Source organism: Mycolicibacter terrae (assembly GCF_010727125.1).
Classification (GTDB): Bacteria; Actinomycetota; Actinomycetes; order Mycobacteriales; family Mycobacteriaceae; genus Mycobacterium; species Mycobacterium terrae.
This window is the reverse complement of the sequence record NZ_AP022564.1, coordinates 4,401,649-4,566,186: the sequence shown is the minus strand read 5'-3', so window position 1 is coordinate 4,566,186 and position 164,538 is coordinate 4,401,649. Positions and strand designations below refer to the sequence as shown.

111 protein-coding genes, 1 tRNA gene and 4 pseudogenes (1 of these 116 only partly in view) are annotated in these 164,538 nt (G+C 69.6%); 54 read left to right on the top strand and 62 right to left on the bottom strand.

What is annotated here, in order from left to right; all coding sequences use genetic code 11:
• Positions 1-58 precede the first annotated feature (58 nt).
• From G6N23_RS21400 to G6N23_RS21390, 3 genes and pseudogenes are all read left to right on the top strand, one after another.
• Positions 59-888: pseudogene (locus G6N23_RS21400) on the top strand (serine hydrolase).
• 159 nt (positions 889-1,047) lie between these two features.
• Positions 1,048-1,979: pseudogene (gene cynR, locus G6N23_RS21395) on the top strand (transcriptional regulator CynR).
• A 209-nt stretch (positions 1,980-2,188) separates the two neighbouring features.
• Entirely contained in the window at positions 2,189-2,614 is a 426-nt protein-coding gene (locus G6N23_RS21390) for a hypothetical protein (RefSeq protein WP_163769707.1), read from the top strand.
• 19 nt (positions 2,615-2,633) lie between these two features.
• Here the strand turns inward: G6N23_RS21390 and G6N23_RS21385 are convergent.
• Positions 2,634-2,721, bottom strand: a tRNA-Ser gene (locus G6N23_RS21385).
• A gap of 22 nt (positions 2,722-2,743) precedes the next feature.
• Between G6N23_RS21385 and G6N23_RS21380 the strand changes: the two are divergent.
• Both G6N23_RS21380 and G6N23_RS21375 read left to right on the top strand, forming a co-directional pair.
• Positions 2,744-3,703: pseudogene (locus tag G6N23_RS21380) on the top strand (NAD(P)H-quinone oxidoreductase).
• Between the two features lie 191 nt (positions 3,704-3,894).
• A complete protein-coding gene (locus G6N23_RS21375; RefSeq protein WP_234808525.1) occupies positions 3,895-4,497 on the top strand; it encodes a GNAT family N-acetyltransferase in 603 nt (200 codons plus the stop codon).
• A gap of 132 nt (positions 4,498-4,629) precedes the next feature.
• Here the strand turns inward: G6N23_RS21375 and G6N23_RS21585 are convergent, their stop codons facing one another.
• From G6N23_RS21585 to G6N23_RS22280, 5 genes are all read right to left on the bottom strand, one after another.
• Complete coding sequence (locus G6N23_RS21585) at positions 4,630-5,409, bottom strand: hypothetical protein (RefSeq protein WP_163769674.1); 780 nt, start codon at positions 5,407-5,409, stop codon at positions 4,630-4,632.
• Positions 5,310-6,014: a hypothetical protein gene (locus G6N23_RS21580; RefSeq protein ID WP_163769706.1), complete on the bottom strand. Its 705-nt coding sequence runs from the start codon at positions 6,012-6,014 to the stop codon at positions 5,310-5,312. The genes G6N23_RS21585 and G6N23_RS21580 overlap by 100 nt, the downstream gene beginning before the upstream one ends.
• Positions 6,015-6,180: 166 nt before the next feature.
• A complete protein-coding gene (locus G6N23_RS22510) occupies positions 6,181-7,866 on the bottom strand; it encodes a hypothetical protein (protein WP_179961144.1) in 1,686 nt (561 codons plus the stop codon).
• A 23-nt stretch (positions 7,867-7,889) separates the two neighbouring features.
• Positions 7,890-13,550, bottom strand: coding sequence for a PGRS repeat-containing protein (locus G6N23_RS22655; protein WP_163769705.1), 5,661 nt, complete (start codon positions 13,548-13,550; stop codon positions 7,890-7,892).
• Positions 13,551-13,783: 233 nt separating this feature from the next.
• Positions 13,784-15,151, bottom strand: coding sequence for a hypothetical protein (locus G6N23_RS22280; protein ID WP_235687128.1), 1,368 nt, complete (start codon positions 15,149-15,151; stop codon positions 13,784-13,786).
• 283 nt (positions 15,152-15,434) lie between these two features.
• Here G6N23_RS22280 and G6N23_RS22275 point away from each other — a divergent pair, with 283 nt between their 5' ends.
• Positions 15,435-16,211, top strand: coding sequence for a hypothetical protein (locus G6N23_RS22275; protein ID WP_235687127.1), 777 nt, complete (start codon positions 15,435-15,437; stop codon positions 16,209-16,211).
• Between the two features lie 31 nt (positions 16,212-16,242).
• Here G6N23_RS22275 and G6N23_RS21345 read toward each other — a convergent pair whose 3' ends face one another.
• The 3 genes from G6N23_RS21345 to G6N23_RS21335 all read right to left on the bottom strand — a co-directional run bounded on the left by G6N23_RS21345 (position 16,243) and on the right by G6N23_RS21335 (position 22,512).
• Complete coding sequence (locus G6N23_RS21345) at positions 16,243-18,561, bottom strand: autotransporter outer membrane beta-barrel domain-containing protein (protein ID WP_085259998.1); 2,319 nt, start codon at positions 18,559-18,561, stop codon at positions 16,243-16,245.
• A 919-nt stretch (positions 18,562-19,480) separates the two neighbouring features.
• Positions 19,481-21,190, bottom strand: a complete 1,710-nt coding sequence (locus G6N23_RS21340; protein WP_235687126.1) for a fatty acyl-AMP ligase — start codon at positions 21,188-21,190, stop codon at positions 19,481-19,483.
• 125 nt (positions 21,191-21,315) lie between these two features.
• Complete coding sequence (locus G6N23_RS21335; protein ID WP_085260000.1) at positions 21,316-22,512, bottom strand: cysteine desulfurase-like protein; 1,197 nt, start codon at positions 22,510-22,512, stop codon at positions 21,316-21,318.
• 128 nt (positions 22,513-22,640) lie between these two features.
• Between G6N23_RS21335 and G6N23_RS21330 the strand changes: the two genes are divergently transcribed.
• Genes G6N23_RS21330 through wzm form a run of 5 tightly spaced genes read left to right on the top strand, consistent with a single transcriptional unit; the run spans position 22,641 to position 27,657 of the window.
• Positions 22,641-24,578, top strand: coding sequence for a DUF6541 family protein (locus G6N23_RS21330; protein WP_095174065.1), 1,938 nt, complete (start codon positions 22,641-22,643; stop codon positions 24,576-24,578).
• Complete coding sequence (locus G6N23_RS21325) at positions 24,520-25,110, top strand: bacterial proteasome activator family protein (protein WP_085260174.1); 591 nt, start codon at positions 24,520-24,522, stop codon at positions 25,108-25,110. The genes G6N23_RS21330 and G6N23_RS21325 overlap by 59 nt, the downstream gene beginning before the upstream one ends.
• Before the next feature lie 5 nt (positions 25,111-25,115).
• Complete coding sequence (gene wzt / locus G6N23_RS21320) at positions 25,116-25,925, top strand: galactan export ABC transporter ATP-binding subunit Wzt/RfbE (RefSeq protein ID WP_085260002.1); 810 nt, start codon at positions 25,116-25,118, stop codon at positions 25,923-25,925.
• Entirely contained in the window at positions 25,922-26,830 is a 909-nt protein-coding gene (gene glfT1, locus G6N23_RS21315; protein ID WP_085260003.1) for a galactofuranosyltransferase GlfT1, read from the top strand. Before wzt ends, glfT1 begins: the two co-directional genes overlap by 4 nt.
• Positions 26,827-27,657 (top strand): galactan export ABC transporter permease subunit Wzm/RfbD, encoded by an 831-nt coding sequence (gene wzm / locus G6N23_RS21310; protein WP_085260004.1) that lies wholly within the window; start codon positions 26,827-26,829, stop codon positions 27,655-27,657. The genes glfT1 and wzm overlap by 4 nt, the downstream gene beginning before the upstream one ends.
• A 106-nt stretch (positions 27,658-27,763) precedes the next feature.
• On the opposite strand, the gene G6N23_RS21305 is transcribed toward wzm, so the two are convergent.
• Positions 27,764-28,861, bottom strand: a complete 1,098-nt coding sequence (locus G6N23_RS21305) for a mandelate racemase/muconate lactonizing enzyme family protein (RefSeq protein ID WP_085260005.1) — start codon at positions 28,859-28,861, stop codon at positions 27,764-27,766.
• Between the two features lie 105 nt (positions 28,862-28,966).
• On the opposite strand from G6N23_RS21305, the gene G6N23_RS21300 reads away from it, so the two are divergent.
• Positions 28,967-29,308: a GtrA family protein gene (locus tag G6N23_RS21300; RefSeq protein WP_234808378.1), complete on the top strand. Its 342-nt coding sequence runs from the start codon at positions 28,967-28,969 to the stop codon at positions 29,306-29,308.
• A 1-nt stretch (position 29,309) separates the two neighbouring features.
• On the opposite strand, the gene G6N23_RS21295 is transcribed toward G6N23_RS21300, so the two are convergent.
• The 7 genes from G6N23_RS21295 to G6N23_RS21265 all read right to left on the bottom strand — a co-directional run bounded on the left by G6N23_RS21295 (position 29,310) and on the right by G6N23_RS21265 (position 62,434).
• Positions 29,310-30,248 carry a fatty acid desaturase gene (locus tag G6N23_RS21295; RefSeq protein ID WP_085260006.1) on the bottom strand — a complete coding sequence of 313 codons (939 nt, stop codon included), beginning with the start codon at positions 30,246-30,248 and terminating at the stop codon, positions 29,310-29,312.
• A gap of 138 nt (positions 30,249-30,386) precedes the next feature.
• Positions 30,387-35,195: a hypothetical protein gene (locus tag G6N23_RS22495; RefSeq protein ID WP_085260007.1), complete on the bottom strand. Its 4,809-nt coding sequence runs from the start codon at positions 35,193-35,195 to the stop codon at positions 30,387-30,389.
• 737 nt (positions 35,196-35,932) lie between these two features.
• Positions 35,933-48,016, bottom strand: a complete 12,084-nt coding sequence (locus G6N23_RS22490; protein WP_157997554.1) for a beta strand repeat-containing protein — start codon at positions 48,014-48,016, stop codon at positions 35,933-35,935.
• Positions 48,017-48,389: 373 nt separating this feature from the next.
• On the bottom strand, positions 48,390-52,700 hold the full coding sequence (locus G6N23_RS22485) for a PE family protein (RefSeq protein WP_162291758.1): 4,311 nt from the start codon (positions 52,698-52,700) through the stop codon (positions 48,390-48,392).
• A 503-nt stretch (positions 52,701-53,203) separates the two neighbouring features.
• The gene (locus G6N23_RS22480; protein ID WP_085260008.1) at positions 53,204-53,827 is read right to left on the bottom strand and encodes a hypothetical protein; all 624 of its coding nucleotides are present in this window, start codon (positions 53,825-53,827) and stop codon (positions 53,204-53,206) included.
• Positions 53,828-54,106: 279 nt separating this feature from the next.
• Positions 54,107-60,658, bottom strand: coding sequence for a beta strand repeat-containing protein (locus G6N23_RS21270; protein WP_133055459.1), 6,552 nt, complete (start codon positions 60,656-60,658; stop codon positions 54,107-54,109).
• Between the two features lie 1,215 nt (positions 60,659-61,873).
• The gene (locus G6N23_RS21265) at positions 61,874-62,434 is read right to left on the bottom strand and encodes a hypothetical protein (protein ID WP_234808529.1); all 561 of its coding nucleotides are present in this window, start codon (positions 62,432-62,434) and stop codon (positions 61,874-61,876) included.
• Positions 62,435-62,511: 77 nt separating this feature from the next.
• Between G6N23_RS21265 and G6N23_RS21260 the strand changes: the two genes are divergently transcribed.
• Genes G6N23_RS21260 through G6N23_RS21250 form a run of 3 tightly spaced genes read left to right on the top strand, consistent with a single transcriptional unit; the run spans position 62,512 to position 66,619 of the window.
• Complete coding sequence (locus G6N23_RS21260; RefSeq protein WP_085260009.1) at positions 62,512-63,894, top strand: decaprenylphosphoryl-beta-D-ribose oxidase; 1,383 nt, start codon at positions 62,512-62,514, stop codon at positions 63,892-63,894.
• Positions 63,895-64,659 (top strand): decaprenylphospho-beta-D-erythro-pentofuranosid-2-ulose 2-reductase, encoded by a 765-nt coding sequence (locus G6N23_RS21255; RefSeq protein WP_085260010.1) that lies wholly within the window; start codon positions 63,895-63,897, stop codon positions 64,657-64,659.
• A 4-nt stretch (positions 64,660-64,663) separates the two neighbouring features.
• Positions 64,664-66,619, top strand: coding sequence for a galactan 5-O-arabinofuranosyltransferase (locus G6N23_RS21250; RefSeq protein WP_162291759.1), 1,956 nt, complete (start codon positions 64,664-64,666; stop codon positions 66,617-66,619).
• Here the strand turns inward: G6N23_RS21250 and G6N23_RS21245 are convergent.
• Positions 66,573-67,268, bottom strand: coding sequence for an alpha/beta hydrolase (locus tag G6N23_RS21245; protein WP_085260177.1), 696 nt, complete (start codon positions 67,266-67,268; stop codon positions 66,573-66,575). The two genes, G6N23_RS21250 and G6N23_RS21245, sit on opposite strands and share 47 nt — an antisense overlap.
• Before the next feature lie 50 nt (positions 67,269-67,318).
• On the opposite strand from G6N23_RS21245, the gene G6N23_RS21240 reads away from it, so the two are divergent.
• Positions 67,319-70,531, top strand: coding sequence for an arabinosyltransferase domain-containing protein (locus G6N23_RS21240; RefSeq protein ID WP_095174278.1), 3,213 nt, complete (start codon positions 67,319-67,321; stop codon positions 70,529-70,531).
• Positions 70,532-70,638: 107 nt separating this feature from the next.
• Here G6N23_RS21240 and G6N23_RS21235 read toward each other — a convergent pair whose 3' ends face one another.
• Positions 70,639-70,947 carry a hypothetical protein gene (locus G6N23_RS21235; RefSeq protein WP_085260013.1) on the bottom strand — a complete coding sequence of 103 codons (309 nt, stop codon included), beginning with the start codon at positions 70,945-70,947 and terminating at the stop codon, positions 70,639-70,641.
• Positions 70,948-71,294: 347 nt separating this feature from the next.
• Here G6N23_RS21235 and G6N23_RS21230 point away from each other — a divergent pair, with 347 nt between their 5' ends.
• Together G6N23_RS21230 and G6N23_RS21225 are read left to right on the top strand one after the other, a co-directional pair.
• Positions 71,295-74,570 (top strand): arabinosyltransferase domain-containing protein, encoded by a 3,276-nt coding sequence (locus G6N23_RS21230; protein WP_085260014.1) that lies wholly within the window; start codon positions 71,295-71,297, stop codon positions 74,568-74,570.
• Positions 74,567-77,725 (top strand): arabinosyltransferase domain-containing protein, encoded by a 3,159-nt coding sequence (locus tag G6N23_RS21225; protein WP_085260015.1) that lies wholly within the window; start codon positions 74,567-74,569, stop codon positions 77,723-77,725. The genes G6N23_RS21230 and G6N23_RS21225 overlap by 4 nt, the downstream gene beginning before the upstream one ends.
• A gap of 90 nt (positions 77,726-77,815) precedes the next feature.
• On the opposite strand, the gene G6N23_RS21220 is transcribed toward G6N23_RS21225, so the two are convergent.
• The 4 genes from G6N23_RS21220 to G6N23_RS21205 are packed head-to-tail and all read right to left on the bottom strand — an operon-like array spanning position 77,816 to position 80,216.
• Entirely contained in the window at positions 77,816-78,115 is a 300-nt protein-coding gene (locus tag G6N23_RS21220; protein ID WP_085260016.1) for a cytochrome C oxidase subunit IV family protein, read from the bottom strand.
• A gap of 2 nt (positions 78,116-78,117) precedes the next feature.
• Positions 78,118-78,693, bottom strand: a complete 576-nt coding sequence (locus tag G6N23_RS21215; protein ID WP_085260017.1) for a cytochrome c oxidase subunit 3 family protein — start codon at positions 78,691-78,693, stop codon at positions 78,118-78,120.
• A gap of 18 nt (positions 78,694-78,711) precedes the next feature.
• Complete coding sequence (locus tag G6N23_RS21210) at positions 78,712-79,461, bottom strand: hypothetical protein (protein ID WP_085260018.1); 750 nt, start codon at positions 79,459-79,461, stop codon at positions 78,712-78,714.
• Entirely contained in the window at positions 79,458-80,216 is a 759-nt protein-coding gene (locus tag G6N23_RS21205) for a hypothetical protein (protein WP_085260019.1), read from the bottom strand. The genes G6N23_RS21210 and G6N23_RS21205 overlap by 4 nt, the downstream gene beginning before the upstream one ends.
• Positions 80,217-80,434: 218 nt before the next feature.
• Between G6N23_RS21205 and G6N23_RS21200 the strand changes: the two genes are divergently transcribed.
• Complete coding sequence (locus tag G6N23_RS21200) at positions 80,435-81,043, top strand: TetR family transcriptional regulator (RefSeq protein WP_085260020.1); 609 nt, start codon at positions 80,435-80,437, stop codon at positions 81,041-81,043.
• A 22-nt stretch (positions 81,044-81,065) separates the two neighbouring features.
• On the opposite strand, the pseudogene arsB reads toward G6N23_RS21200, so the two are convergent.
• Positions 81,066-82,578: pseudogene (gene arsB, locus G6N23_RS21190) on the bottom strand (ACR3 family arsenite efflux transporter).
• A gap of 31 nt (positions 82,579-82,609) precedes the next feature.
• Positions 82,610-83,092: an ArsI/CadI family heavy metal resistance metalloenzyme gene (locus tag G6N23_RS21185; protein ID WP_085260178.1), complete on the bottom strand. Its 483-nt coding sequence runs from the start codon at positions 83,090-83,092 to the stop codon at positions 82,610-82,612.
• A 102-nt stretch (positions 83,093-83,194) separates the two neighbouring features.
• Here G6N23_RS21185 and G6N23_RS21180 point away from each other — a divergent pair, with 102 nt between their 5' ends.
• Positions 83,195-83,554 (top strand): Rv2640c family ArsR-like transcriptional regulator, encoded by a 360-nt coding sequence (locus G6N23_RS21180; protein WP_085260023.1) that lies wholly within the window; start codon positions 83,195-83,197, stop codon positions 83,552-83,554.
• 39 nt (positions 83,555-83,593) lie between these two features.
• Here G6N23_RS21180 and G6N23_RS21175 read toward each other — a convergent pair whose 3' ends face one another.
• The 6 genes from G6N23_RS21175 to culp6 form a co-directional block, all read right to left on the bottom strand.
• On the bottom strand, positions 83,594-85,132 hold the full coding sequence (locus G6N23_RS21175; protein WP_085260024.1) for an MFS transporter: 1,539 nt from the start codon (positions 85,130-85,132) through the stop codon (positions 83,594-83,596).
• A gap of 245 nt (positions 85,133-85,377) precedes the next feature.
• Complete coding sequence (locus G6N23_RS21170; RefSeq protein WP_085260025.1) at positions 85,378-86,631, bottom strand: PE-PPE domain-containing protein; 1,254 nt, start codon at positions 86,629-86,631, stop codon at positions 85,378-85,380.
• A gap of 270 nt (positions 86,632-86,901) precedes the next feature.
• The gene (locus G6N23_RS21165) at positions 86,902-88,476 is read right to left on the bottom strand and encodes an acyl-CoA carboxylase subunit beta (protein WP_085260026.1); all 1,575 of its coding nucleotides are present in this window, start codon (positions 88,474-88,476) and stop codon (positions 86,902-86,904) included.
• Positions 88,473-93,833, bottom strand: coding sequence for a polyketide synthase Pks13 (pks13, locus tag G6N23_RS21160; RefSeq protein ID WP_372509063.1), 5,361 nt, complete (start codon positions 93,831-93,833; stop codon positions 88,473-88,475). The genes G6N23_RS21165 and pks13 overlap by 4 nt, the downstream gene beginning before the upstream one ends.
• 5 nt (positions 93,834-93,838) lie before the next feature.
• A complete protein-coding gene (gene fadD32 / locus G6N23_RS21155) occupies positions 93,839-95,752 on the bottom strand; it encodes a long-chain-fatty-acid--AMP ligase FadD32 (RefSeq protein ID WP_085260027.1) in 1,914 nt (637 codons plus the stop codon).
• A gap of 275 nt (positions 95,753-96,027) precedes the next feature.
• Positions 96,028-97,104: a carboxylesterase Culp6 gene (gene culp6 / locus G6N23_RS21150; protein WP_095174070.1), complete on the bottom strand. Its 1,077-nt coding sequence runs from the start codon at positions 97,102-97,104 to the stop codon at positions 96,028-96,030.
• Between the two features lie 138 nt (positions 97,105-97,242).
• Here culp6 and G6N23_RS21145 point away from each other — a divergent pair, with 138 nt between their 5' ends.
• Positions 97,243-98,097, top strand: coding sequence for a DUF559 domain-containing protein (locus G6N23_RS21145; RefSeq protein WP_085260029.1), 855 nt, complete (start codon positions 97,243-97,245; stop codon positions 98,095-98,097).
• 61 nt (positions 98,098-98,158) lie between these two features.
• Here the strand turns inward: G6N23_RS21145 and G6N23_RS21140 are convergent, their stop codons facing one another.
• The 7 genes from G6N23_RS21140 to glf form a co-directional block, all read right to left on the bottom strand.
• The gene (locus G6N23_RS21140) at positions 98,159-99,052 is read right to left on the bottom strand and encodes an esterase family protein (RefSeq protein ID WP_085260180.1); all 894 of its coding nucleotides are present in this window, start codon (positions 99,050-99,052) and stop codon (positions 98,159-98,161) included.
• Between the two features lie 171 nt (positions 99,053-99,223).
• A complete protein-coding gene (locus G6N23_RS21135) occupies positions 99,224-100,201 on the bottom strand; it encodes an esterase family protein (protein WP_085260030.1) in 978 nt (325 codons plus the stop codon).
• Between the two features lie 289 nt (positions 100,202-100,490).
• Positions 100,491-102,506 carry a terminal beta-(1->2)-arabinofuranosyltransferase gene (gene zomB / locus G6N23_RS21130; protein WP_085260031.1) on the bottom strand — a complete coding sequence of 672 codons (2,016 nt, stop codon included), beginning with the start codon at positions 102,504-102,506 and terminating at the stop codon, positions 100,491-100,493.
• Positions 102,484-103,407 carry a decaprenyl-phosphate phosphoribosyltransferase gene (locus tag G6N23_RS21125; protein ID WP_085260032.1) on the bottom strand — a complete coding sequence of 308 codons (924 nt, stop codon included), beginning with the start codon at positions 103,405-103,407 and terminating at the stop codon, positions 102,484-102,486. The genes zomB and G6N23_RS21125 overlap by 23 nt, the downstream gene beginning before the upstream one ends.
• Complete coding sequence (locus tag G6N23_RS21120; protein WP_085260181.1) at positions 103,404-103,970, bottom strand: phosphatase PAP2 family protein; 567 nt, start codon at positions 103,968-103,970, stop codon at positions 103,404-103,406. Before G6N23_RS21120 ends, G6N23_RS21125 begins: the two co-directional genes overlap by 4 nt.
• Positions 103,967-105,859, bottom strand: coding sequence for a glycosyltransferase (locus tag G6N23_RS21115; protein WP_085260033.1), 1,893 nt, complete (start codon positions 105,857-105,859; stop codon positions 103,967-103,969). The genes G6N23_RS21120 and G6N23_RS21115 overlap by 4 nt, the downstream gene beginning before the upstream one ends.
• Positions 105,856-107,067 (bottom strand): UDP-galactopyranose mutase, encoded by a 1,212-nt coding sequence (glf, locus tag G6N23_RS21110; RefSeq protein ID WP_179961165.1) that lies wholly within the window; start codon positions 107,065-107,067, stop codon positions 105,856-105,858. The genes G6N23_RS21115 and glf overlap by 4 nt, the downstream gene beginning before the upstream one ends.
• 336 nt (positions 107,068-107,403) lie before the next feature.
• Here glf and G6N23_RS21105 point away from each other — a divergent pair, with 336 nt between their 5' ends.
• Positions 107,404-108,273 carry a hypothetical protein gene (locus G6N23_RS21105; protein WP_085260035.1) on the top strand — a complete coding sequence of 290 codons (870 nt, stop codon included), beginning with the start codon at positions 107,404-107,406 and terminating at the stop codon, positions 108,271-108,273.
• A 146-nt stretch (positions 108,274-108,419) separates the two neighbouring features.
• Positions 108,420-110,156: an N-acetylmuramoyl-L-alanine amidase gene (locus G6N23_RS21100; RefSeq protein WP_085260036.1), complete on the top strand. Its 1,737-nt coding sequence runs from the start codon at positions 108,420-108,422 to the stop codon at positions 110,154-110,156.
• Between the two features lie 116 nt (positions 110,157-110,272).
• On the opposite strand, the gene G6N23_RS21095 is transcribed toward G6N23_RS21100, so the two are convergent.
• The 7 genes from G6N23_RS21095 to G6N23_RS21065 form a co-directional block, all read right to left on the bottom strand.
• Positions 110,273-111,115, bottom strand: a complete 843-nt coding sequence (locus G6N23_RS21095; RefSeq protein WP_085260037.1) for a Cof-type HAD-IIB family hydrolase — start codon at positions 111,113-111,115, stop codon at positions 110,273-110,275.
• Positions 111,115-111,909 (bottom strand): lysophospholipid acyltransferase family protein, encoded by a 795-nt coding sequence (locus G6N23_RS21090; RefSeq protein ID WP_085260038.1) that lies wholly within the window; start codon positions 111,907-111,909, stop codon positions 111,115-111,117. Before G6N23_RS21090 ends, G6N23_RS21095 begins: the two co-directional genes overlap by 1 nt.
• Positions 111,910-111,911: 2 nt before the next feature.
• Positions 111,912-112,697, bottom strand: coding sequence for a lysophospholipid acyltransferase family protein (locus G6N23_RS21085; RefSeq protein WP_085260039.1), 786 nt, complete (start codon positions 112,695-112,697; stop codon positions 111,912-111,914).
• A 7-nt stretch (positions 112,698-112,704) separates the two neighbouring features.
• Positions 112,705-113,493, bottom strand: coding sequence for a lysophospholipid acyltransferase family protein (locus G6N23_RS21080; RefSeq protein ID WP_085260040.1), 789 nt, complete (start codon positions 113,491-113,493; stop codon positions 112,705-112,707).
• A 69-nt stretch (positions 113,494-113,562) separates the two neighbouring features.
• Positions 113,563-113,835: a YegP family protein gene (locus G6N23_RS21075; RefSeq protein ID WP_133055460.1), complete on the bottom strand. Its 273-nt coding sequence runs from the start codon at positions 113,833-113,835 to the stop codon at positions 113,563-113,565.
• 39 nt (positions 113,836-113,874) lie between these two features.
• Entirely contained in the window at positions 113,875-114,558 is a 684-nt protein-coding gene (locus tag G6N23_RS21070; RefSeq protein ID WP_085260042.1) for a hypothetical protein, read from the bottom strand.
• Positions 114,555-115,376: a hypothetical protein gene (locus G6N23_RS21065; protein WP_085260043.1), complete on the bottom strand. Its 822-nt coding sequence runs from the start codon at positions 115,374-115,376 to the stop codon at positions 114,555-114,557. Before G6N23_RS21065 ends, G6N23_RS21070 begins: the two co-directional genes overlap by 4 nt.
• Before the next feature lie 210 nt (positions 115,377-115,586).
• Between G6N23_RS21065 and G6N23_RS21060 the strand changes: the two genes are divergently transcribed.
• The 4 genes from G6N23_RS21060 to G6N23_RS21045 all read left to right on the top strand — a co-directional run bounded on the left by G6N23_RS21060 (position 115,587) and on the right by G6N23_RS21045 (position 120,051).
• On the top strand, positions 115,587-117,158 hold the full coding sequence (locus G6N23_RS21060; RefSeq protein WP_085260044.1) for an MBL fold metallo-hydrolase: 1,572 nt from the start codon (positions 115,587-115,589) through the stop codon (positions 117,156-117,158).
• Positions 117,155-117,481: a hypothetical protein gene (locus tag G6N23_RS21055; protein ID WP_085260045.1), complete on the top strand. Its 327-nt coding sequence runs from the start codon at positions 117,155-117,157 to the stop codon at positions 117,479-117,481. The genes G6N23_RS21060 and G6N23_RS21055 overlap by 4 nt, the downstream gene beginning before the upstream one ends.
• Positions 117,482-117,545: 64 nt before the next feature.
• A complete protein-coding gene (locus tag G6N23_RS21050; RefSeq protein WP_085260046.1) occupies positions 117,546-119,525 on the top strand; it encodes a putative alpha/beta hydrolase in 1,980 nt (659 codons plus the stop codon).
• 61 nt (positions 119,526-119,586) lie between these two features.
• Positions 119,587-120,051 carry a lipoprotein LppJ family protein gene (locus tag G6N23_RS21045; protein WP_085260047.1) on the top strand — a complete coding sequence of 155 codons (465 nt, stop codon included), beginning with the start codon at positions 119,587-119,589 and terminating at the stop codon, positions 120,049-120,051.
• A gap of 12 nt (positions 120,052-120,063) precedes the next feature.
• Here G6N23_RS21045 and G6N23_RS21040 read toward each other — a convergent pair whose 3' ends face one another.
• On the bottom strand, positions 120,064-121,638 hold the full coding sequence (locus tag G6N23_RS21040; protein WP_085260048.1) for a phytoene desaturase family protein: 1,575 nt from the start codon (positions 121,636-121,638) through the stop codon (positions 120,064-120,066).
• A gap of 67 nt (positions 121,639-121,705) precedes the next feature.
• Complete coding sequence (locus G6N23_RS21035) at positions 121,706-122,293, bottom strand: TetR/AcrR family transcriptional regulator (RefSeq protein WP_085260049.1); 588 nt, start codon at positions 122,291-122,293, stop codon at positions 121,706-121,708.
• 81 nt (positions 122,294-122,374) lie between these two features.
• On the opposite strand from G6N23_RS21035, the gene G6N23_RS21030 reads away from it, so the two are divergent.
• Complete coding sequence (locus G6N23_RS21030; protein ID WP_085260050.1) at positions 122,375-122,848, top strand: DUF2834 domain-containing protein; 474 nt, start codon at positions 122,375-122,377, stop codon at positions 122,846-122,848.
• 16 nt (positions 122,849-122,864) lie between these two features.
• Here the strand turns inward: G6N23_RS21030 and serS are convergent, their stop codons facing one another.
• Positions 122,865-124,118: a serine--tRNA ligase gene (serS, locus tag G6N23_RS21025; protein WP_085260051.1), complete on the bottom strand. Its 1,254-nt coding sequence runs from the start codon at positions 124,116-124,118 to the stop codon at positions 122,865-122,867.
• Between the two features lie 92 nt (positions 124,119-124,210).
• Here serS and G6N23_RS21020 point away from each other — a divergent pair, with 92 nt between their 5' ends.
• The 3 genes from G6N23_RS21020 to G6N23_RS21010 are packed head-to-tail and all read left to right on the top strand — an operon-like array spanning position 124,211 to position 125,905.
• Positions 124,211-125,320 (top strand): septum formation family protein, encoded by a 1,110-nt coding sequence (locus G6N23_RS21020; RefSeq protein ID WP_234808530.1) that lies wholly within the window; start codon positions 124,211-124,213, stop codon positions 125,318-125,320.
• Positions 125,317-125,667 carry a metallopeptidase family protein gene (locus tag G6N23_RS21015; protein WP_085260053.1) on the top strand — a complete coding sequence of 117 codons (351 nt, stop codon included), beginning with the start codon at positions 125,317-125,319 and terminating at the stop codon, positions 125,665-125,667. Before G6N23_RS21020 ends, G6N23_RS21015 begins: the two co-directional genes overlap by 4 nt.
• 49 nt (positions 125,668-125,716) lie before the next feature.
• Positions 125,717-125,905, top strand: a complete 189-nt coding sequence (locus G6N23_RS21010) for a hypothetical protein (protein WP_085260054.1) — start codon at positions 125,717-125,719, stop codon at positions 125,903-125,905.
• 4 nt (positions 125,906-125,909) lie between these two features.
• On the opposite strand, the gene G6N23_RS21005 is transcribed toward G6N23_RS21010, so the two are convergent.
• Together G6N23_RS21005 and pheA are read right to left on the bottom strand one after the other, a co-directional pair.
• Positions 125,910-126,599 carry a histidine phosphatase family protein gene (locus G6N23_RS21005; RefSeq protein ID WP_085260055.1) on the bottom strand — a complete coding sequence of 230 codons (690 nt, stop codon included), beginning with the start codon at positions 126,597-126,599 and terminating at the stop codon, positions 125,910-125,912.
• Positions 126,596-127,462, bottom strand: a complete 867-nt coding sequence (gene pheA / locus G6N23_RS21000; RefSeq protein WP_085260056.1) for a prephenate dehydratase — start codon at positions 127,460-127,462, stop codon at positions 126,596-126,598. Before pheA ends, G6N23_RS21005 begins: the two co-directional genes overlap by 4 nt.
• A gap of 109 nt (positions 127,463-127,571) precedes the next feature.
• Here pheA and G6N23_RS20995 point away from each other — a divergent pair, with 109 nt between their 5' ends.
• Both G6N23_RS20995 and G6N23_RS20990 read left to right on the top strand, forming a co-directional pair.
• Positions 127,572-128,396 (top strand): DUF2470 domain-containing protein, encoded by an 825-nt coding sequence (locus tag G6N23_RS20995; RefSeq protein WP_085260057.1) that lies wholly within the window; start codon positions 127,572-127,574, stop codon positions 128,394-128,396.
• Between the two features lie 22 nt (positions 128,397-128,418).
• Complete coding sequence (locus G6N23_RS20990; RefSeq protein ID WP_085260058.1) at positions 128,419-129,177, top strand: CPBP family intramembrane glutamic endopeptidase; 759 nt, start codon at positions 128,419-128,421, stop codon at positions 129,175-129,177.
• 10 nt (positions 129,178-129,187) lie between these two features.
• On the opposite strand, the gene G6N23_RS22475 is transcribed toward G6N23_RS20990, so the two are convergent.
• Together G6N23_RS22475 and G6N23_RS20980 are read right to left on the bottom strand one after the other, a co-directional pair.
• On the bottom strand, positions 129,188-131,512 hold the full coding sequence (locus G6N23_RS22475; RefSeq protein ID WP_133055461.1) for a cellulase family glycosylhydrolase: 2,325 nt from the start codon (positions 131,510-131,512) through the stop codon (positions 129,188-129,190).
• 89 nt (positions 131,513-131,601) lie between these two features.
• Positions 131,602-132,309: a DUF1275 family protein gene (locus G6N23_RS20980; protein WP_085260182.1), complete on the bottom strand. Its 708-nt coding sequence runs from the start codon at positions 132,307-132,309 to the stop codon at positions 131,602-131,604.
• Positions 132,310-132,731: 422 nt separating this feature from the next.
• Between G6N23_RS20980 and G6N23_RS20975 the strand changes: the two genes are divergently transcribed.
• Together G6N23_RS20975 and G6N23_RS20970 are read left to right on the top strand one after the other, a co-directional pair.
• On the top strand, positions 132,732-133,901 hold the full coding sequence (locus G6N23_RS20975) for an LCP family protein (protein WP_085260060.1): 1,170 nt from the start codon (positions 132,732-132,734) through the stop codon (positions 133,899-133,901).
• Between the two features lie 137 nt (positions 133,902-134,038).
• On the top strand, positions 134,039-134,578 hold the full coding sequence (locus tag G6N23_RS20970; protein WP_085260061.1) for a ferritin: 540 nt from the start codon (positions 134,039-134,041) through the stop codon (positions 134,576-134,578).
• Between the two features lie 19 nt (positions 134,579-134,597).
• Here the strand turns inward: G6N23_RS20970 and G6N23_RS20965 are convergent, their stop codons facing one another.
• Together G6N23_RS20965 and G6N23_RS20960 are read right to left on the bottom strand one after the other, a co-directional pair.
• Complete coding sequence (locus G6N23_RS20965; RefSeq protein WP_085260062.1) at positions 134,598-135,413, bottom strand: glycerophosphodiester phosphodiesterase; 816 nt, start codon at positions 135,411-135,413, stop codon at positions 134,598-134,600.
• Positions 135,414-135,417: 4 nt separating this feature from the next.
• Entirely contained in the window at positions 135,418-136,518 is a 1,101-nt protein-coding gene (locus G6N23_RS20960; protein WP_085260063.1) for a DUF4328 domain-containing protein, read from the bottom strand.
• 413 nt (positions 136,519-136,931) lie between these two features.
• On the opposite strand from G6N23_RS20960, the gene G6N23_RS21500 reads away from it, so the two are divergent.
• The 11 genes from G6N23_RS21500 (at position 136,932) to G6N23_RS20910 (ending at position 143,950) form a co-directional block, all read left to right on the top strand.
• A complete protein-coding gene (locus G6N23_RS21500; RefSeq protein WP_165758680.1) occupies positions 136,932-137,084 on the top strand; it encodes a hypothetical protein in 153 nt (50 codons plus the stop codon).
• Between the two features lie 190 nt (positions 137,085-137,274).
• Entirely contained in the window at positions 137,275-137,895 is a 621-nt protein-coding gene (locus tag G6N23_RS20955; RefSeq protein WP_085260064.1) for a superoxide dismutase, read from the top strand.
• Between the two features lie 184 nt (positions 137,896-138,079).
• Positions 138,080-138,616 carry a peptidase gene (locus G6N23_RS20950; RefSeq protein WP_085260065.1) on the top strand — a complete coding sequence of 179 codons (537 nt, stop codon included), beginning with the start codon at positions 138,080-138,082 and terminating at the stop codon, positions 138,614-138,616.
• A 122-nt stretch (positions 138,617-138,738) separates the two neighbouring features.
• On the top strand, positions 138,739-139,428 hold the full coding sequence (locus G6N23_RS20945) for a TMEM165/GDT1 family protein (protein ID WP_085260066.1): 690 nt from the start codon (positions 138,739-138,741) through the stop codon (positions 139,426-139,428).
• Positions 139,429-139,766: 338 nt separating this feature from the next.
• Entirely contained in the window at positions 139,767-140,165 is a 399-nt protein-coding gene (locus tag G6N23_RS20940) for a helix-turn-helix transcriptional regulator (protein WP_085260067.1), read from the top strand.
• Positions 140,166-140,230: 65 nt separating this feature from the next.
• Entirely contained in the window at positions 140,231-140,899 is a 669-nt protein-coding gene (locus G6N23_RS20935; protein ID WP_085260068.1) for a DUF6474 family protein, read from the top strand.
• A complete protein-coding gene (locus G6N23_RS20930) occupies positions 140,896-141,573 on the top strand; it encodes a YcnI family copper-binding membrane protein (protein ID WP_085260069.1) in 678 nt (225 codons plus the stop codon). Before G6N23_RS20935 ends, G6N23_RS20930 begins: the two co-directional genes overlap by 4 nt.
• The gene (locus tag G6N23_RS20925) at positions 141,570-142,112 is read left to right on the top strand and encodes a copper resistance CopC family protein (protein ID WP_085260070.1); all 543 of its coding nucleotides are present in this window, start codon (positions 141,570-141,572) and stop codon (positions 142,110-142,112) included. Before G6N23_RS20930 ends, G6N23_RS20925 begins: the two co-directional genes overlap by 4 nt.
• A gap of 101 nt (positions 142,113-142,213) precedes the next feature.
• Complete coding sequence (locus G6N23_RS20920; RefSeq protein ID WP_085260071.1) at positions 142,214-142,699, top strand: hypothetical protein; 486 nt, start codon at positions 142,214-142,216, stop codon at positions 142,697-142,699.
• 8 nt (positions 142,700-142,707) lie between these two features.
• Positions 142,708-143,181: a ribonuclease E activity regulator RraA gene (gene rraA, locus G6N23_RS20915; protein WP_085260072.1), complete on the top strand. Its 474-nt coding sequence runs from the start codon at positions 142,708-142,710 to the stop codon at positions 143,179-143,181.
• A gap of 13 nt (positions 143,182-143,194) precedes the next feature.
• Positions 143,195-143,950 carry a YggS family pyridoxal phosphate-dependent enzyme gene (locus G6N23_RS20910; RefSeq protein WP_085260073.1) on the top strand — a complete coding sequence of 252 codons (756 nt, stop codon included), beginning with the start codon at positions 143,195-143,197 and terminating at the stop codon, positions 143,948-143,950.
• Here G6N23_RS20910 and G6N23_RS20905 read toward each other — a convergent pair whose 3' ends face one another.
• Positions 143,951-145,429: a flavin-containing monooxygenase gene (locus tag G6N23_RS20905; protein WP_085260074.1), complete on the bottom strand. Its 1,479-nt coding sequence runs from the start codon at positions 145,427-145,429 to the stop codon at positions 143,951-143,953. It lies immediately after the preceding gene.
• Positions 145,430-145,505: 76 nt separating this feature from the next.
• Here G6N23_RS20905 and G6N23_RS20900 point away from each other — a divergent pair, with 76 nt between their 5' ends.
• Positions 145,506-146,141, top strand: coding sequence for a TetR/AcrR family transcriptional regulator (locus G6N23_RS20900; RefSeq protein ID WP_085260183.1), 636 nt, complete (start codon positions 145,506-145,508; stop codon positions 146,139-146,141).
• 7 nt (positions 146,142-146,148) lie between these two features.
• On the opposite strand, the gene G6N23_RS20895 is transcribed toward G6N23_RS20900, so the two are convergent.
• The gene (locus tag G6N23_RS20895) at positions 146,149-146,574 is read right to left on the bottom strand and encodes a hypothetical protein (RefSeq protein ID WP_085260184.1); all 426 of its coding nucleotides are present in this window, start codon (positions 146,572-146,574) and stop codon (positions 146,149-146,151) included.
• A 76-nt stretch (positions 146,575-146,650) separates the two neighbouring features.
• Here G6N23_RS20895 and G6N23_RS20890 point away from each other — a divergent pair, with 76 nt between their 5' ends.
• Positions 146,651-147,511 (top strand): LLM class F420-dependent oxidoreductase, encoded by an 861-nt coding sequence (locus G6N23_RS20890; RefSeq protein ID WP_085260075.1) that lies wholly within the window; start codon positions 146,651-146,653, stop codon positions 147,509-147,511.
• Positions 147,512-147,968: 457 nt separating this feature from the next.
• Here G6N23_RS20890 and G6N23_RS20885 read toward each other — a convergent pair whose 3' ends face one another.
• On the bottom strand, positions 147,969-149,420 hold the full coding sequence (locus G6N23_RS20885) for a glutamate synthase subunit beta (protein ID WP_085260077.1): 1,452 nt from the start codon (positions 149,418-149,420) through the stop codon (positions 147,969-147,971).
• Positions 149,413-154,026 (bottom strand): glutamate synthase large subunit, encoded by a 4,614-nt coding sequence (gene gltB, locus G6N23_RS20880; protein ID WP_085260185.1) that lies wholly within the window; start codon positions 154,024-154,026, stop codon positions 149,413-149,415. The genes G6N23_RS20885 and gltB overlap by 8 nt, the downstream gene beginning before the upstream one ends.
• A 263-nt stretch (positions 154,027-154,289) precedes the next feature.
• On the opposite strand from gltB, the gene glnA reads away from it, so the two are divergent.
• A complete protein-coding gene (gene glnA, locus G6N23_RS20875) occupies positions 154,290-155,714 on the top strand; it encodes a type I glutamate--ammonia ligase (protein ID WP_085260078.1) in 1,425 nt (474 codons plus the stop codon).
• A 92-nt stretch (positions 155,715-155,806) separates the two neighbouring features.
• Positions 155,807-156,898: a MinD/ParA family ATP-binding protein gene (locus G6N23_RS20870; RefSeq protein ID WP_173675052.1), complete on the top strand. Its 1,092-nt coding sequence runs from the start codon at positions 155,807-155,809 to the stop codon at positions 156,896-156,898.
• Here G6N23_RS20870 and G6N23_RS20865 read toward each other — a convergent pair.
• Both G6N23_RS20865 and G6N23_RS20860 read right to left on the bottom strand, forming a co-directional pair.
• The gene (locus tag G6N23_RS20865) at positions 156,886-157,341 is read right to left on the bottom strand and encodes a MaoC family dehydratase (protein ID WP_085260079.1); all 456 of its coding nucleotides are present in this window, start codon (positions 157,339-157,341) and stop codon (positions 156,886-156,888) included. The genes G6N23_RS20870 and G6N23_RS20865 overlap by 13 nt on opposite strands.
• A gap of 17 nt (positions 157,342-157,358) precedes the next feature.
• A complete protein-coding gene (locus G6N23_RS20860) occupies positions 157,359-158,564 on the bottom strand; it encodes a CoA transferase (protein ID WP_085260080.1) in 1,206 nt (401 codons plus the stop codon).
• Between the two features lie 224 nt (positions 158,565-158,788).
• On the opposite strand from G6N23_RS20860, the gene ag85C reads away from it, so the two are divergent.
• Positions 158,789-159,781, top strand: coding sequence for a diacylglycerol acyltransferase/mycolyltransferase Ag85C (gene ag85C, locus G6N23_RS20855; protein ID WP_085260081.1), 993 nt, complete (start codon positions 158,789-158,791; stop codon positions 159,779-159,781).
• 99 nt (positions 159,782-159,880) lie between these two features.
• On the opposite strand, the gene G6N23_RS20850 is transcribed toward ag85C, so the two are convergent.
• Positions 159,881-160,561 carry a YoaK family protein gene (locus G6N23_RS20850; protein WP_095174080.1) on the bottom strand — a complete coding sequence of 227 codons (681 nt, stop codon included), beginning with the start codon at positions 160,559-160,561 and terminating at the stop codon, positions 159,881-159,883.
• Positions 160,562-160,588: 27 nt separating this feature from the next.
• Entirely contained in the window at positions 160,589-161,641 is a 1,053-nt protein-coding gene (locus tag G6N23_RS20845) for a S1C family serine protease (protein ID WP_085260082.1), read from the bottom strand.
• Positions 161,642-161,852: 211 nt separating this feature from the next.
• Between G6N23_RS20845 and G6N23_RS20840 the strand changes: the two genes are divergently transcribed.
• The 3 genes in view from G6N23_RS20840 to G6N23_RS20830 are tightly spaced (at most 39 nt apart) and all read left to right on the top strand, a layout consistent with a single transcriptional unit that may run on beyond the window.
• Entirely contained in the window at positions 161,853-163,973 is a 2,121-nt protein-coding gene (locus tag G6N23_RS20840; RefSeq protein WP_085260083.1) for an elongation factor G-like protein EF-G2, read from the top strand.
• A gap of 27 nt (positions 163,974-164,000) precedes the next feature.
• Positions 164,001-164,483, top strand: coding sequence for a hypothetical protein (locus G6N23_RS20835; protein WP_085260084.1), 483 nt, complete (start codon positions 164,001-164,003; stop codon positions 164,481-164,483).
• Positions 164,484-164,522: 39 nt separating this feature from the next.
• A protein-coding gene (locus G6N23_RS20830) for a L,D-transpeptidase (protein WP_162291761.1) crosses the window boundary here: on the top strand, positions 164,523-164,538 show its 5' end (the start). It continues 752 nt past the right edge of the window; 16 of the gene's 768 nt are visible here — the first part of the coding sequence; the start codon lies at positions 164,523-164,525; its stop codon lies off the right edge, out of view.

The window sequence follows — 164,538 nt, the reverse complement described above, 5'->3', positions numbered from 1 at the left end:
TCACCTCGACCGTGGTGCACATGCTCGTCGAGCGGGCTGCTTCTCGCTCGACGACCGGGTGGCCGACTATCTGCCCGGGTACGGTCGACACGGCAAGGGCCGCACCACGATCCGTCAGGTTCTGACGCACAAGTGCCGTTCGCCACCGGACCGCGGCCCGATGTGCATCGCGTCGATGACAGCGAGTACACCCGGCAGCAGCTGGCGAACCTGCGGGCGATCTACCCCCCGGGTTGGGCGCACATGTACCACGCTCTGACCTGGGGCCCGCTGGTGCGTGAGATCGTCTCGGCGGCCACCGGGCGCCATATCCGCGACATCCTGGCCGAGGAGATCCTCGACCCGCTGGGTTTCCGATGGACGAATTTCGGTGTGTCCCAGGACGACGTCCCGCTGGTGGCGCCCAGTCACGCGACCGGCCGCCCGCTTCCCGGTCCGGTGGCCGCGGTGTTCCGCCGGGCGATCGGCGGGACCATGCACGAGATCATCCCGTTCACCAACACCCCGCTGTATCTGACCAGCGTCATCCCCTCGTCGAACACCATCTCGACGGCGTTCGAGCTATCGAGATTCGCCGAGATCTGGCGCCGCGGAGGCGAGCTCGACGGCGTGCGGGTGGTGTCGCCGGAGACCATGGCCGCGGCGACGGCCCAGTGCCGGCGGCTGCGACCGGATGTGGCGACGGGCTTGGTGCCGCTGCGCTGGGGCACCGGCTACATGCTCGGCTCGGAGCGGTTCGGCCCGTTCGGTCGCGGCGCGCCCTCGGCTTTCGGGCATCTGGGCCTGGTCAACGTCGCCATCTGGGCCGACCCGGCGCGTGGCCCTGCCGGGCTGATCTCCAGCGGCAAGCCCGGCCGCGATCCGAGGCCAAGCGCTACGCCGCGCTGATGGCGCCGCCGAGATCCCGCGCCTCCGGTGACGCCGTGACCTGCGTTCGCCCTGGGCGATCCGAGCAATGCTGCGGGTCTCCCGGCTCTGCGCGGTCGAAGACGGCGAGTCGCACCCGGTATTGCAACACCGGCGACCCGAGATTCCTATAGTCGATCGATGGAGCTGCGGCACATCAAGTACCTGTTGGCGGTCGCCGACCATCAGAATTTCACTCGGGCCGCCGAAGCGCTGCACATCTCCCAGCCGACGCTGTCCCAACAGATCAAGCAACTCGAGCACGCGGTCGGGGTGAAGCTGTTCGACCGGTCCGGCCGCACCGTTCGGCTCACCGACGCCGGCTCCGCCTACGTCCACCATGCCCGGCTGGCGGTGCGGGATCTGGAGGCCGCCGAACGGGCCGTGCACGATGTGCGTGACCTTTCGCGCGGCAACCTGCGGATCGCGGTGACACCCACCTTCACCGCGTATCTGATCGGCCAGCTGATCTACAGCTACCGGGAGGCCTATCCCGGCATCAGGGTGACGGTTCTGGAGACCAACCAGGACAAGATGGAGGCCGACCTCCTGGCAGATCGACTCGACCTCGGGATCGGCTTCGCCGGCCCGCACGCGGCCGGCATCGAGGCCCGGACACTGTTCGCCGAGACATTGGTTCTGGTGGTGGGCTCGGGCCATCCGCTCGAGACGGGTGCCGTCCGGGTGCCGGTTGCGGAATTGGCCGGCGAACCACTCGGGCTGCTCAGTTCGGACTTCACCCGACTGCACGTCGACGCCTACTTCGCCGAATGCCAAGTGCCACAGAATATCGCGATCGAAGCAAACTCGGTCAGCGCATTGTTGGAGCTGGTGGGACGCGCGTCGTCGCCACCGTGTTGCCGGATGCGATCACCAGTGAACGCCCCGACCTGCACCCGGTCCCGCTGGATCCACCGCTGCCGACCCGCACCGTGCAGGTGCTGCAGCGTGCCGGCGTCTACCAGTCCGCAGCGGCGCGCGTTCGCCGCAATGCTCGACGCCATGGTGGCCGAGCGACGCAGCTAGCAGGGAGCTATTGGTCCCGCCAATGGCTCCGCGGATCTAAGTATTGACACTGCATGTGCCATCTTCCATGCTGAATGTCGTCTGGGTGAACGCTTTTCAAACAGATGGAAGGCGCGATGCGGCATTCGCGGGATATAGCCGACTCCGGTATGGCAACCGAAACCGTTGATAAGCACCATGTCTCACATCAGACGGACGAGTTCTCCGCATTGATGCGGCGGGCCGCCGAGCGCGGGGAAGGCTGGGTCAGCAACCTATGACGACTGCCCTATATGACGACACCACCAGTGGACCCGGCCTGGCGCAGCTTGAGCAGATGCTGCAGATCGGGCGGGGCCGCAGCGTGGCGGTGATCAACGCGCCGGCCGAATCGGAGCTGCGACTGCTCGCCAGTCGAACCAACCCGAACCACGCCGACGTGGTGATCGCCTTTGCGCTGCGGCGGGTGGATCTGGCCTGGCTGCGGGCGGCTTACAACGCGGCCGGGGCCGGCCGAACGGCGTGGGTCGTCTACCCCGAGCCGGGCCAGCCCGGGACCGACCTGCGCTGGGAGTGGTTCCTCGCAGCGCTACGCCAGTACGGCGTTCAGGCGGCGCACCACGTCGTGATCGACCGGGGCTGGTCTGCGGTGCTTCTGCAGCGGATCCGCAACGGCGAGCCGGAGCCGGGTCTGTTCGGCTGAGCGGCGCCGCGGGCCGATCGGCGGTGGCGGAGGATTTGAACCCCGGACGGTTTTAGCCGTCTCTCGCTTTCAAGGCGAGTGCATTAGCCGCTCTGCCACGCCACCGCGGGAAATCGTACCCTGGCGACCATGCATGCCGTTGTCGCTGAGTCCCCCGAGGTGTTGTCCTGGCAACAGGTCGACGATGTCCGTCCAGCCGCCGGCGAGGTGCTGATCCGGGTCGCCGCGGCCGGGTGAACCGAGCCGACCTGCTCCAGGCCGCCGGCAGTACGCCGCCGCCGGGCGCCAGCGAGACCATCGGGCTGGAGGTCTCCGGCGAGGTCGCCGCGGTGGGTGACGGGGTTTCCGATTGGACTGTCGGACAACAGGTTTGCGCCTTGCTGGCCGGCGGCGGCTACGCCGAGTACGTCGCGGTGCCGGCCCCGCAGGTGCTGCCGATTCCCGACGGCGTGGACCTGGTGGACGCCGCCGGCCTGCCGGAGGTGGCCTGCACGGTGTGGTCGAACCTGGTGCAGACGGCGGGACTGGGCGAGGGCCAGCAGTTACTGGTGCACGGCGGCGCGAGCGGAGTGGGCAGCCACGCCATCCAGGTCGCCCGCCAACTCGGGGCGTGGGTGGCCGTCACCGCCGGGTCGGAGGCCAAGCTGGCGTTCTGCCGCGAGTTGGGCGCCGAGGTCACCATCAACTATCACGAAGAGGACTTCGTCGCACGGATCCTCGAGGCCGGTGGCGCCGACGTGATCCTGGACATCATGGGGGGGTACCTCGACCGCAATATCGACGCGCTGGCCAACGACGGCCGCCTGATCGTCATCGGGATGCAGGGCGGGGTCAAAGGCGAACTGAACCTGGGCAAGCTGATCGGCAAACGCGCCGCGGTGATCGGCACCGCGTTGCGCGGCCGGCCGGTCGACGGGCCGCGCGGGAAGGGCGTTGTCGTCACGGCGGTGACCGAGAAGGTGTGGCCGATGCTCGGTGACGGCCGAATCAAGCCGGTGATCGGCGCGGGTGCCGATCCAGCAGGCGGGCGAGGCGCACCGGCTGCTGGCTTCGGGTGAGGTGACCGGGAAAGTGGTGTTGACGCTCTAAGCGGCGAGCGTGCGCGGAATGCCAGTTACTGCGGCGTGTCGGCGTACAGACCCGCACGCTCGCCGGTGGACGTAGCATTATCGGCGAGCCCATCGGCGACGGCTGCCAGTAACGGATTCCCAGGAGGCACTTGTCATGTCCACCGAAACCATCTCGGCTACAACGGCTTCGGGTTCACCATGAGTTCGCGCATGCCACGGCAACGGCTTGACGTAAGCGACGAGGTCCGCGCCGTTCCGCCACCGCCGCTGCCGGTGTTCCCCGAGCCGTACACCGTTCGTTTCGCGGACCCGGCCGGCGACGCCGAGATGATCTCCGAGTGGATGAACCGGCCGCACCTGGCCCAGACCTGGAGCTACGACTATCCACCCGACCAATGGCGCCGCCACATGGAGGTCCAATTCGAGGGCAGCTACTCACGCCCCTACGTCTTCAGCATCGACGGGCGGCCGATGGGCTACATGGAGCTGTTCCGTGCCGCCCAGGACGATCTCGCCGCCGTTTACGACGCGCATCCCTACGACGTGGGACTGCATGCGGCCATCGCCGAACTCGACATGGTCGAGCACGGACACGGCGCGATCATGTTCCGCGGGTTTGTCCAGAGCGTGTTCGAGATCGAACCGCAGTGCCAACGGATCATCGGTGATGCCAATGCCGGCGACGGTTCCTACGGGCGCCGGTTCTGGGAGCGACGAGGCGGGGTGTTCCTCGGCGAGCACTACATGGCCAAGTGGGATCAGCGCATCGCCCTGTTCGCCTGGCCGAGGACCCGTGAGGAAGCCCCGCACTAGCGGTCGTCCTGCTGCGCCATAGCGCGGCACCGACAAGGGCGGTGACGGATCATCCGTCACCGCCCTTGTCGTTATCCGGTGCGCATCGCCGCCGGGGCCGCTGGCGCCGGGGCTAGCGGTGCCGGTGGATCATCACGGTGCGCCCGCACCGCCGATGCCACCGGCGCCGCCGACACCCACGGTGCTGCTGCCGCTGACGGCCTTACCGCCGGCGACACCGTCGGTGCCCGACGAACCGGTGACGCCGTCACCGTTCGTACCGCCGGAACCACCGTCGCCACCGTTTCCGCCGCTGCCCGCCCAGTTGGACTTGCTGGGCTTGGAGGCACCGTTGGAGCCCTTGCCGCCGTTGCCGCCCTGACCACCGGAGCCACCCTGGGCGTGGGTGCCGTCGGTGTTGGCACCGCCCTGACCGCCGGTTCCACCGGTTCCACCGTTGCCACCGGTGCCACCGGTGCCGCCGCCGCCGGTGCCCTGACCGACCAGGCCGTTGTAGCCGGCGCCACCGGCGCCACCGTTACCACCGTTGCCGGCGAGACCTCCGGCACCGCCCTTACCGCCGACGCCGGCGTCGCCGTGCGCACCCGACTGGCCGTCACCCAGGGCCACGCCGCCCGCGCCGCCCAGACCGGCCGCGCCGCCGACACCGCCGTCGCCGCCCTGGCCGCCCTCGCCGCCGGTACCGCCTTGGCGCCCGGGCATACCGAGGCTGCCGGCACCGCCGGTACCGCCGACACCGCCGTTACCGCCCTTGCCGCCACCGCCACCGACGCCACCGGAGCCACCGAGGCCACCCTTGCCGCCGTCACCGGTCACGGTGCCACCGGCGCCACCGGTACCGCCGAGACCGCCTGCGCCGCCGGCGTACCCGGTCGCGCCGTCGGCGCCATTGCCGCCGGCTCCACCGGCCATGGGCTGGCCCTGCGGGTCCTTGGGCGCATTCTGGCCGGCTCCACCGTTGGCGCCGACCGAGGTGTTGTTCCCGGCCGTGCCGCCGTTACCGGCGTTGCCGCCGGTGCCGCCGGTGCCGTGCTGACCGGCCGAACGCCGTTGCCGCCGTTGCCGCCGGTTGCACCGGCGCCGTTGGCGGCGTTGGTGCCCGAGGTGCCGTTGGCGCCGGTACCGCCGTTACCGCCGGTTCCGCCGTTACCGAACTCCCCGGTGGCGTTACCGCCGACACCGCCGTGGCCGCCGGCCTGCGCCAGGCCGCTGCCCAGCGTCACACCGTTGCCGCCGTTACCGCCGGTGCCACCCGCGGCGATCGCGCCGTCGGCACCGGCGAGGCCGCTGTCGGCCTGGGTGACACCGTCGCCGGCCAAACCACCGGCCCCGGCCTCACCACCCGTGCCCGCGATGCTGTTGCTGTTGCCGCCCTTGCCGCCGCTTCCCGCAACGGCATTGGTGCCGCCACCCGCGCCGTCGCCGCCGCGGCCGCCGACCCCGGCGTTGCCGCCCGCGCCACCGTCGCCACCGAGACCGCCCTCGCCGTCGGCACCGTTGTTGCCGACATTGGCCACACCGCCGACACCACCGGTGCCGCCGGCACCGCCGGCGCCACCGTTACCGGCCGTGCCGCTGGCGTCACCGCCGACGCCACCGTTGCCGCCGCTGCCGGCGGTCGCATTGTTCCTGCGGTGCCATTGGCGGCGTTATGCCGCCGACGCCGGCACCACCGGCGCCACTTTACCGCCGGCACCGGCGTTCCGGCGTCGGCGCCACCGGCACCGCCCGCACTGCCGTTGCCGGCCGCGCCGGCCGTACCGTCGGTGCCATCTCGGATCCATCGGTCGCTCCGGCCAAGCCGGCAGCCTGGCCCGCCGTCACCACCGGTGCCACCCTGGCCGACCGTGCCTGCTGCGCCGCCGGAACCGCCGTTGCCGCCGGGCTCACGCCGCCCACAATCTGACTGGCCACCGGCGCCACCGTTGCCACCGGCACCGCCGAGCACCGCGCCGTCCAGACCGTTGTCGGCTGCCGTGCCGTCACCACCGGTACCACCGGCGCCACCGGCGCCCGCCGTACCGGCGACGCCGCCCTGGCCACCATTACCGCCGTGGCCGGCGATCTCGTTGGCACCGCCGCCCGCGCCGGCACCACCGTGGCCACCGTTGGCGCTGTCGCCGGTGTTGCCGCCGGCACCTGGCCACCGGCCCCAGCCGCACCGGTGTTGCCGTTGGTGGCCGCACCACCCGCGCCACCGTTGCCACCGCTACCGCCGGCCCCACCATCACCGTTGGTGCTGGTGGCGTCGCCGCCGTCGCCGCCATTGCCGCCACTGTTGGCCGCCGCATCAGAGCCGTCGGCCGCGTTGACACCGGCACCGCCGTTGCCGCCCGCGCCACCGGCGCCGCCGAGGCCGCCCACGCCGCCGTCGCCGGCCGTGGTACCACCGGCGCCGCCCTGACCGCCGCTGCCGCCGTTGCCGCCCGCGGTGCCGCTGGTGCCGTCGCCGTCACCGTTGGTGATGCCGTCGGTGCCGGCGGTACCCGCACCACCGTTGCCGCCCGCGCCACCGGTACCGATCGCGCCGGCCGCGCCGCCATCACCGCCGACGCCACCGTCCTGCGCGGAGCCGTCTCCGAGGAGCTGTCCGTCGCCGCCGTTACCGCCGGCGCCACCGTCGCCGCCCGCGCCGTTGGTGCCATCCTGGCCGCCGCTGGACTGGACGCCACCCTGGCCGGTGCCGCCCGCACCACCGGCGCCACCGACGCTGCGGTCACCACCGGTGCCGCCGGTACCACCGTTACCGGCGGCGGCACCGATGCCACCGGCACCGCCGTCGCCGCCGGCGCCACCGTTACCGGCGTTGCCGGCGTTGCCGCCCGCGCCACCGACACCACCGGCGCCGTGGGTGGCATCGCCGCCCACACCGCCGGCGCCACCGGCTGCGGCGTGCCCGCCGAGGCCACCGTTTCCACCGGTGCTGCCGTCAACACCCAGGACGCCATCGCCGCCGTTGCCGCCGCTGCCGCCGGTGCCGCCCGCACCGCCGAGGCCACCGGCGCCCGAGGTGGTGCCGCCCTGGCCGCCGTTACCGCCGTAGCCACCGACGCCGCCGTTGCCGCCGGTGGTTCCGTTGCCGTCACCGTCGGTCACACCGACCACGCCGCTGCCGCCGTTACCACCGGCGCCGCCCTGGCCGCCGGTGCCGATCGCGCCGGCCGCGCCGCCGTTACCGCCGTAGCCACCGGCCTGGCCGGTCGACCCGTCGGCGAGCAGTGCGCCGTGGCCACCGGCACCACCGTTGCCGCCGTTGCCGCCGCCGCCGTCCGCCCCGACCGCGCCGGCAGCGCGATAGGTGAGGCCGTCACCGTTCGCTGCCCTTGCCAGCGGCACCGCCGACACCGCGGTCACCGCCGGTGCCGCCATTGCCGCCGTGCCCGGCGGTGTCGTTATGCCACCGCCGGCGCCGGCGCCGCCGTGGCCGCCGTTACCCGCGGCACCTGAGGCCCCGCCGTTACCACCGATTCCGCCGCTGCCGTTGGAGCCGGCGGTGCCGTTGGTGGCAGAACCGCCCTGACCACCGTTGCCGCCGGCGCCGCCGACGCCGCCGTTACCGCCGTTACCGCCGTCGGTGTGCCGTCGGTGCCGTTGCCACCACTGCCCGCAACAGCATCGTTGCCCGCGATGCCCTGGATGCCGGCGCCACCCGCACCGCCGTTGCCACCGGCTCCACCGACGCCGCCCAGACCGCCGTTGCCGGAGATCGAGCCGCCCTTGCCGCCGCTGCCGGCGTTACCACCGGCCGCGCTGTTGCCGCCGGTTCCGCTGTTGGCGGTCGCCACCGAGCCGACCGCACCGGCCGCTGGCGCCACCGTTGCCACCCGCACCACCGTTGCCGATCGTTCCGGCGTCACCGCCGTTACCGCCGCCGCCGCCGAGTTGCGCGGTGCCGTCGCCCAGAAGCAGACCCGTGCCGCCCTTGCCGCCCGCGCCGCCGTTGCCGCCGACGGCTGCCGTACCGGCGGTTCCGCCGGCCGCCTGGGTGGTGGGGCTGGAATCCCAGCCGCCTGCGCCGGCCGTACCCGCTGCGCCGCGATCGCCGCCGGCGCCGCCATTGCCGCCGGAGCCTGCGACAGCACCGTTGCCGCCGCCGGTACCGTCGGCGCCGCGGCCGCCATTACCGGCGTTTCCGGCGTTTCCGGCGTTGCCGCCGACGCCGCCGGCGCCGTTCGCGCCCTGGTCGCCGTTGCTGGCGGTGCCACCGGCCCCGCCGTCACCGCCGATGCCGCCGTTACCGCCGATGCCGCCGTTGCCGCCGTCGGTGCCGTCGGCACCGGACATTCCGCTCCCGGCAGTGACCGGGCGCCGCTGATGCCCTCAGCGCCGTGACCGGCGTTACCGCCGGCGCCGCCCGCGCCTCCGGCACCGCCCGCGCCACCGTTGCCGACAGCGGTACCACCCGCGCCACCGACACCGCCGATGCCGCCGGCGCCACCGTGAATCCCGTTGGTGCCGTTGCCGTCACCATCGGTGATGCCGGCAGCGCCTTCCGCGCCGGCCCCGCCGGTTCCTCCGGCGCCGCCGTTGCCGGCCAATGCGGCGTTACCGCCGTGGCCGCCGGTGCCGCCGCCCTGGCCGATGTCGGTGGCTCCGATCACGCCTTGACCGACGCCACCGTTTCCGCCGGCGCCGCCGTCACTGCCGAGTCCGGCCGCGCCGTCGTTGCCGACCGCGCCGTCGCCTGCCGTACCGGTGCCGCCGATGCCCGCGGTACCGGCCGCAGCGCCATCGGCGCCGTTGCCGCCCGAGCCGCCCGCGCCGGCGTTGGCGCCGCCGCCGCCGCCGAGACCGGTGCCACCGACGCCGGCCGCACCACCGGCACCACCGTCGCCGGCGTCGCCGCCGACACCACCGGTGCCGGCGCTGGCCTCGCCACCCTGGCCGCCGTTACCGCCCACGCCGCCGGCCGCCGCGTTGCCGCCGTTGCCGCCCGCGGTGTCCGCGACAGTCGCGTCCGCGCCCGCGCCGCCGGCACCGTTCTCGCCGGACCCGCCGGCGCCACCGGCGCCACCGTTACCGGAGGTGCTGCCACCGAGGCCACCGGTACCACCGTTACCCCCGGCTCCACCGATCGCGCCCGCGGTGCCGTTGCCGTTGATGTCGGTGATGCCGTCCACGGTCGCGCCGACGCCACCCGCACCGCCGGCGCCACCGTTGCCGATCGCTGCCGCGTTGCCACCCACACCACCGTTACCGCCGCCCTGGCCGGTGTTGGTTGCGCTGATCAGGCCCGCGCCGTCACCGCCCTGGCCGCCGACGCCGCCGTCGCTGGCGATGCCGTCCAGGCCGGCGGTACCGCTGGCACCGTTAGTGGTGCCGGTTCCACCGGCACCCACCTGACCGGTCGAGGCCCCGAGCGCGCCGTCGCCGTGACCACCATTACCGGCGGTCACACCGCCGCCGCCACCGAGACCCTTGCCCCCGGCGCCGGCGATGCCGCCGTTTCCGCCGTAGCCGGAGTTGCCGCCGGCGCCACCGGTGCCGTTGGTCGCCGTGCCGCCCTGGCCGCCGTTGCCGCCCATGCCGCCGGCCCCGGCGTTGCCGCCGTTTCCGCCGTCGGTGTCGGCCACCGTGGCATCCGCGCCCGCGCCACCGGCGCCACCCTGTCCGCCGATACCGCCGACACCGCCCGCGCCACCGTTACCGGAGGTGGTGCCACCGGCACCACCCTGGCCACCGTCGCCGCCGACACCGCCGACGTACCCGTCGGTGCCGTTGCCGTCGACGTCGGTGATGCCGTCGACGGTCGCACCGGTGCCACCGGTGCCACCGGCGCCGCCGTTGCCGACCGCGCCGGCGTTACCGCCCTGGCCGCCCGCACCGCCGCCTTGTCCGATGTCGGTCCCGGTGATCAGACCCCAGCCGTCACCGCCGCGACCGCCGTCGGCGCCGTCGGTGTTGCTGCCGTCGGTGCCCTCGGCACCAGCGGCGCCCCCGGTGACGCCCAGGCCGCCGACCCCGGCGGTACCTGCCGCACCACCGACGGCACCGTCGCCGCCGTTACCGCCGCTACCGGCGTTGGCTGCGCCGCCGGCACCACCGCCCTGGCCGCCCTGCTGGGCAGTTCCGGCATTGCCGCCGCTACCCGCCGCACCACCGGCGCCACCGGTCCCGGCCGCCGCCACACCGCCGGCGCCACCGTTGCCGCCCGCGCCACCGGCACCTGCGCCACCGCCGTTACCGCCGGCGCCGTCGTAGGTGTCGGCTTGGGGCTCACCACCGTTACCACCGGCGCCACCCTGACCCCCGGCGCCACCGTCGCCGCCGTTGCCGGAGTTCGCTCCACCGGCACCACCTTGGCCACCGGTACCGCCCGCCGAACCGGCCCCACCGGTCGTTCCGTCGAGGCCCACGGTGGTGCTGTCGACTCCCGCGACGCCGTTACCGTCGCCGCCGACACCACCATCGCCGTCGTTACCGGCCGCGCCGCCGTTACCACCGGTGCCACCGGCCTGGGTGACGTCGCCGGCAAGCAGCTCGCCGTCGCCACCGCGGCCACCCGCGCCGCCGTGGCCGCCGATGGCCTCCGCACCGGTCGCTCCCTGCTCGGCCTGAGTGGTGTGGTCGGCGTTCCAACCGCCGGCGCCACCGGAGCCGGCCGTACCGCGGTTACCGCCCTGGCCGCCCTGCCCGCCGGATCCGGCCGTGGCGTTGTTGCCGCCACCCGCGCCGTCGCCACCGTTACCACCGTTACCGGCGTTACCGGCCGCACCGCCGACACCGCCCGCGCCACCGTCGCCCTGGACGCCTGCGATGCCCGCGGTCGCGACGCCACCGGCGCCGCCCTGTCCACCGACACCACCGGCCCCGCCGTCACCGCCGCTGCCGGCGTCGACGCCGGCGCCACCGTTATCGCCGCTGCCCGCCTCGGCGTCGAGTCCCTCGTCGCCGTCGTAGCCGTGGCCCCCGCCTCCGCCGGTGCCGCCTACGCCGCCAGCGCCACCGGCGCCGCCGTTGCCCGAGTTGGTGCCACCGGCGCCACCGGTGCCACCCTCGCCACCGGCGCCGCCGGTCGAACCCGAGGTGCCGTTGCCGCTGACATTGGTGGTGCCACTCTGGCCGGTTGCGCCCTGGCCGCCGGCGCCACCGTTACCGCCGTCACCGTCCGTGCCGGCGTCACCGCCGTCGCCGCCGCGGCCGCCGGCCTGCACGGTGCCGTCGCCGAGCAGCTGACCGTCGCCGCCGACACCACCATTGCCGCCGTTTCCTGCCGCGCCGTCAGCACCTGCGCTACCCGAAGCCGCCTGGCCCGAGCCGCTGGCGCCCCCGGCGCCACCGGCACCACCCGTGCCGGCGACGGCGTCCGCCGCGCTGCCGCCCTTGCCTCCGGCGCCGGCCGCCGCGCCGGTACCACCACCGGCACCCGCACCACCGGTACCACCATTGCCCGCCGCACCACCAGCACCACCATCACCACCAACACCACCAACACCATGAACACCGGCATTGCCGTGCACCGAAGCACCACCGACACCACCAGCGCCACCAGCACCACCATCGCCACCATTGCCGGCGGTACTGGTCGCATCACCACCATCACCACCGTCATCGCCGGAACCGACCACCGCATCGGCACCCGCCAACCCATCAGCACCAGCACCACCGACACCACCAGTGCCACCACGACCACCAGCACCACCATCGCCACCATCACCGGCCAACGCGCCACCAGCACCACCGGCACCACCGGCACCGCCGTTACCACCGATCGCGCCCTGCGTGCCATCACCGCCGGCCTCGGTCGTGCCGGCCAACCCGACCGCACCATCACCACCAGCACCACCGGCACCACCATTGCCCATGTTGCCGCCGTCGCCACCAGCACCACCAGCACCACCGGAGTCCCCAGCCACCGTCGCCGAGAACCCGTCACCACCGGCACCACCGTTACCACCACCGGTCGCCGCCACACCCGCACCACCGGCAACCCCACCACCAGAACCACCAGCACCACCGGCACCGGCAACACCGGCGTCACCACCACGCCCACCGTCACCACCATCGACAGTGAGCGCATCACCGTCGGCACCAGCACCACCATTGCCACCGACACCGGCAGCACCACCATTGCCGCCATTGCCGCCGACACCCGTCAGCCCCGCCGAACCGATCAGACCACCGGCACCACCAGCACCCGCAGCGCCACCGGCACCACCGATACCACCATCGCCACCATCACCGGCAGCACCGCCATCAGCACCGGCCTCATCGGCATCGACCCCGACACCGCCGGCACCACCGGCACCACCGTTGGCGCCCTGACCACCGGCACCACCGTTACCACCGGAACCGATCAGCCACGAACCCTTACCCCCGGCACCACCATTACCACCGGCGCCACCAGCCTGACCCAACCCACCATCAAGCCCGGCCAAACCCACCGCACCGGCCGCCCCCACCGCACCATCGCCACCCAGGCCACCATTGCCGCCCACGCCATACATAAAGCCGATACCCGCACCGCCGGCACCACCATTGCCACCAGCACCACCATCGATGCCGGCACCACCAGCACCACCATCACCGCCGACACCCATCCACCAGCCACCGGCACCACCAGCACCGCCGTCGCCACCATCAAGACCCGCACCACCGGCGCCACCATCGCCGAACATCCCCGCCGAGCCACCCACACCACCAAAGCCCTCAGCAGAGGTACCACCAGCACCACCATCGCCGAACCACAAACCACCAGCCCCACCAGCAGCATCAGCCAGCGTCCCGCCATCCACACCGTCAACACCGTTACCGATCAACACCTGACCGAAACCGAACATGTTGACAAACGAACTGACCTCAGCGCCAAAGGGACTCAAAATAAACTGCTGCCCCAAGTCATGCAACGGCGTGTAGAACAACGAACCAAACCAGTCATCAGCAGCCGCCGAACCCGGCAACTCCGCCACCGAGGCATCAAAACTCAACCCCACATTGGCCAACAACGGCTCCCACGAACCCGCATCAAACAACGTCTCCCACGACGACGCCTGACCCAAATCCCCCAGCGCCCCAGCCAAATCCGAACCGAGCAGATCAACAACCCAATCCAACTCATCAGCATGCGCAGCAGGCGCCGCCGACAACGGCCCCAACCCAAACGCCAAAAACGCCCCAACCGCACTGCCGGCTCCCAGCAGTCGTCGGCCACGCCGACCCTGCTGACCGTTGCCTGAAGTGTTACGCCCTACTGCCATTTGGGTTTTCCTATCTGTGTGGCCCACAGTTGTGCTAGCTCTGTCTGTCAATTCAGTTCTGGTTACGGCGGCTCACCTGCTGCGCAGGGTCAGCCTGGGAAGCCCAGCGCCGCGGCGATCTGGTTCGGAATGTCGTTGAGCCACTCGGCAGCCATCCCGAAGAAGTCGCCGTTGATGCTCAGCAGGCCCAGGTCGGAAAGACCCAGACCATCGACCAGGCCGTTGATGTCGAGGCTGCCGATGCCGAGATCGGTGAGCAGCGAATTGAGCGTCACGCCATCGAGTCCGAGGTTGCCGACGATGGTGTCCAGGTCGTAGTTGTCCAGGCCCAGCCAGCCCAGCAACGTGCCCAGGGTCGGGTCGCCCAACACACTGGTCATCACGTCGGTGATGAAGGAGTCGAGATGCACCTCATCGAGGCCCAGCCCATCCAGCATGCTGCCGATCGAAACGCCGCCCAACAGACTGTTGATGAAGTCGTCGAGGTGCGTGTTGTCCAGGCCCAGGCCGCTGAGCAAACCGGCAATCGAGATGCCGCTCAACCCGAGTCGGTCGATGAACATGTCCAGGTCGATGTTGTTCAGGCCGAGGTCGTTGAGCATGTCCTGGATGCCGAGGTTCTGCAGGCCCAGGGCGTCGATCAGGTTCTGCAGACCGATGCTGCCCAGCCCCCAGTCCTCGAGGAGCGTGAGCACGGAGGTGTCGCCCAAGCCCATTCCCTGGAAGAGGCCTTCCACGATCTGCGCCAGGGTCGGGTTGAACCCCAGGTCGGTGAAGAACTCTTCCAGCGTGACGTTGCCGCTCAGGTTGCCCAGACCCTGGAACAGCACCGCCAGCTCGTAGTCGCTGAGGCCCACAGACTGAACGAGCTGGGTCATGGTGGCGTCGTAGAGGCCCAGGTTCTGCAGGGTTTCGCCGACGGTGTTGGTGCCCAGCAGCGCGTTGAGGGTGGGGTTGCCGGCCTTCTCGACCAGGCTCGCCATGTCCGGGGGGAAACCGGGGATCTGGGACAACGGCGTGTCGCCCAGCGGAATGGTCTGGCCGGGGAGATAGACGGTCGACAGCAGCTCGGTCAGCCGGATGTCGACGATCATGGTGTCCGGGGGGAAGCCCTCCCCGGCCGGCATTTCCTCCATCAGCTGGCCGAGCGTCATGGTCCCGAAGTCCGCCATCAGCTCTTCCAGGGTGGCGCCGGGGAACATCGAAGCGAGCAGGTCGAGCAGCCCGGTGTCGCCGGTGATGTCCGGCCCGAGGAAGCCGCTGTTGAGCAGGCTGAGCAGCGACTCTTCGCCCATCGGGCCGAGGACGCTGACCAATCCGGTGCCGATGTTGACGTCGCCGAGTCCCAACTGCGCGAACAGATCGGTCAGCGGGGTTGCCCAGCGCGTCGGTGATGAGGCCGCCGACGGTCCATGTCGGATCGACCAGGCTGGCCAGTGATTCGCCGCCGCTGGCACCGAGCAGGTCCTTGATCAGGCCGCCCACGGACTGGTCGTCGCCGCCGACGAGGCTCAGGATCAACTCGGAGATGGTGGGGTTGCCGATCCCGACTTCCGGGGCGTTGAGCAGGGCGATCAGCAGGCTCGCGATCGAGTCATCCGGGCTGATGCCGCCGAGGTCGGTCAGCAGCTGGGCGATCGTGGGGTTACCGATGCCGGCCTCGTTGAACACACCGATCAGCAGTTCGGACAGCGGCTCGGTGCCGATCCCGAAGTCGTTCAGCAGATCCACCGGCGTCATGTGGCCGAAGCCGGCCTGGTCGAGCAGGTCGGTGATCAGGGTGTCCAGCGGGATGTCGCCGATGCCTGCCTGAGTGAGCAGCTCGGTGATGCTCGTGTCGCCGAAGCCGGACATCTCGACGAGGCTGCCGATGTCGAAGTTGGCATCGATCGGCTGTCCGGGAGTCAGCAGGCCGTTGAACAGCGGAATGCTGAGATCGCCGTAGTTGAGGCCGGTGCTGCCGTTGAGGAAGGCGTCCAGCAGGGTCGCCGGCGCACCGAACAGCGCGGAGAGCGCCCCCATCGGGTCACTGAAGTCGAAGACGTCACGCAGAACGTCCTGCATGGCGTTGAAAAGCGTTACCCACGGGCCGATTCCGGCGAGCAGCGAGTTTATCCACAGCGGCAGCTGGATGCTGATGTCGGCCGGGAACGGCAGCAGCTGCGCGTCGATGGTGGGCATCGCGTTGGTGAAGATGTTGATGACATCAGGGATGCCGGCCAGCGCCTGCTGCGGGTTGGTGAAGATGTGCTCCAGCAGGCCGAACATGTCGACCGAGTTCTGGTTCAACGCCTGCAGGTTGGCGATGGTGTGGTTGAACAGGTCGGTGTACGGCGAGAAGAAGTCACCGTCCGCCGTCAGTGCGACGGGCCGTTGCTCGACGGTCGCGAGCTGATGCTGCAGCTGCGGCAGGTTCGAGGTCACGGGCGGAACCGCGATGAGACCCACGCCGACGACAGCCAGGCCTGTCGTGACGTACGGACGGAGTGTTTGCTGCATGAGGCCCTCCCGGACTGACGTTCCGAAGTTGCTTTGCCGATCAGGTCGCTTAACCACCGAGCACCGCCGCGATCTGGTTCCCCAGGCCGTCGAACCAGTAGGAGAGCGAGCCGTAGAATTCTTCGATCTGGGCGTTGATCACCGTGAGATCACCGAGCCCCATCGACGCCAGCAGCTCGTCGACGGTCTGGGTGCCGAAGTCACCGAGCAGTGAACTCACCGTCGAGGTCCCGAACAGCGAGTCGATCAGCTCGTTGAGGGTCTGCGTGCCCAGACCCAGATCGATGAGACCGTCGCTGAGGGTCGTGGTGCCGAAGAACTGGTCGAACAGGTCACTGAGCGACTGGCCGCCGATACCGAACTCGTTGAGCATGTCGTTGACGCTCTGCGGACCCAGCGCCTGCCTGATGATGTCGTCGAGTTGCATGCTGCCCAGGCCGCCGTCGTCCAGGGCGTTGGCCACGGTCTGGTCGCCGAAGGCCTGGTTGAGCAGGTCACTCAGATGCATGTCGCCGATGCCCGACTCGTTGAGCATGTCGACGATGGTCTGGTCGGCGGGGACCAGCTGGTTGATCAGGTCGGACAGGGTGGTGTTGCCCATGACGCCGAACAGTTCCGACAGGGGCTGGTCGGGCATGTTCGCCAGCACCAGCTCGGTGAGGGTCATGTCGGCGTAGCCGGCCTGGCTGAGCATGTCGCCCAACGTCTGACTGAAGTTGGCCTGAATGACTTCGGCCAGCGTCTGGGTGCCCATGTCGCCGAGCAGCGAGCTCAGCGGCGCGTCGGCACTGTCGCCCAACATTCCGCCGATGGTCATGCTGGCGAGCGAATCGGCCAGGGAGGCGTCACCGCCCTTGTCCAGCGGTGAGGCACCGGACGCGACCAGGATGTCGTTGATGGTCAGGTTCCCGGTGATCCCGAGGTTCGCCATGTTGTTGAGCACGGTGCCGAGCGACAGGTCGTAGATGCCCATCAGCTGGACGACCTGCGCAAGCGTGACGCTGCCGAGGCCGGTGAAGTCGAGGACGTCGGTCATGTTGGTGTTGCCGGCATCCCCGAGGATGCTGATGATGATCTGGCTCATGTCGGCGTTGGCGACACCGGCCTGGCTCAGCAGGTCCATCATGGTCTGGTCGCCCAGGCCCAGGCCGCCCAGCAGCGTCGTGATGAACTCGTGGGTGGTCAGGTCGCCACCCCCGAGTGCGTCGATCAGCGACGCCGGGGTCTGCCCGCCGAGGCCCAGCGCGTCCACCGCAGTCTGCAGCAGTCCGTTCAGCGTCAGGTTCTCGGCGCCGATGTCGCCGAGCAGCTCGTTGACGGTCGGGTCTCCGATGCCCAGCGCGTTGAACACGTCGATGCCGAGGTCGGCCAGCTTCAGGTCGGCCACACCGATGTCGCCGGCGAGGTCGACGATCGTCGGGTTGTCGAAGCCCAGCGCGTGGGTCAAGTCGATCGCGAGGTCGGCGACCTGGACGTCGCCGATGCCCAACTGGTCCATGATGTCGGCGATGGTGGGGTTGCCGATCCCCACCGCGTCGAAAAGGGTTGTCAGCACGCTGGCGATCTCCAGATCGCCGAGGCCGAGGGTGTCGAGAACGTCGACCGGGGTCTGATCACCCAGGCCCAGGCTGTCCAACAGGCCGGTGAACATGTTCGCCACCGACAGCGTGCCGATCCCGGTCTGGTCGAGCAGGCTGGCGACGGTCTGGTCGCCGATGTTGAGCCCGTCGACCGCCTCGCTGGCGGTCAGGTCGATGACCAGGTTCTGGCCCGGGACCAGGATGCCGTTGAACGCGGGGATGCTGATGCCGGCCACATCGATGGTGCTGGTGCCGTTCAGCCACGCGTCGAGCAGTCGCGGGAACGACGTGAAGATCGCCGCGAACGGGTCGAGCGGATCGGTCGGATTGAAGATCTGATTGAGGATGTCCTGCATCGCGTCGTTGACCGTGACCAGCGGGCCGATCAGCCCCATCCCGATGGTCAGGAACGGCGAGAGCAGAACCATGATCGGGTCGGAGCCACTGATCGAGGGCATCAGCTCAGTCAGGAAGTCGAACACCTCCGGGAGCCGCGACAGCGAGCTCGGGTCGGTGAAGATCTGCTCGAGCAGATTGCCCCAGCCGTTGTCGGATCCCATCGCCGCCAGGTTCGTGGCGGTGTTGTTGAAAAGGTCGACCCACGGGCCCAGGAGGTCCGGTCCGGCGGTGAGCGCGACGGGATGGTGCTCGACGGCAGGAAGTGCCAGGCGGACCTCAGCGGGTGGGCGTACGAACCCGGTGGGGACCGCCGCATTTACCGCGACGAGGGCGGCGCCCGCGATGACGACGCCGGGTGTGACGTACGGGCGAAGCGCCAGCTGCATCATGCTCTCCTAGGAAACTGATCATGGACGTTGCTGAACTTTACATGAGTTTTAGGTTTTGTCGAAGCGGAAATTTTCTAATGAAACTGCTCCACAAAAAGCCCAAAAATCGCTCGTAAAGCGATATGAGTCCGGTAGTACGGAAGTCTGTGTCCCTGGTACGCCGTGACTTCCGTTCGGGCGAAAATCGTTTCCTTAGATTTTGTTAATCGTTATTCAGAGAGGTCACGGTCCTTGGTGCAGGCAGCAACCCTGAGCGCGGCCAACCAGATGAAACGGCCGCAACAGCGGGCCGGGACGGCCCGGCGACGCAGTCGTGCTGCCTCAGCCCGGACGGTGGGGGTTACCGGCCGGCGGGACGGCAGCTGGACGGCGCCGTGGCGTGCTTCTGGCGGCGGTGCGCCCTCGACAAGCTGCTCGGCGCACGGGGCGGGACCCCGCCCACTCGACCGTGCCGGGACCGGCTACCGGCCGGGCCGCGCGATCATCCTGGGAGAACGCTGCCGAGGCGTCGGCACCGCCGGGATCCGGCCGGGAGAGTTCCCCCGCAGTCCGAAGGCCCTTTTTCACCCACCGGTGATTCGCGAATCACTTTCCGCCGCGGGTTGTTCGCAACGGTACGGCGCAACGACCTTCTCACCGGTCCGCGCCGTCAAGCACCGCCCCTACTCACGCTGATGCGTTGTGACGCTGCGTATTTCGGACAGAACCGACGCCTTCCGAGCAGGGCTCGGCCAGCGGCGATTTCAGCGCGACCCGATCAGCCGCTCAGTCCTCGCCCCGCCGGTCACCCTGCGACCCCGGCCGCCGCTGCGCCAGCCCTGCCACGGCGAGCCGTGCCAGGCCGGACAGCAGTGCGTTCCCCACGCCCGGTCCCTCTTTTTGTGGCCGCGGCTCCTCCCACTGCGCCAGCACGGCCAGTTCACCGGCGACGTACTGGTCGCGGCAGGCACTGCGCTGAATCTTGCCGCTGGTGGTGGTCGGTATCCGCATCGGCGAGCAACACCACGGCCTGCGCTTCGATCCCGTGGTGGGTGGGGATCGCCGCCCGGATCGCATCGATCAGGTCGTTCGGATCGATGCCGGCGGCGTCGTGGTGGTGCACCTCCTGGACCACCACCACGTATTCCCGGGCGTAGCGCTCGGTCGGCAACTGGAACACCGCACCTCGGCCGGGAAGCAGGGCCGGGTGACAGTTCTGCACGGTCAACTCGATGTCGTTGGGGTAGTGGCTGTAGCCGTCGATCGTCATCAGGTCCTTGCACCGGCCGGTGATGTACAGCTCGCCGCCGCGGAAGAACCCCAGGTCGCCGCTGCGCAGGTAGGGGCCCGCCCCGGTGTCGGCCAGGTGCGCTGAGAAGGCGTGTTCGGTCTCCTCCGGCCGCCCCCAGTAGCCCACTCCGACGCTCGGCCCCGCCACCCAGATCTCGCCGACCTCCTCCGGCCCGCGCTGCACCCGGGTCTCCGGGTCCACGATCAGCACGTCCTGGTCGCCTTGGCGTTTTCCGCAGCCCACCAGCGAAAGTGTCCGCTCCGCGTCGCCGGCGGCGTCCGGGTCCACCTCGACCACCCGATCCTCGCCGAGGGCGGTCCGGTCGAGGTGCCGGATCACCGGCACCGCCGAATTCGACACTCCGGACACCCCCAGCGTCGCTTCGGCCAGCCCGTAGGCGGGCCGGAAGGCTTCGGGGCGGAAACCAGCCGGCTCGAACGCCTCGCTGAAGGCCCGCAGGGTTTCCGCGCTGATCGGACCCCCGCCGACCACCGCGATCGACCAGTTCGACAGGTCCAGCGCGGCACGCTGCTGCGGGGTGCTGCGTTTGACGCAGGCGTCGTAGGCGAAGTTGGGCGCGGCACTGATCACCGCCCGGTAGCGCGACATCGCCTGCAGCCAGCGCAGCGGGCGCATAAGAAAGGAACTGGGCGCCATCAGCACGGTGGTGCGGCCGCCGTAGATGGTGCCGAGGATGCCGCCGACGAAGCCCATGTCGTGGTACTGCGGCAGCCACGACACCCCGCTGACCGGGCTGGCGAACACCGGATCGTCGTCCCGGGGGTCCAACGCCTGACGGATGATCTCCAGGTTGTTCACGTAGTTCCGGTGGGTGAGCACGCAGCCCTTCGGCACCCCGGTCGAACCCGACGTGTACTGGATCATGGCGACGGTGTCTTCATCGACGTCCAGGCGCTCCCAGGCCGCCCCGTCGTCGGAGTCCTCGTCCATCGCCAGCCAGCGCAAGTCGGTTCCGGCGTCCAGGCCGGCCACGGCGGCCTTCATCTTGGACTGTGTCTTGGCCGTCGCCAGGGCGAAACGGGCGCGCGCTTCGGGGACGACGGTCTCGATCCGTCGGATCGGCCAGTGCTCGTCAACCGGAACCGCGACGGCACCGGCATAGAAACAGCCGAACAGTCCCGCAACGCTGTCCACACCGGGACGGCAGAGCACCAGCACGCGTTCCCCGGCTGCGCCTTGGCGCTGCAGATTCACCGCGATCGACCGGGCGCGACGGTCCAGTTCGCGGTAGGTGATCCGGTCCTGTTCCACATCCCCGTCGGGGCAGAAGATGAACGCCGGGGTGTCCTGATGCCGGGCGGCCTGCTGCCGCATCAGGTCCACCAGGGTGTCCGGCACGGTGGGGTAGCGGAGGTCGTCGGTTCTGCCATCTTCTGATCTGCCTTACGCGGTGCTTCGTTGACGGCCCACAGCGTAGCCTGCGTGACACCGGCCGGCGATGGATCGGAAACGGCCGGGAACCGTCATCCCAGCGAGGCCAGCGCGCGCACCAGCTGGTCGATCTCCGCGGCCGTCGAGTAGTGGCTCAGCCCGACCGTGACCGCGCCGCCGATGTCGTTGACGCCGATGACGTCCAGCACCCGCGACCCGGCGTTGGCGATCGCCAGCACGCCGTTGTCGGCCAACCGCTGCACCACCCGTTCGGCGGGTACCTTCTGCACCGCGAAACTGACCACCGGAATGCGGACCTCCGGCTGACCGATCATCATAACCAGCGGCAGCGACTGCAGTGAACCGACCAGATAGTCGAACAGCCGGTTCAGATACTGCCCGGCCGACTGCATGGAGATCGCCAGCCGCTCGGGCCGGCTGCCCCGGGCGGACTCGTCGAGCGAGGCCAGGTATTCGACGCTGGCCACCACCCCGGCCAGCAGGCCGAACTGGTGCAGGCCGACCTCCAGCCGCGCCGGGCCCACGGCGTGCGGGTTCAGCGACACCGACCCGAACGTGTCGATCAGCGCCGGGTCGCGGAACACCAGCGCACCCACCGGCGGGCCGCCCCAGGCGGCCGCGTTGAGGGCCACCACGTCACCCTCGACGTCGTTGATGTCGATCAGCTGATACGGCGCCGCCGCGCAGTGGTCGATCACGGTCACCCCGCCCACGTCGTGGACCAGCTTGGTGACCGGCCGCAGGTCGGTGACCGTGCCCAGCACGCCCGACGCCGAGGTGACGGCCACCAGCCGGGTCGACGGAGTGATCAGGTTCTCCCACTGCCAGCTCGGCAGCTCCCCGGTCTCGATGTCCACCTCGGCCCATTTGAGCTTGGCGCCGTAGCGGTTGGCGGCGCGCACCCAGGGCGCGATGTTGGCCTCGTCGTCGAGTCGGCTGACCACCGTCTCGTAGCCCAGGCTCACCCGCGACGACGCGGCATCGGCCAGCGCGTTCAGCAGCACCGCCCGGTCGGGGCCCAGCACCACCCCGGCGGGATCGCCGCCGACCAGATCGGCCACCGCCTGGCGTGCCGCGACCAGCACGGCGGCACTGCGCCGGGCCGCCGGGTGCGGTCCCGACGCCGTCGCCAACGAGCCGCGGAACGCGGTCGACACCGTGGTCGCCACCGAGTCCGGGATCAACATGCCCGTAGGAGCGTCGAAGTGCACCCACCCGTCACCGAGGGTCGGGTGCAGTCCGCGCACCCTGGCGACATCGAAGGCCATGTCAGCCACCTTAGAACTACTCAAGATCGGGTGATCGGTGAAAGTATCGGATAACCGGATAGCTCCCCCGCCGCGCTGAGCCGTGTCACCTTGGCAGACATACTAGTGCAGTGCTTCTCGGGTTCGGAATGGCTGCCGCGCTGCTGCTGCTGGTCCTGCCGGGGACACTCGTCGCCGCCGCAGCGCGGCTGAGCTGGCCAGTGGCGATCACGGTCGGTCCCGCGCTGACTTACGGGCTGGTCGGCCTGGCCATCGTGCCGTTCGGCGCGTGGGGAATCCCCTGGAACGCGGGCACCGCACTGGTCACGCTGGTGCTGGTCGGCGCGCTGGTCGGCGGACTGGCCAGAGGTATTCGGGGGTGGCTGGACCGCCGTCCCGGCATCCACGTGGCCGCACCGACGGCCGCGGCCGGGCCGACGCCGGCGGTGGCGGCCGGGGTATTGCTGGGCATGCTGCTGATCGGCTGGGCGGCGGTGCGGGGCCTTCCGGATTGGCAGAGCATTCCCAGCACCTGGGACGCGGTCTGGCACGCCAACACCGTCCGCTTCATCCTCGACACCGGCCAGGCCTCGCCGACCCACATGGGTGAACTGCGCAACGTCGAGACCCACGCTCCGCTCTACTACCCGTCGGCGTTTCACGCGCTGACCGCGGTGCTGTGCCAGCTGACCGGCGCGGCACCCACCACCGGTTTCACCCTGGCCGGCCTGGCCGCCTCGGTGTGGCTGTTCCCGATCAGCGCCGCACTGCTCACCTGGAATCTGCTGAAGCGAGTCACCACCACCCGGCGCACCGCGGTCTCGGCGGCGACCGCCGCGGCGCTGTCGGCGTCGTTCACCGCGCTGCCCTACGTCGAGTTCGGTACCGCGGCCATGCCCAACCTGGTGGCCTACGGGCTGGTGGTGCCGACGTTCACGCTGATCACCTCGGTGCGCACCCTGCGGGACCGTATTCCGGTGGCGGTGCTGGCGCTGGTCGGGGTCTTCTCGGTGCATCTGACCGGGGGCGTGGTGACGGTGTTGCTGGTGGCGGCGTGGTGGCTGTGTCCGCGGGACGGGGCTCTGTGGAACCCGTTGCGCAGCAAGCGCCGCGACACCCTGGCGCTGGCCGCCGTCTTGGTGCCGACCGCTCTGCTGCTGTTGCCGCAGTTGCTGAGCGTGCGCAAGCAGGCCGAGATCATCGCCGGGCACTCGTTTCTGACCCATGAGGGCCGCAAATCCGGGCTGCGCGACGCGCTGCTGCTGCACACCCGCCACCTCAACGACTTCCCGATCCAGTACACCCTGGTCGGCCTGACCGCCGTCGGCCTGGCGCTGCTGGCCGTCCGCAAGGTGTGGTGGCCGCTGGCGCTGTGGGCGGTGCTGGTGGTGGGGGTGGTGCACTCCTCGGCACCGTTCGGCGGCCCGGCCGGCGCCGTCGTCGGCCGGTTCACCGACCTGTTCTACAGCGACCCCCGCCGGATCATGGCGGCGATGACGCTGCTGCTGATCCCGATGGCCGGCATCGGGCTGGCAGCGCTGGTCTCACTCGTCGCGCGGGGCCGCCTTCAGGGCGTGCTGACCGGGGCGCTGCTGGTCGGGGCGACGGTGGGGCTGGCCTGGCACTACCTGCCGCGGCACGCCTTTCTGTTCGGCGACAAGTACGACTCGGTGATGGTCGATGCCCGCGACCTGGAGGCCTTCGCTTATCTGGCCGCGCTGCCCGGGGCCCGCGACACCGTGATCGGCAACGCCAATGTCGACGGCAGCGCCTGGATGTACGCCGTCGCCGACCTGCACCCGCTGTGGACGCACTACGACTACCCCCAGCAGCAGGGGCCCGGACCGCAGCGGTTCATTTTCTGGGCCTACGCCGACGACGCCGACACCGATCCGCGGGTGGCGCAGGCCATCCACGCCCTCAACATCCGTTACGTGCTGATCAGCAGCCCCACGGTGCGCGGGTTCAGTCTGCCCGACGGGTTAGTGTCACTGGAGAAATCGCGGTCCTGGGCCAAGATCTACGACAATGGCGGGGCCAGCATCTACGAATGGCAGGGAGGCGGGGACGTTGAGCACGGGCAGTAGCAGCGCGGACGGCTCAGACGACATCGAGATCATCAGCGGCGGGGACCCGCGGCTGCTGTCGGCCGGGGCGTCGAGAGAGCCCGACGCCGACGCCGACGAGCAGTCGCTGACCGACCTGATCGAGCAGCCCGCCAAGGTGATGCGGATCGGCACCATGATCAAGCAGCTGCTCGAGGAGGTGCGCTCGGCCCCGCTGGACGACGCCAGCCGGGTGCGGTTGCGTGAGGTGCACGCCGCCAGCATCCGCGAGCTCGAGGACGGCCTGGCCCCGGAGCTGCGCGAGGAGCTGGACCGGCTGACGCTGCCGCTGCGCGAGGACGCCACCCCGTCGGACGCCGAGCTGCGGATCGCCCAGGCCCAGCTGGTGGGCTGGCTGGAAGGGCTGTTCCACGGCATCCAGACCGCCCTGTTCGCCCAGCAGATGGCCGCCCGCGCGCAGCTGGAGCAGATGCGCCACGGCGCGTTGCCGCCCGGCGCCACCGCCGGCGGGCACAGCGGGCAGGGCCACACCGGCGCCGGCCAATACCTGTAGCCGCCTTGTCCGCCACCGATCCACGAATCGAGACCCACGACGCTTGGGTTGAGTTCCCCATCTTCGACGCCAAGTCGCGGTCGTTGAAGAAGGCGTTCCTCGGCAAGGCCGGCGGCGCGATCGGGCGCAACAACTCCAACGTGGTGGTCGTCGAGGCGCTGCGCGACATCACCATGTCACTCTCACTCGGGGACCGGGTGGGTCTGGTGGGGCACAACGGCGCCGGCAAATCCACACTGCTGCGGCTGCTTTCGGGCATCTACGAGCCGACCCGGGGATCGGCGAGCGTGGTCGGCCGGGTGGCGCCGGTGTTCGACCTCGGTGTCGGAATGGACCCGGAGATCTCCGGCTACGAGAACATCATCATCCGCGGCCTGTTCCTCGGCCAGACCCGCAAGCAGATGGCCGCCAAGGTCGACGAGATCGCCGAATTCACCGAACTGGGCGACTATCTGGCGATGCCGCTGCGCACCTACTCCACCGGCATGCGGGTGCGGCTGGCGATGGGAGTGGTCACCAGTATCGACCCGGAGATCCTGCTGCTGGATGAGGGCATCGGCGCGGTGGACGCCGAGTTTTTGAAGAAGGCCCAGACCCGGCTGCAGAAGCTGGTGGAGCGCTCCGGAATCCTGGTGTTCGCCAGCCACTCCAATGAGTTTCTGGCCCGGCTGTGCAAGACCGCGATGTGGATCGACCACGGCACGATCAAGATGACCGGCGGGATCGAGGACGTGGTCGGCGCCTACGAGGGCCCCGACGCCGCCCGGCACGTGCGCGAGGTGCTCGCCGAGACCCAGGCCGGGGACACCGCGTGACCGAAACCGTCTACACGGTCGTCGTCACCCACCGCCGGGTCGATCAGCTGGCCGAGTCGCTCAAAGCGCTGGTGACCCAGACCCGCCCACCGGATCACGTGATCGTCGTCGACAACGACAACGATCCCGCGGTGGCCGATCTGGTGGCCGGGCAGCCGGTGCCGTGCTCCTACCTCGGATCGCAGCGAAACCTCGGGGGCGCAGGCGGTTTCGCGCTGGGCATGCTGCACGCCCTGGCGGCCGGGGCGGACTGGGTGTGGCTGGCCGACGACGACGGGAGACCGGCCGACTCCGGCGTGCTGTCGGAGCTGCTGGCCTGCGCGGCCAAGCACCACCTGGCGGAGGTTTCGCCGATGGTGTGCAACATCGACGACCCGTCCCGGCTGGCGTTCCCGCTGCGGCGCGGCCTGGTGTGGCGGCGCGAGATCAGCGAATTACGCAGTGATGCAACGCAGGATCTACTGCCCGGGATCGCGTCGCTGTTCAACGGGGCGCTGTTCACCGCCGACGCGCTGGATGCGGTGGGGGTGCCCGACCTGCGGTTGTTCATGCGCGGCGACGAGGTGGAGATACACCGCCGGCTGGTGCGCTCCGGCCTGGCGTTCGGGACGTGTCTGAACGCGGCCTACCTGCACCCGTGCGGCTCGGCGGAGTTCAAGCCGATCCTGGCCGGGCGAATGCACACCCAATACCCCGATGACGCGGCCAAACGCTATTTCACCTACCGCAACCGCGGCTACCTGATGGCCCAGCCCGGAATGCGCCGGCTGCTGGTCCAGGAGTGGCTGCGGTTCGGCTGGTTCTTCCTGGTATCACGCCGCGACCCGGCCGGGTTGATCGAATGGATCCGGCTGCGCAGGCTGGGACGTCGCGAGCAGTTCGCCAAACCCGAGGGGCAGCAATGAGTTTCACCGACGTCGCCGCGCAGTCCAAAACTTTTGCGCGGGCGTGGGCGGATCTGGTGGACGGATTCCGCCGCCGCGAGCTGTGGCTGCACCTGGGTTGGCAGGACATCAAGCAGCGCTACCGCCGCAGCGTGCTGGGCCCGTTCTGGATCACCATCGGCACCGCCACCACGGCGGTGGCGATGGGCGGGCTGTACTCCAAACTGTTTCACCTCGACCTGGCCGTGCACCTGCCGTACGTGACGCTGGGGCTGATCGTGTGGAACCTGCTCAACGCCGCCATCCTGGAGGGCGCCGACGTGTTCGTCGCCAACGAGGGACTGATCAAACAGCTGCCGACGCCGTTGAGCGTGCACGTCTACCGGCTGGTGTGGCGGCAGATGATCCTGTTCGCCCACAACATCGTCATCTATGTGCCGATCGCCCTGATATTCCCGAAACCCTGGTCGTGGGCGGATCTTTCGGTGATCCCGGCGCTGGTGCTGATCGCGCTGAACTGCGTGTGGGTGTCACTGTGCTTCGGGATTCTGGCCACCCGCTACCGCGACATCGCGCCGCTGCTGTTCAGTGTGGTGCAGCTGCTGTTCTTGATGACGCCGATCATCTGGAACTACGACACGCTGCGCGCCCAGGGCGCCACCCGCTGGATCAACGTCGTCGAGCTCAACCCGCTGATGCACTACCTGGAGATCGTGCGGGCTCCGCTGCTGGGCGCGCACCAGCCGCTGCGGCACTGGGCGATAGTGCTGGTGTTGACCGTGCTCGGATGGGCGGTGGCCGCGATGGTGCTGCGCCAGTTCCGGGCGCGGGTGGCCTACTGGGTGTAGCCCGGTCCGAGTCCAGGCCACATCCGTGACTTCCGTGTCGGCCGACCCGTGTTGACTCTGCGCCGGCCAGGCCGGCTACTCGCACTTTCGCGTGGTGGACGCAGAATCAACAGCGGTAGGCGCTGATCACCTCAGGATCCGGGTCGAGCCCCAGGCCCGGCCCGTCCGGCACCGTGATCCGCCCGTTCCTCGGCGCCAGCGCGTCGCCGTAGATCGAGGCCTCCAGGTCGAACCAGCGCCACTCGATCATCGCGTCGGTACCGCCCAAAGCGGCGGTCACCTGAACTGCGGCGAGCAGCCCCGGCCCGTCGTAGAACGAGTGCGTCATCATCCCGACATTGCGCACGGCCGCCAGCGGAAAGACCTTGCGCAGCTCGGTGATACCGCCCATCTTGGCCGGGCTGGGCTGCACGAAGTCCACCGCGCCCGCGGTCAGCAGGCGCTCGAATTCCATGATGGTGCCGACGTTTTCGCCGGAGGCCACCGGCAATCCGGTGCTGCGGCGCAGTTCGGCCAGGCCGTCGAAGTTCTCCGGCGGCCACAGCGGCTCCTCTAAGAACAACAGTCCGAGGTCGTGCAGCTCGGCGGCGACGGCCTGGGCCTGCCCCAGCGTCCAGGCACAGCCGGCGTCGACGATCAACGCGACCTCGGGCCCAGCTTCGGCGCGGGCGGCGTGCATCGCGGGCAGCGTCGACTCGTGCAGCTTGATCGCAGTGAATCCGGCGTCGAGGACGCGGCGTACCGCGGTGCGGACCCGGTGCGGTTCGGTGTAGCAGGCCAGGCTGGCGTAGCAGCGCATGTCCCGAAGACCGCCCCCCAGCAGCCTCGAGATCGGGACGCCGGCACGCTTGCCGGCGATGTCCCACAACGCGATGTCGACCGCCGACAGCGCGTAGGTGATCGCGCCGCCGCGCCCGAAGACGTGCAGCTTGCGTTGCACGTGGTCCATCAGCGCCGCGATGTCGGCAGTGCCGTGGCCGAGACAGAGCGGCGCGACAAGGTCGTCGAGCGCGCGGACGGCCAGCGCGGTGCCGTAGAGCCCGAACGCCTCGCCCCAGCCGACCACGCCGTCGTCGGTGGTCACCTTGACCAGCAACGAGTCCGCGGCGCTCAGCGTCTCACCCCACAACGCGGCCCCGGGCAGGTCGGGCTTGAGCGGAATGCGCAGCGGTATCGCCTCGATTTCGGCGATGACGGCGGGCATGGTCTTCAGCGTAGGACTTAAGCTTCCCGGGTGGCCGAGACCGCTTCGACGAACACGCCCCTGCCGTTGACCACGCAGGTGTGGCGTTTCCTGGTGACCGGGGCGATGTCGGCGGTGGTGGACTTCGGGCTGTACCTGCTGCTGTACCTGGGCTTCGGCGTCACGGTCGACCTGGCCAAGGCGATCAGCTTCATCGCCGGCACCATCACCGCATATCTGATCAACCGGCGCTGGACGTTTCAGTCCTCAGCGCACACCGGCCGGTTCATCGCGGTGATGGCGCTCTACGCACTGACGTTCGCCGTACAGGTGGGGATCAACCACCTGGTGCTGGACCTGCTCGATTACCAGCGGTGGGCGCTCCCGGTGGCCTTCGTGGCCGCGCAGGGCACCGCGACCGTCATCAACTTCATCGTGCAGCGGACGGTGATCTTCCGGGTGCGCTGAGCTACCCCGCCTTCCATTCCCGGTACTCGGCGGGTGTCAGTTCCCGGCCGAAGACGGTGGCGATGGCCGGATCGTGGGCCAGGTAAGCGTCCTCGTTGCCGCGCCAGGCCTGCGCGTACCGGTAGAACGGCAACCACGGGTGCAGGTGGTGCACCAGGTGATAGGTCTGGGAGAGCATGACCGGGATCAACACCTGCTCCATGCCGACCCGGTTCCGAGTGGCGCGGTAGCGATTCTCCTGCTGCGTCTGCTCCAGCCCGTGGTGCGGCAACCAATCGAACCACCAGCCCAGGATCACCATCCCGATGCGCTGCGGGATCAGCACGGCGGCCGCGAGGATCCAGAAGTTTTCGGTGGCGATCGCGATGCAGACACCCGCGATACTCAACGAGAACACCACCGCCGTTTCGGCGACCTCAGCCAACGGACGGCGCCGGGAATGCCGCAGCCGCCGCTTGAGCTGGCGGCAGTACCAGACGGCATAGAAGACATCCATCAGCGCCCAACGAAAGGGCAGCTGCCAGGCCGGCCCGTGGGTGGCGAACATGTCCGGGTCGTTCTCGCCGTCGTTGGCGTTGCGGTGGTGCGTGAGGTGGACGTAGCTGAACGACGGCAACGAAAACGTCGGTGCGACAAAGAGCCAAGCCGCCCGACCGACCACCGAGTTCACCCAGCTGGTCGAGGAGAGCGCGTGGTGCAGCGCATCGTGGGCCACCATGAACATCGCATAGACGACTGCGGTGTTGACCGCGATGGTGAGCCACGCGGGAGCCGAACCGCCGATCGCTGCGACCGTCGAAAGGACAAAGACAATCGACGCGCCGACACCCAACGCCAGCGTGGGCCAAGCGAATTCGGGTATCGACTCGCCAGGGTTCGGGTGTCGTTGGCGTGCAACGGTTTTTGACGGCGCATGATCCAACGCATCGAGCGGCGGCATGAATCTCCTTCGATACGCAATTTTGCGAGCGCGAAATAACCTAAGGCAAATAACAGGTTACGCGGTATTGAGATTTAGTCTTCCGCACGCGCGCTTGATGTTTGGTCAAGAAGCCATCACGGTTTCGCAAACCGCCGACTACGGCGTAGCCGGGCTGTTCGCCCCGTTGGTGCCGCTCGCCGTCGTGCCGTTCGACTGCGCGCCACCGGTGTTGACGATGTTGCCGTCGGTGCCGTTGCCGCCGGTGTTGTCGGCTCCGGTGCCAGTGCCGCCGTTGCCGCCGGTCGCGGTGCCGTCGGTAGCGGTGGAGGCAGTTGCCGGGTCGGCGCCGTCATTACCGAAGGCGTCGAGCCGGCTCGACCCGCCGAGCCCGCCGGTGCCGCCGTCCAGGCCGTCACCGCCCTTGCCGCCGGTCGACGTGCCGTTGGCCAGGTTGCCCGGGTCCCCGCCGGTGGCGATGCTGGCCTTGCCGCCGTCGCCGCCGGCGCCGCCGTTGCCCGCGTCATCCGCAGTGGCGTCGCCGCCGTTACCGCCATGCGCGGTGCCGCTGGCCGTGCCACCGGGACCGCCGAGCGATCCGGTCACCTTGGAACTCTGGATGTCCGCGCTTCCGCCGTTACCACCCTGGCTACCCTCGCCAGTGGCGTTGCCGCCGTCGCCGCCGGTCGAGGTGCCGTAGGAGTTGCCGCCCGCAGCACTGGCCTGCCCGAGCTCGCCGGACTCCAGCTCGCCCCAGCCGCCCTTGCCTCCGACGCCACCGTCGGTGCCGGAGCCGCCGTTGCCGCCCTGGGCCACCGCGTCGTTCCCGCCGCCGCCGATCGACCCGCCGGCATTGTCAACGACCAGGTAGCCGGCCCCGCCGTCGCCGCCGGTGCCGTTGTCACCGAGGCCGCCGGTGCCGCCGGTGGCACTGCCGATGATGGTGCTGTCCGCGCCGGTTGCCGACGCAACGGCCGCGCCGCCCGTGCCGCCGGTGCCGGTGTTGTCGCCGGTCCCGCCGTCGCCGCCGACGACGGTGGTCTGGTCGATGACGGCACCGTCGGTGGCGGTGATCTCAGCGGCGCCGCCGGCGCCGCCGTTGCCACCGTTGGTGCCGGTGCCGGCGTTGCCACCGGTTGCATGGCTGTTGGTGATCGCGCTGTCCGCGCCGGTGGCGGTCAGGCTCGCGGCGCCACCGTCGGCGGTCGCGCTGGCGTTGCCGCCGGTCACCGAGCTGTGGACGATGCTGCCGCCGTCGCCGGCATTCACCGTGGCGCCGCCGCCGACGTGGTCGCCGACGTTGTCGCCGCTCTTCACCGTGACGTCCTGGACGGCACCACCGCCGTTGTTGATCAGCGTGTTGTCGGCGCCGTCCTGGCCGTTCACCCCGTTGGCGCCGCCGTTGGTGGCGTTACCACCGGCCACGTTGGCGCTGTCGATGGTGCTGCCCTGACCGTCGGCCTGGATGCCGCCATAGCCGCCGGTGCCGCCCTGGCCGCCGACGCCGGTCAGGCTGCCGGCCCCGCCGTCGCCGCCGTCACCTCCGGTCGCGGTGCTTCTGGTGACGGTGCCGCCGTCGGTCTGCTGGATGACGGCGCCACCGCCGCCACCACCGCCGCCGCCGCCCTGGCCGGCCGTCGTGCCGTCAGCAGCACCGCCGCTGCCACCGTTGCCGCCTTGACCGCCGGTCACGAGGTTGGTGTCGTCAGCGCCATTGATGGCGCCGCCATTGGCGCCGGCACCGCCGCCGCCGCCGTTGCCGGCCGTGCCGGTTCCGGCGTTGCCGTCACTGTCCACGGCCACCGCACCGCCGTTGCCGCCGGCGCCGCCGTGGCCGCCGGTGAAGCTGCCGGTACCACCGTCACCGCCGACGCCACCGTCACCGGCGGTGCCGCCGACGGTCGTGCCGCCATCACCACCGGTACCGCCGGAGCCCCCGGTGCTGTAGACCGGGCTGTTCACATCGCCCACGGGTGCGCCCGTGCCCCCGTTGCCGCCGTTACCGCCGGAGCCCGCCGCGCCGTTCTCGGAGGAACCGCCGACGCCGCCGTTACCGCCGTGGCCGCCGGCCAGCGTGCCGAACTCACCGGTGTTGCCCTCACCGCTGGTGTTGCCACCGGCGCCGCCGTCACCACCGTTGCCCGCGGTCTGATCGCCGGTCGCGTTGGCGCCGGCACCGCCCTGGCCGCCGTAGCCGCCGTGGCCGGAGCCGTCGCCACCCTTACCGCCGGAGCCACCGTTACCGCCGGTGTTGTTGCCGCCGTCGGCGGTGGAGGTCACCGCGCCGCCGGCACCGCCGCTACCACCGGTGCCGCCGTAGACGCCCTGGCCACCGGCACCACCGGTGCCGCCGTTGCCGGCCTGGTAGCCGGAGCCGCCGGTGCCGCCGCTGCCGCCGGAGCCGCCGACCCCGGTCGCGTCCTCGTGCGCCGGACTCAGGCCGTTGCCGAGGAAGCCGCCCTCGCCGTCGCCGGCCGCGTTACCGCCCAGACCACCGGCGCCGCCGTCGCCGCCGTCGCCGATGCGGCCGACGTTGCCGTCGGACCCGTCGGTGTGTCCGTCGCCGCCGCCGGTACCGCCGGTGCCGACCGTTGCACCGGCCGCGCCGCCGTTACCCCCGTTGCCGCCGAGACCGCCGGTGCCGCCGACGCCGTTCTGGGCAGACGGCGCGGCCACGGGCGCGGTCGGCGTTATGGTGCCGGTGCCGGGCTCAGGCGGCTCGGTCTGGTCAGGCGGCACGGGGTCGATGACGACCGGAGTCGAGCCGTCGAGGTCGGTCTGGTCCATCTGTGTGGCGTCGGCGAGGGCCGGCGTGATCACCCCGTTGGCGCCCTGGCCGCCGTCACCGCCGACCCCACCCTTGCCGCCGTTACCGGTGTCGCCGCCGTTGCCGCCGTTGCCGTTGGTCGCGTTGCCGCCGTTACCGCCGGCACCGCCTACGCCGCCGTTACCGGCGTTGCCACCCGCGCCACCGGCCACCGTCGGGTCGAGCGAGTCGGCACCGGTGCCACCGGTACCGCCGGTGCCGCCGACACCACCGGCGCCGCCGTTACCGCCGTTGCCCGACACCGAGCCACCGGCGCCGCCGAGGCCACCCGTACCACCGGCACCACCGTCGAAGCCGTCGCCGCCGGCTCCGGTGCCCTCGTTGTCGAAGGAGCCGGCCGCGCCCTCGCCACCCTGCGAGCCGGCGCCACCGGCGCCGCCGTTACCACCGTTGCCGTGGTCTCCACCGGCACCGCCGTTACCGCCGATGCCCCCGGCCACGCCGGTGTTGTCCGCATTGAGCCCGTTGCCGGCGCCACCGATACCACCGTTGCCGCCGTTGCCCGAGACGGTGGTCGGGAGCGTGCCGTCGGCACCGTCGGCACCCGCGTTGCCCGGCGTACCACCGAAGAGAAGCCCGGTGCTGCTGCCGGCCGCGCCACCCTTGCCGCCGACACCGACCGTGCCGAGGTTGCCACCGTTGCCGCCGGTGCCGCCGTTGCCGCCACCGACAAGGCCGGTCGGGGCTGCGTCGGCGCGGGCCAGCTCGGTGGTTTCGGCCGGCACGGCGCCGCCGCCGGAACCACCGTTGCCACCGTTGCCACCGTTGCCGGCCAGGCCGGAGCCGCCGCCGGCACCACCGGCGCCGCCGTCACCGGCCGCACCCGCGGTGTGAATGCCGAAGAAGCCACCGGCACCGCCGTTACCGCCGGCGCCACCCACGCCACCGGCACCACCGGATCCGGCGCTACCGCCGTTACCGCCCGAACCGCCGTCGCCGCCGGGACCGGTCGGGTCGACGGCCAGCGCGCTGATGCCTTCCTCGTTGCTGCCGGGAGGCTGCGTGTTGTCGTTGCCGTTCCCGCCGGCGCCACCGTCACCACCGTTGCCGCCGACGCCACCGGCACCACCGGCGCCACCGGTACCGCCGCCGCCGGAGGTTCCGAACAAACCGGCCGCGCCGCCGTTACCGCCGACGCCACCGGCGCCACCGGCGAAGCCATCGGTACCGTCCGTGCCGTCGGTCCCGTTGATGCCGGCCGCGCCGTCACCGCTGCCGGGGAAGCTGAGCCCGGCCAGGCCGGGGTCGCCGTTCATCCCGGCAGCACCGTTACCGCCGGCTCCACCGGCGCCGCCGTTGCCGCCGTTGCCGAACAGGAAGCCGGCGACACCACCATTGCCGCCGGCCAGGCCGGCGCCACCTGCCGCGGCGATACCCGCGGCGCCGAACGCGCCCGCGCCGCCGTCACCGCCGTTACCCAACAGCCAACCGCCGGCACCGCCATCGCCGCCGACCATGCCGAGACCGTCGCCGCTGCCGCCGGCCCCGCCGTCGCCGAGCATGCCGGCGGCAGCACCATCGAGGTCGATCGAGCTGGCGTTGGCGAACGAGTAGGTCCCGGCCTCGATGTCGGCCATGGTGATCACATCGCCGTCAGCGTCGGTCAGGGCCGAGCCGTCCGCACCGAGCAGATCACCGTCGGCGTCGAAGTACGTGCCGCTGCCGCCGTCACCGAACAGGAAGCCACCCGCCGTGGCGGCGTGGTAGATCAGGTCGCCGTCGTCGCCGAAGCTGACGTAGGCGTCGGCGCCGTTGGCGAAGACACCGTCGAGGGTGAATCCGCTGCTGATCATCATCTCGCCGAGGCTGTGCAGCGGCTGGTAGATCACCATGTTGATCGAGTCGGCGACGAAGTCGTCGAGCCATTGCAGCGGGTCGACCATCTGCTCGGCCGGGCCCGGGATGTCCCCACCGAACAGGGCGCCCCAGTCGGTGACCGAGGAGTCCATCGCGGAGGGGCCGAACCACGTCGATACGTCGCTGAACAGGGCGTCGAGGAGCTCGTCGAAGCCGTCGGCGCGCGCCGGCGCCGCCGTCAGTGGCGTCATTCCAAACGCGAGAAACGCTCCCACCGCACTCGTCGCGCCGATCGCGCGGCTGGTCCGGCGCTTGTTCTTCCCGAGGAAATTCTTCGACGACATGATTTCTCCCTATGAGGCGACGGCGGCTCAGTTGACGAGACCGTAAGAGACTCAGTGCAGCTTAAGGTAGCAGGAGATTTTTAGAAGAAGAAGACTTATCCGAATTTTTATTTCGATCCGCAGCGGCCCGCAATTGCGCCGGTCAACCCCCTGTCATGCAGGAAGGTTTGCTGGGTAATTTTTCGGCTCGAGCAGCAAAGACGTCATATCAAGAACCTGATAATTGGTTGCCGCAAGCTATATAGCTGTGGCAGTTTCTTTGCTGATGGGCTGTTCCCGACCGGTTGGTTGGACTCTCTTGTCGCAGACGAAAAGCCCCGGCAGTGACGGCTTCCCAAGGACACCGATAGAGGTGTCGGCGGCGGTCCGTCAGAGGGTTGACGAATTTACTGCCGCCCGGGATCCTCCGGCTCGGCGGTCTCAACATGCAGCGGCTCGCACAGCACGCGGCGCACGGGGCCGCTCGTCTCGTTCTCTGCCAGGCAGTTGACGGTCCGCATTTGCGGAGGTGTCGGCAGCTAGCGCTGAGCTCAGTTGCCGACGCCCAGTCAGGCCAAGGCAGCATCGTTGGCCCGCCCGCACGTTCTGCCACTTCTGCACCTCGGGTCGACCATGTAGGTGTGCTCGGATCGGATAGCGCCAGTGACACCGCGTCACCGGACGCTGCGAGCGCCGACCCAGAACGCCACCGCGGCCCGGTCGAAAGACCGGGCCGCGGCGGTTGTTGGGGGGTGAGCTTACGGCTTGTCAGCGCCGTTGGTGCCAGTCCAGTTGAACCCATCAGTGGTGTCCCCATTGCGGGTGATCTTCTCGTGGGACTGGCCGGTACCGCCGGTGTTGCCGGTGCCGGTGGCATTGCCGCCGTTGCCGGCCTGGAGCACACCGCTGGTGTAGGTGCCGGCACTTTCGGGGTTGCCCGGTCCGCCCGGCCCGGTCGCACCGACGTGGACGTAACCGGCTGCGCCACCCTGGCCGCCGTCGGTACCGATGCCGCCGGTACCGCCGGCCACCGTGTTGCCGGTGGCTTGGGCCCCGTCACCCAGCGCGGTGATCTGCGTCGACTGGTTGGAGACGACGCTGCCGCCCTTGCCGCCGTTGATGCCCGCGCCACCTGTGACACCGGTGGCCGATCCGCTGGCCTCGGCACCGTCGCCCCCGGCGATGATGCTGGCCTTGCCGCCGTTGCCGCCGAGCCCACCAGAACTGGCGTCACCGCCGTCACCGCCGGCGACCGTGCCGTGCGCGGTCCCGCCCGCGTAACCGGCATATTGGCTGCCGCTGATGATGATGCCGCTTGCTCCGTTGCCGCCCTTGCTCCCCGTTCCGTCGGCATCACCGCCGCTACCTCCGGTGGCCGTGCCGTACGAGAGCCCACCCTCACCTTGGGACTCCAACTCACCCCAGCTGCCGTTTCCGCCGGCGCCACCGTTGCTGCCGGCACCACCGTCACCGCCGATCGCGGTCGCTTCGAGATCGTTGCCGCCGATGGTGCCGCCGGCGTTGTCGACGACCAGATAGCCCGCACCGCCGGCGCCACCGGTACCGGCGTTGCCGAGCCCACCGGTTCCGCCCTTCGCGGTGCCGGTGATGGTGCTGCCGGATCCATTCGCGTTGGCGACAGCCTCACCGCCGATACCACCCTTGCCGCCGTCCTCGCCGCTACCGCCGTCACCACCGGTGACGTGGGTGCCGGTGATTTCAGCGCCATTGGTGACGACGAAGCTACCGGCACCACCAGCACCGCCGGTGGCGCCGCGGCTGCCCCCGTCGCCGCCGTCACCGCCGGTCGCGGAGCTGTTGATGACCTTGCTGTCACCGTCAGCACCGTTGGCGGTGACGGTGGCCGCACCACCGGCTGCGCCGGCTCCGCCGGCGTTGCCGCTCGCGTCGCCATCGCCGCCGGCACCGCCGTCGCCGCCGGTGGCTTCGCCTTCGCTGACGCTGCCGCCGTTGGCGGTGGTAACCAAGGCCTTGCCACCGGCACCGCCGGCGCCACCGGCACCGGTGCCGGTGCTGCCTTCGCCGCCGGCACCACCGTCACCACCGGTCGCCGTGCTGTCGGTGGCGCCGTTGTCGACCTTGCCCTCACCACCGGCGCCGCCGTTACCGCCGACCGCACCGCCGGTGCCGCCGGCACCACCGTTCCCGCCGTCGCCGCCGTGCGCGGTGCCGTTGGAGGTGTGGGTGCCGAACAAGCCCTCAACCTTGGCGCCACCGCCGGCACCACCGTTGCCACCGGCGGTGCCGTCCGTGCCGTCGGTGCCGCCGTCGCCACCGTTGCCGGCGGTTGCGGTCCCGGACACGGTTCCGCCGGCGCTCGTGGCGGCCTGCACATACGCGGTACCACCGGCACCACCGTTGCCGCCGTGAGCGTCGCCCCCGTTGCCGCCGGTCGCGGCGCCAGTCGCTTCGCTGATCGGGTTTCCACCAGCAACCACCTGGCCCATGCCGCCGGCCCCACCCAGAGCACCTGCGGTATCAGCGGCGCCACCGGCACCACCAGTGCCTGTGCCGTCGGCCTTGGCGCCACTGTTGGCCAGCACAATTCCGATGCCGCCCTTGCCGCCGTCGCCACCGTTGACCGCCTCACCACCGGCACCACCGGTGCCGGTGCCGCTGGCGTTGCCGCCGCCGAGGTTGTTGTAGTTCGACTGCACCCAGCCGTCGCCACCGGCGCCACCGGTGCTGTCCGCACCAGTGGCCTTGCCGCCTTCGCCACCGGTCGCAGTGCCAGTTGCACTGCCGCCGTTGGCATTCACCGAACCGATACCTCCGGCACCGCCCTGGCCACCATCGACGCCGGCCCCGCCGTTGCCACCGATCGCGCCATCACCGGTTCCCGTGGCTGAGCCACCGGCCTTAGCGCTGACCTCGCCGACACCACCGGCCCCGCCGGTGCCGCCGTTGCTGCCACCGTTACCGCCGTTGCCGCCGGTCGCGGTACCGCTAGCGCTACTACCCGCACCATCGGCGGTGACGGTGCCTGTAGCACCCGCAGCGCCCGCACCGCCGGCATTACCGGCACTGTCGCCAGCACCGCCTGCGCCACCGTTACCACCGACCGCGTGGCCGTCGTCGGTGCTGCCACCGTTGGTGGTGGTGACAAAGCCCTTACCGCCGGCACCGCCAGCGCCGCCAGCCCCGGTGTGAGTGCTATCGACGTAGGTACCGCCTGCGCCGCCGGTGCCTCCGTCACCACCGGTCGCGGAGCTCTCAGTGGCGCCGTTGTCGACCTGGCTGTCACCACCGAGGCCACCCTTGCCGCCGACCGCACCACTGCCGCCGGCACCACCATCACCGCCATCACCGCCGGTAGCACTACCGGTGGTCAAGCCGCTGTCGATGCTCTCGACCTTGGCGAACCCACCGTTGCCGCCATTTCCACCGCGGGTCCCGTCAGCATGATTGGCCGCGCCGTCGCCGCCACTACCGCCAGTCGCCGTACCACTGGCAGACCCCCGAACGGCCTGGACAAAGGCGCGTTCACCGTTGCCGCCGTTACCGCCGTGGCCGGCGCCGCCGTCACCGCCAGTAGCCTCACCGCTGGCCGAGCTGGTGGCATTTCCACCAGCGACGACCTGGCCCATACCGCCATTACCGCCGCTGGCGTCCGCTGCCGTGGCCTCACCGCCGGCACCGCCAGTGCCGACGCCCTCGGCCTTACCGCCGCTGTTGGCCAACACGATCCCGGTGCCGCCGGCCCCGCCGTCACCACCGTTGGAGGCGTTACCGCCGGCCCCACCGATGCCGGTGCCGATGGCGGTCCCGCCGCCCAACTGGTTGTAGTTGGACTGCACCCAGGCTTCGCCACCGGCGCCACCGGTGCTGCCCGCGCCGTCGCCGGAGCCGCCCTGACCGCCGGTCGCATCACCCGTGGCGCTGCCGCCGTTGGCATTGACCGAGCCGATGCCGCCGACGCCACCGTTGCCGCCGTCGATACCGGCACCACCGTTACCTCCGGTGGCGCCGTCGCCGGTGCCGATAGCCGTACCGCCGTTGACGGCCTTGACGACACCCTCACCGCCGGCACCGCCGGTGCCGGCGTTGCTGCCGGACCCGCCGGTACCGCCGGTTGCCGTGCCGGTCACTGTGCTGTCCTGCCCATCGGCCGTGGCAGTAGCAGCACCGCCAGCGCCGCCGGCACCACCATCGGTGCCCGCACCGCCGGCACCACCAGTCACGATGGCGTTATTGATCGCAGCGCCATCAGTCGCGGTGATATCCGCCGCACCGCCATTGCCCGCGGTGCTGCCGAACGTGTCGCCGGCCGCCCCGGCACCGCCGGTGGCGGCACCGTAAGCGCTGCTCGTCGCGTCGGCCGTGATGAGTGCGCCGGCACCCTTACCGCCGTTGGCGCCCACCTCGGTGGCCGTGGCGCCGCCACCGGCCCCACCGGCACCACCGGAGGCATCCCCGCCAACGCTGCCACTCGATGTGGTCACGGTGCCGCTACCACCCGTGCCGCCGTTACCGCCTGCGTTACCTGCCATGCCGGCCCCGCCCTCGCCGCCGACACCACCGGTAGCGGTGCTGCCGACATCAGCGTTGCGGACCGTGGCCACGCCGCCCTTGCCGCCATCCCCACCGGCACCACCGGTGTCAGCGCCGCCGGCCCCACCGTTACCACCGATCGCCGTGCCGTGACCGGCCTGGCCGAACTCGCCGTACACCCGGGCCTCGCCACCGTTGCCACCCGTACCGCCGTCGGCGCCGCTGCCGGCTTGCCCGCCGTCACCACCGGTGGCGCTGCCGTTGGCGGTGCCCCCGGCCCAGCCGTCGACAATGGCGCGCGCGCCGTCACCGCCGACACCGCCCTCCAGAGCCTGGCCACCGTCGCCGCCGGTGGCGGTGCCTTCGGCGAGGCTGCCGCTGCCACCGGACTGGACAGCACCGTAGTTGCCGTCACCGCCCGTGCCGCCGTCCGAGGCGTCGCCACCGTCGCCGCCATACGCGTCGCCGCTGGCCTTGCCGCCCTGGTAACCGACGATCTGACCGTATGAACCGGCGCCACCGGTGCCGCCGACGCCGGTGCCGGTACCGCCGACACCCCCCAATGCGGTCCCCTCGGCAATGCTGCCCACACCCGGGCCTGAAACATCGCCGGCGTTCACCCAGCCGTCGCCACCGGCACCGCCGGTGCCGCCGTCCAGGCCCTTGCCGCCCGCGCCGCCCGTCGCGTCGCCATCGGCGCGGGAGCCGACGTCCGATGCCTGCACCACGCCGTCAGCCCCGGTGCCGCCGGTTCCACCGCCGGTGGCCTGACCGCCGACGCCGCCGCTGCCGCTACCCGAAACCGTGCTGCCGTCACCCTTCGCGTAACCGAAACCGTCGCCGCCGGCGCCGGCGACGCTGCCGTTGTTGGTTCCTGTGCCGCCGATCCCGCCCTGCGCGGTGAAGTCGGTGACCGTGCTGCCATCGCCGGTGGCCAGCACGGTGCCGTCGCCTCCGGCGCCGCCAGCTCCACCATCGGTGCCCGCACCACCTGTCCCACCACTGGCGCTGGCGCCGCTGACCGAAGCGCCGTTGGCCACCTCGATGCCGGCATTGCCGCCCGCACCGCCGGTCCCGCCACTGGTGTCGCCGGTTCCGGCGTTGCCGCCAACGGCGTCGCTGTTCATGACGGTGCTACCGGTCCCGTCGGCCGTAATGGTGGCCGCGCCACCGGCGGCGCTGTCGCTGCCGTGGCCGCCGGTCGCCGAGACGGTGTCGATGACGGCGCCGCCGGTGGCGCTCACGTGGGCGCTGCCGCCAGCCCCACCGTCGCCGCCGTTGCCGCCGGTGACCGTGGCGTTGATGACCTTGCTGTCGGTGCCGTCAACAGCGATGGCCGCCGCGCCGCCGTCGAAGCCGTCACCGGCATTGCCGCCGGTCACCGTGCTGTTGGCGACGCTGCCGCCGTTGGTGATGAGCAGCGAAGCACCGCCACCGAGGGCGTTTTCGCTGTCTTGGCCGCTTTCCACCGTGGTGTTCTCGATCGAGCCACCCGCGGTGACGACCATCGAGTTGCTGGCACCGTCGTTGCCGACGACGCCGTTGGGGCCACCACTGCCGCCGTCGCCACCGTTGACGGTGCCATCGGTGATGGTGCTGCCCGACCCGTCGGCGTGGATAAGTGCGCCACCACCGGTGCCACCGTGACCGCCCGCCCCGGTCGTGGTGCCAGCAGCACCGGCGCCGCCTGCCCCACCGACAGCCGTGCCGGTAGCCACGCCGCCGTTGGTGCCCGCGACGCGCGCACCACCGCCGCCACCGCCACCGCCGCCGCCGTGGCCCGGGCCGCTGCTGTCAGCCATCGCACCGGCACCACCGTCGCCACCTACGCCCGCGACTGCACCCTTGCCGATGGCGTAGCCCTTGCCGCCGGCACCACCGTTGCCGCCGTTTCCTGCGGTGCCGGTGGTGCCACCACCGCCACCGGAGCCGCCGCTACCACCGGTGCCACCGTTCTGGGCGAACTCTCCGCCAATGACGCCAGTGCCGGCTCCGCCTTTACCGCCGGCCCCGCCGTTGCCGCCGATACCGCCGACAGCGTCGGCGCCACCGGCTTCGCCGGCCTCGCCACCGTCACCGCCGTCGCCACCATTACCTGCGGTGGCTCCGGTGCCGCCGCTGAAGCCGGCACCGCCGCTGCCGCCGACACCGCCGTTGCCGCCGACACCACTGCCGGCACGGGTGGTCCCGTCGCCGTTCAGGCCGCCGACACCCCCGGTACCCCCGGCACCACCGGCGCCGCCGCTGCCACCGTCGGGGTTAGCAACGGTGCCAGCTCCACCGTTGCCGCCGGCACCGCCGATGCCACCTTCGTAGCCGACGCCGCCGTTGCCGTTAGCCCCGCCATCGGTACCGCGGCCGGCGTCGCCGCCATTACCGCCGTTTCCGGCCTTGCCGCCGGCAGCACCGTCGATGCCACCAGTGCCGTTGCCGCCCCTACCGCCGTTGCCGGCGAAACCGCCCCGGCCACCGTCACCGCCGGCGCCGCCGTTCTGCCCGCCGATGCCGACACCGCCGTCACCGCCCTTGCCGCCGTTACCACCGTTACCGCCGTCTTGGCCGACGGTCGGGTTGGCGCCGCTCTGCCCGCTGGCGGCACCGCTTGAGCCGCCGCCGTAGCCGCCGTCGCCGCCGCGACCACCCGTGCCGTGGATGCCGTCCACACCGCCATCGACGCCCTTGCCGGCTTCGCCCGCTGCACCACCGGTGCCGCCGAGACCACCATCAGCGCCGTCGGCGCCGTTAAGACCGCGGCCACCGAAGCCACCGTCACCACCACGGCCACCGTTGCCGCCGTCACCACCGGACCCACCGTTTTGGCCGTTGACGCCGGCACCCCCGGCACCACCGGCACCACCGGCACCACCGGAGAGGCCCTGGCCGCCATCGGTCGGGGCAGACCCGTTGGCCCCAGAATTGGCCCCGTAGACCCCGTGGTCGCCTTCCCCACCGGTACCGCCATTGCCGCCATTGCCGCCGTGGCCGTCGACACCTGCCGTGCCACCATCGACCGCAGCACCACCGGCACCGGCCGCGCCGCCGGCGCCACCGTTACCGCCGACCGCGCCGACGTGACCGTTGGTGCCGTCGCCGCCGGTGCCGCCGTTACCGCCCTGGCCACCGTTGGCGCCCGCACCGCCGGTACCACCGTTCTGTCCACCTTCGCCGGCACCACCGGCGCCACCCTGACCGGCGGCACCACCGGCACCACCGTTACCGCCGACGCCGGCGGCTCCGTACGCGTCGAGCGCGCCGTCAGCGCCCTTGCCGCCGGTGCCACCATTACCGGCGTCGCCGCCGCTACCGGCGTCGCCACCGGCACCACCGACGCTGCCCGAACCTCCGACACCGCCGGATCCACCGGCGCCGCCGGAGCCACCGGTGCCACCATCGCCACCGGCGGTGAAGACCGGCGCGGTGCTCACGCGACCCTGTGCGCCCGCGCCGCCGTCCGCACCCTGGCCACCGTTACCGCCGTCACCGGCATCGCCACCCACACCGGTCGTACCAGCGGTGCCGTTGGTGGCACTACCGCCGACGCCGCCGTTGCCGCCGGCACCGCCATGGCCGCCCGCGCCACCGGAGCCGCCGTCCTGGCCATCGCTGTCGGGGCCGCCACGCACGGTGTCTTCACCGGCGACACCATTACCGCCGTCGCCGCCGCGGGCGCCGGTGCCACCGGCACCACCCTGACCGCCGTCACCGGAGAGGGCACCGCCCTTACCGCCGGCACCACCGTTACCACCGGCGCCACCGGCCTGGCCCGCGGTCCCCGAGTCACCGGCGCCGACGCCGTCATCGCCGCGGTCGCCGGCCACACCGTCACCGCCGTCACCACCGGCACCACCGTTACCGATGCTGCCGCCGTCACCGCCGGCACCACCGTTGCCACCGGCGCCACCGGCATTGACGCCGGTGAAGCCGGTGCCACCGGCGCCACCGTTACCGGCCGGGCCGGTGATCTCCGCGCCGTCGGTGCCGGCCTTGCCGCCGATCGAACCGGTGCCCGCGGTACCGGCCTGACCCGCCGAGCCGACCTCGCCACCGTTGCCGCCGTTGCCGCCGTCGACCTGGGCCGCCGTACCCCCCGCGCCGTCGCCGCCGTCACCGGCCGTGCCCGCATCGCCGCCGTTTCCGGCGTCACCACCGACACCGGTGGCGCCGTTCGGGCCCCCGCCGGTCGACGTGCCACCGACGCCGCCCTGGCCGCCGTTACCACCGGATCCACCAGATCCACCGGAACCGCCAGCCTGGCCGTCGCCGTTGCCGGTGACGAAATCTCCGTCGGCGCCGGTGACACCGTCGCCACCGTCACCACCGTTGCCAGCGTTGCCGCCAGCACCGCCGGCGCCACCGACGTTGCCGGTACCACCAGTGCCGCCGGCACCACCCAAGCCACCCGCAGTGCCGCTTTCACCGCTGTCACCGGCGTTGACACCGGACTTGCCGGTGTAGCCCTCGCCACCGTGGCCACCGGCGCCACCGTCACCACCATCGCCGTCAGCGGCACGCGTGTTGTCGACCTCGAGGCCGCCCTTCCCGCCGTCCCCGCCGGTACCACCGTTGCCGCCGTGGCCGCCGTCGACACCCAAGGAACCTTCGGCGCCCGCGTACCCGGTGCCACCGGTGCCACCGGCACCGCCGATACCGGCGGTGCCATCGCCGCCGTTTCCGGCCGGGCCATTAAAGCCCGCACCCCCGATACCGCCCTTGCCGGCGTTACCACCGGCACCCCCGGCGCCGGCGTCATAGCCGTCGACGTGCGTGGCGTTGCCCTGGGCACCATCGCCACCGCGGCCACCGTCACCACCGGAGCCACCAGCGCCACCGACACCGCCGACGCCCTGCTGGCCCTGCGTAGAGCCCGAGCCGCCCGCGCCACCGGCGCCACCGTTACCACCATTGGTGCCCGACTCGCCCGCGCCGCCGACAGCACCGACACCTGTCCCCTGGTCCGCGTTCGCACCGTCCTGGCCGGTGTAGCCCTTACCGCCGGCCCCGCCGGCCCCGCCGTTGCCGCCCACACCGTCGGCGACACGTGTGGTGCCGTCGGCGTTCAGGCCACCCTGGCCGCCGTTACCACCGGCGCCACCAGAACCGCCGTTGCCGCCGGCCACACCGGCGGTGGTGCTGTCGGCACCCTGGAAGCCCTTGCCGCCCTGACCGCCGGCGCCACCGACCCCGCCGACTCCATCGGCGCCGTCGGCGGCCTTACCGCTGCCATCGCCATTGGCGCCACCGGCACCGGCCTTGCCGGCATTACCGCCCGCGCCACCGTTACCACCAGCCGTGCCATCGACATGGGAGACGGTGCCGTCGGCACCGGTCGAGCCCGCGGCACCGGCGCCTCCGTTGCCACCGTTACCGCCGACGCCGCCCGCGCCGGCCTTACCGTCATTCGTGCCCTGACCGGCGACGCCGCCGACGCCGCCGTTGCCGCCGGCCCCGCCATTGGCACCGCTGACACCCGCGCCAACACCGGCTGCCCCGGTCTGGCCGTGACCACCCCGGCCACCGGCGCCACCGTCGCCGCCATCGCCCTGCGCGGCGCGGTTGCCGTCGGTCTCCAAACCGCCCAGGCCGCCGTCACCACCGGCCCCGCCGGCCCCACCGTTGCCGCCGTCGATCCGGCTTGCGGTGCCGTCGACACCGTCGAAGCCCTTACCACCGGCACCACCCTTGCCACCGACGCCGGCCGAACCATCGAGGCCGCCGGCGGCGGTGGTTCCGTCGCCGTTGGCGCCTCCGACGCCGCCCTTGCCCGCATTGCCGCCGGCGCCACCGGCCTGGCCGGCCGTGCCGTCGACACGGCTGGCCGTGCCATCAATACCGTTCTCGCCGACGGCACCGTCGCCACCCGAGCCGCCGTTACCACCGATACCGCCGGCGCCGTGCGCGCCCGCATTGGTGCCGGTACCACCGACACCACCGGCGCCACCGGCGCCACCATTGCCGCCGTGCTCACCGGCCGCACCCGAGCTGGCGCCGTCCAAGCCCTCGTAGCCGTGTCCGCCCTTACCACCGGCTCCACCGTCACCGCCGTCACCGGTGGTGGCGCGGGTGTTGTCGGCGTTCAGGCCGCCCAGCCCACCGTTACCGCCGGCGCCACCGGCCTGACCGGCCTCACCGTCGGGGTTGTGCTGCGTGCCGTTGTCACCGTCGGCGCCGTCCTTGCCGTCGCCACCGTTACCGCCGACCCCGGCCGTCCCGGAAGCCGCCCGACTGCCGTCGGCCTGCACTCCGCCCACGCCGGCGTCACCACCGACGCCGCCGTTACCGCCGGCGGTACCGGCCGTCGCATCGATGTCGGAAGCGGCATCCCAACCGGCGCCGCCGACGCCACCGTTGCCGCCCTTACCGGCCGAACCGCTGGCGCCGCTGTTGGCGAAGACCCCGTTACCCGAGGAACCCCCGGCACCGCCGACGCCGGCGTTACCGCCATTGCCGCCATGACCGCCGGCCCCGCCGTCGGGGTTGGCGGCATCACCCTGGGAGCCGGCACCGCCGTCTGCACCATCGGTACCCGACCCGCCCTTGCCACCGACGCCGCCGGCACCATGCGCACCGGCAGTCGATCCGGTGCCACCGACACCGCCATCGCCGCCGGCACCACCGTTGCCGCCCGAGACACCCGCGCCGGCGCCGGCCGCCTGCGCGTCATAGCCGGCGCCGCCCTTGCCGCCGGCACCGCCATTGCCACCGTCGCCCTGCGCGGCACGGGCGCCGTCGGCTTCCAGACCACCCTGACCGCCGTTGCCGCCGGCGCCACCGGTGCCACCGGCGGTGCCGTCGGGGCCCACTCCGCCCTTGGTCTCCGGTGACGTGCCCGCGGCTCCCGCGGCACCGTCCTTGCCGTCGCCACCGTTGCCGCCGACGCCGGCAGCACCCGCGCTCGCATGCGTCGTGCCGTCGGCGTGCAAACCACCCAGGCCCGCGTCGCCCCCGGCACCGCCGTCGCCGCCCGCGGTGCCGGCCGCCGCCGTGGCGTCGGTGGCCGCGTTATAGCCCTGGCCGCCGGTACCACCGTTGCCGCCCCTGCCGGCCGCGCCGGCCGTACCGCTGTCGGCCTGACCACCGGCACCCTGCCCACCGGCGCCGGCCTGGCCGGCATCGCCACCGTGACCACCGGCCTGCCCGGCCGTACCGTCGGGGTCCGCCGCGGTGCCGTCGGAGCCGTTCGCGCCGTCGGCGCCCGCGCCACCGGTACCGCCGTTACCGCCGAGCCCGCCGACGCCCTGCGTACCCGCCGCGCCCGCGGTGCCGTTGGCGGCGAACCAGCCGCCCGCGCCGCTCGCGCCAGCCTGGCCGGCGACACCGCCGTTGCCTCCCTGGCCGCCGTTGCCCCCGCTGGTGCCGTCAATGCTGCCCGCGGTGCCGTCGGCACCGTCGGCGCCCTCGCCCCCGGCGCCGCCCGCGCCACCGCTCCCGGCCGCGCCGCCCTTACCACCGGCGCCGAAGAAGACCGAGCCCTTACCGCCCTGGCCACCATTGCCACCGGCGGCCCCGGTGCCGCCGTTGCCACCGTTGCCGTCACCGGCGAGGAAGCTGCCGGCCAGGCCGGCGGCACCGACCACGCCGTCACCGCCGTGACCGCCGGCACCGGCCGTGCTGAAGAGGCCCCACTGGGCGGCATCGCCACCGATACCGCCGGCCCCGCCATCACCGCCCGCGGTAACCGCGTCGCCACCGTTGCCGCCGGCGCCGCCATGGCTGAACCAGGCGAAGAGGCCGGCGGCGCCACCGGCACCACCGTCACCGCCGTCGAAGCCGTCGCCACCGGCGCCGCCGTCACCGCCGAACAGACCACCCTGGCCGCCGTGGCCACCGTCGTTGCTGGCACCCGTGCCGTCGGCGTCCCAGCCCGCGCCGCCGTTGCCGAAGATCCAGCCGCCGGCGCCACCGTCGGGGTTGGTCGCCGTGCCGTCTGTGCCGTCACCGAACGGCATCAGCCAGTTGATCTCGTTCCAGCTGAATGCGGCCGAACCCGGCAGGTCGAAGTCGGCGGACCCGATGCCGTTCAGGTTGAGGTCGGCCAGCATCGCATCCCAGGTGGACGGCTCACCGAGCCCGTCGAAGAATGCTGTCCAGCTGACCGGATCGAAGACCACCTGCCAGGCGTCCTGGTCACCGAGGTTGACGCCGAGATCGGCGAAGGCGTCCGTCAGCCCCGGGCCGAGCAGATCGACCAGCACGTCGTCGAAGTCGGCGTGCACCGCCGGCGCTCCCAGCGGGGACATCCCGAACGCGAGGAACGCGCCGACCGCGGTGCCGGCGCCGATGACCCGGCTGCTGCGACGACCTTTGGAGCCACTCCGGTGACGACGAGGCACGGCACTATCCCCTTAGCTGTACATATTGACGACACAGTCACTTTCTCAGGAAACAGGTTAACAGTGCTTCCGCAAGAGTCAACCCTTGTTCACTCAGTTGGACATCAAAGGGTCCGTAGCCTGGTTGTGCAGGCAATTTGGAGTCCCGCTGAGCCCATAAATGTCGTCTGCAGCTAATCGCACACTTCAATGATTCTTAGAAAATGGGCTTCCGGGGACGCAGCAGATGCGCGACCGGAAAGCCGCCGTTACCAACCCCGCTGACGCTTGCCGCGCCGGCATCGTCACCCCGGGGGCACCGCCGGCCTCACTGCTTTAGCTGCGTACCGCAACTACCCCGATGGTGCCGCCAAACGTGATCGCGCCCTTCCAATCAGGGGTTGTTCGTGCCGTTGAGACCGTCGGCGCCGCTCACGCCGTTGGGTTGGCCGTCCTGTCCATCCTGACCATTACCGCCGGTGCCGCCGGTGGTGGCGCTGTCACCACCATTGCCGCCAGCACCACCGTCACCTCCGTCGCCGTTACCCACGGCCCCGACCGAGCCGCCATCACCGCCGGTGCCGCCGACACCGTCGCCACCGACGCTCGCGTTACCGATGCCTCCGGCACCGCCGCTGCCACCGACGGCGCCGACGCCGCCGTCGCCGCCGTTACCTCCGGCGCCGCCGGTGCCATCGGCGTCAATGGACAAGCCTGCGATGCCGATCGATTGGACGTTGCCGCGGCCGCCGTCGCCACCGTTGCCGCCGAGGCTGCCGTCACTGCCGTTGCTGCCGCCGTCGCCGCCGGCGCCGCCGGTGGCGGTCCCGCTCACGGAGATTCCCGGCGCGTGACCCTGTACCGATCCGATGCCGCCGTTACCGCCGTTGCCGCCGTTGCCGGCGCCGCCGTCACCACCGATACCGCTACCGGTGGCGGTGCCCCCGGCATTCCAGGACACGACCTGGCCATGACCACCGTTACCGCCGGTGGCGCCGTTCGTGGCGCCGCCACCGAGGCCGCCGAGGGCGACGCCGTCGTTGACGGTGGCCTGGTCTATCGCGATGATCTGAGCGTTACCGCCGTTGCCGCCGGCGCCGCCATCAGTGCCGGTGCCGCCGAGGCCGCCGGTGGCACTGCCGCCGTTGATGGCTTCACCGTTTCCGCCTTGGACAAGGGCACTGCCGCCGTCGCCGCCGGTGCTGCCGATCCCGTCGCCGTCGCCGCCGTCGCCGCCGTCGGCGGTGACATCGTGGACGATGTTGTCGGGGTAGGTGAGTCCGTCGTACCCGCCGGTGACCCAGCCCGAGCCGCCGTCACCACCGGCGCCGGTGTCGGTGCCGTCGCCGCCGTCGCCGCCGGTGGCGACGGCGTTGGTGACCGTCGTACCTGCCCCGGCCGCATAGACACCGCTCTCGCCACCGTTGCCGCCGACGCCGGCGTCAGTACCGGTGCCACCGTTGCCGCCCGATGCGCTGCTCCCGGTGACAACGCCACCCAGAACCCCTTCGATATCGGCGTTGCCGCCATTGCCGCCGACGCCGCCGTTGGCATCACCGGCCCCGGCGTTACCCCCGGTAGCAGTGGCACCGTTGACGGCGCTACCGGCGCCGTCGGCCGACACCGTCGCCGAGCCGCCGACCGCGGTGGCGCCGTTGTGACCGCCGACCGCATGCCCATCGGTTATGGAGCCGCCGTTGGTGGCGCTCACCGTGGCATACCCACCGAGTCCACCGCCACCACCGTCGCTGCCGACGGCGGAGCTGTTGACGATGGTCCCGTTGATCGCCTCAACCTGCCCGATACCACCCTGGCTGGCAATGCCACCGGCCCCACCGTCGGCTGCGTTGCCGCCCACGGCGGTGGCACCGGAGATCTCACCTCCGCTACCGGGAACACCGAAGGTCCCGGCGAAGACGTACCCTTGGCCACCCAAAGCGCCTTGAACGCCAAGGACGTCACTGTCGCCGCCATCGCCGCCCGTCGCCGAACTGTCGGTGGCCGTACTACCGGTCGCGTTCGTCACGATCCTGCCCTGACCGCCAGTACCACCGTGACCACCGTTGCTGGCCGCACCACCGTCACCGCCGGTGGCGGTCCCGCTGGCGTCGCTGTTGACGCCGAATGCCTGAATGTTGCCGATGGTGCCGTCCCCACCGACGCTGCCGGCCCCCGTGGCGTCACCACCGTTGCCGCTCTGGCCGGTACCGCCAGCATGGGCCCCAGCAGCAAACGCGCCAACCTGACCGCTGCTGCCGATGCCGCCGGTGCCACCGCCGATACCGTCACCGCCATTACCGCCGATACCGGAACCGTCGGCTACCGCACCGCTTCCGCCGGCAACAACACTGCCAGTGCCGCCGTTGCCGCCGTGGCTACCGGCACCTTCGGCGTTGCCGCCATCGCCACCGGTTCCGAACCCGCTGGCCGCCCCGTCGTTGCCGCCGATATCGGGCCTGACAAACCCACCTTGAATGTTTCCGCTGCCGCCCTTTCCGCCGACGCTTCCGGCGCCGTCCGCGTTGCCGCCAGCACCACCGGTTCCTGCACCGGACGCGCTGCCCCCGGTGCCGCCTTGCAGGCCAGCGGTGACCTCCGAGTAGCCGCCCGCACCGCCCTGGCCGCCGTTGGTACCGGACCCGCCGTCACCGCCGTCGGCCGTGGCATCGGTGACGGTGCCACCCAGGTTCGCCCCAACCAAAGCGTCCCCGCCCTTGCCGCCCGTGCCGCCGTCGGCGCCACCGCCACCGCCGTTGCCGCCGGTGGCATCACCGTCAGCCTCGCTGCCGAGACCCACAGCCGAGACGGTGCCTTGGCCGCCGGTACCGCCGTGCCCACCGGCCGCGGTGAGGCTGCCGGCACCACCGGCACCACCGTCACCGCCGGTGGCCGTTCCGGTCGCGGTGGCTGCACCGTTGGCGAAGACGCTGCCGCCGCCGCCACCACCGCCGCCACCGCCGCCGTAACCCGGGCCGCCGGCGACGCCCTGGGCACCGGCGCCACCATCACCGCCGCTGCCGCCGGTCCCACCCGTTCCGGCGCTGGCGCCGTCACCACCGGCGCCACCGGCGCCGCCATTACCGTTGGCGTCGCCGCTCGAACCCATACCGCCCATACCGCCGGTGCCGCCGGTGCCACCGGCCTGAGCGTTGCCAGTCGCGTCGTAGAGGCCTTGGCCCTTGCCGCCCTGACCACCGGCACCACCCGCGCCACCCGCGGAAGATCCATCCGCACCGCTGGCGCCAGTGCCACTGTTGTCACCGTTCGCGCCGCCGGCACCACCACTACCGGCCGTGCCGCCGTCACCACCGGCACCGCCGTTGCCACCGGTCCCGGCGGTCGCGTTGTTGCCGCCGCCGGCACCCATGCCGCCGCCACCACCGGCACCACCCTTGGCATCGCCACCGTTGCCACCCTGGCCACCGAGACCCGCAGCGGCCAAGGTGCCGTTGGTGGAGGTACCACCCTCACCGCCGACACCGCCCATGCCGCCGTCACCAGCGACGCCGCCGTCACCCCCGACACCGCCGTCACCGCCGTCGGCGCCGCTGCCGGCGAGAGCGTCTGTACCGGCTGTCCCGGTCTCACCGTTGGCGTTCCCGCCGTTGCCACCGACACCACCGACACCGCCGTTTCCGGCGTTAGCCCCCGAGCCCGTGGCACCCGCGGAGGCGAACCAGCCGCCCGCACCGCCCGCACCGGCCTTGCCGGCGTCACCGCCAACGCCGCCTGCGCCTCCGTTGCCGCCATCGGTGCCGTCGGCGATCCCGGTGGCGTCCGTGCCGGCGGCGCCCGCGCCACCGGTACCGCCCTCACCACCGGCACCGGCCGAGCCGCCCTTGCCGCCGGCGCCGAAGAAGGTCGAGCCCTTACCGCCGACGCCGCCGTTACCACCCGCGCCGCCGGCTTTGCCGTTGCCGCCGTTGCCATCACCGCCGTTGGCAAAGCTGCCAGCGGTGCCGGCGACCCCCATCGCACCGGCACCGCCGTTACCGCCGACACCGGCGGTACTGAACAGACCCCACTGGGAAGCGTCACCACCGGCACCACCGGCACCACCATCGCCGCCGGCGGTGATGGCATTACCCCCGTTGCCGCCGTCGCCACCGTGGCTGAACCAGGAGAAGGGCCCGGCAGCGCCACCGTCGCCGCCATCGCCGCTGTCGTAGCCGTCACCACCGTCACCGCCGTTGCCGCCGAACAGGCCGCCCTGACCGCCGTTACCACCGTCGTCGGGGTTGACGCTCGTACCCGTGCCATCGGCATCCCAGCCCGCACCGCCGTTGCCGAAGATCCACCCGCCGGCGCCACCGTCCGGATTCGCCGCCGTCCCGGGTGCACCGTCGCCGAACGGCATCAGCCAGTTGATCTCGCTCCAGTTAAAGGTCGCTGCGGCAGACCCGGCCAGAGTCGCATCAGCCGCCCCCCCGATGCCGTTCAGATCCAGGTCGGCCAGCACCGCATCCCAGGTGGCCTGACTGCCGAGCCCATCAAAGAAAACCGTCCAGCTGGCCGGGTCCAAGACCACCTCCCACGCGGCCTGATCACCCCAGTTGGCGCCCAGATTGCCGACCGCGTCGCCCAGCCCCTGACCGAGCAAGTCCACCAGCACATCCTCAAAATCGGCATGCGCCGCCGGTGCGGCAGCCAACGGAGCCATGCCGAACGCGAGGAACGCCCCCACCGCGCTGCCAGCACCAACCACCCGGCTGCTGCGACGACCTGACAAGCCAGTCTGACGACGACGAGACATGGCAATCTCCTTAGTCGAACATATAGTTCGTATAACGAATTCTATGCGAATTGGTTAAAACACGGTAAGCAGTAATTCTGAGGCAGTCAACCCTTTTCCGTCGCCGGAGACCCCTCCGACTTGGCGGCGGCTCTGCTGGTAGAGACCCCGTTGAACGTGATCACGACACTCGGCTTCGACTACAACTGGTCGCCTATTTCTCAGGAACCGTGCCTATCGCCGGGGTTGACGGTGGACTACCGTGGCGATTTGGCGGACGGTATGCCATTCCGCACGAAGGAGTGTTTATCAGGAAAACGTAAGGTCAGCGGCCCACTGGCCATCAGTGGCATCAGAACGCTGGGGGTGCATCCTCATCGTGGGGGAAATGTGGTGCCTCGCGCCGGCCCGGGTACCGCCTGAAAACCACTGCGGCCGGTCGCAAGGACCGGCCGCAGGGTTGAGGGGCTATCGGGTCACGGGTTGTCCGCCCCATTGGCACCGGTAACCGTTTGGTCGTTGTTCGGGTTAGGCCACGCCGAGTTACTCCCGTTGTTGACCGAATACACATCAGCCTCGGTTCCGTTGCCGCCGGTGTGACCGCTGCCTCCCAGGCCGCCGCTGCCGCCGACGACGGTGTTGTTGTTGGCGGTCGGCTGGTCGGTTGAGCTGCCGGCGCTGGTGAGCGCGGCCCCGATGTTGCCGTCGGCGCCGTTACCACCGGTGCTGCCGGTGCCGGAACCGGTGCCGCCGTCGCCGCCGGTAGCGCTGCCACCGGTCGAGGTGGTGTTCTCACCCAGTGCGGTAACCCGACTGGTTCCGGCGTTGCCGCCCTGGCCGCCATCGCCCTCGCCGCCGGTGCCGCCCTGAGATGTGCCGCTGGCCACGGCGTTTTCGCCACCGGCGGCGATGCTGGCCTTGCCACCGGTACCACCGTGGCCGCCGTTGCTGGCGCTGCCGCCCGCACCGCCGGTCGACGTACCGCTCGCCGTCCCGCCGGGGCCGCCGATGGTGTCGCCGAAGCCGGTAGTCGTCTTGGCGCTTTCGATATCCGTCCTGCCGCGACAAGTGCCGCCGCCACATCTGCCCGGTGGGTCCACCGTTGCTGCCGGCGGGATCTACGGGGAGTGAGGGGGGAGGAGGGCACGCGCGGCCAGCAAACTTTCCGGTGGAACCGAATGCTGGCGGAACGCGAGTGGTAGCGACCCTCACGGCGAGCCGTTGGCGGGCCTATTCATGTACCGCGGGAATCTGCGACCGCCGGTTGCCGAGGTGCTCCCGCACCGCGGCAGCAGGCGCAAGACCGACACGTGCGGCCGGGCTGTTTGCCCGGCCGCACGTGGCATATCGATCTATTGCGAAACTTCCAACCGCCGCGACTACGGTGCGTTCGTACCGCTCGGCAGGTTGATGTCCTGACCGGTGACGTGAACCCCGGGGCCGCTGATGATGTCGTCGGACCCACCGGTACCTGTGGGACCACTGTTGTCGACACCGTCGCCGTTGCCGCCATTCCCGGCCGTGGCCGAACCGTCGGTCCAGGAGCTGCCACCGGGGTTATCCACACTATTGTCCGCGCCTACATGAACGTAGCCGCCATCACCGCCGACACCGGCAGCCCCGATGCCCTCGCCGCCCGTGCCGCCGACGGCGGTGACGTCGGTGGCCTTAGCGTCGGGGCCCAGCGCGGTGATCTGCGTCGGCGCGTGGTAGCTGATGTTGCCGCCCTGACCGCCGTCGACGCCGGCACCGCCGGTACCGCCGGTTGCGGATCCGCTGGCCTCAGCGTTCGGTCCGGTGGCGCCAATGCTTCCGATGCTGCCGTTGCCACCGTGCGAGCCGGCGCCTGTCGCGGCACCGCCGTCGCCGCCGATTGAGGTGCCGTGCGACAGGCCACCTGTGTAGGCCACGTAAGGACGGCCGGCCCAGATGTTGCCATTTCCGGCGTTACCCCCTTGGCTAGCAGCCCCATCGGCGGCACCGCCGGCTCCACCGGTTGCATCGCCGTACGCGGTGGCGTCATGCTGCGCGTCGATCAGGCCGTTACCACCGGTGCCGCCGGTACCACCGTTGCCGCCGTTACCACCGGCCCCGCCGGTCACGGTGCTCGCAGCTCCGCCGTTGTCGGCATTGGCGGTGACCTGACCGCCGCTTTCAGCGTTCACGACGCCATTGCCGCCCGCGCCGCCCTGACCGCCATCGGTGCCAGTTCCACCGGTACCACCCTTGACGACGGTGTCGGCGACCTGGCCACCGCTGGTGGCCGTGATGCCCGCCGCACCGCCGGCACCGCCGGTGCCGCCGTTGGCATCACCCACGCCGGCGTTACCGGCTGTTGCGGAGCTGGCCGCGATGGAGCTCCCCGCGCCGTCGGCAGTGACATCAGCGTTGCCGCCGTTGGCGGTGTCGGTGCCATCGCTGGCGGCAGCGGGGCTGTTGGTGATGGCGCCGCCGTTGTTCGCAGTGACATAGGCGTGGCCACCGTCAGCACCGCTGCCCGCATTACCAGCGGTGGCGTCGCTGCCCGCGATTGAGCTGCCGGCCCCGTCGGCGGAGATTGTCGCCGCACCACCGACGCCACCCGCGCTGCTGTCGCCGGCAGTCGCATCGCTACCGGCGATAGCGCCATTGTTCGTGGCACTGACGGTGGCGTAACCACCGAAGCCGCCCGCACCGGCGTCGCCGCCGATCGCGGAGCTGTCGGAAATCGTGCCGTTGACCGCTTGCACTTCGGCGATACCCCCATTGAGGCCGGCCGCCGTGCCGCCGATGGCGGTGCTGCCGGTCACGGTGCCCCCGCTGGCCGGGTCACCAAGGCCCGAACCTGGATCGCCGGCCCAGACATACGCCTGACCACCGAGAGCCCCGGAACCGCCGTTAGAGGCGTCGCCGCCGGCACCGGCTGTCGCGATGTTCCCGGTGGCGATGCTGCCGTTGCCCCAAGCGACGATCCTGCCTTGGCCGCCGGTGCCACCGTGGCCGCCGTTGCCGGCCGCGCCTCCGTCACCGCCGGTGGCCGTGCCGTCGGCCTGACTGTTCTGACCGAATGCCTGGACATTGCCGATGGTGCCGTCGCCACCCACGCTGCCCGAGCCGGTGCCGTCGCCGCCGTTGCCGCTCTGCCCGGTGCCGCTGGCATGGGCGCCGGTGTTCAGCGCCGCCACCTGACCGGCGCTGCCGTTGCCTCCGGTGCCGCCGGTGGAACCGTTGCCACCGTTGCCGCCGATGCCGGCGCCGTCGGCTACCGCGCCACTGCCGCCGGCGACCACACTGCCGGTACCGCCTTTACCGCCGTGGCTACCGGCGCCGTCGGCGTTGCCGCCGTCGCCACCGGTTCCGGTGCCGCTGGCCGCGCCGTCGTTCCCGCCATATCCGGGCCGGAGGAAGCCTCCTTGGATATTGCCGCTGCCGCCGTTACCGCCGAAGCTGCCAAGGCCATCCGCACTGCCGCCGTCGCCGCCGGAGGCGTCGCCCGTGGCGCTGCCACCGGTACCGCCTTGCAGGCCGGCGGTGACCTCGGAGTAACCACCGGTGCCACCGTGGCCGCCGTTGGCGCCGGCACCGCCGTCACCGCCGGCTGCGGTGGCGTCGCTGACAGTGCCGCCCTGGCTGGCCCCGATGAGGCCATCGCCGCCCTTGCCGCCGACGCCGCCGTTGGCGTCGCCCGCGCCGGCGTTACCGCCGCTCACATCGCCGCCGGTCACGCTGCTGCCGGCACCGTCGGCGGAGAGATCCGCCTTGCCGCCGGCAGCGGTGTCGCTGCCGTTGCCGGCCTGCGCCGAGCTGTCCGAGATGGTCGCGCCGTCGGTGGCTGTGGCCGAGGTGTTTCCGCCCGCGCCGCCGCTGCCGGCGTTACCGGCGGTGATGTGCGTGTCCGAAATCGCGCTGCCTGCTCCGTCTGCGGTCATGGTGGCCTGGCCGGCAGCAATCCCACCACCGCCAGTGCCTCCGGCCACGCTGCTGTCGGAGATGGCGGCTCCATGGTTGGCAATCATTTGCGTATAGCCGGAACCTGCGTCGGCGCCGAGCCCCTGGGAATCGGTGATGGTCGAGCCGTTCATGGCGAGCATGTTGATGCTGGTGCCGCCCTGGGTACCGACGGCGTCACCACCGTGCACCGTGACGCCGTCGATCGTGTCGCCGCCGGTGGTGTCGACCGATCGGCTGCCGGTCACCAGGTTGCCGCGACCGCCGCCGCCACCGGTGACGCCGTCGGTGTCACTGTCGCCACCTCGGGCCCCGCTGACCGTGCTGTCGATAATGCTGCTGTTGGCGCCGCTGGTGCCGGGGCTGCCCGGGCCCGCGGCGGTTTGCATCACGCCGGTACCGCCCGCACCGCCGATACCGCCGTTGCTGCCGTCACCGCCATCGCCACCGGTGACGTTGGCGTTGGTGATGGTGCTGTCTTGACTCAGCGCCTGAGCCCAACCGGTACCGCCGTCGCCACCCTTGCTGTCTTCACCGGTGCCGGTGCCGCCGTTACCGCCGTGGCCCGTACCGGTGGCGTGCGATCCGCTGTTCAAGACGGTGATCTGCCCGGTGGCGCCCTTACCTCCGGTGCCACCGTCGAGTCCATTGCCGCCGTTGCCGCCGATGCCGGTCCCGTTGGACGTCGATCCGGTGCCGCCGGCGATCACCCCGCCGGAGCCGGCGTTGCCGCCGGTGCCGCCGCCGGTGGCGTCGCCACCGATGCCGCCCGTCGCGGTGCCGCTGGCCGTACCAGCGGGGCCGCCCTGGCCGAGGTAGGTCTGCTGGTAGCCGCTTCGGATGGTTCCGGCACCACCGTTGCCCGCCGTGCTGCCACTGTCGGTGCCGGTGCCGCCCGCACCACCGACGGCAGTACCGAACGACGTACCACCCGCGGTCGCGGCATCGCCACCGGTGGTGGTGATCTCGCCGCTACCGCCGTCACCACCGGCGCCGCCGTTCACACCGTTGCCGCCGATGCCGCCGGTGGCCGTGGTGCTGGTACCACCTGTGACGCTGCCGCCCAGTTTCGCATCGATGAGCCCGGCGCCACCGTCACCGCCCGCACCGCCGTTGCTGCCGGCGCCGCCCGCGGCACCGGCAGCAACACCGGTAGCGGCACTGGTTGCATCGTCAGCGGAGAGTGTGCCGTCACCGCCGTCCCCACCGGTGCTTCCGGTTCCGGTAGCGCCGCCGCCAGCGCCGCCGCCGGCTGCACCCGTCGCGCTGCCAGCGTTCGCCGAAACCAGACCGGCTCCACCGTCGCCGCCGGTCCCGCCGTTGTTGCCGCCGCCGCCGGCTCCGCCGGTCGCGCCATCACCGGTTCCGGTAGCCGAACCGCCGTCGGTGGCTAGCACCGTGGCGTCACCACCGGCGCCGCCGGTGCCGTCATTGGCGCCCCCGCCGGCCCCGCCGGTGGCTGCGCCCTTGGCGCTGCTGTCGGTGCCGACAGCCTCAATCCAGCCTCGGCCGCCGTCGCCGCCGGTGCCACCGTTGGTGGCGTCACCACCCTCGCCGCCGAGTCCGGTGCCGCTACCGTCGCCGCCGTTCAAACCGATGACCGAACCGCTGCCGCCGTTACCGCCTTGGCTGCCGTTGCCGGTGCCGGTGCCGCCCGCTCCGCCGGTGGCGGTTCCGTCCGCGGTGGCGTCGGGGGTGGGGCTGGGGCAAGGACCGACCCCGGCGCAGCCGTAGCCGGCGTCGACGACGCCCTCGCCGCCGTTTCCGCCCGCGCCACCGTCAACGCCGTCACCGCCGTCACCGCCGGTGCCGGTACCGGTCGCGTCAGTGTTGTCGCCGACTGCTTCGACGTAGCCGACGCCACCGGAACCTCCTGTGCCGCCGTTGGTTCCGTCACCGCCGTTTCCGCCGACGGCCGTGGCGTCGTGCGCGACGCTGTTGGTGCTCGTGTAGCCACCCAGGATTTCGGCCAAGCCGCCGTCACCGCCGGTGCCGCCGTTGGTGCCGCCGTTTCCGCCGTTGCCGCCGGTCGCGGTGCCGTCGGCCGAGCTGCCCGTACCGAACGCGGAGATGTTGCCCTGGCCGCCGGTACCGCCGTGCCCACCGGCCGCGGTGAGGTTACCGGCACCACCGGTACCGCCGTCGCCGCCAGTTGCCGTGCCGGTCGCGGTTGCGGCGGCATCGGCGAAGACGCTGCCGCCGCCACCGCCGCCGCCACCGCCACCGCCGTAGCCCGGTCCGCTCACGGCACCTTGGGCACCGGCTCCGCCGGCACCGCCGCTGCCACCATTGCCACCGTTGCCGACACCGGCGCCGTCGCCGCCTGCGCCACCATTGCCGCCATCACCGTCGACGCTGCCGTTCGTGCCGGCACCGCCCATGCCGCCGGTGCCACCCGTGCCACCGGCCTGGGCGTCGCCGTCGGTGTCGTACAAGCCAACGCCCTTGCCACCTTGGCCGCCGACGCCGCCCGCACCGCCCGCGGAAGAACCATCCGCGCCGCTCGCACCTGTACCGACGCCGTCGCCGTTTGCGCCGCCGGCCCCACCGGTGCCGGCGGTACCGCCCTTACCGCCGGCACCGCCGTCGCCGCCATTGCCGGCGGCCTCGTTGGTACCGCCACCGGCACCCATACCGCCGGCCCCACCGGTGCCACCGTTGGCGTCACCACCGGCACCGCCCTTGCCGCCTGCGCCGGCCGTGCCATCGTTGGCCCCGGACCCGGCGGCGCCGCCCTTACCACCCTCACCACCGTTACCGGCGACACCACCGTTACCTCCGACCCCGCCGATACCGCCAGCCAAACCACTGCCGGCCGTAGCGTCGACGCCCGCCTCTCCGGTCGCACCGTTAGCGTCAGCACCGGCACCACCGACACCACCGGCGCCACCGTTACCACCGTCGCCTAGCGCACCTGCCACGCCCGCAGCACCGGCGTTACCCGCATGGCCGAACAGCAGGCCACCCGCGCCACCGGCTCCGACAGTGCCTGCCGCGCCGCCGGCACCACCGTTCCCGCCGTTGCCACCTGCCCCGCCGTTGCCACCGTCGACGTCGGTAGACGTACCAGCGGTGCCGGCCGAACCATCGGCGCCATCGCCACCGTTGCCACCCACGCCACCGTCGCCCGCCGCACCGCCGTTACCACCGGTGCCGAATGAGAACGAGCCCTTGCCACCGGCACCGCCGTTGCCGCCCTTACCACCGACACCACCGTTGGTGCCGTCAGCGCCGGCGACGCTGCCCGCCACGCCCGCGGCACCGATTCCACCAACGCCGCCGTCACCACCATTACCGGCGGTGCTGAACAGACCCCACTGGGCGGCGTCACCACCGGCACCACCGGCACCACCATCGCGACCCGCGGTGATCGCGTCGCCGCCGTTACCGCCGTCGCCACCGTGGCTGAACCAGGAGAACGGGCCAGCGGCGCCACCGTCACCACCGTCACCACCGTCGTAACCGTTACCGCCGGCCCCGCCGTCGCCGCCGAACAGGCCGCCCTGACCGCCGTTACCCCCGTCGTCGGGGTCGATGCCCTGGGCCGTGCCCGTGCCGTCGGAGTCCCAACCGGCGCCGCCGTCGCCGAAGATCCACCCGCCGGAGCCGCCGTCCGGGTGGTCGGGAGTGCCGGGCGCGCCGTTACCGAACGGCATCAGCCAGTTGATGTCACCCCAGTTGAACGACGCTGCCGCAGTACCGGCCAGCGTGGCATCAGCGGCGCCCCCAACGGCGTTCATATCCAGATCTGCCAGCACCGCATCCCAGGTGGCCTGACTGCCGAGGCCGTCGAAGAAGGCCGTCCAACTGCCCGGGTCCAAGACCACCTCCCAGGCGCCCTGGTCACCCAGATTGGCGCCCAAACCGGCGACCGCGTCACCCAGGCTCTGCCCCAGCAGGTCGACCAGAACGTCGTCGAAATCGGCGTGCGCCTCCGGCGCTGCGGCCAACGGGGCCATGCCGAACGCGAGGAACGCCCCCACCGCACTGCCAGCACCAACCACCCGGCTGCTGCGACGACCTGACAAACCACTCTGACGACGACGAGACATTGAAGCTTTCCCCTTAGCTGGCACATAACGGTGGCATAACAACCCCTGCGGAGAGTTAGGTTAACGCTCATTCTTATTACGTCAACCCCAGTGGATTTCGGCGGACTACTCAACCTTCGCTTCGGCAATGGGCGCTGACGTGGCCATATTGCTCCCACCAGGGCGAAGAGTCCTTTCGCCTCGAGGGAAAATCTCTCAGGAAACGGGAAAATTCTCAGAAAAAGAATTCGTGTTGAGTCCGCTGCAGGAGCGCACCTTGTCGGCCTGCGCAGCGGTATACGGCCTGGTCAACGCGGTTTCATCCGGCAGACATAGCCGAGCTCGAGATGCCGCTCCGCCGTCAGCTGACCGACCCGCAGGCGACGCGGCCGCACCCGAGGCCAGCGGAACTTGCGGTCGCGTAAATTTTTAGTCCACCGTACGTGGACTAAAAGTACGAGAACCACTCCTGCCACAGGCGCCCCGGATCACAGGCCAATGGGATCTCTGCGAGGGGAGAGCGATAAGCAAAACTACCGAATCCATCCTGCTATTAACTTGATCCAGCAATTATTCTTACCCTCGACGGTCCGCCGTTTCCGGCGCCGCCCAAGACCCCAGTCGGCGCCCCGGAAGGGCACGTGGAGTGGGGCGATACCCGCTGTGCCGCGGGCGCTCGTAACCCACCTCGCACGCCGGCCAGCAACCCCCTGCGATCCCCATCCCACGTTCCGGACTTGGCCAACGGCCCCTGTCGCCTTGTCGGAGGAACTCAGCCTTGCCCCAGGAAGATGGTCCGACGACAACGCCGCCGGATGGCGACGGCAGGCAACCCAGGCGGACTTTCGTCTACCACTAATCTGCCTGCCCCGCACTGGCATCGGAAGCGTTCTGCCGTCAGAAACACCGGCCGTAGCCACCCGGCGCCACCGGCGACCTGGAGGCCGGTACGTTCTTCCGGCCCGGCGGCAGCGGGACGGCTCGCTGAGCGCCCGCGGCGCCCGCTCAGGAAGCACCGGCGACCGTTGAGCACCGGCCACCGTCATTCCCTCAGGCCATCCGCTGCACGCCGCCATGCCGGCCGTGCCGTCGACCCGCGTGCCCACGCCCTCGCCGGTGATCCCCCGGAAACGAGTCAGCACCGGCTGCGCCGAGGCGCAACCGGTGCTGAACCGGATAGCTACGGGGTTACTGCGGCTGGCAGAGGTTGTCGAGCACGTCGATCTGACCGCGCAGCTGGTCACGCAGCGGCTGCTGCACCGAGTCATCGGGCGAGTGCCCGGCCAGGTAGTTGATGCTGAGCGCCTCCAGCGTGTCGGCCATGTCGCCCACGGCCTTGGCCACGTCGTCCGGGGTGGCCGGGTTGGCCTCCAGACGCTGGTGCAGGAACGCGCCGCCGGCGAACAGTGACAGCCGGGCGTTGGTGCCCACCGCCAGGTCACCGGCCAGGTCGCCGGGCACCGGGTTCTGCAGGTTGGTGTTGAACTGCGTGCCCTGCCGCACCACGCTCTGCGAGTCGCAGATCTTGCCCTTGGCTTCCTGCCGCTGATCGTCGGAGAACTTCTGGCTCGTGGACGGGTGGAACCACCCGAAGATGGCGAGCACGATGCCGAGCACCGCCAGGCCCAGAGCGGCGATCGTCGGTACCGACAGGCCTTGAGATGGAGTGGAAGATTTCGGAAAACCCGCGGTCTTGGGCTTGACGGGCTTGGCCGCGGACGGGGAATCAGTGGGGGGAGTCTCAGGCATTGCGCGATCGTAACGGTAGTCATCCGTTTAGTCACGCAAAACCGGGAAGCGGCGCGTTGGCGGTACCCTCTTGGACGATGTTGAGCACTGAATTGCCGACCACCGCGCGGCGACTGACCGGTTGGGGCCGCACCGCGCCGAGCGTGGCGCAGGTGCTGGCGACCCCCGATGTCGACGTCATCGCCAAGGCGGTGGCGCGGGCCTCCGACGCGGGATCGCGCGGCGTGATCGCCCGCGGGCTGGGGCGCTCTTATGGCGACAACGCCCAGAACGGCGGCGGTCTGGTCGTCGACATGACCGCGCTGAACCGGATCCATTCAATGGACGCGGCCACCGCGTGCGTCGACGTCGATGCCGGGGTCAACCTGGATCAGCTGATGCGGGCCGCACTGCCGCTGGGCCTGTGGGTGCCGGTGCTGCCCGGGACCCGGCAGGTCACCGTCGGCGGGGCGATCGCCTGCGACATCCACGGCAAAAACCACCACAGCGCCGGCAGTTTCGGCAACCACGTGGTGTCGATGCAGTTGCTGACCGCCGACGGTTCGGTGCGCCACCTGACCCCGGACGGTGACGAGTCGGAGCTGTTTTGGGCCACAGTCGGCGGCAACGGCCTGACCGGGATCGTGCTGCGCGCGACGATCGCGATGACTCCGACCGAGACGGCGTACTTCATCGCCGACGGCGACGTCACCGCCGGCCTGGATGAGACCATCGCCTTCCACAGCGACGGCAGCGAGGCCGACTACACCTATTCCTCGGCCTGGTTCGACGCCATCAGTGCGCCGCCCAAACTGGGCCGGGCCGCGATCTCACGCGGGTCACTGGCCAGGTTGGACCAGCTGCCCGACAAGTTGGCCCGCGACCCGCTGAAATTCGATGCGCCGCAGTTCTTCACCGCCCCAGACATCTTCCCGAACGGGTTGGGCAACAAGTTGATCTTCGGTGCGATGACCGAGTTGTGGTACCGCAAATCCGGCAGCTACCGCGGCAAGGCGCAGAACCTGACGCAGTTCTATCACCCGCTGGACATGGTCGGTGAGTGGAACCGGGCCTACGGCTCGGCCGGCTTCGGGCAGTATCAATTCGTGGTGCCCACCGAGGCGGTCGACGAGTTCAAGGCCATCATGTACGACATCCAGGCCAGCGGGCACTACTCGTTCCTCAACGTGTTCAAGCTGTTCGGCCCGGGCAACCAGGCGCCGCTGAGCTTCCCGATCCCCGGCTGGAACGTCTGCGTGGATTTCCAGATCAAGCCCGGCCTCAACGAATTCCTCAACGGCCTGGACCGCCGGGTGCTGGAGTTCGGCGGCCGGCTCTACACCGCCAAGGATTCCCGCACCTCCGCGGAGATGTTCCACGCCATGTATCCGCGCATCGAGGAATGGATCGCGGTGCGCCGCAAGGTCGATCCCGACGGGATCTTCGCCTCGGACATGGCCCGACGTTTGGAGCTTTTGTAGATGGTGTTCGACGCCACGGGAAATCCCCAATCGATCCTGCTGCTCGGCGGCACTTCTGAGATCGGGCTGGCGATCTGTGCGCGCTACCTGCGCAACGCCTCGGCGAGCGTGGTGCTGGCCTGCCTGCCCGGTGATCCCGGCCGCGACGGCGCAGTGGCGCAGATGGAGGCCGCCGGCGCCAAATCGGTGCGGATCGTCGACTTCGACGCGCTGGACACCGGCAGTCACCCGGCGATGATCGACTCCGCGTTCGGCGACGGCGATATAGACGTCGCGATCGTCGCCTTCGGTATGGACGCCGACGCCGAGGAGCTCTGGCACGACCAGGCCAAGGCGGTGCAGGTGGCCGAGATCAACTACACCGCAGCGGTTTCCGTGGGCGTGCTGCTCGCGAACAAGATGGGCGCCCAGGGCTTCGGGCAGATCATCGCGATGAGCTCGGTGGCCGGTGAGCGGGTGCGCCGGACGAACTTCGTCTACGGATCCACCAAGGCCGGCCTCGACGGCTTCTACCTCGGCCTGGGCGAGGCACTGCGGGAGCACGGGGTGCGGGTGCTGGTGATCCGGCCCGGCCAGGTGCGCACCCGGTTCTCCGCGCACGTCAAGGAAGCGCCGCTGACCGTCGACAAGGAGGACGTCGCCGAGCTGGCGGTGACCGCAGCCGCCAGGGGCAAGGAAATCGTCTGGGCGCCAGGAGCATTCCGCTACGTCATGATGGTGCTGCGGCACGTCCCGCGGGCGATCTTCCGCCGGCTGCCGATCTAATCTGATGCCGAGCAGACATAAACTCGCACGCCGAGTGGCCGATTCGTGCGACTTTGTGTCTGCTCGCGGTCAGAATCCGGTAGCTAATGCGCTGGGCACTTCCGGTAAAACGTTGGCCCAGATGATCCTGGCGGGCGTCATCGCCGTCGTCGTCGCCGTGGTCGCGCTGGTGGCGATCGACCGGGTGCAGTGGCCGGCGTATCCCTCGTCGAACCAACTGCACGCGCTGACCACCGTCGGGCAGGTCGGCTGCCTGGCCGGGCTGGCCGGCGCCGCGTGGTGGTGGCGACGGGGATGCCGCGCGCCGGCCTGGCTGGCCGCGGTGGTGTTCACCAGTGCGTTCTCGGTGGTGACCCTGGCAATGCCGTTGGGCGCCACCAAGCTCTACCTGTTCGGGGTCTCGGTGGATCAGCAGTTCCGCACCGAATACCTGACCCGGATGGCCGACAGCCCGGCACTTCACGACATGACCTACCTGGGACTGCCGTCCTACTACCCGCCGGGCTGGTTCTGGCTCGGGGGCCGCGCCGCGGCGCTGACCGGGCTGCCGGCCTGGGAGATGTACAAGCCGTGGGCGATCACCTCGATGGCCATAGCGGTCGCGGTCGCACTGGTGTTGTGGAACAAGATGATCCGCTTCGAGTACGCGCTGATCGCCACGATCGCCGGTGCCGCGGTGACGCTGGCCTACAGCTCCCCGGAGCCCTACGCGGCGATGATCACCGTGCTGCTCCCCCCGGTGCTGATCCTGGCCTGGTCGGGCCTGCGCGCCGGGGCCCGACGCGGCTGGGGCGCGGTGGCCGGGGCCGGTATCTTCCTCGGCTTCGCCGCCACCTTCTACACCCTGCTGGTGGCCTACACCGCCTTCACCGTGACGCTGATGGCTCTGCTGCTGGCGGGCTCGCGGGCGGTACGGCGCACCGGTCTGCGGGCCACGCTGGACCCGCCGGCCAGGCTGGTGGTGATCGGCGTGATCGCCGCGGCTATCGCCTCGATCACCTGGACGCCGTATCTGCTGGCCACACTGCGCAACCCGATCAGCGACACCGGCAGCGCCCGGCACTATCTGCCCGGCGACGGCGCCCAGCTGAGTTTCCCGATGCTGCAGTTCACCCTGCTCGGCGCGCTGTGCCTGCTGGGCACGCTATGGCTGGTGGTGCGGGCCACCAAGTCGACCCGCGCGGCCGCGCTGGCGATCGCCGTCGTCGGCGTCTATTTGTGGTCGCTGTTGTCCATGCTGTCCACTTTGGCCCGCACCACGCTGCTGAGTTTCCGGCTGCAGCCGACGCTGACGGTGCTGCTGGCCACCGCCGGGGTGTTCGGCTTCATCGAGGGCGCTCGGGCACTCGGCCGCGCCGGGCACGGGTGGCACACCGTGGTGTATCCGGCGGCGACGGCGGTGGGGCTGGTCGGGGCGCTGGCGTTCAGCCAGGACATCCCCGAGGTGTTGCGCCCCGACATCACCGTCGCCTACACCGACACCGACGGCCACGGCGAACGCGGCGACCGGCGCCCGCCCGGCGCGGCGAAGTACTACGAGGCCGTCGACCATGCGATCACCAAAGCCACCGGTAAGCGCCGTAACGAGACGGTGGTGCTCACCGCCGACTACAGCTTCCTGTCCTTCTACCCCTACTGGGGGTTCCAGGGCCTGACGAGCCACTACGCCAACCCGCTGGCGCAGTTCTCCGCCCGCGCCGCCGCGATCCAGGCCTGGTCGAAGTTGGAGACCGCCGACCAGTTCACCCACGCGCTCGACGACCTGCCGTGGCCGGCGCCGACGGTGTTTCTGATGCGTCCGGGCCCCGGGGACACCTACACGCTGCGATTGGCCAAGGACGTCTACCCCAACCACCCCAACGTTCGCCGCTACACCGTCGACCTGGACGCAGCACTGTTTACCGGGCCGGCGTTCAGCGTGGAGAAGATCGGCCCGTTCGTGCTGGCGGTGCGGCGGTGATCCGCCCGGCCACCTCGGCGGCGACCGCCAGCGTGTGGCGGTCGGTGGCGGCGGCATAGCGGTCGGCCTCGGGGTCGTAGCCGGCCCCGGCGATCGAGCCGTGATCGGCGGCCAACTCGACCAATTCCACCGGCCACCGGTGGTGCGCCAAGGCGGCGGCGAACTCGCGGCTCGCCGTCAGCGGTACGACGTCGTCCGCGGTGCCATGCAGCAACGTGATCGGGCAGCGCCGGTCGCCGGGCAGCCAGGCGGCCGGGACCTCGCCGCTGATCGGGTCGGGAACCATGAACGCGCCGGCGAGGCAGACCACGTGAGAAAAGCCGACGCCGTACCGGCTCGCCTGAATCGCCAGCCCGGCCGCCGCGGCGCCGCCCATCGACCAGCCCACCAGGATCAGGCCGTCGGCGTCCGCGGCCCGTTCGCGCGCGAACCGCACCGAGCCCAGCAGATCTGCGCGCCCGCCGTCGTCGCGGTGCGAGTTCCAGTCGGGCACCACCACCTGCATGCCATGCGCGGCGACCAGTTCGGCAAGTGGCCGGACCGCGCTGCGGGCGTCGGGCTGTTTGCCGTGCCACAGCAGAGCGGTTCGCCCGGAAGGCTCACCGAACAGATCGACCAGCCGGCCGGGGGCGTACTCGACGGTGTCCACGGTGCAAGTCTGCCCGGCAGACACGCTCAGCGGCATCGCCGAGCTCACCGATAGCATCTAGGTCCGTGACCGATACGCGCGCCGACTTCCGGATCGCTCGGGCCGTCGCCGTCGTCGCCGGCGTACTGGGCACCCTGCTGGCGATCCTCACCCCGCTGCTGCCGGTCAAGCAGACCACCGCCGAGCTGAACTGGCCGCAGAACGGCACTCTGACCAGCGTGCAGGCGCCGCTGATCAGCTACGTGGCCACCGATCTGGACATCACCGTGCCGTGTCAGGCCGCGTCCGGTCTGACCAAGACCAGGACCGTGCTGCTGTCCACGGTGCCCAAGCAGGCGCCCAAGGCCGTCGACCGCGGACTGCTCATCGAACGCGTCAACGACGACCTGGTCCTGGTGGTGCGCAACGTGCCGGTGGTGGTGGCGCCGCTGTCGCAGGTGCTCGGCCCGGATTGCCAGAAGTTGACGTTCACCGCGCACGCCGACCGTGTCACCGCCGAGTTCGTCGGCCTCAAGCAGGGGCCCAACGCCGAGCACCCCGGCTCGCCGCTGAAAGGCACCCGCAGCGGCTATGACTTCCGGCCGCAGATCGTCGGCGTCTACACCGACCTGGAGGGTCCGGCACCCGACGGGCTGGACTTCACCGCCACCGTCGACACCCGCTTCTCCAGCGCGCCCACCCCGCTGAAGCTGGCGGCGATGATCCTCGGGGTGGCGCTGACGGTCATGGCGCTGATCGCCCTGCACGTCCTGGACACCGCCGACGGCACCCGACACCGCCGGTTCCTGCCGGCCCGCTGGTGGTCGTTGTCGCCGCTGGACGCACTGGTGACGTGCGTGTTGGTGTGGTGGCACTTTGTCGGCGCCAACACCTCCGATGACGGCTACATCCTGACCATGGCGCGGATCTCCGAGCGGGCCGGCTACATGGCCAACTTCTACCGCTGGTTCGGCACCCCCGAGGCGCCGTTCGGCTGGTACTACGACCTGCTGGCCGTGTGGTCGCAGGTGTCCACCATCAGCATCTGGATGCGGCTGCCCACCCTGGGGATGGCGCTGGCCTGCTGGTGGCTGATCAGCCGCGAGGTCCTGCCCCGGCTGGGGCACGCCGTCAAGCACAGCCCCGCGGCGGCCTGGACCGCGGCCGGCATGTTCCTGGCGTTCTGGCTGCCGCTGAACAACGGGCTGCGCCCGGAGCCGATCATCGCGCTGGGCATCCTGGTGACCTGGTGCTCGGTGGAACGGGCGGTGGCCACCAGCCGGCTGCTGCCGCTGGCGATCGCGTGCATCACGGGTGCGCTGACACTGTTCTCCGGGCCGACGGGCATCGCCTCCATCGGTGCCCTGCTGGTGGCGATCGGGCCGTTGCGCACCATCTTGCATCGGCGCTCCACGCAGTTCGGGCTGCTGCCGCTGCTGGCGCCGATCGCCGCCGCGGCCAGCATCACCGCGATCGTGATCTTCCGCGACCAGACCCTGGCCGGCGAGATCGAGGCCAGCACACTGAAGTCCGCGGTCGGGCCCAGCCTGGCGTGGTTCGAGGAGCACGTCCGCTACGAGCGGCTGTTCCTGGCTACTCCGGACGGTTCGGTGGCGCGCCGGTTCCCGGTGCTGGCGCTCGGTGTGGCACTGGTGGTGTCGGTGGCGATGGCGTTGCGCAAGGGCCGGATTCCCGGCACCGCGGCCGGGCCGAGCCGGCGCATCATCGGGATCACCATCATCTCCTTCATCGCGATGATGTTCACCCCCACCAAGTGGACACATCACTTCGGCGTGTTCGCCGGGCTGGCCGGATCACTGGGCGCGCTGGCCGCCGTCGCGGTGAGCGCCGCGGCGATGCACTCGCGGCGCAACCGGACACTGTTCACCGCGCTGGTGGTGTTCATCACCGCGCTGTCGTTCGCCAGCGTCAACGGCTGGTGGTACGTCTCGAACTTCGGGGTGCCGTGGTCCAACGCCTTCCCCAAGTGGCATCTGGCGTTCGCCACCATGGGAGTGGCGCTGACGGTGTTGGCGGCATTGGTGGCGGCCTGGTTCCACTTCGCCAACGGCGAAGACCGGCCGCCGCGCTGGACGGCACTGTCCGGCTATCCGCTGGCAATCGCCTCCTGGGTGCTGATCGCCTTTGAGGTGGTGTCGCTGACGGCGGCGATGCTCGGCCAGTACCCGGCGTGGACGGTGGGCCGGTCCAACCTGGCCGCCATCCCGGTTCTGGGGACCGGCAAGACGTGCGGGCTCGCCGACGACGTGCTGGTCGAGCAGGACCCCAACGCCGGGATGCTGGCGCCGATCGACGCGCCCGTCGACGACGCCTTGGGCGCGACCTTCTCGGCCGGGTTCGCCCCCAACGGGATTCCCGCCGACGTCTCCGCCGACCAGGTGATCGGCCCGCCCGGATTGGGCAGGCTGGCCGACGACGACGCGCAGACCGCCAGCGGCGAGGCCGGCACCGAGGGCGGCGTGAGCGCGGCCGAGGGCATCAACGGCTCGCGGGCCCGACTGCCCTACAAGCTGGACCCGGCCCGGGTGCCGGTGCTGGGCAGCTGGCGTCCCGGGATCCAGATGCCGGCGCTGCTGCGCTCGGCGTGGTACCGGCTGCCCGCCGACCGGGCCGACGCCGGACCGCTGCTGGTGGTGGCGGCCGCGGGCCGCTTCGACCGCGGCGAGGTCACCGCCCAGTGGGCCACCGAGTCCGGCGCCGCGAACGACAAGCCGGGCGGCACCATCGATTTCGGTGACATCGGTGCGGTGCCGGCGTGGCGCAACCTGCGCGCGCCGATGTCGTCGATCCCGGCGGAGGCCACCCGGATCCGGTTGGTGGTCCGCGACGACGACCTGGCGCAGCAGCACTGGATCGCGGTGACTCCGCCGCGCGTCCCGCAGCTGCGCAGCCTGCAGGAGGTGGTGGGCTCGCAGGATCCGGTGCTGCTGGACTGGCTGGTGGGCCTGGCGTTCCCGTGCCAGCGCCCGTTCGGCCACCAGAACGGCGTGACCGAGGTGCCCAGGTGGCGGATCCTGCCGGATCGCTTCGGCGCCGAGGCGAATTCACCGGTGATGGACAACAACGGCGGCGGCCCGCTGGGCATCACCGAGCTGCTGGTGCGCGCGACCACGGTGCCGAGCTATCTGGCCGACGACTGGTTCCGCGACTGGGGTGCCCTGCAGCAGTTGACGCCCTATTACCCGGCGGCGACGCCGGCGCACCTCGATCTGGGCACGGCCGTCCGGTCCGGGCTGTGGAGCCCCGCGCCGCTGCGGCACTGACCCGGACGGCGCAAATCCCACCTGCCGTCCCACCTGCCCCGACTGTCACCGGCCCCCGGGTGGGTGATTGTTGCCCGCCTTTGAGCGACAACGGGCGTTATGTCAGGTCAGTCGGGGGCGGTCTGGCCCGTCGCCTGGGCACGCAGCGTCATCACCCGCTTATGGATCCGGTACTCGGTGCTGCGTGGCATCGACGCGGGCCGGTAGCGGCCCCGGCCGGCCCGGAACACCCGGCCGTGTTCCCGCTCCCACCGCAGCGCATCGGAGATCGCCTTCGACGGCCGGCCGGCGACAGTGAAGCCGCGGGAGTCCAGCTCGGCGGCCAGTTCGGTGATGCTGCACCGACCGTGGTGGAACAGGTAGTGGGTCAAGACGTAGCGCAGTTCGATGCCGCGCAGTGTTATCGGGTTCGTCATGACCGGACCTTGCCATCGCGGTCGGACATCACGCGCGTTGTCGCTCAGAGGCGGGCACTCACCACATATCTCCCGACTGCGGGACGTGGCAGACGCGGCCCGGACGTCGCCCATCCCGGCACCGGGCCGCCTGGCCCGCCGTCCCGGCACCAGACCGGCCCGCGGCCCGCCGTCCCGGCACCCCACCCGAGCCCGCCCCTCCCAACCCGACATAACGCCCGTTGTCGCTCAAAGGCGGGCAACAACCACATACCTCCCGGCCGCGGCCTGCAACGGGAGGGGTTCCCACCGGGACGGGCGGGACGGGGTCCCGGCTTCGCGGCTCCAGTCGCCTAACATCGAGGCTCGTGTCCTACCCCGATGATCAGCCCACGCAGCGTTATCGGATCGCCCGGCTGATCGCAGTGGCCGCGGGCATCATCGGCGTGTTGCTGTGCGGTATCACCCCACTGCTGCCGGTCAAGCAGACCACCGCCACCATCGCCTGGCCGCAGGGCGGCCTCGATGCCGACGGCCATATCACCGACGTCACCGCCCCCCTGGTGTCCGGCGCGCCCCGCGGCCTGGACATCACCATCCCCTGCTCGGCGATCGCCACCTTGCCGGAGAAGGGCGGCCTGGTGTTGTCGACCGTGCCGGCCGGCGGCGTCGACGCCACCGCTCACGGCCTGTTCGTGCGGGCCAGCAAGACCGTCGTCACCGCCGCGTACCGCGACCAGGTGGCCGCGGCCGCCCCCCGGGACAAGATCGCCGACTGCAGCCACCTGCACCTGTGGGCCAACCCCGGCGACGTCGGCGCGGAGTTCGTCGGCATCCCCGGCGCGGCCGGCAGCCTGCCCCCCGAGAACAAGCCGCAGATCGGCGGCATCTTCACCGAGCTCAAAATCGGCCCGCAGCCCGGCCTGAGCGCGCACATCGCCGTCGACACCCGGTTCATCACCGACCCCACCACACTCAAGGCCGCCGTGATGGCGCTGGGCGTGCTGGCGGTGCTGGCCTCCATCGCCGTGCTGGCGGTCCTGGATCGCCGCCACACCCACCGCACCCCGCGCAGCTGGCGGCACTGGCTCAAGGCCAATCCCATCACCTGGCTGGCCGACGTCGGCGTGCTGGCCATCCTGGCGCTGTGGCACGTCATCGGCGCCATCTCCAGCGACGACGGCTACAACCTGACGATGGCCCGCAACGTCGCGCACGCCGGGTACGTCGCCAACTACTACCGGTTCTTCGGGGCCAGCGAGGCGCCGTTCGACTGGTATCCCGCACTGCTGGGCCAGCTGAGCACGATCAGCACCGCCGGGGTGTGGATGCGCCTGCCCGCCACCGCCGCGGGGATGGCCTGCTGGCTGATCATCAGCCGGGCGATCCTGCCCCGGCTGGGCCGGCTGTCCGGCAACCGGGTCGCGGTGTTCACCGCCGCGATGATGTTCGCCGCGGCCTGGCTGCCGTTCAACAACGGTCTGCGCCCGGAGCCGCTGATCGCACTGGGCACACTGGTGGTCTGGGTGCTGGTGGAGCGCACCATCGCCACCCGCCGGCTGGTGCCGGCGGCGTGCGCGGTCCTGGTAGCCGTCTTCACGGTCACCCTGGCCCCGCACGGGCTGATCGCGCTGGCTCCGCTGCTGACCGGCTCGCGGGCCATCGAAACGGTGATCCGCAAGCGCCGGGCCCTCGACGGTCTGGCGGCCCCGCTGGCCGTGCTGGCCGCGGCCGCTTCGGTGCTCGCCGTGGTGGCGTGCCGCTCGCAGACCCTGGCCGCCGTCGCCGAGTCGGCCCGGATCAAATACGTCGTCGGCCCCACCATCGCCTGGTACCAGGAATTCCTGCGCTACTACTTCCTGACCGTCGAGGAGAACGTCGATGCCTCGCTGACCCGCCGGTTCGCCGTGCTGGTCCTGCTGTTCTGCATGTTCGCCATGCTGGTGGTACTGCTGCGGCGCGGGCGGATCGCCGGGGTGGCCGGCGGCCCGGCCTGGCGGCTGATCGGCACCACCGCGGTGGGCCTGCTGCTGTTGACGTTCACCCCGACCAAGTGGGCGGTGCAGTTCGGCGGGTTCGCCGGGCTGGCCGGGGCGCTGGCCGCCCTCACCGCGTTCACCTTCGCCCGGGTCGGGCTGCACAGCCGACGCAACATGACCCTCTACGTCACGGCGCTGCTGTTCCTGGTGGCCGTCGCGACATCGGGGGTCAACGGCTGGTTCTACGTCGGCGGCTACGGCGTGCCCTGGTACGACATTCCACCGGTGATCGCCAGCCGGCCGGTGACGTCGATGTTCCTGGCGGCCTCGATCGCCACCGGGCTGCTGGCCGGATGGCAGCACTTCCGGCTGGACTACGCCGGCCACACCGAGGTCACGCCCAACCGGCGCAACCGGATCCTGGCCTCGACCCCGCTGCTGGTCGTCGCGAGCCTGATGGTGCTGCTGATGGTCGGTTCGATGGCCAAGGCCGCGGCCGGCCGCTACCCGGCCTACACCACCGCCCGGGCCAACGCCGACGCTGTACTTTCCGGCCTGTCCTCCTGCGGCATGGCCGACGATGTGCTGGCCGAGCCCGACACCAACGCCGGTCTGCTGCAACCGGTCCCGGGCCAGAAGTACGGCGAGCTCGGCCCGCTCGGCGGCGCCGACCCGTACGGTTTCGACCCCAACGCCGTCGACGACGACCTCACCTCGCTGGCAGTGATCGCCAAGCCGGGCGTGCCCAACGCCGACGCCTCACCGAACAAGCCCAGTGCCAACCAGAGCGACGCCGCGGGCACCGCCGGCGGCAAGCTTCCCGACGACGCCCCGGCCGGGGTGAACGGGTCCCGGGTGGCACTGCCGTTCGGCCTGGACCCGGCGGTCACCCCGGTGCTCGGCTCCTACCAGGAGCAGGTGGCCGCGCACGCCACCTCGGTCTGGTACCGGTTGCCGGAGCCGTCCGCCGAGCGGGCGCCGATCGTCGTCGTCAGCGCCGCGGGCGCCATCTGGTCGCACGGCGAGGACGGCAAGCTGGACTACGGCCAGCCGCTGAAGCTGGAGTGGGGCACCAGCAACCCGGACGGCACGTTCACGTCGCTCGGCGAGGTGGAGCCGATCGACATCGGACCGCAGAACTCCTGGCGCAACCTGCGTTTCCCGCTGGCCTGGGCCCCACCGGGCACCGACGCGGTCCGGATCGTCGCCAATGACCCGAACCTGTCCACCGAACAGTGGATCGCGTTCACCCCGCCGCGGGTGCCGGTGGTGCAGACCATCGGCCAGCTGATGGGCTCGCAGACCCCGGTGCTGATGGATATCGCCGTCGCGGCCAACTTCCCCTGCCAGCGGCCCTTCACCGAGCACCTGGGCATCGCCGAACTCCCCGAGTACCGGATCATGCCCGACCACAAACAGACGGCGGCGTCGTCGAACCTGTGGCAGTCCGCCGAGGACGGTGGGCCGTTCATGATCACCCAGGCGATGCTGTGGACGACGACCGTCCCGACCTACCTGCGCGACGACTGGTATCGCGACTGGGGGGCGGTGGAGGCCTACCACCGGCTGATCCCGGCCACCGCCGCGCCCGACGCGCACGTCGAGCAGGCCACCATGACCGTCACCGGCTGGAGCCGGCCCGGACCGATTCGAGCACTGCCATGAGTATCCGCACCACGCGCCTGGTAGCGATCATCGCCGGTCTGGTCGGCTTCCTGCTGTCGGTGGCCACCCCGCTGCTGCCGGTGGTGCAGACGACCGCGACGCTGAGCTGGCCGCAGCACGGCGAACTGAGCAGCGTCACCGCGCCTTTGATCTCCCAGACCCCGGTGTCGATGACGGTGAAGGCGCCGTGCGCGCTGGTGCGCGCGCTGCCGGCGAAGGGTGGGACGCTGCTGTCCACCGCCCCGGCCAAGGGCAAGGACGCCGCGCTGAACGGGCTGTTCATCAGCGTCACCGAGAAGCGCGTCGACGTCACCGACCGCAACGTGGTGCTGGCCACCGCGCCGCGGGCCAAGGTCGAGGGGCCGGGGTGTACCGACATCGAGGTCACCTCCTCGCATGCCGGAACGTTCGCCACCATCGGCGGCGTCACCCAACGCTACGGCTGGGCCGACCCGAACCTGCGCCCGCAGATCGTCGGGGTCTTCACCGATCTGGCCGGCCCGGCGCCGCAAGGCCTTTCGCTGACCGCCGACATCGACACCCGGTTCTCCACCAAACCCACTGTGCTCAAGCGCGCGGCGATCTACGCGGCGATTCTGGCCACCCTGATCGCGGTGCTGGCGCTGTGGCGGCTGGACCGCCTCGACGGCCGGCGGATGCACCGGCTGATCCCGGCCCGCTGGCGGTTCTTCTCAGCGGCCGACGTCGCGGTGGTGCTCGGGTTCGGCCTCTGGTACGTGATCGGCGCGAACTCCTCCGACGACGGCTACATCCTGGGCATGGCCCGGGTGGCCGACCACGCCGGCTACATGAGCAACTACTTCCGCTGGTTCGGCAGCCCCGAGGACCCGTTCGGCTGGTACTACAACCTGCTGGCGCTGATGACGCACGTCTCCGACGCCAGCATCTGGATCCGGCTGCCGGACCTGGTCGCCGGGCTGGTGTGCTGGCTGCTGCTGAGCCGCGAGGTGCTGCCCCGGTTCGGTCCGGCGGTGGCGGCCAGCAAACCCGCACTGTGGGCGGCCGGGATGGTGCTGCTGGCCGCGTGGATGCCGTTCAACAACGGCCTGCGGCCCGAGGGGATCATCGCGGTCGGCTCGCTGATCACCTACGTGCTGGTGGAGCGGGCGATCATCTCCAGCCGGCTCACCCCGGCCGCGTTGGCGATCATCTGCGCGGCGTTCACCCTGGGCATTCAGCCGACCGGGCTGATCGCGGTGGCCGCGTTGCTGGCCGGTGGCCGGCCGCTGCTGCGGATTCTGGTGGGCCGCCACCGCCTGTTGGGCACCTGGCCGCTGGTGGCGCCGCTACTGGCCGCCGGGGCGGTCATCCTGACCGTGGTGTTCGCCGACCAGACGATCCGGGCGGTGTTGGAAGCCACCAGGATTCGCACCGCGATCGGCCCCAGCCAGGCCTGGTACACCGAGAACTTGCGCTACTACTATCTGATCCTGCCCACCGTCGACGGCTCGCTGTCGCGGCGGTTCGGGTTCCTGATCTGCGCCCTGTGCCTGTTCACCGCGATGTTCATCATGTTGCGCCGCAAGCGGATCGCCGGTGTGGCCCGGGGTCCGGTGTGGCGGTTGATGGGCGTGATCCTGGCGACGATGTTCTCGCTGATGTTCGCCCCCACCAAGTGGGTGCACCACTTCGGGCTGTTCGCCGCGGTGGCCGGAGCGATGGCAGCGCTGACCACGGTGCTGGTCTCTCGACAAGTGGTGGGCTGGTCACGCAACCGGATGGCGTTCGCGGCGGCGGTGCTGTTCGTGTTGGCACTGTGTTTCGCGACCACGAACGGCTGGTGGTACGTCTCGAGCTACGGGGTGCCGTTCAACGCCGACATGCCGCGGATCGGTGGAATCACCGTCAGCACAATCTTCTTCGCGTTGTTCGCCATCACCGCCGGGTGGGCGGCGTGGCTGCACTTCGCGCCACGGGACCGCGGCGAGGGCCGGGTGGCGCGGACGCTGACCGCTGCCCCGGTTCCGGTGGCGGCCGGCTTCATGGTGTGCGTGTTCGTGGCCTCGATGGTGATCGGCATCGTCCGCGAATACCCCAGCTACTCCAACGGGCTGGCCAACGTCCGGGCCTTCGTCGGCGGTTGCGGTCAGGCCGACAACGTGCTGGTCGAACCGGATGCCAACGACGGCGCGCTTACGCCGCTGCCCGGTGAGTACGGCGAGCTGGGGCCGCTGGGCGGTGTCGACCCGATCGGGTTCAGCGCCAACGGGGTGCCGGAGAAGGTGGTGGCCGAGTCGCTGCGGATGAGCATCACCCAGCCGGGCACCGACTACGACTGGGACGCCCCGAAGAAGCTCAAGGCCCCCGGCATCAACGGCTCGACGGTCCCGCTCCCCTACGGGCTGGACCCGGCCCGCATTCCGCTGGCCGGCAGCTACAGCACCGACGGTCAGCAGGAATCCAAGCTGACCTCCGCGTGGTACGCGCTGCCTCCCGCCGACGACGCACACCCGCTGCTGGCGGTGACCGCGGCGGGCACCATCGCCGGCAACAGTGTGCTCAAGGGCTACACCAGCGGCCAGGACGTGCAGCTGGAGTACGGGCTGCCCGGCCCCGACGGCACCGTCGTAGCGGGTGGGCGACTGGTGCCCTACGACCTGTTCGGCGAGTGGCCGAAGATGTGGCGCAACCTGCGCTACCCGCGGTCGGCCATTCCTGCCGATGCTGTCGCGGTTCGGATTGTGGCCGTGGACAAGTCGCTGAACCCGCGGGACTGGATCGCGTTCACCCCGCCGCGGCTGCCCGAGGTCAAGACCATCCAGGAATACCTCGGCTCCGAACAGCCGGTGCTGCTGGACTGGGCGGTGGGTCTGGCGTTCCCGTGCCAGCACCCGATGCTGCACGCCAACGGTGTCACCGAGGTGCCCAAGTATCGGATCACCCCGGACTACAACGCCAAGAAGCAGGACACCGACACCTGGCAGGACGGGGTCAACGGCGGGCTGCTGGGCATCTCCGACATGCTGCTGCGGGCGCACGTGATGGCCACGTATCTCAACCACGACTGGGGCCGGGACTGGGGCTCGCTGCGCAAGTTCGACGAGATCACCCCGGCCTCGCCGGCCGAGCTCGAGTTGGGCAGCGCCACCCGCAGCGGCTGGTGGTCCCCCGGGGAGATCCGCATCAAGGCCTGACGTGTGCTTGTGCGCGAGCGTGCGTGTTTGCTCGCAGACACGCCGTCATAGGTGTACAACCATGCACGCTCGCGCCCGCCGCGCGTCGGGTCAGAACAGATAGATCAGGAACACCGTCGCGATCAACGCGGCCAGCCAGCCGTCGGTGGCGCGTCTGAGCCAGCGCGGCGCGGTGAGGACTTCCATGAAATGGCCGATGATCATGCGCGACTTGACGAATGTCAGGGCCAGCACCAGCGCGGTGACCGCGACGCTGGCCTGTGCGGTGTGGGTGATATGCGCCGGCGCCAGGGTCCACGATCCGATGGTGATCGCCACCAGCACGAGCCAGACGCGGGTCAACGACCGCTCGGTCTCGTGCCGATGATCGCGATAGCCGAATACCATCATGCTCACCTCATCACGTAGAACAGACCAAAGATGATGACCCACAACAGATCCACCATGTGCCAGTAAATCGCCGCCGACTCGACCACCATGAGCCTGCGCCGCGCCGGATTATTCAGCTCCCGCACGACGACGCCGAGCGCGATCAATCCGATCACCACGTGCACCAGGTGCACACCGGTGATCACGTAGTAGAACGAGAAGAACAAGTCGGAGTTGGTGTGCCCGGCGCTGATCTTGGCGGCCCATTCATAGCCCTTCAGCACCACGAACAACACTCCGCCGGCCGCCCCGGAATGGACGAACCGCACCGCCGAGCGGAGGTTTCCGGCTCTGACGGCCAGCACACTGCGCGCCACGAACCAGGAACTGGTCAGCAGCACCACCGTGTTGATCACGCCGATGTTGACGTTGAGATGTTGTTGGGCGGCAAGGAAGTCGGCCGGATTCATGGCCCGGTAGACGATGAAGATGATGAAGTAGCCGGTGAAGATGAGCAGATCGCCCAGCACCATCACCCAGATGTGGCCGTCGCCCGGCAGCCGGGCACGCGTCGTGGTCGGGGCGTCAAGTTGCAGCATGGGTTTCCTTCCGGTGCTTTAGTCCAGGCCCGGCGAGTCGACCGGCTCATCGATGGTGGCCGCCCGCAGCACGAAGATCAGCGCACCCAGCCACACCGAGAACACCACGACCGCCCACCACAGGCTGAGCACGCCATTCCAGGCGAGCGGTCCGGAGTAGAACAGGAAGAACTGCGTGGCGATGACCTCGGTGACGACCTGCCAAATGGTCACGTAGCCAAACCATTTCGGGAAGACGTTGTTCTTGTCGTACAGGACAGCGATTGCCAGCACCACGTAGGCCGTGGTGAAGCAACCCAGCGACCCGTTATACGACAGGTTGCCCAGGTCGTAGAGCCAGCCGATGAGCTCCGGGTCACGGTCGGGCCGAAACGTCGCGGTCAGGTAGCAGACGCCGACCAGAAGGAACCCCGGCAGCGCGCCGACGCTCATGCCGCCGATGTAGCCGTAGGCGAACACCGAGCCCACCGACATCCGTTTCATGTGGTACAGGACCAGGCCGTTGGTGAGCGGGGCGCCGCCCAGCAGGATCAGCAGCAGCACGAACCCGATCTGGATGGTCAGTTGATGTTCGGTGAAGAACGCGACCTTGCCTGCGGTGGTGACGTCCGGCCGCGGCGGCGGCGTCACCCGGGTCAAGACGCAGATGATGACGCCGAACACGGCGTACCAGACCGGGAAGAACCAGGTCAGGAAGCGCACATCGGGTTTGCCGGCCGGGGTGCCGTCTGTTGTGGTGACGTACCGGCCGGCGGTCAGCAGGTTCACCCGGCCACCACTTCGTCGACGACGCCTTCTTCAACGGCCTGGCGCAGCACCGCACGGCGCAGCACGAAGAACATCACCACGACGAACGCCGCGAACGCCCCGTTGCGCAGCCAGAAGGACAGCAGCCCATCCCAGGCCAGCGGTCCGGTCTGCCAGACCGCGGCCCCTGCCGCGGGGGTGATCGCCACACCGGTGGCCAGCGAGTAGGGCCCTACCCAGCGCGGGAAGACCGGGGCGGGTCCGTCGTCGAAATGGACCGCGGCGGCCAGCAGCAGGAACTGCGCCAGCACCATTCCGATGGGCGCGATGAACACGATCCAGGCCAGGTCGTTGAGCAGCAGGGTCAGTTCCGGATTGCGGTCCGGCCGAAACGCCGCGACCAGAAAGAAGACGTTCGACAGCGCGAAGATGGTGGCACCGCTGACGATCGCGGTCAGGTAGCAGTAGGCGAAGATATGGCTCTGGGTCTTCATGCGTTTCATCTGGACCACGATCACCATGAAGAACGGCAGCAGCATGATCCCGCACAGGTTGAAGGTGATCTGGCTGAACCGGATCCAGTCGGTGTGCTCGGCGTAGAACTGTGCGACCTGATCGGCGGTCATGGTCGGCGACATCGGCGGAAAGAAACCAGGGAACGCCAGCAAGGCCACCACCAGCACGGCACCGACGGCCGGACCGGTCCACAAACTGACCCACTGGGCCTTGATGTTGCCCGCGCTGGGCAGGTCTTGAACTTCCTCGAGAATCTGCACCGAACCCCTCCGCAATGACTTGAGTCAGCTTCGTTGACGTTGCCCCCGGACCTAAGGCCCGCCGGTATTCCGCCCTATCAAACGGTGTGACACTGGCTTTACGTCACACGTACCGTAGCGGGCCGGGCCGCGGTTGCCAAGCTTGTTTCTGATTCGAGTCAGTTATCTGTGGTCTAGACTCGACCGGACCAGTGCGCCGAACCCGGAGACAGCCCGCCGTGCCCAACCCCAAGACCGACAGTCGCAGCCGCAAGGGTCTGCAGACCCGCGAACGGCTGCTGGGGGCGGCCCTCGCCGAGTTCAAGCGCGCCGGCATGGCCGCCGCCGACATCGGCGCCGTCGTCGCGGCGGCGGGCGTGGCCCACGGCACGTTCTTCTTTCACTTCCCCACCAAGGAACACGTTCTGCTGGAGCTGGAGCGGCGCGAGGAAGAACGGATGGCCGCCGAGCTGGCGCGCTTTTTCGACAGCGAGCACGATGTGCGGGCCGCCTTGGCGCAGATCGTGCACGTGCTGGAGAGGCTAGAACGTCGCCTGGGCGGTCATCTGTTCAAAGAGCTTCTGGTGCTGCACTTCTCGCCGACGCGGCCACCGGCGGAGGTGTGGCCCACGCACCCGGTGATCGTGGCGGTCATCGAGGAACTGGAGCGGGCCCGCGACCGCGGCGAGATTCCGGCCGACGTCGACGTCATGCACAACGGCATCTCGTTTCTGGTCGGGCTCTACGCCCTGCTCATCACGATCCCCGAGGACAAGGAGGTCCGGGCGCCGGTGATCGAGGAGTACCTGACCACCTACCTGTACGGCATGCGGGTGATCAGGCCCTAGGTTTCACCGCTGATGTCATTTGCTACCGAGGCAGCACGAGTTCGTCCATCAAGGCTTGGACGTGCTCGCGAATGTTGTCGCGAATCCTGCGAACAACGTCGAGGGGTTGGCCGGCGGGGTCGTCGAGTTTCCAGTCGCGGTAGGTCACGCCCGGATAGTAGGGGCAGGTGTCGCCGCAACCCATGGTGATCACGGCGTCGCTGGTTCGGACGGTGTCGGCGGTAAGGATTTTGGGCGTGCTGGTGGTGATGTCGATGCCGAGTTCGGCCATGACGGTGATGGCGGCGGGGTTGATCTGGCCGGCGGGTTCGGTCCCGGCGGAACGGACTTCGATGCGGTCGCCGGCCAGGTGGGTCAAGAGGGCGGCGGCCATTTGGGAGCGGCCGGCGTTGTGCACGCAGACGAACAGCACGCTGGGGATCGAGGGCTTGGGAGTCAACGTTGGTGGCCGGCGATCAGGTTGTGGATGGGGTCGGGCGGGCGAAGCTGGACCGCAGCGCCAGGGACGCGTAGACCAGGCCGACGAGGACGGGCACTTCGATCAGGGGGCCGACCACCCCGGCGAGGGCTTGGCCGCTGGTGGCACCCCAGGTGGCGATCGCCACGGCAATGGCAAGTTCGAAGTTGTTGCCGGCTGCGGTGAACGCCAGGGTGGTGGTGCGTGCGTAGCCCAGGCCCAGTGCCGCTCCGAGGAGGTAGCCGCCGCCCCACATGAGCGCGAAGTAAGCCAGCAGCGGGACGGCGATACGGACGACGTCGAGGGGCTGGTGGGTGATCTGATCGCCTTGCAACGCAAAGAGGATCACGATGGTGAACAGCAGCCCATAGAGCGCCCACGGCCCGATGCGCGGCAAGAACCGGGTCTCGTACCAGTCACGGCCTTTCGCGCGTTCGCCGATGCGCCGAGATAGGTATCCGGCCGCCAGTGGGATGCCCAGGAAGATCACCACGGATTTCGCGATCTGCCACGAGGACACCTCGATGCTGGCTTGCGGCAACCCGAGCCAACCGGGCAACACCGCCAGGTAGAACCAGCCCAGCCCGGCGAACATGACGACCTGGAATACCGAGTTCAGTGCGACCAGGACGGCTGCCACTTCGCGGTCCCCGCAAGCCAGGTCGTTCCAGATGATGACCATGGCGATACAGCGAGCCAACCCGACCACGATCAGGCCGGTGCGATATTCGGGCAGATCGGCCAGCAGCAGCCAGGCCAGCGCGAACATCACCGCCGGGCCCAGCACCCAGTTGAGCACCAGGGAACTGACCAAAAGTCGCCGATCGGAGGTGACGGTGTCGAGCCGGTCGTAGCGGACCTTGGCCAGCACCGGATACATCATGATCAGCAGTCCGGCCGCGATCGGCAGGGAGACCCCGTCGAGCTGGACGGCGCTGAGCGCGTTGCCCAGTCCGGGGATGATGCGCCCCAAAGTCAAGCCGGCGGCCATGGCCAGTCCGATCCAGAGCGGTAGCAGCCTGTCCAGCGTGGAAAGCCGCGCCGCCGCCGGGTGGGTCGCGGTTGCGCTGTCAGTCATCCATCACCGCCTGTGGGGTTCGGTCGTGGGGTCAGCAGCACGAGGTCGGCGCGGCCGCGGACTCGTCGGGTGCAATGGCGCTGCTGCTGCAGCACACCTGCTGACCGTCAACGTCATTATCCGGGTGTTGCGGGCTGGCGCCGAAGGTCTCGGTGTCGGCGAGTTTGGTGTAGACCTCCCAGCGCTCCTTACCGGGGCCGGTCACCCAGACCTTGTCCTGGGTAGCGAAGCAACAGGTGGTGCCGATCTCCTCCTCGGTGAACATCCCCGCTTCACTCAACCGGGCAATCTCGGCGTGCACAACCTCACTGGAGGCCACCTCCACACCCAGGTGGTTGAGCGTGCCACCCTGACCTGGGTTTTCCAGCAGCACCAGCTTCAGCGGCGGGTCGGCGATCGCGAAGTTTGCGTAGCCGGGTTTGACCTTGGCCGGCTCGGCATTGAACAACGTGGAGTAGAACGCGATCGCGGCATCGAGGTCATCAACGTTGAGGGCGAGTTGAATCCGGGACATGACAAACACCTCCGACTTGTGAGACATATATCGAACTGACGGACGCGGCCCAGCATGCCTACCTTTTCGACATATGTCAATAGAATGTGGCAGAATGGGGGCATGCCCAAAGCGTTGCCGGCGATCGACATGTCCGCGCCGGTGTGTTGTGCCCCGGTGGCCTCGGGGCCGATCAGCGATGCCGATGCCCTGGAGATTGCGTTGCGACTCAAGGCGTTGGCTGACCCGGTGCGGGTCAAGATTGTGTCGTATCTGTTCAGCTCCACGACCGGCGGGGAGATTTCCGGTGACCTGGCTGCAGTGCTGGATCTGAGCGAGTCCACGGTCAGCCACCACCTGACCCAGCTGCGCAAGGCCGGCCTGGTGGTGTCGGATCGGCGCGGGATGAATATGTTCCACCGGATCCGCCCGGAGGCCCTGCAGGCACTGTGCACGGCACTGGACCCGAACTGCTGCACCTGAAAGCCGGACCGTCGCGCGACGCCGAGCGCGAGCCCCTGATCAGACCCTGATCCGGGGGCCGCTCACACCGGCGAGTTGCGGCACACCGCGATAGCCGGCGGGCGTGCGCTGCTGCGGTCGCAGGTACTTGTCGACGGCCCACTCCGCCTCGAACGCCGCATTGCGGCGCACCCCGGCCCGCGGGTCGGCGGTCAGCGCCGCCAGCTCGCGCTCGAGCTCTCCCTGCACACCGGGAATACCGGTACCGCGCAGCGAGTATCCGACCGTCTCCGGCAGGAACCGCAGCGCCACCAGACCGACCAGCGCGGCGAAGACCAGGTAGGCGGCCGGGAACAACTGCCACCCGGTGCGCTCGATGACGGTGTCGGCCACGACGGGTGCGGTGCCGCCGAACACCGCCACCGCCGCATTGTCGGCGATCGCGAATCCGGCGTAGCGCACCTGGGTGGGGAACAGCGCCGGGAACGTCGCCGACACCGTGGCCAACGGGGCCGCGAACAGCACGCTGAGCACCGTGAAACCCACCAGCGCCCAGACGAAGCCCTGGCCCATCAGCCAATACATCGGCAGTGCCAGCGCGGCGAACCCCAGCAGCGAGACCCGCCACAGCGGCTTGCGGCCGATCCGGTCCGACCAGGCGCCGGCGAACGGGATGCAGGCCATCATCGCCAGCTCCCCGATCAGCACCACGGTCGTCCGGCTGCGCTCGTCGAGGCCGGCCGTGGCGTGCAAATAGGTCGGCTGGTAGGTCACCAGGGTGTAGTCGATGATGTTGAGTACCACGATCAACGCGAACGTCACCGCGATCGGCCGGGTGTAGTTGGTGAGCAAGTCCACCAGGCGGTCCCATGCCGAACCGGTGATCTCCTCGCAGGCAACGCATTCGGTGAAGACCGGCGTCTCTTCCATGCGGCTGCGCAACGCCAGGCCCACCACGCCCAGCGGCAGGGCCAACAGGAACGGGATCCGCCACCCCCAGGCTGCCATCTGCTCATGGGTGAGCATCGCCTCCAGTGCGAGCACGACCGCGCTGCCGAGCACGAACCCGGCCACCGCGCCGAACTCCAGGAAACTGCCGTAGGTCCCGCGTTTGGCGTCGGGTGCGCTTTCGGCCATAAATGTTGCGGCGCCGCCGTATTCGCCGCCGGTGGAGAACCCCTGCACCACCCGTAGTGCGATCAGCAACCCCGGCGCCCACCAGCCGGCCGTGGCGTAGGTGGGCAGCACACCCATCAGAGTGGTCGCCACCGCGATCAGTGCAATGGTGGCGACCAGCACCGACTTGCGCCCGAACCGGTCGCCGATCGGGCCCCAGATCATGCCGCCCAGCGGCCGTAGCACGAACGACACCGCGAAACCGAGCATGGTGCCGACGTTGCCCAGCGTGCCCGGGAAGAACGCGCCGGTGAGGTAGGTCGCCACGACGGCGTAGACGCCGTAGTCGTACCACTCGGTGGCGTTGCCGATTGCGGAGGCCATAATTGCCCTGCGCAGCACACGGTTACGTTCGTCGGCGGTGCTGCGCTGCGGTTTACCGGCCGGCGCCGGCGGCCGCGCCGCCGGCAAAAGCAGGCTCATCGCACCTCGCCGCTAAGACGCACACCGTCCCCCTCATCACACCACCGGAGGCCCCGGGAGGCGATCCGCGCAGCCGGGAATCACGTTCCGGCCCCGGCATTTCGGAAGCCTCGGCGGTCGGCCCCGCGTGGGATCGCCTGGAGGAGACGATAACTGTTTTGGGACGAGAGTGACGGGTGTTGCAGAAGCGTTACGCAACACTTACGCGCCCGAGACCCGGTGCTCGGCACAACGGGCGCTATGCCCTAGAACGGAACCGCGAACAGGCCACCCACCAGCGAGGACCACATCATGTTCGTCAACCCGGCGAGCAGGTCCGACACCGACGGGTCGTCCGAGCCCCCGACGCCCGCAGCGAACCCCGCGTCCAACAGGCCCGCCAGCGCGGGATTGTCGACCAGCGCCGGGATGGCGAAGAGGTCGTAGGTCGCAGGGTTCACCACGTCGGCGACGAAGGCGTCCCAGCCGGTCTGCGCTGCCTTGGCAAGCGCGTCGGAGACCTCCGCCCAGTCCATGTCCGGCCCGTCCACCGACACCGGCGTCGGCACGTCGGGCGGACCGTCGTTCCAGCCGTGATCGATGCTGCCGTAGCCCAGGTTCACCAGGATCCGCATGGTCGGTTCCATCAGGTCATACAGCGGCTGTCCTACCACCGGCACGAACAACAGCGGCCACAACAGCGGCAGATACTCGCTGGTGATCATGTAGGAGTTGATCAGGCTGTCGGGGCTGGACTCCAGCAGCGTCGCCTCTGCGAGCTGCTCGGGGGTCAGGCCCAGGTACGCGATGTGCTGGGTGGCCAGGCCCATGAGGGCGTTCATGCTGGACAGCAGGTTCATCGGATAGCGGGGGAAGTCGGCGTAGCCGTCGTACTCCAGGGTGTAGATGTCGGTGGGGTACAAGTCATTCGGCGTGGGATGACCTAACGTGACCCCGCCCTGCTCCAGCGAGTCGAAGATGCCCGGCATATTGGCGAAGCCCACCAGCATGCCGCCGTTGGGGTACGCCGAATCGCCGATCAGCACGAAGTGCACGGCCGAAGCCGGCACCCCGGCCTCATTGAGCTGCTGCATCGCCAGCGTCGTCAGGGCGGCGCTCTGCGAGTAGCCGAAGACGGTCACCGGATGATCGGCGTCGGCCTGCCCGCCGTCGAGGAGGCTCTGCACCCGATCGACCAGGATGTGTGCCCCCTCAGCCAGCGAGCTGTCCAGGTTGTAGGGCGACGCGGGTGTGGTCAGCACCTCGAGCTCGCCGGCGAAGCCGCGCGGCTGCAGAAACAGCGCATCCACGGTGTCGGCGTACTGCTGGCTCGGCGTGGGAATCATGCTCGGCCCCATGATCAGCGCAACGTTGGAGCCCGAAAGGCTGCCCCCGTCCGTGGCCGTCAGCGCAACGCCGGCGTGCGCGAGGGCCGACGACGGCGGAGTCACCAGCGGCATTCCGCTCAGGCCGACCGCCAGCGCGACGACTCCTAAGGCAGCTCGCGGAGCATCAAACATCCAGACTTCCCCGTTGAGGTCTCGCGTCCGCGCGTGAGCAGGCCGCGTCGAAATGGATGATGTCAATCACACTCTGTTATGTCAAATTAAGCTTCGCTGGGCCGCGAGTCCGCGGATGACCTGCAGTGATGAACAGTCTTCCGCTGCAGCCGACGATTGTTCTGAGCGCTAACTTAATGCGGGTTCCGGCCGGCGGGCGCGCCGTAATCCCGGTCCACTTCCCGGTGTGTCGAGCGGGGACGCGCACGCTCGCGGGTGAAGACGAACGCCTTAAATCGGCAGCAGGCCGTGCTTGCGCTGCACCTTGGGGAAGTTCTGCTTGTCGCGCAGCAGCCGCAGCGACTTACGCAGCAGCAGCCGGGTCTCGTGCGGCTGGATCACCGCGTCGATGTAGCCACGCTCGGCGGCGGTCCACGGAATCGCCATGTTCTCGTTGTAGCCGGCGATGAAGTCCGCCTTGATCTTCTGCACCTCCGGCGCGGTCGGATCCGGGAAGCGCTTCACCAGTAGCTGGGCGGCGCCGTCGGCACCGATCACCGCGATGCGGGCCGTCGGCCAGGCGAAGTTGAGGTCGGCGGAGAGCTGCTTGGAGCCCATCACCGCATACCCGCCGCCGTAAGCCTTGCGGATGATGAAGGTCACCTTGGGCACGTCGGCCTCGACGATCGCGTTGAAGAACCGGCCGCCGCGCTTGATGATCCCGTTCTTCTCCTCCGAGACCCCGGGCATGGCGCCGGGGGTGTCGACGACGAAGACCAGGGGCAGGTTGAAGGAGTCGCAGAACCGGATGAAGCTGGCCGCCTTGTCGGAGGCCTCGGTGTCCACGGCCCCGGACATGAACATCGGCTGGTTGGCGATCACCCCGACCGGATGCCCGTCGACCCGGGCGAACGCGGTGATCATCGCCCGGCCGCGCTGTTCGGAGATCTCGAAGACGTCGCCGTCGTCGAACATCCGCAGCAGGATCTCGTGCATGTCGTAGGCGGTGTTGTCCGCATCCGGCACGATCGAGTCCAGCTCCAGGTCGTGCGGCGTGATCTCCGGCTCCAGACCGGGGTTGACGATCGGAGCGTCGTCGAAGTGGTTGGCCGGCAGGAACGACAGGTAGTCGCGCACGTACTGGAACGCCTCGGCCTCGTCGGCGACCACCTTGTGGATGTTGCCCCGCTGCGCCTGCGCGTCGGCACCGCCGAGCTCGTCGAACGTCACGTCCTCACCGGTGACGTCCTTGATCACGTCAGGCCCGGTGATGAACATGTAGCCCTGGTCGCGCACCGCCACCAATAGATCGGTCTGGATCGGCGAATACACCGCTCCCCCAGCGCATTTGCCCAAAATGATGGAGACCTCAGGCACCAGGCCGCGCAGCATCTCGTGGCGCCGGCCCAACTCGGCGTACCAGGCCAGCGACGTGACCGCGTCCTGGATGCGGGCTCCGGCGGAGTCGTTGATGCCGATGATCGGGCAGCCCACCATGGCCACCCACTCCATCAACTTGGCCACCTTGCGGCCGAACATCTCCCCGACCGAGCCCTGGAACACCGTCTGGTCGTGGCTGAACACCCCGACCGGCCGGCCGTTGATCCGGCCGTGCCCGGTCACCACACCGTCGCCGTAGAGCGCATCCGGGTCGCCGGGGGTCTTGCACAGCGCGCCCACCTCCAGGAAGGTACCCGGGTCCAGCAACGCACGAATGCGGTCGCGGGCACTGGGAATGCCCTTCTTCGCCCGCTTGGCGACGGCCTTATCACCGCCGGGTTCCTTTGCCAGCTCCAGCTTTTCGCGCAGTTCGGCGAGCAGCTCGGCAGTGGTCTTGGACTTCGGCGCCGGGAGCTCGGTGGTCACTGCTCTCCTTCGATGCGGTCGAGCGCCTCGCTCATATGGGCGCCCACTTTGGCAATGTACGGCTCGTCGATGGCCTGGATGTGCTCGCCCCCGATCGGCACGATCTCCAGATCGGAGACGTAGTCACCCCAGCCGCCGTCGGGCTTGCGGGTCGCGTAGGCGGGCTCGAACACGATGGCGTCGTCGTGGTAGCGGTCGGCCATGTACAACGTGACGTGCCCGTCGTAGGGCTGGATCTCGATGGTGTCCAGGGCGCGGTTGTCCAGATACGAGGTGCGCTGGTGCTCGATGATGCCGCCCGGGATCTGCACCCCGCTCTGCGCGACGACCTCCAGCACGAACTTCACCTGACCCTCGTCGTCGAGCTTCTCCAGCTCCTCGTAGGGGATCTCGGGAACCTCGACATTGAAGGTGCGCTCGGCGAATCGGGCGTAGCGGTCCCAGCGGGCGCGCATCCCCTCCTTGCTCTGGTCGATCGGCTCGCCGGGAAGAACCAGGTCGATCAGGCCGACATAGCGCACGTCGGCGCCGGCGCGGGTGAGCCCGATCGCACAGGCGTAGGCCAGCGCCCCGCCCAGTGACCAACCGGCCAGCGCGAACGGGCCGTCGTGCATCTCCAGCAGCTTGGGCACGTACTCCGCGGCGCGCTCCTCGATGGAGCCCTCCACCCGCTCGATGCCGTACACCGGGGTGTCGGCAGGCAGGCGCTTCATCAGCGGTTCGTAGACCACGGTCGAGCCGCCCGCCGGGTGGAACACGAACAACGGCAGGCGGCTGGAGCCCTCTTTCGGTGCCCGCAGGGTGCGGACGAAACCGTCCACCACGCCCTCTTCGAGTTGGTCACGGACGATGGTGGCCAGGCCCTCGATGGTGGTGGCCGATGTGACGTCGTCGACGGTGATGATGCCCTCGGCCCGCTCGGACAGCCGCGCGGCCATCTTCTCGGCCGCGGCGTCGTCGAGTGCGGGCAACTCGTTGAAGATGCCGCCCGGCGACTTGCCGGTGACGATCGCCCAGGTCGCGAAGGTGACCCGCTCGGCGGCGTCACGCGGCGGCACGTCGGCACCCAGCGCCTCCGTCACCGCCTCCTGGGTCAGGACCTTCGCGGCCGCCGCCGCAGCGGTCGCCTTGGCCACACCGCTCGGGCCCTCAGGATTGGTGGGCGGCGGCGGGATCGGCGCGCCACCCGGACCCGACGGATCGGTCGGCGGCGGCGGGATCGGGATCTCCGAGGCGGGCGGCGCCTGCGTCTCGGACTCGGCCTGCGGGTCCGGCGCCGGGGCGGTCACGCTGGACACCGTGGCGCCGGAGATGAGCGCGGCCTGCTCGGCGGCGATCTCCTCGGGCGTCAGGGTCTTCTGGTGCTCGTGCAGCGCCTGGACCTCATCGCGGTGCTCGACCGCGTAGCGGATCATCTCCGCGACGTTGTAGAGATTGGCGTCGCGGACCGCGGTCAGCTGGATCGGCGGCATGTCGAAGTCGTATTCGACCCGGTTCTTGATCCGCACGGCCATCAGCGAATCCAGGCCCAGCTCGATCAGCGGCACCTCCCACGGCAGGTCCTCGGGCTCGTAGCCCATCGCACCGCCGACGATCGCGCCCAGCCGGTCGGCGATGGTCTCACCACTCTCCGGTGACCATTTGGCGAAACCGGCGGCCAGTCCCGCTCCCGCGGTGAGGTTGTCGTGCAGGATCGCTGCGTCGTCAGCGTCGTCGACCGCCCCGTTGTCGGCCGGTGCCGCAATGGTTTCCGACGTGATCGAGGTACCGGCGCCGACCGCCATCGGTAGCGCCACCGCGCCCTCACCGCCGCGGGAGACCAGGGCGTCGTAGACCAGCGTGAACGACTCCCCGATGCGGGAGTGCACCTGCACGGACGCCCCGCCGGGGTGCCGGGTCAGCGTCGTCACCAGCCGGGATCCCTCCGCCGGCACCGCACGCTGCTCGGAGGCCACCAGTGTGGCGCCCGGAAGTACCGCTGCCGCAGCGGATTTCACCAGCGTTGCCAGGTCCGTCTCACCGCGCGCGGCGTATTCGAAGACGTGCCGGCCGTCCGGGGTCGCGATGTGCGAACCGGGCATGACACCGGTGGCGTCGCCGGAGAAATGCGCGTCGAGCCAGTGCGGCTTGTGCCTGAACCGCGTCGGCGGGATGTCGGCGAACTCCTCCGGGCCGACCGGCCCCTCGGCGCGCCTCGGGAACAGCGTGCGCATGTCCAGGTCGTGGCCGTGGACATAGAGCTGGGCCATCGCCATCGTCATCGCGTCGACTTCGTCGGCCTTGCGGGCCAGCGTGGCGATCAGCTGCGCGTCGGGCAGGCCCGCGTCGGCGGTGGTCAGCCCCACCTGCATCAGGGCCACCGGGTTGGGTGCCAGCTCCAGGAAGGTGGTGTAGCCGTTGTCGACGGCGTTGCGCACCCCGTGGGTGAAGTACACCGAGTGGCGCAGGCCCTTCTTCCAGTAGTCGACGTCGTGGATCGGCTCGGCGCTGGGACGGATGTAGGAGCCCTCGTGCACGGTGGAGAAGTAGCCGCAGTTCAGCGGCATCGGCTCGATACCCTGCAGATCCGCGGTGAACTCGCCGAGCAGCGGGTCCATCTGGGCGGTGTGGCTGGCGCCCTTGGTCTGGAACTTGCGGGCGAAGCGGCCCTCGGCCTCGGCGCGGGCGATGATCGCGTCGACCTGCTCGGGCGGCCCGCCGATCACGGTCTGGGTGGGTGCGGCGTAGACGCAGACCTCCAGGTCCGGGAAGTCGGCGAAGACGGTCTTGATCTCCTCGGCGGAGTACTCGACCAGTGCCATCAGCCGGATGTATTCGCCGAACAGCATCGCCTCGCCCTCGCCCATCAACCGGGCGCGCGGCACGATGATGCGGACGGTGTCGCGCAGCGACAGGCCGCCTGCGAAGTACGCCGCGCCAGGCTCGCCCAGCGACTGGCCGATCATCGCCGCCGGCTCGGCACCGTGTGCGCGGAGCAGTTCGCCGAGCGCGATCTGGATCGCGAAGATCACCAGCTGGACCGCTTCGATCGGGTATTCGACGGTGTCGCCGGTGTAGTCCACCGCGTCGTCGAGGATCATCTCCAGGATCGACACGCCGCGTTCGTCCTGGATCAGTGCGTCGACCTTCTCGATCCACTCGGCGAAGATCGGGTCGCGCAGGTAGAGCTCCTTGCCCATCTTGCGGTGCTGCGCACCGAATCCGGCGAGCACCCACACCGGCCCGTTGGTGACCGGACCGTCGGCGGAGTAGATGTTCGGCTTGGACTTGCCCTCGGCGACCGCCCGCAGACCGGCGACGGCCTCATCGTGGTCGTGGGCCAGAACGACTGCGCGAGAACGGCCGTGGTTGCGCCGCGACAGCGCCCGGCCGATCGACTCCAGCGGAGTGGCGCGGCCTTCCTCGCTGTCGATCCAGTCGGCCAACTCCGCGGCGGCGGCCTTCTTGCGTGACGTCAGGAAAGCCGAGACGGCCAACGGAATCAGCGGCTTCGACGGCTCGCGCGCGGCCAGCTCGGCCAGCGCGGCCTCCTTGAGGCGCACCGCCTCCTCGGTGAGGCCGGGCAGTTCGTACTCCGGCTCCTCCACGGAGCTCTCCGGAGCGATGAACTCGCCGTACTCGTCGAACCGGGGCGCCTCGTGCTCGAGAACCGGATCTTCTTCGGCAACAACTGATTCCGGTGCTGAATCCTTGGGGGTTTCCTTTTCCACCACGTCGCGCGGCAGCACCTCGCGCACCACCAGGTGCGCGTTCGCCCCGCCGAACCCGAAGCCGGACACCCCGGCCACCGCGTAGCCGCCATAGCGGGGCCAGTCGGTGACGGTATCGGCGACCTTGAGGTGAGTGGCGTTGAAGTCGATGTAGGGGTTGGGTCCGGCGTAGTTGATCGACGGCGGGATCTTGTCGTGCTGCAACGCCAGCACGATCTTGGCTAGGCTGGCCGCCCCGGCGGCCGACTCCAGGTGTCCCACATTGGATTTCACCGCACCCAGCAGTGCGGGCTTGTCCGCGGCGCGTCCGCGCCCGACCACCCGGCCCAGCGCCTCGGCCTCGATCGGGTCACCCAGGATGGTGCCGGTGCCGTGCGCCTCGATGTAGTCGACGGTGCGCGGGTCGATACCGGCGTTCTTGTAGGCCTTGCGCAGCACGGCCTCCTGCGCGTCCGGGTTGGGCGCCAGCAGGCCGTTGGAGCGGCCGTCGTGGTTGACCGCCGAGCCGGCGATCACCGCGAGGATCTGGTCGCCGTCGCGCCGGGCGTCCTGCACCCGCTTGAGCACCAGCACGCCACCGCCCTCGGAGCGGGCGTAGCCGTCGGCGTCCGACGAGAACGACTTGATCCGGCCGTCCGGCGACAGCACCCCGCCGACCTCGTCGAAACCGACCGTCACCAGCGGGGTGATCAGCGCGTTGACCCCGCCGGCCACCACCACGTCGGCCTCACCGTTGCGCAGCGCCTGCACGCCCTGGTGCACCGCCACCAGCGACGACGAGCAGGCGGTGTCCACGGCCACCGACGGGCCCCGGAAGTCGTAGAAGTAACTGACCCGGTTGGCGATGATCGAGCTGGCGTTGCCGGTGATGGCATACGGGTGGGTGATGCTCGGATCCGACAACGCCAGGTTCTGGTAGTCGGCGTTCGACGAACCCATGTACACCGCGACCGCCTCGCCGCGCAGAGACGACGCCGGGATACGGGCGTGTTCCAACGCCTCCCAGGTCAATTCGAGAGCCATCCGCTGCTGCGGGTCGATGTTGTCGGCTTCCATCTTCGACAGCGCGAAGAACTCGGCGTCGAAACCCTTGATGTCGGAGAGGTATCCGCCGCGGGTGCGGGCCTTGCTGACCCGCTCGGCGATCCGCGGCTCCTCCAGGAACTCCGACCAGCGGCCCTCCGGCAGGTCGGTGATCGCGTCGAATCCCGCCAGCAGCTTCTGCCAGGTCTCCTCGGGGGAGTTCATGTCGCCGGGGAAGCGGGTGGCCAGACCGACCACGGCGATGTCGACTGCGCTGTCTTCCTCGCGCGACCAGTCCTCGTCGCCGGAATGGTCGACCACCACCGGCTCGCCCTCGACGATCACGGTCGCCAGCGCCTCGATCGTCGGGTGCCGGAAGGCCACCGTGGCCGACAGTGTCACGCCGGTGTAGTCCTCGATGTCAGACGCCATCGCCACCGCGTCCCGCGAGGACAGCCCCAGCTCGATCAGCGGGGCGGTCTCGTTGATCTTCTCCGGCGACTGCGCGGTGGCTTCGGCCACCCAGTTACGCAGCCAGGCACGCATGTCGGCGACGGTCAGGTCGGAGCGGCTGGTGCCGCGCAGGGTTGCGTCGTCGCCGTTCATCTGCGGTGCCTCACTCATCGGGCCTAGGCCTGGTCGGGGAAGGAGTTCGGTGCGGTGGTGCCGCCGCGCAGGCTGCCGTCGAGGTACGCGGCCCGGCAGGCGCGCCGGCCGATCTTGCCGCTGGAGGTGCGCGGCACGGTGCCCGCCGACACCAGCAGCACGTCACGCACGGTCACGCCGTGGCGCACCGCGATCGCCGCCCGGATGTCGTCGGCGATGGGCTGGTATTCCAGCTTGTGGGCGCCCGGGGCGCGTTCGGCGACGATCACCAACTGCTCGGAGCTGTCCTCGGGGTCGAACTTCAACCCGGAGTGCGGGTTGTCGAACGCCGACTGCGGCAGTTGGTTGGCCGGCACCGAGAACGCCGCCACGTAGCCGGCCCGCAACGCCCGGCTGGCCTCCTGCGCCGAGTACTCCAGGTCCTGCGGGTAGTGGTTGCGGCCGTCCACGATCACCAGGTCCTTGACCCGGCCGGTGATGTAGAGCTCGTCCTGGTAGTAGGCGCCGTAGTCGCCGGTGCGCACCCAGAAGCCGTTCTCGTCGGAGCCCTCGGCGCGCGACGGGCTGGTCCGCGACTTCAGCACGTTCTGGAAGGTGTCGGCGGTTTCCTCTTCGCGGTTCCAGTAGCCGACACCCATGTTGTTGCCCTGCAACCAGATCTCGCCGATCTGGCCGTCGGGCAATTCGGCGCCGGTCTCGTAATCGACGATCACCGCCCACTGGTCGACCCCCACCCGCCCGGCCGAGGCCTGGCTGACCGCGTTGGGGGCATCCGCGGCAACCTCGACGAACCGGTTGCCGTTGTTCAGCTCCTCGCGGTCGACGAAAACGATCCGCGGCCCCTCATCGGGCGGGGTGGTGGACACGAACAAGGTGGCCTCCGCCAACCCGTACGACGGCTTGATCGCCTCCGGGCGGAAGCCGTACGGCGCGAACGCCTCGTTGAACTTGCGCACCGATGCCGCCGACACCGGCTCGCTGCCGTTGAGGATCGCCCGGACGTTGGACAGGTCCAGCGGCGGGTCGCCGTCCTTGGGCAGGCCGCGGGCCGCGGCGTGCTCGAAGGCGAAGTTCGGGGCCACCGAGAAGCACTCCCCGGTCTCGCCCTCCTTGCGGGACATCTCCTTGATCCACCGGTAGGGCCGGCGGACGAACGCGGCCGGAGTCATGAAGGTGAACTGCTGACCCAACACGCACGACAACAGAATCGTGACCAGACCCATGTCGTGGAAGAACGGCAGCCAGGTGACGCCGCGGTCGCCCTCGCGGCCCTTGAGGGCGTCCAGCAACTGGACGACGTTGGTGGGCAGGTTCAGGTGGGTGATCTTCACGCCGGTCGGGGTGCGGGTCGACCCGGAGGTGTACTGCAGGTAGGCGATCGCGTCCCGATCGGCTTCGGGCATCACCCAGGTCGATCCCACCTCGGCGGGCACGGCGTCGACCGCGATGACGCGCGGCCGGGCATTGGCCGGACGGCTGCGGAAGAACTTGCGCACGCCCTCGGCGGAGTCGCTGGTGGTCAGCACCGCCGACGGGGTGCAGTCGTCGAGCACCGCGTGCAGCCGGCCCACGTGGCCGGGTTCGCCCGGGTCGAACAGTGGCACCGCGATGCGGCCGGAGTACATGATCCCGAAGAACGACACCAGGTAGTCCAGGTTCTGGGGGCACAGGATCGCCACCCGGTCACCGGGCTGGGTGACCTGCTGCAGCCGGGCCGCCACCGCGCGGTTGCGGGAGCCGAAGTCGGCCCAGGAGATGTCGCGGGCCAGGCCGTCGCGCTCGGTGGAATAGTCCAGGAACCGGTACGCCAACTTCTCCCCGCGCAACGCAGCCCAGCGTTCGACGGTCCGCACCAGGTTGGCGTTGTCGGGGAACCGGATCTTGCCGTCTTTGATGAAGGGGTTGTGGTACGCGGCCTGTGCTGGTGCCTGGGCCATGCAAAATCTCCTGTCGCGAACATACGTTCTCATCGGCTGCCGGGCGCGGCCGGCCACGTGGTGCGGTCCGTCGCGCGGCCCCGGGACCTCACAGATGGTAGCGGGATTCCGATACCCCTCCGACGCGTGCTGCTGACCCCGCGGCCGCGGCCGCATGCTCTTAAATTCTTCTTAATGTTAGAGGTCGCTGCGGCTCGTGCCAAATCAAACGGTACCGCGTGTGACGGCTATCTCCGGCTTCACGCGGCGGGTTCATGCGGGCGGGTTCATGCCTTTCAGCCGTGTGGTGGATGCGGCGCGTTGGCGACGAGGTCGCGAGCCCAGTTCAGCGTCCACTGGGTGGCGGACAGGCCGTCTTGGCTCCAGACCTCGGCGGTGCCGTACAACGCGTGCACCGGCTGACCCGCGCCGCCGGCCAGCGTCTCCAGGGTGGCCGGCAGCCTACCGATGCTGAATGCCTCTTGCGGGGCGGCGCAGATCAGGTCGCCGCGCGCGCAGATCTCGTTGGTGCGCTGATCGAGGTCGCCGAAACCGCCGTCGCGGGCGCCGGTCATGGTCAGCCCCATCCCGGACAGGATCGGCAGCTCGTGCAGGGTCACCTCGGCGCCCTGGCCCGGCGGGGTGGGCGGAACATTGATCCCGCTGCCCGGGCCCTCCTGGCGACGGCCGTCGGCGATCAGCGTCACGCCCAGCACCAGGTCCTCGTCGACCGGGCCGCGCCCGTTGCCGATGTCGCTGGCGACATCACCGGCGATCACCGCGCCCTGCGAGAAGCCGATCAGAACATAGCTGGTCAGCGGGCACTTCTCGTTCATCTCGGTCATCGCCTTGATGGTGTTGCGGGTGCCCTCGGCCCGACTGTCGTTGTAGCTCATCTGCTTGTCGGCCGACAGCGGATTGTGGAACTGCGCGGTGTAGGGAACGGTGTAGGTCTGCACCCGGGAGGCGTCGAACTGCTCGGCGATCGGGCGGGTGACGGTGAGCAACAGCGCAATGGGGAACTGGGTGGGGTTCAGCGGGTCGTCGGTGGGAGACGTCTCCCAGGTGCCGGGCACCGAGACCAGTTGCACGTCCGGGCAGCTGGCGTCCTGATAGGCCGGACGCGGCTTCTTGACCCGCGACGGAACCGAACCGGTCGGCGGCACCCCCGCCGACGGCGACTCCGCGACCGGCGGGGAGGCCGGGTGCCGAATCCAGATCACCAGCACCACCGCGACCAGCGCCACCGCCAGTGCCATCGCACCGGCGGCCACCCACGCCAGCAGGCGGCGACGGTTGCGCACGGACTTCGACGGGGATTTCGGGGATCGCGAGGATTTCCGCGGAGAGTTCGGGGTCTTCTTGTTGGCCATAGCGCCTATAACGGTACAGATCAGCGGCTTCCAGCATTGACTCTGCGGGTACCAGGCGGGCTACTCGCACTTCTGCCTGGTGGACGCAGAGTCAACGGGTGAAGTGCGCTCGGCATCGACCGCTGGCACCATCCCGACATGGCCGACCACCAGCCGTTCCTCGGCTCGGAGGCTTTACGTGCCGGCACCGTCACCTGGCATGAGCTGGCCAAGCACTACCGCGCGGTCATGCCCGACGTCTACCTGGATCGGCGCGCTGAGGTCACGATGCGGACTAAGACCGTCGCGGCGTGGCTGTGGTCGCATCGGCAGGGCGTCATCGCCGGCACGGCGGCCGCCGCCCTGCACGGCGCGCGGTGGATCGACGACGACACTCCCGTCGAACTGATCTGGCGCAACGCCAGGGCGCCCCTCGGCGTCAAGACCAGGGCGGACCTACTTCTCGACGGCGAAACCCAGTCAACCGGCGCGCTTGCGTTCACCACGCCGGCACGCACCGCGTTCGACCTCGGCCGGCGCGGAACGCTGGGCCTTTGCGTGGCCCGCCTCGACGCCCTCGCCCGGGCAACCGATTTCACGATCGATGAGGTCGTTCAGTTGGCGAAGCGGCACCCGCACACCCGAGGACTACGCCAACTCGAAACAGCCCTGGATCTCGTCGACGCCGGCGCCCAATCCCCGAAGGAAACCTGGCTGCGGCTGCTGTTGATCCGAGCGGGCTTCCCCCGTCCGCAGACCCAGATTCCGGTTCTCGGGATAACCGGCTACCCCAGATACTTCCTGGACATGGGATGGAAAGACCTCATGCTCACGGTCGAATACGACGGCGATCAACACCGCACCAGCCGTATGCAATACGTCAAGGACGCCGAACGCCTCGAGTACCTCGCGCAGGCGGGGTGGACGCACCTCAAGGTGCTGGCCGAGCACCGCGGCAGCGACGTGATCCGTCGGGTGCAGCGGGCCTGGGACCTGCTGGCCCACCGGGGTTGACTCTGCGTGTACCAGGCGGGTTACTCGCACTTCTGCCTGGTGGACGCAGAGTCAACGGGGATTAGCGGATCGCGCCGACGATGTCGCCGGACATCGCCCCCAGCTGCGACGCCCACGACCCCCACCCGTTGTCGCCGGGGGAGAAGTCGAAGTGGCCGTTGTGGCCGTGCACCTGGCGGTACTGCATGTTGAAGAACCGGCCGCTGCCGTGCGCCTCGCCCGGGTCGCCGATCATCGCGGCGGGGTTGGAGGCGCCGCCCATCGGGCTGTAGATCCAGACCCGGGTGTTGTTCTGGGCCAGCAGGGTGGCGTGCACCGTCGGGTCGTGCCACTTCCAGCGGCCCAGCTGCGGCGCGCCCCACATGCCGTACGGGTCCACCCCGCCGAAGTTCTCCAGACCCGCGCTGATGACACCGCTCTCGGTGGTGTTGGCCGGTCCGAGGAAGCCCGACATCGAGCCGGCGAAACCGAACCGGTCCGGGTGGAAGGTGGCCAGCGCCAGCGCCCCGTAGCCGCCCTGGGACGCACCGACCACGGCGTGCCCGCCCGGCGCCAGGCCCCGGTTGGCCGCCAGCCAGTCCGGCAGCTCGGACGACAGGAAGGTCTCCCACTGCTTGCTGCCGTCTTTTTCCCAATTGGTGTACATGCTGTAGGCCCCGCCGGCCGGTGCGACCACCGAGACGCCCTTGCCGGCCAGCGTGTTCATCGCGTTGCCCGCGGTCACCCAGTTGCTCACCTCGGGGTGGGCGTCGAAGGCGTCGAGCAGGTATACCGCGTGCGGTCCCTGGTTGAGGAAGGCCACCGGAATGTCGCGGCCCATCGCCGGTGAGGGCACCATCAGGTTCTCGAACTGTGCGGCATGCGCGCCTGCGCCGACCATGACGCCGCCGCCCCACATGCCCAGAGTCAGCACGGCCACCCACAGCGCCCGAAGCAACTTCGACAGTCCGCTCATTCCCACCTCGCTCGTCGGCACAGATTTCGTGGCGATCATCCGCCGCTGGCCGCGCGCAGGCGATCCGCCGAAGGTAGTCAACCACACGGCAGCGGCGGGCAGGGCCGGAAACTACCGACGGCGGCGACCCGTGGGGTCGCCGCCGTCGGCGGTGTGTCTGAGTCCGTGGGACTACTCGGCCGGAGCGCTCTCGGTCGTCGGCGAAGCGCCCAGGTGGCTCTGCAGGTCCGGCTTCATCGCCTGCAGCTGCTGACCCCAGTACTCCCAGGAGTGCGTGCCATACGCCGGGAAGTTGAAGATCGCGTTGCTGCCGCCGGCCGCGGTGTAGAGCTCCTGGAACTTCTTGTTGGCGCCGATCATGAAGTTCTGCTCCAGGAAGACCGCCGGGATGTTGTCGCCACCCAGCTCATTGGCCTTGCCGTTGCCGCAGAAAACCCACAGCCGGGTGTTGTTGGCGACCAGCTTGTCGACGTTGACCGTCGGGTCGTTGCGCAGCCAGGCCGGGTCGTTGTCCTCGCCCCACATGTCGTTCTTCTTGTAGCCCCCGGCGTCGCCCATCGACAGGCCGATCCAGCCCTTGCCGGTGGACGGGTTGAGGTAACCCGACAGCGAGCCGGCGTAGGTGAACTGGTTGGGGTGGTAGATGGCCAGCGTCATCGCCGACGAGCCGGCCATCGACAGGCCGACCGCCGCATTGCTGGTCTGGCTCACGCCGTACTCCGAGGCCAGGTAGGACGGCAGCTCACTGGTGAGGAAGGTCTCCCACTTGTAGGTGGAGCAACCCGCCTTGCCGCAGGCCGGCTTGTACCAGTCGCTGTAGAAGCTGGACTGGCCACCGACGGGCATGATCACCGAGATGCCCGAGTTGAGGTACCACTCGAACGCCGGGGTGTTGATGTCCCAGCCGTTGAAGTCGTCCTGGGCGCGCATGCCGTCGAGCAGGTACAGGCCCGGAGAGCCCTGACCGCCGCTCTGGAACTGGACCTTGATGTCGCGGCCCATGCTCGCCGAGGGCACCTGCAGGTACTCGACCGGCAGACCCGGCCGGGAGAAGGCGTTCGCCTCCGCGGTGCCGCCGACGACACCGACCAACCCCGCCAGCAGGGCCGCGCCGGCGGCGGCGACCATCAACCTGTCAAGCAGCTTCATTCTGGACATCCTCATTCGTCTTGTTGCCGTGCTCTCATTGGGTGGTCCGACTCGGACCGGATCTGCGCGCGCGAGCGCGACAGTGCCGGTGTAGTCAACCACAGAAACGGCCTGGGAGCCCTTGCGGTTCTGGCGCGCGCGGGGCGAATCGCCTCGACATCGGTCTTTCCCGCGGCCGGGGCGCTGCGCTCGCGAGGCCATTCCAGCCGGTGAGACCGGACGCGGTCGGTAGCTGCGACCGGCAGGACATGACGTCCATCACATTTTCGCCGTGGTCGAGGACGCGCCGTCACGGGACGTCGGGCGGCATCCCGGTATAGGGCGGGCGGCTCGGTTCGGGCACGGCCAGGCCGCACCGGATCAGTTCGTCGCGGGGCACCCGCTCGATGCGGTACCGGGTGTAGCCCGCCGAATGCAGCACGTTGGACAGGAACCGGCGCGGGCCCATCGGCGCGCGCACCGAGCCCAGCACCGCCGCGGTGTCGGGGCAGCGCAGGGCGGCCTCGGCCTGGGCGATCCAATCCTGGTCCAGATAGCCCGGGATCAGCGGATACCACTTGACCCAGGGGCCGTCGGCCACCACCCAGTCCCGGAACAGGTCCTTGTCATGGCCGATCCGGCCGTGGTCGAGCCGTTCGGTATGCGCCGCAATCGGATTGGCCAGTCCGATCTGGTCGAGCAGCCGAACGTCGAGCCCGGTGTTCATGCTCAACATGCCCAGATTGGTGAAGAAGACGGTGTGGGGCCCGGTCCCGCCCGGATCGGGATCGGCCGGGACGCCGACCCCCGGGGGCACCGGCAGGATGACCGGGACGACGTCCCACTGGTCGTAGTTGCCCGACGGCAGCAGCAGCGCCCCGTCCGGGGTGGCCTCGATCGTGCTCAGCACCGCGCGCATTCGCGGATAGCCGAGATAGTCCGCGGCGGTCAGCGGATGCGGGTGACCGGTGGCCTGCGAATAGAACCGGCGTTCGTCGACTATCCCGGAGTAGGTGACCCGCGTTGCGTCATCGCCCATCCCGGGCGAGTTGGCCGCCCACAGCGCCCAGCCGGCAACCGCCAGCCACAGCACGGCGACCGCGCCGCTGAGCGGGTAGCCGGCCTCCCGGTGGAAGCGCGCACCATCGGGCAGCAGGATCGGGATGACGGCCACCGGGGCCAACATGCAGAACAACGGCGCCAGCAGCACCCGGCCATGCATGAAGTCGCCGCCCTGGCGGATCCAGTAGGCGCCCTGCAGCAGACCGCTGATCACGAAGAAGCAGACCACCGCTCCCGGGCTCTGCACCAGCCGGGCCCACGGGCCGACGCCGCGGGGCACCGGACGGCGGGGCCGGTGGCGCACCGCGGCGCCCACCCACAGCGTCACGCCCAGCGCGGTCAAAAGCACTGCGGGAACCCACATCGCGTAGGGGGCGTTGAAGTTCGCCAGGTAGATCATTCCCTGCGACCACTTGTCGCCGGCGGCGTCCTTGGCCAGCGCGGTACCGGGCACCAGCAGCGCGTAGTAACCCATCCGGAAGATCTGGTAGGCCACCGGGAGCGCCCCGCCGGCCACCAGGATCAGCGCCCGGGGCCGCCAGCCCCGCGCCGCGATCAGCAGCATGACCAGCGCGCCGCCGCCGATCAGCGCCAGCTCGGGGCGCACCAGCACGCTGAAACCGGCCACGAATGCCAGGGCGGCGGTGAAACGTGTTCCGCGGGCACGGGATCGGGGCATCCGCAGCGCCTGCGCCCAGCAGACCAGCATCCACCACAGCAGGCCCAGATAGGCCAGCACCAGACCGCTCTCCAGTCCGGAGGTGGCGAAGTCCCGGGCGGGCGGCACCGCGATGTAGACCAGTGCCCCGGCCGGCAGCAGCAGGGCGCGGCGGCCCTGCAGGCCGGGTGCGTACAACCGGGTGGTGCCCAGCATCAGCAACGCCACCCCGGCCAGGCTCAGCGTCAGCGCGAACGCCAGCGCCACGTACTCCATCCGCACCGGCCCGCCGAGCCAGCTGCCCAGATACATCAGGTAAGTCCATGCCGTGGAGGTGTTGGCCTCCACCCGTTCACCGGCATTGAACACCGGCCCGTTGCCGGCCAGCAGGTTTCGCACGGTGCGCAGCACGATCAGACCGTCATCGGAGATCCACCGTCGCCGCCACGCCCCCACGCCGAACAGCAGCAGCACGACGGCCACCCCGGCCCACGAACTCAGCCGCACCGACGGGCTGTAGGCGACCGCGGGCCAGCCCAGCGGCCGGACCCGGGGGTCCGGTGGCACGCCGCGGGCCCGCAGGCTAACCGAAGGCGACGGCAGCACCGATGGTTCCGATCCAGGCCAGCGCCATCAGTTGCAGCACCCGGTCGCGCCGCAGGATGTCCTCGGGCTCACCGGCCATGCCGCCGTCGACGTCGACCGCGTAGCGCAGGATCCCGACGGTGATCGGGATGATCGACACCGCGTACCAGGAGCCGGACCCGCTGTCGCGCTCGAAGGCGAAAAGGCTGTAGCAGACCAACATTGCGGTGGCCGAGGCCGTCCACACGAACCGCAGGTAGGTGCCGGTGTAGCTCTCCAGCGACTTGCGGATCTTGGCGCCGGTCTGCTCGGCGAGCTGCAGTTCGGCGTAGCGTTTGCCGGCCACCATGAACAGCGACCCGAACGCCATCACCAGCAGGAACCACTGCGACAGGTAGATGTTGGTGGCCGCCCCGCCGGCGATGGCCCGCAACAGATACGCCGAGGAGACGATGCAGATGTCCAGCACCGCTTGGTGTTTGAGCCCGAAGCAGTAGGCCAGCTGCATGGTCAGATAGATCGCCATCACCAGCGCCAGGTTCGGGCTGAGCCACCAGGACACGGCCAGTGACACCGCCCCCAGCACCACCGCCAGGCCGTAGGCCAGGCCCACCGGCACCACTCCGGCGGCGATCGGCCGGAACCGCTTGCTGGGGTGTGCGCGGTCGGCTTCGATATCCTTCGCGTCGTTGACCAGATACACCGCCGAGGCGGCCAGGCTGAACACCACGAAGGCGATCAGCACCTTGATCAGCAGGTCGAGGTAGTCATACTGCACGCCGCGGCCCAGCGCCCCCAACGGGGCCGCCACCACCAGCACGTTCTTCACCCACTGGCGGGGCCGCATCGCCTTGACGACTCCGGCGGCCAGGTTCGCCGGCGGGCCGGTCTCCGGCGCCCGGCCGTCAACATGTGCGCTCATCCGGGTCCTCCAGAGTCGTCCAGGCGGGTCGCGGCTGCGGCGACCGCGGCTCCAACAAGTACGCCCGCGGCGACATCGCTGGGGTAATGCACCCCGAGCACCATGCGGGACAACGCCATCGGCGGTACCAGCACCGCCGGAAGTACCCTCACCGGCAGCCCGGCGGCCCGTCCGATCAGGATCGCCGCGGCGGTGGTGGAGGTGGCGTGTGCCGAAGGGAAGCTCAGGGCGCTCGGGGTGCCGACGTTGACCGCGATCGCCGGATGGTGCGGGCGTCTCCGGCGCACGACGCGCTTGATGATGACCGCCGCGGCGTGCGCGGCCAGCGTTCCGGCGCCGGCCAGCAACCAGGCCCGGCGCCGCCGCGGCTGCGCCAGCGCACCGAGCGCCGACAGCCCCAGCCAGCCCAGGCTGTGCTCACCGAAGTGCGACAGCGTCCGGGCCACCGGCAGCACACCGGGCCGGCCGGTCAGTGCCGACTGCACGGCGACCAGCACGGCGCTCTCGCCGTGCGGCGGCACCGCGGCGTCGCCGGCGCCCGGGTCGGGGGCGAACTCGGTCATGCCCGCGTCGCGCCGTCGGGCAGCAGCACCGTCTCCCACTGCTGCTTGCTGGCCAGCGTCGGCAGGGCCCGGCGGTAGGTCCGGCGAAGGTCGTCGAAGCGACGGCTCAGCTGGTACTGGCGGCGCAGTGACTCGCGCAGCAACGTGAACATCTTGTCCCGGTCGCGCTGGCGGTAGACCACGCCGCGTCCGTCGGCGGTGGTGACGGTGACGCCGTCCTGGGTGCACAGCAAAAACCACCGGGCGTCCTGGGTGGGGACGTTGAGCTGCGGGCGCGCATGGTGCTCCGGCGCGGTGGCCTTGAGGTTGTGCAGGACGCCGCGGGCCAGCCGGTAGCCGATCGACAGCGGCTGCACCGGCGGGCGCATCGGCTTGCGGCGCCGCGACGGGGCGGGCAGCGCGCTGGCCGCCGGCAGCACCACCGCATCGGGGTAGTTCTTACGCAACGCGTGGATGTCCGGCAGTGCCGACTCCAGGATCGAGAAGATGTGCTCGGGGCCGGCCATGAAGTCGTCCAGCGCCTTGTTTTGCACGGCGACCGTCGAATACTCCAGACAGGCAAGGTGTTTCAGGGTCGCCTTGAGGTGGCTTCGGATCAGGCCGGCGATGTTGCCGTCCCAGTGCAGCGCCGCCACCATCAACCGGTTGCGCAGGTGGAAGTAGGCCTGCCAGTCGATCGCGTCGTCCTTGTCGCTCCAGGCCATGTGCCAGATCGCCGCGCCCGGCAGGGTGACCGTGGGGTAGCCGTGCTTGCCGGCCCGCAGCCCGTATTCGGCGTCGTCCCATTTGATGAACGACGGCACCGGCTGGCCGACCTCTTCGGCGACGGCGCGCGGGATCATGCACATCCACCAGCCGTTGAAGTCGACGTCGATGCGCCGGTGCAGCTCGGGGGTGTCGGCGAGCGGGTCGGTCGCGAAGTTGTGGTCGTACTCGGTGTGCGGGGCGTTGGTCCACATGAACACGTCGGGGTCGACGACCTCGCCCATGATGTGCAGGTGCGACGGCTCCTGCAGGTTGAGCATGTGCCCGCCGATCAGGGTGGGCGTCTTGGCGAACCGGTTGAGCGCCAGTGCCCGCAGGATCGAGTCCGGCTCGATGCGGATGTCGTCGTCCATGAACAGGATCTGTTCGCAGCCGGTGTTTTTCAGCGCCTCATACATCACCCGGCTGTAGCCGCCGGACCCGCCGAGGTTGGGCTGGTCGTGGATCGACAGCCGGTCGCCCAGGGCGGCGGCCGCCGCCGGGAAGCCGGGATGGTCGCGCACTTTGCGGGTTCCCTGGTCGGGAACGATCACCGCGCTGATCACCTCGTCGACGTCCGCATCGGAGGTGAGCGCGGTCAGCGCGTTGACGCAGTCGTCGGGCCGGTTGAAGGTCGGGATGCCCACGGCGACGTCGGCGCGTCCGGGCGCCGCGATCGGCGCGTACCAGCCACCGCCGATCACGGTGACAGCGGTGTCGGTGGTGATGTCGAACCAGATCCAGCCGCCGTCCTCGAACGGCTGCAGGCCGACCTCGAACTCGATGATAGCCGGAGCGCCACTGCCGTCAAAAGGCTTGCCGTCCACCGCGATACGCGCACCGGTGGCCTTGGAACGGTAGACGTCGACGCGGCCGGAGCCGGTCAGTTCCAGGCGCAGCACCACCGACTCGAGGATCGACCAGCGGCGCCAGTAGGAGGCCGGGAAGGCGTTGAAGTACGTCGCGAACGACACCTCCGACTCCTCGCCGATCTCCAGGCTGGTGCGGGTGAGCGGATGCGCCCGGCGGTTGTTGGTCTCGGACTCTTCGATGTAGAGCTTGCGGACGTCCAGCGGCTCACCGTGGCGCGGCAGGATGATCCGCGAAAGTCGGCTCACCGCACGCGAACTCTTGGCCTTGGTCATCGGTTGTTTTCCCTGTTGTTCTCGTGCAGCGGTACACCCTGCGTGAGGTGCGGCGCCAGGATGTTGTCGTACATGCTCAACGCACTGGCGATGGCCATGTGCATGTCCAGATACTGATAGGTGCCCAGCCGCCCGCCGAAGAGCACCTTCGCCGACTCCATCTCAGCCTTGGCCGCCCGGCGGTAGGCCTCGACCATCGCCCGGTCGTCGGGAGTGTTGATGGGGTAGTACGGCTCGTCGTCGTCGCGCGCGAAGCGCCCGTATTCGCGCATGATCACCGTCTTGTCGGTCGGGTAGGACCGTTCCGGGTGGAAGTGCCGGAATTCGTGGATCCGGGTGTAGGGCACGTCGGCGTCGTTGTAGTTCATCACCGAGGTGCCCTGAAAGTCTCCGGTGTCGAGCACTTCGAGCTCGAAGTCCAGGGTGCGCCAACCCAGCCGGCCCTGGGCGTAGTCGAAGTAGCGGTCCAGCGGCCCGGTATAGACCACCGGAGCCCCCGGGCTGTCGGCCCGCAGGCCGTCCCGGACGTCGAACCAATCGGTGTGAGTACGGACCTCGATGTTGTCGTGGGCCGCCATGTTCTCCAGCCACGCGGTGTAGCCGTCGGCCGGCAGGCCCTCGTAGGTGTCGTTGAAGTAGCGGTTGTCGAAGTTGTAGCGCACCGGCAGCCGGGTGATGTTGGCCGCGGGCAGCTCGGTGGGGTCGGTCTCCCACTGCTTGGCGGTGTAGTGCTTGACGAACGCCTCGTAGAGCGGGCGGCCGATCAGGCTGATCGCCTTCTCCTCGAAGTTCTTCGCCTCCTTGGTGTCGACCTCGGCGGCCTGCTCGGCGATCAGCGCCTTGGCCTCGTCCGGGGTGAAGTAGCGGCCGAAGAACTGCGACACCAGGCCCAGCCCCATCGGGAACTGGTAGGCCTGCCCGTTGTGCATGGCGAAGACGCGGTGCTGGTAGCCGGTGAATTCGGTGAACTGCCGCACGTAGTCCCAGACCCGCTTATTAGAGGTATGGAACAGGTGCGCGCCGTATTTATGGACCTCGATGCCGGTCTGCGGCTCTGCCTCGGAGTAGGCGTTGCCGCCGATGTGGGGGCGCTTTTCGACGACCAGGACGCGCTTGTCGAGCTGCGTGGCTACGCGCTCGGCGATGGTCAGGCCGAAGAATCCAGAACCCACAACGAAGAGGTCAAAACGAGCGGTCATCGGCGCCAAGGGTATCTGAACAGCGGCCGCGAGCAGCGTCGGCGCCCCGCCACCTCCCCTGTCCGCCGGGACCCGCCGCCGGCGGAGCTGCCGCTCGCAGCGCCGCCGGCACCGCGAGATTGCACTCACGCAGGGAAAACGTGCCGATTCCCGGCGCCAGTGCAATCTCGGCGGACGGAGGCGACCATCGATCCCGACGAAGGGTTGGTCGCGGTTTCCTCACGATTCGATCTCGTCACTCTATTCACATGAGTCACACGCGTACCGTCGTTCGGGTAGGCAGAAGTAAAAGCTCTGGCGGCCCCCGAGGGAGGCCGAAGGGCAAAACATATTGAGGAGACTTCCGTGCCGAACCGACGTCGACGCAGGCTCTCGACCACTATGAGCGCAGTCGCCGCCCTAGCGGTCGCAAGTCCGTTTGCAGTTGTCGCAGTATCCGAGCTGGTTGCCCACGACACCGCCCCGCAGCACCACGACTTCGTCGCGGCCGCCTCAGTGGCCGACCTGCCCAATGAGCTGATCTCGGCCCTCTCGCAGGGCCTGTCCCAGTTCGGGGTCAACCTTCCGCCAGTTCCCGGCTTCGGGGGCGGGACGGGTTCGATGCCCGGCGCATACCCCGCGTCGCCGGGGATGTACCCCGCCGCGCCGGGCCTGACCTCGCCGGGCATGTACCCCGCCGCGCCGGGGCTGACCTCGCCCACGGGCCTGACCACGCCGGGGCTCACCGACCCGTCGCTGACGACGCCGTCACTGTCGACGCCGCCGCTGGGCACCCCGGGCGTTTCCACCACCTCGGGCTTGACGACGCCGGGCCTGACCACGCCGACGCTCGGGGGCACCCCCGGCCTGACCTCACCCGGTCTGACCACGCCGTCGCTGACCGACCCGTCGCTGACCAGCCCCGGGCTGACCACACCCGGGTTGACCAGCCCGGACACCGGGCTGCTGGGCACCGGTGACCCGCTCACCTCGCCGGTGGGCCTGGACCCGGGCCTGGACGGCACCTACCCGATCCTCGGCGACCCGTCGCTGGGCATGGGCATGCCGGAGGAGAAGGGCGGGGTCGTCAGCGACCTGATGAGTGCGGCCAATCAGCTCGGCGCCGGACAGGCCATCGACCTGCTCAAGGGTGTGGTGATCCCGTCCATCGCGCAGGCCGCGCAGGGCGCCGCGCCGGCTGTGGCGGCCGCGCCCGCCGCGGTACCGGCCCCGTAACCCAGGAGCCTGTTTCCCTAACGGCACCGCAGAGTCAGCCCGGACGGTCGGGCACGTGGACTCTGCGGTGCCGTTGACAAACGGTCATCCCAGCTCATCGCGTGTCGCATCACTAACAACACAAGACACATACGTAACATCAGCACGTGCCAACCCGTCGCCCGCCGCCGACGATCAAGCTGACCGCGACCGTCGCGACCGTGCTGATCCTGCCGTGGGCCCTGGACTCCGGCTCGGGATCCAAACCCGCCGACCCTCCCCCCAGCGCCGCGGCGACCAAGCTGAACCAGCAACTGCTGCCCGACCTCGAGCCCGGTGTCACCGTCCGCGAGATCAGCCAGGACGAGCCGTTCACCATGGTCGCGCTCACCGGCGCGGACCTCAGCGGTACCTCCGCGAAGATCCGCGCCAAGCGCGCCGACGGATCGTGGGGGCCCTGGTACGCCACCGCCCACGAGGCCACCGAGCACGCTCCGAAGGCCCGGCCCGCCGACGCGCCCGCCCCGGGCCCGGACGGGACCGAGCCGGTGTTCGTCGGCCGGACCACCGCGGTGCAGATCGCGGTCACCCGTGCGGTGGCCGCGGACAATTCGCACGCCGCATCCGAGGGCCCGGCCGCCGCCAAGCCGCAGCGGAAGTCCACGCCGAAGCAGAAGGCCGCTCCCCCGGCCGCCCCGGCCAAGCCCGACCTGGGCTACCTGCCGGCCACCGCCGCGCAGCCGTTCGCGCAGAACATCTCCGCGGTGTTGATCACACCCCCGAAGGTCACACCACCGAAAGCCCCGGTCGACGCACAGTGGTCACCGCCGAGCGCGGTACTGGCCCCGGGACAGCCGCCCAACATCATCCCGCGAAGCCAATGGGGCGCCGGCGCCCGCGGCCGGTGCGGCAAGCCGGTGGAGAGCGGTCCGGTCCAGGCGGCGGTGGTGCATCACACCGCGGGATCCAACGACTACTCCCCCGAGGACTCGGCGGACATCATCCGGGCCATCTACGCCTATCACACCCGCACCCTGGGCTGGTGCGACATCGGCTACCACGCGCTGGTGGACAAGTACGGCCAGGTGTTCGAGGGCCGGGCCGGCGGCGTCACCAAGGGCATCGTGGGCAGCCACGCCGGCGGGTTCAACAAGAACACCTGGGGGGTGTCGATGATCGGCACCTTCGACGACGCGCCTCCCCCACCGATTCAGCTCGAGACCGTCGGCCGGCTGCTGGGCTGGCGGTTGGGGCTGGACCGCACCGACCCTCGGGCCACCGTCCAGCTGACCTCCGGCGGCGGCTCGTTCACCCACGTCCCGCGCGGCTCGGCGCTGACGCTGCCGGCGATCATCGGCCACCGCGACCTGGATGCCACCGAGTGCCCCGGTGAGCAGGGGTACTTGGCGCTCAACGAAATCCGGGAGATCGCAGCCCGATTCGGCGACCCGCCCGGCCCCGAAGACCTCGCCAGGACGATGCAGGGCGGCGCCATCCACACCCGCTGGCTGGAGCTGGGCGGCGCGGAGGGCATGCTCGGCGCCCCTACCTCGCCCGAAGCGATCGGCGAGGGTTCCACCAAATACGCGACGTTCGAACACGGCGCGGTGTACTGGTCACCGGAGACCGGCGCCCAGCCGATCACCGGGGCGATCTACGACGCCTGGGCATCGCTGGGCTACGAGCGCGGCATGCTCGGGCTGCCCACCAGCGCCGAGATCCCCGAACCGGAGTGGATCGGCCAGAACTTCCAGCACGGCACGCTGAACTACAACCGGGCCAGCGCCACCGTCATCCGGGTCATCGACGGCAACGCCGAAGAGCTGCCGCCGCCCCCGCCGGAGGGCCCACCGGTGCAGCTGGAGCGCTTCTCCCGAGTGATCGACCCGTTCGGCGTCAGCTAACCACCGTTTCGATGCGGCGGTCCAGCTTCGCCTCTCCTTCGTCGAGCCTCGCTAACCACCGTTGACTCTGCGGCTATGGCGGGAAAGTTCGAGTAACCCCCGCCCTCAGCGCAGAGTCAACGCAGGAAAATGCGTTCCAGCACCCGCGCCAGACCGTCCTCCGTGTTGGGCGCGGTGATCTCGGCGGCGGCGGCCAGCACCTCGGGATGCGCATTGCCCATCGCCACGCCGTGACCCGCCTGCACCAACATCGGCAGATCGTTGGGCATGTCCCCGAACGCCACCACCTGTTCGATACCGATCCCCAGCGGCGTGATCAGCTCCTCGATGCCGGTGGCCTTGGTGACACCGGCCGGCACCACCTCGACCAGTCCGTTGTCGGTGGAATAGGTCAGCTCCGCGGCGCTGCCGATGTGGTCCGCCAATTCCGCCACCATGTCGGCACTGGACGCCCCCGCCTTGCGAATCAGCAGCTTGATCGCCGGCTGGGACAGCAGGTCCTCGAGGGAGACCTCGGTGTTGTCCGGGTTGAGCCACGCGTGTTCGTAGCCCGGTGAGCTGACGAACTGCGGCGTCGCCGCGTCGTGCGCGTGCTCGCCGATGCGCTCCACCGCCAGGCCCGCGCCGGGGATGACGCGGCCGGCGACCTCGGCCAGTTTGACCAGGCTGTCGGCCGACAGTGTGCGCGCCGAGATCACCCGGTCGGTGTTCGGGTCGTAGAGGACCGCGCCGTTGGCACACACCGCCAGCGGGGCGAAGCCGAGCGCGTCGACGACCGGGGGGATCCAGCGCGGCGGGCGCCCGGTCGCCAAAATGAAGCCGGACCCAGATTCAACGGCCGCGTGCACCGCCGCCCGGGTGCGCGCGGTGATGTTCTCGGCGCCGTCGAGCAGGGTGCCGTCGACATCACTGGCGATCAGCGCGGGGGGCAAGTGCTGCAGCCGGGCCGGCCGTGTCATCAACGCCGACTCAGACCGGCCAGCGTCCGCCGCAGCCGGCCACCTTCGGCCTGCTCCAGCCGCTTGCGATCGCGTTCGGCGAGCTCGGCTTCGCGCATCGCCAGGGCTTCGGCCAAGGTGGGTGCGCCGCCGCCGAGCCGCCGCGGCACCCAGTACGCGCCGGCGGGGTGGGGGTATTCCAGTTGCGCCTGTTCGAGCATTGCGCTCATCGTCTCACGCAGCTCGGCGGTGGTCGCCTCGATGTCCTCGGAGGCAGCCAACGGCCGGCCGATCTTCACCAGCACCGGAACGTGGTTACGCCACAGATGCTTCGGGTGATCCTTGGTCCATACCCGGTGGATACCCCAGACGATGACCGGGATGATCGGGACACCGGCGGCGTGGGCCATCCGCGCGGCACCGGTCTTGAACTCGCGCAGCTCGAAGCTGCGGCTGATGGTGGCCTCCGGGTGCAGCCCGACCAGCTCGCCGGCGGCCAGCCGCTGTACCGCCACGTCGTAGGCGCCGGCCCCGGCGGACCGGTCGACCGGAATCAGCTTGATGCGCTTGATCACGTAGCTGATCACCGGGACCTCGGTCATCTCGGCCTTGATCATGAACCGCAGCCGGCGGCGCCGCCGCAGCGCCGCGACCGAGGCCGGATACCAGTCCAGGTAGCTGGTGTGGTTGAGGGTCAGCACCGCCCCGCCGCGCTCGGGGATGTTCTCCAGCCCCTGGAAGGTCAGGTGTGGCCCGTTGGCGCGCACCAGCGGCGGGATCACCATCTCCAGCGTCCGGAACAAGGGCTCCGCCATGTTCAGTGCTCCATGCTCGTAGGGTCCGGCCGGCCGGGTCCATGACCACCGGCACCCTTGCGCATCCGCCGTGCCAGCTCCCGCTCGTCGAGAACCTTGGCCTCCTGCGGGGTGGGTGCCGCGCCGCCCATTCGTCGTGGTACCCAGAACTCGCCCGCCGGGTGCGGATATTCCTGCTGGACCCGGGCCAGCATCGGCGCCATCTGGGTGCGCAGTCGGTCGCTGAGCGTGGCGGCATCGCCCTCGGGGGCCAGCGGCGGGCCCGCCAGCACGGTGATCGGTATTTTGCTGCCGATCAGCCGCCCCCTCGGATGGTCTTTGGTCCACAGCCGGTGGGCGCCCCAGACGACCAGCGGCACGATCGGCACCTGCGCCTCGATCGCCATCCGGGCGGCCCCGGACTTGAATTCCTTCAGCTCGAAGCTGCGGCTGATGGTGGCCTCCGGGTAGACGCCGACCACCTCCCCGGAGCGCAGTGCCGCCACCGCATGGCGGTAGGCATCGGATCCGGCGCCGCGATCCACCGGGATGGTGCCGGTGTGGTTGATCAGAAAGTTCACCACCTTCACCTGCTGCATTTCGGCTTTGATCATGAACCGCATCCGCCGTCCCCGCCGATACACCGCCAGCGCCGCGGGCAGGAAGTCGACGTAGCCGGTGTGATTGATCGCGATCACGGCACCACCCGCGGCCGGGATGTGTTGCAGGCCGCCGAAATCGAGTCGTGCGCCGGAGACCTTAACGACGGTCACCGCTGCCAGCTCCAGCGCCCGAAAGACCGGCTGCATGCCAGGGCTACTCCGCGGCGCCCGTCGCGCTGGGCGGCTGCTGGTTTCGGGCGGCCCGCTCCTCGGCCTTTCGGGCGGCCTCTGCGGCGTCGAGCCGAAGCGCCTCGGCGGGCGTGGGGGCACCGCCGCCGAGGCGATGCGGCACCCAGAACTCGCCGGCCGGATGTTCGGGATAGGCGTCCTGAGCCTGCTCGAGCAGGTGCTGCATGCGCGTCTGCAGCAGCGCCCGCAGGTCGTCGACGGGCAGCGTCGGCGGTATGGCCTCGCCGACCGCGACCGAGATCGGCACCTTGGAGCGCCCCAGCTGCTTCGGGTGGTCCTTGGTCCAGATCCGCTGGGCGCCCCAGACGATGTGCGGAACGATCGGCACCTGCGCCTCGATCGCCATCCGCGCGGCGCCGCTCTTGAACTCCTTGAGCTCGAAGCTGCGGCTGATGGTCGCCTCCGGATAGACCCCGACCAGCTCGCCGGCCTTGAGTTTCTCGACGGCCGCGGCGAACGAGTCCGCCCCCTGGCCGCGGTCCACCGCGATGTGCCGGCAACCGCGCATGATCGGCCCGGTGTACCGGTTATCGAAGGTTTCCTTCTTGGCCATGAACCGCACCCACCGGCGCGGCCGGCTCCGGTAGGCGGGCAACCCGGCGAACGCGAAGTCGAGGTAGCCGGTGTGATTGATCGCGATCACCGCGCCCCCGGTGGCGGGCAGGTGCTCCGCTCCGGTGATGGTGATCTTCACCCCCTGGTATCGCCACAACGTGCGGGTGACGACGGCGACAGTCCCGTACCACGGCTCCACAGTCGTCCAGCCTAGGCGATCGCGGCGGGACCAGTCGGAATCAGCTCCGACCCGACGTGCGGCTCAGACCTATAAAGGATGGCCGTCTTCGGTGAATATTTTGAACGGCTTGGCGCGGGCGTTCAGCATGCGCTGTTTCCGCAAGGCTGTTTCGTGAGGAGTCTCCACGTGCTCGACCGCCGCGGCAGCAGCTGTGTCGTGTCGCCCCGATCCGGCGTCGTCGCGCGCCGGCGGCTCGGATTTGCAACCCGCGCTCCCGGCGATGATCTTCCCGTTGGCCGCCTTCAGGCGGAAGCCGAGTGTGCCGTCGGGGTATCTGAAGAACTCGTACTTCGTCGTCACCGCGGCCACCTCTCCCCCGGCTCGGGCCCGAGGCCCCGATCAGCGTCGCGGCGGTTCATGGAGCCCCCAGTGCTCCCAGATCGTTGATGCGATGGCGCGGTCGCGCGCGAACTCTTCGAGCTGTCCACTCACCAAGGCGCCGCGCCTGCCCGCGAGTGACGTCATTTCCCGCAGCAGAAACCATGCGGCGTCGGTCGCGCATTGCAGGCCGTCGCGCATCAGCTCGAGCAATTCCTCGCGCATCGGCTCGAACACTGTCTCGGGCATCTCCTCGAACACCGGCACGCGCTCGTCATCGGTCACCAGGTCGAAGTCGGCAATGATCCGTTCGCCTTTCGCCTGGCGACTGAGCCAGTTCAACCCGATGGCAGCGGGCCTGTCCGCGGGATCGCCGCCGTCTCGCGCGTCAGCATTTGTGGTCGGGTCGCGCAGCACAAGCCGCCGGACCGCATACCGCGCGAATCGCGTCGAGGCCGAATCGGTGAGATGGTCCAGCACCACCGGGTCCAGCTCACCGCCCAGCGCCTGCCGGAATTCGGCGAACCACTGCCATTCGGGCGACGTCAACACCGCGAGCTCAGTCGGCTCGACACCGGAACGAATGAGGCCGATTCGCGCCGTTTCGTCCCGCTCGGGGTTGACCGCATCGAACAGGTCCTGCGCGCGATCGTCGTCGACCGCCGCGAGGCGAATCAGCGGCGCCGCAATCGAAATGAGGCTCATGAGGGCACCCCTACGACCTGATGCAGCCAGTACGCCCGCCGCAGGTCGGGTGCGACCGGCCGGCTTCCGCTCACTTCCAGTTGTGCCACACGCCGTGGCGGCTGACTTGGAGGACGAACAGTCGTCGGATCCTTGGGACCGAGGAATTCCTCTTCGGGAACCACCGTGAGCCGCACCTCATCGAAGCGCCACGAGTAGGCATAACTTGCCAGCTGCCGCTGCGCGGGTGCCACCGCAGGACCGATGTTCCAGTCGCTGACGCACGCCCAGGTATCGGTCGGATCGGTATACCAACCGCGCGAGTCGAATTCGTCCGGCCTACACAGCACTACGTCGATCGCGAACTGTTCGCGGAAGTCGTTTCGCAGTCCGTGCAACCAGTGGTCGGTATGCACCGTCAGAACCGCGTCGTCATAAGCGGGCTGAAGACGCAGCCACTCCAGATACAGACCGTATTTGGCCTTATCGCGGGCGTCGAACACCCTCCAGCCCGGGGTGAGGTCAAGCTGTGCAACCAACCCGGCACGCCCGTAGATCGCGGTGGACAGCGGCTCCTCGACTCCGGTCACATACACGGCCTTGCCCCAGGTGAAGTTCTTGCAGCCGATGAAGATGCCGTCGTTGGGACAGGTGCGGTACTTCTTCGCATACTCCGAGGACGTGTATTTCAACACCAGGGACGGGCCGGGCTCGTCCTGCGGGGATCGCGGGGCTCTGTTGTCGTCGACGAACTGCTGCCACGCCGGTGCCGAATCGTCGATAGCCCGGTCGATTCTGTTACGCACGTCGTCGGGCAATAACTCTTTCCCGTAGGTCACAGTGCCTCCGTCCGCCCGGATTCCGGACGCGTCGAGTCGCCGACGAGCGATGTGTTCACGGCCTGAAGCCATGAAGAGATGCTGGTCAACGGTGAAAGTACTCCGGGCCGCACGGCCTGTAAAGAATGCCGCCGGGCCCGTCCCCACGGCCCCCGGGCGCACCGCCGTTAAGCTCGGGAGGAATCACTTACAGCGTCGGGGAAGGTACAAGTGCGGGTCACCAGCGTCGGACACGCCGGCTTCCGGATCGAGACCGCCGCGGGCAGCATTTTGTGCGACCCGTGGGTGAACCCGGCCTACTTCGCGTCATGGTTCCCGTTCCCGGACAACTCCACCCTGGACTGGGACGCACTGGGCGACTGCGACTACCTCTACATCTCGCACCTGCACCACGACCACTTCGACCCACGGCACCTGGCCGCCCACGTCAACAAGGACGCAGTGGTGCTGCTGCCCGACTATCCGGTGCCGGACCTGCGCCGCGAGTTGGAGACGCTGGGCTTCCACCGGTTCTTCGAGACCACCGACTCGGTGCGGCACACGGTGTCCGGCCCCAAGGGCGCGTTGGACGTCATGATCATCGCGCTGCGCGCCCCGGCCGACGGCCCGATCGGCGACTCCGGGCTGGTGGTCAGCGACGGTGTCACCACCGTTTTCAACATGAACGACTCGCGCCCGATCGACTTGGACGTGCTGCAGGCATTCGACGCCATCGACGTGCACCTGCTGCAGTACTCCGGGGCGATCTGGTACCCGATGGTCTACGACATGCCGGCCCGGGCCAAGGAGGCGTTCGGCACCCAGAAGCGGCAACGGCAGATGGACCGCGCCCGCCAATACGTCGCGCACGTCGGCGCGACCTGGGTGGTGCCCTCGGCCGGCCCGCCATGCTTCTTGGATGCCGAGCTGCGCTACCTCAACGACGACCACGGCGATCCGGCCAACATCTTCCCCGACGAGATGGTGTTTTTGGATCAGCTGCGCCGCAACGGCCACGAAGGCGGGCTGCTGATGATCCCCGGCAGCGCAGCCGATTTCACCGGGTCGCAGCTGAATGCGCTGGCCCATCCGGTGAGCGACGACGAGGTCGAGGCGATCTTCACAGGCGGCAAGGCGGACTACATCGCCGCCTACGCCGAGCGGATGGCGCCGGTGCTGGCCGCCGAGAAGGCCTCCTGGGCGCCGGCGGCCGGGCCGGCGATGCTGGAGCCGCTGCGTGCACTGTTCGAGCCGATCATGGCGCGCAGCAACGAGATCTGCGACGGCATCGGCTACCCGGTCGAGCTGGTGCTGGACGGCTCGGACGCCAGTGGGGCCCACCGGGAGACCGTCGTGCTGGACTTCCCCAAACGCATGGTGCGCCAGCCGGTCCCCGGCGAGAAATTCCGCTACGGCTTCGGTATCCCGCCCGAGCTGGTGCGCACCGTGCTGCGCGACGGCGAACCCGACTGGGTCAACACCATCTTCTTGTCCACCCGATTCACCGCGTGGCGGGTCGGCGGCTACAACGAGTACCTCTACACGTTCTTCAAATGCCTCAGCGAGGACCGCATCGTCTACGCCGACGGCTGGTTCGGTGAGAGCCACGACGACTCGGCGACGATCACCCTGGCCGGCTGGCAGATTCAGCGCCGCTGCCCGCACATGAAGGCCGACCTGTCGAAGTTCGGGGTGGTCGACGGCGACACCCTGACCTGCAATCAGCACGGCTGGCAGTGGGATCTCAACACCGGCCGCTGCCTGACCGCCAGGGGCCACGAGCTGCGCTGCGAGAAGCTGTGAGCGGTTCCTACGACGACGGCCTGGTCGCCCTGGACCGCAAGGCGATCACGTTGCGCCGCTATCACTTTCCATCCGGAACGTCGAAGGTGATCCCGTTGTCGGCCATTCGCGGCTACCACACCGAGCCGCTGGGTCTGGCTCACCGGTTTCGGATCTGGGGCAGCTCGGATCTGCGGCGCTGGCTGCCGCTGGACGTCAAGCGGCCGTTGCGGTCCACGTTGATCACCCTGGAGCTGCACGGCCACCCGTGGCCGCGGCCGGCGTTCACCCCGGCGGACCCGCAGGCGTTTCGGGAGCTGCTCGACGAGCTGCTGGCGACTTGAGAGTGAATTGACGCCGCTCCTCGCGGTGGTAGCGTTGATCGCCGCTGGATTTAAGGGGTGATCGGTGCACCTGGAGTCGATCAGCATCCCCCTGTTGATCGCCGAGGCCGGTGGTGATCCGTGGGCCATCAACGCCGCACTGCAGCACGGCCGGCCGGCCCAGATCGACGGCCTGACGCGGGCGTTTCACAACGCGGGCCAGTCCGCCGCCGAAGCCGACGCCACCTTCGAGCAGGCCCGCAAGCGGTTCGAGGGCGCCTGGAATCGGGAGAACGGCGATCATCCGATCAACGACGCCGCCCAGGTGCAGCTGGTCACCACCTCACTGGGTGTGCAGGCCGAGCAGCTGCCGAAGATCGCCGCCGATCTGGAGAGCATCGCCGCGGCACTGGCCGAGGCGCAGAAGTCCTCGGCCGCCTGCATCTCCGAGCTGGAGGCCGTGCTGCAGAGCATCGATGCCCACCTGACCCAGCTGTTCCAGGTGGATCAGAACCCGGACCTGACCGCCGCGCAGCGCCGGGGAGTCCACGACCAGATCGCCGAGCTTCAGCAGGCGGCGATCGACGACACCGCCGAGACGCTGCGCCGCGTCCGGGTCATCCGCGACACCTACCTGACCGCATTGCGCGCCGCCGAGGCCCGGCTGCGCGCCGAGGGTTATGACCCGGGGCTGGTCAAGAACCTCGACCAGGTGACCTCCCCGCTGGGCGACCCACTGATGCCGATTCCGCCGTCGGGCACCGACCCGCGGGTGGTCACCGACTGGTGGAACTCGTTGACCCCGCAGCAGCGGGCGGCCTATGTCGCCCAACACGATCCCGGCTTGGGCAACCTCAACGGCATCCCCGCCGATGCCCGCAACGAGGTCAACCTCGCGGTGCTGCACGACGATCTCAACCGGGTCCGCGACCTGGCCAACCTGCGCGGCGTCTCGGTCGACGACGTGCTGCACAATCCCGGCGGCTACGGGCTGTCGGCCGACGACGCCGCCCGCTACACCAACGCGGTACAGACCGAAAAGGGCCTGGAGCACATGGCCGGCGAGGTCGATGCCAACGGCAACGTCGAGCGCCAGGCATTGCTGTGGGCCTATGACCCGCTGGCCTTCAACGGGCAGGGCAAGGCGGCGGTGGCGATCGGAAACCCCGACCGTGCCGCCAACACCGCGGTGGTGGTTCCCGGCACCGGCAACAGCGTGCAGCAGGGCTGGCTGGAAAGCAGTGACGCCACCAACCTCTACGACCAGATGCGCTCGGCAACGCCCGGTGAGCCGGCGTCGGTGATCGCCTGGATGGGCTACGACGCCCCGGACGCGCCCGACGATCTGCGGATCGCCACCCCGGAGCTGGCGCGCGACGGAGGGGCGATGCTGGCCGGCGACGTCAACGGACTGTCGGCCACCCACGACGCCGGGTTGTCGTCGCACGTGACGGTGATCGGCCATTCCTACGGTGCGACGACGGTGGCGGACGCGTTCGCCAACAGTGGAATGCACGCCAATGACGCGGTGCTCATCGGCTGTCCCGGAACGGATGTGGCCAAAAGCGCCGCCGACTTCCATCTCGACGGCGGCCAGGTCTTCGTCGGGGCCGCGTCCAGCGACCCGGTCTCATGGTTGGGTCAGTCCGGGCTCGCGCCGGACTTCATCAACCACACGATGCACCACCCGCTGGGAGACATGGCCGGGCTGGGCACCGACCCCGCCGGCGACAGCTACGGGTCGGTGCGCTTCCATGCCGAGGCGGTCGGCCACCAGGGCCTGGCCTTCGGCGATCATTCCCGCTACTACGACATGGGCAGCGAATCCCTGCGCGCGATGACCGACATCTCCGCGGGCAAGTCGTCGTCGCTGGCCGACAGCGGCCTGGTCGCCGAGGGCCGCCGCCAAGCTCACATCGGCCTGCCGGAGAAGGTCCACATCCCGCTCGTCGGCGACGTCAACCTGCCGCACGTGGACACCCGCATACCCGGGACGCCGGCACTCATCGACCCGGAAGGCAAGCGTGCACCAGCAACGATCACCGATGACCATCAGTACCGCTGAGCGCAGGTGGCGCCGGGCGGTGGCAGTGCTCGCAGCGGCATTAGCGACAGGAGGCTGCACAATGTTTCCCCAGGACCGCCGGAACGAACTCGAAGGGCCCGAGCTGAGCGACGAACAGACCCGGGCCCAGGTCGTCGAGCCGGCCAAGCAGCTCGTGCGGGCCGCCGAGTTCCACGACTACACCGCCTCGTTCCGGTTCGAGTCCTGCAACGACCAGAACGAAGCGCCCTACCGCGGCGTGGCAACGGTGACGTTCACCTTCCCGCCCGCGGTCGACCAGCAGGCCTACCTGGACCAGGTGGCGGCGACGATGCTCGGCCTCGGCTGGAGCGAGGGGCCGCCGCCGGGCAAGGTGCCGCACGGCCGGGTGCTCCACCAGGACCAGATGATGGCGATGCTGGCCCCGTGGCCCGATCACCCCAGCACCGGCAGCGTCAAGATCTACGGCGAATGCCGGAACCTGTCCGACCAGCGGCAGCAGGGTGGTCTCAGCCGCCAGGACATCTCCGGTGAGCTGACCGGCTGAGCTGTGCCCGCTCTAGGTCCGGTCCGCCAGCACCGCGTGGGCGGCGTTGTAGCCGGGGATGAACGTGATCCCCGGGCCGCCGTGACAGCCCGCACTGCCCAGATACAGTCCTTCGACCGGCAACGGCTGGCCGACGAAGCCGCGGGCGCCGGGCCGGTTGGGACCGATCTGGTCGGGGTTCAGCAGTCCGTGGCAGTAGTCGCCGCCGGGCGCACCGAACATGGTGCCCATATGGCGTGGGGTGAAGGTGGTGTGGCGGGTGATGCTGCGCTCGAAATTCGGTGCCAGCCGGGTGATCTTGTCGATCACCCGTTGCCCCATCTCGACCTTCATCTCGCCGTAGTTGCCGTCGCCTTCGATCGGGAACCACAGCGCGAACGCCGATGCGGCGTGCTTGCCGGCCGGCGCCAGATCGGGGTCGTGCAACGACGGGATCTGCAGCACCACGGTCGGATCGGCCGGAACGATGCCGCGCCGCGCGTCCTCCCACTGCTGCTGCACTTCCTCGGGCGTGCAGAAGATCCCCAGTGAGGCCTGCATGGCGGGGTCGTTGAGCGCCTGATAGGGCGCGGCGAACTCGGGCGCCTCCTCCAGCGCGAAGTGCATCTGCAGGTAGGAGCCGCGATGGTCGGTGCGGGCGTAGCGGGCTCGGATGTCCTCGGGCAGGACGGTCGCGTCGATCAGCGACGTGACGGTGACATCGGGGGCGATGGCCGAGACCACCACGGGTGCGGTGTGGGTGTCACCGGTCTCGGTGCACACCCCCGCCACCCGGGTACCGGCTTCGTCGACGAGGATCTCGGAGACCTTGGTGCGCAGTCGCAGCTCACCGCCGGCAGCGGTGAACGTCTCATGCAGATGCCCGGTGAGCGCCCCGATCCCGCCGCGCAGCTTCTTCATCAGCACGGTGTTCTCGTCGGGGACCCCGAGACCGTAGGCCAGGGCCGCCGCGCTGCCGGGGGTGGACGGTCCGCGGTAGAGCGTGTTGACGGCCAGCACGGTGAACGAACCCCGCAGCGCCGCATGCTTCTCCCGGTCGGGCAGGTAGCGGTCCAGCACGTCGGTGACCGACCCGAACAACATGTCATCGATGGCGGAGCGTTCGAATTCGTTTGTGGCGCAGGCATACATCTCGTCGAGAGTCTTCGGCGGGCGGCCGGCCTCGAAGCGCCCCAGCGCCCGGGTGGGGGCTTGGCTCCAGGCCAGCAGCCCGGCCATGCCGTTGACGGCCTCGGCGCCGTGCACCTCGGACAGGTGGGTGAACAGCTTCATCGGGTCGGTGTATTGGATCAGCGGGTCGTCGCCGACGCCGCGCATCGCCACCGACATCACCTCGAGGTCGATGCTGTCCAGGCCGTCCAGGCCCAGTTCCGCGCTGACCGCGGCCGACGTCGGGAACTGCACCGAGCCGGCGATCTCGAACCGGTAGCCGTCGAACAACTCCACCGTCGAGGACATCCCGCCGGCGTAGCGCCCGGCCTCCAGGCACAGCGTGCGCAGCCCGGCGCGCTGCAGGATGAGCGCCGCGGCCAAGCCGTTGTGCCCGGCACCTATGACGATCACGTCGTAATCGGTCTTGAAGCTCACCCCGGCACCCGCCCTTCCGTTGAGCCGAGGCTGACACGGAGGCCCAGTTTTGTCAATATTGACGTAACTAGAGGTTCTGCAACGAGTTCAGCGCGGTCCGGCACATCCGGGCCAGCTCGGCCAGCGAACGTTCCTCGCCGAGCATCCAGACCTCCATCGCGGCGAAGACCGCGGCGGCGATACAGCGCGCCGTCACCGCGACCCGCAACCGCTCGTCGGGCCCGGTGTCGGCGGCTCTCCCCCGCAGCCGCTCGGCGACCGCGTCGGCGAAGTCGGCTTCGACCTGACGGATATGGCGCACGATCCGCTCCGGGTCGAGCTCTTCGGCGCGCAGCGCGGCAATGCGGGTCACGGCCTCAACGTCGTAGGGAAACGCGAAGATAGCGGCCTGCACCGATTCGATCGTCGGCTCGGCGGGCGGCCGGGCGGACAGCGCGCTGCGGAACCACTGCAGCCCGGCGTCGTAGTCGGCGAACAGCAGGTCGTGTTTGGAGGTGAAGTGCCGATAAAAGGTGCGCAGTGAGACACCGGCGTCGGCGGCGATCTGCTCGGCGGAGGTGTCCTCGACACCCTGGGCCAGAAACCGGACCAGCGCGGCCTGGCGCAGCGCTTCGCGAGTGCGTTCGCTGCGCGCGGTCTGCGGCGCTCGGGGCATGCGGCTAAACGTACCGCAGCGTCACCGCCACACAGAATGACAATATTGACAAAACTGTCAGGCCGTGGTGAGACTGAGCGCATGATCTCGCTCCTCGTGCATGCAGTGCTGGGCCTGGCGACCGTCGGCTGGATCGTGGCATCCAACCGCGGGGTTTTTGCGAAACCGACTGGGGGCGGGGCGTTCTCGCCTCTGGAACTCGTGTATTACGTGATCGGCATCGCCTCGATCGGGCTGGGCTGGTACTTCAACATCCGATTCGTAAACGAATACGCCCAGGGCCCCAACCACAATCCGATCTGGGGCCCGGGCAGCTGGACGCACTACATCCAGCTGATGTTCACCAATCCCGCGGCCGGCTCGGCCAGCCAGGACTACACCATCATCAATGTCGTTCTGCTGCCGCTGTTCACCATCATCGACGGGTACCGGCGTGGGCTGCGGCGCCCCTGGCTGTACTTCGTGTCGAGCTTGTTCACCAGTTGCGCGTTCGCCTACGCGTTCTACTTCGCCACCATGGAACGCCAGCGCCGCCACGCCCAGGTCTCGGTCTGACGCGGCCCGTGCCGAACTACGGTTCGAGCACCTCGGCACCCACATAGGGCACCAGTGCCTTCGGCACTCGGACGCTGCCGTCGGGCTGCTGATGGTTCTCCAGGATCGCCACCAGCCAGCGGGTGGTGGCCAGCGTGCCGTTGAGCGTCGCGGCGGTCTGCGGCTTGCCGTTGGCGTCGCGATAACGGGTGGCCAGCCGGCGCGCCTGGAAGGTGGTGCAGTTCGACGTCGACGTCAGCTCCCGATAGGTGCCCTGCGACGGCACCCAGGCCTCGCAGTCGAACTTGCGCGCCGCCGAAGACCCCAGATCGCCCGCGGCGACGTCGATCACCCGGTAGGGCACCTCGATGTGGGCCAGCATCTCGCGTTGCCAGCCGAGCAGCCGGTCGTGCTCGGCCTCGGCCTCGGCGGGCCGGCAGTAGACGAAGCCCTCCACCTTGTCGAACTGATGCACCCGGATGATGCCGCGGGTGTCCTTGCCGTAGCTGCCGGCCTCCCGGCGAAAACACGACGACCACCCGGCATAGCGCAGCGGCCCGCCGGACAGGTCCAGGATCTCGTCGGAGTGATACCCGGCCAGCGGAACCTCGGAGGTGCCGACCAGGTAGAGGTCGTCGGCCTCGAGCCGGTACACCTCCTCGGCGTGTGCTCCGAGGAATCCGGTGCCGGACATGATCTCGGGCCGCACCAACGCGGGGGTGATCATCGGCGTGAACCCGTTATCGACCGCCACCCGCAGCGCCAGTTGCAGCAATCCGAGCTGCAGCAGCGCACCGCGGCCGGTCAGGAAGTAGAACCGCGAGCCGGAGACCTTGGCGCCGCGGGCCATGTCGATCACGCCGAGCGACTCACCGAGTTCCAGGTGGTCTCGTGGGTTCTGGATCGCCGGCGGCTCACCGACCACGTCGAGCACCGTGTAGTCGTCCACCCCGCCGGCGGGCACCCCGTCGATGACGACGTTCGCGATCGTCAGGTGTGCCGCGGTGAACGTCGCCTCGGCGTCGGCCTGGGCGGCTTCGGCAGCCTTGACCTGCTCGGCCAACTCCTTGGCCCGCGCCAGCAGGACGGGCCGCTGCTCGGGCGACGCGGCGCCGACCGACCGGCTGGCCGCCTTCTGTTCGGCGCGCAGGGTGTCGGCCGCCGCGATCGCCGAACGCCGTGCGGTGTCGGCCGCCAGCAGGGCATCCACCAGGGCCGGGTCCTCGCCGCGACCCACCTGGGAGCGGCGGACACGGTCGGGGTCTTCACGCAGCAGGTTCAGGTCGATCACGGCGCAACCCTACAACCAGGTCCAGCCCGGCCAGCGGCATCACTTTCGCATCATTGGTCACGCGTCTGCGGCTGCCTGTCAGAATGGACCGGATGTCGAAGGCAGCCGACGAGGAAAATTCACCCGCCCAGCGGGTGTCTTGGCTGCGCACGCTGCAGGCAGCCGCCACCCGCCGCACCCTGCTGTTGACCGCGTTGGGCGGGCTGCTGATCGCCGGGTTGGTCACCGTGGTTCCGGCACTGGGAGACGGGCCGGGCGGGCTGCTCGGCCACTTGAGCGCCGAGCCGGCCACCGGCCCGGGCGGCAAGGGCGCCGGACCCGGGCTGGGCATCGGGATCGGCAAGGGCAACGAGGCGATCGACCGCGCGGTCGCCGGGGACTGCCTGAACTGGCCGGAGGACGACCTGGACGGGGCGACGGTGGTCAGCTGCGCCGACGAGCACAAGTTCGAGGTCGCCGGTCCGGTGGACATGAAGATGTTCCCGGGCGCCGAGTACGGCCCGGACGCCCCGCCGCCGACGACCGCCCGCATCGAGCAGATCACCCAGGAGCAGTGCGAGTCGTCGGTGCGCCGCTACCTGGGCGCGAAGTTCGACCCGCACAGCAAGTTCGTCGCCAGCATGCTGTGGGCCGGGGAGCGGGCGTGGCGCCAGCACGGCGAGCGCCGGATGTTGTGCGGGCTGCAACTGCCCGGGGTGGGCGGCCAGCAGATCGCCTTCACCGGCAAGGTCGCCGACATCGACCAGTCCAAGGTCTGGCCGCCGGGTACCTGCCTGGGCATCGATCCGGCCACCAACCAGCCCAACGACGTTCCGGTCGACTGCGCGGCGCCGCACACCAAGGAGGTCACCGGCACGGTCAACCTGGCCGAGCGGTTCCCCGACGCGCTGCCGCCCGAACCCGAGCAGGACGCGTTCATCAAGGACACCTGCACCCGGCTCACCGATGCCTACCTGGCACCGGTGCAACTGCGCGACACCACGCTGACGCTGACTTACGCCACCATCTCCCTGCCGAGCTGGTCGGCGGGGAGCCGCGAGGTGGCGTGCAGCCTCGGCGCCACGCTGGGCAACGGCGGCTGGGCGGCGCTGATCAACAGCGCCCGCGGGCCGCTGCTGATCAACGGGCAGCCGCCGGTCCCGCCGCCATCGATTCCCGCGGAGCGGCTGAATCAATTGCCCGTAGGTAGCCAGCCCCGGTGAGTGTGCAGATGGACCCGCGCCGGTTCGACGGACTCGTCGCCGACGCACTGGATCTGATCCCGGCCGAACTGGCCGCCGCCTTCGACAACGTCGTGGTCCTGGTGGAGGACCGCAACGCCGAGGAACCCGAGCTGCTCGGGCTCTACGAAGGGGTGGCGCTGACCGAGCGCGACTCGAACTACGCCGGATCGCTGCCGGACACCATCACGATCTACCGGGACGCGCTACTGGAGATGTGCGGCTCCGACGACGAGGTCGTCGACGAAGTGCGGATCACGGTGATCCATGAGATCGCCCACCACTTCGGCATCGACGACGACCGGTTGCACGAACTCGGCTGGGGTTGAGTCCGCGCGGCGCGGCGATGTTGTCGGCCCGCAGTGCTAAGAACAACCCATGGATGACCACTGCCGAGCCTGCCGGGCGGGGTTGGAGCACTGCCACGGCACGCTCATCCACCACGTGTTGCACGCCGCCGAGTGCACCGAGGACGGTTGCCCCGGAGAGGTGCTGCTGCATTCGTTCGCCCTGGATTGTGAGGCGGTCGGCTGCCGCTGCGTCGAGGTCTACGCGCTGGCGATCTGACCCATCAGCCCATCGGGTCGGTGTTGGAGCGCAGCGCGTCGCCGACCGGGTCGGCATCGGGTTCGGGATAGAACGGCGGCGTCAACGAGCCCCACTGCACGCAGCTCCACCGGCCGTCGGTAATCGGTGAGAGCACCACCGCCTCGGTGTTCTCCAGGTGGTGATCCAGGACGAAACTGCCGTCCACCCCCGCCAGCGTGGCCGCCGCCAGGCGAATCGCCGCGCCGTGGCTGACCACGACGATGTCGCCGGTCCAGTCGTCGTCGTCGAGGTAGCGCATCCGCAACTCGGTGACGACCGGCAGATAACGGTCCAGCACCTGCTCGGCCGTCTCGCCGCCGGGCAACGCGACCCCGGGCTCGCCGGAGTGCCACCGCTGATAGATCGCGTTGAACTCGGCGATCGCGTCGTCGTCGTTGCGGTTCTCCAGCGCACCGGCCTGGACCTCGTGGATGCCGTCGAGCGCGCGGGCGGTCACCCCGAGCGGGCCGCTGATCTCCGCGGCGGTCTGGGCGGCACGGGTCGCCACCGAATGGGCGACCAACGCAGGACGGTGCCACCCGTTGCCGGCGAATGCCCGGGCCTGATCGCGGCCCAACGGGGTCAATTCCGATCCGGGCGGGCGGGTGTCGAGCCGACGCTCGACGTTGCCGTAGGACTGCCCGTGCCGCACCAACACCAGCCGGCCGCTCACGTCACCGCCTCCCTTCGGCCGGCCGGATCGGCGGGCCAGGATCCCAGATACCGCACGTCGGCGCAGGATTGACGCAACGCCTGCAGCGCCTCGCCGACGGCGGGATCGTCGATGTGTCCGACACAGTCCAGAAAGAACAGGTAGGTGCCCAGTTCGGTGCGGGTCGGGCGGGACTCGATCCGGGTCAGATCGATTCCGCGGCTGCCGAACTCGGTCAGGGCCGCGGCCAGGGCGCCGGGCGCGTTGTCCAGTCGCAGCACCACCGACGTCCGGTCGGCGCCGGTTCGCCGCGGCGGCGCTGCGGGTTTGCCGACCAGCACGAAACGGGTGCGGGCGTTGGCTTCGTCGATGACGCCGTCCGCCAAGGTGACCAGTCCACGCTGCTGCGCGGCCAGTGCGGTGCTCACCCCGGCATCAGCCTCCCCGTCGCGGACCTGCTGCGCGGCAGCGGCATTGGAGTTCGACGGCACCGTGTGGGCCTGAGGCAGGTGCTCGGCCAGCCAGCGCCGCACCTGGGCGCCGGCCACCGGATGGGCGGCCACGGTACGGATGTCGACCGGCGCGCGCCCCGGCGCGACCACGATCGAGAACGCGACGTCAAGGGTGGTCTCGGCGAAGATCTGCAGCGGGGAGCCGACCGCCAGGCCGTCCAGGGTGGGCGTCACACCGCCCTCGATCGAGTTCTCGATCGGCACGCAGGCGTACTCGACGGTGCCGGCGCGGATCGCGTCCAGTGCGGCCGGTGTGCTCTCGGCCGGCACCGCTTGGTGGTCGGCTCCGGGAACCAGGCCGACGCCGGTCATCGCCAGCAGTGCCGCCTCGGTGAAGGTCCCCGCCGGGCCGAGATAGCTGATGCGGGTCACCGCACAACCCTATCGGCCGCGGCGCGGCGAACCGGTTCGACGTGAACGGTTGCGCCGGACCCCGTCGTTAATTAAGTTAGCCTTACCTCACTTACTGGAAGGGTGATCGATGGCAACCACCACAGCGGTAACGGTCCCGACGTCCGCGGAACGGATCCGCAGTGCCTGCGTCCGGGGCCAGGCACTGCTGGCCATCGCCGACTCCAGCGACGCCGCGCCGGTCAACGCCCCGGTGTGCCACCTGCTGGCGGACGGGTCCTTGGTGGTCGCGGTCCCCGCCGGCGGCCCGGTCGCCGAGGCCGCCGCCACCGGCGTCTCGGCGATCCTGGAGCTGACCGACCACGCCCCGCTGCGACTGCGGGAACGAGTCCGCGCACTGGTGTGGATCCGCGGCCGGCTCCAGACCGTGCCCGAGCCGGAGATCGCCGCACTTCTCGACCGGATCGCCGCAGTCGAGCCCAACCCGGCCCTGCTGCAGGTGATCTCACCGCGCTCGGCGGCCGGGGCGTCCGACGGCCCGAGCCTCGGCGACGCGGACGCCAGCTATGCACTGCTGCGGCTCATCCCGGACTCGGCGGTGCTGGCCGATGCGACCGGGGCCGAAGCGGTCGACGTGGCGGAGCTGCTGGCGGCCCGCCCCGATCCGTTCTGCGCGATCGAGGCGCACTGGCTGCACCACCTGGACTCGGCGCACCCCGAGCTGATCGCCCGGCTGGCCACCACCAAGCTGCCCCCGCAGCTGCGGCGCGGGCGGCCCCGCCCGCTGGCCGTGGACCGCTACGGCATGTGGCTGCGCGTCGAGGCCCCGGACGGCGACCACGATGTCCGGCTGAGCTTTCCGCGGCCGGTCGCCGACGTGCTGAGCCTGAACCGAGCGGTACGCGCGCTGATGGGTTGCCCGTTCCTCAACGGGTTGCAGCCCCGTTCCCGTTGACGATCGGGGTTACCGTGTCGAGGTGACCGAGCCGGCGGCCCAGCGACGCGCGCTGCGTCTGGAGATCGCCGTGGTGCTGGCGGTCACCTACGGATTGAGCGCCGTCAGCGCGATTCTGCAACTCGCCGACGCGGTGCTGCGCGATCTCAGCGCCCAGCGGATCCCGCTGAACCCGCGCCGGTCCTATTTCGACCTCGTCGACTTCGGCCTCAACGCGGCGTGGGCGGCGCAGCTGATCGCCTGGGGCGCCCTGGCGCTGTACCTGCTGTGGCGCAGCGGATACGGACCCGCCCACCTCGGGCTGGACCGGCTGCCCCGCCGCCTCGACCTGGCCGGCGGCCTCGGCCTGGCGGCGCTGATCGGGCTGCCCGGCCTGGGCCTATATCTGCTGGCACGAACGCTGGGACTCAACGCCGACGTCATCCCCGCCGCGGTCACCGACCACACGTGGTGGTGGCGCGCGCCGATGCTGATTCTGATCGCTTTCGCCAACGCCTTCGCCGAAGAGGTGATCGTCGTCGGCTATCTGCTGACCCGGCTGGGCCAGCTGGGAGTCTCGCGACCGGTGGCGCTGGCCGGTTCGGCACTGCTGCGCGGCACGTATCACCTCTACCAGGGGTTCGGCGCCGGCTTGGGCAACGTCGTCATGGGTCTGGTGTTCGGCTACGCCTGGCAGCGCACCGGCCGGCTGTGGCCGCTGATCCTCGCGCACGGCCTGATCGACACCGTGGCGTTCGTCGGGTACGCGCTGTTCGCCGACAAGCTGGGCTGGTTGCCCTGATCGCGCAGGCTCAGTTGCCGGTCACCGTCACGGTGACGGTGTCGGCTCCGGCGTTGGATCCGATGACCAGCACCGCGGCGTTGTCCGCCGAGTGGACTTCGCCGCCGGTGACGCTGACCTGGTAGCCGTTCGGGAATTGTAGCTGCGGGATCGAGATCTGGGTCTGTGACCCGGGTTCGAAGTTGCCCGAGCCACCGGCTATCGCCGTGGAGTAGCTGAACGTGAAGACTCCGTCGGAGAACGACCAGTTGTCAGGGATGCCGGCGACCACCTGCGGGTAGGGCTGGGCCAGCGCCGCCACGATCGGCTGGTCGACGTTGTCACCGGTCGGCGCCACATTGGTGTTGTGCACCAGTGACCCCGCCTCGTTGGTGTAACCCCAGTACAGCCAGCCGAACCTGTGCGGGTCGATCGAGTTCAGCTGGCTGCTGATGGTGTCGATGTTGTGGGTGGCGCCGAATTCGGTCACTGCCGCCGGGACGCCGTGAGCGTCGGCGTAGGCCTGGGCGCCGCTCATCATCATCCCGTCCCACAGCGAGCAGCCTGAGGCGCTGCCACCGCCTAAGGCGTCGAAGATGCAGTAGTCGTGGAACGCGAAAACGGTGTTGTCATCGTCGATTTCGCGCAGGTGGGTCACCGCGGTCACGTTGCCGAACAGCACATTGGGCTCGTAGTACACGGTGGTGTTCGGGTCGACCGACCGGATCGCCGAGACCACCTGGTCATAGAACGGGTTCAGCGATCCGGTGTCGAAGTGCGGGTTGCCGAGCAGGCTGCCCAGCCACGAAGAGCCGGGCCACGGTTCGTTCATGATCTCGTAGCCGGCCACGCCCGGGGTGCCGCCCAGATAGTCGGCGACGTTCTGCCACATCCGGGCGTAGGCGTTCTGCAGCCCGACGCCGTCCACCTTCTCGTTGGACCAGAACGCATCCCAGGCCTGGTTCTGCGCCGGGTTCAGGGCGTAGGCGAACGGGAACGCCGCGCTGGTGTCGTTGTCGCCCGCGTTGAACAGGGTCGCCCAAACCGGCGCGCCGTGGCCGCCGATCTCGGCGCCGTAGAGGTCCTGGTGCATGTCGAGGATGCTGACGATGCCGTGCGCCTTGAGGGCCTCGATGGTGTCCTTGACCGACTCGAGGTAGGTCCAGTCGTACACCCCGGGCTGCGGCTCGATCTGGTCCCAGTACAGGCCCAACCGCACCGCGGTGAAGCCGTTGGCCGCCAGGAACGCCGCGTCGTCGTCGCCGAATCCGTTGCCGCCGGGCGAGAACGGCGCCGATTTGTAGACCTGGTTGACGCCCTGCAGGATGACGACCCGGCCCTGGTCGTCGACGATCCAGCCGCCGGCGGTGCCCAGTTCGGCCGGGCCCTTCTCCGGGGCTCCCTCCAGCGTGCCGAAGTGGCCGACCGTGCCGTGGCTGCCCAGCGCGCCGCCGTCGCCACCGGCCCCGCCCAGGGCGGGCAGATCGCCCCGGGCCTGGTAGACGCCGTTGCCGGCATCGCCGCCGTCGCCGCCGCTGCCGAACCACGCCGAGCCGTCACCGCCGTCCCCGCCGTTGCCGCCGATATGGGTGCCGTCACCCCCGAGGCCGCCCGTCCCGCCGACACCCAACAGCCAGCCGACTCCGGCACCGCCGGCGCCGCCGACCCCGCCGGTCAGCCCGCCGCCACCGGCGCCGCCGGTCCCACCGATACCCATGAACCACCCGCCGGCTCCGCCGGAACCGCCGGAGCCACCGGAGCCACCGTCACCGCCGTCGCCGCCGTTGCCGAAGAACCCGGCCGCACCCCCGGCTCCACCGACACCTTCGGCTTCGGTGTTGTCCCAGCCGGCCCCACCGTCGCCGAACAGCCAGCCCGCCGCACCGCCGGCAGCGTGCTCCGGCGTGCCGGCCACACCATCGCCGATCATCATGCCCGCGCCCAGTGCGGCGCTGAGCTGGTTGAGCCCGGCAACGATCGGCGCCGCACCGGCGCTGTTGATCCAGCCCTCGATACCGCTGTGCAGTGGGGTGTAGACGAGGTCCTGCAACCAGGCCGTCGGGTCCGGGGCGGCAAGGATCGACCCCGCGGCGGCGCCGGCCAGCACGCCGTCCCACGTCGGCTCGAGAAACGCCTGCCAGGCCGCCGGACTGAACATCGCATCCCAGTCGAGTCCTCCGGTGGCCGTGTCCAGAAACGGCGCCAACGCCTGCTCGAACACGTCGTCGAAGCCCTCGGCGGACGCCGGCGGCGGCGCGGCCAGTGGCGTCACCCCGAACGCCAAAAACGCCCCCACCGCAGTGCCCCACCCGACCACCCGGCGGCGATTCCTCTTAGCTCGCCAGTCACGGGTCATCCTGGGTGGACCTCTTTCCATGGCAGCGGAGAACGACGCGGCCAAGATAACAACTGGGTGCGAAAAGCACTAGCTCCAGCTGAGAAAAATTAGCTCCGGAGTCGACGCTGGCCGGCGAAGAAGTAGGTGTATCCGGTCGTCATCGCACAGACCACGCTGGCGATCGCCAGCATGTAGGTGCCGCCGGCGACCATGCCGATACCCCCACCGATCCCGGCGCCGAGCACAAAAGCCCCGAAGAGCAGGCCATATCCCAGCCAGTGCGCGAGTTCGCCGCCGCTGAGGTGGCGCTCGATACCCTGGCCCATCTTCACCAGCGTGCCGGTCACATAGCTCAACGGGATCGACACCTCGCCGTTCCGGTCGACGAAGGTGGTGTTCAGCGCGCCGATACCGAACGTCATCAACACGATCGGGAAGAAGGGCAGCGGAAGCTCGGGGCCGCCCAACAGCAAGCCGTCCACGACGGTGGCGAGCACCAGTGCCAGGGTGGTCAACACGGTGGTGGCATAGGGCCGCGTCGGCCAGAGATACCGTCGGCACAACGACGCGCTGATCACGCCGGCGACGAACGCGACCAGCAGCAGCGCCGCCGAGACCGCGAGCCACGGCGATGCCGCCACCCAGTCGTCCTCGGCGTAGTAGCCCATCACGGCGCGCTGCGCATTGCCGGTCATGAAGGTGACGAAGTATCCGGCGGAATGGGTGAACGCCGTCGCGCCCAACAATCCCGCCAAACCGGCCAGGACCCAGGACAACTTCGTCTCACTGTCGTAGGTTCCACGGAGTCCATTCATCGAAACCGCGCTGTCCGGCCGCGGCGACTCGGCGGCTTGAGCATGCTCAGCGCATCGCTCCCCGGTGATTTCGTCGGGCACCAGTGGGTTCCTTCCATCGTCGGGATCTTTCAGCCGGCTTGACACTCGGGCAGAGATAGCGGTCATTCACCTACTGTCCGAGCCGGAACATCTTGGGGTGCAGCAAGAATCGCGAAGCGTCGGCAATCGGACGCCGCCACGCCCAGCTGTGCCGCCATGTCACCGGCCAGCACTGCCGCCCGGTCGATATACCTCGACATTGCGCCACTGGTTACCCCATTTTCCAGAGCGCGAACCCGTCGTCGCCATGGTGTTTGACACCCATTTGCGGGCGAGTGGTTCGCGTATATGCATGGCTGGTCAGCGAAATCGCCGTCTCGCCGGGCGCGTAGATTGGGCGGGTGAACGGCGATCGCAGACCCGTCGGGCCGCAGCGGCCGTGGATTGGGAAGCCACCGCCTCCCCCGACGCCTCCGCGGGAGCCGCCGCCGCTCCTGCACCGCCACCCGCATCGGCCTCGGCCGCCGATAACGCCTCCGCCGCCGATGAATCAGCCCCCGCCGGTGCCCCCGGCGGCAGCGCAACGCAGGCGACCGCCGTCGCGGCCGCGGCGACGCCGCTCCTGGCCGCGCCGGCTCATGGTGCTCGCACTGCTGGTGGTGCTTCTCGGCGCGGCGGGTCTGGTCGGTGCCGCCGCCTGGCTCGACACCGCGCTGCAGCGCGCCGCGGTGTTCACCGGCTACGCCGACCGGCCGGCGCCCGGCCCGGGCACGACGTGGCTGCTGGTCGGCTCCGACAGTCGCGCGGACCTCACCGTCGACCAGCAGCAGCAGTTGACCACCGGCGGTGACGTCGGCAACGGCCGCACCGACACCGTGGTGCTGATCCACCTGCCCGCCGCGGGTTCGGGTTCACCCGCCACGGTGGTGTCCATCCCGCGCGACTCCTACGTGTCGATCCCCGGCTACGGCGAGGACAAGATCAACGCCGCGTTCGCCCTCGGTGGAGCGCCACTTCTGACCCGGACGGTGGAGCAGGCCACCGGGCTGCGTCTGGATCACTACGCCGAGATCGGCTTCGCCGGGTTCGCCGCGCTCGTCGACGCCCTCGGCGGGGTCACCGTGTGCCCGGACGAGCCGATCGACGACCCACTGGCCGGGCTGAACCTGCCGGCCGGTTGCCAGGCGCTTACCGGTCACGCCGCGCTGGGCTACGTGCGCAGCCGGGCCACACCGCGCGCCGACCTGGACCGGATGGATCACCAGCGGTTGTTTCTGTCCGCGCTGTTGGCCCGCGTCACCGACCCGGCGGTGTGGCTCAACCCGGTGCGCTGGTATGCCGTGCCGAACGCCGCCGTGCGCGCGTTGACGGTGGACGCCGGCGCGGGCGTCCTGGACCTGGCGGCACTGGGCTGGGCGCTGCGGGGCCCCACCACGATGCTGACCGTGCCGGTCGGCGAGTTCACCTACACCGACTCCGGCGACGCGGTGGTCTGGGACCACCGGCAGGCTGCCCGGCTATTCGACGCGTTGAGCCGCGACGAGGCACCGACAACGGACTCCGATAATTAACGGTAGTCGAAACTTCTGGAATTACCGTTTCGCTGGAGAGCCATTTCAGCCTATCCTATCTTTACTTAGGCAAAGCTTTCCTGAGTAAGCCTCACCTTGGATGCGCACCCGGTCTGACCTGGGGTAGCATCGCAAACATGTCCGAGATCGAAAACCACACGTCGAAATTCCACGCCCTGCTTCAGGAGCAGATTTACCACGAATTCACCGCCGCACAGCAATACGTCGCCGTTGCTGTCTATTTTGACGGAGGTGATTTTCCGCAATTGGCGAAGTTCTTTTACGCCCAGGCGGTCGAGGAACGCAAGCACGCGATGATGATGGTGCAGTATCTGCTGGACCGCTCCATCGCCGTAGAGATCCCCGGCGTGGACCCGGTGCGCAACCGCTTCGACGCCCCCCGCGACGCGCTCGTGCTGGTGCTCGACCAGGAGCGCACCGTCACCGATCAGATCAGCCGGCTGACCAGCGCCGCCCGCGACGAAAACGATCACCTCGGCGAACAGTTCATGCAGTGGTTCCTGCGTGAGCAGGTCGAGGAGGTCGCCGTGATGACCCGACTGCTGCGGGTCGCCGACCGTGCCGGCCACAACCTGTTCGACCTGGAGAGCTTCATCGCCCGCGAGATCGGCACCGTCACTCCCGAAGCCGGCGCGCCGCGAGCCGCCGGCGGGTAGCCTCCGCGCCCCGAATCGATCAGCCCGCCCGCAACCGCGCCTTGGTTCGGGCGGGCTGATTCGTGGCGATCCAAGCGACACCGACGTCCCGGCAGAAGTCGACGTCCTCATCGTGGTCGACCGTCCAGCAGTACACCGCGCGGCCTCGCGCGGCGGCATGGTCGACCAACTCCGGGTGCTCACGCAGCGTCGCGATCGAGGGTCCGATGGCGGTGGCCCCGACCGTGGTCGCGGCGCTGCCACCCAGATAGCGCGCCGCCGACCCGAGCAGCACCGTCGGCAGCAGCGGCGCCGCCCGGCGGATCCGCCACACCGCCGCCGCCGAGAACGACATCACCACCGCCCGCGAGCGGGTCGCCGATGCGGGCGAGGCGATCCCGAACCGGTGCAGCAGCGCGAGCACCTTGCGTTCGACCATCGCGCCGTAGCGCACCGGGTGCTTGGTCTCAATGAAGATCTTCACCGGGTGTTGCCAGTCCAGGACCAGCGCCACCAAAGCGTCGAGGGTGAGAAGGCCGGTGTCTCCGGACGTTACGGTCTCCGGCGGTCCGCCAGGCCGGCCGTTGTGCCGGGCCCCGTAGTCGAAGCTGCGCAGCTGCGACAGCGTCATCTCGCTGACCAGCCCCGCCCCGGTGGACGTGCGATCCACCCGCCGGTCGTGCACACAGACCAGGTGACCGTCGCTGGTCAGCCGCACATCGCATTCGACGCCGTCGGCGCCCTCCTGCAGCGCCAAATCGTAGGCGGCCAGGGTGTGTTCCGGGCGGTCGAACGACGCGCCCCGGTGCGCGACCACGAACGGGTGCTCCGCCACCACATCGTCGGCCGCTGCCATGGTTTTATGCTGCCGGTTCCCGTCCGCCGGACCCACCAACCGCGGCCGGTGTCGCCACGGTTTCCGGCTCCTGGGATAGAGCGTTCTCCGCCGGAGGCGGCGGGGGCACTGTCGGCGCGGTGTCGTGGTCGTCGGCGACCACCACCCAGTGGTGGGCGGGTCGTCCCATCGAACGTTGCTCGAATCCTTCGACCACCCGGGCCGCCGCAACCACCGCGGCCAGACCGAGCAGGTAGGCGACCACCGTCGCCACCATGTTGTCGGCGATGCCCTGCGCGTCGTCGGCCCAACTGGTGGCCGTGGCGAAGACCGCGGCACCGGTGCTGACCGCCCACACCACCCACCACACCACGATGGGTTTGCGCAGCCGGTCGAGGCGATCCTCCCGGCCGGCCAGCTCCAGCGCGTAGACCGGAGCCCAGGCCAGGTTGACGAGAGGCACCAGGCAGCCGGTCCACAGCGCCCAGGCCGGCCGCGACTCGGGCAGATGCAGCCGGGCGAACGCCGCCGACCGGCGGGCCAGCAGCCACCTGGTCAGCACCACCGCGCAGTGCACCACCGCGGCGATCGCGGCGAGGCTGGCCAGTCGGCCCAGCCACACCGCGCCACCGGCGATCAGTGGATGAAGCAGTCTGGTGCGGTTGACGATCATCAACAGGTAGATCAGCGCGTGCACCAGCGCGGCGATACCCAGCGCGGCGATCGCGCCCCCCAGCGCCTTCTCCATCGACCGCGAAGACGGGACCGCCCGCCCCTCCGGTTTCCGTTGCGCGGCAGTCGGATTGGGCGCGCCCATCAGAGTCCAGCGCGGTATCACCGAGTAGCGCGGGGTGGGACCCAATGGCCGTGGCCGGCGAGGCTGAGGGGGTGGCGGACCCGGGCGCACCGCGATCCAGCGGTACCCCGGGCCAAGCCGGGGCGGCGACTCGGGAGGCGCCATGGGGCGCTCTGCCGGCGCAGGTGGCCCGGGCTGGGCCCACTGCATCTCCGCTTCCTGCGCGGGAGCCAGTGGCGCCCACAGCGCGCCGTTGCAGCGCGGGCACCAGGCCCGCCGCCGATCGCGCACGTTCCACCGCGTGCCGCAGCGGGAGCACACCTGAATCACCGCACCAGCGTAGCGAGAGCCCCGGCGAAGGGGTCCGGGACGCGTCGCAGAGCCCCGGTCGGCAACCCTTCCAGCTACCACCGAGCTATCCACAGTTTCCACAGGTTTATCCACACACCCGCCGGGGGTAACGAGTGCCATGAGGTGCTTGTTGGCCCTCGCTGGAAGGCGCGACTGTGGATAAGGCACAGCCGCCAAAGTGAGCTGACTAACAGCTTCGAGCGAAATCTCTTGATTCACTAATCAGCTGTCACCACGACCGTGCCGGAGCCGGTCGGACCGCCTCGCTGCAGGCAGGCGGGCTAATACCCACCGAATTTTTCCACCGCGTGAACGAGGCGCTATGATCGTCGTCACAGAACGATTGTGATGCGTCTCACGCGGGCGCAACGGTCAGCTTGGGGGCAACAGGGATGACGGCACGTCCGATCGGGCCGGTCGCTACGGCGACGGCCTGGCACGCGGAAACGTCGACCTACAAACGCGGCTATCTGCTGGCTTCGCTGCGCGCCGGCGTGATCGCACTGGTGTTGCTGACCTTCCTGCTGGTGATCGTTCTGATGTAGGCGCCGCGCCCGGTGCCGGCCGCGCGACCCGTTGTTGCGGTACACCGCACGTTGGAGCAGTGTTGATCGAGGTGGCCTCACCACCCCGCGGCCGCGGTGAACGGTGGGGTGCCGCCAAAGCGTCAACGCAAGTCGACGATGATCAACGGTGATTGACACCGGATCAGCACCGATCGAAGGAAGGAACCCTGTGGCCGACTACACCTTGCCGGACTTGGACTGGGATTACGGAGCCCTTGAGCCGCACATCTCGGGCCAGATCAACGAACTGCACCACAGCAAGCACCACGCCGCCTACGTCTCCGGCGCCAATGGCGCCCTGGCCAAGCTTGAAGAGGCCCGCGCCAACGACGACCACGGCGCGATCTTCTTGAACGAGAAGAACCTGGCCTTCCACCTCGGTGGGCACGTCAACCACTCGATCTGGTGGAAGAACCTGTCCCCGAACGGCGGTGACAAGCCGACCGGCGAACTGGCCGCCGCCATCGACGACGCGTTCGGGTCGTTCGACAAGTTCCGTGCGCAGTTCACCGCAGCCGCCAACGGCCTGCAGGGTTCGGGCTGGGCGGTGCTGGGTTACGACACCCTCGGCGGCAAGCTGCTGACCTTCCAGCTCTATGACCAGCAGGCCAACGTGCCGCTGGGCATCATCCCGCTGCTGCAGGTCGACATGTGGGAGCATGCCTTCTACTTGCAGTACAAGAACGTCAAGGCGGACTACGTCAAGGCATTCTGGAACGTGGTCAACTGGGCCGACGTGCAGTCGCGGTTCGCGGCCGCCACCTCGAAGACCTCGGGTCTGATCTTCTAGTCGCAGCGTCTCGAGCGGGGTGTCGCGCCGTCGGCGCGGCGCCCCGCTCTGCTTTTCCTCACCGATTCGTTATCCGCCGCGCCGCCGTGTCCGCTTGCGCCCGTACGCCGGCTGTCGCATGCTGCGGAGACAACCCACCCGCTGAAATGCGAGCAGACGAGTCAAATGTCGCGGAGGGTGTGCGATGGAGACGACAGGGTCCGGCCGGGCGATCGAAGTCGCCCCGTTCCACTCCCACGGCGCACTACACGGATTCGTGGTCTTCGGCCGCTGGCCGGATTCGACCAAAGAATGGGCGCAGCTGCTCAGTATCGCGGTCCGGGTCGCCTCGATGCCCGGATTATTAGCCACCACAACGGTTTTCGGCACGCGGGAGGAACTTCCTGACAACCCGGGGCCGGGCACTGTCGGATTGCTGCTGGCCGAAGGCACCGTTTCCGGCGAATCCGCGATAGCACCGGGATATTTCGCCGGGCATCAGCCCTCTGCGCTGCTGATGCTGCACCCGCCCTCGGAAACCATCCCCTCACTGCCGGAATGCCGCGGCGCGGCGTCGGGCTGCGTACTGCTGCCCGGACTGCCCCATCTGGGCCTGGAACACCGGGCCGCCTGGGTTGAAGCCGAATCCGACGGCACTGTCACATCGCTGGTGAGCCGGGTCGGCGTCGACCCCGTCAACCACCCCGATACCGCAGTTCTGGCCATGCTCCTTGCCGCATAAGGCAATTCAAATCGCCGGATCCTCTCGTCGGATCGCCGGATTCGGGTCGCCGAAACCGCCGCAACGCTGGCGGGCGGGCCGGATAGTCACTAGCCTCGGCAGCTGACGAAAGGTCGTCTCGCATGCTCGCCGCCATGCTGATCAGCCTGGGAGTGGTGTTCCTGGCTGAACTCGGCGACAAATCCCAACTGATCACCATGACCTACGCGCTGCGGCACCGCTGGTGGGTGGTGTTGAGCGGGGTGGCCATCGCCGCGTTCGCGGTCCACGGCATCTCGGTGACGGTCGGGCACTTTCTGGGGCTGACGTTGCCCGCGCGCCCCATCGCCGCCGTGGCCGGGGTGGCGTTCATCTGTTTCGCCGCGTGGACGTGGCGGGAGGGCAACAACGCCGTATCTGACGCCGGGCCAATTCGTGAACCGCGGTTCGTGCTGCTCGCGGTGGTGTCCTCGGTGCTGCTGGCCGAGCTCGGCGACAAGACGATGTTGGCGACGGTGGCACTGGCCAGTGACCGCAACTGGCTCGGGGTCTGGCTCGGGGCGACCGCCGGCATGGTGCTGGCCGACGCGGTGGCGATCGCCGTCGGGACGGTTCTGCATCGTCAACTGCCCGAGCATCTGCTGCACGGGGCGGCCGGCCTGCTGTTCCTGGCGTTCGGCCTGTGGATGCTCATCGACGAGGCGCTGGACTGGCGGCCGGTGGCCATCGCCTCGGTCGCCGGGCTGGTCTTGGTGGCGTTCGCGGCGGCGCTGCGGCGGGCCGCGCTGCGGCGGCGCGGACAGACCGCCGGCGACGAATCTGCCACCCGATAGCAAATACCCCCCGCCGCTCGGCCCGCGGTGCGAACTTCACTTCGCCGGACGGGCGTCCAGACCGGAGGACCAGCGGTCGGTCCCGGTCGGCCACGGGCAGCCACCGCGGGCGAGGCAATTGTGCTTGGTACGCCACGAATCTGCGGTTGCAACGACCGGTACGGACGGTGCATGAAACGCGGGGCGACGCGCTGAACATCAAGATCGAATTCGCTCCGGAATCACCCTTGGTTGTGTGGGTATCTATGGCTACGATGATCAGCAAATCATCAGACGTGACGGCTCCCCCCTCGCCGAGCGCCTGTCGACCGCTTGCCGACCCTCGGGAGGTCCTATCGATGAGCGCGACTTTCGCTGTCCGCTTGAACCGCCTATTCGATGTGGTGTATCCACCCGGACGCGGGCCCCACACTTCGGCCGAGGTGATCGCGGCACTCAAAGCGGAGGGCATCACGATGTCGGCGCCCTACCTGTCCCAGCTCCGCTCGGGAAACCGGACGAATCCGTCCACGGCCACCATGGCCGCGCTGGCTAATTTCTTTCGGATCAAACCGGCTTTCTTCACCGACGACGACTACTACGCCAAGCTGGACGCCGAGTTGGCCTGGCTGGAAAGCGTCCGCGATGCCGGGGTACGCCGCATTGCGACTCAGGTCGTCGGGCTCTCGCCGGAGGCCCAGCAGGACATCCTGGACCGGATCGATGAGCTGCGCCGCAAGGAGCACCTCAGCGCCTGAGGCGCCGGCACCGCGATTAGGGTGGCTGGATCGGTTCCAGCGAGAGACCGGGGAGGCGGCCGCGAATGGGCCTGTTCAGAAAACGCAAGAGCCGCGCGACCCGGCGCGCCGAGGCGCGGGCGCTGAAGGCCGGCGCCCGGCTCGAGGCGCGGCTGGCCGCCAAGGGCGAGGCGAAACGCTTCAAAGCCGCCCAGCGCGCGGACGCGCGGGCCCTGAAGGCACAGCTCAAATCCGACCGGGACCGCGATCGCACGGCGCTCAAGGCGGCCGAGAGTCAACTCAAGGCGGCCCGCGACGGCCGGCTGCTGTCGCCGGCCCGCATCCGCCGCACCCTGGTGGTCTCGCGGATGCTGGCGCCCATCGTGGTGCCGCTGGTGTACCGGGCCGCCATGGTGGTTCGCGGCCTGATCGATGCGCAGCGGGCCGAACGGCTCGGGGTGCCCCTGGCCCGCATCGGCGAATTCTCCGGTTCCGGTAGAACCGAGGCCCGGCTCTCCGCGCGGATCGCCGGGGCGGAGAAGACGCTGCGCCTGGTGGCCGAGCGCAAACCCAAGGACTCCGAGACCCGGCAGTTCGTGGCAGCGATCACCGAACGGTTGAGCGCACTCGCCACCGGGGTGACCGCCATCGAGACCATGCCGGTGGATCGGCGCCGGGCCGCCTCCGCCGCGATCAGCGGGCAGCTCGACGGCATCGACGCCGATCTGATGGCCCGGCTGGGGCTGCCGTCATGAGCACCTGGACCCGCGTGTGCGCGCTTGCCGCGGTGATCGCCGCCGCCAGTTGGATCGCCGGCACCGCACCGGCCTGGGCGCATGTGCACGCCAGCAGCCCGGGCGCGGTGCGCGGGGGCGTCGCGATGGTCACCTTCGAGGTACCCAACGAATCGCCGACCGGTTCTGCCACAACCGAACTCACCGTGACGCTGCCGGACGTGGCATCGGCGCGCACCGAGACCAAACCGGGCTGGACGGCCCGGCTGGACCGCGACGCCAAGACCGGGGCGGTGCGCTCGGTCACCTGGACGGCCGAGGCCGGTGGTATCGGAGCCGACCAGTTCGGCCTGTTCCGGATCGCGATGAAGCTGCCCGACGCCGAGACGGTGGACTTCCCGTCGGCCCAGCGCTACGCCGACGGGACCGTGGTGCGCTGGGATCAGGGGCCCCCGCCCGGTGGCGGCGAGGCGGAGCGCCCGGTGCCGGTGTTGCACCTGGCGGCTGGTCCGGCGTCGGCACCCGAGCACCACGCCCAACACCCGGCGCCGGCCGTCTCCGCCGGTCCGGCGCCGGCCGGCCAACCCGAGGACGGTTCGCGCCACGCCGACAATGCGGCCCGGCTGCTCGGCGGGGCCGCGCTGCTGGTGGCCGCGCTGGCCGCGGCGATCGCGCTGGGCCGGCGGCGGGCATGACGAGGACCGTGCGACTCGCCCTGGCGGGGATGTTCGCACTCAGCACGCTGTTCGCGCTGGCGGCCCCCGGGGTGGCCGGCGCGCACGCGGTGTTGGTGTCGGCCGACCCGCCCGGCGGCGCCGAGCTGACCCGCGGGCCGGAGCGCGTCAGCGCCACCTTCAACGAACAGCTGCAGACCAGCTTCGCCGCCATGACGGTGGTCGGGCCGGACGGGCACCTGTGGTCCACCGGCCAGACACGAGTCCAGGGGGCGGTCGCCAGCGTCGCCGTCCGCCCACTGGGTCCGGTCGGCACCTACACCGTCAACTATCGGGTCACCTCCGCCGATGGTCATGTGGTGTCCGGTTCGTGGCCGTTCCGGCTGACGGAGGCCGGCACCGGTGAACCCGGCCCGGCGGTGGCCGAGCACGGGGAGGCACCGCCCCCGATTCCCCGCCGCTACGCCGACCCCGAGGGTGACCTGCCGATTTGGCCGTTCGTGGCCGGCGCGGTGGCACTTGTCGGGGCCGGCCTGTGGCTGAACCGGCCCCGATCCTGACCGCCGCCGACCTCCTGCCCGCAGTCCGATGCTGGCATGATGGGCAGTTGCCGGTGTCGCCGAGTTGATCTGAGACGAGAACCCGCCAGAGGAGCTGCCGCATGACCGACCCGCAAGACCAGCCCGACCACGAATCCGCCGCGGCACCCGAGCCCGCCGAGCCGGCCGCGTCGCCCCCGGCTGAGCCCGCCCCTCCGGGCGAGCCCACCGTGTCGGCCGAGCCGACTGCGCCGGCCGAGCCACCCGCCAAGAAGGCCGCCAAAAAGGCTCCGGCCAAGGCCGCCAAGAAGGCTCCGGCCAAGGCGGCCAAGAAGGCACCCGCCAAGAAAGCACCCGCCAAGAAGGCACCCGCCGCGGCTCCTTCGCCGTCTGCGCGGCCCGCAGCCACCAACGGTTCAGGCCGACTCGCCGACGGTGCCAAGGAGACGGCTGCCCAGGCGAAGTCGACGGTCGAGGCGGTCCGCAACCCGCTCACCCCGTCGGTGCCGCCGTCCGGCCGGTCGCCCGCGGCGATGCTGGCCGCCGGTGTCCTCGGCCTGCTCGGACTGTTGCTGATCCGCCGGCTGTTGCGCGCGCGCCGGGGCTGAACCCGCCGGTGTCCGCAGCCTTCCGGCCCACCGCCGACCTGGTCGACGACATCGGCGCCGACGTACGCAGCTGCGATCTGCAGTTCCGCCAACTGGGCGGCCGCACCGAATTCGCCGGCCGGATCAGCACGGTCCGCTGTTTCGAAGACAACGCGCTGCTCAAGGCGGTGCTCTCCGAGCCCGGCGACGGTGGGGTGCTGGTGATCGACGGCGCGGGCTCGCTGCACACCGCGCTGGTCGGTGACGTCATCGCCGAGCTGGCCCGCTCCAACGGCTGGGCCGGGCTGATCGTGCACGGCGCCGTGCGGGACGCCGCGACGCTGCGCACGCTCGACATCGGCGTCAAGGCGCTGGGCACCAATCCGCGAAAGAGCACCAAGACCGGCACGGGCGAACGCGACGTCGCCGTCGAACTCGGCGGCATCCTATTCCTGCCCGGCGAGATCGCCTACAGCGACGACGACGGCATCGTCGTCGTCTAGGACCGGCACACCGATGGACGCCACCTTGCGGGCACGCTGGGAACGGCTGCGGGAAAGGGTCGACGACGCCTGTCGCGCCGCCGGGCGCGATCCCGATGAGGTCAACGTGCTGCCGGTGAGCAAGACCTTCGGCCCGGACGTGATCCGGCAGGCAGCCGAAGACCTGGGGTTGCACCGCTTCGGCGAGAACAAGGTCCAGGAGATCCGCGACAAGGCGATGGCGCTGGCCGGCCGGGAGGCCGACCCAGGAATCGACTGGGTGATGATCGGGAACCTGCAGACCAACAAGGCCGGCGTAGTGGCGCGGCTGGCCTCCGAGCTGCAGTCACTGGACCGCCCCAAGCTGGCCGTGGCGTTGGATCGGCACCTGCGCGCCGAGAACCGTGCCATCGACGTGCTGGTCCAGGTCAAGACCTCACCCGAGCCGAGCAAATACGGCCTGGACCCCGAGCGGCTGCTGGCGTTCCTCGACGAGCTGGCCGACTACCCCACGCTGCGGGTGCGCGGCTTGATGACGCTGGCCATCAACACCTCCGACGCCGACGCGGTCCGCGGCTGCTTTCGCCGGTTGCGACGACTGCGCGACGACGCCGCCGCGCACGGCCACGACCTGCCGCGGCTGTCGATGGGCATGAGCGGGGACTTTCCCCTGGCGATCGCCGAGGGCGCCACCGAGGTGCGGATCGGGACCGCGATCTTCGGCGCCCGCCCCTACCCCGACTCCTATTACTGGCCTGAAGTCTCCGACGGGCGGGGCGGGGCGCCGTGATCACGCCGCGATCGCGGCCCGGTGCCTGCTGAACGACAAGACGTCGTCGTCGACCTTGCCGCGCCGGATCAGCTGCAGGTCGAGCAGATAGTTCTGCTTGAGCCGCCATGGCGCGCGCGACCCGGCCTTGGGCAGGTAGTCCAGTGCCCGCAGCACATAGCCGGGGGTGAAGTCCATCAACGGCCGGTCCTCGATATCGGCAGCGGGCTGACCGGGCACCACCGTGTCGAACCCGTGGGCGTCCATGTAGCTGAGCACCCGGCAGACGAACTCCGAAACCAGGTCGGCCTTCAACGTCCAGGAGGCATTGGTGTAGCCGATGGTGAACGCCATGTTCGGCAGCCCGGTGAGCATCAGGCCCTTGTAGGCCATGGTGTCGTTGAGGTCCACCGGCTCCCCGTTGCGCCGCACCTCGGCCCCGCCGAACAGCTGCAGGTTCAAACCGGTCGCGGTGATGATGATGTCGGCGGGCAGTTCCTCCCCGGAGCTCAGCTTGATACCGGTCTCGGTGAACTTCTCGATGGTGTCGGTGACGACATCGGCCTTGCCGTTGCGGATGGTCTTGAACAGGTCGCCGTTGGGCGCCAGGCACAGCCGCTGGTCCCAGGGGTTGTAGCTCGGGCCGAAGTGCTTCTCGACGTCGTAGCCCTTCGGCAGCCGCCGCTGGGCCATGGTCAGCAGCGTCTTGCGCATGAACGCCGGGAAGCGCCGCGACAGTTGGTATTGGAAGGTGCTGAAGCCGATGGCCTTCCACCGGTTGGCGACATGCGCAACGGATGCCGGCAGCAGCTTGTTCGCCCGTTCGGCGAACGGGTCGACCAGCGGTAGCGAGCCGACGTAGGTCGGGGAGCGCTGCAGCATGGTGACGTGACCGGCGCCGGTGTTCACCAGGCTCGGGATCAACGTCACCGCGGTGGCACCCGATCCGATCACGACGATCCGCTTGCCCGCGTAGTCCAAGTCCTCGGGCCAGTGCTGCGGGTGCACGATGGTGCCCCCGGCGGCGCTGAAGTCCTCGGCCCCTTCGAACTGCGGCGAGTAGCCCTCGTCGTAGTTGTAGTAGCCGCTGCAGGCGAACAGGAACGAGCAACTGAGCTGGCTCTGCTTGCCGTCGCTCTCGACCGTCACCGTCCAGCGGTTCTCCGCATCCGACCAGTCGGCGGCCACCACGTGCTGGCGATAGCGGATGTGGGAGTCGATGCCGTTCTCGGCAGCCGCCTCCTTGATGTAGGCCTTGATCGAGGGGCCGTCGGCGATCGCTTGGGCGGAGCGCCACGGCTTGAACCGGAAACCGAGGGTGAACATATCGGAGTCCGAGCGGATGCCCGGGTATTTGAACAGATCCCAGGTGCCACCGAGGTCGTCGCGGCGCTCCAGGATCGCGTAGCTCTTGCCCGGGCAGCGGTTCTGCAGGTGCCAGGCCGCGCTGATGCCGGAGATACCGGCACCGACGATCACAACATCGAGGTGTTCAGTCATGCCGACAGGTTATCAACGGTGTGTCGAGTCAGTCAACACCATGTTGATTTAGTCGACATCGTGTAAGGTGGCGGTCGTGGCCAGCCCAAATACCACCCGCTATGGACGCCGCGCGGCCCGGCCGTCCGGCGATGATCGCGAGCTGGCGATCCTGTCCACCGCCGAGCGACTGCTCGGGCAGCGGCCGCTCGCCGAGATCTCGGTGGACGACCTGGCCAAAGGCGCCGGCATCTCCCGGCCCACGTTCTACTTCTACTTCAAGTCCAAGGACGCGGTGCTGCTCTCGCTGCTCGAGCCGCTGATCGCGGCCGCCGACGAGAAGTTCGTCGGAGCGGTGCAGCGGCTGCCGACCGACCCGCGCCGGGTCTGGCGCAGCGGCATCAAGGCGTTCTTCACCGCGTTCAGCTCGCATCGCGCGATCGCCCGGGCCGGCACCGAGGCGCTGGCCTCCAGTCCGGAGTTCCGGGCGATGTGGAACGGCTTCATGCGCAAGTGGATCGAGCAGACCGCCGCGATGATCACCGCCGAGCGCGACCGCGGCGCCGCGCCGCCGACGATCCCGGCGCTGGATCTCGCGACGTCGCTGAATCAGATGAACGAGCGCACGATGATGGCCGCGCTGGTCGCCGAGGAGCCGTCGGTCCACCATGATCGGGTGGTCGACACCCTGACCCACATCTGGGTCAGCAGCATCTACGGCGAAGCGTTGTAAGTCGGCGTCAGAACTCACCGATGCCGAAGCCGGCCAGCAGCACTGCGAAGCCACCGATCTCACCGATGATGAGCAACAGCATGCCCAGTCGCAAGAGCCGACCGGCCTTCTCGAACTGGTTGGTGGTGTCGCGCAACGCGCCGTGCAGCATGTAGCTGCCGATGGCGGTGACGAAGAAGTACACCATCACCATCGAGGCGGTCATGTTCACCCAGGTGGGCCAGCCGCTGAGCTCGACGAACACCGCGACCAGCAGCGTGGCGAAGGAGTACAGCAACGCCGCCCGGTGGGCGATGTCGACGTAGATGTGGGCCTGGTGGTTCTCCGAGGTGGCGATCTGCTGGTACTTCCAGACGCCGAGCAGCAGCGCCAGCAGGAAGATCAGCCCGGCCGCCAACAACGTCACCTTGGTATCGATGCCCAGCGTCACCATGTCCACAGCGGGAGCCTATCGGGCCACGTGGGGCGTTTGGCGCTCCGGGGCGGGCGAACACGCTAACGTCGGCTGAATGCGCTTCGCGTTCAAGACCTCGCCGCAGAACACCACCTGGGCCGACATGCTGGCGGTCTGGCAGGCCGCCGACGACATCGACGTCTACGAGTCCGGCTGGACCTTCGACCACTTCTATCCGATCTTCACCGATTCGAGCGGGCCCTGCCTGGAGGGCTGGACCACGCTGACGGCGCTGGCCCAGGCCACCACCCGGCTACGGCTGGGCACCTTGGTCACCGGGATCCACTACCGCCATCCCGCCGTGTTGGCCAATATGGCCGCGGCACTCGACATCATCTCCGGGGGCCGGCTGGAGTTGGGCATCGGCGCCGGCTGGAACGAGGAGGAGTCCGGAGCCTACGGAATCGAACTGGGCAGCCTCCGTGAGCGCTTCGATCGCTTCGAGGAGGCCTGCGAAGTCCTGGTCAGCCTGTTGAGCGCGGAGACGACCACGTTCTCCGGCACCTATTACCGGCTGGAAAACGCCCGCAACGAGCCCAAGGGTCCGCAGCGACCGCACCCGCCGATCTGCATCGGCGGCAGCGGCGAGAAGCGCACCCTGAGGATCACCGCGCGTTACGCCCAGCATTGGAACTTCGTCGGGGGCACGCCGGCGGAGTTCGCCCGCAAACGCGAGGTGCTGGCCGGCCACTGCGCCGACATCGGCCGCGACGCGGGCGAGATCACCCTGTCGGCGCACCTGCGCCTGGAGCCGGATCATGATTACCACAAGGTGGTCGACGACGCCGCGGCCCTCGGCGCCGAAGGCCTGGAGCTGGCGATCATCTATCTGCCGGCGCCCTATGACCCGGCGGTCCTAGAACCGTTGGCCGAGGCGATCCGGGATTCCGGCCTTTGGACCCCGATCGCGGCTTAAGTCACGCCTCGATAACGTCGCAGCAAACTTCTCGGCGACAATCGGCCGACGCCGCCCCGAACAACCTACGTCGCGTAGCGCATCAGCTCGTCGGCCGTGATCAGACGCTCGTTCTTCGCCGGGAACTCCCGGCTCCTGCGCGGATGCCGCAGCAGTGACCAGGCCATTCGGCCCATCCGGTATCGGTATATCGGGTTGATGTACACGGCGAAAAACCCCCGCCCCGGCTCGGACCAGATTGGAATAACGCGGACCATGTTAACACATCGGTTAACGCGGCGCCCATTGCTGATCATTAGACACCGGACCGCGGGCAAACAAAACGCGACGCGCCGCATTGTGATACAGAAGTTATCAAAGTGACTATTGCGGTTTCAGTGCCGATCTGTTCAGCCCACCGGCGACTGCGCGGGGCGATCATCGGCCCGGGTGCGGCCCACCGTGGCGCGGATCTGACTCAGTGGATCGGCGCCGTCGTGGGCTTGATCGGGGACGGCAATACCGTCTTGCCCATCAGATACCGGTCGGCGCCCGCCGCGGCGGCTCGGCCCTCGGCGATCGCCCAGACGATCAGGGACTGCCCGCGCCCCATGTCCCCGGCGACGTAGACGCCCGGCACGCCGGTGGCGAAGTCCTCATCCCGTGCCACTGTGCCGCGGGCGGTGAACTCCACGCCCAGATCACTCAGCAGCGCCGACCGTTCCGGGCCGACGAACCCCATCGCCAGCAACACCAGGTCGGCTTCGAGTTCGAAGTCGGTGCCGTCCACCTTTTCGAACGCGCCATTGCGCCGGCGCACCTCGTGGGCCCGCAATCCGGTGACCCGACCGTCGCGGCCGAGGAACTCCTCGGTGTTGACCGAGAACACCCGGTCGCCGCCCTCCTCGTGCGCAGCCGAGGTCCGCATCACCAGCGGATACATCGGCCACGGCGTGGACGGGTCACGGGTCTCCGGCGGACGCGGCATGATCTCGAACTGGTGGACGCAGGTGCCGCCCTGGCGGTGCACGGTGCCCAAACAGTCGGCGCCGGTGTCGCCACCGCCGATGATGATCACCTTCTTGCCGTGCGCGGTGATCGGCGGCTCGGACAGGTCTCCGGCCTGCACCCGGTTGGCCCACGGCAGGTACTCCATCGCCTGGTGGATGCCGTCGAGCTCGCGACCGGGGATCGGCAGGTCACGCCAGGCGGTGGCGCCGCCGGCCAGCACGACGGCATCGAAGTCGCTGCGCAGCTGGTCGGCCGTCACGTCCACGCCCACGTTCACGCCGGCCCGGAACTCCGTGCCCTCGCCGGCCATCTGTTCCAGCCGCCGGTCGACGATGCGCTTCTCCATCTTGAACTCCGGGATGCCGTAGCGCAGCAGCCCACCGATGCGGTCGTCACGCTCGAACACCGTCACCGCGTGCCCGGCCCGGGTGAGCTGTTGCGCGGCGGCCAGCCCGGCCGGCCCGGAGCCCACCACCGCGACCGACTTCCCGGTCCGGACCGACGGCGGGATCGGTTGCGCCCAGCCCTCCTTGAAGCCGCGCTCCACGATCTCGTACTCGATCTGCTTGATCGTGACGGGCGGTTGGTTGATACCCAGTACGCAGGCCGGCTCGCACGGCGCGGGGCACAGCCGGCCGGTGAAGTCCGGGAAATTATTGGTGGCATGCAGCCGATCGAACGCTTCGCGCCAGCGCCCGGTGCGGACCAGGTCGTTCCATTCCGGGATCAGATTCCCCAGCGGACAGCCGTTGTGGCAGAACGGGATACCGCAGTCCATGCAGCGGCTGGCCTGCTCCCGAAGGGTGTCCTCGGGAAACTCCTGATAGACCTCGTTCCAGTCACCCACCCGCTCGGAGACCGGACGCCGCAACGGCAGGATGCGCTGGGTGTGGGTGAGAAATCCTCTCGGGTCAGCCATGAGCTGCCGCCATAATCGCCTCGTTCGGATCGGTGCCGCTCGCCTTCGCCTCGGCCACCGCGGCGAGCACCCGCCGGTAGTCACGCGGCATCACCTTGACGAAGTGGCGGCAGTGTTCTGTCCAGTCGGCCAGGATGGCCCGGGCGGGTGCGGAGTCGGTGGCCTCGGCGTGGGCGACCAGGATGCCGCGCAGCCAGTCGACATCGTCGGCCTCGAAATCGTCGAACGAATCCAGCTCCACCATCTCGGTGTTGAGCCGGCCCGGCAGTTCGGCGTTCGGGTCGTAGACGTAGGCGACACCACCGGACATGCCGGCGGCGAAGTTGCGTCCGGTGCGGCCCAGCACCACGACCTTGCCGCCGGTCATGTATTCGCAGCCGTGGTCACCGACGCCCTCGACCACCGCGACGGCCCCGGAGTTGCGCACCGCGAACCGTTCGCCGACCACCCCGCGCAGGAACACCTCACCGCTGGTGGCGCCGAACAAGATCACGTTGCCGCCGATGATGTTGTCCTCGGCGACGTATCCGTCGGGCGCATCCTTCGGTGGCCGGATCACGATCCGGCCGCCGGACAGGCCCTTGGCCACATAATCGTTGGCGTCACCGAGGACCCGCAGGGTGATCCCCGGCGGCAGGAACGCCCCGAAGCTGTTACCGGCGGAACCGGTGAAGGTGATGTCGATGGTGTCTCCCGGTAGGCCCTGGGCACCATAGGCTTTGGTGACCTGGTGGCCAAGCATGGTCCCGACGGTCCGATTGACGTTGGAGATCGAGGTGGCGAACCGGACCGGGGTGCCGGAGTCGAGCGCCTCGCGGCTCATCACGATCAACTGCTGATCCAGCGCCTTGTCCAGCCCGTGGTCCTGCTTGGAGCTGCAGTACAGGTCCTGATTCATGAACGCGGACTCCGGCTCGTGCAGCACCGGCTCCAGATCGAGCTTGTGGGCCTTCCAGTGCGCGCGCGCCAGCGTGGTGTCCAGTGCGTTCACCTGTCCGACCGCTTCGTTGAGGGTTCGGAAGCCCAGTGCGGCAAGGTATTCGCGAACCTCCTCGGCGATGAACCAGAAGAAGTTCTCCACGAACTCGGGCTGGCCGTTGAAGCGGCTGCGCAACTCCGGGTTCTGGGTGGCGACCCCGACCGGGCAGGTGTCCAGGTGGCAGACCCGCATCATGATGCAGCCCGACACCACCAGCGGTGCGGTGGCGAAGCCGAATTCCTCGGCGCCCAACAGCGCGGCGACCACCACGTCGCGGCCGGTCTTGAGCTGCCCGTCGACCTGCACCACGATCCGGTCCCGAAGGCCGTTGAGCAGCAACGTCTGCTGGGTTTCCGCCAGCCCCAGCTCCCATGGTGCACCGGCGTGCTTGAGCGAGGTCATCGGCGCCGCCCCGGTGCCGCCGTCGTGCCCGGAGATCAGCACCACGTCGGCGTGCGCCTTGGACACCCCGGCGGCCACCGTTCCGACACCGCTCTCCGCGACCAGCTTGACGTGGATGCGGGCGTCCGGATTGGCGTTCTTCAGGTCGTGGATCAGCTGTTTGAGATCCTCGATGGAGTAGATGTCATGATGCGGCGGGGGCGAGATCAGCCCGACGCCGGGGGTGGCGTGACGAACCTCGGCGATCCACGGATACACCTTGTTACCCGGGAGTTGGCCGCCCTCACCGGGTTTGGCACCCTGGGCGATCTTGATCTGCAGGTCGGTGCAGTTGACCAAATAGTCGCTGGTGACGCCGAACCGGGCGGAGGCGACCTGTTTGATCGCACTGCGCCGCCAGTCCCCGTTCTCCTCGGGCAGGTAGCGGTCGGCGTGCTCACCGCCTTCACCGCAGTTGGACCGGCCACCGATCCGGTTCATCGCGATCGCCAGCGTCTCGTGTGCCTCGGCGGAGATCGAGCCGTAACTCATCGCGCCGGTGGCGAACCGCTTGACGATCTCGGTGGCAGGCTCCACCTCGTCGATCGACACCGGCGGCCGTTCCCCGGATTTGAACCTCAGCAGGCCACGCAGCGTGGCCAGTCGCTCACTCTGGTCGTCGACCAGCTTGGTGTACTCCTTGAAGACGTCGTACTGCCCGGTGCGGGTCGAGTGCTGCAGTTTGAACACCGTCTCGGGGTTGAACAGGTGGTACTCCCCCTCGCGACGCCACTGGTACTCACCGCCCACCGGCAGCTGTCGGTGGGCGCGCTCCTCGGTGCGATCGAGGTAGGCCAACCCGTGGCGGGCGGCGACGTCGGCGGCGATGTCGTCGAGGGTGATGCCGCCGATCGGGCAGTACAGGCCGGTGAAGAATTCGTCGAGGACATCCTGGGAGATACCGACCGGCTGGAACAGTTGCGCACCGGTGTAGGAGGCCCGTGTCGAAATACCCATCTTGGACATGACTTTCAGCACGCCCTTAGCGGCGGCCTTGGCGTAGTTGGCCAACGCCTTCTCACGACCGAGACCCTCGATCAGACCCTGATCGAGCATGTCTTCGACGGACTCGAAGGCCAGATAAGGGTTGATGGCGGCGGCGCCGAAGCCCAGCAGCACCGCCATGTGGTGCACCTCCCGGGCATCGCCGGACTCCACCACCAGACCTACCTTGGTGCGGGTGCGCTCGGCGACCAGGTGGTGATGCACCGCGGAGGTGGCCAGCAGCGACGGGATGGGCGCCAGCGTCTCGTCGGACTCCCGATCCGAGATCACGATGAAGCTGGCGCCGTCGTCGATCGCCGCCGAAACCCGGGCGCACACCTGCTTGAGCGCCGCGCGCAGCCCGGCGCCGCCCTCGGCCACCGGATACAGGCAGCTGATGACGGCCGTGGACAGGCCATGCGGCCCCCGGGACCCGATCTGCTGATCGGGTTGCAGTTTGACCAGCTTCGCCAGCTCCTGGTTGCTCAGGATCGGCTGCGGCAGCACGACCTGCCGCCAGGTGGGTTCGCCGGTGTTGAGCAGGTCGCCCTCCGGCCCGACGGCGCCCTGCATGCTGGTGACCACCTCTTCGCGGATGGCGTCCAGCGGCGGATTGGTGACCTGGGCGAACAACTGCTGAAAGTAGTCGAACAGCAGCCGGGGCCGCGCCGAGAGCACCGCAACCGGGGTGTCGGTGCCCATCGACCCGATCGGCTCGGCGCCGGTACGGGCCATCGGCGCCAGCAACAGGTTGAGTTCCTCGTAGGTGTATCCGAACACCAATTGGCGCAACAGGATCCGATGGTGTTCCATGCGCGGTGCGTCGCCGGGCGGCAGCTCCTCGATTCCGATCAGAGCCTCGTCGATCCACTGCTGGTAGGGGCGCTCAGCCGCCAGCGTGGACTTGATCTCGGCGTCGGAGATGATCCGGCCGGCGGCGGTGTCCACCAGGAACATCCGGCCGGGCTGCAGCCGTTGCCGGTGCACCACGGTGGCCGGATCGAGGTCGAGCACCCCGGCTTCGGAGGCCATCACCACCAGCCCGTTGTCGGTGACCCAGATCCGCGACGGCCGCAGGCCGTTGCGGTCCAGCACCGCGCCCACCAGTGTGCCGTCGGTGAACGTCATCGAGGCCGGGCCGTCCCAGGGCTCCATGAGCGAGTCGTGGTACTCATAAAAGGCGCGAGTAGGCCCGTCCATGCTTTCGTGCCGCTCCCAGGCTTCCGGGATCATCATCAGCACCGCGTGCGGCAGACTGCGGCCCCCCAGATGCAGCAGTTCGAGCACCTCGTCGAAACGGGCCGTGTCGGAGGCTCCCGGCGTGCAGATCGGGAACAGCTTGTCGGCGGTGTCTTTCCCGTTCGCGGGGCTCCCGTCTCCGAAGACGTCGGTGCGGATCAGCGCCTCCCGGGCCCGCATCCAGTTCTCATTGCCGGTGACGGTGTTGATCTCGCCGTTGTGCGCGATGCGCCGAAACGGATGCGCCAACGGCCACGACGGAAACGTGTTGGTGGAGAACCGGGAGTGCACGATGCCCAGCGCACTGTGCAGCCGCTCGTCGGCCAGATCGGGATAGAAGGCCTTGAGCTGAGGTGTGGTCAGCATGCCCTTGTACACCATGGTCCGACCGGAAAGACTTGGGAAATAGACAGTTTCACGGCCCGGGCCGTCCTGGCCCGGTCCCTTGCTGCCCAGCTCGTGTTCGGCGCGCTTACGGACCACATAGGCGCGCCGCTCCAACGTCATCCCCGATGCACCGCCGATGAACAGCTGCCGGAAAGTCGGCATCGCGTCACGGGCGAGGGCGCCCAGCGACGAGTCGTCGATCGGCATGTCGCGCCATCCGAGCACCTGCAGCCCTTCGGCTTCGACGATCTTCTCGACGGAGGCGCAGGCGGCCGCCGCGTCTTTGGCCGACTGCGGCAGGAAAGCGATGCCGGTGGCGTAGGCGCCTTCCTCCGGCAGTTCGAAATCGGTGACCGCACGCAGGAACTGGTCCGGCACCTGGATCAGAATGCCGGCGCCGTCGCCGCTGTGCGGTTCGGCTCCGGCGGCGCCGCGGTGTTCGAGGTTGAGCAGCGCGGTGATCGACTTCTCGACGATGTCGCGGCTACGTCGGCCGTGGATGTCCACGACCATTGCGACCCCGCACGCGTCGTGTTCGAACGCGGGGTTGTAGAGCCCGACCCGACTGGGTGCCATCACCACGTGACCCTTCGCACTTCGGCCTCGAATCGTCGACATAACTGATCGATCGAGGGGTTTGATCCGTGCGACATTGAACGGCGGTTCGCCTGAAAATCTTCACAGGCAAGGTCACGATATACCCGGATCTGCACAGCGTGCCACCTGCTGAGCAAATGCCGGCCGGTGAGGGTTGTGTTACCTGTACGCAATAACTGGATGATGTTCAGGAAATGTGGGCTGCCTATCGTCTGGCTGGTCTGCGCGCAAAGGAGAGCAGTATGGCCGACGATATTTTCAAGCTTGTCGCTGATGAGTCAGTCGAGTATGTCGACATTCGATTCTGTGATCTGCCTGGGGTGATGCAACACTTCTCCATCCCAGCATCGGCGCTGGATGCGAGCGTTTTCGAGGACGGACTGGCCTTCGACGGCTCCTCGATCCGCGGCTTCCAGTCCATTCACGAGTCGGACATGCTGCTGCTGCCCGACCCCGCCACCGCATGGATCGATCCGTTCCGGGCGGCCAAGACGCTGAATCTGAACTTCTTCGTGCACGACCCGTTCACCCGCGAGCCCTACTCGCGTGATCCGCGCAACGTCGCGCGCAAAGCCGAGAACTTCCTCACCAGCACCGGCATCGCCGACACCGCCTACTTCGGTGCCGAGGCCGAGTTCTACATCTTCGACTCGGTGAACTTCGACTCTCAGATCAACGGGTCGTTCTACCAGGTGGACTCCGTCGCCGGTTGGTGGAACACCGGTCGCACGACCGAGGCCGACGGCAGCCCCAATCTCGGGTACAAGGTTCGGCCCAAGGGCGGCTACTTCCCGGTGGCTCCCAACGACCAGTACGTCGACCTGCGCGACGCCATGACCACCAACCTCACCAACGCCGGCTTCACGGTGGAGCGCGGACACCACGAGGTCGGCACCGGCGGGCAGACCGAGATCAACTACAAGTTCAACACGCTGCTACATGCCGCCGATGATCTGATGCAGTTCAAATACATCATCAAGAACACCGCCTGGGCGCACGGCAAGACCGTCACCTTCATGCCCAAACCGCTCTTCGGCGACAACGGCTCGGGCATGCACGTGCACCAGTCGGTCTGGCAGGACGGCGAACCGCTGTTCTACGACGAGGCCGGCTACGCCGGGCTGTCCGACACCGCCCGCTACTACATCGGCGGCATCCTGCACCACGCGCCGTCGCTGCTGGCGTTCACCAACCCGACCATCAACTCCTACAAGCGCCTGGTACCGCACTATGAGGCGCCGATCAACCTGGTCTACAGCCAGCGCAACCGGTCGGCCTGCGTGCGCATCCCGATCACCGGCACCAATCCGAAGGCCAAGCGGCTGGAGTTCCGCTGCCCGGACTCCTCGGGCAACCCGTATCTGGCGTTCGCGGCCATGCTGATGGCCGGCATCGACGGCGTCAAGAACAAGATCGAACCGGCCGCGCCGGTCGACAAGGACCTCTACGAACTGCCCCCCGATGAGGCCGCCGCCATCCCGCAGGCTCCCACCCAGTTGGCCCACGTGATCGACAACCTGGAGGCCGATCACGAATACCTCACCGAAGGCGGGGTTTTCACCCCGGACCTGATCCAGACCTGGATCAACTACAAGCGTGAGAACGAGATCAACCCGGTCAACCTGCGCCCGCACCCCTACGAGTTCGCGCTGTACTACGACTGCTGACCGGCCCTGACGCGGTTTCGGCTGCTCCGCGGTTAAGCTGCAGGATTGTTGGGCCACCTGGCCATGCCCCTGCCGTATGCCTCGAGGAGCCGATGAACGCCGACGACGACTTCCCGCGGGGCGACTTCCTGCACGGCGGCGGGCCACGGTCGCAGCCAGAGCCGCCGCGACAACAGCCGACGCCACAGCAGCCCTGGGGGCGGCCACCGCAGCAACAACCGGTCGGGCAGATGCCCTACCCGTATCCGGGCCCGCTGCCGCCGGTGCGGCCACGCCCGGCGCGCGGTTGGCGGCACCTGGTGCTGTCGGCGACGCTGGGGCTGGTCAACCTGGGGCCGTCACCTGCCGAGCGTGAGGAGACCGCCTACGAGGCGGCCATCCGTTCCATGCCGAACGGCACCTACAAGGTCGGCGTCCTGGGCAAGGGCGGCGTGGGCAAGACGACGGTGGCGGCCAGCGTCGGATCGGTGTTCGCCGCGCTGCGCCGCGCCGACCACGTGGTGGCCGTCGATGCCGACACCGCGTTCGGCCGGCTCGGCAGCCGCATCGACCCGCGGGCCACCAGCTCCTACTGGGACCTGGCAGCCGACCAGAGCATGCAGTCGTTCGCCGACATCAGCACCCGGGTGGGCGCCAACGCCGCGGGTCTGTACGTGCTGATCGGGGAACCGGCCGCCGGCGGGCGCCGGATCCTGGACGCGGCACTGTACCGGGAGGCGGCGCTACGCCTGGACCGGCACTTCACCATCTCCATCGTCGACTGCGGTTCGACGATGGACTCGCCGGTCACCCAGGAGGCGCTGCGCGACCTGGACGCGCTGATCGTGGTGTCCTCGCCGTGGGCGGATGGGGCCGGCGCGGCCGCCAAGACCATGGAGTGGCTGGCCGACCGCGGCCAGGGCGGTCTGCTGCAACGCAGCGTGGTGGTGCTCAACGACTCCGACGGCCACGCCGACAAACGGACCCGCTCCGCGCTCACCGCGCAGTTCCTGCAGCACGGTCAGGCGGTGGTCGAGGTACCGTTCGACCCGCACCTGCGCCCCGGCGGGGTGATCGACGTGATGACCGAGATGGCGCCGGCCACCCGCCGTCGCTTCCTGCAGATCGCGGCGATCGTCGCGCGCCACTTCTCTTCTCGCCCCGGCGGCCGGGGCGCCAGGAACCGCCCGAATCAGAGCATGTAGCGCACGACGCTCTCGGCGACGCACGCCGGCTTGGCATGGCCGTCGATGGACACCGTGGTCGAGTAGGTCACCTGGTGGGCGCCTCCACCCACATCGGCGACCTCAACCAGGGAGGTCTCGGCCCGGATCTTGGAGCCGACCGGTACCGGCGCCGGAAAGCGCACCTTGTTCAGCCCGTAGTTGATCGCCAGCTTGACCCCGTCGAGGCGGCTGATCTGCGCCATCAGCTGCGGCAGCATGGCCAGGGTCAGGTATCCGTGGGCGATCGTGGTGCCGAACGGCCCCGTGGCGGCCCGCTCGGGGTCGACGTGAATCCACTGATGGTCACCGGTCGCGTCGGCGAACAGGTTGACGGCGTCCTGGGTGATGGTCACCCAGTCGCTGTGGCCGATCACCTCGCCCTGGCATGCGGCAAGTTCATCGATCGATCGAAAAGTACGCACGGCTTGAAGCTCCTTTGCTAATCCGTTGCCACCGCACCGCTTTGGCGCAGCAGGTCGATTTCGTCGGTGGTCATACCCAAACGGTCGGCCAACACTTGCTCGGTGTCGGCGCCCAGCCCGGGTGCCGCGACCGCGGGCGGGTGGACGCCGTCGATCGACGCCGGCAGCCCGGCCGCCAGGTAGTCCCCGACCCGGGGCTGATGCAGCGCCGTGAACATCGCATTGTCACGCACGCGCTGGCCGGCGGCCACTTCGGCGAAGCTGCGGTAACGGTCCCACAGCAGCGATGTGCCCGCCAGAGCCGCTTCGATCTGCGCGCCTGTCCGTTCGGCGAACCAGCCGTCGAACAGCCCGGTGAGCACGTCGCGGTGGCGGTAACGCTGCCCCTCATCGGTGAAGTCGATGTCGCGCGCCTCGGCCAGTGCGGCAATGACTTTCGTCGTTCCGGTCAGTTCGGTGAGGTCGCGGAAGTGCCGGTCGGTCAGGGTGACGATCATGAAGCAGGCCCCGTCGCTGCCGGTGAAGGTCTGCCCGTACTGACCGTAGAGCGCGTTGCCGATGCGTTCCCGTTTGGTGCCGTTGACCATCGCCTCGGTCAGAAAACCCAGCGCGCTGGCGGTGCCCAGGGCGACGTCCTCCAGGGCCAGCCGGATCCGGCAGCCGTCGCCGGAGCGGTCCCGGCGGTGCAGCGCGGCGACCACCGCCAGCGCGCCGTGCAGCCCGCAGGCGATATCCCACGCCGGCAGCACGTGGTTGATCGGTGCGCCGTACGCCGCCGGCCCGGTCACCAACGGAAAGCCGGTGGCCGCGTTCACCGTGTAATCGACAGCCGTGGAGCCGTCGGCTCGCCCGAGCACCTCGAGGTGGATCAGATCGGGACGTTCGGCCACCAGCGTATCGAAGGAAAGCCATTGCCGGCCGGCCATATTCGTCAGCACCACACCGCTTTCGGCGATCAGGCGCTGTACCAGGCGCTGCCCTTCCGGGGCGCGCAGGTCGGCGACGACCGAACGCTTGCCCTTGTTGAGCCCGGTCCAGTAGATCGACGTGCCGTCCTCGGTGACCGGCCAGCGGCGATAGTCAGCCGCCCCGCCGACCGGGTCGACCCGCACCACATCGGCGCCCAGCTGTGCCAGTGTCATTCCGGCGAGCGGTACCGCGACGAAGCTGGCGATCTCGATGACGCGCACCCCGGCCAGCGGTCGCGGCGCAGTCGGCTGCATGACCTGCTCCTTGAGTCGATGATTACGTCGACTATATGCCTACCCCGATGGCGGCCTTGCGGGGAGCGAGTCCGCGGCGAAATTCAATCGTTGCCGAACCGCGATATGAAAAGCCGTGGCGGCGAACAGGACACGGGCTGCCACCGTGTTTGACTGCCCGCAGTAGGACAAAACCAGGCATCATTCCGCAGCTTGCGGAGCGACCATTGGGATGGGAACAGGCTATGAAGAACGTAGAGAAGTTGCGTCACGCGGCGAGTCGGCTACCGCGCCGGCTGATGGTCGCAGCGGTGGGGGCCGTACTGCTGAGCGGCCTCGTCGGGGTCGTCGGTGGTTCGGGCGACGCCTCGGCGTTCTCCCGGCCGGGCCTGCCGGTGGAGTACCTGCAGGTTCCATCGCCGTCGATGGGCCGTGACATCAAGGTGCAGTTCCAGCCGGGTGGCGCCCATGCGGTGTACCTGCTGGACGGCCTGCGGGCCCAGGACGACTTCAACGGCTGGGACATCAACACCCCGGCCTTCGAGGAGTACTACCAGTCCGGCCTCTCGGTGATCATGCCGGTGGGCGGGCAGTCCAGCTTCTACTCCGACTGGTACCAGCCGTCGCAGGGCAACGGTCAGAATTACACCTACAAGTGGGAGACCTTCCTGACCCGGGAGTTGCCCACCTGGATGCAGGCCAACAAGAGCGTCGCACCCAACGGCAACGCCGTGGTGGGGCTGTCGATGGCGGGCGGTTCAGCGCTGATCCTGGCGGCCTACTACCCGCAACAGTTCCCCTATGCCGCAGCGCTTTCGGGCTTCCTCAACCCGTCTGAGGGCTGGTGGCCGACGTTGATCGGGCTGGCCATGAACGACGCCGGCGGGTACAACGCCAACAGCATGTGGGGACCGTCGTCCGACCCGGCCTGGAAGCGCAACGACGCGATGGTGCAGATCCCGCGGCTGGTGGCCAACCGCACCCGCATCTGGGTCTACTGCGGCAACGGCACGCCCAACGACCTGGGCGGCAACAACATGCCCGCCAAGTTCCTGGAGAGCCTGACGCTGCGCACCAACCAGACGTTCCAGCAGAATTACATCGCCGCCGGCGGCAACAACGGGGTGTTCAACTTCCCGGCCGAGGGAACCCACGACTGGCCGTACTGGAACCAGCAGCTGGTCGCGATGAAGCCCGACATCCAGCGGGTGCTGGGTGTGGGTGTCGACCCGACCTGATCGGCCCATCCCGCAGCGCGAGACCGACGTTGTGCAGGCGAAGTGCGAGAGCCGGCCTGCACAACGTCGGTCTCGGCGTTCAACCGGAAGGGCCGGGCCTCATCGCCACACCCCGCGGCGGTCGACGTAGCGGTAGGTGTACCAGGTGGCCAGCACACAGACGACGGTGGCAATGCCCAGCATCCAGGTGCCGCCGGCGAACAGGCTGATGCAGCCGCCGATGACCGCCCCGGAGGTGTACCCGGCGAAGAGCATGAAGTGCCCGAGCCAGTCTCGGAAGGTTCCGCCACTGAGGTGGCGTTCGATGCCCTGGCCCAGCTTCACCACCGTGCCGGTCACGTAGCTCAACGGAATCGACACTTCGCCGTCTCGCACGAAGGTGGTGTTCAGCGCGCCGACTCCGAACGCCACCAGCAGGATCGGTAGCAGCGGCAGCGGCAGCTCCGGCCCGCCCTCCACGATCCAGTCGACCAGTGTCGCCGTCAGCAGCGCGATCGCGGTCAGCAGCATCGCCCCGTGCGGGTGGTCGGGCCAAACGTGGCGCCGGCCCAGTGACGCGGTCACCACGCCCGCCAGGAACGCGAACAGCAGCGCCGCGGCCGAGATCGACAACCACTCGTTACCGTCGAACACCCCCAGGACCGCACGTCCGGCGTTGCCGGTCATGAACGTGACGAAGTACCCCTCGGAATGGGTATATGCGGTGGCCGCCAGCACGCCGGCAAGGCCGGCGAGCACCCAGGACAGCTTGGTTTCGCTGTCGTAGTGCCGGCGTATCACGAGCGCCTGGGACTGACGGGCTCTACCTCAGCCGACCGGGCCCGGCACCAGGGTCACGGTGGCGCTGTGCTCACCGCCGGTCGGGCTGCGCCACGTCAGCGAGACGGTGTCGCCCGGGTGGCGCTGGTCGAGCACATCGGTCAGATCGGTGGCCGAGTTCACCGGCCGGCCGTCGACCGAGGTGATGATGTCGTCCTTGGCGATACCGCTCGCGGCGGCCGGGGTGCCGTCGAGCACCTGGGCGACCCGCGCCCCGCCGTTCTCGTCCACCACGCCGACACCCATGAACGCCGTCTCGCCGATGTGCACGGTGGGCGACGAGATGCCGGACCGGATCTGGTTGGCAATGGCCATCGCCTGGTTGATCGGGATCGCGTAGCCTTCGCCGCCGGGCTGGGCGAACTTGTAGTTGTCCGACGCCGCGGTGTTCATTCCGATCACCTGGCCGGCCGCGTTGACCATCGGACCGCCCGAGTCGCCGGGACGGATCGCGGTGTCGGCCTTGATCATGTTGGTCAGCGTCTCGGTGCTGCCGGTCAGCTCGTCGGCGGCCGAGACCGTCTGGTTCAGCCCGATGACGTTGCCGGGCACCGCACTCGGCGTACCGCCCTGGCCGCCGGCGTTGCCCATCGCGACGACCGGGTCACCGACGTTGACCCGGGACGAGTCGCCGATGTTGGCGGCCGGTAGGCCGGAGGCGCCGCGCAGCTGCAGCACCGCCACGTCGTGGCTGCGGTCGAAGCCCAACACGTCGACGTCGTAGGTCTGACCGGTGCCGACCGACACCGCCGTCAGCCCGGTCGCCCCGGCGATGACGTGGTTGTTGGTCAGCACGATGCCGTTCGGGTCCAGGACGATGCCGGTACCGGCGCCGACCGCGCTCTGGTAACCCATCTGGGCATCGATGTTGACCACCGCGGGACCGACCTGCGCGACCATCGCCGACGGGTCGAGCGGGGGCTTGGGCAGCGTCGGCGCCGCCTGGACCGGCACCGCCACCAGACCCAGACCCACTGTGCTCAATGCAGCCGCTGTCACGCTGAGCAGCCACCACCGGCTACGGCGATGCGATCCGCTCATCGGGTTACCTCCTGCGGTCGGTCACGATTCTGGCCGAAATCCAGCACGTCCGAGCACGTCCAGGGCGGCGGATCCGTAAAAAACACCGCAAGCTTACCGGACCCGCCGGAAAGGTCCGCAAAAGACGGCCACCAGCTGGGCCGCCACCGGGGTATCGGAGGTCTTGTGCTCAGCCTCTGTTGAAGGGAGGCTGAGCTTTCAGGAGGATGCCATGTCAGACAAGACCGGGACCTCACGGGCCACGGCTGCCGCCCCGACCGCGGCCAGTCCGGCCGCCATCCGCAACGTCGTGCTGGTCGGCCCGCCCGGCTCCGGCAAGACCACCCTCGTCGAGGCGATGCTGGTCGCCTCCGGGGTGCTGCCCAGGGCCGGCTCGATCACCAGCGGCAGCACGATCTGCGACTACGACGACGCCGAGATACGTCAGCAGCGTTCGGTCGGGCTCGCGTGCGCCTCATTGGCACACGACGACATCAAGGTCAACCTGATCGATACCCCGGGCTATGCCGATTTCCTCGGCGAACTCCGCGCCGGACTGCGGGCCGCCGACGCCGCACTGTTCGTTGTCGCGGCCAACGAGGACATCGACGACGCCACCACCGCGCTGTGGCAGGAATGCAGCCGGGTCGGCATGCCGCGTGCGGTGGTCGTCACCAAGCTGGACCACGCCCGGGCTGACTACCCCGGCCGGGTGGCCGCGGCTCGGTTGGCGTTCGGCGACAAGGTGTTGCCGCTGTATCTGCCATCGCCGGCCGAGCCGGGCGGGCCCGCCGGCCTCATCGATCTGCTGGCGGCGGGCCAATACGACTCCGCCGACGTCGAACAGCAGCGGGGCACGCTGATCGAGGCGATCATCGAGGAGTCCGAGGACGAGTCGCTGCTGGACCGCTACCTGGGCGGGGAGCAGATCGACCGGGCGGTGCTCACCAACGACCTGGAGCGGGCCTTGGCGCGCGGTTCGTTCTTCCCGGTCGTTCCGGTGTGCAGCAGCACCGGGGTCGGCGTTCCCGAGCTGCTCGAGGTCATCACCGCCGGATTCCCCGCACCGCCCGAGCACTTGCTTCCAGAGGTGTTCACCCCCGACGGCGTGGCGCGCCCCGGACTGAGCTGCGACCCGGCCGGGCCGCTGTTGGCCGAGGTGGTCCGCACCACCTCGGATCCCTATGTCGGCAGGGTCAGCCTGGTGCGGGTGTTCTCCGGAACCATCAAGCCCGACAGTGGGATTCACGTCAGTGGGCATTGCAGCGGGTTCTTCGGCGCGGCCAGTGGCCACGCCGACCACGACGAGGACGACCGGATCGGGGCGCTGGCGTTTCCACTCGGCAGGCAACTGCGGCCGGCCGGGGCGGTGATGGCCGGTGACATCTGTACGGTCGGCCGGCTCAGCCACGCCGAGACCGGAGACACACTGTCCGACAAGGGCGACCCGCTGGTGTGCAAACCCTGGTCGATGCCCGACCCGCTGCTGCCGGTCGCGGTCATCCCGCACGCCAAGACCGACGAGGACAAGCTGGCGGTCGGGCTGGCGCGGCTGGCCGCCGAGGACCCGAGCCTGCGTATCGAGCGCAATCCGGAAACCCACCAGACCGTGCTGTGGTGCATGGGTGAGGCGCATTCGGCCATCGTGCTCGACGCGCTGGCCCATCGCTACGCGGTAGCGGTGGACACGGTCGCACTGCGGGTGGCCCTGCGGGAGACGTTCGCCGCCAAGGCCAAAGGCCACGGTCGGCATGTCAAGCAGTCTGGCGGGCACGGCCAGTACGCGGTCTGCGACATCGAGGTCGAACCGCTGGCGCAGGGTTCCGGTTTCGAGTTCGTCGACCGGGTGGTCGGCGGGGCGGTACCGCGCCAGTTCATCCCCAGCGTGGAGAAGGGCGTCCGCGCACAGATGGAGCGGGGACTCACCGGAGAGGCCGGGGAGGGCTACCCGGTGGTCGATATCCGGGTCACCCTGCTCGACGGCAAGTCCCACAGCGTCGATTCGTCGGACTTCGCGTTCCAGATGGCGGGGTCGGCCGCGCTGCGCGACGCCGCGGCAGCCGGCCGGGTGCGGTTGCTCGAGCCGATCGACGACGTCACGGTGCTGGTTCCCGACGATTTGGTCGGCGCCGTGATGGGCGATCTGTCGGCCCGCCGCGCCCGGGTGTTGGGTACCGATAAAGTCGGTGCGGACCGCACCTGCGTGAAAGCCGAAGTGCCTCAGACCGAGCTGATCCGGTACGCGGTCGACCTGCGTTCGCTCACGCACGGCGCCGGCTCGTTCACCCGCGGGTTCGCCCGCTATGAACCGCTGTCGGAGTCCGCGGCCGCGCACGCCGGCAGCAGCGCATAACCCGCGCTGGAAAATGAAAGGACATCGATGTCGACAATTGCCGGGTTGCCCGCGCACGTCCTGCTGCTGCACGCCGTGGTGGCGCTGGTACCGCTGACCGCGATCCTGCTGATCCTGTGCGCGCTGTGGCCTGCGGCACGCCGCCGGCTGGTCTGGCTGGTGGCGACGCTGGCCGGCCTCACGCTGCTCGTGACACCGGCGACGGTCAGCGCCGGTGAATGGCTGGCCGACTCCGGCAAGATCGGCGGGTCGCCCGACCTCGACAGGCACATGACCGCCGGCGAGTACGGCCTCTACATGGCGCTGGGTCTGGTGGTTGCGGCGGCGCTGCTGGCCGGGCTGCACGTGGCACTGTCACGGGGCGGCGGTGTGGCACCACTGGTGCGGGTGGGCATCGCAGCGGTGGTGATCGCCCTGGCCGGGGGGTCGATGTTCGCCATCCACACCATCGGTGAATCCGGGGCCAAGGCGGCCTGGGGCGGCCTGCTGGCGCCGGCAGAGAATCGCTAAATCTGCGCCGTACCCCTTGGGCTTGGCACAATGGATGCCATGTACAGCGTGTGGC

What these genes read in the sequence shown, in the direction of transcription:
- G6N23_RS21390 (WP_163769707.1), top strand. Translation starts at nt 2,189, where the DNA reads ATGACGACTGCCCTATATGACGACACCACCAGTGGACCCGGCCTGGCG.
- G6N23_RS21375 (WP_234808525.1), top strand. Translation starts at nt 3,895, where the DNA reads ATGCCACGGCAACGGCTTGACGTAAGCGACGAGGTCCGCGCCGTTCCG.
- G6N23_RS21585 (WP_163769674.1), bottom strand. Translation starts at nt 5,409, where the DNA reads ATGGCCGGTGGAGCCGGCGGCAATGGCGCCGACGGCGCGACCGGGTAC.
- G6N23_RS22510 (WP_179961144.1), bottom strand. Translation starts at nt 7,866, where the DNA reads ATGGCGGCACCGGCGGTGACCGCGGTGTCGGCGGTGCCGCTGGCAAGG.
- G6N23_RS21345 (WP_085259998.1), bottom strand. Translation starts at nt 18,561, where the DNA reads ATGATGCAGCTGGCGCTTCGCCCGTACGTCACACCCGGCGTCGTCATC.
- G6N23_RS21335 (WP_085260000.1), bottom strand. Translation starts at nt 22,512, where the DNA reads ATGGCCTTCGATGTCGCCAGGGTGCGCGGACTGCACCCGACCCTCGGT.
- G6N23_RS21330 (WP_095174065.1), top strand. Translation starts at nt 22,641, where the DNA reads ATGGCTGCCGCGCTGCTGCTGCTGGTCCTGCCGGGGACACTCGTCGCC.
- G6N23_RS21325 (WP_085260174.1), top strand. Translation starts at nt 24,520, where the DNA reads ATGGCGGGGCCAGCATCTACGAATGGCAGGGAGGCGGGGACGTTGAGC.
- wzm (WP_085260004.1), top strand. Translation starts at nt 26,827, where the DNA reads ATGAGTTTCACCGACGTCGCCGCGCAGTCCAAAACTTTTGCGCGGGCG.
- G6N23_RS21305 (WP_085260005.1), bottom strand. Translation starts at nt 28,861, where the DNA reads ATGCCCGCCGTCATCGCCGAAATCGAGGCGATACCGCTGCGCATTCCG.
- G6N23_RS21300 (WP_234808378.1), top strand. Translation starts at nt 28,967, where the DNA reads ATGTCGGCGGTGGTGGACTTCGGGCTGTACCTGCTGCTGTACCTGGGC.
- G6N23_RS21295 (WP_085260006.1), bottom strand. Translation starts at nt 30,248, where the DNA reads ATGCCGCCGCTCGATGCGTTGGATCATGCGCCGTCAAAAACCGTTGCA.
- G6N23_RS22495 (WP_085260007.1), bottom strand. Translation starts at nt 35,195, where the DNA reads ATGTCGTCGAAGAATTTCCTCGGGAAGAACAAGCGCCGGACCAGCCGC.
- G6N23_RS21265 (WP_234808529.1), bottom strand. Translation starts at nt 62,434, where the DNA reads ATGCCTGAGACTCCCCCCACTGATTCCCCGTCCGCGGCCAAGCCCGTC.
- G6N23_RS21260 (WP_085260009.1), top strand. Translation starts at nt 62,512, where the DNA reads ATGTTGAGCACTGAATTGCCGACCACCGCGCGGCGACTGACCGGTTGG.
- G6N23_RS21255 (WP_085260010.1), top strand. Translation starts at nt 63,895, where the DNA reads ATGGTGTTCGACGCCACGGGAAATCCCCAATCGATCCTGCTGCTCGGC.
- G6N23_RS21250 (WP_162291759.1), top strand. Translation starts at nt 64,664, where the DNA reads ATGCCGAGCAGACATAAACTCGCACGCCGAGTGGCCGATTCGTGCGAC.
- G6N23_RS21235 (WP_085260013.1), bottom strand. Translation starts at nt 70,947, where the DNA reads ATGACGAACCCGATAACACTGCGCGGCATCGAACTGCGCTACGTCTTG.
- G6N23_RS21225 (WP_085260015.1), top strand. Translation starts at nt 74,567, where the DNA reads ATGAGTATCCGCACCACGCGCCTGGTAGCGATCATCGCCGGTCTGGTC.
- G6N23_RS21220 (WP_085260016.1), bottom strand. Translation starts at nt 78,115, where the DNA reads ATGATGGTATTCGGCTATCGCGATCATCGGCACGAGACCGAGCGGTCG.
- G6N23_RS21215 (WP_085260017.1), bottom strand. Translation starts at nt 78,693, where the DNA reads ATGCTGCAACTTGACGCCCCGACCACGACGCGTGCCCGGCTGCCGGGC.
- G6N23_RS21185 (WP_085260178.1), bottom strand. Translation starts at nt 83,092, where the DNA reads ATGTCCCGGATTCAACTCGCCCTCAACGTTGATGACCTCGATGCCGCG.
- G6N23_RS21180 (WP_085260023.1), top strand. Translation starts at nt 83,195, where the DNA reads ATGCCCAAAGCGTTGCCGGCGATCGACATGTCCGCGCCGGTGTGTTGT.
- G6N23_RS21175 (WP_085260024.1), bottom strand. Translation starts at nt 85,132, where the DNA reads ATGAGCCTGCTTTTGCCGGCGGCGCGGCCGCCGGCGCCGGCCGGTAAA.
- G6N23_RS21170 (WP_085260025.1), bottom strand. Translation starts at nt 86,631, where the DNA reads ATGTTTGATGCTCCGCGAGCTGCCTTAGGAGTCGTCGCGCTGGCGGTC.
- pks13 (WP_372509063.1), bottom strand. Translation starts at nt 93,833, where the DNA reads ATGAGTGAGGCACCGCAGATGAACGGCGACGACGCAACCCTGCGCGGC.
- fadD32 (WP_085260027.1), bottom strand. Translation starts at nt 95,752, where the DNA reads ATGGCCCAGGCACCAGCACAGGCCGCGTACCACAACCCCTTCATCAAA.
- culp6 (WP_095174070.1), bottom strand. Translation starts at nt 97,104, where the DNA reads ATGGCCAACAAGAAGACCCCGAACTCTCCGCGGAAATCCTCGCGATCC.
- G6N23_RS21145 (WP_085260029.1), top strand. Translation starts at nt 97,243, where the DNA reads ATGGCCGACCACCAGCCGTTCCTCGGCTCGGAGGCTTTACGTGCCGGC.
- G6N23_RS21140 (WP_085260180.1), bottom strand. Translation starts at nt 99,052, where the DNA reads ATGAGCGGACTGTCGAAGTTGCTTCGGGCGCTGTGGGTGGCCGTGCTG.
- G6N23_RS21135 (WP_085260030.1), bottom strand. Translation starts at nt 100,201, where the DNA reads ATGAAGCTGCTTGACAGGTTGATGGTCGCCGCCGCCGGCGCGGCCCTG.
- G6N23_RS21125 (WP_085260032.1), bottom strand. Translation starts at nt 103,407, where the DNA reads ATGAGCGCACATGTTGACGGCCGGGCGCCGGAGACCGGCCCGCCGGCG.
- G6N23_RS21120 (WP_085260181.1), bottom strand. Translation starts at nt 103,970, where the DNA reads ATGACCGAGTTCGCCCCCGACCCGGGCGCCGGCGACGCCGCGGTGCCG.
- G6N23_RS21115 (WP_085260033.1), bottom strand. Translation starts at nt 105,859, where the DNA reads ATGACCAAGGCCAAGAGTTCGCGTGCGGTGAGCCGACTTTCGCGGATC.
- G6N23_RS21095 (WP_085260037.1), bottom strand. Translation starts at nt 111,115, where the DNA reads ATGACACGGCCGGCCCGGCTGCAGCACTTGCCCCCCGCGCTGATCGCC.
- G6N23_RS21090 (WP_085260038.1), bottom strand. Translation starts at nt 111,909, where the DNA reads ATGGCGGAGCCCTTGTTCCGGACGCTGGAGATGGTGATCCCGCCGCTG.
- G6N23_RS21085 (WP_085260039.1), bottom strand. Translation starts at nt 112,697, where the DNA reads ATGCAGCCGGTCTTTCGGGCGCTGGAGCTGGCAGCGGTGACCGTCGTT.
- G6N23_RS21070 (WP_085260042.1), bottom strand. Translation starts at nt 114,558, where the DNA reads ATGAGCCTCATTTCGATTGCGGCGCCGCTGATTCGCCTCGCGGCGGTC.
- G6N23_RS21045 (WP_085260047.1), top strand. Translation starts at nt 119,587, where the DNA reads ATGTTTCCCCAGGACCGCCGGAACGAACTCGAAGGGCCCGAGCTGAGC.
- G6N23_RS21035 (WP_085260049.1), bottom strand. Translation starts at nt 122,293, where the DNA reads ATGCCCCGAGCGCCGCAGACCGCGCGCAGCGAACGCACTCGCGAAGCG.
- G6N23_RS21030 (WP_085260050.1), top strand. Translation starts at nt 122,375, where the DNA reads ATGATCTCGCTCCTCGTGCATGCAGTGCTGGGCCTGGCGACCGTCGGC.
- G6N23_RS21020 (WP_234808530.1), top strand. Translation starts at nt 124,211, where the DNA reads ATGTCGAAGGCAGCCGACGAGGAAAATTCACCCGCCCAGCGGGTGTCT.
- G6N23_RS21010 (WP_085260054.1), top strand. Translation starts at nt 125,717, where the DNA reads ATGGATGACCACTGCCGAGCCTGCCGGGCGGGGTTGGAGCACTGCCAC.
- G6N23_RS20995 (WP_085260057.1), top strand. Translation starts at nt 127,572, where the DNA reads ATGGCAACCACCACAGCGGTAACGGTCCCGACGTCCGCGGAACGGATC.
- G6N23_RS22475 (WP_133055461.1), bottom strand. Translation starts at nt 131,512, where the DNA reads ATGACCCGTGACTGGCGAGCTAAGAGGAATCGCCGCCGGGTGGTCGGG.
- G6N23_RS20980 (WP_085260182.1), bottom strand. Translation starts at nt 132,309, where the DNA reads ATGAATGGACTCCGTGGAACCTACGACAGTGAGACGAAGTTGTCCTGG.
- G6N23_RS20970 (WP_085260061.1), top strand. Translation starts at nt 134,039, where the DNA reads ATGTCCGAGATCGAAAACCACACGTCGAAATTCCACGCCCTGCTTCAG.
- G6N23_RS20965 (WP_085260062.1), bottom strand. Translation starts at nt 135,413, where the DNA reads ATGGCAGCGGCCGACGATGTGGTGGCGGAGCACCCGTTCGTGGTCGCG.
- G6N23_RS21500 (WP_165758680.1), top strand. Translation starts at nt 136,932, where the DNA reads ATGACGGCACGTCCGATCGGGCCGGTCGCTACGGCGACGGCCTGGCAC.
- G6N23_RS20950 (WP_085260065.1), top strand. Translation starts at nt 138,080, where the DNA reads ATGGAGACGACAGGGTCCGGCCGGGCGATCGAAGTCGCCCCGTTCCAC.
- G6N23_RS20945 (WP_085260066.1), top strand. Translation starts at nt 138,739, where the DNA reads ATGCTCGCCGCCATGCTGATCAGCCTGGGAGTGGTGTTCCTGGCTGAA.
- G6N23_RS20940 (WP_085260067.1), top strand. Translation starts at nt 139,767, where the DNA reads ATGAGCGCGACTTTCGCTGTCCGCTTGAACCGCCTATTCGATGTGGTG.
- G6N23_RS20935 (WP_085260068.1), top strand. Translation starts at nt 140,231, where the DNA reads ATGGGCCTGTTCAGAAAACGCAAGAGCCGCGCGACCCGGCGCGCCGAG.
- G6N23_RS20930 (WP_085260069.1), top strand. Translation starts at nt 140,896, where the DNA reads ATGAGCACCTGGACCCGCGTGTGCGCGCTTGCCGCGGTGATCGCCGCC.
- G6N23_RS20925 (WP_085260070.1), top strand. Translation starts at nt 141,570, where the DNA reads ATGACGAGGACCGTGCGACTCGCCCTGGCGGGGATGTTCGCACTCAGC.
- G6N23_RS20920 (WP_085260071.1), top strand. Translation starts at nt 142,214, where the DNA reads ATGACCGACCCGCAAGACCAGCCCGACCACGAATCCGCCGCGGCACCC.
- G6N23_RS20910 (WP_085260073.1), top strand. Translation starts at nt 143,195, where the DNA reads ATGGACGCCACCTTGCGGGCACGCTGGGAACGGCTGCGGGAAAGGGTC.
- G6N23_RS20905 (WP_085260074.1), bottom strand. Translation starts at nt 145,429, where the DNA reads ATGACTGAACACCTCGATGTTGTGATCGTCGGTGCCGGTATCTCCGGC.
- G6N23_RS20895 (WP_085260184.1), bottom strand. Translation starts at nt 146,574, where the DNA reads ATGGTGACGCTGGGCATCGATACCAAGGTGACGTTGTTGGCGGCCGGG.
- G6N23_RS20890 (WP_085260075.1), top strand. Translation starts at nt 146,651, where the DNA reads ATGCGCTTCGCGTTCAAGACCTCGCCGCAGAACACCACCTGGGCCGAC.
- G6N23_RS20885 (WP_085260077.1), bottom strand. Translation starts at nt 149,420, where the DNA reads ATGGCTGACCCGAGAGGATTTCTCACCCACACCCAGCGCATCCTGCCG.
- gltB (WP_085260185.1), bottom strand. Translation starts at nt 154,026, where the DNA reads ATGGCACCCAGTCGGGTCGGGCTCTACAACCCCGCGTTCGAACACGAC.
- glnA (WP_085260078.1), top strand. Translation starts at nt 154,290, where the DNA reads ATGGCCGACGATATTTTCAAGCTTGTCGCTGATGAGTCAGTCGAGTAT.
- G6N23_RS20870 (WP_173675052.1), top strand. Translation starts at nt 155,807, where the DNA reads ATGAACGCCGACGACGACTTCCCGCGGGGCGACTTCCTGCACGGCGGC.
- G6N23_RS20860 (WP_085260080.1), bottom strand. Translation starts at nt 158,564, where the DNA reads ATGCAGCCGACTGCGCCGCGACCGCTGGCCGGGGTGCGCGTCATCGAG.
- ag85C (WP_085260081.1), top strand. Translation starts at nt 158,789, where the DNA reads ATGAAGAACGTAGAGAAGTTGCGTCACGCGGCGAGTCGGCTACCGCGC.
- G6N23_RS20845 (WP_085260082.1), bottom strand. Translation starts at nt 161,641, where the DNA reads ATGAGCGGATCGCATCGCCGTAGCCGGTGGTGGCTGCTCAGCGTGACA.
- G6N23_RS20840 (WP_085260083.1), top strand. Translation starts at nt 161,853, where the DNA reads ATGTCAGACAAGACCGGGACCTCACGGGCCACGGCTGCCGCCCCGACC.
- G6N23_RS20835 (WP_085260084.1), top strand. Translation starts at nt 164,001, where the DNA reads ATGTCGACAATTGCCGGGTTGCCCGCGCACGTCCTGCTGCTGCACGCC.